Genomic DNA, 222791 nt, shown 5'->3' with positions numbered 1-222791 from the left:
GCCATCGGCGTCCCACGCGGCGGCGTTAAGCAGCCGTTGCATCCCGTCCGGGGCCAGATCACCAGCAGCCTCAGCCAGCGTCCACCCGTTCTTGCCAGCCAACGGAGCAAGTAAGCCACGCACGTAGGCACGAGCACGGCGCCGAGGCTCGACTCGCAAGAACCGGCCCGCCACCTGGGCAAACAACTCTTCCAGCCCATCCACCCAAGCATTGAGATCTTCATCAGTCACCACAAGATCGACAACTTACACGACAAAGATCACAAAGTGCGGCTGGAGTACTAATCCAGTCTCCACGAAACCCGGGGCTTAACAGCTTTATCTACCCCGCTGGGTGTATAGGCACGGGCGCTGGGCGACGTAGCTGGGAGCGACGCCGCCCAACCGGGTACCCACCCAGCTCAAGGGGATCTTGAGCGTGTGGGGTTCCAGAAGTCGGTTCATGCATCAGACCTGCGGCGACAGGCGCGTTCGGCGGGTAGGGCATGATCGCCGGCCATGTCGTTGCGTTTGCTCTATCTGATCTTCTTTCGGCTGGCGGGTTCGGTGGTGTTGCTCGGCCGCTCGTCGGCGTCCAAGAATGTCGAGTTGCTGGTACTGCGCCATGAGGTCGCCGTACTGCGCAGAGGCAACCCGAAACCTCGCCTCGATTGGGCTGACCGGGCTGTGTTCGCCGCGTTGGTCCGCCTGCTGCCCAAGGCGCTGCGGCTGCATCGGTTGGTCACCCCGGGCACGGTCCTGCGCTGGCATCGGCGCCTGATAGCTGCGAAGTGGACCTATCCTCACCGGGTCGGTCGTCCACCGGTCGACGACGCGATCGCTGGGTTGATCGAACGGATGGCCAGGGAGAACCACAGCTGGGGCTACAAGAGGATCCAGGGTGAGCTGCTCAAGCTTGGACACCGGGTCGGCGCGTCGACGATCCGGCGGATCCTGAAGCGGGCACGCGTACCTACCGTGCCGGTCCGGGACACCGACACGACCTGGCGGCAGTTCCTGCGCACGCAGGCCTCGACGATGCTGGCGTGCGACTTCTTCCATATCGACTGTGCGCTCACCCTCAGAAGAATTTACGTGTTCTTCGTGCTGGAGGTCGGCAGCCGCTACGTGCACATTCTGGGCACGACAACGAATCCGGACGGCGAGTGGACTACGCAGCAGATCCGCAACCTCGTGATGGATCTCGATGATCGCATCGACGAGTTCAGGTTTCTCATCCGTGATCGGGCTGGCCAGTTCGCGTCCTCGTTCGACGCCGTCCTGGCCGACGTCGGCATGGAGGCGGTAAGGATTCCTCCGCGTTGCCCGCGGGCGAACTGCTACGCGGAACGGTTTGTGCTCACGGCCAGAACCGAGCTCACCGACCGTATGTTGATTCTGAGCGAGCGGCATCTGCGCGCCGTGCTCGCCGAGTACCTCCGGCACTACAACGGTCGACGGCCGCACCGTTCCCGCGAGCTTCGCCCACCACAGCCGACCCACCCCGTGGCAGACCTCAACTCTCAGCGGATCAGGCGACAGCAGCTTCTCGGAGGCCTGATCAACGAGTACGAACGGGCGGCATAAACCCTACTGGTCAGAGCCGTCGGCAGACTTGTGGAACCCCGCAGGGTCCAGGCCACCGAGGGCGCCAAATTCTGGGCGGGGGTCTGTGCCGAGCTGCGTAACCGCGGAGTCCGGGACGTGCTCATCGTGTGCTGCGACGGCCTCACCGGGTTCCCCGAGGCCATCGAGGCGACCTGGAATCTTGCGATCGTGCAGACCTGCACTGTCCACCTGATCCGGGCGGCGATGCGGGTCGTGTCCTACCAGGACCGCAAGAAGATCGCCGCCGCGCTCGAGCCGATCTACACCGCTCCTACCGCCGAAGCCGCCCGCCTGGAACTGGATGCGTTCGCCGCCTCCGATCTGGGGAAACGTTATCCGGCGGCGGTCATGACCTGGGAAAACGCCTGGGAAAGGTTCGTTCCTTTCCTGGAATTCGGCCCCGAGGTCCGCAAGATCATTGATACGACGAACGCGATCGAATCGCTGAACTACCAACTCCGCAAGATCATCAAGAATCGGGGGCATTTCCCCAACGACGACGCGATCATCAAGCTGCTCTGGCTGGCCATCCGCGACATCGAAGACAAGCGAGCACGTCAACGCGACAAGGAGAAAGGCCTGCCAGCAGGCCAGCGCAAAGCACCCCCGAAGCTTGTCGAAGGCGCCACCGTCCAGGGCTGGAAACCAGCACTCGGCTCCCTGGCCATGGCCTTCCCCGAACGCATCGCCCACTACGTCAAATAGAACCCATTTTTACGATCACTTACACAGAAAACTTGACAGGCTCGGGCGAGCTGGGTTTGGTCGCGAACTCGATCTCCGCACCGATTCCGGCCTCCGCACGACGTTCCCGATCATCAGTCCAGGACACCGGGAGGTAGAGCTCGCGGTCAATCAAGGCCCGGCCTTTGGCCGAGACATAGGTCAAGAACACCCCGAGCTGGCAGTTCTCGATCCGCCCGGCGGTGCCGGAATACTGCCGCTGCACACCGGCGGATTTGGTGCCCTTCTTCAGAAAACCTGTCTCATCGGCCACCACGATCCCGCCCGGGTCACCGAGATTGCCCAGCACATAAGAGCGGACGTCGTCGCGTGCCGCGTCGGCGTCCCAGCGATAGAAGTTCAGCAACCGCCGCATACCGTCCGGAGTCAGGTCACCGGCCTGCTCGGCCAGCGTCCACGAGTTCTTCCGCTCCGCCCGCGACAACAGCCCCAGCACATACATCCGGGCCCGACGACGCGAGTCCGCTTGCGCGAAACGCCCCGCCACCAGCGCGAACGCGTCATCGAACCCGGCCTGCCACCGAGCGAGACGATCATCCACCACAGCCCACGACGCGGCCACCGCGTCCTCTCCGACATCCACCACACCTTAAAGTCGATCACGCGGTGGCCGTCTCCATACCCACGACACGCCGCCACATCACACACTGCGGCTGCCGTACTAGTGACAGTTATCGCTCACACTCGACCGCGTTTTTGCGGAACTGCTCCGGATACTTCGACAAACGAGACACGGGGACATCCTTCCCCAGACCAGTGTCTGGGAATAGGGTGCCCGGTCCGAAGGGGGAACCTCAAAGGAGACGGTGTCCCGGATCACCGATCAGGTTATCGGTGCGATGAGCGATTGGCAGTCGTGGCCGTTGGATTCGGTGTATGCGGCGGTGTTCATGGACGCGGTGCAGGTGAAAATGCGGGATGGTCAGGTTGCGAACCGGCCGATCTACGCGGCGATCGGTGTCACGCTGGAGGGTCGCCGGGATGTGCTCGGGCTGTGGGCCGGTCAGGGTGGCGAGGGCGCGAAGTTTTGGATGCACGTGTTGGTGGGCATGAAGAACCGTGGTCTGGGCGATGTGTTCTTCGTGGTTTGTGATGGGCTGAAAGGGTTGCCCGAGGTGGTCGGGAATGTGTGGCCGGCGGCGATCGTGCAGACGTGCGTGGTGCATGTGCTGCGGAATACGTTCCGGCTCGCGTCGAAGCGGGACTGGGATGCGTTGAGGAGGGATGTGAAACCGATCTATACGGCACCGAACGCGGCCGCGGCAGGGGTCGTGTTGGATGAACTGGAGGAGAAGTGAAGTGGTAAGTATGATGCGGTTGTAGGAGGCTGCGTTACTGGCGCGGGCGTCTGGCTCCGGCCGGTGTGCCGCCGCCCTGCCGTCATGTCGTGGTTTCGCGCGATGTTTATTCCAGGAGCCTGCGTTCAGGCGAGTTGCCGTAGGACGTTGTTGAGGTCATAGCCGAACCACAGTTCTCGCATCCTGCCGCCGCTCCAGTCGATGAAGGTGAGCCCGTAGGTGGCGAACCGTCGACCGGCGGGCCGGATGCCGAACAGCTCGTTCCGCGTGTGGGTGCCGACGCTGTGCCAGCGTAAGGCGGTGCGGTTGCCTTCCTGGATGACGTCGTGGATGTCCATGGTCTGGTCGGGGAACGAGGTCAGCATCATCTGCAGGAAGAGCTTGAATTCCGCGGGTCCGTGCACGTCCTTGGCAATCGGGTCGTGGCCGACGAACGTTTCGTGTACGACCTCGTCCACCACGTCGATGTTGAATTTCGTCCACACCTCCTCGACGAAGTGCACGTGCAATTTCTTGGGATCCGTCATCATGTCCTCTTCGTCGTGTCGTTGATGGGTGGAATCGACTGGAGGAGTGGTTGAGCCCGCAGCTAATCAGCGTCGCTGTGGAGTGCGCAATAAGCATTCTGCTCTGCGGAACGAAAGCAGTTCGTATTCCATCGGACGGAACGCGCCTTGACCGGAGTGGCGTGTCTGCCCAACCTGGATACAGGCTTTGTGGCGGCGTGTCCGACTCCAACCGAAAGTTCGGTGAAATGACGAAGACAGCATTTCTGTTCCCGGGTCAGGGTTCGTGCGTTCCCGGCATCCTCCGTGATCTCGCCGGCGAAGAAACCGTCACGGATGTCCTCCGGCACATCGACGCGGCGGCGTCCCGATTCGGCTACAGCAGCGTCCGGTCTTTCCTCATCGGTGACGACCTTCGGAGCAGGGAGACGGCGCTGGATTCACCCGGAACGGTCTCGGTGGCCATCTTCGCGACGTCGGTGGCGCTGAATGAGTTCCTCTGCGCCAGCGGACAGCCATCCGATGTCCTGGTCGGCCACAGTGTGGGGGAGTTGGCTGCCCTGGTCGCCGGTGGCTGGCTATCCCTCGAGGAGGGAGTGCGCCTCCTGTGTGAACGGGAGGCCCTGCTGGACGCGCACGCTCCCGCCGGTGGCTTGCTCGCGGTCGAACTCGGTGTCCGCCGAGCCGAGGGACTGGTGGCGGCGACGGGTGATCCGTCCGTGGCCTTGGCTTCCGACAACGGCCCGAGGCAGACGGTTCTCTCCGGAACCGCGGACGGGCTCGCCGTGGCGGCGAAAGTAGCCGGCGCGCTGGATGTGCGGTCGGTCCGGCTGCAGACGCCGTACCCGTTCCACGGGCCGCTGCTGGCGGAGGTGAGCAGGGCGTTCGGTCTGGTCGTGGACACGGTCGAAGCGCAGCGCGGGCGGCGCCCCGTATTTTCCCCCATTCTGGGGCGCCAGGTGGATACCGTCGCGGATGCCATGGCCGTGCTGCGTGGTCACCTCGTCCACCCCGTGCGCTTCCGCACCGCCGTGTCCGAGCTGCTGGCCGACGGCGTGGAGCGGTTCGTCGAGTGCGGGGCGAAGTCCACCCTGGTGGACCTGACGCGCCACAACACGCCCGGTTCGGTCAGCTCTGTCGCTCCGCTGGCGCGCAGGGCCGACGCTGCCGGGGTCCTCTCGACGCTCACCCCGGCCTCCGCTGCCGCTGAGGCACCTCGCACACAGGCGCCGATCGAGACCTCACACGCCCCGTCCCAGGTGCCAGCGCCGCGAGCCGCCGAGCCGATGGCCGCGCAACCCCAGTCCAACGGCGCCGCGGGCCCGGTCGCGGCGGTGCCCGCTGTCGACGCGCCGGGGACCAACGGCGGTCGGCTGCCGGAAACCGAGGTCCTCGTCGCGGAGTTGCGTGGAATTTTCGCTGAGACACTCGGCTATCCGCCCGACGTCCTGACTGACGACGTCGACCTCGAAGCGGACCTCGGGATCTCCTCGATCAAGCAGATCGAGCTGTTCACCACGGTCCTCGACCGGTACGACCTGCCCACCCCGGCCGCGGACATCCGCCCCGGCCTGTTCCCCACGCTGACGCACATCGCCGCGTTCCTCCGCGAATTGGACGACGCTGCCGCGAAAGTCGCCTGACCGCCGAAGACAGGGAGCAACGAGGCCAACGATGGAAAGAGAATTCGACAACAGAATCATCCTGATCACCGGCGGCGGCCGCAACGTGGGCAGGGCGACCGCCCTGGAGTTCGCCAGGCGCGGCGGCCACGTGATCGTCAACTACTTTCACTCGCAGGAGGCCGCAGAGCAGACCGTGGAGATGATCCGCGCGGCAGGAGGCTCGGGTGAGGCCATCCGGGCGTCGGTGGCCAAGCGCGACGCTCTGCGCGGCATGTTCGCTGCCGTCCGCGAACGCCACGGCGGGATCGATGTACTGGTCAACAACGCGGCCCAGGGCGTGCTGCGGGCAATGGACGAACTGACCGACCTGGAGTGGGAAAAAACCTACCGCACCAACGTGCACGGGGTGCGCTGGTGTACCGAGTACGCCGTCCCGCTGCTCGAGGCTCGCGACGGCAAGGCCGTCGTCAACCTGTCATCGATCGGGTCCACGCACGCGGTCGGGTCGTACGCGGCCGTCGGTTCTTCCAAGGCGGCTGTCGAAGCGCTGACCCGGTACTTCGCGGCCGAGTTGGGCCCTGCGGGCATCCGGGTGAACACCGCGTCCGGTTCGCTGCTGCGCAATCCGGTCGCCGACGCCTTCCCCGCCGCCCGGCAGGTGCAGGAATTGTGCGACGCGGCGACCCCCTTGGGTAGGCCGTCTGAGCAGGACCTGGCCGACGCGGTGGTTTTTCTGGCCTCGACCAGAGCGGCGTCGATCACCGGGCAGGCACTGGTGGTCGACGGCGGGATCGGCCTGGGCAGCCGGATGATGGCCACGCCGAATGGCCGCGCACCCGCGTGGACCGAGCGCACACCGGGTGTGTCCGTCGGGCTCCGACCGGCCGACGAATCCGGCCACGACGACGGTGTCGAGTCAGACAGCGCTGAATCCGAGGGCTCTGGCCCCCGGCTCGACAACCTGCCCGGGACCGACTCGCCAGACGCCGCGCCTGCGAGCCGTACCACTGCCGTACCGGCTCCATGGAGCGACGAAGCGGGTGACCCGGACCAGATCATCGCTGTCGTGGGGATGGGGCTCGTCGTCCCGGGCGCCAACAGCCCGGATGAGTTCTGGGATCTGTTGCGCCGCGGCGAGCACCAGTTCTTCGAACCCGACTTCCTTGTCCAGGAGGACATCTACTCACCCGATCCGAAAGCAGAGGACCGCGGGTACTGCAAGGTCTTCGGAGGCATCCGGAACTTCGTCCCGCACCCCCGGATCGCGGCCGAGCAGTCCATCGAGGGCGAAACCGGCCACGACGGCGCCGCGCTGTGGCTACGGCACAGCCTCCTGCAAGCGCTGGACACCACGCGCCGGCGCCCCGAACACCGGCAGGCCTGCTACGTCGGGGCGTGGCCAGGGGGCTTTCGAGCGCTGGAGGAGACGGTCCTGAAGTCGACCGTGGCCGGTTCGGCGGCGCGCCCCGGCGAAGACGACGACGAAGCCGCGGCCGCGTACCGCCGTCGGCTGGCGCGTCTGCTCGGCCAACACTTCCCCGCCGCGAGTGACAGTCTCGCGGCCACGATGCCCGAGGCCGTCATCCGGCGCGCCATCTCCGGGATCCTGCCCGACGACGTGGCGCGAGTGGTCGTGGACACCGCGTGCGCCTCATCGGTCAATGCGGTGGACCTCGCGGTAAAGGACTTGCTGACCGGGGAGTGCGACATCGCCTACTGCGGTGGAGTGAACTCCGGCGCCCGACGGGACATGGTGCTCTTCGCCAAGCTGCACGGGCTCTCGCACAACGGGCAGGTGCGGGCCTACGACCGCGGCGCCGATGGTGTCTTGTTCAGCGAGTGCGCGGGCGTGGTGGCGTTGAAACGACTGAGCCAGGCCCAGGAAGACGGTGACCACGTCCTCGGGCTGCTCGCCGGGTTCGGCGGTTCCTCGGACGGCCGGGGCAAGTCCATCGCCGCGCCGAACCCGGAGGGGCAGCGATTAGCCCTCACCCGCGCACGTGCGGTCAACGGCACGCGCGCGGGTGAGGTGGACTGGATCGTCGGGCACGGCACTGGCACTCCCGCCGGGGACTCAGCTGAGTTGCAGACCATCGCCGAACTCTCTCCACCCGGTGGCGTGGTGTGCACCTCGAACAAGGCGGTCGTCGGGCACGGCGGGTGGACGGCGGGCGTGGTTTCGCTCATCCACGCACTCTTGGCCATGCGACATGGCGAGATCCCCGCGCAGCCCTACTTCACCGAACTCCCCGCCGGTATCGACGGGAGCCGGGTGCGTGTTCCCCGCGAATCCGTGCCATGGCCCTCTGGTGCGAAACCCCGCATGGCCGCCATTTCCGGGTTCGGTTTCGGGGGCACCAACGCACACCTGCTCGTGCGTGACACCACGCCCGATCCCGGCCGGCCGACCCGGTCCGCACCCACACCGCAGGACGACGACATCGTGCTTGTCGGATGGAGCAGCCACCTCCCGGATGACTTCACCCGCGCGGACGTCGAGCGGTGGCTCGGCGACCACGGTCCCGGACCACTGCGCTCTTTCGGGCAGACCTACCCGCCGCCACCGCTGAGCCTGCTGCCCATGCCCCCGGTCACCGCCCAGACGGTCGATCGATGCCAACTCATGGGCATCAGCGCAGTACACGGGTTCATCGAAGAGAACGGCGAGCTGTGGGCGGATCTCCGCGACCGCACGGGCGTGATCGCGGCGCATAGCGGCCCTTCGCGGGCGCTGGTCGACTACACCCTGCGCGTGACGTCGGCCTGGGTGCGGCGAATACTGCAGCCCGGCGAGGATGACGACCGGCTCGAGGCCACCCGTCAGGCCTTCACCGACGCGATGGCGCAATTGCGGTTGCGGGTTCCCGCCGCCAACCACGACTCGATGCCGGGACTGCTGCCGAACATCGTCGCGTCGCGGGTCGCGAATCGGTTCGACCTGCACGGTCCGTGCATGACCGTCAGCGCGGGGCGCTCGTCGACCAACGCGGCCCTGCACGTCGCTGCGCAGCATCTGCGGTTCGACGAACTCGACGTGGCGCTCGTGCTGAGCACCAACGGCAACAGCACGAAAACGGGAGCCGAGGTCGCCGGGCGTCCCCAGGACGAGGTCGCCGAAGGCGCCTTCCTCCTCATGCTCAGCCGCGCCTCGACCGCCCAGGAGAAGGGGTGGCCCGTGCTGGCCCGAGTGTCGACCACCCACCGCCACGAGGACACCGCGATCCCCGTCGCCGAGTGGGGCACCGCCTCCGACGAGCCCACGTACCTCGGCGCGGACGGTGCCGTCGCGCTGCTGCGGGCACTGCTCACGGAGATGCCGGCGGTACGCCTGACCGGGACCGGCGCTCCCACAGTGTCTGTGCGTCGCACAAGCACAGCGGAGGACAACGGCGTGGTGACGCGGCCGACCGGCGCACCGATCGAACACCTCGCCGCGATCGACCAAGCGGACACCGCCGCGCGCTACGTCGTGAAGATCCACCGGGAGGATGAGCCGTCCGTGCGGAAGGCGCTTCCCGCCATCCCTCCGGGTGGCGTGATCCTGACGGATTCCGACGACCTCGCCGCCGAACTGATCGACCGGGTCCGCCGAGCCGGGGCCGTGCTGCTGACCACGGAAGGAGCGCGTGCGCCCGAGGGCGCACAGGTCGTGGACGAGATCGACAGCGTCGACTCCGTGGCAGCCCTGCTGGACGGCCTCGCGGACGCGGAACCACACCTCCGGGTCGTCTCCCGCGCGACCTCGCGCGCGGCCCCCGCACCCTCGCCTGCCCTGCTGCGCCTGCACGACCTGACTTTCCTGCTGTTGAAGAAATTCGGGCCGAGACTGGAGCACGGCTCCGTCGGCATGGTGTTGCTCGACGACCTGGTCAATTTCGACATCCACCCGAACCTGACGCTGTTCACCGGTCTCGCTCGGGCCTTGACCCTGGAGCTGACCGGCACACCGGTGCTCGCGGTGGTGTCGGACAACGGTCCAGGCGGCGCGCTGGAGGAGTGGGAACACGAGACCACGACCAGCGGCAGGCGCAGCGTCGTCCGCCACCGGTCCGGCCGCAGGCACGTCGAGTGTCTCTACCCGGCCCCGTTGCCTCAGCCGGGCGGCGCGGACGCCCTGCTGGGTGCCGATGACACCGTCGTCCTCGCCACCGGCGGCGCCCGCGGTATCACGGCCGAGGCCATGGCGATGCTCGCCGAGCGGACCCGGGCGAAACTGTGGCTGGTGGGCAGCAGCTCGCTGGACGACGTGCCGGACGACATCGCCACCGCGGCGGACTCCGAGGAAGTGCTGCTGCGGTCCAAGTACCTCACGACCTGGCGGATGAGCGAACCGGACAGCGCGTTCCCGGACTTGGTGCGCCGCTTCGACGGACTCTGGCACAAACGCGAAGCACTGGCCAACCTGCGCCGGATGCAACGGCTCGCCGTCGATGACCGGGTGCGGTACGCCGCCTGCGACATCCGAGACGAACACGCGGTCGCCGCGCTCGTCGACCGGATTCGCGGCGAGGACGGCCACGTCGACCTGGTCGTGCACGCAGCGGGGCGGAACCGCGCAGGGACGCTGGCGACGAAGACACTGGAGCAGTTCCGGGAGGTCCGCGACACAAAGGTGCTGGGTTACACCGTCCTGAAGCGCAGCCTCGCCGACCTGCGACCCGCCCGGTGGTGCAGTTTCGGTTCCCTGGTCGCCGTAATGGGTGGGGACGGCGAGGTGGACTACACCGCGGCGAACGAGTTCCTGATGTCCTCGGCCCGCTACGCACGCGCAGCGGGCGAGGATGAGATGGCCATCGGCTGGAGCCTGTGGCGCGACGTGGGTATCGGCGCCGAACCGTCACTGCGCAAGGCCATCTCGCGCCGAGGGGTGCTGAGCGCGATGCCCACAGCGGAGGGAGTGCGGCACTTCGCCGCCGAACTGGCCACGACCAGCAACCCGGAAGCGGTCTCGGTCTACGCCGGGGAGAAAGAGCACGCGGTGCTCACCTCCATGATGGCCATCGGATCGGCGACCGCTGTCCGAGAACTGCTCTCGCCCGTCCAGCACGACCCGGTCGAACGCCGTGAGGACTACGCACGCTGGGAGTGGCGACCCGACGCCCGCCGCGACCGCTATCTCCTGGACCACGTGTACCGGGGATACCCGGTCATCCCAGGAGCCGAATTCTGCTCGATGGCGGTCCAGGCCGCGCAACGCCTGCACCGCGGTCCCGGCCTCCCGGCCGAAACCGAGGACGCCGAGTTCTCCGAGTTCATGTTCGCCGACGTCCGCCACACGCCGCAGCTGTTCTCGCTCCACGCTGAGCGCAAGGACCCACAGCGTGTGCGCGTCTGGTGCACCTCGGACGTGACTGATCCACAGGGCAAGGTGCTGCGCCGGGACCGGTGGCACGTCGGTATCACCATCGTCTTCGCCACCGCCCCCGAGCGGGCGTCGTCGTGGCCACGACTCGACCTGCCCTCTGCCGCGCGACCGATCCAGAACCCGTATTCCACGGCCGGCTCCCTGATCCAGGTAACCGGAAGCTTCGACACCTTATTCGACATTCAGCTCCACCCTGATGGCAACAAGGGCCGCTGGGTGTCCCGGGTGAAGTCGGACGAGTTCTTCGCAGTCCTCCCCGAAGCCGTGACGCTCATCGACGCGATGGGACAGCTCAGCCTGCTCAGGGTGACCGAGGACGGCCGGATCCCGATCGCCGTGCCCAATCGCATGAAGTCCCATCGATGGCACGTCCACGGCAGCGACACCGAGCTCATGCGCCGATTCCCCACCGGGCTGGAGCTGTCCTACTTCGCCGAGCAGGACACGTGTGTGGCCACGTCACCGGACGGTGTGGTCGTCGCGGAGTTGCGCGGTATCGAAGGTCGTGTGGTGACCACCTTGCCTCCTTCCTGCTTGTCCGGCAACGACCTGGGCGGGAAGAACACTCAGGCCGCACTTCGACCCGAGGAGGCTCGTGCGCATGGCGCTCTCCAAACCGTTTGAGCTGGAGAAGCTCGTCACCCTGCAGGACACGAACGCAGTGGGGAACGTGTACTTCGCCTCCTACATCCTGTGGCAGGGAGAATGCCGGGAACGCTGCCTGGCCGAGCACGTCCCGAGCCTGCAACAGGACTTGAGTACCGGGCTCGCGCTCATGACCGCATCCTGTTCCTGCGAGTACATGGACGACCTGCGGCCGCTGGACCGGGTGGTGGTCCGCATGTTCTTCGGCCCCATGAGGTTCCACACCTCGGAGCTGGTCTTCGAGTACCACCGCAGAATCGAGGGAGGGGAAAAGCTCGTCGCCAAGGGACGCCAGACCGTCGCCCTGGTGCGGTACCGGGACGAGTCGGGCGGTGGCGTGGAACCCGCGCCGTGGCCGCGCTCGCTCCTGCCCTTCGCCGCGAAGTTCGGCATCGACATCCGCCGGGCCACCGTCGCCCTCGGCTGAACCGCACACTCACACCAGTTCGACCGAGCAACATCAACACGAGGAGATAGACACATGGTTACGAGCAGGACATCCCGACGCCGGAATGGTCTCACCGGGTACATCGGCAACATCGTCGACGACACCAAGGATTTCCTCGATGATCTGTTGGACCGTGGCCGCGACGCCGAGCGCGAAGTGCGCGACACCGCACAGAAGTTCGTGCGCGACGACGAGGACATCCCTGCGCTGAAAGAGGAACTGGACCGGCTCAGCAAGCGGCTCGAACGACTGGACCGCAACGAGGTGACCGCGCGAAGCGGGAGTAAGGAAGCCAAATGAACGCCCTCGCCCGGTGCGCCCGCCGGCTGCTACTGCGCGACGTCGACGGCGGACTGCGTGATCCGCACACCCGGTGCGAGGTCACCATCGAGGAACTGATCGACGGGCTTCGCGCAGGAAAAACGTTCCGGGTGCGCCGGGACAGCACCGGGGCGGACTGCACGGGCGAAGTCCTCGGCGAAGTACTCCGAACAACACTGTTCGGCAACCGTGATCGCCGAGGGCATGGCCTGTGGGAATCGCTGTCAGGACCGATCACCAACCCATCTCGTTGTCGGGAATGATCGCAAAGGTGAGCCATGGGAGTCGTCGCGACCGCGTACGCGGCCACGATGACTCCCAAGGTCAGCGGAGCCTTCACCCGCTGTCTCACCTCGGGCGGTCGAAGCTGTTGGTGCCACCGTGTCTGGGCGCGGGCACGAGATCCCCACCAGCGATGTTGCGGGTGCGGATGCTGCGGCATACCACCGGGTCCACCAGTCGCTCGCCGAATGCCTTTGACGCCGCTTCGGTGCGCGAGGTGACGTCGAGCTTTACCAACAGGCTGTGTACGTAGTTCTTGACCGTCTTGTCGGAAATATCCAGGTTCACCGCAATCTTACGGTTCGGCAGGCCCGCGGCGAGCATCGTCAGCACTCGGCGTTCCTGATTGGTCAGATGGATGCCGGTGGCAGGCGGGCGGCGGCGCTCCGGGACCGAGTGCTGGCTTTCCCTCTCGGTCCCGGCCAGCATTTCCAAGACGCCTAACAGTTCCGACACCGCCGCTATCGCCTGCTCCGCGCACCGAACGGCGTGCTCGATCAAGGGATCTGCTGGAACATCCGTCCTCAACACGCCTTCGGAATCGGCGTCCGTGGTGTTGGTGTTCTCGTCGGAGCGGCACCGATCCGCGACTAGTTTCTGGGTCACCCATCCATCACAGGGGAGGATGCGGATGCGGTACACCGCCGTTGGGGTGCCACGATCGCCTTCCCCGCATGACTACCGCCACACGAATCCGCGTAGGGCAAGGGTTCCGGGGATTTTGATCCGGGTTTTTGAGCAGAGGCGGCTAAAGCCGCTTTCTCGCCACCGTGAACGTCGTGTGCGTGATGCGTTCGAGAGTTACCACTCGGAAACCGGATGTGAGGCACCACGATGAGCCAGAGACGCGTCCGCGTGGTCGCCAAGGCTCTGGCGGGTTTGCTGGCGGGCGAGGTAGGTCGGTTCACCGCTGCGGAGAGCGGCCCGTCCAGGGAGCACATGCGGGCGCGGGCGGTGCGCGAAATGTTCGAGAGCCTAGGGCCCTTCTACATCAAGGTCGGGCAGATCCTGTCCACCCGGCCGGATTTCGTATCCCCAGCCACCATCGAGGAGCTGTGCGCCCTGCACGACAGCGTGCCCGTCGCGCCGTTCCGCACCTTCGAACCCGTATTGGAAGCGGAACTGGGGCGCCGGTGGCACCGCGAATTCCGCGACATCGACGTCAATCGCCCACTAGGGTCCGCGTCGCTTGCCCAAGTCTACGCCGTGATCCTGTCCGATGGCCGCAGTGCGGCTTTGAAGGTGCAACGCCCTGGAATTTCCTCGGTCGTGCGTGCCGACATGGCGGTGCTGCGCCGGGCAGGGCAACTGTTGTCTCTACTCAAACCCGGGTTCGCCGAGGTCGTCGACATCGACGGCATGCTCGACGTGATCTTCGACGCGATGGTGGGCGAGCTGGACTTCACCATCGAGGCTGCGAACATGGAGCTGGGCACCCGGATGGCGGAGGGGTTCGAGCTACTCACCGTACCGGGCGTCGTCCTGGCCACTCCACGGGTGCTCGTGCAGGAGATGGCCCCAGGATGCTCGATCCGCCACGTCCGGCGCGTGGGGTTGTCCACGGCACAGCGACAGGCGATTGCACAGGACCTGTTAGCCTATATGTACCACGGGTATTTCGTCGGCCGCGTGTTCCACGCTGATCCCCACCCTGGCAACATCTTCGTGCACCGGGACGGCCGAGCCACCCTGATCGACTGGGGCATGATCGGCCGGATGGACCGTTCGATGAGCCTGAAATTGGCTCTGGTTCTCGCGAACATCGCACAGAACGACGGAGACGGTGCCGCGGGCGCCTGGGTTGAACTGGGCAAGGCCACCGCCTGGGCCGACATCGAGGGTTTCGCCGCCGACATGGTGAGCTTGGTGCCCAAGGTCGCGACCGCGTCGCTGGAGGAGCTGAACTTCGGAATCGCCTTGACCACAGTGCTGGGCCACTCCACCAAGCGGGGCATCAAGACTCACCCTTTGGTGCCCCTCTTGGGTAAGTCTTTCGCTAACATGGAGGGCTCGATCCGGCATTTGGCCCCGGAATTGTCCGCCGCGGAGGTCCTGCGCACGGAGCTGATCGACATCCTGATGGATCTGGCCTGCGAGATGTTGTCCGACGGCTATGCGGCCAGGGGAGCACTGGAACTCATGCTGACTGCGGATCAGGGGTTCAACCAGGCTCGGGGAGTGCTTCGGGATCTAGCCAACCGCGAGACGCGGTTCACCGCGGATTCCCCGACCCGGGCGCAGTTTAGCGGTCGCCTTCCCGAGTACGCGTTGGCGGCGTTGGCCGGAGCGGCGGCGCTCAGCTGGCGCAACCGCGGACGCAAGGACGCGTGATCCCTCCAGCTGAGGATGCCTAGAGGACGCCTCATTCCTTGTCAAGGACTGCATCCAACTTCCCGGCACCGCCGTACCATGGTCGTCCACGTTGGGAACGGGCACACTTCGATCATCGAAACTGTGGTCGGTACTCGACGGGAGCGGGGATGGGTAATGATGCTTTGCCTGCGGCGGAGAAAGTGCTCATCCTGTTGGAGACGCTCGCTTCGGAAAGTGGAGCGAGGGGGGTAGCGGAGTTGTCGAGGAAATGTGGACTGCCGAAGTCGACAACACACCGATTGCTGCAAGTGCTCCGGAAATACTGGCTGGCGGACCACTGCGACGGGAAGTATCAGCCTGCCTCTCGATTGCTCGACCTGGCCGAACTCGCCTGCGTGCTCCAGCCGGCGAGACTGCGTGTTCTCGTGCATCCTTGGCTGCAGGAACTCTACGCCCTCACCCGAAGCGTCGTGCAATTGAACGTCCTGCGCGGCGACTTCGTCGTCACCGCCGACAGCCTGTGCGGGCACGAGTCGGTCGCCCTGGCCCTCCGTCTCGTCGAGAGGTCACACGCCGCGAACACGGTGAGTGGGAGAACCCTACTGGCCTATTCCGCCCGGTTCTCGCCGCCATCGATGTCCAATCGGCGCGGCCGGCAGAGGACTTCAAAGCTCTCCCTCGAAATCGAAGGTATCCGCCGACGGGGTTTCGGTGTCGGCAGAGAGACAGGCAACGAGAGCATTCACACCGTCGCCGCACCTGTCCTGGACGAAAACCTCCAGGCCGTCGCCGTGATATCGGTGAGCAGCCCGCACGGCGAAGTCGTGTCCCATGTCGCGACCACTGTGCGGGTGGCTGCCCACGCCGCGTCGGCACATCTGGCCTCAACGGTCTCGGATTGTTAATGCTCCTGCGCTAGCGTGCGAATGCACGGTCATCCGCATGATCGTGCACTCTGCGTCAGCCGGCCATGCCCAAGCAGCGTGAGATGCACCCGGTCGCCGCTCGTCTCAAGTAGGTGTTGGGTTTAGGATGAGTCAATGAAATAATACGTTGCGACGACAAGCGTTTTACTTCGCGCCGGTCGGTATGAATTTCGCCATCAGATCTCATATGGCTTATTCAACAGGGGGACGGCACATGATTTTGCGCTTTCCCGACGACAGTGAAGGCGACGTCGATTCCGGGGAGTTGCTGCGCATGGCACGCGCCTGTCGCGGCGCGATTCGAGATCTCCTCGAGCACTCCGAGCAAGTCGTGGCCGCGTTGGAGCGTGTGCAAGTGATCGAAAAGAATTCGGATGTTCGCGCCGCGAGGCAGCGGTCGTTGACCGATCGGGAATGTCGCGTCGCCGAGCTGCTGATTCAAGGAAAAACTAATCGACAGATCGCCCGCGAGCTGACTATATCCGAGCGTACTGTGAAAAACCACCTGCACTCTGTCTTCGTGAAACTTGAAGTCAAAGACCGTACCCAAGCGGTCATCACACTAATGCGGCGAAATCTATGAATTTATTCGCCGCAGGCGCCGGCGTGCTCGAATCGCCACCAGAAAAGAGGGTGAGCAGTAGGCGCGGTTCGGGCCGAATCAGAAGCCTGGAGCGGTCCGTCGGGCAAGAGGTGAACGCGGAACCACGGTGATGGGGCCGTGCGGACCGGGTGCCGTAGCGGTCCGCGCCGCGTTGTTCGATGTGGATGGCGGGTACCTGGGTGGTCGGTGTATCAGGTTCTACGGACCGTGGAAGGCGAAGCGATGGCGTCGTTCTGGCCGACGTGATACACAACCGGGCCCCGCACCAGGCTGCCGCTGCTGAACGCCAGGCGATAGATCGGCGCGATGGTGTCCACGCGGGAGATCGGCTCCGGCGTCGACCGCCGCCCCGCCATGGAAGGAGCGGCCGGTGGCACCGACGTCGGCCAGGTTGACTCTGCCTAGAGCGGGCTGCCAGGCCGGCTGTTCTCGATGGTCAAGTAGTCCAAGTCCTCAAGCATGAGGCCTGCGGTGCCAGCTTTGCCCTCTGCCGCGGCGACGATGAAGCCATGCGAGGCGAGGTGCTTCACTAGCGGGGCGTGCCGGGCGAGGGTTGCCGGCGCGGCGTTCGCGATCGTCCCTGTGGCGCCACTCGCCGCCAGCAGAGCCAAGGTTGCGAAGGCCGTGCCTGTGGTGCCGCTCCCACGTCAGCGTTTCGCAGAAAAGACATGTAGCTCATGAGTTCTCCTCGGTCGAAGAAGGACGTCCCGGACAGACAGAAGAAAGATACGAGCCGTCGCTTGATCCGACAGTAAGGAGGTCTTCGAAAAGGCACAATGTCTGCGACTACATAGAGCGCGCGTTGTTCCGTCTCCGAGAGCTGGATCTGCGCAAGGTCGCGGCGCTCCAGGCCGATTGGCACGCCCTCACGTCCGGCGAGTGAACGCGACGGGTTCACGACCCGTGCGGTTTCCGGGCGGTGAAGTACCTGGGGTTCGGGCTGCGCCTGGTCGCCAGCCGGGGTGAAGTCGACGACGTCCTCCCGTGCGATCTCCAGTCCGGTGTCCTCGATCCGTTGCCGCAGAACGGAAACCGGGTAGCTGAAAGTCTGCACCCAGTGCCCCGTCCACTCCTCCAGTCGGCCGGAATCGTCCTGCGGAATTGTTGCCAGGACGAAGTGGCCGCCGGGTGCGAGCCAGTGCGCGAACCGGGCGATCATCGCGTCCTGATCGACACGCGGCAGCTGCAACATCGAGAAGAACGCCAGGACCGCGTCCCAGATGCCTTCATCGAACGTCAGGTCGCGCATGTCCTTCTTTGTGAAGCGGGCGGCGGGTACACGGGCCCGGGGGAGTTCGATCATCTTCTCCGACACGTCGTAGCCGGTCACGTCGTGTCCGGCGTTGGCACAGGTCAGCGCGACCAGAGCGCCGGTGCCAGAACCGGCGTCGAGAATCTTGGCCCGCGGCGGCAGTAACGGCAGCAGGTGCCGCAATGTGGACTCGAGCGCGGGCTGCCGACCCAACGCCTTACCGTAGTCTTGGCCCGGGGCGTCGTACAGCTGCGCCGCACCGATTGTCTTGGCCGCGATAGGCGCCGCCCAGGTCGCCATTCGGCACCGAGCCGGGCGCGCCGTCGATGTGTTGTGCCGCAGAGAGACGAGCGGGGAGCCCGACCGGTGTCGGGCTCGCCGCTCGTCGTGTGCGGGTGTGGTCAGGCGCCGGGGACGGCCTGGGCTTTGGCGTTGCGTTCGTAGATCGACCAGAACTGTGAGGAGCAGTAGGTGCAGTTCGGGCCGAAGTAGAGGCCTCGGGCTTGTTCGTCGCGCATGAGGTGGAGACGGAACCAAGCGGTGACGGGGCCGTGCAGGTTCGGAATGCCGTAGTGGTCCGCGCCGCGTTGTTCGGCGTAGATGGCAGGCACCTGGGTGGCCTGGTTGTAGGTCCTGCGGACCGTCGAGGGCGAAACGATGGTGTCGTTCTGCCCGGCGAAGAACACCGCCGGGCCGCGCACGCGGCTGCCGCTGCTGAACGCCAGGGGATAGATCGGCGCGATGGTGTCCACCCGGGGGTCGGCTCCGGCGTCGACCGCCGCGCCGCCGCCGAAGGAGTGGCCGGTGGCGCCGACGTTGGTCAGGTCGACTTTGCCCTGCAAGGGGCTGCCGGCGCGGTTGTTCTCCGCGGTCACGTAGTCCAGGCCCTGAAGCATGGCGGTTCCGGTGCCCGTGTTGCCTTCGGCGGCGGCGATGACGAAGCCGTGGGAGGCGAGGTGGTTGAGCAGCGGGAGATACCGGTCCAGCTTGGATTTGGCGCCGTTGTTCCACAGCACGACCGGGTGCGTGGTGCAGCCGAGGGTGCCGGGGTTGACCGGTCGGACGACGGTGGTGCCACGTCCGTTGGAGGCCGAGGTCACCGCGAACGGGCCCGCGGTGCCCCACTGGCCGTTGACCGACGAGCAGGGCGAGGCAGGCGGGGTGGTGGTGGTCGTCGTGGGGCTGCTCGTGCTGGTCGAGGTGCCGGTGGTGGTCGGGGTGGGAGTGGTGGTGGGTGTCTGCTTTTCGTGTTCGATGATGATGTTCTTGATCTGGGTGAACACGCCGGTGTCGCTGGGGAAGCTGCCGTGGGTGATGCAGGTCGGTGTCTGGAGGTTGGTGGCGCCGGCGAGTTCGGCGGAGGTGCTGGGGTTGACGTTGGTGTCACAGGTGGAGCGCTGGGTGGTGTAGCGGACACCGGGGGAACCCGGCACCTCGGTGCCGGAGTTCAGGTCGGCCAGCCAGGGCGAGCCGATGGCGAACTGCTTGCAGGAGGGGTACAGGTTCTGGCACCAGGGCGCGGCGGTGGTGGTGCCGTGGTGCGGCCCGGCCATCGAGAAGTACAGCGACACCTTGTCCTGCGCGCCGGTGACCTTCTTCAGGTAGGAGCGGGCGGCGAGGGTAGATGCCGACCAGGTGACCAGGACGACCTTGCGGGCGCCGGTTTTGGCCAGCACGCTGTCGACCTTCTGGCTCATTTCTTGTCCGGCCTTGGTGAGGTCACCGGTCATGCTGGTGCTGTCGGTCCAGGTCTCGACCCGGTCCGACCGCCACCCTGCGGAGACGAATTTGGTCTTCATCGGTTCCATGTACTGGGTGGTGCCGGTCATGCCAGGGATGATGATCACCGGGTCGTGCTCGACGGCCGCCGAGGCGGTGTCGGCGAGGCCGGCGCTGGCCTGGGACGAGAACCCGACCAGGGACACCGCGGCCGCCACCGAGGTCAGCACCGCGAGCAGTGCCGGACCGCGCCGGCGGATAACGGCGCGTGCGTTCTTCGTGGACATCGGACAGCCTCCAGGGACCGGGGGTGAGGTGGGGAATCGACAGGTGATCCGGGTCACGCTGTTGCGCTGATGCTACGAAGGTGCAAACGGCGACACCATGGCTCGATACACACTTTTGAGCCGTCCCCGCATGTCAAAAACCACACCCTTGATTCTGATCCGTCAAGGAGCCGCTCTTTGTCGGCTGAGTCGTCGCGCGACGTCGGCGTCCAAGTCTGTTCGCGACCGCTGTTCAGGGCTCCGTCGCGGTGATCCGGCGTACAGCCTCGGACTGCAAGATGTGTGGCCGCAGACATTGTTCACACTTGTACCCTTCGTTACTTTCGGGTAGTCGGGCGGTGGATCGTTCGCTTTGTGGCCCGTTTTGAATTCCGTCTTTCCCTTTCGTATTTCGTTTTTCTGGAGGGTGATTGATGTTTAAATTCCGAGCCGGAATACCCGGTTCCGCGCGTGGCCGCACAGCGGTGATCGCCTCGGTGTCGGCAGTTGCGTTGGCGGGTGGTGCACTGTCACCGTCCGCGGCAACGGGCCAGGCGGTGCAGCCGCAGGCGGGTGTTGTCCACGCGGAGCAGGCAGACGGTGTGCGCGGGCAAGTGACACTGTTGTCGGGAGACAAGGTCACCGTGGTCGAGAAGCGGGACGGTCGGCTCTCTCCGCTGGTGCGGCCTGCCAAGGGCCGGGAGCGCATGTCGTTCCAGATTCAGCAGACTCCCACGGGGCTGTTCGTGCTGCCGCGGGACGCGATGGCGGAGGTCGGTTCGGGCAAGCTGGACCGCCGCCTGTTCGATGTGAAAGCGCTGTTGGACTACGGCTATGACGACGCCCGTCGTAGTGATCTACCGTTGATCGTGAAGGGCGACAACGCTCGCTCGGGTGCGCTGGAGCGCTCCGGCACGAGGGTCGGGCACCGGTTCGGCAGCATCAACGCGGTGGCGGCGCGCCAGGACAAGTCCTCCGCGAGCGCGTTGTGGAACGCGCGCGGGAGTGTGGACAAGATCTGGTTGGACGGCATGCGCAAGCCCTCGCTGGATGTGAGCGTGCCGCAGATCGGCGCGCCGAAGGCGTGGGAGGCCGGGCACACCGGCAAGGGTGTGAAGGTCGCCGTGCTGGACACCGGCGTCGACGCCACGCACCTCGACCTGGCGGGCAAGGTGGTCGACGCGAACGACTTCACCGGCGAGAACAATCCCGACGACACGCACGGGCATGGCACGCACGTGGCGTCGACGATCGCGGGCACCGGGGCGAAGTCGGGCGGCAAGTTCAAGGGTGTGGCTCCGGAGGCGTCGCTGCTCAACGGCAAGGTGTGCGGCTACTGGGGCTGCCCGGAGTCGGCGATCATGGCCGGGATGCAGTGGGCGGCGGAGTCCGGCGCGCGGGTCGTCAACATGAGCCTCGGTGGTCTGGACGTGCCCGAGGTCGATCCGATGGAGGAGGCGGTCAACCAGCTCACCGCACGCCATGGCACGTTGTTCGTGGTCGCCGCGGGCAATTCGGGCGGTGACGAGACGGTCGGCTCGCCCGCGAGCGCGGATGCCGCCCTGGCCGTCGGCGCGGTGGACAAGAACGACCAGTTGGCGTGGTTTTCCAGCCGTGGCCCCAGGCTGGGTGACTCGGCGGTGAAGCCGGAGATCACCGCGCCCGGGGTGGACATCGTCGCGGCCAAGGCCCGCAACGGCGCGATGAACGGTCCCGGCCCGGATGGTTACCAGGCGATGTCGGGCACGTCGATGGCCACGCCGCACGTGGCTGGGGCGGCGGCGATCCTGGCCGGGCAGCGCCCGGACCTGTCGGCGGCGCAGTACAAGAGTCTGCTGATGGGCTCGGCCAAGCCGAACCCGGCACTCGGCGTGCACGCCCAGGGCGCGGGACGCGTCGACGTCGCACGTGCTGTCGGGCAGTCGGTGTCGGCCGATCCGCCCGCGGTGTCGCTGGGCCGTGCGATCTGGCCGCACCAGGACGACCCGAAGATCACCAAGAAGGTCACCTACCGCAACGCCGGTTCCCAGCCGGTGACCTTCCAGCTCGCGCTGACCGCCACCGGACCGGACGGCAAACCCGCCCCGGCCGCGATGTTCGGCCTCAGCACGAATCAGCTGACCGTGCCCGCGGGCGGGGAAGCAAGCGCGGATCTCACCGCCGACACCGCGGTCAACACCGCTGACGGCTACTACGGCGGCCAGGTCACCGCGACCGCGGGCGATCAGGTGGTGGTCACCCCGTTCGGGGTGGACAGGGAGGCCGAAAGCTACGACATGTCGTTCACGGCCGTCGGCCGCGACGGCAAGCCCGCCTACGTGTCCGGGTTCGCGATGAACATCAAGACCGGAAGGTCCTTCTACTTCTACAACCCCGACGGCAAAACCACCAGGCGGTCGCCCAAGGGCGACTACTACGTCCAGGCCGATGTCTGGGACGGCGGCTCGCTCAGCCGATTCGTCCAGCCGTTGCTGTCGGTGACGAAGAACGAATCGATGGCGTTGGACGCTCGGCAGGCCAAGCCGATCTCGGTGAAGTTCGACAAACAGGGACTGACACCGGCAATCGTCGCGGTTTCCACCGAGTGGGCGGCGGGCCCAAATCGCTTCCAGGACTCTTTGGCCGCCCCGAGTTTCGACGACATCCTGATCGCGCCCCTGGGCCCGGAGGCACCCGCCGCGGCGTTCACCGCGGGTATCACCGGTATGTACCTTGGCGGTGATGACTCCTACCACGTGGGCTGGGTCCAGACCGGCCGCATGTTCCACGGCCTGGACCGCACCGTCGCCGATCGTGAGCTCGCCGCCGTGCGCAACGAGTACCACCTCACCAAAGCCGGCAGCTTCGGTGTGAAGCTGATGACGCCGAAGGTGGGGACAGCCCAGGGGGCAGGATTGGGGGACTTGGTCTCCCAGCCCAGCACGCGCACCGAGTACGTCTACACCAGCGGCGGGCTGAGCTGGTTCGGTGACTTCCTCCAGATCTCCGATGGCCGGCTCACCACGACTACCACCGGTGCCGAGACCAGGTACGAACCGGGCAGGAACTATCGCGAGAGCTGGAACACCGCGGTCTTCGGCCCGTCCCTGCCCGACTCCAGGACCGGGGTGATCCGCGACAAGGGCCAGATCGCCTACCGCACACCGGTGTTCAGCGACGCCCCGAACCGCACCGGCGAGATCGTGCAATGGGACTCGGCGCGGAGCTCGTTGTTCCGCAACGGCGTCAAGGTGGGCGACGACACCAAGGTCGCAGGCCAAGGCCAATGGGAGGTACCCGAGGCAGAGGCGACCTACCGGGTGGAATCGGAAATGCGGCAGAGCGCCACGGACTTCTCCACCCATATCCAACTGGCGCAGATCTTCCGCTCCCGCCACACCGACACCGCGACCGCCCTGCCGGTCTCGGTGATCCGGTTCAGCCCGGCTGTGGACCTGGACAACCACGCCAAGGCGGGTGGATGGTTCCGGCTGCCGATCCAGGTGCAGACCCAGAAGAGCAACTCGCAGACCTGGGTCTCCCGCCTGGAGCTGTCGGTCTCCTACGACGACGGCAAAACCTGGCAAACGACCACCGCCATTCCCGCCGGGGCCTCGCAGTGGGCTACCTATCTCCGGCATCCCGCCGGGCCGGGTTTCGTGTCACTCAAAGCCAAAGCGACCGACAATCGCGGCGGCACCACCGAACAAACCATCACCAGGGCCTACGGCCTGAAGTAGACCGACCGACTGAAGCGGTGGCCTCCGTCGCGCGAGGGAGGCCACCGCTTCCGACATCGAGCCGCGCGGACATCCCCGCCCTCCGCGTCGATTAGCTGCCGCAACCTTGTCGCCAGCGCACCCACAGAACGTGGAACCGGGCCTGGTTGAACCGGCCGAGACCAGGGAACGAGTCGAGCTCTCGGTTTGCGCGGTACCCCGCGGGGCCGACAGCGTTCGGGCGATTCGTGCAGGGGTGCTGACGGCGCGAGCGATGCGGCGTCCAACCAGTCTTCCGCGTCCGCGAGCGAACGCCAGGAGGCACCCGGTACTTCAGTTTCTTGCAGGACGCCGATGTCCGCGTTCGTGGTGGTGAACGCGAATCCGATGTCGAGGTGGAAGTGAGCCGGTTCATCTTTCGCGGGTCGGGCGGCAACGGGGCCGTACTCGATGTAGGCGGGGATCGATGGGGCGAGGGAGATCTCGTCGGAGTCGACGCCAGTTCCCTCGACCAGCTCGAGACCGTCACCCAGCGCGTCGTCAGCGCTGAGGCTCGTGTGCGGTTGGCCGACATGCGAATCAGGGCGGATGGACGACCAAGACTGGATACGCGTCGCGAAGCGGATGACCGAGATCAGCGAAGCCCCGATCGTGATCATGCGTCCGAGGGAAGTCGAGATCGGCCCCCTCAGCACTGTGGTCAACGAACTTTCCCTGCGACGAGACGTACGGCTTGTGGTCATCGATTCGCTCCACCTCGTCACCGCTCGGCGAGATTTGCCCTACGAGAATCGAGAACGGGAGGTGGCGGAGATTGCCCGTCGTCAAACGTCTGGCCCTCGATACGGAACGATCGTCGTCACCGCACAGCTGTCTACCAACCCGGGCCCCCGCCAACCCGGCCAGGCCGTCTCTGGCCGATCTCCGGGACTCCGGCACCATCGCGCACGTGGCCGACTATGTTGTGCTCCTCCACCGGCCCGACGCTTGGGACCGCGACGACCCGCGCGCGGGCGGGGTTGACCTCATCCTTGCCAAACACGAACATGGCCCTACCGCAACGACTACCGTCGCCCACCAGCTGCGCTACGGCCGGTTGGTCGTAGGTTCTCAAATTTGACTTCATTTTCTCAGAGCAGACTTCATCTGCACTTCATGAATGAGGTGCAGATGAGACTTGCGCTTTCGGTTGTCTGGGTTATGCGCGGCGGCCAGGGCTGCCGGTGAGTGCGATGCTGGCCGCGTCGAGGATCCTGCCGAAGACGCGGGCCACCACGGGCCTGGCGACCCGGCGGATGAGCGCGTCGCCGAACGGGACGGGAAGTCCGACGCGGGTGGTCCACACGACCTGGGTGCCATCCAGCACCTCGGTGAAGGTCATCCGGCCGAGCTCATGGCGGGTCGGGGGAAAGCTGCGTTCGACTACATAGGCGAACTCGTGCGGCGGGTGGTAGGCGGTGATGCGCTCCCGGAACCAGCCGATGAGCCAGGTGTGCAGACGGATGGCGCCGACACCATACGGCGCGCCCTGGCCATGGCGAGCCAGGCGTGCGCGCAGCACGAGCGGGCTGCGGGTGTAGTTGGTCGTGGTGGCGCACCAATCGAAGACCTCGTCGATCGGCGCCGCGATCACTCTCTGCACGGTCACGGTTTCCATGTGTCGGCTCCATTCTGCCATTGCCAGCCCTCCGGCCCAGCTGTAGGAAGGACACCTGACGGACGTCGGATGTGACAGCGATGGTTGTGCCGTCGGTTACAGCACCGATCTCTGCCGAGTGCTTCAGCGATCAGGCCGGACCCGCAGTTCAGCGCGTTGCGCCGCAGCGGCGTGGCACGGGCTAGGGGTGAAGAAATGAAGCGGTCGCGAGACTGATCTTGAATGACATCGCGGTGAGACAGCTGAGAAACCGCAGGTCGCAGAAGGGCGGTATGTCATCAGCGGTGAGACCCTACAAGCGACCTTGACCCAGTTACGCAGGGGCTCGTAATTCACCCCGAGCTCGCGAGCGACCTGACGCAGACGGCCGATCCGAGGAACGAACCAACTCGACCGCGTCCTTGCCGGCAAACGCGACACGGGGGACGTCCTTCCCCAGACCACTGTCTGGGATCAGCGTGTCCGGTTCACCGGGGCAACCTCAGCCCGATTCCTGAACCGGCCCGCCGAACGTCGGTGCTGTAGTCACCGTAGGTTGCGCTCGAGGAAGTTCCGGATGAGGGCGGTGATCTCCGATCCGTGTGTTTCCAAGGCGAAGTGGCCGGCATCGAGGAGGTGAAGTTCGGCGTCGGGCAGATCGCGGAGGAAGGCGTGGGCCCCGTCGGCGCCGAAAATCTCATCGTGCTCGCCCCAGGTGATCAAGGTCGGCGGACGGTGCTCGCGGAAGTACCGCTGGAAAGCTGGGTAAGCGTCAAGATTGAACTGGTAGTCCCAGAACAGCTGGAGCTGGACGTCCTTATTCCCAGGGCGGTCGAGCAGGGCTTGGTCGAGGGTCCAGGTGTCCGGGCTGAGTCGGTCGGCTCGGCCTGCGGGGACGCCGTGGGTGTACTGCCATCGGGTCGCGGCGGGCTCCAGGAGGCGGCGGACCTCCGCTTCATGTGTCTCGCGATCCTTGGCGTGCGCGAAAAGTACGTCCCAGAACGGCGTGAAGCCCTCCAAGTAGGCGTTTCCGGATTGCACCAGCAGGGCGCTGACCCGTTCCGGATCCCGGCTGGCGATGCGAAGCCCGATGGGAGCGCCGTAGTCCTGGATGTAGAGGGCGAAGCGGTCCAGTCCGAGTTTGTCGAGGAGGCCGAGTGTGGTCGTGGTCAGGTTCTCGAACGAGTAGTCGAACTGATCCACCGGCGGGGCGTCGGAGAAGCCGAAGCCGAGATGGTCGGGAGCGATGACGTGGTGCCGGTCGGCCAGCCCGGGAATCAGCGTGCGGAACATGTAGGACGACGTCGGAAAGCCGTGCAGCAGAACGATCGCGGGAGCGGCTGGGTCACCGGCTTCGCGATAGAACACGCGCCGGCCGTCGATGGTCACGGTTCGGTGGTGCACAGTGGCCGGGGTGATATCAGACATGGATGTGGCACTCCTCAAGGTCGGCCTGGCCGATCATTTCTAACTGTCTAAAGTTCTTAGAACGGTTAGACTAGATCATGGTGGGACCTAACCTGTCAAGATGACGACGGAGGGTAGGGTGATCGGTGTGCTGCAACGTCCCTTGGCCGGTGAACCGCTCGCGCTCGACCTGTTGAACACCACGTGGCCGGAACGTGGTGTTCACCACGACGTGTTCGGTGAACCCGCAGGCGTCGCTGCGTGGCTGGCTGAACATGGTCTCTCGGACACTCCCGGCGCGGAAGAACCGTTACGCCACACCCGGTCCGTGCTACGCGAGGTACTCGACAACCACAGTGAGACGGCCGAGCGTGCGCTGAACGCGGTACTGAAACGCGGGCGGCTGCGGCCAGAGTTGCGCCGAGGTGAACCCGGAGACGTGTTCGAGGTCGAGCAGGTGGCATGGCGGCCCGCGTGGCTCGCCGCCTACAGCTACTTGACGTTGCTGCGCGCGCGTCCCCAACGCATCAAGCGGTGCTCCGCGTATCCGGCTTGCACGCTGTACTTCGAGGACACGACTCGCAACGGCACCCGGCGTTGGTGTTCGATGACCGCCTGCGGGAACCGGGCAAAAGCGGCTCGTCATTATCACCGCGAGCGCTCGAACTAGCGCCGGTGCGGCAACGATCGTACGCCAGTACCGCACCGGAAAGGCGGACTCGTAAAGCATGCGAACCGGGCGGCAAGCAGAGGCGAGCATCGGGAAGTCACGCCCGCGATTCCTTCTCCCCCCGCCCGGTGCCCGAACGACAACCAGAACGGACATCATGAACACGCCTCCCGCGGACCAGCCTCAGCCCTCCTGCCGCGATCTGGTGGGCGCGCTCGCCCAGAACGACCGGCGCGCCGCCTACGCGGCCCTCGCCCTCGGTGCGACGACAGTGGCCGAAGTCGCCGATCGTGCCGGGCTGCGCCCACCGGCCGCCGCCGCGGCCCTGCAGAAGCTGGCGAACGTCAGAATCGCTTCTTTCGACCCTGAGAAGCATGTCTGCGGTCTGATCGACGACACCTTCCAGCTGGCCGTCCAAGCGGAAGCCAGGCTCGCCGGGCGAGCAGGCGGGGACGGAGCAGGCGCCTACTTCCGGCGCGGCCGCCTGACCTCCATCCCTGGCGACAAGACAGTGCGAAGCCGGGTGCTGGAGGTGGTGAGCGACTCGTTCGAACCCGGCGTGTCCTATCCCGAAGCCAAGGTCAACGCGATCTGCGGCGAGTGGTTCGACGACTGGGTGACCCTGCGCCGCGCCCTGGTGGACGAGGGCATGCTGCGCAGGGACAAGTCCGGCGCGAGCTACGAGCGCGGCTGACGAACGGCGGCTGACCGACGGTCCAGCACTGCGAATGGAGGACGCGGTGGCTGGGTGGGTGAGCACGGGCAGAACTGATCTGGCCGCCCTTGGCGAGTTCGCGGACATGGCACTCGACTACGGCACCTCACGCGGCGACGCCGAGCTGCGCGACCCGATCGCCGCTGTGCTGCCAGAAGGTCAGCCCGTGACGTGCCGGCCGTGGCAGGGATGGTCTGGTGGGCGGGCCACTGCCACGACGAAGCTGATGCGCCTGGTTTCCAGCCAGGTGCGGAACTTGTAGTCCTTGCCGTAGGCCTCGTCGGCGAGCCGCACACTGTGATCTGGCTGCACGCGAGAGAGAAGTGCCGTCAGGTCACCCGCTGCGCCGGAACATCGGGTAGATCGTTCGGGTCGTGCGTGACGAGGACATCGACCCAGTGCCGCATCGCTTCGTGAACGGCGGTATTCAGTGTTCGGACACGGGGCTTCGATTGTGCGTTTCCCGCTATCCGGGTTGGGTGGCGCTGGTGCGCGCTCGGTTCGGCTGGTGCGGACGAGGGGATGGGCGCCAGAATGGTCGGCATGCTAACCGCGGTGCTGTACGGACTGGCTGCCTCCAGTGCGCTGGTGATCGGTTCGATCGCCGGTTCGTTGTGGCGCCCGCCGCGGCGGGTCACCGGGGTACTGCTGGCCTTCGCCAGTGGGGCGCTGATCTCGGCTCTGGCCTTCGAACTGTTCGAGGAGGCGTTCCATCTCGGCGGCGCGGTTCGGTCCGGGTTTGGCCTGCTGGCCGGGGCGGCTGTGTTCGTGCTCGCCGACTCCGCGCTCGATCGCTATGTCACCGGCCATTCCGGGCCCCAGCAGCGGGAAGTGACGAAAGCCGGGGCGCGCGGCGGCGTCGGGTTCGCGTTGCTCGCCGCGGTGACTCTCGACGGGGTACCGGAGAACCTCGCGCTCGGCGTGTCGTTGGCCAGTGGGGTGTCGTTGACGCTGCTCGTAGCGATCTTCTTCTCGAACCTCCCGGAGTCGCTGGTCGGCGCCGTCGCCATGCGGGAGTCGGGGCGGAGCAGGCGAGCCGTCATCACGACGTGGGCTATCTGTGCGCTGCTGCTGGCCGCCGCGGTAGTGCTCGGCAGGCTCGTCGCGGGGGAGTTGAGCGCTGCGGCGCTGGCCGTGGCGCTGTCCTTCGCCGGCGGGGCGGTGCTGGCGTCGCTGGCTGACACGCTGATGCCTGAGGCGTTCGAGCACGGCCGGCCGCTGAACGCGTTCGCCACGGCGGGAGGCTTCTTTCTATCTTTCATCCTCGCCGCCTGACCAGCGAGGCGCGGTCGGTCGACGACGCCGGTTCGGGCCAGGAAGGCGGCGAGATCGACGCGACTCCCGCAGAACACGGGCAAAGGGACGATATCGCTATCACTTACTCGTCCGCGAGCACGCGATCGGGAGAGCCGCGATAGACGGTGCCGCTGACGGGGAAGCCTTTACCGGCGCTATCGCACCAAGGACGAACTGCTGCAACGGCTCTGCGTCGACACCCTGACGCGCGTCGCAGACGCGGCACGGGAGATGTAGTGGGCACCCTGTCGTAGGGCAACGCGATGAAAGCTCCCTTCACCGCGTGACATGCGGGGAAAGTCCCCTTCAGCAACTAGGCACTCGATGTATAGACCGGGTGTATACACACTGTGTATAGTTGCCGCATGTCCATCGGGAACGCCCTGCTCGGGCCTGCTCGAAGCACGGTTACGACCTCAAACAGCTCTACGACAAAGCAGTTCCGGCAAGAACGCCCACTGCACTACGGGCAGGTCTACTCGACGCTGAACCGCCTGCTGAAGAACGGCCTCGTCGAAGAGAGCGGCGTCGAGGCGGGGGGTCCGGACCGGAAGCGACACGCGATCACCGAAGCCGGGTCACCAACGTCAAGGAATGGCTGAAGAGCCCGGAGAATCCCTCCGGCTACCAGTGGGCGAACCGGGGTGGTGCAGGACACTTCGGTTTCGTGAAGGGTGTGGTGGCCCGAATCACCTGAAGAACGGCCAGGTTATCAATGGCTCGTGCCAGTAGTGCCGGCCAGGGCTTCTCGTGCCGCACTGTTCTTTTCGGCGATGCAGGCGATTGCTCGTGCACAGGATTCGTGAGGAACAAAGCAATAATGGTGACTGAAATAATGTCGCGCCGATCGAGCACTGATCGGTCGGTGCTCGATCGGTCGCGGGTCTTTCTCCCCCAGGCGGGGTGGCTGCCGATCGGGGTGGCCATGGCCTCGGCACTGGTGTTCATGCTGGTGCGCGCCCATCTCATCGACGACACGTACATCGCGTTGAGCTATGCCCGCAATCTCGCGTTCCATGGGCATTGGGGGTTGCTGGCCGAGGGCACGACCAACACGGCGACCTCGCCGCTGAATGTGCTTTGCCTCGCGGTGTTGACGTTCGTGGTGCGGGACGCGGTACTCGCCGCGGGCGTGTTGTATGTGGCGTGCCAGGCGGTGCTGGTGCTCGCCCTGCGCAGACTCGGTGTGGCCACCGGATTGCCCGGTTGGTTCCCGGTTCTCACGATCACCGCGCTGACGGTGAACCCGCTGCTGTTGTCCTCGATCGGGATGGAGGTCGGACTGGGTGCGGCGGGACTCGTCTGGCTGCTCGTCCTCTCGGTGGAAAGGCGTCCCTTCGCCTTCGGTGTGGTCGCCGGGACACTGACGCTGGTCCGCCTCGACCTCCTGATCTTCGTGACGTTGATCTTCGTGGCCCGGCGACAATTCTGGGTCGGTGGCCGACGCAGCGTGCGTGGTGCCGTGCTGGTAGCGGCACCGTGGTTCGTGTTCAGCTGGGTAGCGTTGGGCGCGGCGGTCCCGGACACCTTGATCATCAAGACCCTGCAGGGCGCGAAGCGGGCCTGGGGAGAGTGGGAATTCGGCAACGGCCTCGGACTTTACTGGCAGGGCATGCCGGGGCAGACGGTGCTGGCGTTCCTGCCCGTGATGCTGGCGTTGCCAGCCGGGATCCGCTGGCTGAGCTTGGTGGTGCGAAAAGACACAGCCAGTCGTCGGCTGCTTTCGTTCGCCGTGCTCGCCGTGGCCGGGGCGGTGTACAGCCTGGCATACGTCCAGTTACAGGTGCCGCCCTACCATTGGTATTACGGACCCGGCATCGTCGCGGCGACTGTGTTCGCCTGCGCGGTCGCGGCCGGGTTCGCCCGTCGGGCCGAACGGGGATTGAGCCTGATCGTTGTCACGGCGTTGCTTGTCACCAGCGTGGCGGGCTACGCCCATGCCGGTCTGCCCCGCGACTTCGCCCCCTTGACCACGAACTACACCTCCAGCGAACAGTACGCCCGGATCGGACGTGACCTGGCCCGCCTGGCCAGTGGCCGGTCCATTGCCAGCGCCGACGAGATCGGTGTGCTGGCCTACACCTGCGACTGCGCGATCCTCGACGTGTTCTCCGACCGCGGACGGATGCCATCAGCGATCGTCGAACTCGAAGCGCGTACCGGACGATTCACCCGCGGACTGCTCAGAGTTAACTTCGCGTTTTTCGACTACACCATGCGGCCACGTGAACCCGACCTCGCTCTGCTGCGGATCCACGGCGCCCCACCACCGAACTACCTCGCAACCTGGACCATTTCCGCACCCTTGTCCCGCACCACGCAGCTCTACCTTGTCTCAGTGTCCTGAATCGACGGTCGGCGTCGGCGCACGGACCGGTGGGAGTACGACTGGGCCGGCTAGCTCGCTATCCCCTTTGATGGTCGGTGTTTGAGGCAGCCGCTGTTCGGCGTATTCGAAACCAGGCGCTCGGTGGTGGCCCCGGATCTGGCGCAGTTCCCAGTCGTGAGGCCGACGGGATGTCACTCATCGGCAAACCGTGTCGCCGACCGCGGTAGGCAAGACCCGCGCGGGTGGGCGTCGGCGATCGGGTCACCTTTTGAGGTGAACCCGGCCTCGCGGCCGTATTCCGCCTGAGGACCGGGGCAGTAGGGTCGCCGCCTATGTGGCGTACTGACACACGATCGGCGGGTTTCGAGGTCGGCCGGGCGCTCAGCGGCAGAGTTTCCCGTCTGGTGGCCGTGATGCTCGGGGTAGCTGTGTTCACGAGCGTGCTGACGCCGGCGTCGGCCGTCGCCGAGCCGCAGGTGCGGACCCCCGCGGAGTGCGCGGCGGCGTTGGACTGCCGGTGGCAGGTCTTCGACGCCATGAGCATGTCCGGGCGGATGGAGTTCCTGAGTCAGGTGCAGGCCACCGCCGGCCGGGTCGTGCCGGGATTCGATCGGTTCCAGGCTATTCGTGGTGTGACGTGGTTCTTTCGGGACGAGCGCTTGGGCGCGCGCGGGAATTGGGTGTCAGTGGTCAACGCCGTCGGCCTGGAGGCGCTGGAGCGTGGCACGGCACTGGTGTTAGGACTTTCCGGCGGGGATTACGACAATCCGGGGTCCCGCACCTGGGCGGAGTACCTGCGCGCGTTACGAGCGGGTGAGTTGGACTCCCGTTCGGCACACGACGCAGCGTGGAGCCGTGGCGAGCAGGCCGCCATCGACCACGCGGCAGTGGTCGCCGTCTCCCACGGCGCACCGCCGACCGCGGCCGAGCAGCGGTTCCTGGCGAACTCCAACCTGGTGCGATGGGCCATGCGCAACGAGCCTACGGTGCTTGACGCGCTGGTGGGCCTCAACGTCGCGGGCGTCTCGCCGACGCAGCGGCTTTCGTTCTACCACTGGTTGACAAACGTGCGTGACGAGGTGCCGTGGCGCAAGTCGGCCGAGCTGTCGTGGCGGATCTCCCACCTTGACCTCCTCGGCTCCGCAGTGTCCTTTTCAGACCTGTTTGCCGCCTACTTAGCCTCTCTAGCCGGAAATCCCGAAACACAGCCGCAACTGCCCGACGGCACCGCAGGCCAGGATGCGGCGACGAGGTGAAGTGCCGATCATTCAGTCCGTCAGGGACTGCACCGGTTGTGAGCCGCGTTGCTCGTGGGTGCTGGGCAGGGTTCCTCGCGTCAACTCGATACTGCTGTGACTGGCTCATCTTTTGACGCAGAACCGACTGATCGGGGTTGGCATTCTTCGTATGGGAACGGGTTCGAATGGGCAGCGGGACCGCTTTTGCCGATGTCAACGCAACAGGGGAAAGCTTCCTCGGCGAACCCGCTGGTCCACGCCGATGCGGGAAGACGCGCCCTACGCCTCGAGCATCGCCGCTCTGGCCGAACTCTCGTTGCGGACGCGCATGGCCCTCGTGCCCAACGATGGGAAGCTGCCTGGGGACGCCGCGGCGGAGGAGGAGTGGGGTGCCGGACCGGACGCGGCAGCACCTGCCCGGCCACCGGGCTCGGTGGCCGGTGGCCAGCCTCCGGCGGCGGGTTGCTTGTGGAATTGATTGGCGGCCGGTGCCGTCGTCCAGCAGCGCGGCGACTCGGTCGGACAGGGCGCAGCGAAGGCAGAGGCGGCCCGCGCGCAGCCGGCTCTCCTGGCCGCAATGTGAACAGGCGTAGGACGGGCGGAATCCGGGGCAGCTGGTGCAGATCGCGACGGCGTCGGCGGGCCGGAGACCGGGGAGGATCCGGTGCTCTCCGCACTCGGGCAGCGCCCGTGGACGCGCAGGGCGCGGCACTCGCAGGTGCGGCAGACCGGTCCTTCCGGCCAGACGGCGGCGAAGAATCCGAACCGGTCGCAGCGTGCGCGGTTCGCTTGTGCCACCGCTCGTATTGTTCGTCGGTGGCGTAGGGTTGGTTCACGCGTCCGGCAGGATGCGGGCGGCGCGGGGCGCAGCTTCGTGACCGTGGTTGATGGTGCGGGCCGGTCGCCGGTGGCGGTCTTACGGACGCCGGCGTTCTCCGCGGTGGTGGCCACCAGATCGGCCGGAGTGCAGCCAAAGATGTCGCAGAACGCGGACAGCACCCGCAGCCTGGCGCGGATGGAATGTCTCTTGCAGCCGCTGCGCTGTGCCGGTGCTCACTGTTCGATGGTCCGGACGTGTACCCGCCGGGTTCTTGTTCAGCCGCGGGGAACCCCACTCAGCCTTCGACCACGGCCCAAGATCAAGACACCTATGCCCGCGTAGTACCCGGCGCCCCCGACGCCCTCCCGGACGAAGTAAGCGGTCCGGGTGCACGCTCTGCAACATCCCGGCCGGTTTCCGCGATGTTGATGGTCATGACCGACGACGAACGCCCCGCGCCCAGCAGCACCTCGGGGAGACGGCTGCGGGAGCTGACGCCGGCCGCGATGTGGACGACCGCCATCGTGATCACGATCCTCACCGCGGGCGCGGTGATCGCACTGTGGTGGGCGGCGACTAAGGGGCTGAACAACGCGGACCTGGTGAACGCGCGGCTGAACGCGCTGAAGATCGGGTTGAGCGTCGGCGTTGGCAGCGGCGGTGTGGTCGCGCTCTACCTCGCGTGGCGCCGCCAGCACTCAACCGAAGCCGACCTCGACAACCGCGAACGCGCTCTCGCCCAGCAGTACGAAGTCCTCGCTCACCAGCAGAACGTCGCCGCCACTACTCATGCCTACCAGGAGCGCGTCGCTGACGATGCCCGTGCCGACGCGGTCGAGCGCCGGGTCAACGAGCTTTACCTCAAGGCCGTCGAACAGCTCGGCTCCGACAAAGCCCCTGTCCGTCTCGGAGGCCTCTACGCTCTCGAACGCCTCGCCCAGGACAACGAGACCTTGCGCCAGACCATCGTCAACGTCTGCTGTGCCTACCTGCGCATGTCCTACGATCTCCCGGACGAACAGGACCGCGAAGACGGCGCCAGCGCCGAGCAACGCTTGCTCTACCGTGAGAGGTCGCAGGAACGCGAAGTCCGGCTCACCGCCCAACGCCTACTCGGCGATCACCTCAAACCTCAAGACAACACTCGCTACTGGGGGCCTCTCGAACTCGACCTCACCGGCGCCCAGCTCATCAACTTCACGTTGACCAACGCCTGGATCGGAAGCAGCGCCTTTCAGCAGGTCACTTTTGTCGGCGACGCCACGTTCTCCGAGGTGACCTTCGCTGGCGACGTCTTCTTCAACAAGGCGACCTTCACCCGCGAAGCCTCTTTCCATAAGGCAGCTTTCGCGGGTGACGCCTGGTTCTATGCGGCGACCTTCACCCGCGAAGCCTCCTTCCAAAAAGCGGCCTTCGCGGGTGACGTCTGGTTCCACGAGGCGACCTTCACTCGTAGTGCTTGGTTCAACGAAGCGGCCTTCGCGGGTGACGTCTGGTTCCACGAGGCGACCTTCACTCGTAGTGCTTGGTTCAACGAAGCGGCCTTCACGGGTGACGCCTGGTTCCACCAGGTGGTCTTCAGTGGCGGGGCCTGGTTCAACGAAGCGACCTTTGGCGGCGTGAGCGTCTTCGCCGAAGCCACTCAGGCGGGCAAGCCTTTTCACCCCCCGTTTGCCTCCGGCAACAGCGACGAATCGGGTCCTCTCTGACTCATTTGACGCGTTCGGAAGAAGATCGACTTTGCTGATGTGGACTGCCAGGATCATGGGTGGGTGCCCGGTGCCGTGGCGGTACGGGGACCGGTCTTCGCGGGAAGGGCCGGGTACTCGACGCCGGAACCCCGTATCAGGGGCGGGTCGGTCACGCACCGGACACCACCTGGACCGGAAATTCGAGGGGTCGAATGGCATGATCAAACCCAACGGGTCAACGCCTCCCTCGGTGGACAGGCCAGCCAATACCCACCCGGGTGGATACCGACGGAATTCCAGATCGGCCCGACCCGCGGGGCACTCGCTCACCCACGCCGGCGTGTTCGCTCTGTCCGACGGTCAGCAGGCCGTCCTCAGCCACGTGCGGCGGTGCCTCGCCGACGAGGACGGGGTAAGGGCCGTGGTGGTGGTCACTGGCGCCGCGGGCAAGAGCGCCCTCGCGCCGACTCTGCTCGGCGAGGCCCTGCGCGCCGGCTACCGGGCCCGGCGCGCCGCCGGCTCGCAGGCGTTCACCACCGCGCTGCCGCAAGCCGCCGGACACGGTTCCCGCCAGACTCAGAAGCTCTTCCAGTACTTCGGTACCGCCGCCGACACCGACCCGGACAGCCTGGATCTGCTGGTGGTCATCGCGGGCATCGCCCGCTTAACCGGTGGCGTAGGCGATCGCGGCGCTAGCGGGGGGCTGGACCAGCGCACCGGAGTCATGAGAAGTCCGCGCGCAGGACCGGTTGCCCCAGGGGGCGGTCCTGCGCGCGGACTAGGGATCCGGCCGATGGCTTCGGGTCAGGTCCGCTTGCGGCTTGCGATCTGGTCAGAGAGCTGCCGCACGTGGGCGGGGTCCGCGTCCCGGGCAAGGGAGACGTAGTGGTCCATGACGGCCGGCCGGTAGCGCACGGGCAACGTCTGTCCTGGGGCGAGTCGGGTGAGCTCGGTGATCGTGAGGTCTTCGTCTGCGATACCGCGGAACGAGATGCCGCCGGCGGTCTCCACGTCGAACATCAGGACCACGCGTGGACTGCCGTCGCTGCTGACCTCCCGCCAGTCGACGAGTACGCCGAGCGCAAGCGCCCCCGTACGCAGTTCCGCATTGCGCTTCCACGCATCACTGCTCAGGAGCGGGTTCGGGGCGACACCCGGGAAGGCGGGCCCGACGCCGAGCGATTCCCGACTCAGGTCGGGCCTGAGCTGCGCCATCAGATCGTTGAGATTCTTCTTCCGACCGAACATCCCGACCCCTCCCTCACCCCGGTGCCCGGAATCTCGGCCTGGCGCTTCGCCCTCGCCGCGATTGTACGTCGCGGCCATTCCCGACCTCCGTCGTATCGCCTGTCCCGACAGGGCCGCCGTCTGTGGTCGCGGACGGGCTCGGTCGGTGCACCTGTCTGTCCACCTGAACCCTGCCTATTTGTCAGACACGCCCCTAGGTGTATCGCGTCAGGTTTCAGCGCGGGCTCGGTGGCATCGTTGCTCGTGTTCGGGATGTCGGTCTTCACCGGTTGATGGCGAACCGCTTCGGCGCCTCGCATACTCGAACCGCGTACAAGGAGCCCGCGTTGTCACAACTCGCCGCGCAGCACGGAGAGATCCTCCGGCTTCGACAGCCCGCCAACTCGCCGAACAACGTCCGCAACCTCCCCACCGTCAGGTAGCCGAGGATCAGCGGGTGGCTGGTGTTGGAGAGTTCGACACCAGCCGCCCAGAGGGCCTGTTTCGTGAGCCAGCGGTCACTTGGCGATGAGCTTCGCGGCATCGGCGGCGTAGACGGTCATCCAGTGCGGACGCAGCCGGTAGTAGAACACGTCCTTGTCCCACTCGGTGTGATCGCCGTAGAAGTCCTTGAAGTACGTGAGCAGGTCTGGCCATTCTGCGGCCGTCTCGTCGTCCTCGGGGTTGAGTATCTCCACCGTGCCGTGCGTGAACACTCCCAGGTCCTCGCCGCGCATGTGCGCGACGCTGGCGGCGGGGCGGGCCGCGAGGTGGCGGGCCTTGGCGGCGTTGCGTGCTGTGCCGAAGTACCACTTGCCGTGCAGGAAGTGCCCGTCCACGCCGCTGATCCGCGGCTCGCCCTTCGCCGTCACGGTGGACAGGGCGAGAGTGCACATGCCGATCAGGATCTGGGTGAGCTGCTCGGCGGTCAAAGTGCGCTCGGTGACGATCGAACGGAGGTGATCGGTGGAGCGGGACAGGGAGGCGTCGAGCAGGGCCTGGAGCTCATTGAGTTCTTCGGGTGTTTCACGCATCAGCCCCACAATAGCCACCGCTGGACCATCCTCAGCATCGCACGGCGGCAGACGAAGACGGCGCCGCAAAGTCACATCACCTCACCGAACTCGGCACGCCACCACCTGGCCGTCGTCGACACCCTTCACCGTCTAATGTCGCCTTATCCGGCGCCGACAGAGTCCGACCGCTGGTAGCAACGCGACACGCTCGCAACAGGCATGGCCACTGCCGCGACAACGGCGCCAGGACAGCGGGCAGGTCGAACGCATCGTGAGGTCCCTACGCGCGCGGGGCCTGCGGCTGCACTGCTTCGGTGTCAAAACAGTCGGGCAGGCCCGCTACGGCGACGCGATCCGCTCCAGCGACTCCGCCGCGTGGAGTTACAGCGGCCGCTATCTGCCGGGATGTTCTCCGAGTCATCGCAGCGAGTCCAACTGCCTGACCCACGCCCTGGCCTGGCACACCCGGCTTCAGCACACCCTGCGCCGGCCGAACCACCAGCTCGACACCGGGCGGCGCGCCGCGTCACAACCCTCACCGCGTGGGCCCGCTGGTGCGAGGCCTGGGCATACCGGCCTACTCCGCACTCAGCGAACACGCCCGCCCGCGCGGCCGGACAGCACGAGAGGGGAGCGGCGATGAACACCCCGCACGAGGACACCCTCGCCCGCACCGGTGAGGTCCGGGAAGACCTGCGATTCGTTGCCACCGACGGTCCGGTCATCGGGTCGCTGTGCACCGGCGTGGCCGGTCTCGACCTCGGTGTCGCGGCCGTGCTCGGCGGGCGCGTCGCATGGTACTGCGAGGTCGACCCGCACGCGGCCGCGATCCTCGCCGCGCGCCTGCCCGGTGTGCCGAACCTGGGCGATTTGCGCGCGGTCGACTTCGTCTCCGTGGCACCGGTCGAGGTGCTCACGGCGGGCTTCCCCTGTCAGGACCACTCCACGACTGCCGCCGACCCCGCGCGCGACCGACGGCACCACAGGCTGTCCCGCGCAGCGCGGCTCGAAAGGCGATCTGATGCTGCCCTCGGTCGTCATCGCCGTCACCACACCCACGTCGAAACCCCGAGCGCGGAAAGAGGTGAAGACCGTGACGACCGCCCGCGCACCGCGCTCCCACCGCACAGCACGCGGTGAACCCGGGCCGGTGAACTGGGGTGAGTACACCGCCGCCGTACACCGATGGGAACTCATCACCGGCCGTCCCGCCCCGTACCCGGCGACCCCAGCCGCGCCGGGTGCCCGTTGATCGCGGTCGCCGCCCGCGCACGAGAACTCCATGCCTGCCACCGAACCCACCTCACAGCGAGGAGGTTGAGCAGCTGGCAGGGGGAGGCAGGAGACGCGCAACCGTTCGGGGGTCGCCGGGGTAGCGGGCGGCCCTGGATCCGGCGGACGGTAGACGGTGCGGCGGTCGGTGAGAGATTTGGCCGTCGGTTCGAGCCCGACCCGGCCCACTGTCAGGCAAAGTCGTGAGTGATAAGGACGGCTTCGGTTCTAATCGTCCTTACCACTCACGACACCCCACCATCCATTGTGGACTTTCCCGCTCAGAAGCGTGGAAGGTCCAGCAGGTTGTTCTTCCAGATGCCGTCGGCTCGCGTGCGGAGGAACTCGGGGCCGAAGGTGGGCTTGATGATCTCCACGGCCACCCGGTGGATTCCTTCGTCGACGTAGGCCTTCCCGTCGTCGTCCTCGATCCATGCCACGATCGCCGAAACGAAACTCTCACCGGTTTCGCCGCTGCCGGGGTTGATCCAGCGCAGTTTTGCGATGTTCTCGTGGAACTTCCCACCTTCGAGCCGCGCTGCGATGATCTTGATGGCCATGGTGCTACCTCTTCGGCTGGGTTCCCTCGAAGCGAACAGGGGTAATGCTGTACTCGCCGCCTGCCCGCACCCCGTTACGCCACCCGGGGGCCGTGCCTCGAACGTTACGAGTTCGAGCGGGCCGCCCGTTCTGAGTCAGATGACGCAGACCGCGGCCGTTCCGCCGTGTCAAAGTCCTTTCGCCGGCGGGGAACACCAGCCGGTGGAGAGGGGAAACAGACATGTGCGCTGCCCACAAGACATCGGCCGGACTCCTGGGTTCGACGGGAAGCGTCCTGACCGCGATGGTTCTGGCCGGTTGCGCGCCGGACCCGGCCCCGCAGGCCGCGCAGGCACCGCCTTCGTCGTCCGTCGCGGATTCCGCCGCCGCGGTGACCTGGATGAACGGATTCTGCGGCGCGGTCAAGGATTTCATCGACGGCAACAACAAGATGCAGTCGGCGAGCGGCGACACCGTCGAAGCCATCAAGAAGAGCACGAGCGACCAGCTCGGGCACTACGCGGCCATTCTGATCAAGACGGTCGACGGCCTCGGTGCTCTGCCCGCCGCGCCGGTTCCGGCCGGAGAGGTGGCGAAGCAGGACTTCCTCGCGAAGTACACCTCGGCACGTGACAAGACCGTGAAAGCGAAGGCCGACCTGGACGCGGCGGGGAAGAACGACACGGCGGCGCAAGGTCGCGCGGTCGAGGGGCTCATCGCCGCCCAGAAGGACACGCACAGCGCACTTGATCCGGTCGCGGCCATCCTGGGGGCTCCCGAGTTGAAGACGGCCGCGGCGACCGCGCAACGCTGCCGCCCTTGAGCAGGTTGTCCGCCAACCCCGTCTCGCACCGGGATGATGATGCGAGACAGGGCCGAGTGGGGAAGATCCAAGACGTTCAACGTCCCGATCTTCCCCACTCGGCTGTGCCGGAGCGGCAAGATCTTGCTGGTCAGACGTGGCAGGCGCACCGCTCACGGGTTTTCCAGCAAGATTTTGCGGAGTCGCGTCAAAGCGCGGTGCTGGGCGACGCGTACCGCGCCCGCCGTCGAACCGACCGACTTGGCCGTTTCCTCCGCCGACAAACCGACGACGATGCGCAGGACGACGATCTCGCGCTGTTTGGCGGGCAGGATCCGCAGCAGCTCACCCATCCGGTCGCTCAATTCGTTGTGCAGTGCGTGCTGTTCCGGGCCCGCTGAATCCGAGACCCCGTCGGGGACTTCGGCGACGGGCTCGGAGCGGTTGCGGGCGGCGGCACGGCGGGCGTCGGCGACCTTGTGCTGGGCGATGCCGTAGACGAAGGCGAGGAACGGCCGTCCTCGTTCGCGGTAGGAGGGCAGTGCGCGGAGGATCGCCACGCAGACCTCCTGCGCGACGTCGTCCGCGGAGGCGTACGTCCGTTCCTGTCTGCCGATCCGCGCCCGGCAGTACTTGATCACGAGCGGGCGGATGGTGGCCAGCAGGTGCTCCAGCGCCCGGCGGTCACCTTGTCCGGCGGCCTCGACGGGCGCGTCGAGGGAGTGCCAGTGGGTCGGCGTCACCTGTTCGGGCTCCGCCTTCGCCGGAGCGCCCGGCTCCACCAGTGCGAGTTCCCGGATCATCGCGCGGTTCTTGATCCGGGACAGGGTGTCTTCGACGTCGAGCCCCACCCTCAGCGCGTCGACGAAGGCTCCGTTGGCGTTGTCCAGGTGGCCGACGAACTCGGGGTCGTGCTCCTCCAGCCGGCCGCGCGCGTGGCGCAAGGTCGCGCTGACCGCCTCGTCCGCGATCCCGAGCACCCCGGCGATCTCCCGTGACGTGAAGCCGTCCAGTGCCCAGGCCATGCCGAGCTGCTGGCGTTTCGGCAGCCGCCCCAGCATGGTCAGGACGGACGACGCCTCGTCGGCGAGAACCGTGAGCTTGTCCTCCCTGCCGGCGTCGGTGAAGGCCCAGTTCCCCCGGACCGCGGTCTGCTCCTTCGCTCGCCGGTGCCCGACGCGGCGGACCCAAATTTTCGGCTGGGTGATGGTCCGCCAGTCCTCGTAGGCGTTGAGCATCGCCTCCGCCGCCGCGTCCCGCGCCGGATCGAGTGCGAACCCCGCCTTGCAGAGAAAGCCGGTGAGCAGCGCGAATTCGGCGTGGAAGAAGTCGTCGAACTCGTCGTGGCTCATCACCCGCACTCACCGCTCTCAGTCGCCTGACGCGCATGCCCTCATCAGGACAGGTGCGGTGAGCGGACCGCCAAGTGTAACGTTTCGGTAAAGGTGATGTTTGAGTTCCCGCCGTGCGTGGTTACCCGGCTGCGAACGGAAGTCGTTTGACGCGGAAGCGAAAATCGGAGAAAAGGAGGTGATAGGAAAATGGAAACGAGGATGGTGAGTGCCCTGAGCGAGGCCGCTTGCCAAGGTGAGGATCCCGAACTGTTCTTCCCGGTCACCGAGACCGGTCCCGGAGCACGGCAGGCAGCCATGGCGAAAGCCGTCTGCGCGCGGTGCCCGGTCACTTCGGCCTGCCTGGCCTTCGCGCTGGACAACGGACTGGCTGATGGCGTTTTCGGCGGGCTGACCGGCAGTGAACGGCGCCGCCTGGTTCGCGTCGGCAATGCCGCCTGAAACCACTCAAACGCGCGACTGAATTTCCTCTGTGGATCTCGTGCGCGAAAAAAGAGGGGCCCGGTTCGGCGAACCGGGCCCTCTTCGTGGTGGGTCAGGCGACCGCGTCCGCCACGGTCTCCTCGGCCAGTCGCTCGTTCCCAGACTGGGTCTTCAACGGCTTGTGCTTGAGGAAGGCGACGGCGACGATCACCAGCAGCGCGATCGGCGCGCTGATCAGGAACAACTCGCTGGTCGCCTCCCCGTAGGCCTCGCGGACGACGTTCGCGACCGGTTCGGGCAACGTGGCGATGTTCGGCACCGCGTTGCCGCCCTCGCCACCCTGAGGCAGCGGGCCGATGCCCTCGGTGATCAGGGCGGTGACCCGGTTCGCGAGCACGGCGCCCAGCGCGCTCACGCCGATCGAGCCGCCGAGACTGCGGAAGAACGACAGCGTGGAGGTCGCCGTGCCGAGATCGTGTGCGCCGACGTCGTTCTGCGCCACCAGGACCAGGTTCTGCATCAGCATGCCGACGCCGACCCCGAGGACCACCATGTACGCACCGAGTACGACGAGGTTCGTCTTCGCGTCGAGCGTGCCCAGCAGAGCGAGGCCCACGGTCATCAGGGCTGACCCGAGCAGCAGGTGGCTCTTCCACTTGCCGGTCCGGCTGATCAGCTGGCCCGAAACCGTGGAGGAGACGAGGAGGCCGAAGATCATCGGCAGGCTCAGCAGCCCCGCGACCGTCGGCGACTTGCCGAGTGACAGCTGGAAATACTGCGACAGGAACACTGTCCCGCCGAACATCGCGACACCGACGAGGAAACTCGCGAGGGTGGTCAGCGTGATCGTGCGGTTGCGGAACAGGCCCAGCGGCAGGATCGGCTCGGCCACCTTCGATTCGACGTAGACGGCGAGGGCGAGGATGACCACTCCCGCGGTCACCAGGCAGGCCGTCCACCACGAACCCCACGCGAACTGGTGCCCGGCCAGTGAAGACCAGACCAGCAGTGTCGAGACGCCCGCCATGATCAGGAACGCGCCGAGGTAGTCGACCTTCACCTCACGCCGGATCGTCGGCAGGTTCAGGGTGCGCTGCAGCAGCAGGATCGCCGCGATCGCGAACGGGACGCCGAGGAAGAAGCACCAGCGCCAGCCGAGCCACGAGGTGTCCACCATGACGCCGCCGATCAGCGGGCCCGCGATGGTCCCGACGGCGAACACGGCACCGAAGATCCCCGAGTACTTTCCGAGTTCACGTGGCGAGACGATGGCCGCCATGATCACCTGCGCGAGCGCGGTGAGCCCGCCCGCGCCGATGCCCTGCGCGACCCGGCTGCCGATCAGGAGCTCGATGTTGCCCGCGAACCCGGCGACCAGCGAACCGACCACGAACAGCCCGAGTGAGAGCTGGATCAGCAGTTTCTTGTTGTACAGGTCGGAAAGTTTGCCCCAGAGCGGAACCGTCGCGGTCATCGCGAGCAGTTCGGTGGTGACCACCCAGGTGTAGGACGACTGGGAGCCCCCGAGTTCGGAAACGATGCGCGGCAAGGCGTTCGCGACCACCGTCGAGGCGAGGATGGCCACGAACATGCCCATCATCAGCCCCGACATGGCTTCGAGAACCTGTTTGCGGCCCATCGAGCCCGGTGCGGCGTCCGGTTCTCGTGGTTCGGTCATGGATACGGACACAGCTGTCCCCCTTCGTGTTTCTGTGGTGCCGGGCGCGTCAGTGCGCGCGGCCGCCGGGCTCCGGGAGCCCCGCGAGAAGCATTTCGACGGCTTCGTCCAGTAGCTCGAGCGCGGACACCCGGCCGTCCTGCTGGTACCAGAGGATGAGCGCGGCGTTGACCGCGCCGCCGAGCGTGGACAGCAGCAACGTCGGGTACAGATCCGCCTTGGGATCCACGCCGGCGCGCCGCGCGATGGCCTCGATCGTCGGCGCGACGGTGTCGTGGTTCATAGCCACCGCGCGCGAATGCAGGGTGGCGTTCTCGTGGATCGCCTTCATTCGGCCGAGCCACTCTTCGCGGTTTTCGTCGATGTGGGCGATTTCCTCTTTCAGTGCATCGACGAAAGCGCGCGGAGTGCCGACTTCCTTCGGCGTGGCAAGGAATTTTTCGATGGTGCGCCGCGATCGCTCGGCGGTGTCGGCGTGCGCGATGACGACAGCGTCCTCTTTGGACGCGAAGTAGTTGAAGAAGGTGCGCGACGAGACCCCTGCCGCCGCGCTGATGTCCTCGACCGTCACTTGGTCCAGACCGCGTTCGGCGACGAGCCGGACGGCGGTGGTCGCCAGTGCGCGGTGGGTTTCCAGCCGCTTGCGCTCGCGGAGACCTTTGACGGGTTCGGACACGAGCATCACGATACGCCTAAAGATGCAGAGACTGCAAAATTGCAGTTTGTGAACCGTGCCACTGCCGGACGGCCGGGACTCGCCTGGCAGACTGCGGCGGGTGAGCGGAACGGTGCTGGTACTGGGCGGGCGAAGCGAGATCGGCCTCGCGGTCGCGGAGCGGCTCGCCAGGGGCGGGGCGCGCAAGATCGTGCTGGCCGCGCGACGGAGTGTGGACCTCGGAGCCGAGTCCGAGCGAGTACAGGCCGCGGGCGCGGAGACGGTCGACGCGGTCGAGTTCGACGCCGACGACCTCGCCGGGCACGGTCCGTTCCTCGAGAAGGTCGTCGCGGAGCACGGACCACTGGACGTCGTCGTCACCGCTTTCGGGATTCTCGGCGACCAGGCGCGTGCCGAAGCGGACGCCGGGCACGCCGTCGCGATCGTGCACACCGACTATGTGGCTCACGTGAGTGTGCTGACTCAGGTGGCCATTGTGCTTCGTGAGCAAGGAAGCGGAAGCCTGGTGGTGTTCTCGTCGGTCGCCGGGGTGCGGGTCCGGCGGGCGAACTACGTCTACGGATCGGCCAAGGCGGGCCTCGACGGTTTCGCGAGCGGTCTGGCGGACGCCCTGCACGGCACCGGTGTGCACCTGCTGCTCGTCCGGCCCGGTTTCGTGATCGGCCGGATGACCGAGGGCATGTCGCCGGCGCCGTTCTCGAGCACACCCGATCAGGTCGCCGACGCGACGGTCGCCGCGCTCCGGAAGCGCCGGGACACGGTGTGGGTGCCAGGACTGCTGAGGCTGGTGTTCGCCGTGATGCGGGTGGTGCCGCGCGCGATCTGGCGCCGGATGCCCCGATAGGAAGCGCAGCGCGGTCAGTCCGGCACTCGGTGTCGCGACGGGTTGTCTGCTTGATCACTTTCGCTGGTCCGAACGGGCTTTAAGACCCGTTCATGACACGTTTCTCAGGTAATTCCCAGCTAACGCGGTGATCCTCGAACGTGGGGGATCGTTCACGGAAGCGGGGAGAAGGTCGTGCTGCTGACGTCGCGGGGACGGCGGATCGGCGGCCGCGTCGCACTGGGCCTGGTGTCGACGGCGGTACTGGGGATCACGGGTTACGCGTGGACCCAGTTGAGTCGTTTGGACGAAGCGATCGTCACGGCCGATGTGATCGCGCCCTCCGCCCAGGTGCCCGTCGGCCCGGCGGGTGAGCCGCTGAAGGTGGCGCAGAACATCCTGCTCGTCGGAATCGACTCGCGTACCGACACCAACGGGAATCCGTTGCCGCAGAACGTCCTCGACGCGTTGCACGCCGGTGCCGGCGACGCCGGTGGCGACACCACCGACACGATGATCGTCGTCCACATCCCGGCGGGCGGGGCCGCGGCCACTGCCATCTCCATCCCGCGCGATTCCTATGTGGACATCGTGGGTGGCTTCGGCAAGCACAAGATCAACTCGGCGTACAGCCGCGGCAAGAACGCCGCGATGAGTTCGCTGCGCGCACAGGGCCTGACCGGCGCGCAGCTCGAGGTCAAGGCCAACGAAGCGGCCGCCAAACTCACGATCCAGACGATCGAGCAGTTCACCGGGCTGTCCATCAACCACTACGCCGCCGTCAACCTCGCCGGGTTCTCCGCACTGAGCGAAGCCGTCGGCGGGGTCGAGGTCTGCCTCAAAGAACCGGTGCAGGACAAGCGCTCCGGGGCTTCGTTCCCCGCGGGGAAGCAGTTGCTTTCCGGGCCACAGGCGCTCGCTTTCGTGCGGCAGCGGCATGGACTGCCCAGCGACCTCGACCGCATCGCGCGGCAGCAGGCGTTCCTCTCCAGCATGGCCAAGACCATGCTGGACGCCGGGACCTTCACCGATCCCGCGAGGCTGAGCGCCCTGGCAGGCGCGATCCAGGGCTCGGTCGTACTCGACCGCGGCTGGGATGTGGTGAGCTTCGCGCGACAGCTGCGGCGGATGAGTTCGGGAGCGCTGAAGTTCCAGACCATCCCGGTCCAGAGCCTTTCCCTGCCGACGCCGTCCGACGGCGACGCGGTGAAGGTGGACCCGGCCGAGGTGAAGGCGTTCGTGGAGTCCGCGCTGACGTCCACGAGCGTCGCCGCGGTGGGGGAGCCGACCGGCGGGATCGGGATCAAGCCGGTCGCGGCGACCTCCTCTGTCGCCGCTCCGCCTTCGTCGTCTTCCGTGCCGCCTGAGCCGGCCGGCTGCGTCAGCTAAGTACGTGAAGGCCCCTTCTCGTCAGGCCGCTCACTGTCACGATCGGGCCGGTACGGCAGGACTGTGTGGATTTTGGGACATCTGACGTCCCAAAATCCACCCAGTCAGCCACCATGGCCCGGCACCGCGAGAGGGCGCGTGTCCCCATGCCTCCTTGAGGCATCAACCGAGGCACCGTGGGAACGGCCAGTCACGCGTGTCGTCCGTCAGATCACACGAAAGCGCTTTGCCCGGTGATGGCCTTTCCGACGATCAGCGTGTTCATCTCGCGCGTGCCTTCGAACGAGTAGATCGCTTCGGCGTCGGTGAAGAACCGCATGATGTCGTTGTCCAGCACGATCCCGTTGCCGCCGAAGATCTCCCGGCCCCAGGCGACGACCTCTCGCATCCGCGAGGTAACGAACGCCTTGGCCAGCGACGAGTGCTCGTCCTTGAAGATCCCCGCGTCCTGCAGCCGTGCCAGTTGCACCAGCATGCCCCACGACGCGGTGATGTTGCCGAGGCTCTTCACCAGCATGTCCTGCACCATCTGGAACCGCGCGATCGGACGGCCGAACTGCTCGCGCTCCTTGGCGTAGTCCAGCGCGAGTTCGTAGGCGCCGATCATCACGCCCAGTCCCTGCCAGGCCACCCCGCCACGGGTCGCGCGCAGGATCTCCGCGACGTCGCGGAACGAGTCGATGCCCTGCAGCCGGTTGGCCTCCGGCACCCGGACGTCGGTCAGCGTGATCTCCGCGTTCTCCACGATCCGGAACGCGAACTTGTTCTCGATCTTGACCGGGACGAACCCGGGTGAGTCCTTCTCGACGACGAAACCCTTGACGTTGTTGTCGCCCTCGTCGCGGGCCCACACGATGACCAGGTCCGCGAAGGTCGCGTTCCCGATCCACTTCTTGGCGCCGTTGAGGATCCAGGTGTCACCCTCACGTCGAGCCGTGGTGCGCATGCCGCCCGCGACGTCGGAACCGCCGAGCGGCTCGGTCATCGCGAACGCGCCGATCTTGTCCATCGCGGCCATCGACGGGAGCCAGCGATCGCGCTGCTCCTGGTCGCCACCCGAGTAGATGCTGTACATCGCGAGTCCGTTGTGGACACCGAAGAACGTGGCCACGGAGGGATCCGTGCGGGTCATCTCCATCGCCATCATGCCGCTGAGCAGGTGGCTGGTGGCCGGGAGGTGCTCGCCGTAGCCCTCGTAGGGCAGCCCGGCGAGGCCCTGCTCACGGAACTTGCCGACGAGCTCGTGCGGGAACTCACCCTTCGCCCAGTACTCGTTCACGAGCGGTTTGACCTCGGTGCGCATGAAATCGCGTGCCTTGAGCAGCAGCTTGCGCTCCTCGTCCGGCAGCAGGGCTTCGTAGCCGTAGAAGTCGGCGGTCAGCTGCTCTTTCAGTGTGCTGGTCATCTCAGTTCTCCTCCGTCCGGGCACTGTCCAAAGCGGACAGAACCGCGAGCTGCTTGCGGTCGCGCGTCTCGGCGAGTTCCGAGTACGTGGAGGAGCCGTAAGCGGATTCCACGGCTTCGATGAGCCGTTCCTGTTCTTCCGGGTCCTGCGAGGGCTGCCCGAGGCCCGCCCACATCTTCTTCATCGACTTGCCGATGTGCTCGGCCATGTGCCGATAGCCACCGGGGCCGCCGCCCAGGTGCGAGCCGAGGAACGGCCCGACGGTCGACCAGCGGATGCCGAGCGAGTTCGTCATCACCGTGTCCACTTCGGACGGGGAAACGACGCCCTGTTCCACCAGGTAGATCGCCTCGCGGCTCAGCGCGTTCTGCAGCCGGTTGCCGACGAAGCCGGGGATCTCCTTGCGTTCCACCACCGGCGTGCGGCCGACGAACCGGTAGAACTCCACGGCCCGGTCCACCGACTCGGCACTCGTTCGCTCGCCGGGCACGACCTCGACCAGCGGGATCAGGTGCGGCGGGTTGAACGGGTGCCCGATCAGGACACGCGACGCGTCGCCGAGGTCCGCCGCGAACGCCGTCGAGGGGATCGCCGAAGACGAGCTGAGCAGCAGTGCGTGCGACGGCGCCTCGCGGACCAGCGTCGCGAACAGGTCCTTCTTGAACTCGACGTTCTCGGGTCCGTTCTCCTGCACGACATCGGCGTGCCGGACGGCTTCCGTGATATCAGTGGCGAGGTGGACGCGAGGGGCGAGGGCCGCGGCGTCCTGGCCGAGATGCGGGGCGTAGGCCTCCAGTGCGCCGGTGACGGCGTCGGCGAGGTCCGGCCGCGGGTCCGAGACCCAGACGTCCATCCCGTGCGAGGCGAACAACACCGTCCACGAAAGGCCGATGGTCCCCGCGCCGATCACCGCGGCGGTGCGAAAAGTCATGACCGCGCTCCCTTCAGGTAGTCGAAGACCGGTTTGACCGGGGCGAGTGTCAGGTCGGTGAGGATGTGGCTCGCGGCGACGACCTCCAGCACGGGGAGATCGGCGAGCGGCGCCAGGACGTGCTGGAACAGTTGCAGCCGCGCGGGTCCGGTCCACGCTTCCTTGACCACCACGTCGGTGATCTCGGTGCGGACCAATTCGAAGACCCGCGGCGAACCGTCGTAGTCCGGGATGGTCTTGAGCATGAACGTCGGCACCGTGATCTGGGCTTCGGCTTCGCGGACGTCCAGCCGGTGGTGCTTGTAGCCCATTGTCGCGGTCGCGACGCGCTGGCTGCCGTAGTCGAGTGTCCCGACGAGTGCGCCGTTCTCGGCGAACAACTCCGGCGAGCCGATGGTCTTCGGGTAGGCGCTGATCTCGCGGCCGGACGCGGTGGCCGGGAAGTTGTCGAGGTACATCGCGTGCAGGTATTCGCCGCGCTCGCCCTCGAAGCTCACCGGGATCGCCTGGCCGGACTCGGTGTAGGGCCCGTAGCCGCTGACGTCGCCCATCTTCATCACCTCGAACCGCACCAGCGGCTCGTCGATTTCCAGGGGCTCCGGGACGACGGCGCGCAGGGCGTCGGCGTCGGTGCGGTAGACGATGTTGAGGTACTCGCGGTTGGTGAACCGGGGCACCACCGGCGCGTACGCCGGGTTCGTGAGCGGGGTGGTCACGTGCTGGAGAACTTCTTGCTGCTTCATGTCACTCACCAGTCCTCTCACTTGAAGTCCACTGTGGAGCGCGGCGTTCGGCGAAGGCCTGCATGCCCTCGCGGACGTCGGCCGACTTCATCAGCGCCGGCAACTCCGAACGCTGGGTGGCAAACGCTTGCGCGTCCGGAACGCCGTCGGCGGCGCGGACGATCTTCTTGACCAGTGCCAGCGCCAGGGGAGCGTTGGCGGCGACCTGTTCGGCGAGTTGCAGTGCGACGGCGGCGGCCTCACCGGCCGGGACGATGCGGTTCACCAGGCCAAGGCTTCCGGCGCGCTCGGCGCTGATCGGCTCGCCGGTGAGCAGGAACTCCATCGCCAGGTGGTGCGGGATCCGCTTCGGCAGCCGGATCACGCCACCGCCGGCGGCGATCAGCCCGCGCTTCACCTCGGGCAACCCGAACTTCGCGTCTTCGGCGGCGACGATCAGGTCGCAGCCCAGCGCCAGTTCGAACCCGCCGCCCATGGCCCAGCCTTCGACGGCGGCGATCAGCGGTTTCGACAACTCGGCCTCGGTCAGCCCGCCGAATCCGCGGCCGGGGATCTCGGGCGACTCGCCCTTCAACGCGGCCTTGAGGTCCATGCCCGCGCTGAACGAACCGTCCGCGCCGGTCAGGACCCCGGCCCGCAGCGCGGGATCGGATTCCAGGAGGTCGAGTGCTTCGGCCAGACCGGCCGCGACGGCGGCGTTCACCGCGTTGCGGGCCTGCGGCCGGTCGATCGTGATCAGCAGGGTGCCGCCGACCTTTTCGGTCCTTACTTCGTTGATGCTCATGGTCTTCCTCAGTTCACAGAAGTGAGTTCGCGCAGGACGTCTTCGGTGTCCTGGCCCGGCAGGGGAGCCAGGCGCCGCACGGAACCGGGGGTCGCGGAGAACTTCACCGGGATGCCGATGGTGCGGATCGCGCCCTCGCTCGGGTGCTCGACGACGTCGAGCAGGTGGCCGTCGCGGACGTACTCGTCGTCCTGTGCGGTGTCCAGTTCCAGGACCGGGGCCATCGGGATGCTGTGCTTCGCGCAGACCTCGGTCCACTCTTCGGTGGTCAGTGCCGGGGCGCAGTCGGCGATCATCTCGGCGAGCGCTTCGTGGTCGGCGCCGTCGATGGCGTCGCCGTTGACCCGCGGGTCCTCGGTCAGGTCCGGCCGTCCCGCGGCCTGGAAGAAGTCGCGGAAGTTCTGCGGGTTGTAGGGGATCACGCAGGCCATGCCGTCCTTGGTGTGCACGGCCTTGTGCCCGGGGTTCATCGACGGGCCGAAGCCGGTCGGGCTTTCCGCGGGCTCGAAAACGTGCCCGGCCAGGTGTTCGACGAGGTTGAACGCGATCAGCGTGTCGGTCATCGGGATCTCGACGCGCTGGCCCTCGCCGGTCTTGTCACGGTGCACCAGCGCCGCGAGCACGGTGTAGGCGATGGTCAGGGAGGAGACCTTGTCGCCGATGATCGTCGGCAGGTACACCGGCTTGCCCAGCGCGCGGTTCGCGATATCGACCAGGCCGGACGCGGCCTGCACGGTCTCGTCGTAGGCGGCGTGGCCCGCGCGGTCGGAGTCGCTGCGGAAGCCCTGCGCGTGGGCGTAGACCAGGCCGGGGTTGCGCGCGGCGACGTCGGCGTAGTTCATGCCGAGCCTGCTCAGCGCGCCCGGTCGCATGTTGGTGATGAGCACGTCGGCGGTGTCGATCAGCTCGAGTGCCTGTTCGCGCTGCTCCTCGTCCTTGAGGTTGAGGGCGACGCTGCGTTTGTTGCGGTTCACGTTCAGGTTGAGCGCGGTCATTCCCGGCGTCGTGCGGAATTTGCCCACCCGGACGGTGTCGGCGGGGGACTCGATCTTGATCACGTCGGCGCCGAGGTCGCCGAGGATCTGCGCGGCATACGGGCCCATGACCACCGTCGAGAGGTCGATCACGCGAACGCCGTCCAGTGGTCCGGTGGCGGTCTGAGTCATCATTGCTTCCCTTCGCCGTTGTTCGCTCTACCTTCGAAGTTAGGCGCGAATAGTGATAAAGGGAATGATCAAGAAAAGAAGAATGGTATGACCACAGTGGTCATACCATTCTGGTGTCCCCATTGGGCTCTGGTGAGAAGTAAATATCCAGGAGAGGGCGGAACCGATTCCTGTATCGTCGATCTCGGCTCAGCACGGTGACCGGCTCGTTCGCCGGGTTGGAGCCGGGGCGAAGCGTGATTCGTGTGATCAGGCGACAGCGGTGCCGCGCCACCCCAGATCGCCATCTCACCCGCATGCGGCACCTTCCCGCTCAGGTCGAAAGCGGTTCGGCGAAGATCTCGCGGACACCTTCGACGAGTCCGGCGAGGTCGCCGTCCTCCGCGCGGTCGCGGCGCCAGACCAGGGCGGTCTCCAGCCGGGGCCGGAAATCCGTGAACGGCAGGATGGTGGCGCCGTCGACGAGGAACAGGTGCATCGGACTGGCCGGATCGAGCATCGTGATCGAGAACGACGAACCGTTCGCCACCAATTCTGAAATGCCCGAATATTCGGTTCCGCCGACTTTGAGCCTTTTCTTGATCCCCGCGTTGAACAAGGTGCGGTCCATATCGTCCGAATAGGCCGGAATGCTTTCCGAGGCGGACGCGATGTAGGACAGATCACTCAGTTCGGCGATGTCCACCGTTTCCCGCCCGGCGAACCGGCCGGCGGGCACGACGGCGCCGAGCCGCTCGACCTGCACCGGGATCATCTCCAGCGCGGGATCGGTCACCGGCATCCGGACCAGCGACAACGCGAGTTTGCCCTCGTGCACCGCGGCGACCAGGTCGGGGGTCGTCCCCGGCCAGCGTTTGAGTTCGAACCGGTCGTGACAGTGTTCTTCGAGCCGTTTGACCCGCTCCCGCAGTGCCGGGTGCACCCCGGCGGGCATCCCGACGAACACCGTGCTCCGCCGCGGTTTCACCGCTTCCCGCAGCCGCCAGGGAATGGCGTTGACCTGTTCGAGGACGTCCCGCGCGATGGGCAGCAGCGCCGCGCCCGCCGCGGTGAGCGTCACGTGGTGCGTGCTGCGGTCGAACAGCTTGTGGCCGAGTTCGTGTTCGAGATCCTTGACGCGCTGGCTCAGCGGGGAGGCGGCCATATGCAGTTTCCTGGCCGCCTGGGAGAAGTTCAGTTCCTCCGCGACGGCCACGAAGTACCGCAGGTGCAACATCTCCACGTGATCACCTTAACCGGAAAGTCACCGTGAACGCGGCTCCGCCTTCCGGTGCGTGCCCGCGGTCGGCGTCCCGCCCATCCGGGTGACCAGACCGTTGGCCAGCGCGAGCCCGATGCCGAACCGACCGGGCGGCTGTCGCGGTACCGCTTGTTCAGCACCCCGCGGCCGGACGCGACCGGGTAATCCTCCGGTGCCAGCCCGGACCCGCCAGGCGCGCCTGCTCCTCGAAAGACGTCAGGGAGAACACGACCGGAGCGCCTGCCGGAGTCACCCGAAGGGTGTTCTCGGCCAGCCCGTCGACGACTTGGCGAAGCCTTCGCGGATCGGCGATGACCGGGACCTCGCCGGGTGGCCGCTCGACCAGCAGCGTTGCCGGCGAAGTCGTTGTGCTTCTTTTGCGCCGGTCCTCGGCCCTGGCATCGAGGTTCGCGACCGCCCGGGGTGTCGCAAAGAGTGGAGAACCCGTCGCAGGCCAGCCCGGAACGTCTCGTCTTCGCGGGTGAACCTGTGCGTGCGGACACCCGGGTCGCCGGAACCGCCACGGTGACGGTGACCGCCGCTCGGACAAACCGAGCGCGCGCTCGGCGCGATGCTGGGCGACTACGGTCCCGCGACGGTGCGGAACACGAAGTTCTCCGCACTCGGCCTCCAGAACCTGACGAGCCGCTCCTGCTGGGGCGCGGGAACGGCCGCGGACAGCGGGTGTTTCCTCGACACCGTCGCCGATCTGACCACTGTGGACACCCGGATCGTGGCGACCGGCCGGGCCGACCTCGGCCACCACCGCTCGCTCTGGCGAGCGGTGGTGCCAGGCAAGGCGTACACGATGACGTTCCGGTTGAGCAGCCTCGACCACGTCGTCCCCGCCGGGCACCGGCTGGCGCTCGTCCTCGGCGGGACGGACGCGGACATGGTCGACCCGGCCCTGCCCGCGACCGGCGCCCGGGTGACCTTCGATCTCGCTGGAACCTCTTACGGTCCCGATCGCTCCCCGCAATTAGTCCTCTGGTTGCGATAGGCGACGGCCCCGGCGCTGTGGTTGTCGCGAAAGCCACTTTCGAGACGTCAGATGTCCCGAAAGTGGCTTTCGCGACATGCCAGACGGGACCCGCCCTCTGCCGCTTCCTCGCGCGGCGCCCCATAAAGTAGGCGCATGCCAGCCCCACGACGTACGCAGGAGGAACGCAGCGCCGCGATGCGCGTCAGGCTGCTCGACGCCACGATCGACTGTCTCGTCGAGTACGGCTACGCGGGCACCACGACCACTCGTGTCGCAGACCTCGCCGGGGTGACCCGCGGTGCGCAGGTGCATCACTTCCCGACCAAGACCGATCTCGTCACCTCCGCGATCCGGCATCTCGCGGCCAGGCGCACCGAGGTCGCGATGGCGGAGATCGACCGGCTCAAGGCGTCGGCCGATCCGGTCGGGGACGCGTTGCAGCTGATGTGGGAGATGCATCAGGGCCCGGTCTTCTCGGCGACCGTGGAACTGTGGGTGGCCTCGCGCACCGACCCGGATCTGCGTGCGCAGATGGCGGTGGTCGAGCCGATCGCGACGAGCAGCCTTGTCGAATTCGGCAAGGCGCTGCTTCCGGGCCATTCGGCGCATCCGGAGTTCCTGCACGCGGTGTACACGGCGATGGACGTCGTCCGCGGCATCCTCATCGCCAGCTGGGCGACCCGTGACCAGGCCGAACTGGAAGCCCGCTGGGAGCGCGGCCGACGTCACCTGATCCTGCTGTTCGACGCGCTGATGCAGCCCGCTCCCTCTCGCTAGGCATGTTACTCTCCCAGGGAGAGTGAGGAGGTCACGTGCTCGGAGACCCGTACGACCCCGACTGTCCCACCCGCGCGCTGCTCGACCGCATCGGCGACCAGTGGACCGTGCTGATCGTCGGTGTGCTCGGCGACGGCCCGCTCCGGTTCACCGAGATCGGCAAGCGGGTGCGCGGCATCTCGCAGAAGGTCCTCACCCAGACGCTCCGCAGCCTCGTCCGCGACGGCATCCTGACGCGCACCGCGTACCCGGAGATCCCGCCGCACGTCGAATACGAGCTGACCGCGCTCGGCCGCAATCTCGCCGAACCACTGGAGATGCTCGATCGGTGGGCCCGCGTCCACATGGGCGAAGTCCTCGACTCCCGCAAGAGCCACGACGGGCAGCTCAGCGCTTGACCAGACCGGCCTCGTGCGCCAGCAGCCCGGCCTGGGTCCGGTTCGCGCAGTCCAGTTTGACCAGCATCCGCGACACGTAGCTCTTCACCGTCGCCTCGGCCAGGTGCAGCCGCGCCGCGATGTCCGCATTGGACAGCCCTTCGCCAAGACAGGTCATGACGTCTCTTTCCCGCTCTGTCAGCCCTTCGGTCTTCCGGCGCGCGTCGTCGCCGCGACGCCGTCCGTCGGCCGACATCGCCACCAGTCGTTGCGCCGCTTCGGGGGAGAGCACGGTGTGCCCGTCGGCGGCGACGCGGACCAGCCCGATGAGGTCCTCGGGCGGCGTCGACTTCACCAGGAACCCGGCCGCGCCCGCCCGCAGCGCGCGGATGACGTAGGTGTCCGCGTCGAACGTCGTCAGCGCGACGACGGCGGGCGGTTCCGGGAGTTTCGCGATCCGCTCGATGGCGGTCAGCCCGTCGACGCCGGGCATCCGCAGGTCCATCAGCACCACCCGCGGCCGGTGCCGGACCACGGCTTCGACCGCCTCGGCGCCGTCCTGTGCCTGCGCCACCACCTCGATGTCGGCCGCGGAACCGAGGATCGTCCGCAGATGCGCGCAGACCATCGGTTCATCGTCGACGACGATCACCCGGATCACGCGTTTCCCTCCGTCGTCGGGACGTAGGCGGGCAGTATCGCATCGACGCGGTACCCGCCGCCCGCCATCGGGCCCGCGTCGAACCGGCCGCCGATCAGCTCGACGCGTTGCCGCAGCCCGGCCAGCCCCGCGCCGGACCCGCTGCCCGCCAGCGCCGGATCCGGCGCGGCACCGCGTCGCGTGTTCTCCACCGTCACGTCCAGACCACCCGCGTGATAGCGGAGTTCGACGGTGACGTTCGAGCCGGGCGCGTGCTTGCGGACGTTCGTCAGCGCTTCCTGCACGACGCGGTACGCGGTGCGGGCGACGGCCGGGGAGATCCGCCCGGGATCGCCGTGCACGGTCAGTTCGGTCGGGATGCCCACCGACGCCGATTCCGCGACCAGTGTCGCCGGGTCGCCGGCCGTGCCGTCGGTGAGCGTGCGCGGCTCGGCGTTCGCGCCGTTGCGCAGCACACCGACGAGATCGCGCAGTTCGTCCAGTGCCAGCGCGCCCTCACGCCGGATGTCCTCGGCGGAGGCCCGCACCGCTTCGTCGGCCGAGACGACGCCGAGCGCGCCGGCGTGCAGCACCATCAGGCTCAGCCGGTGGGTGACGACGTCGTGCATCTCCTCGGCCAGCTTCCGCCGTTCCTCGGCGCGGGCGCGTTCGGCCAGCAGGTGCTGCTCGCGTTCGGCGCGTTCGGCACGGTCCCGCAGCGAGCGCAGCAACTGGCGCCGCGCCTCGAAGTACAGCGAGATCGCGGTGGGGAACGCCGTGCCGAGCAAACCGAACGGGGTGGTGTTCCACTGCGCGTCCCACGGCCGGGACGCGCAGATTACCAGGATCGCGGTCAGCCAGAGCAGCGTCCGCCGGTCCATCAGGCGGGCCAGCTGGCTCAGTACCACCGGGGTGATCGTCGGGACGGTCATCAGCGTCAGCTGCCGCTCCGGCACCAGCAGCCCGGGGGAGAACAGGTCGGAGGCGAGCATCAGCAGCGCGCCCGCGGTGACCAGGCCCGCGATCAGCCGCGGGAACCGGAACAGCAGGATCAGCGAGAGATCGAGCAGCACCTGCATGGTGACACCGGCGGCGGGCCCCGCCCAGCCGGTCGTCGGCTCGCCGAACACGTACAGCGAGATGTCCAGGCCCACGAACGCGAGCGACGCCAGCGTGAGCCACAAGGTGTCGACCGGACCGGGCCGGAACGGCCTGCTTTTCTCCACGGGACGACGGTAACCAGCCGGGGACACTGACGCCGGGGATCCGCAACTTTCGGTTATCCGGTCACCCTCCTTACCCGGTTTCCCGGGCGGTGCGTTCGCGGTGGACTGGGGATCATGAGCAACGCGACTCAGACAGTCCAAACTGGACAGGTGCGGGAAGCGGCTTTCGCCGGCCTGCCGGTGTTCGCCGTCGCCACGCTGGCCGGAGCCGCGCTACTGGCCACGAGCGGCCGGTACGCGCACGGCTTCGACGAGCTGTACTTCCTGATGGCGGGACGGGAACACCTGGCGTGGGGCTATTTCGACCAGCCGCCGTCGATCCCGGCGCTGGCCGGGGCGATGGACTCGCTGTTCCCCGGTTCGCTGGTGATGCTGCGCCTGCCGATGACGCTGGCCGCGGCGGCGGGGGTGGTCGTCACCGCCCTGATCGCCAGGGAACTGGGTGGTGGACGCGGCGCACAGGTGCTCGCGGCCGGGCTCTACGCGGCGTCCGGGGTGATCATCGTCAGCCACTGGACCGGCACCTATGTCCTCGATCCGTTCCTCTGGACGGTGATCGTCTGGCTGGTCGTCCGCTGGGTCCGCACCCGCAGTGACGGGCTGCTGGTCTGGGCGGGCGTCGTCACCGCGATCTCCCTGCAGACGAAGTTCCTCATCCCCGCGTTCTGGGCGCTCGCCCTCCTGAGCGCGCTCGTGCTCGGGCCGAGGGAACTCCTGCGGCGGCCGAAGTTGTGGCTGGGCGCGGGGATCGCCGCCGTCGCGACCGTCCCGACCCTGCTCTGGCAGGCGGCCAACGGCTGGCCGTATCTGATCATGAACGACGTCGTGGCGGCGGAATTTCCCGGCACCTGGCCCTTCCTGCGCGACGGCTTCCTGACGGCGGGTGTCGGGGCGGGCGTGCTCGCGTTCGTCTACGGCCTCGTCCGGCTGAACTTCTCCCGCGAACTTCGCGGCCATCGCTTCCTTGGGGTGGCGATAGTCGCGCTCATCGTCGCGTTCCTGCTGCTGCACGGGCGTTCCTACTACCTGATGAGCGTCTTCGCGCTGCCGTTCGCCGCCGCGGCGACGGGTTTCGTGAAGCACGTTCCCCGGTGGCGGCTGATCGCCTGGCCCGCGATGGTGCTTTCGGCGGTGATCACCCTCGCGGGCCTGCCGATCTACCCGGCGGGCATGACGCGGACCAGCTTCGGCCCGATCACCCTCGGCAGTTCCTTCGCCGGTGGCGAACTACCGCAACAGGAACTGGTCAAGGCGGTCGGCGGGACCTACGCCGCCCTGCCACCGGAGCAGCGAGCACGCACCGCCGTCTTCGCCGAGATCTACCCGTTCGCCGCCGCGACCGAGTTCTACGGCCCGCGGTACGGCATCCAGCACGTTTACAGTGGCCACCGCGGTTACTGGTACTTCGACCGGCCACCGGAGTCCGCGGACAGCGTGCTGTTCCTCGGCTTCGACCCGGAGCTGCTCAAGCCGTACTTCGCCACGGTGACTCCGGTGGTGGAAGGGCTGCTGTGGCGGTACGACGGCAGGCGGGGTTCGTGGGACGAGATCTGGCCGAAGTTGGAGAGGCACTGACGATGACCGAATTTCCTTTATCCGCCAAGGCGTATCTGCTCGCCTGTGACGTCGGCAAGGGCAAGCTGCGGGACAGGCACCGGGCGAGCCTGCTCGTCAGCGGCGCCGCGATGACCGACCTCGCGTTGCGCGGGCGCGTCGCCGACGCGGACGGCCGGGTCACGGTGTCCGGCGCGGGGCCGACAGGCGACCTCGTCCTCGACGAACTGCTCGCCGAGATCGCGGGGGAGCGCCCCCGGAAGTGGAAATGGTGGGTGCGCAAGGACGCGCGCGGCATCTTGGAGGCGGTGGAGTCCCAGCTCGACACGGCGGGCGTGATCGAGATGAAGACCGGCCGGACGCTGGGCCTGTTCCCCTCGCGCCACCCGATCGTGCGGGATCCCGCCGTCGTCGACAGGCTGCGCGTTCTGGTCGATCAGGCGTTGCGCGGGTCTTCACCGGTATCCGATGTGGACGCCGCACTCACCACGCTCGTGGCCGCTGTCGAACTCCGTGACGTCATTCCCGGCAAGGACAGGCGCCGCTACAAGGAGCGGATCGAGGAGCTGACCGAGCAGGGCGGGGACGCGGTTCCCGCACTGCGGAAGCTGTTCAAGGAGATGCGGGCGGTGCAGGCGTCGGTCGCGTCCTCACCCGGCGGGAGCTGAGCCGAACAGCCGGTCGAGGTAGTAGTCCACAGTGGACAACGCCTCGTCCGGTGTGCGGTGCTGCAGCACGATGTTGGTGCCCTGCGAATCCGCGAGCGCCCAGAGAATCGCCGATTCGTGCTCCGGATCGGCCGACTTGTCGACATCGCCCGCGTCCTGCCCCTGGCGGATCAGCACGGCGAACAGTTCGAACAACTGGGGAACGCCGTCGGTGTACGCGGCCGCGAAGGACGGATCGGAGATCGCGCGGATGAAGAACGCGACGCCCATCAGCCAGTCGCCTCGGGCGCGTTCGTCGAGCGGCAGGATCTCGGTCATGATCGCGCGGAGGATGGTCTTGGGGGTCGACGGCAGTTCCCCGGTCTCCAAGCGGGCTTTGAGTCGCTCCTCGTAGACCCGCGAGCGGCGTTCGACGGCGAACAGCAGCATCTCGTCCTTGGTCTTGAAGTAGTGCTGCACCAGGCCCATCGACATACCCGCTTCGGCGGCGACATGCCGGAGGCTGACCCCTTCGAGGCCGCGCGTGGCCGTCAGCCGCGTCAGCGCCTCGGCGATCTCCGCGCGGCGCGCGGCGTGATCCACCTGCTTCGGCACCCTCACCATCCGTTCCGCCGTTTGCAATGCGATCGCATTGCCACTACTGTCCCACGCTATTACGATGCGATCGCATTGTAAACGACCGTCGGGGGTGAAATCGGTGGAAGCCGATCGGGGGAAGGTGCGGCTGAGGCCGCCACGGAACGCGTTGGATCAGCGGGTCGTCGGCTGGTGGCGGCTGCAGGGGTCGCTCTTCTGGGTCCCGCTGGTGCTGGTGCTGGCGCTGCTCGGACTGCTCATCGCGCCCGCACGGTTCTGGCTCCTGACGCCGGCGGCGGTGTTCGCGGTACTGGGCCTGGCCTGGGTGATCGCGATGCCGCTGTGGTGGTTCAAGGTGCACCGCTGGGAGGTCACGGAAACCGCGGTGTACACGCGTTCCGGGTTCTTCTGGCAGGAGTGGCGCGTCGCGCCGATGTCGCGGATCCAGACCGTGGACACCCTGCGCGGGCCACTGCAGCAGGTGTTCAAGCTCGCGACCGTCACGGTCACCACGGCGTCGGCGCGGGGCGCGGTCAAGATCCGCGGGCTCGACCACGAACTGGCCGCGAGCCTGGCTGAGCAGCTGACCGAGACGACGCAGGCGACGCCGGGGGACGCGACATGACCTCGGGCGAGTTCGAGGGCTGGAGCACGCTCGACAAGCGGACGCTCGCCGTCACGGCGCTGACGCTCGCGGGCGCGGCCGTCGGCGCCGCGATCCCTGTCACGGTCGCGATCGTCGGTGGCGGCGCGAGGTTCTGGGTCGCGCTCGCCTGGGTCGTGGCCGGTGGGGTGGTGCTCGTCGGCTGCGGCGTGCTGGTGGACCTGTTCAACTGGAAGGCGGTGCGGTACCGGGTCACGCCGGACCGGCTGGAGACGGCGTTCACGCTGGTCTTCCGGTCACGGAAATCCTTGCAGCGCGAACGGATCCGCAACGTCGACCTGACGGCGAACCCGCTGCACCGGCTGTTCGGCGTCGCGGTGGTGACCATCGGCACCGGCTCGCACGAGTCGGGCGGGCAGGGCAGGATCAAACTCAATCCCGTCTCGCGCGCCGAGGCCGAGCGGTTGCGCGCGGATCTCCTCCGCCGCGCGGAAACCGCGGAGACCGACGAGGACGCGCCGCTCGCCGAACTGGACCGGAGCTGGATCCGCTACGCGCCGATGTCGTTCCTGACCCCGACACTCGGCCTCGCGGCGGGCGGCGGGCTCATGCAGATCTCCGAGTGGGCGGGGTTGCAGAAAGGTTTGGTCGACTGGGTGATCGGCCTGTTCCGCGGCATCCCGCTGGTGGTGGCGATCCTGATCCTGCTGGCGATCGCGATGGTCGTCGGCCTGGTCGGCGCGCTGGGCCTGTGGGTCGAGATGTGGTGGAACTACCGGCTCGACCGCGAAACCGGCGGCACGCTGCGGGTGCGTCGCGGACTGTTCACCACCCGCTCGATCTCGATCGAGGAACGCCGCCTGCGCGGCATCGACCTCGTCGAGCCGCTGGGGAACCGGATCTCCGGCGCGGCGCGTGTCGACGCGATCGCCACCGGTATGCGGCAGAGCGACGACAACGACAAGACCGACTACCACACCCTCCTGCCCGCCGCGCCGATCGCGACGGCCAACCGGATCGCCGCGGAAGTGCTGCGCGAACCGGTCTCGCCGACCGAAGCTGTCCGGCTCACCGGACATCCACGCGCCGCGCGGGCACGGCTGCTGCGCTGGTGGGTCGGCTCGGTGGTGCTGCTGCTGGCGATCTTCGCGCTCCTCGGCTTCCTGCTGACCGACGTCCTGCTGGTGATCGGTGCCGCGCTCGGCGTCGTGCTGCTGCCGGTTTCGGTGCTGCTGGCGCTGGACGCCTATCGCAACCTCGGGCACGGGATCACCGGACGGTACCTGGTGGGGCGCCACGGAACCGTGCGGCGGAGCACGTTCGCCCTGGAGCGCGACGGCGTGATCGGCTGGACGGTGAAGCAGTCGGTGTTCCAGCGGCGCAAGGGTTTGCTGACCGTCGTCGCGACCACGGCCGCCGGTGGCGGGGCGTACTCGGTGTACGACGCGGGGGAGGAACAGGGCCTGCTGTTCGCCGAGGAGTCCGTGCCGGAGCTGCTGACGCCGTTCCTGGAACGAGCCTGACAGCGTGAGTGGTCCGTGAAGGCCCCCTTGAAGGACCCAGAGTCCCTCAAGGGGGCCTTCACGGACTTGAGGAGTGCCACAGCGGCCTCACCTGTCACAGCACCTGTCCGTGACGGCCTCCTTCACTACCTTGAGAGTCAGGGTCACGGCAAAGTCGCGGAGCGGCTGGTCAGCGCTAGTGCCTGCGGGCGTGTGCCGGGGTGCTCTCGGGGAAGGCCTGTCCCTGAATGGGGACACTCAACGTCAGCTCATGCAGCGACGAAGATCCGCCTGACCTGCAAGACCTCGACTTTGCCGAGACCCCTACCGTGAGAGTAGGGGAGGAGACCTTCACGGACTCCTCGGCGGGACCGGACACATCGGCCGTCACCGAAGCGTCCGCTGGTTACCGTCGTGCCATGACCGCATTCGCCGCACTGCACGTCCCCGGTTCCCCGCTGCTCCTGCCGAACGTCTGGGATTTCGGCACAGCCGCCTTCCTGTCCGCGCGAGGGTTCCCCGCGCTCGGCACGACGAGCCTCGGCGTCTCGGCCGCCGAGGGCGAGCCGGACGGTGTCCCGTCCTCGAAGGACGCCACCGTCCGGCTGGCCGGGCGGCTCGCCGGGCTGGACGCGCTGATCAGCGTCGACCTCGCCGACGGGTTCAGCGACGACCCGGGCGAGGTGGGGGCGCTCGCCGCGGAACTCGCCGAAGCCGGTGTCGCGGGCATCAACCTCGAAGACGCTCTGGGCGACCCGGAGCTGCACGCGGCCAAGATCGCGGCGGCGAAGAAACGCGCTCCCGGTCTCTTCGTCAACGCGCGCACCGACACGCATTGGCTGGGGGAGCCCGATATCGAGGCCGCGATCAAGCGCTCGTTGTCCTATGTGGACGCCGGAGCCGATGGCGTGTTCGTTCCGGGGCTCGCCGAGCCAGCCGACGTCGAACGGCTGGTGAAGGCCACCTCGACGCCGGTGAACCTCCTGTTCCTCCCCGGCAAGGTCACCGTCGCGGCGCTGGCCGGACTCGGTGTCGCGCGGGTCAGCCTCGGTTCGCTGCCTTACCGGATGGCACTGGCGGCCACGCTCCGTACGGTGGAGGCCGTTCGCGACGGCGGCGAACTCCCCCTGACCCCGCCGTCCTACGACGACGTCGCGGCCTTGCTCCCGGAAGCTCGTTGACCTCGGGAACGCCGTCCCGCCCGGATGTCTGAGCCCATCGGTGTCGCAGTCGGAGAACCAGACCGCGGCGAAATAGACCCGATTGTCGGCGTCCGGAGCTGCGCTCGCTCGATACGTTGGCGGGTAGCCGAATCCAGGAGGGGCAATGAACGAGCGCGTATCTCCAGGGCAAGCGCGAGCCAGGCTCGCGGCGGAGCAAGCCCGTGACGACCCCACGACGTACACGGCGGATGTGGGAACGCACTACGCCGAAGGATTCGACGAGCTGGACGAGCCGCAGGGGATTACGAACCTCGGCAACGGCCGAGTCCGGTTCACCGCCTACGCCTACACCTACCTCCGCCACGTGACGGGTCATCGAGACGGCTCCATCGATGCCAGCGGGCAGATCAAGCTTGCCGGAGACTATTTTCCGGTGATCCGCGAACGGTAGAGTCCGGGCTGAGTTGCCAGGTGGTGCGTTGCGATCCCGGTACGAGTGAGCGGGAGCGAAGTTGCGGGCAGAGCTGAGAACGCCTGTTATGGGAAGCGGCCAATTCGCCGTCCCGCCCGGATATCTGAACACCCCGAGCATCGGTATCCCGCCATCGCACGTGGCCGACGCGGTGGCGGAGGCGGTCGAACGGTGGCGGCGCGGCGAGGCCCGCCCGACGGATTTCGACGAGCCCGTCGCGCGGACCCGGGCGGGGTTCGGCGCGCTGATCGGGGTCCCGGCGGAGCGGGTCGCGGTCGGGGCGTCCGTCTCGCAGCTGATCGCGAACGTGGCGGCCGGGCTGCCCGACGGCGCCAGCGTGCTGGTCGCCGTGAACGACTTCACCAGCGTCACCTTCCCGTTCGCGGCACAAGCGCACCGCGGGGTGAAGGTCACCGAAGTTCCGTTGGCCGAACTGTCCGAGCGTGTCGAAGGGCACGACCTCGTCGCGGTCAGCGTGGTCCAGTCGGCGGACGGCGCCCAGACCGACCTCGGCGGGCTCCGCGCCGCGGCCGAGGCGGCGGGCACGGCGGTCCTGCTCGCCGCCACCCAGGCCGCCGGCTGGCAGCCACTCGACCTCGGCTGGGCCGACTGGGTGGTCGCCGCCGGTTACAAGTGGCTGCTCGCGCCGCGCGGGGCGGCCTGGCTGGCCGCGCATCCGCGGGTGCGGGAGCGAGCGGTGCCGGTGGCCGCGAACTGGTACGCCGGGGAGGACCGCGGGCAGACCGTCTACGGCCTCCCGCTGAGGCTCGCGGAGGGCACCCGGTCGCTCGACCTGTCCCCGGCGTGGTTCTCGTTCGTCGGTGCCGCCGTCTCGCTGGACTACCTCGGGTCCTTGGACCTCGACGCCGTCCGCGCGCACTGCGTGGGTCTCGCCGACTCACTCCTCGGAGCACTCGGTTCACCCGGTCAGGGGAGCGCGATCGTCTCCCTCGACGCGGACGCCGACAGGGTGAAGGAAGCGGGCATCGTGGCCGCTACCCGGGCCGGAAGGCAACGATTCGGGTTCCATCTCTACAACACGGCTGACGACGTAGAACGGGCGATAAGCACGTTCAGGTGAACCGCCGGACCGGCGTGAACTACCGTATGTTCCCGTGGTTGGTGCGCAATTTAACCCGGGAGCGACGGAAACGGCCCGGCTTCAGCCGGTGCGACCGGCAGGGCCGGGCGGGCCACCGCCCGCGCCGAAGCCGCCGAGGGACACCAAGGGCCTGGCGCTGAAAGGTGCCGGGCTGGTCGCCATCGCGGTCGTCTCGGCCCTGCTCTGGTGGCTGATCCGGCACGAGCCGGAGACGGCCCCTGTCGCGAACACGCCGTCGAAGACCGGCCAGTTCCAGTACACGCTGATCGAGGGCCCGCAGGTCACCTCCGACTGCGCGAGCAAGTCCTACGGCGACACCAAGGCGTTCTTCACCGAGACGCCGTGCACACGGCTGTCGCGGGCGCTGTACACGACCGAGACCGGCGGGAAGAAGGCGCTGGTGTCGGTCGTCCTGGTCACCATGCCGGGCGAGGTCACCGCGACCCAGCTCAAGACGCTCACCGACAAGGACGGCACGGGAAACGTGTCCGACCTGGTGCGCGACGGCACCTTCAAGGGGCAGGGCGTCCCGAAGATTTCGGGGCAGGACGCGGCCTACGACTCCCACGTCACCGGGCCCGAGGTGGCCATCGTGCTGGCCGGTTTCTACGACAAGCAGACCGACAAGCCGGTGCTGGAGCGGATCGCGACCGACGCCTTGCGACTTTCGGGTGACCTGCGCCGCTGAGTTTTCAAGTACGTGAAGGCCCCTTTGTTGCGTGTAGCGCAATGAGCCTCTTCGTTCTGGGCCGAGGAGCGAAGGGGACTTCCCCGCCTGGCCTGTGGGAAAGCGACTTTCGCGTGCCCAAGTTGTAGATGCTTCCCATGCCTGCACGGTGACGTCGTGAAGGAGGCCTTCGCGGACTGCCAGCGCCTCGCCCGCCTGAAGGGGCCTGCACGCGCCATCGGTGTGGCTGGTGGTGTCGCTGGGACAAGAGGTGGCGCTCCGTGCGGGTGAGGGGAACCTCAAGGGACGCTGGGTCCCTTAAGGAGTCCTTCACGGACCTGCGGGCGCAACCGCCTCCACCGCACTTCGCTACCTGAACGTCAGGTCGCCTGACCCGGCATCGCGATCGCCACCGGCTTCGCGCCGAACTCCGCCCGCCAGGCCGTCCCTCGCCGCGCCGAGCCGATCAGCGCGTTCAACGCCGTCGTCCGCAAGGCCCCGTCGTCTGTCCGGTCGATCAAGCCGAGCCAGGCGGCCGTCGCGTCCGATTCCGCCGTCGCGACCAGTTCCATCGCCGTGTTCGCGTCGGTCACCGGCTTCGGTGGCACGTACGCGGCTTCCGGTCCCGTGGGCGTCTGGCCCGCGGCGGAAAGCATCCGTTCGCAGACGTATCGCCGTTTGACGTGCTCGGCCGTGCCTCGCCCCACGGCGCCGCTGAAGGCGGCCGGCAGGTAGGCGCTGACCAGGCCGTACACCCAGACCGCCGCGTGCTCGGCCGCGAGCGCCTGCTGCACGGCCTCCGCGGTCTCCTGGCCCAGCGTGGCACCGGCGGGCACCTCGACGGCACCCGCGTCGTCGCCGCGGCCGAGTTTGTCCGAACTCTGCTGCAGGGCCGCGCAGCCCGCCGCGATCGAGGCGACCATCCCGGCGCGGTAGCGGGGCAGCGACGGCACGAGGCCCTCGGCCTGCTTACGGGCCTGTGCGAGCCGTTCCTTGAGACCGTCGACGGACGACGGCGGGTTCTCCGCCGGTCCGGCCTGCGTCGGCTTGGGCCGGTTGAGCCGGTCCACCTCGGTCTTGAGCGCCGCCGCGTGCGCGGCCCGCGCGGAGGCGACCGACTCGGCTTCGGCGCCTGTCAACGCCTTCGCGCCCGTTGCGTCGGTCTCCGCCGCGCGCAGCAGCGGGCCCAGCGGGTCGGGGTTCTCGTCGTACCCGGGGCCGCAGGCGGCGGCCAGTGGCACGGCCAACGCGGCCAGCGCTCCCATTCGCAGGAAAGTACGACGGCTCGGCAGGGTGGGCTCGGTCGGTCTTCCGGTCACGCCGCCCCATCCTGCCAGTACCCCGTGCGGGGCCGCCGCTCGCGCGTCACGCGGGGGTCACCAGATAAGCTGGTCCACTACCGAACCCGGGATCCACGCCGCCGGGTCGCCCACAGCCGGACAGGAGCGCTTCACCGTGCCCAACGACCTCGCCAGCAGGCTGGAGCCCATCGTGGCCGAAGCCGTCAAGGCCGCGGGTTTCGACCTCGATTCCTTCGAGGTCCAGCAAGCAGGCCGCCGTCAGCTGGTCAAGGTCGTCGTCGACGGGGACGACGGCGTCGGGCTGGACGAGGTGGCGAGCGTCAGCCGCGCCGTCTCCGCCGTGCTCGACGAGAACGAGCACGTGATCGCCAGCGCGTACACGCTCGAAGTCACCTCACCGGGCCTCGACCGGCCGCTGACCGTGCAGAGGCACTGGCGGCGCGCGAAGTTCCGGCTCGTCAAGGTCACCCCGGCCGAGGGCGCCGCCTTCGTCGGCCGCGTGGGACACGCCGGCGAGAAGACCGCGCGCGTGCTCGTCGACGGCGAGATCCGGGACGTCGATTACGCCTCGGTGACCAAGGCGGTCATCGAGATCGAGTTCAAGCAACCACCTGCCGAGGACCTGAAACTGTTGGAAACCGATGCGTCGGCCCTGAACGCCGCCACCACCGAACCGAAGGAGGAGCCGAAGTGAACGTCGACATCGCCGCGCTGCGCGCGATCGAACGGGACAAGGACATCCCCTTCGAGACGGTGATCGAAGCGATCGAGACCGCGCTGCTCACCGCGTACAAGCACACCGAGGGCCACCAGTCGCACGCCCGGATCGACATCGATCACAAGAGCGGGCTGGTGCGCGTCCTCGCCCACACCCTCACCCCCGACGGCCAGACCGACGAGGAATGGGACGACACCCCCGAGGGCTTCGGGCGGATCGCCGCCACCACCGCGCGGCAGGTCATCCTGCAGCGCCTTCGCGACGCCGAGCACGAGAAGACCTTCGGCGAGTTCTCCGCCAAGGAGGGCGAGATCGTCGCCGGCGTGGTGCAGCGCGACGCGCGCGCGAACGCCCGCGGCATGGTCATCATCCAGGTCGGTGACATCGAAGGCGTGCTGCCCTCGGTCGAGCAGGTGGCAGGCGAGTCCTACGAACACGGCAGCCGGATCAAAGCCTTCGTCGTCACCGTCTCGCGCGGCAACCGCGGCCCGCAGATCACGCTGTCGCGTTCGCACCCGAACCTGGTGCGCAAGTTGTTCGCCCTCGAAGTCCCCGAAATCGCCGACGGCACGGTCGAGATCGCCGCCATCGCGCGTGAACCGGGACACCGGACCAAGATCGCGGTCCGCTCGACGGTGCCCGGCGTCAACGCCAAGGGCGCGTGCATCGGCCCGGTCGGCGCCCGCGTGCGCAACGTGATGAGCGAACTGGCGGGTGAGAAGATCGACATCATCGACTTCTCCGAAGACCCGGCGAAGTTCGTCGGGAATGCGCTGTCGCCCGCGAAGGTCGTCTCGGTTCGGGTCGTCGACGAGCGGGCCAAGACCGCTCGCGTCGTCGTCCCGGACTTCCAGCTTTCGCTCGCGATCGGCAAGGAGGGCCAGAACGCCCGCCTCGCCGCGCGCCTCACCGGTTGGCGGATCGACATCCGTAGCGACGCCGCCCCTGAGCAGGGTGAAGAAGCACACGCCGGGCAGGCGCGGCCCGCCGCGGCAACCGGTTCGGCTGAGTGAAGGTCGAAGCGCTAGACTTACGAGTGGTTCAGAGCCCGCGGCCGGGAACCGACCTCCAGCATGACCGGGAAACTCCGGTCCGCACCTGTGTGGGTTGCCGTCGGCGGGCCTTGATCGGTGAGTTGCTGCGAGTGGTCGCGGCGGATGGACGGCTGATCGTCGACGAACGTCGGCGGTTGCCGGGCCGGGGTGCCTGGTTGCACCCCGTGCCGGACTGTCTGGCCAAGGCCGAGCGGCGCAGGGCGTTTCCCCGAGCACTTCGTGTTCCGGGGTCGCTCGACGCCCAGGGTGTCCACGAACGCCTGGAGCGACTCGCTGAAGGCTAAAAGGCGCCGGGACATCCCCGGTGCCGGTTGGAATCAGGAAGCAGGTCGACCCGTCATGAGTCAGCCGTGAAGCTGAATCAATGAACGCGCGACAATAGGACGAGGTCTGCGGGTCTGCCGCCGGCCTCCCCAGATGAGGAGAGCTGTGCCAGGCAAGGCCCGAGTACATGAGCTCGCGAAAGAGCTCGGCATCACCAGCAAGGAAGTTCTCGCCAAGTTGAAGGAACAGGGCGAGTTCGTGAAGTCCGCGTCGTCCACCGTCGAGGCGCCGGTCGCCCGTCGTCTCCGTGACGCGTACCCGTCCAAGGACGGCAAGAGCAAGAAGCCGATTCCGAACCCCGGCCCGCGCCCTTCGCCCGCACCGCCCGCCAAGCCCGCTGCCCCGGCTCCGGCCGCGCAGCAGGCTCAGCCCGCGCCCGTGGCGAAGACCGAAGCCCCGGCCGCGTCCGCTCCGGCGGCTCCGGCAGCGCCGGCTCCGGCCCAGCAGCCGTCCCGTCCCTCCACCCCGGGTGCCCGTCCGGGTCCGCGCCCCGGCCCCCGGCCGCCGGCGCCGAAGGAGGAGCAGGTCCAGGCTCCGGCGGCGAAGGCCGCTCCGGAAGCCGAAGCGAAGACTGAATCCCCAGCTGCACCGGCCACGTCGGCCGCGCCGACTACGCCGGCCACCCCGCCGGCGTCCTCGACGCCGTCGCAGGGTTCCGTCGTGCCGCCGAAGCCGCAGGGTCCCAAGCCCGGTGGCCCGAAGCCCGGCCCGCGTACCCCGCGCGTCGGCAACAACCCGTTCGGCGTGGGTTCCGGTTCCCCGGCCCAGCGTCCGTCCGGTCCGCGCCCCGGTGGCGGCCAGCAGGGCGGCGACAACCGTCCGCCGCGTCCCGGTGGCGGGCAGGGCGGCGACCGTCCGGCTCCGCGTCCCGGTGGCGGCGCTCCCGGTGGTAACCGGCCGAACCCTGGCAACATGCCCCCGCGCCCGAACCCCGGCATGATGCCGGGCCGCCCGGCCCGTCCGGCCGGCGGTCCCGGTGGCGCTCGTGGTGGTCCCGGTGGCCCCGGCGGCGGAGCCCGTGGTGGCCCCGGTGGCGGCGCTCGTGGCGGTCCCGGTGGCGGCGGCGGAGGTTTCCGCGGCGGTCCCGGTGGCGGTGGCGGCGGTGGCGGTTTCCGTCCCGGCGGTGGCGGCGGCGGCGGTTTCCGTCCCGGTGGCGGTGGCCCCGGTGGCGGCGGCGGTGCCCCGGCCGGTGGCGGCGGTTTCCGTGGCGGCGGCGGTCGTGGCGGTCCCGGTGGTCGCGGCGGTACCGCGGGTGCCTTCGGGCGTCCCGGTGGTCCCGCTCGCAAGGGCCGGAAGTCCAAGCGCCAGAAGCGCATGGAGTACATGGACAACATGCAGGCGCCCAGCGTCGGTGGCGTTCGCCTGCCCAAGGGCAGCGGCGAAACGATCCGCCTGCCGCGTGGCGCTTCGCTGACCGACTTCGCCGAGAAGATCGACGCCAACCCGGCTTCGCTGGTGCAGGTGCTCTTCCACCTCGGTGAGATGGTCACGGCGACGCAGTCCGTGTCGGACGACATCCTCGAGCTGCTCGGCGGCGAGATGAACTACGTCGTCCAGGTCGTCAGCCCGGAGGAAGAAGACCGCGAGCTGCTGGAGACCTTCGACATCACCTACGGCGAAGACGCGGGTGAGGAAGAGGACCTGCAGGTCCGTCCGCCGGTCGTGACCATCATGGGTCACGTCGACCACGGTAAGACCCGCCTGCTCGACACGATCCGCAAGACGAAGGTGCGCGAGGGCGAAGCCGGTGGCATCACCCAGCACATCGGCGCCTACCAGATCGAGACCGAGCTCGAGGGCAACCCGCGCCTCGTGACGTTCATCGACACCCCGGGTCACGAGGCGTTCACCGCCATGCGTGCTCGTGGTGCGAACGCCACGGACATCGCGGTCATCGTGGTCGCGGCCGACGACGGCGTCATGCCGCAGACGGTCGAGGCGATCAACCACGCGCAGGCCGCCAAGGCCCCGATCGTGGTCGCGATCAACAAGATCGACAAGGAGGGCGCGAACCCGGACAAGATCCGGCAGCAGCTCACCGAGTACAACCTCGTGGCCGAGGAGTACGGCGGCGACACGATGTTCGTCGAGATCTCGGCGCGGGAGAACATCAACATCGATGGTCTCCTCGAGGCGATCCTGTTGACCGCGGATGCCGCACTCGACCTGCGGGCCAACCCGAACATGGAGGCCCAGGGTGTCGCGATCGAGGCGCATCTGGACCGCGGTCGCGGTCCGGTCGCCACGGTGCTGGTCCAGCGCGGAACGCTGCGCGTCGGTGACTCCGTCGTCGCCGGTGACGCGTACGGCCGCGTGCGGAAGATGGTCGACGAGCACAACGTCAACGTCATCGAAGCGACCCCGTCGCGTCCGGTCCAGGTCATCGGGTTCACCTCGGTGCCCGGCGCCGGTGACACGTTCCTCGTCGTCGACGAGGACAGGGTCGCCCGGCAGATCGCCGAGCGGCGTTCGGCCCGTACCCGCAACGCGCTCAACGCGTCGCGTCGTAAGCGGGTCAGCCTGGAAGACCTCGATGAGGCCTTGAAGGAGACGAGCACCCTCAACCTGATCATCAAGGGTGACAACTCCGGTACGGTCGAGGCCCTCGAAGCCTCGCTGATGCAGCTGGATGTCGGCGAAGAAGAGGTCGAGCTCAACGTGGTCCACCGCGGTGTCGGTGGCGTCACGGAGTCCGACATCGACCTGGCGACCGCGTCCAACGCGATCGTCCTGGGCTTCAACGTGCGGGCACAGGGCAAGGCGACCGAGCGGGCCACCCGCGAGGGCGTCGACGTCCGGTACTACACGGTCATCTACCAGGCGATCGACGAGATCGAAGCCGCGCTCAAGGGCATGCTCAAGCCGATCTTCGAAGAGGTCGAGCTGGGCAAGGCCGAGATCCGCGGGATCTTCAAGTCGTCGAAGGTCGGTACGATCGCCGGTTGCATGGTCATCTCGGGCGAGATCCGGCGTAACGCCAAGGGTCGTCTCCTCCGTGACGGCAACGTCATCATCGAGAACCTGCCGATCAACTCGCTGAAGCGCGAGAAGGACGACGTCACCGAGGTCCGCGAGGGCTTCGAGTGTGGTCTCACCTTGGGTAACTACAGCGATTTGAAGCTCGGCGACGTCATCGAGACGTACGAGCAGCGCGAAAAGCCGCGTGCGTAAGTGACACGGCGGCGCTCCCCCGCATCTGGGCGGGGGAGCGCCGCTTCACTTCTACCCAACCCAGAACCCCCATGTTCGTAGGAGCTCTTGAGCTCGACATCCTGCTGGGCGACGTCCACTCGCTCAAGCAGAAGCGATCCGTGATCAAGCCGGTGCTGGCCGAGGTACGCAGGCGTTTCGACGTCTCCGTCGCCGAGGCGGGTCAGCAAGACCTGCACCGGCGGGCGCTGATCGGTGTGGCCGTGGTCGCGGCGACTGGCGAGCACGTCCGAGACGTGCTCGACTCGTGTGAGCGCTTCGTGGCCGGAAGGCCGGAGTTGGAACTGCTCTCCGCCCACCGACGGCTGCTCGGCCCGGACGACTGACGGAAAGACTTTTCGAGGAGACGAATCCCCATGGCCGACCCCGCTCGGGCTCGCAAGCTCGCCAAGCGGATCTCACAGATCGTCGCGCACGCGATCGAGCACGACATCAAGGATCCGCGGCTCAACCACGTGACGATCACCGACACGAAGATCACGGCGGATCTACACGACGCCACGGTCTATTACACGGTGCTCGGCGAGACCCTGGAGTCCACGCCCGATCACACCGGTGCCGCGGCGGCGCTGGAATCCGCTCGTGGCGTTCTGCGCACGAAGGTCGGGCAGGGCACGGGAGTCCGCTACACGCCGACATTGGCGTTCGTGGCCGACAGCATTCCCGAGGACGCCAAGCGCATCGAGGACCTCCTCGCGAAGGCCAGGGAAGCCGACGCGGAGGTCGCCCGACGGGCGACCGGCGCACAGCACGCCGGTGAACCCGACCCGTACAAGCCGCCGCGGGAAGAGGCCGAAGACGATGAGTTCGCCGATGAGGAGACCCGAGGCTGAGGGAGTGGGCCACGCCGTGAGTCGGCGTGGCCTGTTGCTGGGGGCCACCGCGCTGACGCTCCTCGCGGGGTGCGGCACGGAGAAGCCACCGCTGGTGGGACCGCCGCCGGTGTCCCCGCCGAACAGCCCGACGCCGCTGACCGAAGCGGTCACGGTGCAGAAGATGCGGTCCTCGGCCCGGAATCGGGAAGTCAACCTCGTCATCATCGCGCCCGATCGCGTGTCGCGAGTCGGGATGCCGGTCTGCGTCGCCCTGCACGGCCGCGGCGCGGACGCCAGGACGTTCCTGAACCTCGGCGTACAGGACGCGCTGAACCAGATGGTCGCGGCCGGGCTGCCCGGGTTCGCGGTGGCCGCCGTCGACGGTGACAACTACTGGGTGGACGTCGGCAAGGGTGACGATCCCCAGCGGATGCTGTCCGGAGAACTCCCCGGCTGGCTCGCCCAGCGCCAGTTGCGGCCGCCGTCGGCGATGTTCGGGATCTCGATGGGTGGTTTCGGCGCATTGCGCTACGCCCGCGAGCACAAGGACCTCAAAGCCGTCGCCGTCGCGAGCGCCGCGCTGTTCGTAAGCTGGCCCGATGCCAAGTCCCGCAAGGTTTTCGCCGACCGGGAGCAATGGGAATCGCACGAGCCGCTGCTGCACACAGGCGACCTCTCGGCGTCGTCGACCGGGGTGTGGTGCGGGAGCTCGGATCCCTTCGCCCGCGCCGACCGCAAACTCATCAAGGCCCTCGACCCCGCCGTCGCGAAGATGTCCCCTGGCGAGCACAACGACGACTACTGGCGCGGCATCATGCCCGAGGTCCTGAAGTTCGTGGGGGAACGCATCGCCTGACCGAGGCCATCCCGGCGGAATCCATCGCAAGTAGTCCTCTAGTTGCGATGGTTGGCGATGCGAACTACCGCAACTAGAGGACTACTTGCGGTGACAGGAGGAGCTCAGGCGGGTTTGGCCGCGACGATCAGGTCCCGCACGATCGCCTGGTCGACCCGGTGTGAGAACTCCGAAAACGGGCCGTCCTCCCGGATCTCCAGTCCCGCCTTGTCCAGGATCGCGGCGAGTTCTTCGCGCGGCGCGACGTTGGTGTTCCAGGAGATGCCGAGCGCGCCACCGGGCCGCAGCACCCGCGTCCACACCGGGACCGCGGCCGCGAGCAGGTCTCGCGGGCTGCGCGCGAGCGACGCGTCCTGGGTGCGGTGGCTGCCGTGCTGCACGCCGTACGGGGCGTCGGTGACGATGAGGTCGACCGAGTTCGGCCGCAGCAGTTCGTCCGTGGTGAGCGTGTCGCAGTTGAGATAGCTCAGCCTGCGGACCTCGCCCGCCTTGTACCGCTCCTTGGTGATCCCGAACCCGATGTCGAGCCGCCTGCCGAGCCGGACCTTGTTACGCCGCACCTGGCCGGATTCGGCGGTGTGCTTGATCCTTTTCTGCTTCAGCCAGGTCTTGACGAACAGTTCGTAGGAGTCGAAATCCTTACCGTCGACGTCGAGGCCGGTCGCGTCGAAGCCGTACATCATCGCCTGGTTCAGCGTGGTGCCGCGGCCGCACAGCGGATCCAGCAGGTGCAGCGGCTTCTCCAGCATCGCGGCCGGGTCCGCCGTCGCCAGCAGGGTGACGTTGACGAGGAGTTTGGTGAACAGTTCGTTCGTCTTGCCCGGGTACTTCTGGATGGTCAGCAGATCCGAGTCGAAGTTCGCCAGCGGACTGATCGTGACCGGTTTCAGGACACCGTCGCCGAGTTCGAACAGCGCGTACAGCGCGGAAAGGTTCGACAGCAGCGCGAGATCGCGTTCGCTCAGCGGTGCGGGCGTGGTGAAGGTGAGGTAGCCGACGCCGCCGAGTGTCGTCTCCCCGATCTGGGAGATCTCGGTCTCCAAAGCGGACAGGCCGAACACCGCCAGCTCCGCGCGCAGCAGGGCCGGGGTGGAATCGGTGTACACCCGGTTGGCGGACGGGTAGACCAGGATCGCGTACTCGGACATCCCGCAGAGCGTAGCTTGACTGATTGTGACGACCACTTTGGCGCAGGACCTCAAGGACGCCGCCGCCCTGCTGGCACGCGCGAACGACGTGACACTGCTCGGCCACGTGCGCCCGGACGCCGACGCGCTGGGCAGCGCGCTGGCGCTGGGAAGGGCCCTTCAGCTGAGGGGAGGCGTCAAGGTCCGCGTCTCGGTCGGCGAGCCCGAGGAGATGCCCGAAACCCTGCGAGGCCTGGACGTCGGCGGGCTCTACGTCCCCGCGAGCGAGCTTCCGGAGAGTGAACGGCTGCTGGTCGCGCTCGACACACCCACTCCGGGCAGGCTCGGGAAACTCGCGCCGCGCGTGGACGCCGTGCGCGAGGCCGGTGGCGACGTCCTGGTGATCGACCACCACGCGTCCAACGTCTTCTACGGCACCAAGCACGTCGTCGACGACACCGCCGAGGCGACCGCGGTGCTCGTTTTCGCGTTGCTGCGGGAACTCGGCTCCGAGATCGACGAGCCGATCGCACGATGCCTGTACGCGGGACTGGTCACCGACACGAGCGGGTTCCGCCGGGCCCGGCCGTCCACCCACCTGATGGCCGCGAAGCTGCTCGAAGCCGGTGTCGACCCGGACAAGGTGGTCCGCGAGATCGTCGACGATCACCCGTTCGCGTGGCTGCCGATGCTCTCGGACGTTCTCGCGGGAGCCCGGCTCGAACCGGACGAGGCGCGTGGCTTCGGCCTCGCGTACGCGGTCGTGACGCTCGACGCCGCGCGGACCGTGCGCGGGGAAGAGGTCGAAGCGGTCATCGACGTCGTCCGGTCCACTCGGGAGGCCGGGGTCGCCGTGGTGCTCAAGGAAGCCGAACCGATCGGGCCGCGGCAGCGGTGGACGGTCTCGCTTCGCTCGGCGGGCGGTGTCGACGTCTCGGCCGCGGCCGGGGAACTGGGCGGCGGCGGACATCGCCAGGCGGCCGGATGCACCGCGGAGGGCACGGCGGACGAGGTACTCGGCGAGCTGAGGGCGGCGCTGTCGCGGGCACCGCTGCTGTAATCCGGGCGGTGTCATCGGAATTTCATCCGTCGTCCCTACCGTGATCCTCACGATGAACACCCACGCCTCCCTCCACCGCCGGATCCTGGTCACGCTGGGCGTGATCGTGCTGTTCCGGCTGGGCCAGTGCCTGCCCGCTCCCTACGTGACCGTCCGCGCGCCGGAAGACGACCACCCGCTGCGCTGGATCCTCGACCTCCTCACCGGTGGCGGCCTGTCCACCCTGCCGGTGTTCGCGTTCGGCGTCCTACCCTGCCTGGCCGCCCCGCCACTCCTGCGAGCCCTGATCGTCGTGATCCCGCGGCTGGCCGCGCTCCGGGCCGAAGGTGAAGCCGGCGCCCGCGTGCTGACGCGGTACCGGCGACGGCTCACCGTCGTACTCGGTCTCGTGGGCGCCATCGGTGTGCTCGGGCTCCGTGGTCAGGATGTCCTCGACGGACACGGAGCCGTCGCCGTGGCGTGCCTGACGGCGGGCAGTGCGCTGGTCCTGCGGCTGACCGAGGTGATCACCGACCGGGGATTCGGTGACGGTGTCCGGATCCTGTTGCTCGCACAGGTTCTGGCGGTGCTGCCGTCGGCGTTCCTGCGCCTGTACGAAAGGGTGGGCTGGACCGCCATCGCGGTCATGGCCGTGGTGACGCTGTCGATCACGGTGATCACGATCGTCGTCGCGCAGGGACAGCGTCGCGTCCCGGTGCAGTACGCCAAGCGGATGATCGGCGTGCGCGCCTATGGCGGGACCCCGACCTACATTCCTCTTCGGTTCCCCCAAGCCAACAGCCCGGCCGTCCTCGCCGCGGTGCTGCTGTCCGTGCCGGTGTTCTGGCCCGACGTGAGCTGGTCGGGGTGGCTGCGCGACGAGGGGGACCCCGGGCGGATCGCGGTCTACTTCGTCCTCGTCTGCCTCTTCGCTTTCATCAGAGCCGCCGCGACGCAGGACTTGGTCAAGGTGGTTCGCGAACTGGTGCGGGTGGGTGGCTTCGTCCCCGGGATCCGGCCGGGAAACCCGACCGCCGAATACCTCGGCTACGTGAACCACCGGATCCTCGCCTTCGGGGCGGTCTGTTCCGGAGTGGTCGCGCTGATCCCGGCCCTCGGCCTGGCTTTGCTGGACGCGAGCCCGAGAGTTCCCGTCGCCGGGGTGACCCTGCAGGTGGTCCTCGTCTTCCTCGTCAGTGTCACGCTCGACACGACGAGGCTGATCGAGGCACTGCGCCAGGAGCGACGCTATGAACCGTTCCTCCGCTGAGCGGCGGCTGGGACTGTCGTACCGGACCTTTAGTCTGCCGTGGTGCCTGAAGCTTCTGAAACCGACGAGCGCATCCCGCCGAAACGTGTGTTCGGGCTCGCCCTGCCCGCGCTCGGCGTGCTCGCGGCCGAGCCGCTGTACGTCCTGGTGGACACGGCCGTCGTCGGGCATCTCGGCGCGTTGCCGCTGGCCGGGCTCGCCGTCGGCGGTGTCGTGTTGTCGCAGGTTTCGAGCCAGCTGACGTTCCTTTCCTACGGCACCACGGCGCGGACGGCGCGGCTGCACGGCGCCGGACGTCGTGGTGAGGCGGTCCGCGAAGGCGTCCAGGCGACCTGGCTGGCGGTGATCGTCGGGCTGGTCGTGATCGTCGCCGGGCAACTGCTGGCCGCGCCCATCGCCCGGGTCCTCTCCGGGGACGCCGCGATCACCGAAGCCGCCGTCTCCTGGCTGCGGATCGCGCTGTTCGGGACGCCGTTCATCCTGATCACGATGGCGGGCAACGGCTGGATGCGCGGCGTGCAGGATTCCGCGAAACCGTTGCGCTATGTCTTGGCGGGCAACGGGATCTCCGCCGTGCTGTGCCCGGTGCTGGTGTACGGCGCGGACTGGGGGCTGGAAGGTTCGGCGATCGCGAACGTCGTCGCGCAGGTGATCTCGGCGTCGCTGTTCATCGTGGCCCTGATGCGGGAGCGGGTCCCGCTGCGCCCGGAGCCGAAGGTGATGCGCGCCCAGCTCGGCCTCGGCCGGGACCTGGTCCTGCGCAGTCTCGCCTTCCAGGCGTGCTTCGTCTCCGCCGCCGCGGTCGCCGCGCGGACATCCACCGAGGCGGTCGGCGCGCACCAGGTCGTACTGCAGTTGTGGACGTTCCTCGCCCTCGTGCTGGACTCGCTCGCGATCGCCGCGCAGTCGCTCGTGGGGGCCGCTCTCGGCGCCGGCGCGAGCAAACGGGCGCGGGAGGTGTCGCGCCAGATCACCGGCTACGGCCTGGTGTTCGGCTGCTTCCTCGGGGTCGTGTTCGCGTCGCTGGCCAGGGTGCTGCCGCAAGTGTTCACTTCGGACGGAGGCGTGCTCGGCGAGATCCCGCACGCGTGGTGGTTCTTCGTCGCGTTGCAACCGATCGCCGGGGTGGTGTTCGCGCTGGACGGCGTCCTGCTCGGCGCGGGCGACGCCGCGTTCCTGCGCAACGCGACGCTCCTGAGCGCGGCCCTGGGGTTCCTGCCGCTGGTCTGGTTGTCGCTCGCGTTCGGCTGGGGGCTGGCCGGGATCTGGACCGGGCTCTCGCTGTTCATGGTGCTGCGGCTGGCTACCTTGCTGGTGCGGTGGCGGTCGGGGCGGTGGGCCGTGGTGGGCGCCGTCCGCGTGGTCTGACCCCCGCCGCGTTTAGTCCTCTAGTTGCGGTAGTTGCACGCGCAAGTACCGCAACTAGAGGACTAAACGCGGTGATGGGGGGAGCAGGCGTGTGGCGAAAAGCACCTGGGTAGCGGGTAGGTTTCGCCATTGCTTAGGAGCTACAACTATACGAGGCGGCAGCGCGGGCGTCTTCTTGCCCGGAACCGTTCTCAAGGAGGAAACACTGTGACAGGCCGAGCCACCCGCCGGTCCTGGTTCATCTGGTTCGCCGCCGTCACCGTCTACCTCCTCGCCGTCTTCCACCGCACGTCGTTCGGCGTCGCCGGGCTTCAGGCCGCCGACCGCTTCGGCGTCGGAGCGGCCGCGCTCGGCACGTTCACCGTCCTGCAGGTCGGCGTCTACGCCGCGATGCAGATCCCCACCGGCGTCCTCGTCGACCGCTACGGCCCGCGCCGCGTGCTCACCTGCGCCGTGTTCTTCCTCGGTCTCGGGCAGATCCTGCTCGCGGTCGCCGATTCGTACCCGCTCGGCCTGGTCGCCCGCGCCGTCGTCGGCTTCGGCGACGCGCTGACGTTCGTGAGCATCATGCGGCTGATCGCCGCGCATTTCCCCGGCCGTCAGTACGCCCTGCTCGCCGCGCTGACCGGGGCCATCGGTTACGTCGGCAACCTCGCCGCGACCGTCCCGCTCGGCCTGTTGCTCGACGGTCCCGGCTGGACCCCGACGTTCCTCGCCGTCGGCCTGGTGACGGCGCTGTACGCCGCAGTTGTCGCCCTTCGCGTCAAGGACACCCCGCCCGGCGAACCGGAGCCCGTGCGCGAAAGGGTTCACCCCAGGGTGCTGGGCCGCCAGGTCGCCGAGGCGTGGCGCACCCCCGGGACCAGGCTGGGGTTCTGGGTCCACTTCAGCACGATGTTCGCGCCCAACGTGCTGACCATGCTGTGGGGTGTCCCGTTCCTGGTGCGGGGACAGGGCTATCCGAAGTCCACCGCGAGTTCGCTGCTGATCGTGTTCGTGGTCGGCTCGATGATCGGCGGCCCGTTCGTCGGCGGCCTGATCGGACGGCGCCCGTCACTGCGGATGCCGCTGGTCGGCGGGTACATCGGTGTCGCCGCGGTGATCTGGGCGGTCCTGCTCGGCTGGGGCGGGACTACCCCGGTCGCGGTACTGGTCCCCGCGTTCGCCTTCCTCTCCCTCGGCGGCCCCGCGTCGATGATCGGCTTCGCGCTGGCGCGGGACTACAACCCGCTCTCGCGCGTCGGCACCGCGACCGGTGTCGTGAACGTCGGCGGGTTCGTGGCCACGACGATCTCGGCGCTGGCGGTCGGAGTGCTGCTGGAGTGGACCGGCGGCGCGTTCCGCCAGGCGCTGCTGTCGGTCATCGCGGTGCTCGCGCTGGGCACCTTCCGGATGCTCGTGTGGTGGCGGCGCACCCGCGCCGTGCTGTTCGAGGCCGAGGCGCGCGGCGAGGAGATCCCGGTGCAAATCCGGCGACGGCGCTGGGACGCCGAAGCGCCACTGCCCGTCTCGTCCTGATGCCCCGCGCGGCTGAAGGGCGCTTTCCCCGCATGACATGAGGGGAAAGCGCCCTTCACCGCGTGAGACGCGGGGAAAGTCCCCTTCAGCTCCGCGCGGGACCGAAAGATAGGGTTCGGCGCGTGTCGCGCCCCAATCAAGCCCCAGCCACCAAACGTCCCGCTCCGCCGCCAGGTCTCGTCATCGTCGACAAGCCGTCCGGGATGACCTCCCACGACGTCGTCGCCAGGGCCCGGCGCTTCATGGGCACCCGCAAGGTCGGGCACGCCGGAACACTGGACCCGATGGCCACCGGCGTCCTGGTGCTCGGCATCGAACGCGCGACGAAACTCCTCGGCCATCTGGCGCTGGACCGCAAGACCTATCTCGCGACCCTCTCCTTGGGACTGTCCACGACGACCGACGACGCCGAGGGCGAGCCGATCGCCGAAGCCGACCCGGAAGCCGTCGAGAAGATCGCCGACGACGCGATCGCCGCCGGGATCGCCGCGCTGAGCGGAGACATCCAGCAGGTGCCCAGCGCGGTCAGCGCGGTCAAGATCGACGGGAAGCGCGCGTACGCCCGTGTCCGCGCCGGCGAAGAGGTCGTGATCCCGCCGCGTCCGGTCACCGTGCACCGCTTCGATCTGCTCGCCACCCGTCGCGAGGCGGGCCGGATCGAACTCGACGCCGTCGTCGAGTGTTCGTCCGGGACCTACGTCCGAGCGCTGGCCCGCGATCTCGGTGCTGGGCTGGGCGTCGGCGGGCATCTGCTCGCGTTGCGGCGCACCACGGTCGGGCCGTTCACGCTCGCCAAGGCCCGCACTCTCGACCAGCTCGAGGACAAGCCGGAACTGTCGCTGGACCTCGACGCCGCCGTCGCCGCCGCGTTCCCGCGCCGCGATCTGGACGCCCGCGTGGCACAGGCGGTCCGATATGGACAGCGGGTGCCCTCGGCCGGGATCGAGGGCACGTACGGGATGTTCGGACCGGACGGCCGGGTGCTCGCGCTCGCCGCCGACGAAGGGGAACTGGCCCGCTCGGTGGTCGTGTTGCTGCCCGCCTAGACCGTGTCCTGTCAGGCCGGTCGACGGGCTTCGTGATCCAGGGTGCCAAAGCCCGCCTGGGTGCGAAGCCCGCGAGCGAGCCTTGCAGGACACGGCCTAGGGTGGTGCACGGAGCAGGCTTGGCGGAGACGGGGCACAAGTGCAGCGTTGGCGTGGTTTGGGTGACCTTCCCGGGAGCTGGGGACGGTGCGTGGTGACGATCGGCGTCTTCGACGGCGTGCACCGCGGGCATCAGGAGCTGATCTCGAGGACGGTCCGCGCCGCCGCCGAACGCGGTGTGCCGAGTGTGGTGCTGACCTTCGACCCGCATCCGTCGGAGGTGATCCGGCCGGGCAGCCATCCCACGCAGCTGACCACGTTGCGCCGCAAGGCGGAACTGGTCGAGGGCCTTGGCGTGGACGTCTTCTGCGTGCTGCCGTTCACGCTGGAACTGTCGCGGCTGACGGCGCACGAGTTCGTGCACGAGGTCCTGGTGGACAAGCTGCACGCGGCCGTGGTGATCGTGGGGGAGAACTTCACCTTCGGCGCCAAGGCCGCCGGTGACGTCAACCTCCTGCGCACGCTGGGGAAGCGGTTCGGTTTCGTGGCGCACGGCGCGGAACTGCAAGGGCTGCTCGCGCGGCAACAGTCGGAGAACGAGATCACCTTCTCCTCGACCTACGTCCGCTCGTGCATCGACGCCGGGGACGTCGTCGCGGCGTCCGAGGCGCTCGGCAGGCCGCACCGGCTGGAAGGCATCGTCGTGCGGGGAGACGGCCGGGGGCACGATCTCGGCTACCCGACGGCGAACCTGTCGACGCCGCGCTTCGCGGCGGTGCCCGCAGACGGCGTCTACGGCGCTTGGTTCACCCGGTCGTCGGATCCTGGCCGCCGGTTGCGCGCCGCCGTCTCGGTCGGGACCAACCCGACGTTTTCGGGGCGGGAACGCACCGTCGAGGCCTTCGTCCTCGACATCGACGAGGACTTCTACGGGCAGCACGTCTCACTCGATTTCGTCGCCAAGCTGCGGGATCAGGTCCGGTTCCCGACGTCGGAAGGTCTGGTGAAGCAGATCGACGAGGATGTCGCCCGTACCAGGGACCTGCTGGGCGAGCAGGGCTGAGGAGACCCGGCCACGGCCGGACGACAATCGACAAACACGCCCGTCAGGGCGTGTCGCGGTGGCAAGATGTCACGGACCGCATAGGCGTTCGATGGGGTTAGGGGAGCGGACCAGGTGGAGGACCACAAAATCGTCCAGCGGAACATCGCGCTGCAGAGGGAGTGGTACGGGGAGCCGCTCGGCGATCGCGTGCGGAGACTGGTCGTCGCGTTCGACATCTCCCAAGCCTTCCTCGCCGAGGTCCTCGGTATCAGCGCGCCGATGCTCAGCCAGGTGATGAGCGGGCGCCGCGCGAAGATCGGCAACCCGGTCGTACTCGCCAAGATGATTATGCTGGAGCGCAAGGTGCTGGTCCCGGCGGTCGCCGCGGGGGACCGCAAGGCCATGCAGGAGGCGCTCGAGGACGTCCGCGATTCGCGGCCGACGGTGGGCAGGGACAACATCCCGGTCGGTGCCGTCGCCGACGATCAGGGTGTACTCGCGGCACTGCGGGACATCGGCGAGGACGAAGACCTCACCGAAGCCGCGAAGCTGCTCGACGACGACTTCCCGTCCCTCGCGGACCTGTTGCGCCGGGCCGCGAGGAACGGTCCCTGACGGAACTCGCGAGTCACGGGTAGATACCCGAATCGCCATGAACCTCTTCAGCGCCCTGATCCCGCCGGACGACGTCCTCGATGAGATCGCGAGAGCGCTGGGCACACCCGAAGACGGCGATTTCCGCTGGTCGCGGCGGGAACACTGGCACGTCACCCTCGGTTTCCACGGTGAGGACGACCCCGAAGAACGGTCCGAGTGGCTGACCGGACGGCTGGCCGCGGCTCCCGCGATCGACGTCCGGCTGGAAAAGGCCGCGACATTCCCCGGGGTGCTGTGGTTGAGTGTCACCGGAACCGGGCTCCACGAGCTGGCCTCGAAGGCCGGCGCGGGGAACGAAGGCAGGCCGTATGTGGCCCACCTGACACTGGCCCGCTTCCCCCGCGACCGGCCCGAAGCCGCGAGCGCGTGGGTGGAGCGGCTGGCCGGGTTCAGGAGCAGAACTTGGACGGCGACCGAAGCCGTACTGATTCGCAGTGACCGTGAGCAGGACGTTTCGCACTACCGGGTGATCCGGTCGTACGAGTTGAACGACGCCCGCGCCTGAAGCCGCTGATCACGAGACTGGTAACCTCGATGATCGGGTCCGGCTGCAGTCCGTGGCGGCCGTGACCGTCTCACCCGGCGTGATGGATCGTCCGGGCCGCACGGCACAGAATATCTAGGAGCACCACTGTGGCTTTGTCCACCGAAGAGAAGAAGTCGATCCTTGCCGAGTACGGCGTGCACGACTCGGACACCGGATCCCCCGAGGCCCAGGTCGCGCTGCTGACCAAGCGCATCGTCGGCCTCACCGAGCACCTCAAGGCTCACAAGCACGACCACCACTCCCGTCGCGGGCTTCTGCTGCTGGTCGGCCGCCGCCGCCGGCTGCTGAACTACGTGATGAAGGTGGACATCGAGCGTTACCGTGCGCTGATCCAGCGTCTCGGCCTCCGCCGATAGCTTGAACCCGAGGGGGAGTGACCGTAGCGGTCGCTCCCCCTCGGTCTGAGAAGCTCGACTTATGCAAAGAACGTGGCGCGAGCGCGCACGAGGAACCGTCCGCCGGTCCTCGGTAGTGGTTTCCGGGTAACGGCCCGGGGGCTTCGATCGAAGACCGGCCTCACTCCTCGAGCGTCCGCAGGCGAAACAGGTCCCAGGGTGGGAGACTCGCGCCGTTACAGAGGAACAAAAGAGGAGATACACCCTATGACCGACTCCACCGGAGTCACCGTGCACGAAACCGAAGCCGTGATCGACAACGGCCGTTTCGGCACCCGCACCGTCCGCTTCGAGACCGGCCGCCTGGCCCGTCAGGCCGCCGGCGCCGTCGTCGCGTACCTCGACGAAGAGACCATGCTGCTCTCGGCGACCACCGCGTCGAAGCACCCGAAGGACCACTTCGACTTCTTCCCGCTGACCGTGGACGTCGAGGAGCGGATGTACGCCGCCGGACGCATCCCCGGCGCGTTCTTCCGTCGGGAGGGTCGCCCGTCGACCGACGCGATCCTGACCTGCCGCCTGATCGACCGGCCGCTGCGCCCGTCGTTCACCGACGGTCTCCGCAACGAGATCCAGGTCGTCATCACCGTCCAGAGCCTCAACCCGGACGACCCGTACGACGTGCTCGCGATCAACGCGGCTTCGGCCTCGACCCAGATCGCCGGTCTGCCGTTCTCCGGCCCGGTCGGCGGCGTCCGCGTCGCGCTGATCGAGGGCCAGTGGGTCGCGTTCCCGACCTGGAAGCAGCTGGAAGAGGCCACCTTCAACATGGTGGTCGCCGGCCGCATCGTGAGCGGGCCCGCCGGCGCTGGAGGCAATGACAGCGACGTCGCCATCATGATGGTCGAGGCCGAGGCCACCGACAAGACGCTCGACCTGATCGCCGGTGGCGGCAAGGCGCCGGACGAGATCGCCGTCGCCGAGGGCCTCGAGGCCTCGAAGCCGTTCATCAAGGTGCTGTGCGAGGCCCAGCAGCAGCTGGCCGACGTCGCCGCCAAGCCGACCGGTGAGTTCCCGGTCTTCCTCGCCTTCGAGCAGGACGCCTTCGACGCCGTCGCCGCCATCGCGACCGACGACCTCGCGAACGCCCTGACCATCGCGGGCAAGCAGGACCGCGACAACGCGACCGACCAGGTCAAGGCCGCGGTGCTGGAGAAGATCGGCCTGGGCGAGGGCGAAGCCTTCCAGGGCCGCGAGAAGGAGATCGGCGCGGCGTTCAAGGCCCTGTCGAAGAAGATCATGCGCAAGCGCGTCCTCACGGACAAGGTCCGCATGGACGGCCGCGGCCTGACCGACATCCGGTCGCTCGCCGCCGAGGTCGCCGTGATCCCGCGGGCGCACGGTTCGGCGCTCTTCGAGCGTGGGGAAACGCAGATCCTGGGCGTCACCACGCTGAACATGCTCCGCATGGAGCAGCAGATCGACTCGCTCTCCCCGGAGACGCACAAGCGGTACCTGCACCACTACAACTTCCCGCCGTTCTCCACCGGCGAGACCGGCCGCGTCGGTTCGCCGAAGCGGCGCGAGATCGGCCACGGCATGCTCGCCGAGCGCGCCCTGGTCCCGGTCCTGCCGAAGCGTGACGAGTTCCCGTACGCGATCCGCCAGGTCTCCGAGGCGCTGGGCTCCAACGGCTCCACCTCGATGGGCTCGGTCTGCGCGTCGACCATGGGCCTGCTGAACGCGGGTGTCCCGCTGAAGGCGCCGGTCGCCGGCATCGCCATGGGCCTCATCTCCGACGAGGTCGACGGCGAGACCCGCTACGTCGCGCTGACCGACATCCTCGGTGCCGAGGACGCCATGGGCGACATGGACTTCAAGGTCGCCGGCACCAAGGACATCATCACCGCGCTGCAGCTGGACACGAAGCTCGACGGCATCCCCTCCGAGGTGCTCGCCGCCGCGCTGAAGCAGGCGAAGGACGCTCGCCTCGCCATCCTGGAGGTCATCGCCGAGGCGATCGACGGCCCGGACGAGATGAGCCCCTACTCGCCGCGCGTCACCAGCGTGAAGATCCCGGTGGACAAGATCGGCGAGGTCATCGGCCCGAAGGGCAAGATGATCAACTCGATCACCGAGCAGACCGGTGCCGACATCTCCATCGAGGACGACGGCACGATCTACGTGGGCGCGGCCGACGGCCCGTCGGCGGAGGCGGCGATCGATCTGATCAACGCCATCGCCAATCCGCAGCTGCCCAAGGTCGGCGAGCGCTTCCTCGGCACCGTGGTGAAGACGGCCGCGTTCGGCGCGTTCGTCTCGCTGCTGCCGGGCAAGGACGGCCTGGTGCACATCTCCAAGCTGGGCAACGGCAAGCGGATCGCCAAGGTCGAGGACGTGGTCAACGTGGGCGACAAGCTCCGCGTCGAGATCGCCGACATCGACAACCGCGGCAAGATCAGCCTGATCGTGGTCCAGGAAGACGACGCCGCCGAGGCCACGAAGCCCGCCGAGGGCACTGACGCCGAGGCCCCGAAGGCCGACGCTCAGTAGGTCCGGCAAGACCGGTGTGAAACGTCAGGAAAGGGTCGTTCGGGACACACGATGTCCTGAACGACCCTTTCCTGACATGTGAGTAAGGGATCCGTTGGCACGTCAGATCTCCGGGCACGAACAGCCCGTCGGCAGCACCCGCACCCTCGAGTCCACTTCCGACGGTGCGGTGGTCAAGCGCAGTGTGCTCGCCGGAGGGTTGCGGGTCATCACTGAGCACGTTCCCGCCTCCCGGTCGGTGACGGTCGGCTTGTGGGTCGGCGTCGGATCACGCGACGAGCCGTCGTCGGTCGAAGGCGCCGCGCACTACCTCGAACACCTGCTGTTCAAGGGCACCACGAACCGGGACGCCACCCAGATCGCCGAGGAGATCGACGCGGTCGGCGGGGAGTTCAACGCGTTCACCGCGAAGGAGCACACCTGCTACTACGCGCAGGTGCTCGACGAGGACTTGCCGCTCGCGATGGATCTCGTCACCGACGTCGTGTTCGAGGCCCTGTGCACGGACAAGGACGTCGAGACCGAGCGCAGTGTCGTGCTCGAAGAGATCTCGATGCGCGACGACGACCCCGAAGACCTGCTGCACGAGACGTTCGTCGGCGCGATCCTGGGCGACCACGCGCTGGGCCGTCCGGTGCTCGGCAGCGAGAGGTCCATCGTGGAGATGTCCGCGTCGGCGTTGCGTGGGTTCTACCGCCGCCGCTACACGCTGCCGCGGATGGTGCTCGCCGTCGCCGGGAACATCGAGCACGGCCAGGTGCTTCGCTTGGTGCGCAAGGCTTTGCGGGACCGGCTGACCGGAACGGCGACACCGGTGCCGCCGCGGGGCGGGCGCGCTCGGATCGCCACGGTGCCGAAGCTCGCACTGCACACCGACGACACCGAGCAGGCACACGTGATGCTCGGCCTGCGTTCGCTGCCGCGGCACGACGACCGGCGGTTCGCGCAGTCGGTGCTCAACGCCGCGCTCGGCGGCGGGATGAGTTCGCGCCTGTTCCAGGAGGTCCGCGAGAAGCGCGGGCTGGCGTACCAGGTGTACTCGTCCGTCGCGAGCTACGCCGACGCCGGGCACCTGGCCGTGTACGCGGGCTGCCAGCCCGAGAAGCTCGGCGAGGTCGCCGGCGTGATCCGCGAAGTGCTCGACCTCGTCGGCAAGGACGGGCTGAGCGAAGCCGAGGTCGCGCGGGCGAAGGGGCAGTTGCGGGGCGGGCTCGTGCTCGGCCTGGAGGACACCTCCTCGCGGATGTCGCGCATCGGCAAGAACGAACTGAACTACGGCCGGTATCTCGGCGTCGACGACACGGTGGCGCGGATCGACGCCGTCACCACCGAAGAGGTCTGTGCGCTCGCTCGCACTCTGCTGCACCGCCCTGGTGGCGTGACGGCGGCGGCGGTGGTCGGGCCGTACGCTCACGCCGACGACCTTCCGGACGATCTGCACGAGGTGATCGCATCATGACCGCTGGAATTCGCGTCGGCGTGCTGGGCGCACGCGGTCGGATGGGCCAGGAAGTGGTCGGCGCCGTCAACGGTGCCGCCGACCTGGAACTCGTCGCCGAACTCGACGCCGGTGACGACTTCTCGGCGCTCAAGCAGGCACAGGTCGTCGTCGACTTCACCCATCCCGACGCGGTGATGGACAACCTGGAGTTCCTGACCGGCAACGGGATCCACGCGGTCGTCGGCACCACCGGATTCAGCGACGACAGGCTGGAGAAGCTGCGTTCGTGGCTCGCCGCCGACCCGTCGCTCGGCGTGCTCATCGCGCCGAACTTCGCCCTCGGCGCGGTGCTGGCCATGCGCTTCGCCCAGCAGGCGGCGCGGTTCTACGACTCGGCCGAGGTCATCGAACTGCATCACAACCGCAAGGCCGACGCGCCTTCCGGTACCGCCGCGCACACCGCGCGGCTGATCGGTGAGGCCCGTGCCGCGGCCGGTCTCGAACCGGGCGACGACGCGACGACGTCCGAAATGGACGGTGCCCGTGGCGCGCTCGTCGAGAACGTCCGCGTGCACTCCGTCCGGTTGCCCGGCCTGGTGGCGCACGAGGAGATCCTGTTCGGCGGCGAGGGGGAGACCCTCACCATCCGGCACGACTCGCTGCACCGCACGTCGTTCATGCCGGGCGTCCTGCTCGGGGTGCGTTCGGTGCTCACGCGACCGGGCCTGACGGTCGGTCTCGAGAACATCCTCGACCTGTGAGGGCCCGTAATCTCGCGCTGGTGATGACGGCGGCCCTCGCGGTCTACGTCGTCCTGCTGGCGGGCCGGGGCATCGCGTTGCTGGGCAGCGGCGAGACGGTGCCGGTGATCTTCGGCGTCGGTGTCCTGCTGCTGCCGCTGCTCGGGATCTGGATCATCGCGACCACCTGGCGCTCCGGCGTCCAGATCCAGCGGCTTTCGCGGCGGCTGGACGAAGAAGGTGGCCTGCCCGATGTGTCCGATCTACCCCGGCGTCCTTCGGGCCGGGTGGATCGCGACGCCGCGGACGCCTGGTTCGACGAGCGCCGCGCCGAAGTCGAGGCGGATCAGGAGAACTGGCGCGTCTGGTACCGGCTGGCTTACGCGTACGAGATCGCCGGAGACCGGAAGCGGGCACGGGAGACCATGCGGCGCGCTGTGGAACTCGAGGCCAGTTCCCGCACCGACCGCAACTAGAGGACTACTCGCGGCGGGCTTCAGTAGTGGAACCAGCCGGCGAATAGGGCGGGGGAGGCGGCCAGCAAACTGAAGCGCAGCCAGCGGCCCAGGAATCCGGTGGCCAGGAAGCTCGCCAGCGGCATCCGCACCAGCCCCGCGAGCACGCTCGTGGCCATGTACGGCGGCAGGCCGATGACCGAACTCACCCCGTACGTGCCCGCCATCCAGCGCGGATGCCGATGGCAGCGTTCACGGAGGGCGTCGAGCCGGGCGCGCATCTTCTTGGTGCGTGCCCGCCATCTTTCCCGGCGCGGAGTGGGCGGCCGCTCCCGGTGGAGGCGGTCGTGCAGGGGTTTCGGCAGCTTGATCGTGCCCTTCGCGGCGAGGTAGTAGAGCGTCTTCCCGCCGACTTGACCGGCCGCGACGATGGCGCCGAGCAGCAGCCACGGCAGCGTCGGCTGACTCGCGCACAGGCCGATGAGGAACATCTCGATGCTGACGATGGGGAGGATCGCCGAGCCGAAGGCGACACCGAACGACAGGAGCAACCAGCCCACCATTGTTGCCTCCCCGTTATCTACGTCTTCTCCAAGCTATCAGCTGAAATACGGGTCGCACTGGGGCCAGCCCCCGTTACCGGCTTCCGGCACGCACCAGAAGATCATCTCTTCGTCGGCTCGCGGTCATCTGCCGCTGCCATGCTGGATCCGTGGCCGACGTGCACGACGCTGTCCGCGGTACGGGTTTCGCGGATCGCTTCGCCGACTTCTGCGCGGCCGTGGTCCGGCGCCTCCCTTTCGGGCTTTCCCGGCTGGTGGCGCCGAGTTTCCTCGGGTTCGCGCTCATCAACGGGTTCACCTTCGGGGTCGACCTGCTCCTGCTGACCCTGCTCCGTGGCTGGCTCGGCCTGCCGGTGTGGCTGGCGATCACGCTCGCGTACGGGGTCGCGTTCGGGCTGAGCTTCGTGCTGAACCGCGGCATGAACTTCCGCTCGCACGCGCCCGTGGGCAGGCAGGCGGTGCTGTACGTCGTCGCGATCGTCATCAACTACGGGGCGTTCCTGCTCGGCGTCGGCGCGGGACTCGCCGCGTTGGGCGTCGACTACCGCCTCTCACGGCTGATCGCCGGGGCGTGCGAAGGCGTCTTCATGTACTCGGTGATGCGGTGGGTCGTGTTCGCGAAGTCAGGGAGTGAGTTCGAGGGCGAGGGTGCCGGTGAGCCGGACTTCGCGCACGTTCGTGCTTCCGGTGTCGAGGATGCGAACGGTTCCGTCGGGGGACCAGCCCGCGCGACGGAAGAAGCCCAGTGACGCGTGATCGGTCTGGGCGACCCAGCTGATCCCGCGTGTGGCGCCGTCCTCGCGCAGCCAGGCGGACGCGTTCGCGAGCAGCCGTCCCGCGTGGCCGCGCCGTCCCCAGCGCGGTTCGACCAGCAGTGAGGCGATGAGCGCGGTTGTCGAAACGTCGTCGGGCAGCGACCCGTCCGCGGCGGCCGCCTCGCTCTCCGGAGCCCGGCCGGCGACGCAGAAGCCGACGGTGAACTCGCCTTCGGTGGCCAGGAAGACGCGCGTACCCGGGTACTCGATCGTCTCGATCCAGGTCGTTTCGAGCTCCACGACGTCGAGCTCGGCGACGGCCGCTTCGCCGAGCAGCTCCGTGTACGCGCTTCGCCAGGTGTCGCGCTGGATACGGGCGATCTCGGGAGCGTCGGACACGACGGCGGGGCGGACTTCGGCGGCGGCCATGGGGAGAACTTAGTAGGTCGCCGGAAACTGTCGGTGGCGGATGGCACCATGCGGATGATGAGTACTACGACCATCAGCGGGCCGGTCGCGCGCCGGATCGCCCTGGCCGCACAAGGGTTCGCCGACGCGCGTCCCAGTGGCGCGGTGACCAGGCGGCATCTGCTGCGCGTGCTGTCGCGAACCCAGTTGCTACAGCTGGATTCGGTGAACGTCGCGGTCCGCGCGCACTACATGCCGGTCTTCTCCCGTCTCGGCGCGTACGCGCCCACGCTGGTGGACGACGCGGCCTGGTCCCATTCCGTGCGCAAACCGCGGCTGCTGGTCGAATCGTGGGCGCACGAGGCGAGCCTGCTGCCGGTGGAGGACTGGCCGCTGCTGCGTTCAGGGGCGAAGCGCATGGGCTGGTGGACGAACTACGCGCGCGTGCTGGAGCAGACGCCTCAGCTGGTGGACGACATCCTCGCCGTGGTCAAGGAGCAGGGACCGATCGGCGCGGGCGGCATCGAGCGCGCGCTGGAGAGCGACTCCGGCGGTTACAAACCCGGCTCGTGGTGGGAACGCTCGGAGGTCAAAAAGGCCTGCGAGTGGCTCTTCGGCATGGGGCTGCTGACCACCGGCACCCGCCGGTCGTTCGAGCGGCTGTACGACCTGACCGAACGCGTGGTGCCGCCGGAGATCCTGTCGCGCCGGGTGAGCCCGGAGGAGGGTGCCCGCGCGCTGATCACCCGGTCGGCCGTCGCGCTGGGCATCGGCACCGAACCGGACCTGCGGGACTACTACCGCCTCGGCCCCGATGTCAGCAAGCGGGCGGTGGCCGAACTGGTCGACGCGGGCGTGCTGGAACCGGTGACCGTGGACGGCTGGCCCGCGCCGGCGTATCGGCATGTCGCGGCGAAGGCGCCGAGGGCGGTCACCGGCCGCGCGCTGCTGTCCCCGTTCGACCCGCTGATCTGGGAACGCGCCCGTACCGAGCGCATCTTCGACTTCTTCTACCGCATCGAGATCTACGTCCCCGAGCCGAAGCGCATCTACGGCTACTACGTTTTCCCGTTCCTGCTCGACGGTGAACTCGTCGGTCGCGTGGACCTCAAGTGCGACCGGGCCGCCGGGGTGCTTCGCGTGCAGGGCGCCTTCGCCGAGCCCGGGGTGGACGTCGCGCGGGTCGCGAGTGAGCTGGCCGGGGAACTGCGGCTGATGGCGGAGTGGCAGGGGCTGGACGGGGTCGCGGTGGGGGAGCGGGGCGACCTCGCTCCCGTGCTCGCGCGGTTGGTGCGTTGAGCCCCTGCGGTCCTCAGGACTGTCCCTGCAGGCCTCCTTCCCTGCTCTCCAGGTCAGGGCCGCAGAGCTGGGGAGGATTTGGGACGTTCAACGTCCGAAATGTTTCCCCGCTCGATCGTGTGCCGGAGGGGGCATGTCCCTGAACCTCTGTTGATCAAGCTCCGCAACCGGTGTGCCCCCGGCGACGATGTAGACCTTGGGACACTCAACGTCTCAATTCTTGCATCGTCAGCCTCACGGGGCGGCGAATAACCACCTGACCAGCAGCCCCGCGACTTTGCCGAGAGCCTGACTCTCAAGGCAGGGAAGGAGGCCTTCACGGCCTCAAGGTTCTCGGCACCCTGCCCCTGACTATGTGGATTTGGGGCGTTGGGTTGACCCGAAATCCACACAGTCCGGCCTGACAGTCCCCGTCACGACCGGTTCCAAAGGGGGTGTGTGGACAGAGGGACATCCACCTCCCGACGAGCTTCTTTCGACGCCCGAAGACGCGGAGCTGGTTTAGGCGATGACCTGGGGTCATCAGGCCACTACCGCGGTGTCTCCGGCCGGCCGTACGCGGGTACCCCGAGAACGAGCAAGGGACCTTTGCTCCCACCCCCGTGGAAAAGTGAGAGCAAAGGTCCCTTGATCCCCCCGTGGTCCGCGGCCTCACCTGGCCGCGCTGGTCACCACCGCGTCGCCGGTCCCGGTCCGGGCCCGCACCTTCAGCGAGACCTCCGACGGCGCACTCTCCGCGACATCCAGCTCGCTCGACACCGAACCGGTCGTCGACGAAAGGTCGATCTCGGCGGCGACACCGCCGCGGATCCCGACCCGGACCTCGCCCGATCCGGTGGTCAGCTCCAGCGATCCGGAGGCGGCGTCGGCCACCGAGAGGTCGCCGCTGCCGGTGCGTGCCAGAACCTCGCCCGCGACCTCGCCGAGCCAGACGTTGCCGGTGCCGGTCGCGACCGTGGCCGAACCGTTCACCGAGGACGCCTCGACGTGACCGCTGCCGGTGCGCAGCTGCAGGCCGGACAGTGTCGGTCCGAGCTTGATGTCGCCGGTGCCGGTGCGGACGATCGCCGAACCGTCTGTCCGCTCCAGGCCGACGTCGCCGGAGCCGGTGAGGATGTCTGCCCGGCCCGCGGAACCGGTCACCGTGACGGCGGCCGCTCCGGCCCGCACCTCCAGGTGTGAACCGGCGGGTGCCCGGACGGTCACGGTGAGCGGGACGTTCTTCAGCTGCCAGGCCTTCGGTGCGTGGACGACCAGCCGGTTGCCGACCTTCTCGATCCGCGTCTGCGCCACGGCGTCGCCCGCCGACGCCCCCTGCGGGCCGCCGAGCTGGTCGCCGAAGCGTTCCCCGACCCAGCTGAGCAGGCTCGTCATCCCGTCGACCCAGGGCTGCTGCTCGCCGCCGTCGCGGCGGACCTCGGCGTGGATACCGCTCTCGCCGGTCAGTTCGATGGTCACCCGGCCGATGGCCACGCTCACGTCGATCTCGATCGGGCCGTCGGCCTCGAAGTCTTCGACGCGCACGGCCTCTTCACCGGCGTGATTGCTTTCCTCGGTCATTTCCGTCCCCTCAGCCCTGGACCCAGCCGTGCAGGTGCGAACCGGCACCGCCGCCCGGCTTCTGCTTGTACTGCCAGTGCTCGCTCCCGCTCTTGCCCAGCGCCCCCTGGACGGCCTGCGAGACGAACGTGTTCAGCGAAACGCCCTGAGAGGCGGCCGCGGCTTCGGCCTGGCCCTTGACCTGCTCGAACAGGCGTAGCGTGATTCGTGTGATGTCACCCGTGTCCATCTTGGGGACGCGCGGAGCCTCTCGCGGCGTCTCGTGGCGGGGTGCGGCCTGCTCGGTGCTCTCGCCGGAGCCGGTGACGACGACGCGCACGTCGCGGCCGTCGAGCCGGACGTCGACGACGTGCCCCGGCAGCGCCGAGGTCACTTCGGCGGCCAGGTCCGCGAGGGCGTTCATGATGGTCAGTCGGGCGGCGGGCTCCAGTGCCGACGACAACAGCGCGGCAGCGCGCCGCGTCTGCTCGTCGCCGGCCGAAGCCGTGTTCGCGAGGTCCTCGCGAAGGCTTGTGATGTACGGCGTCAGATCCATGACACCAATATGACGTCACTTGTGATGTCAGTCAAGGAGGCGATGACGTCACCGTGATGTCGCCGGGGTGTCAGAGACGGCTGCGGTTACGCTGCCTGGAGTCGTGGAGCAGGGGTCGAAAGGGAGTGCGAACGTGGCCGAGACCGTGTCACCCAAGGTTCAACTGATCGCGAAGACGGAGTTTTTCCCGCCGTCGGACGTACCGTGGTCGACCGATACCGACGGTGGTGAGGCGCTGGCCGAATTCGCCGGTCGGGCCTGCTACCAGTCCTGGAAGAAGCCGAACCCGAAGACAGCCACCAACGCCGGCTACCTCGAGCACATCATCGACGTGGGCCACCTGTCGGTGCTGGAGCACGGGTCCGTCAGCTTCTACATCACCGGAATCTCCCGGTCGCTGACGCACGAGCTGATCCGCCACCGTCACTTCTCCTACTCGCAGCTTTCGCAGCGCTATGTCCCGGAGCGCGACGCCGCGTTCGTCGAGCCCGACGTCATCGCGCAGGACCCGGAGCTGCACGCGAAGTTCCTCGCCGCCTCGCAGGCCGCCGTCGACGCCTACACCGAGCTGCTCGCCGGGCTCGAGGAGAAGTTCGCCGACGTGCCGAGCGCGACCCTGCGCCGCAAGCAGGCCCGCCAGGCCGCCCGCGCCGTGCTGCCGAACGCCACCGAGACCCGCATCGTGGTCACCGGCAACTACCGCGCCTGGCGCCACTTCATCGCGATGCGCGCCACCGAGCACGCCGACGTCGAGATCCGCGCACTGGCCATCGACTGCCTGCGCGAGCTGCAGAAGGCGTCGGGCAACGTGTTCGCGGACTTCACCATCTCCGCGCTGCCCGACGGCACCGAGGTCGCGTCCAGCCCGAAGGTTCTCGAGGGCTGATGCGACGTCTCGCGATCGACGTCCGGCCCGGCGAGTACGCGGTCGCCCGCCTCGCCCCGGACGCGCCGATTCCGGCGAACCTGCTCGACCCCGGCGAGCCCGCGCTGATCTCCATCACGCGGACGCCGGAGGAGCTTTCGGTGATCTGCCCGGCCGGTCTCGCGCCCGCCGGGGCCACCGTCGAGGACGACTGGCGGCTGCTGTCGGTCCGCGGGCCGCTGGCCTTCACGCTGACCGGCATCATCGCGGCGCTGTCGAGCGAGCTGGCCGCAGCCGGGGTGGCGCTGTTCTCGATGTCCACTTTCGACACCGACCACGTGCTGGTCCGGGCTCCCGAGCTGGAGCGCGCGGTGAAGGCGCTCCGGGAGTCCGGGCACGAGGTCACGGTCTGATTCAAAGACAGTAGGAAGAAGGAACCTTTCGGGGCGCGAACGGGTCCGAGCTAGCATCCTGCGCGAACCGAAGGAGCATCGAACCTTGACCGACGAAAAGACCCGTCCGTACGGGCCGCCGCCCCAGCAGACGTACCAGGCCACCGGCGCGCGGATCGTCGCCGGCCGTTACGCCCTGCTGGGCGAGCTCGGCCGCGGCGGGATGGGAATCGTCTGGCGCGCCCAGGACCAGGTGATCGGCCGTCAGGTGGCGATCAAGGAGCTGAAGTTCCCGGACGCCCCCGAGGACGCCTCGGTGCTGTCGGAGCGGATGCTGCGTGAGGTCCGCGCCGCCGGGCGGCTCAACGACCCGGCCGTGGTCACCGTGTACGACGTCGTCACCGAGGGCGGCGCCACGTACATCGTGATGGAGCTGGTCGAGGCGCCGACGCTGGCCGATCTCGTGCGTGAGCGCGGGCCGATGCCGGCGCAGCAGGTCGCCGTGGTGGGGGAGCGGGTGCTGTCCGCGCTTCGAGCGGCGCACGCCGCCGGGATCGTGCACCGCGACGTCAAGCCCGCGAACATCATGGTCGCGCCGGACGGCAGGGTGAAGCTGACCGACTTCGGCATCGCGCACGCGACCGACGACCCGCGCCTGACCACCAGCGGCATGATCGTCGGCTCGCCCGCGTTCATGGCGCCGGAACGGGTCGAAGGTCGCGACGCGATGCCCGAATCCGACCTGTGGTCACTGGGCACGACGCTGTTCTTCGCCGCCGAGGGCATCGTCGCGTTCGAACGGTCCACCACCGCGGCCACGCTGCACGCGATCATGACCGAGGCGCCGTATCTGACGCGGGTCCAGGGCCCGCTGGCCGCCGCGATCCTCGGCCTGCTGGTCACCAAGCCCGAAGCGCGGATGTCGTCCGACCAGGTGCGCAGCCTGCTTTCGGCCGCGCAGGGCGTGCAGGCCCAGCCGACCCCGCCCTCGGGCGGGACGGCGATGCTGCACCCCGGCCAGCCGATGAGCCGGCCCGCGCCCGCGCCCGCGCCCGCCAAACGCAACCTGCGTCCACTCCTGCTCAGCCTGGCCGCGGTCGCCGTGATCGGTGCCCTGGTCGGCGGGATCTTCCTCGGCCGCTGGATGGCCACGCCGGCAGGGAACAACCAGGCGCAGCCCACGTTGACCTACGGCATCAACGGCCAGGTCGAACTCGGTTCCCCCGGCGACTGCTACAACGTGCCGCTCAAAGAGGGCATCAACCTGAACGACGGGGTCAGCTGCGAGAAGGACCACCTGGTGGAGGTCTTCGGCAAGCGCGGCGTGCTCGACGTCGAGTCCTACAGCGACCAGGACGCCCAGGTCGCGGCGTATCCCGGCGCGGAGACGGTGAACCGGATCGCCGAGGCACTGTGCTCGGCGACGTTCAACTCGAACGCTGTCCCGGCGGAGCAGCGGACGTCCTTGATCTGGCGGCCGGTCGTCCCGACGGAAGCCGAGTGGAACCGGCCGCCCAACGAGGAGGACCGGAGCTACTCAAGGGGTTTCCTCTGCCTGCTCGCCAAGGCCGACGGCAGCCAGATCCCGAAGCAGATCACGACCAAGGTCAAATAGGTCACAGAGAGTTTGCGCCGAGTTCGCCTTCGCCACGGAAAATCTCCCGTAATTCCGGGAACGACCACGTCGGCAAGGGGTTCGACGGCCTCAGGAGGTACCTTCACATCATGTCCACTCCACCTACCGCAACGCCGGGAAGACCGTTCGGGCGTGTGCTCACCGCGATGGCCACCCCCTTCGACGCCGACGGCGCGCTGGACCTGAAGCGGGCGCAGGAGCTGGCCGAACACCTCGTGGACCTGGGCAACGACGGTCTGGTCGTCAACGGCACGACCGGGGAGAGCCCCACCACGACCGACGCCGAAAAGGTCGAGCTGATCCGCGCGGTCGTCGAGGCCGTGGGTGACCGCGCGACCATCGTCGCGGGCGCCGGAACGAACAACACCGCGCACAGCATCGAGCAGGCGAAGCAGGCCGAAGCGGCAGGCGCCCACGGCATCCTCGTCGTCACGCCGTACTACTCCCGCCCCAGCCAGGCCGGGCTCTACGCGCACTTCACCACGGTCGCCGACTCGACCGGCCTGCCGGTGATGCTCTACGACATCCCGCCGCGGTCGATCGTCCCGATCGAGGTCGACACGCTGCTGCGGCTGTCGGAGCACCCGCGCATCCTCGCGGTCAAGGACGCCAAGGGCGATCTGATCGCCGGCTCCGAGGTCATCGCGAACTCGCCGCTCGCCTACTACTCCGGTGACGACGGCCTCAACCTGCCGTGGATCTCCGTCGGCGGCGCGGGCGTGGTGAGCGTGATCGGGCACGTCGCGGCGGGCCGTATCCGCGGCATGATGGACGCCTACGAATCCGGCGACACCTCGACCGCGCGCACCAACCACCGCGGCATGCTGCCCGTCCTGCGGGCGATGTCCCGCGTCGGCGGCGTCGCGTTCTCGAAGGCCGCCCTGCGGCTTCGCGGGCTAGACATCGGCGGCCCTCGGCTCCCGATCGTGGCCCCCACCGACGAGCAGCTCCAGGCGATTTCCGCCGATCTCGCCCAGGGTGGCGTGCCGCTCGGGGAAAGCGCCGCCGGTGACTGGCATGGTGCTCGGGTGGCACAAGCAGATTCAGCGGCGGCCTACACGGCGCCGACCTCACATACCAGCGTAGGGACCATGCCTCGGTGACTTCATTGCCAACCGGACCCGGACCGACCACTCCGCCGCCCGTGCTGCCCGAAGGCGCTTTGCGCGTCGTGGCGCTCGGCGGGATCGGCGAAGTCGGCCGCAACATGACCGTCTTCGAGTTCGGCGGCCGTCTGCTGATCGTCGACTGCGGTGTCCTCTTCCCCGAAGACGACCAGCCCGGCGTCGACCTGATCCTGCCCGACTTCCGCGCGATCGAAGACCGCCTGGAGGACATCGACGGCCTCGTCCTCACCCACGGGCACGAGGACCACATCGGCGCCGTCCCGTTCCTGCTGCGGCTCTTCCCCGACCTGAAGATCTACGGTTCGCGGTTCACGAACGCGCTGCTCGCGGCCAAGGCCAAGGAGCACCGCCAGCGGCCGAACCTGATCGAGGTCCGCGAGGGGGAGCGCCGCACGGTCGGCGCCTTCGACCTCGAGTTCTTCGCGGTCAACCACTCGATCCCGGACGCGCTCGCGGTGGCCATCCGCACCCCCGCGGGTGTCGTGCTGCACACCGGTGACATCAAGCTCGACCAGCTCCCGCTCGACGGCAGGCTGACCGACCTCGCCGGGTTCTCCCGGCTCGGCGACGAGGGCGTGGACCTGTTCTGCGTCGACTCGACCAACGCCGAGGTACCCGGGTTCGTCATGCCGGAACGCGACATCGGCCCGGTGCTCGACGATGTCATCCGCCGCGTCGACCAGCGTGTCATCGTCGCCTGCTTCGCGAGCCACGTGCACCGCGTCCAGCAGGTGCTCGACGCCGCCACGCGGCACGGCCGCCGGGTCGCCTTCGTCGGCCGGTCGATGGTCCGGAACATGGGCATCGCCGCCGACCTCGGCCTGCTGAACGTGCCTGACGGCCTGCTGGTCAACCTGGACCAGGCCAGCGACCTGCCCGAGAGCAAGGTGCTGTTCGTGTCGACCGGTTCGCAGGGCGAGCCGCTGTCGGCGCTGTCGCGGATGGCGCGCGGCGAGCACCGGCAGATCTCGATCCGCGCCGGCGACACCGTCGTGCTGGCCAGCTCGATGATCCCGGGCAACGAAACCGCGGTCTTCGGCGTCGTCAACGGCCTCACCCGGCTCGGCGCGAACGTCGTCCACCAGGGCAACGCCAAGGTGCACGTGTCCGGGCACGCGTCGGCCGGCGAGCTGCTGTACCTGTACAACGCGGTGCGCCCCAGCAACGTCATGCCGGTGCACGGCGAGTGGAAGCACCTGCGCGCCAACGGTGAACTGGCCGTGCGCACCGGCGTCGCGCCGGAGAACGTGGTCATCGCCGAGGACGGTGTCGTGGTCGACCTCGTCGACGGCAAGGCCACGCGGACCGGCCGGGTCGAGGTCGGGCACGTGTACGTCGACGGCCTCTCGGTCGGCGACGTCGGCGAGTCGACCTTGTCCGACAGGCTCGTGCTCGGCGAAGGCGGGTTCATCGCCATCACGGTCGCCGTGGACACCAGCACCGGCCGCGCGGTGACCCGTCCGACCGTGTCCGGGCGCGGGTTCTCCGACGATCCGAAGGCACTCGACGCCGTGCTCCCGTTGGTGGAGATGGAACTCGCCAGGTCCGAGGCCGAGGGCATCACCGACACGCACCGCATCGCACAGGCCGTGCGCCGCGTCGTCGGTCGCTGGGTCGCCGACACCTACCGGCGCCGTCCGATGATCGTTCCGACGGTCATCCCGGTCTAGCTTCGCGCGGCCTTGCCCACCTGAAGTACAAGAAGGCCCTCTTTTTTGCGCTAGGCGCAAGGAAGAGGGCCTTCATGTACTGGGCCGAGGGGCGGGAGCCTCCATACGTCGTCGCATACCACTCACGAGACCCAAGCACCTACGAAAGAGTCTCCGCGACCGGCGTCGGGTCATCGTTGATGAAGGATCTGGGACACTCAGCGTCCAAATCCTTGATCAACGGGGGTACCTGCGCACTTCCCAACTCCGTCGAGAGAAGGGGACTTCACGCGCGTAATCACCGCATGATGGTGGGGGTACACGTAACAGGCTCGCGCCGATGACGCCGCCGAGCGCGATCATCCGGACGTGGCGTTGCCGCAGGTCCGGGCGCAGGCCCGCCCGGTCGGTGGTCCGATCCGGGGTGGTTTCTGCGCCCATTCGCGGTTACCTCCTGTCGCCAAGGCGGTGAATCGCGGGATTGTCACACCGCGAGGGCCGGAGGAAAAGTGTTTGCGCAACCCCCGGTGAACAGGCCGATGCGGACTCTGCGAACCTAGGCACCTCCACCGCGCGTTCCGAGGAGCAGTTCGATGCCGCACGCCGTCCTCCGGTTACTGCCCGCCGTCTCCCTGGCCGCCGTGCTGGCCGGTTGCTCGGACGAGGCGCCCCAAGCGCAGACGGCGCCTCCCGGGTCGTCACCGCTGGTTCAGCAGGCCGCCGTTCCGTTCAACGACGCCGATGTCGCGTTCGCGCGGCAGGCACTCGCGCACCACCAGCAGGGCGTGGATCTGGCTTCCCTGGCGGAAACCCGCGCCGACAACGTACAGCTGAAGACGCTCGCCAAGCGGGTCATCGACACGCACGAACCGGAGATCGCGCGGCTCTCCGCGCTCATCGAGTCCTGGGGCCAGCCCGCGCCGGACGATCCGAACCTCGAACACATCCAGCGCGACGGGTACATCGGTCCCGGCGACATGGCGGAACTGGCCGGACTGTCCGGAAAGGACTTCGACCGCAAGTTCGTCTCGCGGCTGCAGAAGCAGCGCGAGGCGGGCGTCCGCATCGCCGACGCCGAAACCCAGCACGGCCGCAACCCCGACGCCCGCGACCTCGCCGCGACGACGTCGCGTTCGCAGCAGCAGGAGATCAGTGACCTACGGGGCTTCCAGCAGGGTTGAGTCCGTCTGGACGACGTTCGAATTCAGCTGGACGATGTACGCGCCGGTCAGCAGCACCACCGCGCCCGCGGCTTGAATCCAGCTGAGCGCCTCACCGAGCAGTGACCAGGCCGCGGCGGCGGCGACCAGCGGCTCCACCAGCCCCACGACGCTCGCCACCGGCGCCGGAAGGTGGCGCAGCGCCGCCATGCCCGTCGCGTAGGCGAGAACGGTCGCGATCAGCACCAGCGCGATCAGCAGCGACCACACCGGCGGCCGCCACGGCCCGAACGTCGCCGGGACGCCGAGGACATCCCACGGAATCGTCCACGGTGGCGCGACCGCGCACACGAGGACCGCGCCGATCGTCATCCCCCAGGTCACCATGCCGAGCGGATCCCGGTTCGCGACGCCACGCTCCCCGAGCAGGAAGTATCCCGCGGAACAGAACGCCGCGCCGAGCCCGGCGAGCAACCCGAGGACGTCCAGGGTGAGGCCTTCCCAGACCTGCGCGACCAGCACGAGCCCGGTCATCGCCAGCGCGATCCCCGCCCACATCGCCCTCGGCAACCGCACCCGCCGCACGAACCGCACCCACAGCGCGATCAGCACCGGCGAGGTGAACTCGAGCAGGATCGCGATCCCGACCGGGATCCGGCCCGCCGCGACGAAGTACATGAGCTGGACGCCCGCCACGCCGAGCGAGCCGTACGCCAGCAGCAGCGGCCACTCGCGCTTCGTCACTTTGAGCAGTCTCGGCCGGAACGCGGCGACCAGCGCGAGCAGCACGATCGCCGACAGTCCGATGCGGATCGCCGCGACCTGCTCCGGCGACATCCCGGCCTGCATCGCCGGTTTGCCCAGCACGCCCGACGTCCCGAAGAAGAGCGCGGCGAGCAGGATGAGCGTGATGCCCCGGCCGCGGTGCGCGACGTGCTGGGAGGGGGTGGCGAGTTCGGCGGTCACGGCCGGAGGGTAGAGGCCGGGTGAGGCTCGCAGGGCAAGGGGTGTGTGGAAATAGGGACGGTGAGTGTCCCTATTTCCACACACCCCCTCCGGAACCGGTCGTGACAGGGACGGTCCCGCCGGACTGTGTGGATTTCGGGGCATCTCCCGTCCCAAATCCACACGGTCACTGGACTCAGAAGGAGGTGCCGCCGTCGGTCCAGTCGGTCCGGTCGAAGTCGTCGTCATCGACGGGAGCGCGGCGAGGCCTGCGGACCGGAGCGGGTTCCGGTTCCGATGGGGCGGCGACAGGCGCTTCGAGGGCCTGGGGTTCGGGGGTGCCGTTCGGCCAGACGCAGGGTGAGGTCGCGCCGACATAGAACTTGCCGAGATCGTTCGCCTTGAGCGACATGTCGAAGGCATCGCCGGAGTTGCGCGCGAAAACATATTGATCTGTCGGCCGGGAGTCGGTCAGAACTCGGAACGAGTGCGACTCCCACCACTGAATGATCTTGGTGAAGTATCCGGGAAACTGAGCGGAATCCAGGCCGACGATCTCGTAGGTCGCGGAGATCTCGAAGCGGCCTTGGGGGCCGTTGTCGGTGGGGTCAGTGCACTCAGAACGGTTTCGAGTGAATACCTTCAGCTCGGCAGGGGCGGGCAAGGCCGAGAGCGCCCCCTGGATGTACTGCTCGACCTTGTCGCGGGCCTGCTGTTCGGTGATCGTCGATTTCATGTCCTCCCCACCTTCAGGGGTACAGGCCGCCGAGAGCAGCAGCGAAGCAAGGATGAACGGGAGTGTCCGATGAATCATGTCGTCGGTTTTCCGGCGATGATCTGGCCGAGATTGTTCAACGAGGGGTTGTTGTCTTCCCAGTATTCACTGTGCGCTTCCTGGCTGTACCCGCCGAACCCGTCCGTCCCCGGCGCCGAGGTGAACACCTGCCCGCCGAAGTCCGCGTCGGTCGGGTCCTGACCGAGCACCAGGTCGTACCCGGCGACCTCGAGGTTCGCCAGATTGATCATGTCGTGTTCCGCCACTGTCGCGTGCACATGCTCGCCGACGTCGCCCTGATCCACCCCATCGAGATGCAGTTCGCTCACATCGTGCGCGCCGACTCCCGGGCTCGCCACGAAGACGAGTTCGTCCGCGGCGAGGCCGCCGTCGCGGGCGGCGTGACCGACGACCGTCGTGCCGTAGCTGTGGCCCATCACCGTGTTGTGCGACGGCGTCCCTTGATGCGTTTCCCGCAGCCCTTCCTGGAATTGGGTGAGTGCGGCTCTACCTCCATCGGCGTACTTTTCGCTCGCGGCGTCGGTGAGCCCGTTCGGAGCGTCGTAGCCGAGCCAGGTGATCACCGCGGTCGACGGGGAGCCCGCGGTAGTCGCCACGGCCCACATCTTGTCGGAGCGGTTCAGGTCGCCGCCGATCTTCGCCAGTTCCGACCCGGTCCCCGGCACGTACGTCGCCACGTTCATCGCCGTGTCCGGGTTCCCCGCGGACACGATCGCCTTCCCGTCGCCGCTGGTGTCCAGCCCCAGCAGGAACGCCCGCGGTTCCGGCTGGTCCAGCCGCCGCGCGATGGCTTCCAGGCCTTTCACCTTCGGATCACCTCGCAGCCGCGCGATTTCACTGGCGAGGACGGCGCGGTTGGCGGCGTCGCGGTCGGTGGCCGGGATGCCGTCGAGATTCCCGATGAGCCCGGGATTTCCTCGCAGCAGGGCGACTTTCGCCGTATCCGACAGGCTGTCCCACCACGCCTTGTTGTCACCGGGGGAGCCGTTCTCCGGCGGCCGGATGATCGACAGGCCGCTTTGCGCGGCGCCGGCGTCCGCGGCTTGAGCGAGGGTGCCGGCACCCTGTTCGGTGATCTCGCCGCGAAGGGCCCGTTGCATGATGGCGGCGAAATCGGCGTCGACGTCGGTGGCGCGGCGCAGGATCTGCTCGACCCGGTCGGCCAGTTCCGCCATCACGCGAGGCTCTGAAGGCCCACCGGAAGAAGTGATCTCCCCGCCGGAGCCGACGATCAGGCCGTTCCGGGAAGCGAGTTCGTCGGTCTCCCGCACGAACGCGACGACCCGGTCCAGCGCGATCTGCACCTCGTGCGCGCCCCGCCGGACCGCGGACGCTTCGGCCACCAGTTGCTCCAAGCTGGAGGTGAGCGACTCGCCTCGCGTCGACGCGGCGGTGGCGGCCTCGCCGAGCCAGCCGGGGAGACGCGCCATGGACTCGACGTCGTCGTTCACGGCGATGATCCGGGTGCAGCCGTCGTTGAGCGCGTCGGCGACGGCGCCGATCGCGGCCGGATCCCATCGGCGCACGTCGCCCCAGGTGAGCATCAGACGTGGAGTTCCCGGGACGCCGCCAGCTCGTTCGAGCGGTAGCGGGCGGCGGCTTCGCCGAGTTGTGCGGCGTACTCCGAGGTGTTCGCCGCCCAGCCGGGCACCGCGCGGCTCCAGGCGTCCGCGAGCAGTCGCGCCGCTTCACCGGACACGCCGCCCGGCAGTCCTGCCGCCACACCGGCGAGCGTGGCCGCGAGATGCACCTGCCCGACGTCGCCTGAAGCCCGTTCCGCCGCGCTTGACGCGGCACCGATCGCTTCCAGGACCACCTCGTACCCGCCGGTCATCGCGCTTCCTCCCCGTAGCGTGACCCTGTGTGACCACCCTACGACGCGGGGGACGGGCGAGCGGTTCCCTTCACCCGTTCTTGAAAAGGCCGTCGCCCCTGCAGCCGCCGTACGGATTGCCCGATTCGAGCCCGCCTTGCGCGGTGGACGCGGTGGTGAACGACGTCGCGACCTTGTTCGCCAACTCTCCCTTGGCTCACAAACCGCCGGTGCTGTCCAAAAAGGACTTGAACTGGGCGGCGGGGCCGCCGAACCGGATCGTGCTCCCGGCCACGAAACCGTCGTCCACTGCAGGTCTTCCAGCGTCGCCAGGTCGTGGTGCGGACCCGCGTCGGGTGCTCACGTCCGCCGACCTGAGACGAGCGCGAGCACCCGTCTCAGGATCCCGAACTCAGTACTTCTTCCAGGGGCTGACGGTGTCGGTCGGCCGCGTCGGGTCGTGGAACCGCGGCCTGTCCAGCTCGCCGCGGCGCAGCGGCACCAAGCCGTCGGTGATCGCCTGCATGATCTTGGCGTGCGCGCGGACACCGGCGCCCGGCCGCTCCGGCTCGACCTCCGACAGGTTTACCGGGTCGCCGAAATGCACCTGGAAGCGGGGACGGCGCATCGGCGCGCTCAGCCCGGACTTGGCGAGCGGCAACAGGTCGGCGGGACCGTTGACGGTCTCGGTCCCCCAGTAGACGGCTTCGTGCGCGCCCCACTGACTGATCGGGATCACCGGCACCCCGGCCGCCAGCGCGAGCCGCGCGGCACCGGTCTTGCCACGTTCGGGCCACAGGCCGGGATCGTGACTGATCCGGCCTTCGGGGTAGACGATGAGCGGGTCACGGGTGGTGCGCAGGGCCTCGGCCGCCTCGGCGAACTGGCCGATGGCCGTCGAAGCCTGCTTGCGGTCGACCCGCAGGTGGCCGCTGGCCCGCAGCGCCGGGCCGATGACCGGTGCGTCGAGGATGCCGCCCGCCAGCATGAACCGCGGGTTGATGCCGATCCGTTTGCAGGCAGCCATCAGCACGAGCGCGTCGAACACGCCGATGTGGTTGGCTGTCATGAGCAAGGGCTTCCGGCGCAGTTCGGCAGGGACACCGCCGGTGACGGTGAGTTTGCCGACGAAGTTGACCAGCCCCCGGTCGATGTTCAGCATCGTGCGCCAGATCGCCGGAGCGCGGTGAGCCGAATTCTCATCCTGATGCAGCGCGAACATGGGGCAGAGCATGTCATGAGCCGCGTTTCACCCGGATGGCCGCTCGAGCTGTGACCTGAGACGAATGTTCTCCGATGTGCTCCGAGTGGCGCCCGGGACTGAAGGGGTCGAGGCGGTTACCGTGGAGACATGGCTAGCGGGTCGACGACCAGGAAACGGAGTACGGCGCGAAGCGGCGGCAGCAAGGGGCCGGCGCGGAAGCCGCGTACCCCGGCGAAGCCCAGGTCAACGACGGCGAGGAAGCCCGCTCCACGGCGCCCGGCGCCGAGGAAGAAGTCTTCCGGCACGTTCGCCAAGGGCGTGCGCGGTACCTGGAATCTGCTCGCGAAGGGGCTCGGCACCCTCGCGAGGACGGTCGGCCGCGGTCGCGAACTCGAACCCGAACACCGCCGCGACGGTCTCGCCCTCGGCCTGATCGCGCTGGCGCTGGTGATCGCGTTCGGCGTCTGGTGGCGGGCCGCGGGTCCCGTCGGCGGCTGGGTGGAGATCGGCACCCGCTCGTTGCTGGGAGCCGGGGCGGTGACGCTGCCGCTGGTCCTGGTCGTGGCGGCCGTCGCGTTGATGCGCTCCGAACCGGTACCGGAAGCCCGGCCGCGGATGGTCATCGGCACCGTCCTGGTCATCCTGTCCGTGCTCGGCCTGCTGCACATCTTCACCGCGCTGCCCGAGACCAACGACGCGCGGATGTACGCCGGTGGGGTGATCGGCGCGTTCTCCGGCGGCCTGCTGACCATGGGCGTCACCACCTGGGTCGCCGTACCGGTGCTGGTGCTGGTGCTGCTGTTCGGCACCCTCGTGTTCACCGGGACCCCGGTCCGGGAGATTCCGCACCGGCTGCGCAGCTGGGGTCTCGATCCCGAAGAGATCGAAGAGGCCGAGGCCGAGCGCAAGGCCATCCACGACGAACGCGACGCCGTCACCGAAGCCGACCCGAAGTCGGTCCGCCTGCGGAAACCGTCGCGGCGCCGCCAGGGCGCCGGCGACAACGCGGGGGAGCAGCTCGACATCGAAGCCGCGCTGGCCGAAGCGCCGACGCCGCTTCGCCCGCCTAAGCCCCCCGCCAAGCCTGTCGAGGAGAAGAAGCCGAAGAAGGCCGAGCCGCCGATGGCGGTCACCAGGACCGTCGAAGGCGACTACAAGCTCCCGCCGCCGGACCTGCTGAAGCTCGGCGACGCGCCGAAGTCCCGCAGCAAGGCCAACGACGCCATGATCGAGGCGATTACCGGCGTGCTGGACCAGTTCAACGTCGACGCGCAGGTCACCGGCTTCACGCGGGGTCCGACGGTCACCCGATACGAGGTCGAACTCGGCCCCGGCGTGAAGGTCGAGAAGATCACCGCGCTGACCAAGAACATCGCCTACGCGGTGGCGACCGACAACGTCCGGCTGCTGGCGCCGATCCCCGGCAAGTCCGCGGTCGGCATCGAGGTGCCGAACTCCGACCGCGAGATGGTGCGCCTCGGCGACGTGCTGCGCGCGCCGTCGACGGTCAAGGACAACCACCCGATGGTCATCGGGCTCGGCAAGGACATCGAGGGTCACTTCGTCACCGCGAACCTGACGAAGATGCCGCACCTGCTGGTGGCGGGGTCCACCGGTTCCGGTAAGTCGAGCTTCGTGAATTCGATGCTGGTGTCGCTGCTCGCGCGGGCGACGCCGGACGAGTGCCGGATGATCCTGATCGACCCGAAGATGGTGGAACTGACCCCGTACGAGGGCATCCCGCACCTGATCACGCCCATCATCACCCAGCCGAAGAAGGCCGCCGCGGCGCTGGCCTGGCTGGTGGAGGAGATGGAGCAGCGGTATCAGGACATGCAGGTCAACAAGGTCCGGCACATCGACGACTACAACAAGAAGGTCCGCTCGGGCGAGATCACCGCGCCGCCCGGCAGCGAGCGCGTGTACGAGCCATACCCGTACATCATGGCGATCGTCGACGAGCTCGCCGACCTGATGATGACCGCGCCACGCGACGTCGAGGACGCGATCGTCCGGATCACCCAGAAGGCGCGTGCCGCCGGTATCCACCTGGTCCTGGCGACGCAGCGTCCGTCGGTCGATGTCGTGACCGGCCTGATCAAGACCAACGTGCCCTCGCGGCTGGCGTTCGCGACCTCCTCGCTCACCGACTCGCGGGTCATCCTCGACCAGCCGGGCGCGGAGAAGCTCATCGGTATGGGTGACGCGCTGTACCTGCCGATGGGTGCCGGGAAGCCGGTCCGTATCCAGGGTGCCTTCGTCGGCGACGAGGAGATCTCGGCCGTCGTCAACTTCGCGAAGGAGCAGGCGCAGCCGAACTACCAGGACGGCGTCACCGCGGCGAAGGCTGGCGAGAAGAAGGAGATCGACTCCGACATCGGCGACGACCTCGACGTCCTTCTGCAGGCCGCCGAGCTGATCGTCACCTCGCAGTTCGGCTCCACGTCGATGCTGCAGCGGAAACTGCGCGTCGGCTTCGCCAAGGCCGGGCGCCTGATGGACCTGTTGGAAAGCCGGGGCGTCGTCGGGCCTTCAGAGGGCTCGAAGGCGCGGGACGTGCTGATCAAGCCGGAGGAGCTGGAGTCGGTGCTGTTCATGATCCGCGGCGGCGGGGACGCGAACGGCGGGGACGTCTCCGACGACGACTGACCTGGCCCTGGAGGTCAGGTGTGTCATAAAGGGGCTTTCAGGACACTTGAAAAACCGATGCAACGGGCCAGCTGCTTCGTTACGTCCTCACTCAGTGGACCCCAAGAAGCTGCTCGTCGTCCTCTGCGCCCTGGCCGGTCTCGCCTGCGGGGCCGACAGCTCCGCCGCGCGCGAACAACCCGCGGCGGCCCAGCTCGCCCCGGTGCAGCAACCCCAGCGCACCGTGGGGCTGGGGGAGACCGTCGTCCTCAAAGTCGGTGACACGACCGAGGTCGCGTCGAAAGACGTCAGTATCCGCTTCGCCCGTTTGGTGTCCGATTCCCGCTGCCCCGCGGACACGGTCTGCGTCTGGGAAGGAGAGGCCGTGGTCGAGCTGACCCTGGCCGAACCCGGACGCGGTGAGCGGACGACGGCGGAAGTCGCCTCCACCGGACGAGGTGGCAGGCAGTCCGTCGAGTTCGCCGGCTGCCGGGTGGACCTGGTCGCCGTGAGTTCGGGCGGCGACCAGGTCACCCTGCGGGTCTCGTGAGTGGCAAAACGGTTCTGACCGTCCTTACCCACTCGACCACCCCAGCCTTAGAGCGCGTTGCCCCAGCCGTCGAGGTACGCGACTTCCGGCAGCGGCACGCGCGACGCGGGCTTGAAGTCCGGCACCGTCGTGTAGGCGACCGGCAGCAGTCCGACCTGCGTGACATCGGAGGGGATGCCGAGGATCTCGGCCGCCTCCGCCTCGTGCGTCAGGTGATACGTCGTGAGCGTCGAGCCGAGGCCGCGCGACCGCAGCGCCAGCTGGAAGTTCCATACCGCCGGGAAGATGCCGCCGTAGAACGCGGCGTCGGTCGCGTTGTCGCCGCTCGGCCTGCCGGTCAGGCACGGGATGACGTACACCGGCACCCGGTCGATCACATCGATCAGGTGCTGCCCCGAGGCGAACGCCCTCGCCACGGACGGTTCGGTGATCGCCTGCCCCAGCGCGGCGGCGTTCGCCTCCAGGTAGGCGTTCCCCACTCGCCGGAACAGCTCCGCGAGTTTGTCCTTCACACCCTGGTCGCGGACGACGAGCCAGCGCCAGGCCTGCTGGTTGCCCGGGGTCGGCGCCTGCAGTGCGAGCCGCAGGCACTCTTCGAGCACCTCGGGTTCCACTGGCCGGTCCAGGTCGAGTTTGCGGCGGACCGACCGCGTTGTGCTGAGCAGGTGGTCGGTGACCGAGGTGTCCATGTGCCGCCTTTCAGTGACGCGCCGCCAGGAAGCGGTCGATCAGCTCTGATCGGTTCGAGGTCCTCTTCCAGCGCGAAATGCCCGGTGTCGAAGAGATGAACCTCCGCCGAGGGAACATCATTCCGGAACGCTTCGGCCCCCGCCGGGTTGAAGAACGGGTCGTCGCGACCCCACATGGCGAGCACGGGAAGCTGGGCTTCTCGCCACCACGCCTGGAACTTCGGGTAGGTGGGGGGTGTTCCGGTAGCTCCGGAACAGGTCCAGCAGGTGGTTCGATGGTCTCCGGATGCCGGATGCCGGATGCCGGATGCCGGATGCCGGACGCCTTCCGCGTACTGGTACCCGATCTGCTCCGGTTCGAGGATCTCCTCGACCCGCGTCGTGCCTCGGTTCCGTCCGTCAGGGAAGAAGAGCTGAAGGGGACCATCGCCGCGTGCGATGAGGGGAAAGCGCCCTTCGCCGCGTGCGATGCGGGGAAAGTCCCCTTCGCACGCAGCTCACGAAAGCTCTAAAGCTCCAGCAACATCCGGCTGTTGCCCAAGGTGTTGGGCTTCACGTACGGCAGGTCGAGGAACTCCGCGACACCAGGATCGGCCGAGCGCCGCATCTCCTCGTAGACCTCCTGGGTCACCGGGGTGCCGTCGATCTCGACGAAGCCGTGACCAGCGAAGAAGCGGGTCTCGAAGGTCAGCACGAACAGCCGCTTCAGCCCGATCTCGCGGGCGAAGCCGATCAGTTGCCCCACCAGCGCGTGCCCGATCCCGCGACCCCGGGACGTCTTGTCGACCGCGATGGTGCGCAGCTCGCCGATGTCCTCCCAGAGCACGTGGAGGGCACCACAGCCGAGTACGTCGTCACCGTCTTCGACCACCCAGAACTCCTGGACACTCTCGTAGAGGGTGACGAGCTCCTTCTCCAGCAGCACCGTCCCCGCGTCGGAGTCGACCAGCGCCTTGATCTTGCGGACGTCCGCGATCCGCGCCCGGCGAACGGCCGGGCGGCGGCGATGGAGCGGTTCGAGGGGGTCTGGCAGCACATCCACCATTAAGCCATCATCGAGGCCGTGCCCGGCCGAGGACTCGCCCGAGCGAGCGATCGCCGACCCCGAGAACAGGCCAGCTACCCTGAGGCACGTGCCTTCTCCCACCACTGATCCTGTCGCCACCCGCCGCGTGTCCTTGCTGACCCTCGGTTGCGCCCGCAACGAGGTCGATTCCGAGGAACTCGCCGGACGGCTGGCGGCGGGCGGCTGGGAGCTCGCCGCCGAGCCCGAGGACTCCGACGTCGTGGTGGTCAACACCTGCGGCTTCGTCGAGTCCGCGAAGAAGGATTCGGTCGACACGCTGCTCGCCGCGTCCGACACCGGGAAGAAGGTCGTCGCCGTCGGCTGCATGGCCGAGCGCTACGGCAACGAGCTGGCCGAAAACCTGCCCGAGGCCGACGCGGTCCTGGGTTTCGACCACTACGCCGACCTCTCCGACCGCCTGGACGACGTCGTGGCGGGCCGCAAGGTCGAGTCTCACACCCCCTCCGACCGCCGCAAGCTGCTGCCGATCAGCCCGGTCCAGCGCCCGACGGCCGCCGAGACGGTCGAGGTGCCAGGGCACGCGCAGCACGGCTGGGGGCCGAGGGTGCTGCGGACCCGGCTCGACACCTCCCCGGTGGCCGCGCTGAAGATCGCTTCCGGCTGCGACCGCCGCTGCTCGTTCTGCGCGATCCCGTCGTTCCGGGGCTCCTTCGTGTCCCGGCAGCCGGACGAGATCGTCGCCGAGGCGATGTGGCTCGCGGAGAACGGCGTCAAGGAGGTCTTCCTCGTCTCGGAGAACTCCACCTCCTACGGCAAGGACTTCGGCCGTGACGGCGCCCGCGCGCTGGAACTGCTGGTCCCGCGCCTGGCCGCGGTGGCCGGTATCGAGCGTGTCCGCGTCTCCTATCTGCAGCCCGCCGAGACGCGCCCCGGCCTGGTCAAGGCCATCGCGACCACGCCGGGCGTCGCCGACTACTTCGACCTGTCCTTCCAGCACTCCAGCGAGACCGTGCTGCGCCGCATGCGCCGCTTCGGCTCCACGGACTCGTTCCTCGCGCTGACCGAGCAGATCCGGGAGTACTCGCCCAGCGCGGGCATCCGCACCAATGTCATCGTCGGCTTCCCCGGCGAGACCGAAGAGGACGTCGCCGAGCTGGAGCGCTTCCTGACCGGTGCGCGGCTCGACGCGGTGGGCGTCTTCGGCTACTCGGACGAGGACGGCACCGAGGCCGAGACCTTCGACGGCAAACTCGACGAGACCGTGGTGGCCGAGCGAGTCTCCCGGATCTCCGCGCTGGTCGAGGAGCTGACCTCGCAGCGTGCCGAGGAGCGCGTCGGCGACTTCGTCGACGTGCTGATCGAGCAGGCCGAGGACGGCGAAGACCCGATCGGCCGCGCCGCGCACCAGGCGCCCGAGGTCGACGGCGAATGCGTCCTGATCGAGACGGACGACCTGCCCTCGCTGGCGGTCGGTGACTTCGTGCGCTGCGAGGTCGTCGACTCCGAGGGTGTCGACCTGATCGTGCGGCCCGCGCCGCTCGAGGCCGACCGGTGAATGCCGCCCCGAGCGACGCCGGGGCGGGCGAGGGAACCGGCGGTGAGCACGCCCGGGTCCCCGAGGCCACCCCGGTCCCGACGCTGAACCTGGCGAACCTCCTCACGATGTCGCGGCTGGTGCTGGTGCCGCTGTTCGTGATGGCGCTGTTCGCCGGCGACGGGACGGACACGTTCTGGCGCGCGATCGCCACCACGCTGTTCGCGATCGCGTCGTTCACCGACCAGGTCGACGGCTGGGTCGCGCGCAAGTACGGGCTGATCACCGACTTCGGCAAGATCGCCGACCCGATCGCGGACAAGGCGCTGATCGGCGCCGCGCTGATCGGGCTGAGTGTGCTCGGCGAACTGGGCTGGTGGGTCACCATCGTCATCGCGCTCCGCGAGATCGGCGTGACGCTGCTGCGGTTCTGGGTGATCAGGCACGGCGTCATCCCGGCCAGCCGGGGCGGCAAGGCCAAGACGCTCGCGCAGATCGCGGCCATCACCGCGTACCTGCTGCCCCTGCCCGCGGCCGCCGAGCCGGTGCGGTGGGTGCTGATGGGGCTCGCACTCGTGCTGACCGTCGTGACCGGGCTCGACTACGTCGTGCGGGCGGTGCGGCTCCGTGCCGCCGGACGGCGTGCCGCGGGCTTATGACAGGCACAGCCGCGCGCAGCGTGTCCGCTGAGGGTGGTGGCGGGGGCATAGCTGGACCTGAGACCTTGATCACTCACCTGATCGAGCGAGGGGAGACGGTGGCGACGGCCGAGTCGCTGACCGCCGGCTTGGTCTGCGCGACGCTGACCCGCGTCCCCGGATCGAGTGCCGCCGTCCGGGGCGGGCTGATCGTCTACGCCACCGATCTCAAGGCTTCGCTCGCCGGGGTCGACGAAGACCTTCTCGCCGCGCATGGCGCCGTTCATCCCGAGGTCGCGGCTCAGTTGGCCGCCGGCGCGAGAGACCGCTGCGGCGCCACCTGGGGCCTCGGCCTGACCGGTGTCGCGGGTCCGGCGGGGCAGCACGGCATCGCACCCGGCACCGTCCATGTCGGGCTCGCCGGGCCGGCCGTGCTCACCGTCCGTACGCTGGACTTGAGCGGTGATCGAGCTTCGGTCAGGGCCGGGGCCGTCCGCGGCGCGTTCGCCCTGCTGGGGGAACATCTCGCATGATCGCCGCGTTCGCCCTTGGCGTATTGCCGTGTCAACACCTGCGCCCAGGGCACCGCACTGGGTAACGTAGGGGGCAGTCAGTCCTGGAAGGGAGGCGCGTGATGACCGTGCTGTTGCGCGAGGCGATCGGCGACCGGCTCCGACACGCCCGCACGAACCAGCGTCGAACGCTGCGGGACATCTCCCGCGCCGCCAGGGTGAGCCTTGGCTACCTTTCCGAGGTCGAGCGCGGGCAGAAGGAAGCGTCCAGCGAGCTGCTGGCGTCCATTTGCGAGGCCCTGGAGCTTCCGCTCGGCGAACTCCTGCACAAGGTCGCCGCCGACGTCTCGGCGATCGACAATGTCGAGGTCGCCCCGGTGGACGAGAAGGTCGAGGCGGGCAAGCGCCGTGCTCCGGAGCGTGAGAGCGCCGAGGCCGGTCTCGAAGGTGGGCGCCTGGTATCCGAGCTGATCGGTAACGACCTGGCCGACTTGCGGATCTCGCCGCCGCCGCGGATGAGCCCGGCCCTGCGGACGACGATCGCCGCACCGAAGATGGTCGCGGCCTAGCAGCTGTGACGTGAGAGGCCCCGGGCAGTCCGCCTGGGGCCTTCCTCGTTCCTGGGTCAGCTCGCGGCGCTGTCGAACGCGCCCGCCTGGTAGGAGCCACCCTTGGTGTGCGTGACGACGAGCAGCCGGTTGGCGGCATTGATCATCGCGACCAGGTAGACCAGCGCGGCGATCTGGTCGTCGTCGTAGTGCTCGCACACCTGCGACCAGGTCTCGTCCGAGACGCCCTGGTGCGCGTCGGCGAGGCGGCTGCCTTCCTCCGCGAAGACCAGCGCGGCCCGCTCGGCCTGGGTGAACACGGTCGATTCGCGCCAGGCGGCGACCAGGTTGACGCGGACCGCGGGTTCGCCTGCCGCCGTCAGGTCCTTGGCGTGCGCGTCGACGCAGAACCCGCAGCCGTTGAGCTGGCTGGCCCGCAGCGACACCAGTTCTTGGGTGACCTTCGGCAGCGTCGACCCCTTGATCGCCACACTGACGGCGGCGAAACGCTTGCCGAGCTTGGCGCCGAGCTCGGTGCTGTTCAAATCGAAACGGCTGTCCATGACTTCGTCCTCATTCATGATCGGGTGGTGAAGCGAACGACCACCAGATGCCGCTGACCCGCCCGGCCTGACAACACGATCAGGTGACGTGAAACACGTCCTTCAGGTGTCAGAAAGCGGCGAGGTCCGGTGTCTTGTGCGCGACAACCGTCGAGAGGGAACAGGAGCCACCCATGCCCGCCCCGGACCCCGCCACCGAGGCGTTCGTCGCCCACCGGAACCTGCTGTTCACCGTCGCCTACGAGATGCTCGGCTCGGCCGCCGACGCGGAGGACGTCCTCCAGGAGACCTGGCTGCGCTGGTCGGGCGTCGAGCACGGCACCGTGGAAAACCCGCGGGCCTACCTGGTCCGCGTCACCACCCGGCAGGCGCTCGGCAGGCTGCGCACCCTCGGCCGACGCAAGGAGTCCTACGTCGGTCCTTGGCTGCCCGAACCGCTGCTGACCACGCCGGACGTGGCCGAGGACGTCGAGCTGGCCGACAGCGTTTCGATGGCGATGCTGCTGGTGCTGGAGACCCTCGCGCCGACCGAACGCGCGGTGTTCGTGCTGCGTGAGGTGTTCGACGTGGCCTACGACGAGATCGCCGAGGCCGTGGGCAAGACCCCGGTCGCGGTCCACCAGATCGCTCACCGGGCCCGGGCGCACGTCGCCGCCCGGCGGCCGCGGGGTGCCGCGTCCCCGGCCGAGACCCGTGGCGTGCTCGACGCGTTCCACCGGGCGGTCCGAACAGGTGACCTGCAGGGGCTGCTCGACGTCCTCGCACCGGACGTCGTCTTCCTCGGCGACGGCGGCGGAGTGGTGCAGGCAGTGCTGGAACCGGTGGTCGGGGCCGCCCGCGTCGCGCCGCTGCTGGCCACGAGCCGTCCGGCGAGGGACGACGCGGCCACGATGCGGACGGCGCAGGTCAACGGCCATCCGGCGCTGATCCTCCGGCTCGGCGGCGAGGTCGACACCGTCGTCGCGGTGCGGGTCGACGACGGCCTGATCACCGACCTTTACGCCGTGCGCAACCCTGAGAAGCTCACGCGGATCGAGCGGGCGACCACCCTGCGCCGCTGAGTCCGGGCTCGTATTCCAGCCGTCTTCACCCAGGGTCACCACCCGGCGAACCTGAAAGGTCGTGAACATCACAGTCAGGGGGATCCCTGAATTCCGTCGGGGTCGCCTGGAACACGGGACGCCGACCTGACACGATGGAACTCAACGCCGGGGTCGGGACGTTGCAACATCACAAGAGGGGACGCCCCACCTCGAGGTAACAGCCCGTGGGATGCGAGAAGGCAGGCGGAGGAGATGGCCAACCCGTTCGTGAAGTTCTGGAAGTACATGATGGCGGCGTTCTCGTCGAAGATCGACGAGCACGCCGACCCGAAGGTACAGATCCAGCAGGCCATCGAGGAGGCGCAGCGCAATCACCAGGCGCTGACCCAGCAGGCGGCCTCGGTGATCGGTAACCAGCGTCAGCTGGAGATGAAGCTGAACCGTCAGCTCGGCGACGTGGAGAAGCTGCAGGCTTCGACCCGCCAGGCGCTGGTGCTCGCCGACGAGGCGCGTGCCAAGGGCGATGAGCAGAAGGCGACCGAGTTCGAGAACGCGGCGGAGAGTTTCGCCGCACAGCTCGTCACCGCCGAGCAGAGCATCGAAGACCTGAAGACCCTGCACGACCAGTCGCTTCAGGCGGCGGAGCAGGCGAAGAAGGCCGTCGAGCGCAACGCGACCATGTTGCAGCAGAAGCTGGCCGAGCGCACCAAGCTGCTCTCGCAGCTGGAGCAGGCGAAGATGCAGGAGCAGGTCTCCGCTTCGCTGAACCAGATGAGCCAGCTGGCCGCGCCGGGCAACACCCCGTCACTGGAAGACGTTCGCGACAAGATCGAGAAGCGCTACACCACCGCGCTCGGCTCGGCCGAACTCGCACAGAACTCCGTCCAGGGCCGGATGATGGAGGTCCAGGCCTCCACGACGCAGTTCGCCGGACACTCGCGTCTGGAGCAGATCCGCGCCTCCATGAAGGGTGACTCCGTCGCGCAGGTGACCGACGGCAAGACCACCGCCGCCGCCGCGCCGAAGGCGTCGAGCGGTGCGGACATCCAGCGTGAGATCCAGGCACGGGTTCAGGCCGAACAGGGCAAGAACCCCGCCTGACACATCACCTAGAGCCGGTCCCGCACCCCGCGGGGTGCGGGACCGGACTCACCTATCAGAGGGGCGAGGGCAATGGGCCAGGGCAGGCGCAAGGACTTCGGGGAGTTCACCGCCAAGCTGGAGAAGCACATCGAGAAGCTGCCCGATTACGCCCAGCGCGCGCAGGAGAAGCTGCAGCGCTACATCCCGCCCTCCGAGCAGGGTTCCCGGCCGTCGACACCCACGCCGCCCGCGCCGCGGCCGCTCATGCCGAAGATGCCCCCGATGCCGAAGATGTCGCAGCAGCTGACGTCCATGGCCGCGGGGCAGATCCCGGTCGTCGCCGAGGCGAAGGCCAAATGGGCCCGCTGGAACGAGCCGGCCGCCAAACTGGAGCGACAGAAGCGCCGCACTTCCCGTGCGATGACGTTCTGGATCCTCCTCACCATCCTTTGTGGACTGTTCGCCGTCGCCGCGGGCACCGGCCTGCTGAAGTCGGGACAGGCCGACATCCTCCAGGCCATCGCGGGCAGCGCGTTCACCATCGTCTTCGGCACTTTCGGTGTCCGGTCGGGACTGCGGCTGCGGACGCTCAAGCGCACCGTGCTGCCCGCCGCGCCCGCCGCTCCGCCACCGCTTCCCCCGGCGCGATCCGTCGCGCGGGAGCCGATGGAACGCCTCGTCGAAAGCGAGGCTTCGCTGTCGGAGCTGCTTCGCCAGCTTTCGCAGCCGACGTCGCTCGGCACCATGCCGGTGTCGGAGATCGCCGTGGCGGACGCCCGGGCCACCGCCACGGAGGCGGCGCAGGCCCTGCGTGGCCTCGCGGGCCGGATCCAGGCCATCGAACGCGGCCGTGACGCCGCTCCCGAGCGCGAGCGGGGCGCTCTCGACGCCGCCGTCAAGCAACTGCGCGTCCAGCTCGACGACGGCCTCGACGGCTACGGCGGTCTCGTCGCCGCTGCCGGACACACCGTCGCCGCGAGCTCGGACGGCATGACGTCGTCCAAGGAGTCGCTCTCCGACGCGACCGACAAGCTCGCCGGACTGGCCATGGCGCTGCGCGAACTTTCCTGAGCGAGGCGGTTGTCTCGTAGATCGGTAGATAGGCCCAACGCCACAGGGGGGATATCCGCACCGCGCGGGGGTGAGCAGGCCCGAGCAGCTGACCAAGTCGCGATCGGGCGGGTAATGGCGGGACTGGGTGGATTCCGGTGCGGGGGACGACCCAGAATCCACCCAGCCGCTCCGACCGCAAGCTTCTAAGCAGGCGCTTTCCTGGACAATCGTCTCATTCGTCGTCGCTAATACTCCATTGCGTAACGACTCGCTCACTGTGGGATACCGAAACGCGCGTGTGGCCCGAAACCGCTGGTGATGGCAACCCGCGATGCCTAACGTTTCTCTCATGCACGCAGTGCTCCTCCCAGCTCGGGCCTGAACCCAGCCCGCGTGAGCGGGCGTTCCAGGGTGGCGGACCGGACACAGTGGATCTCGCGCAGTGGTCTTTCTCGTCCCCATCGAGGAAAGGACGCCCAGTGACGACGCTCCCCCCGGAACAAGAGCCGATCCCGACCCCGCCGCCCAGCTCCTACCAGCGCGTCGTCGCGGCCTACGACCGGATCACCGAGGTCGACCGCCCCGACGTCTGGATCATGCTCCGCCCCCTGGAAGACGCCCTCGTGGACGCGAAGGCGGTCGATGAACGCGTACGCGCCGGGACGGACCTCCCACTCGCCGGAACCCTGGTGGCGGTCGCCGATGTCATCGACGTCGCCGGTCTTCCCACAGCGGGGGAGGACGTCTGCTGCGTCGGTGTCCCGGCGGTGTCCCGGCTGGCCGCCGCCGGAGCGGTGGTGGTCGGCAAGACCAACTGCGACCGGTTCGGCAGCGACCTCGAGCACACCCACAGCCCGTACGGCGCCGTGAGCGCCGCGCTGAACACCGCCAGGGTCTCGGGGAGCGCGAGCAGCGGCGCGGCCGTCGCCGTCGCGCTCGGCCTGGTCGATCTGGCGGTCGTGACGGACACGGCGGGAGCGGGCCGGGTGCCCGCTTCACTCAACGGGATCGTCGGGCTGAAGCCGACGCTGGGCCTCGTGCCCAAGACCGGTGCCGCGCCGTGCGGCGGGATCGCCCTGTTCGCGCGCAGCCTCACCCTCGGCCAGCGCGCGCTGGGGTTGATGACCGGTCCCGACGGGATCGACCCGCTCGCGCGGGACTGGCCGCCCGACGTCCGGCTCTCCGCGGGGGATCGGCCGCGAGTGGCGATCCCCGGCTCCGAAACGCTCACCGGTCTCTCGCTGCGGGCCCGGTCCGCTTTCGTCGGCGCGGTTTCGGCGCTGCGAGCGTCCGGGGCCGTCGTGGAGACGGTGGAGGTGTCGGCGCTGTTGTCGGTCGGCGAGCTGATCCACGACGACGGCTTCACCGCCGATCGCCGGCGGGTCGCCGAGGCCGGGATGCTCGCGCTCCGGACGCTGTCCGAGTACGACGCCCTGGTCCTCCCGACCGTCGCGGACCATCCCGAAGTCACCGAGGCGCTGTCCGATCCGGACGGTGTCGCGAAACGGCTGGAGCGGTTCACGGCGTTCGTCAACCTGCTCGACCTCGCCGCGGTCACGGTGCCGTCGTCGCCGTCGGATCTCGGGCCGTACGGGGTGTCGGTGGTGGTGCGGCCGTTCGACGACCAGGTCGCCATCGACCTCGCCGCCGTGCTCACCGACGAACAGGCCGATTTCCCTTATCCCGCACCGGGCGCGGACCTCGTGGTGTTCGGGGCGCACCTGCGCGGTCAGCCGCTGAACGGACGGCTGGTCGCTGCGGGCGCACGGTTCACCGGCCTGGTCCAGACCGGTGAGGGCTACCGGATGCTGTTGCTGCCGACCGACCCACCCCAGCCGGGCGTGGTGCCGGTGAGCGCCCCGGGCGAGCACACCATGCTGTCGGGGGAACGCTGGCGCCTCTCACCCGCCGCTCTCGGCGCGTTCGCCGCCACGCTGGCCGAACCGTTCGTGCTCGGCCGGATCCGGCTGGACGGCGGCGAAACCCCGCTGGCCGTCCTCTGTGACCAGTCGGCGACGGCGACGGCCACCGAATTGACGCGGTACCGGTGCTGGCGTGCCTATCTCAGGTTCGTCAGTACGGCCGGGCCGCGAGACCTCGGGCGACCCGCTTGACCAGACCGGGACCGTGCAGGGCGAAACCGGAGTAGAGCTGGACAAGACCGGCGCCGGCGTCGAGCATCCGGGCGGCGGCGCCGGCGTCGAAGATCCCGCCGACGCCGATGATCGGCAGCTTGCCGCCGGTCTCGTCGTGCACGAACCGCACCACCTCGACCGAGCGGGCGGTGAGCGGGCGGCCGGAGAGTCCGCCCGCCTGTTCGCCGACGGTCGCTTCCGTTGGCGCGATCCCTTCGCGGGACAGCGTCGTGTTGGTCGCGATCAGCCCGGCGACACCGTGTTCGAGGCAGACTTCCAGCAGTTCCGCGAGGGCTTCGTCGGTGAGGTCGGGGGCGACCTTCACCAGCACCGGTGTCGGCGCGGCCTCGCCCGCCAGTGCCGTGGAGGTCTCGCGGAGTTCGGAGAGCAGTTCGGCCAGCGCGGACTTGTCCTGCAACGCCCGCAATCCCGGTGTGTTGGGCGAACTGACGTTGATCGCGAAGTAGTCGGCGTACGGATACAGCGCACGCAGTGAGAACCGGTAGTCCTCGACGGCTTCGTCGAGCGGGGTCACCTTGGACTTGCCGATGCTGACGCCGAGCGGCACCGGCGGCTTCCCGCCCGCGGCGAGGCGGGCGGCGAGTGCTTCCGCGCCTTCGTTGTTGAAGCCCATCCGGTTGATCACCGCGTCGGTCTCGGCAAGGGTGAACAGCCGCGGCTTGTCGTTGCCCGGCTGCGGGTGCCGGGTCACCGTGCCGACCTCGACGAAGCCGAAGCCAAGCGCGGGCCAGGCGTGCAGCGCCCGGCCGTTCTTGTCCATCCCGGCGGCGAGGCCGACGCGGTTCGGGAAGCGGAGCCCGAGGAAGGTGACCGGATCGTCCGTCCGGTAGACGCGGCCGAGCGCGCCGAGCGCGGGGGGGACCCGGCTCAGCCTGGCGAGCGTGCCGATGGTGCGCTCGTGCACGGTTTCGGGGTCGCTGCCGGAGACCAGGTAGAGAGCGGGGCGGACGATCTTGTCGAAGAACACGGCCCCATCATGCCTGGTGGCCGCCGTGCCGCTCGATCGTGCTCGCCCAAGGCCTTAGCTTCCCGTGTCGAGACGGACATCATCCGTGCCTGAATGGAGATCACGCGTGATCAGGCGGAGATCACGCGTGATCTCCACCTGATCACGCGTGATCTCCATTCGGTTACGCGAGGCGCGCCTTCCACTCGTCCTCGAGCATCGCGAAGACGAGTTCGTCGCACCACTCGCCCTTCACGATCTCGTTCTGCCGCAGATGCGCTTCCTTGCGCATGCCGAGGCGTTCCATCAGCGTGGCCGACGCGGTGTTGCGGCCGTCGCAGCGGCCGATGATCCGGTGCAGCCCGAGGTCTTCGAAGCCGAGCCGGAGCAGTTCGACGGCGGCCTCCGCGGCGAACCCCTTGCCGTGGTGATCGGGATGGAACACGAAACCGATCTCGCCCTGCCGGTGCTCGCTGCTGAGGTACTCGAGGTTCAGGTCGCCGATCAGTTGCCCGGTCTCGGTCAGCTCCACGGCCACGGCCAGGAACTGGCCCTCCTGGGACAGGCTGCCGCTGTGCACGCGCTTCGCGAGCGCGGCGGCGGATTCGGCCCGGCTGCGCGGGCTCCAATAGAGGTAGCGGGCGACGTCGGCGCGGGACTGGAAGGAATTGAGTTCGTCGAGATCGTCCGGGCTGAAAGCGCGGAGGGTAAGGCGCGGGGTGATGATCGGGAAATCGGGCCTCAACATGGCGTCAGGCTATCCAGTCTTCGGGGTCCGGGGGCGGAACAGCGGCGGACGGTTCTCCAAGACGGTGGGCGGTCCGTCTGGCCGCGCGAAAGGAGTAACGACCCGGAAATGAGGGTGCCCCGAGGCGGCTCCCGGACGCCGGAATCGGCGGCCGGGCCCGAGCCGGACCGGTGCTCGGGTACCTCGGGGGCCCGGTGACTGCCTGGTATTCGCTATCAGGCACCACGCGAAGCAGAGACGACGAGCCGAAGGTGGCTCCAACTTGCGTTGTATCGCTGCTCAAAAGTCCTACGCGTGCCGTCCGCTAGCGGACAGTCACCTCACGAGTCCTGTTGGAATACAACTTTGGACCACCTCCTCTCTCGTGTACCACCACGCTATGCGAGGACTTCGGGGTCCTGCAACAAGATTTCTCCGATCTCCGTCAACAGGGCGGTCTTGGCCGCCGGTGCCAGGAAAGACGCGTTCACCGCGTTCTGCGCGAATCGGGCGATTTCGGTCGTGGTCAGGCCCAGCGTTTCGGCCACCGCCAAGTACTCGCCGTCGAGCGTGGCGCCGAACATCGGCGGGTCGTCGGTGTTGAGCGTGACCACCACGCCGTGGTCGAGCAACCGTCGCACGGGATGCGCTTCGATCGACCGGAACTGTCCTGTTCGGACATTCGAGGTGGGGCAGACCTCCAGCGGGATCCCTTGTGCGGCAAGGTGTTCCAGTAGTGCCGGATCGGTGTACGCGCCGACGCCGTGGCCGATCCGCTCGGCGCCGAGGTCGTGCACCGCCGACCAGACGGTGGCCGGCCCGGTCGTCTCACCGGCGTGCGGGACGCTGTGCAGCCCCGCCTCCCGTGCCGTGGTGAAGAACGGGGCGAACTGCGCGCGGCCGACGCCGACCTCGGGTCCGCCGAGCCCGAAGGACACCAGGCCTTCGGGGCGTTCGCGGAGCGCGAACACGACCGTCTCGCGCCCGGCGACGACCCCCTTCTCACCGGGAATGTCGAAACACCAGGCCAGTTCCACCCCGTGGTCCGCTCGCGCCGCGGCTCGCCCAGTGGCGAGACCGGTGAGGAGATCGTCCGGGGACATCCCGTCGAGGACGTGGTTGTACGGCGTCACGGTCACCTCGGCGTACCGGGCGTTCTGCGCGGCCAGATCGGCCGCCAGCCCGGTGACGAGGGTGTGGATGTCGCGGGCGTCGCGCACCAGCGACGTCACCGCCAGGTAGTTGCGGAGGAAATGCGGGAAGTCGCGGAAGGTGAAGAAGTCGGCGAGCGCGTCGGCCTCGGTCGGTACCCCCGCCGAGGGGCGCCGCCGGGCCAGTTCCAGCACCGTGGGCAGGCTCGCCGAACCGACGAGGTGGACATGGAGTTCGACCTTGGGCAGGGCGTGCACGAACGCGCGCAGCGCCTCGCCCGTGAGGAATCCGGGCATGACAAAGCTCCCTGAAAGGAGGTGAAGGGTGACGTGCGGAGGGAGCGGGCGGCTCAGGGAGCGAGGTCGCCGCGTTCGGTGTCTGTCCCGTAGAGCGGGAGCTTGAACAGCGTCACGAGGCCAGCTTAGCCACTGGGAGCGGGTCCTGACTGGCATTTCGGGCAGAACCAGGTCGGCCTCGCCTGGTGCCCGGTGCCCTGTGGGGCGATCCGGAGCCGCCCGCCGCAGCGGAAACAGCCTTGTTTGGTCCGTTCGTAGGCCCAGTGCTCGCGGCCGCGGCGCAGATCACCGGTGGTGGTCTGCGAGGTGCGCCAGGCGTTGGCCTTCAACAGCTTGCGGCCGAGCGCGACGGCCTTCGCCGGGTCCACCCCGGATACCGGGGTCCATGGCGTGACGCCGAGCAGGAAGCAGATCTCGACCTTGTACATGTTCCCGATCCCGGCCATGATCCGCTGATCCAGCAGGGCGTCGCCCAGTTCGCGGTCCGGGTCCGCGGCGAGCGCGGCCGCCGCCCGCTCCGCGAGCTGGTCCGTCCACTGTGGATCGAGCAGGTCCGGGCCGAGGTGACCGACGAGCCGGTCTTCCTCGCCCGTGGGAACGAGTTCGAGGTCGTGCACGCGGAAACCGACCGCCTGCACCCCTTCCGCCGCCAGGATGACGCGCGCGTGATGCGCCGGATGGCGCCAGCGGGCACCCGCCGGATAGACCGCCCACTTGCCGTCCATCCGGAGGTGACTGTGCAGGGTGAGGTCGCCGGAGAACCGGGTCAACAGGTGTTTGCCGACCGTTGCGACGCCGAGTACATCCCGCCCGGCGAGATCCGACGTGGCCAGCTGGGGCACCCTGAACTCGCCGCGCACGAGGGTCTTCCCGGCCAGCGCCTTGTCGAGGACCTTGCCGGCGAGGAAGACGGTGTCGCCTTCGGGCATCGGCGCTAACCCGTGCCGGTGTCGCTGAGCTTGGCGGGGGCTTCGGTGGTCTCGGGCTCGGGAGCGTCTTCGTCGCCGCGGACGCGATGCCGTCCGGCCCGGCTCGACCGGAGGACCTTCGCCAGCACCATGTTGAAGGTGAGGGCGATCTCCTGCGCGCCGGGGGAGTGCCACTCGTGGATCGGGCTGCACGCGCCCTGCGCCTGCTGCACCGCGAGCCGGTCCGGGATGGCCGTCGGCATCACCAGCGGCCCGAAGTTCTCCCGTAGTTCGGCGACGCGGAACTGGTGCTCGTAGGAGCGCACGCGAAGCTTGTTGACCACGACGCCGATCGGCCGGAGCCCCGGGTTCTGCTCCTCGCGGATCTTCTCGATCGCTTCGAGCGCCCGGCGGGCGCCGGAGACGGCGTACATCGTCGGCTCGGTGACGATCAGGGCGCTGTCCGCCGCCACCAGGGCCGAGCGGGTCAGCCTGCCCAGCGACGGCGGGCAGTCGAGGATCACCAGTTCGTAGGGTTCCTCGCGCAGCGGGTTGGTGTGCAGTTCGTCGAGCGCGCGGGAGAGGTTCTCCAGGCGCCGGTTGTCGGCGTCGGGCTCGTTGAGCATCTCCAGCTCTTCGGCGCCGACGAGGACGTCGATCTGGTCACTCCACACGCTGGGCGCGATCGCGCGTTCGAGTACCGAGCGCACCGGCGTCTCCAGGACGTCGGCCAGCGTGCGGTCGGTGAGGGGCGGGTCCAGCGAGGTGGTGGCGTTGCCCTGCGGGTCGAGGTCGGCCACGAGGGTCCGGGTGCCCCTGCGCAGGGCGGCGGACGCGACACCGAGGGCGACCGTCGTTTTACCGACGCCACCCTTCAGGCTGAGAACAGCGACCGTGTGCACTCGATACAGCCTACGGGCAGTCGGCCGGGTGGCTCCTTGGCAAGGTGTCGAACACCGCATCGGACTACACCCGCAGGTCGCTCGAGGGCGGGGATTACCCTGTGCGTTTATGAAGACGGACACCGTGGCCACGCGGGGATCGGGGGCGGTACGCCGGGTTCTCGAAGCAGAACTCCGGGCCGCCCGAGCGCGAGGCGCACAACAGCCGGGCGTCGTCGACGTCGGCGGCGGGAGCGGCGGCTGGGCGGTGCCGCTGGCTTCGGCGGGCTGCCTGGTGACCGTCGTCGAGCCGAACCCCAACGCGCTGGCGACCCTGCGCCGCCGCGCCGAGGAAGAGGGCGTCTCCGGCAGCATCACGGTGATCGCCGACGACTCCGACGCGCTCGGCGCCCACGTCGCGGCGGGCTCGGCCGACCTCGTGCTCGCGCACGGCCTGCTCGAAGTCGTCGACGACCCGGCGGCGGTGCTCGCCGCGCTGGCCGCCGCGGTCAAACCCGGTGGCGCGGTCTCGGTGCTGGTGGCGAACCGCCACGCCGCGATCCTGCAGCGCGCGCTGGCCGGGCGGCTCGGCGAGGCACGGGAACTGCTCGCGGCCGAGAGCGGTGTCCTGGGCGGCGGCCGGGAGACCGTGCTGCGACGCTTCGACGCCGAGGCCCTCCAGGCGCAGCTGACCGCGGTGGGGCTCGAAGTGGTCTCGCTGCAGGGCGACGGCGTCGTGGCGGACTTCGTGCCCGGCGGGGTGCGGGAAGAAGACCTGGCGGAGTTCGAGCTGGCGGCGGCGTCGGTTTCGCCGCTGCGGGACATCTCCAGCAGGCTGCACATCCTGGCGCGCCGCCCGGCCTGACCTCGGCCGGCTTGACCCCGGCAGGGAATTGTCGGTGGTCCGGGCTAACGTGCCCGTAAGGTCGCCGGAGGGCGCCCCGCGCCCGACGGCGACTTCACCGTCGCGCGCCCTCTTTGGGCCGAAGGCCCCCGGAAACGTTTTGGCAGGGCGCCTCCATGACCACCGCAGCTGACATCGACTACGTGCGCCCTGGCGAAACGTGTCCGGCAGCGCGCGACAAATAGACACAGCGCGACAAATAGACATGGGAAGAAACGCTGAACTGCCAGGTGGGATGGCCCGGTACCGGGTGACCACCGGGGCCACCACCTGGCCGGACGACACCGGCTGCGGTCTGCTGCATGTCGACATGGACGCCTTTTTCGTGTCTTGTGAGCTGCGCACGCGTCCGGAGCTGGAAGGCAGACCGGTGGTCGTCTCGGGCGGCGGTCCCCGGTCGGTCGTGGCGGCCGCGAGCTACGCGGCGCGGGAGTTCGGTGTCCGGTCGGCCATGCCGTTCTCGACCGCCAAGCGGCTCTGCCCGCAGTTGATCTGCATCACCCCGACGCCCGGGCTCTACGGCGAGGTGTCGAAGGGTGTCATGGGGGTCTTCCGCGAGCTGACACCACTGGTGGAGCCGCTGAGCCTGGACGAGGCCTTCCTGGACGTCAGCGGTGCGCTCAAGCGGCTGGACTCTTCGCCCGCGAGGCTCGGCGCCCTCATCCGGGAGCGGGTGGCCGCCGAACACGGGATCAACTGCTCCGTCGGCGTCGCGAAGGTCAAGTTCGTCGCGAAGCTGGCGTCCGGGATGGCGAAACCGGACGGCATGGTCGTCGTCCCGGCGGCCGAGACGCTCGCGTTCCTGCGTCCACTGCCGGTGTCGGCGCTGTGGGGCGTCGGCAAGCGCACCGAGGAGCACCTGCGGCAGCAGGGCCTCGACACGATCGCCGACGTCGCCGCCGCGCCACTGCCCCGGCTGAGGCGCTCGCTCGGGCGGGCGCTGGGGGAGCACCTGTGGGCGCTCGCGAACGGGCACGACGAGCGCGAGGTGATCCCGGAGACACCGGACAAGTCGCTCGGCGCCGAAGTGACCTTCGATGTCGACCTCCACGACCGTTCGGCGCTCGGACTGGAACTGCTCCGGCTGTCCGAACGTGTCGCCGCCACCCTGCGCCGCCGGGGGCTGCGCGGGCGGACGGTGTCGATCAAGGTCCGGTTCGCGGATTTCAAGACGATCACCCGTGCCAGGACGACCGCCGTCCCGGTGGATGTGGCCCGCGACATCCACCGCACCGCCGTCGAACTCCTCACCGAGCACGCGCCGACGGGCGCAGTCCGCCTGATCGGCGTAAGAGTCGAAGGATTGGACACGGAGAGTGATGGAGAGCAGCTACTTTTCGACTCTCCCGAACCCCGTTGGCGTGCTGCGGAAGTCGCCGCCGACGTCGCGAGGTCGAAGTTCGGCGCCGCCGCGGTGCGGCCCGCCTCACTGCTGACCCCCCGTGACCAGTGACATCGCCCGCTCAACCGTCTTCGAGAGAGCCGAGTCGGGTGGTTTCGGCCAATTCGATCCCTTCTGGATACGGGATCGGGTAGTCGGACGAGCGCGGGGCTCGTATCCTGGACAGAGACACCCCGCCTGGGGTTGTCTGTTGGGTCCATGACGTTGCGCGGCCCGGCGCCCGCGACAGCTGTGCCGGAGGAGGAAAGATGCCACTCTCCGAGCATGAGCAGCGGCTGCTCGATCAGATCGAGCGCGAGCTCTATGCCGAGGACCCCAAGTTCGCATCCACGGTGCGAGGCACCCGGTTGCGCCGCCCTGCCCGCCGACGGCGTTTGCAGGGCATCGCCCTGTTCGTGGTCGGCGTCACGCTGTTGGTGTTTGGCGTGGTGGTCAACATCCGGGTCGCCGACATCCCGGTGATCAGCGTGCTCGGGTTCCTCGTGATGTTCTTCGGAGTCATGATGGCCGTCACGTCGATTCGGCATGGAGCCGAGGCGGAAGACGGCAAGGACGGCGGTGGCCAGGGATCGGGCGGAGGTGGCGGCGGCAAGTCGTCCCCACGCCGGAGTTCCTTCACCCAGCGCATGGAAGAGCGCTTCCGCCAGCGCTTCGAGGAGCAGTAGCTCTCACACACGCGAACAGGCCGACAAGGCATTGCCTTGTCGGCCTGTTCGCGTTGTCATGCGCGTTCAGTCGCCCTCGGGTACATGAGGCCCCCTTCCTTGCGCCCTAGGTACAGGGCTCCGGCAAAGTCGCGCAATTGCCGTTCGGTGTCGCGAAAGCCACTTTCGGGACCTCTGGTGTCGCGAGAGTGGCTTTCGCGACACCGGGGGGCGGCCGCGCTTGACGTCTGAGTCACGTTTCGGCCGGGGGTGGGTAAGTCGGGTGGGGGCGGATCGGTAGTTGCTTGCCCACGTGAATCAGCCCGACGGCGCGGGGCCTCGGGTCTTGATTGACGGAGGATGGGGGACACTCCACGTCCCCGATCCTCCGTTGATCATGGTCAACTCGGTCGAGTGGGGAGGATGACACCGTTTCGGCGGGTAGGTAGATACAGGTCGGGGAGAACTCCAATCGCCCACTCACCACCCGCTTGACCAGCTCCGCGACTTCGCCGGGACGCTTGCGCTAGCGCAAGGAAGGGGCCTTCATGTACTCGAACGGCCCTTTACGCAAAGCACGTCGTCTACTTCCCTCGCCGAAGCGACCGCGGGAACAGGCGGCCCTTCCACGACATGGGCGCGTTCCGCTTCAGGCTCTTGCGAACTTCGTCGAAGGCCGGGCCCAGCGCCTGGTCGTCCGGCGGCTCGTCCGAGTACCAGGACTTCTCCACGACGCCGATGACCGTCCGCAGGCCGGAGCGACCTTCTTCGTCCAGACGGTGCTTCTCGACGACCTTCCGGCCCGCGACGCGCACCGTGTCACCGTCGGAGAGCGGCAGGCCGCGGTCCGCGCACTCGTCCATCAGTTCGCGCCACGCCGCGTCGGCCGCGGTGGGGGAGTGGGACGCGATCTTCTGCAGCCGGAGCCGTCGTTTGATCTCGCGGATCGCCGTCGGTGTACCCAGCCCGCCGAGCACGACCACCAGGACCAGCGCGAACCACCACGACACCCACGCCGCGAGGAACGCGAACGCCCCCACCCACAGTCCGATGGCGATCAGCGGGAGCCAGTTCGTCACGTTCGGGTTGTCCAGGAACCCGCCCTCCTTACGGACGGGAACGGGCGAGTCCGGGGATCGGGACGGGGCGGGCGACGAGCGCAGGAGCGCCCGGTATCTCAAGCGGGTGCGCACGATCACGATCACGCTCACCGCGGCCGCCAGTCCGCCGAGAAGCCCGGCGAGGATGGCGGGCCACAGCGGCTCCTCCTCCTGCTGGTCCCCGGAGCCGTCCGCGCCGGGGTCCGCGCCCGGGTCACGCGGCGTGCCGGTCGCGGGGGCGCTCGACGCCGGCCCGGTCGGCACTTCCTGGGTGTCGTTGGTCTTCGAGGCGCTGGTGTCGGTCTGCAGGTACGGCGGGACGACCGCGCGGCCGTCGACCAGCGGGGTCGGGTCGAAGCTGACCCAGCCCTTCGTCTGGAAGTACACCTCGACCCACGCGTGCGCGTCCTCGGAGCTGATCGAGAGGTGATCGCCCTTCGGTGTGCCGGAGGTGAAGCCGATGGCGACCCGCGACGGGATGCCGACCGCTCGCAGCATCACGGCCATCGCGGACGCGAACTGCTCACAGAACCCGCGTTTGCCGTTGAGGATGAAGTCGGCGAGCGCGTCGGAATCGGTGGCGTCGGCGGTCTTGGTGTCGTAGACGAAGCCGTTCTGCGCGGTGAAGAACGACCAGAGCGCTTGGGCCTTGTCGAAGTTGTTGGACTCGTTCTCCGTCAGCTGCTTGGCCTTCGCGACCACCCTGGGGTCGACGCTGTCGACCTGGGTGAACTGCAGCGGCACTTCGGCAAGGCGAGCGTCGTCGAGGCGGAGTTGTTCCTTCGACGGTTCTTTGATCGCCGCGGTCTCGGTGTAGGCGGGCGCGTTCTGCTTGGTCGTGGTGAACACGGCACCGCCGACCGGGTCGTACAGCCAGTTGTCGGCCAGCCCGGCGAGCGTCCGCGGCACACCGTAGATCGGCAGCCAGTTGTCGACCCAGTTCGTCGGTTCGATCCGGATCTCGCGTCCGGCGCCCTCGCCGTCGTCACCCTTGACGAGCGGGAGCGGCTGGTTGGCCTGCACACCTTGCTGGGCGCGGCCGTTCTGCGCCAGTCCCCAGCCCTTGTTCGGGGTGAACGTGTCGAGGGTGAACGCGCGCAGCAGTCGTTTGTCCGCGCCCATCCCGTAGACCTTGAACAGTTCCACGTTCTCGCCCTGGTCGAGCAGGCCTCGCAGCTGCGTGAACGGCTCGACGCCGAACCCGCCCGCGCCACCCCGGCCCGACCCGGTTCCGCCGGGGAGACTGCCGACCGTGCCGACGCCGGTGGCGGCCGTGCCGATGACCAGGCCCAGCGCGATCGCGGCACTCACCACGCCGACGGGAGCGGACAGCGTGCTCGCCGAGTTGCCCAGTCCGGGCGCTTCCCGGTTGCGCCAGCGGCGATGCCGGTGGTTGCCGTCGACGGCGAGCAGTGCGGCGAACGCGCCCGCGCCGAGCAGGAAGGTCCACCACGGCAGCATGTCCTCGGCCAGCGCGGCGGGCACGGCGTACACGCACAGCAGCACCAGGCCGGTGGCGGCGGGCGCGGCGGCGGCCACGGCCAGGGTGTCGACCAGCACCGCGACCAGGCCGATCGCGATGGTCACCAGGCAGAGGATCGGCGGCGTGCCCTCGATGGGCGGCAGCCCGACGCGGATCTGCTCGGCCGCCGCGGCGAGCACGCCGCGCAGTTCTCCGAGCGCGTCCGGGCCGGGGATGATCTTCAGGATCCCGCTGGTGGTGAACGCCCCGGTGATCAGGAACAACAGCACCAGCAGCTGAGCCAGGCCGACGACGATGGTCGGCGCGCGCAGCGAGCGCAGGGCGAGCCCGGTGGAGGCGATCAGCACGACGGCGACCAGCAGGTAGCCGAACCACGCCCAGCCGGAGACGACGCCGGTCAGCGAGGTCGAGGCGAACAGTGTGGCGAGCCCGGCGGCGACCGGCGCGAGCACACTGCTCGTCCAGACCGGTGGTGGCGCCTCGGGACGCGGTTTGGGGGTGTGCGGGAGGGGTGGCGCTGTCGCGGTCACAGGCCGCCTCCGATCAGCGTGCCCCGGCGGGTGGCTGTCCGGCACAGCTCGGCCCAGACCTGCTGCATGGGCGATCCGGGTCCCGCGATCACGACTCCCCAGCCCGCGGCGCGCAGCAGCGCCACCGATTCTTCGCTGGCGGCGGCCCGGGTTTCGGGCCGGTTGACGCCCGAGGACCAGCCTGGGGTGTCGAGCAGCACCGCGAGGCTCCGGATCCCGCGCGGGCGGTACCGGGACAGCTCGTGCACCGATTCGTTGCTGACAGTGCCGAGCACGGCGATGAGTTCCTGTCCTTCGGCGGGATCGTGGCCGAGGGTGATGTCGCGCTGGTGCGCGGGCTGGAGCGCGGCGAGGACGTCGAGCACGATGTTGTCGTAGTGCTCGCCACCCTCACCGGGGGTGTCGGCGAGGGTCTGGCCGTGTTCGGTGATCAGCCGGACGCGGTGACCGGAACGGCGCAGGTGCAACCCCACCGAAGCGGCGAACGAGACGGCCCATTCCAGGCTCGCGGCGGGACCGGTGCCGTGATGCGCGGCCGCGCGGTGGTCCAGCAGGACCGTCGTGCCGCCACGCCACGGCCGTTCCTCGACGCGGACCATGATCTCGTCGCGGCGGGCGGTCGAACGCCAGTGGACCTTCCGGAGGTCGTCGCCCTGGCGGTACTGCCGGACGATCACGTCCGCCTCACCCTGCCCGGCGTGCAGGCGGATGCTGCCGTCGTCACCGGCGCCGATCCCGGCACCGCTGGGCAGACCCCACAGGCCGACCACCTTCGGCACGACGACCAGCCGCGAATGCCCGATCAGCTCGCGTTCGAACTCGCACAGCCCGAACGGGTCGGTGATCGTCGCCCGCAGCGGGCCGACCTGCTGGATCCCGCGCAGTACCGGCTGCAAGGGGTACCGCAGCGCGACCTTCCGGTCGTGGGGCAGCCGCTCGACGACGAAGCGCGGCCGTGAACCCAGCGCGTACGGCACGCCGTCTTCGAGCAGCACCTCACCGGCGGGAAGCCTGCCGTTGCGCCAGAGTTCGAGCTGGACCTCGCCCGGCGAGCCGACCGAGACCCGGTCCGGGCGCAGCGTGCGAGCCGCGCCCAGCCGCAGCCGGGTCGCCGAGATGAAGAAGGCGACCAGCAACGGCAGGGCGACGACGAACACCGCGACCCGCAGCAGGTCCCGTTCGTTGAGCACGAACGAGCACACCGCCGCGGCGACGCCGGCGGCGAGGAGACAGCGGCCGCGTGTGGTCAGGCCGGACAGAGCACGCAACATGCGCTAGGTCCAATCAGCCGAGCGAAGCTCGTCCGCTGAGGGCGGGGGCGGGGGCATGGATGGACTTTCTGCTCAGCGGTGGTTCGTGCCCGAAGAGCCCTGCGGAACGGGGACGCGGTGCAGGATCGCGCGGACCACGTCGGTGGCCGAACGGCGGGCGGCGTGTGCCTCGGTGGTGAGCACCATACGATGCGCCAGCACCGGGACGGCGACCGTGTGCAGGTCGTCCGGGACGACGAATTCGCGGCCCGAAAGCGCGGCCTGCGCACGGGCGGAGCGGACCAGTTGCAGGGTCGCCCGCGGCGAGGCACCGAGACGGATCTCCGGCACCTGCCGGGTCGCGGACACCAGTTCGACGGCGTACCGGCTGACCTCCGGCGACATGTGCACCGACCGGACCGTCTCGATCAGCCGCTGCACCGACTCGCGGTCGGAGACGGGCTCGAGATCGGCCAGCGGGTTGTGCCCGGCGTGCTCGTCGACCATGGCCAGTTCGGCCTGCTGGTCGGGGTAGCCGATGGACACCCGCGCGGTGAACCGGTCCCGCTGGGCCTCGGGCAGCGCGTAGGTGCCCTCCATCTCGATCGGGTTCTGGGTGGCGATCACCATGAACGGCTCTTCGAGGTGGTACGTCGAGGTGTCGACGGTGACCTGGTGCTCTTCCATGCATTCGAGCAGCGCCGACTGCGTCTTCGGCGAGGCGCGGTTGATCTCGTCGCCGACCACGATGTTCGCGAACACCGGGCCGGGCCGGAACTCGAACCCGCCGGTCTGCCGGTTGTAGATGGACACCCCGGTGACGTCGCTGGGCAGCAGGTCGGGGGTGAACTGGATCCGGCTCACGGTGCAGTCGATCGAGCGGGCCAGCGCCTTCGCCAGCGAGGTCTTCCCGACCCCGGGGACGTCCTCGACGAGGAGGTGGCCTTCGGCGAGCAGAGTCACGAGCGCGATGCGGATGACGTCGGGTTTGCCGACCAGTACCCGCTCCACGTTGGCGGCGATCCGCCGCGCCGTCTCGTGCAGTTCGTCGAGCGACGCTCTGCCGTCACGGCCGTTCTGCCGGCCGCTGACCGAGCCCGCTGCCGTGGGGTACGGCGCTTGCCCGGATGCCTGCTCGCCCTGGTGTTCGCCGGGCGTCGCAGACTGGATTCTCGACGTCACTCGACCTCCTGATGCCACGTGGCTGGTCGTCCGCTGGATCTGCTGAAGGTCAGCTTTTCTTCACTCGGGTTGTCCCCCGAGCAGCGGTCAGCCTCCCACGAAGTGTGTCAAACTCGGGCGAACTCTTGGGGGGAACCCCGTCAACCCCAGTCGATGACTCTGTGCAACCAGAGACCTTACCTCGGTCGGGTGAGGTGAACGGGTTTTCGGGTGCTCCCGCTGACACGGGGTTTTGTCGTATGCTCCGGTGCGAGGTCGCTCGACTACGGAGAGGCGTAATCGCATATGAGCGAGGTGAGAACCGCCCGCCCCAGGTTCGATCTGAGTGGGTTCGCGGTCGCCCCGGAGCTGGCCGCCGACGCCCACGTGAAGATCTCCGCCCTGCAGGACGTGGTCGGCCAGATGGTCCGCGAGGCCAAGGTGCTCGGCCGCACGGTTCCCCTCGGCGGGGGATACGCGGACGAGGTCGGCCGGTTCATGGCGCAGTACGGGATCGGCGCCGAAGGCTCTGCGGTCGAGGCTCTCACCGCGTTCGGCAAGGAACTCGACGCGCTCAAGAACCGGATCGAGAAAGCGTTGGCCAAGTACACCCGTCAGGATGAACAAGCGGCGGCGGGTGTGGACTGTGTCGGCGGCTGAACCCCTGAGCCCCCGCCTCCCCGGTATCGGCGTCCTCGGTGCGCTCGTCGTCCTCACAGTGTCCGGCTGTGGGCATGGGGCCGCAGGTCAGGCACGGATTCCGGCCGCCGGCGACGGTGCCACCCCGCCTCCCGCGTCCTCCGCGCCGGCGTCGAGTGGCGGAGTGGATCCCTGCGCGCTGCTGTCACCGCAGGACCGGTCGAGCGCCGGAGTGAACGTGCTCGGCGTCCCGAAGGAGATCAACGGCGCCCGCGCCTGCGACTGGACGGTGCCCGCGACCTTCGGCGTCACCGTCACCGTGGACGAGAAGAACGGGCTGGCCGACCTCGAGATCGCGCGCAAGACCGCGACCAGGATCAAGGTCGGCGACCGGCAGGCGCTCAAGGTCGCCGACAAGAAGGCCGCCGACGGGACGTGCGCGGTCCTGCTCGGCATGGGGGAGAAGGCGAGCGTCCAGATCGACGTGAGCAACACGAACTTCACCGACACCACGCTCGCCTGCGAGCGCGCGGTGACGGTGGCGGGATTGGCCGAACCCAAACTGCCCTGAGGAGACGGTGCCGTGCCTGAAGGAGAGACGCCGGGGCGTGAGGTCCCGGTCGCGGCCACGCGGTACGAGGCCTACAGCCACGAGGCCCTGGCCGCCGAGGTCGAAGCGGGCAATGACCCCGAAGCGGCGGGTGGCATCGGTGCCGCCTGGGACGCGCTCGCGCGGCGCATGCACGACGCGACGTCCGAGGTGGCCGGACTCGTCGGCAGCAGCGAAGAGAACTGGCGCGGGGAAGCGGGCGACGCGCTCCGCGGCGTGCTGGCCACGGCGTCGGGCTGGCTGACCTGGTCCGCCGACCTCTCGTCCGCGCTCGGACAGGCGGTCTCCGGGCAGGCCGAGGCGGCCGCGCGGGCCAGGGCGGACATGCCACCGCCCGTGGGCTTCGATCCGGGCGCGATGATCCGAGGCGCCGCGGCGGGCGGGAACCTGCTGGCCCTCGCGGCGCTCGCCGACGAGATGGAGGCCCGTCGCGCGGAGGCCGAGGAGGCCAGGCGCAAGGCCGTCGACGTGATGAACACCCGCGACGTCTCGCTGCGTTCGCTGACCCCGCAGGTCTCCTTCGGGAAGCCGCCCGAGCTGGGGCGGTCTTGATCCGCGTTTCCGCGTCGGCGTTCGACGTCCTCTGGTCCGACCTTGGCCACGCGGCGCCGCCATGGCCGCTGTCCGTCCGCAGCGTCGGCGGCACCGAAGCGGAACGTGCCGAGATCCGCGGCGCGGTCTACGAAAACCTCGCCGAACGAGGCCTTTATGACGGGGACCGGCTCGATGCCGCCCTCGAAGCGCGGCTCGACCTGCTCGCGCGCGCCGAGGTCTACGTCGAATGCGAGGCGCTGGCCGACATGACGGCCGAAGCGCCGTTCCGCGCTGTCGCGGCCGCGCGCGGGCGGCACGGCGTGCTGGCCACCCAGCCCGAGCAGACCATCGCGCTTTCCGGGATCGGCGACGGCGAGGTGTTCGCCGCGATCGTCGACGTCCTGCCGGCGCTGCGGCCCGGCCCCGGCTACGGGATCAGCCTGCCCGCGGCGCGCTTCGGCGGTGACCTGGAGGATCCGGTGTTCGGCGGCGGCGGACGATCGTCGGCTTCGGACAATCAGCTGCGCGAAGTGCTCGCGATCCAGGCGCGGCCGGTCTACAGCGCCGGCCAGTTCACCGTGCGGACCCGCGACCGCGACGGCCGGGCCCACCGGGCCGGTGGGCTGACCTGGTTCGACACCGACGTCGGCGCGTACTGCGCGGCGCGGACCGAGGGCCGCGGCGGGCAGGCGTGGGTGAACGTGTCGCCGGTGGACGGTCCCCGGCTGGCCGCGCGGCTGGCCGGGCTCCTTGATCCAGACCGCTAGGTTGTGACAAGTAGGCGACCCGAGGGGGGTTTCGGAATGAGCGTGCCATTCGGTGGCCACGTGCGTGATCCGCAGGAGTGGATGCGCGAACAGGAACAGCGCAGCGCCGCCTTGCTCGCCAAGGCGGAACAGGCGAAAGCCGACCTGGAGAACAACGTCGTCACCCTGAGCAGCCCGGATCGGCTGGTCACCGTGACGGTCAACCCCGGTGGTGGCCTGATGTCACTCGCGCTGTCCCCGCAGGCGCAGGAACGGCCGCCCGCCCAGCTCGCGTCGCTGATCATGAGCACCTACCGCAAGGCGACGACGAGGGCCGCGGACCGGACACTGGAGATCATGGCCGGGCTGACCGGCGAAGACTCCGACGCTGTCGATTTCATCAAGAGCACCCTGCCGCCGCGGGAAGACCCGCCCGCCGCTCCCGAACCGGACGATTCGGCGCGTTTCGGCGTCACGGAGGCGGATCCCGATCCTGAGCCACCTCGATCGCGGCCCACTCGTCCAGCCTCCGACGAGGACGACGGTGAAGACTTCCAGCACGTCGACTGGACCGGCCGCTCATGAGCGGGCCGGGCTACGGCGTTTCGCCGGAACGCCTGAAGGCGCACGCGGGCCAGGTCTCCGACCTCGCCGAACGCATCCGGCACGCGGCTTCGGCGGCGAACCAGGTCGGGTTGGGCGGTTTCGAGGGATACGGCCTGCTGTGCGCGGTACCGGTCGGCGGAGTTCTGCGAATCGCCCAGGGCGACAACGACGAGCTGATGACCAGCGCGGCGAACCTCGGCGACGCGTTGTCCGACGCCTTGAGGAAGGCGGCGACGGACTACACGAAGATCGACGACGACGCGGCGCAGCTCGGCCGGGACCTGGGGAAGAAGCTGTGAGCGAAGAACCGATCGCGCGACTGAGCGAGCCGAACCTGGTCGCGCAGCAAGAGGACGAGAAGAAGAACTTCAAGGGAGCCGGTCTCGCCGACAGCTTCGAGGGCTTGATCGGCACTATGAAAGGAAAACCCGACGAGGACATCGACGCGTTCGCGCTCGCCATGGACGGGGTCTCGGTCGGACTGGACCTGCTGTCGATGGTCCTCAATCCGCTCGGTGAGCTGGTGAAGGCAGGCGTCGGCTGGTTGATGGAGAACCTCGACTTCATCCGTGAGCCGCTGGAACTGCTCACCGGTGACCCCGATCTGGTCCAGCAGGCGGCGCAGACCTGGAACAACATCGCCGGAGAACTCGAAGCCGTTGCCGGCGACTACGACGGTTCCCTGAGCGCGACATCCGGATGGGACGGTGACGCGGCCATCGCTTACCGCCGCGTCGCGCTGCAGTACACGCAGTCTCTGCGTGACGTCGCCGCGGAGGCGAAGGAATCGGCGCAGTGGATCACCACCGGCGGCATGGTGGTGGCGACCGCGCGAGCACTGATCTTCGACATCATCGCCGGCTTCATCAGCGACGTGATCACCCGTGCGCTGCTGGCTCTCGCCTCGTCGTGGTTCACCCTCGGTGGTTCGGTCGCCGCGTTCACCGCGAGCGTCTTCGCCGACGCGGTCAAGGTCATGGCGAAGATCCAGAAGAAGCTCGGCAAGCTCCTGAGCGCGATCCAGAGGTTCGTGAAACGGTTCGAAGGATCAAGCGGCCGGGCCCGGGAGGCGGCACAGGCGCTGGGGCGAAAGTCTTCCGAACTGGGGCGCGAGGCGAACAAGGCGATCAAAGCCAGTGACAACACGCTGGACGCTTTCAAAGCCGACAACCTAAAGCTGGCCAAGACGGCTCTCGATTCGGACACGACGGGCGCCGAGCGTCTGCTCAAGCACGCTCGTGGCGGCGCGGAGCGGATGGAGAACACCACCTGGGGCAAGGTCGCCGACAACACGGGTGTGAAGATCGGGAAGGAAGCCGGAAAGGCGGCCGCCGAGAACCGCGACCAGTACGACGGGGGATCGCCCGGCAAAGGCCAAGTCACGCCTCCCAAGACCGGCCGGATCAGCGGCTCGCTCGAAGACGATGACTGATCAGGCCGGACAGGACGACCGCCAGACCTCGAAGCGTCACGGCCGGCCGGGCCTGAGGATGCTCTCTGGGATCGTCGTTGCGGTACTGGCAGTCTGGTTCATGGCCTCACTCGGCGTCTCCCTCGGTGTCCGCAGCGCGGAAAAGGTGGAGCGGTTCGGCGTCGCCCACATCCAGGAGTGTCATCGGCTCGCGACAAGAGCTTGGCTGATCCACGCCTGTGACGCGGAAGTGCGGTGGGATCGGGAAGCACGGGGCAAGCCGCTGGCGACTTTCACGATCGTCGCTTCGGCTTCGGAGCTCTCGGGGGAGGTCAAGGTTGTGTCCTACGAGAGTCTCGGTCGATACGGGGCGCTGCACTACAGCACACTTCCCGTCGACCGTCCGCGGCCGCCGTTCTCCTTCGGATGGTTGATGTTCTTCATGTTCGTGAGCCTGATTCCCGGTTATGTCGCCGGGTGGTTTGTGGGCAAGGGCATCGGTCGACTTCTACCCGAGCCGAGGGAGAAGCCCAAGGACTGGCGCGGCATCAGCCGTCGCACCACGCCCGGGATGAACGGACGCCGGCGCAAGCGCCGCCGCTGAGTGGAGAGTCCGGTTAGGACGGCGGCATACCTGGGATGAACCGACGACGTCAAGACTCACGGGCCGTGCCCCAACGGTCACGCTCCACTGTGTCCCCAACGCTCCCCACCACTCCACACCGGATTCCCCACTTTGCCCCCACTCCGCCCCACAGCGAGGTTCCGGCTGCCGATATCCGGACGCATCAGGCATAGATGAGGTTGCTTCGATACCCGCCCAGGGGGATCTTGGCCACCGTCCCCCACCACGCCCCCACCTGGAGCCACCTGGCTGACCAGCGAAAACGCCTGACACGACGGAGTGGTCGCGGCTTTTGTCGCGTTGACTGTGGTGAAAAGTGGGGTACGGTGGTGCGCAGTGGGGCAGTAGGGAGCCCCGTGACCGGCCTTGGTTGTTCACAGCCGAAGTCGGTAGGGAGGTGGAGCCGATGTTCCTCGGCACCCACACCCCGAAACTGGACGACAAAGGGCGGCTCACGCTGCCCGCGAAATTCCGCGACGCGCTCGCCGGTGGGCTGATGGTCACCAAGGGGCAGGATCACTGTCTCTTCGTCTTTCCCCGGGCCGAGTTCGAGCAGATGGCGAGGAAGGTCGCCGACGCCCCGTTCACGAACGAGGCGGTCCGGGCCTACCAGCGTTATCTCTTCGCCGGGACAGACGAACAACGCCCGGACGGGCAAGGACGCGTCGCGATCGCGCCCGAGCTCCGACGCTACGCCGGGCTGAACAAGGAGTGCGTGGTGATCGGGGCGATCACCAGGCTGGAGATCTGGGATGCCCGAGCGTGGCAGGGCTACCTGGACGAACACGAGGACAGCTACGCGAAGGCTCGAGAGGAAGTTCTGCCGGGCGTCTTCTAGACGTGACCGAGGAAGCACCCACCCCGTCGGGGGGCGCGGGTTCACGCTTCGGACACGCCGGAAACCGTCCACTCGGATGCCGTGAGGCCTCTGTCCGCTCAGTGGCCCTGGTACACCTTCCCCGGTACCAGGTCAGTAGGCGGGCGGACAGGGACCTGACGGCATCCGGCATCTTCCCCGGCACTACAGGAAAGGGGGAAGACATGGCAGGCGAACACGAGCACGTTCCGGTGCTGCTCGACCGCATCTTGGAATTGTTCAAGCCGGTCTTCTCCGACCGCGAGGCCGTGCTGGTCGACGCGACCGTCGGACTCGGCGGTCACTCGGACGCGCTGCTCACCGCGTTTCCCGCGCTGCGCCTCGTCGCACTCGACCGTGACCCCCACGCGTTGGAACTCTCCGCGAAACGGCTTGCGCCGCATGGTGATCGCGTCGACTTCGTGCACGCCGTCTACGACGAGATGCCGTCCGCGCTGCAAGGTCTCGGACTGTCCAGAGTGGACGGGATCCTGTTCGACCTCGGTGTCTCCTCCATGCAGCTGGACCGCGCCGAGCGCGGTTTCGCCTACTCGAAGGACTCTCCGCTCGACATGCGGATGGACCCGACCACCGGGATCACCGCGGCCGACGTGCTCAACACCTACACGCCGGGCGAGCTGATCCGGATCCTGCGCGACTACGGCGAGGAACGATTCGCCAAACGGATCGTCAAAGCCGTTGTGGCGGAACGAGAGAAGGAACCCTTCACGCGCAGCGGGCGGCTGGTGGAACTGCTGTACGACGCGGTCCCCGCGGCGAGCAGGCGCACCGGCGGGCATCCGGCGAAGCGCACCTTCCAGGCGTTGCGGATCGAGGTCAACGGCGAACTGGAGGTGCTGCGGCGGGCGATGCCGCGGGCGCTGTCCTCGCTCGCCGTCGGCGGCCGCATCGTCGTGGAGGCCTACCAGTCCCTCGAGGACAGGCTGGTCAAGCAGGCCTTCGCGGAACTGGCGAAATCGCGGACACCGGAAGGGCTTCCGGTGGAACTGCCGGGCCACGGCCCGGAACTGAAACTGCTCACCAGAGGGGCCGAGAAAGCCGGCGAGGCGGAGACCGAACAGAACACACGGGCCGCCTCCGTGCGGCTGCGAGCCGCCGAACGGATCGGAGACCGAGCACGATGACCGCTCCCGCGAAGTCCCGCGGCCGCCGGACACCGGCGCCCGGACGGCGTGCCCGCGCGACCAGCACGGTCGAGGAGACGCCGGACACCGCCGAGACCAAGACGTCCACCCGCGCCTCCCGAGGCCGGACGTCGGCGGCCGAACGTGCCTACGCCCGTCGCGCCCAGCGCGCCGACCTGCTGCAGCGCGACCAGCGACGCAACCGTCCCGACGCCGAAGGTGGTGCGGGCAAGGAAGAACCGAGGAAGCAGCTCAAGCTGCGCTGGCCGCGCTCGCGTGCGTCGTTCGTGCTGATGATGATGGGCATGCTGGCCGTCGGTGTGGCCTGCACACTGTGGCTGACCACGCAGGCCATCGCCGACTCGTACCGGCTCGAACAGCTCCGCACGACCAACGCCGGGCTCGCCGAGGCGAAGGAACGGCTGCAACGCGAGGTCGCGAAGGCCGAATCGCCCGCCTCTCTGGCGCCCAAGGCCAGGGAACAGGGCATGGTGCCCGGTGGCGACCCGGCGCACATCGTGGTCGGCCCGGACGGACAGTCCACTGTGGTCGGTGAACCGAAGAAGGCCGAAGCAGGCACACCCCCCACCTCGACGGTGGTGCCGCCGCCCGCCGCGGGTACGCAGGGCGGGTTGATCGAGGGCGACCAGCCCGCGATCCCGCAGGAGGACGTGGTACCCCCGGCGCAGGGAGGCCAGTGATGTCACCCGGCCGTCCGGCACAGAACCGGGCTCGGTCGGCGGGGAGCGCGCGGCGGACCTACGCCGCCGGGACCCGCCGCGCCACCGCCAGGCAGGGCAACGGGGGGCATCCGAGCCGGTTCACCGGCGTCCGGATCCTGCTGATCATCGTGATGGTGCTCGCCGGCCTCAAACTGGTGCAGGTGCAGTGGTTCGAGGCCGGTGCGCTGTCCGAAGCCGCGGAACGGCAGCGGGCGTCGGTGATCGAAAGTCCCGCGCAGCGCGGGTCCATCATGGACCGCAACGGGACGAAGATCGCGTTCAGCATCGAGGTGCGGACCCTCGCGGTGAGCCTGAACTGGCTCCGCAAGACCAAGGACGACTTCGCCGCGAAGAACCCGACCAAGGGCAAGACCTTCGAGACCGAGGTGGCTGCCGCCGCGAAGCTGATCGCGGCCAAGCTTCCGGGGGTGATCACCGAGCAGGAACTGCTGGACAAGTTCCACAAGCCGGACGGGTTCACCTACCTGGTCCATGACATCGAACCATCGGTCGCCGAGGCGATCGTCAAGGAATTCCCGTGGATCAGCGTCGAAAAGCGCTCGAAGCGGGAATACCCCGGTGACTCGGTGGGCGCGAACATCATCGGCTACGCGAACTGGCGTACCGACGACAAGGACACCTCCAAGCACAACCTGCACGGCGGCTATGGCCTCGAGGCTTCGCGGGACAACGACCTCGCCGGAACGCCCGGCCGCAAGATCGTCAACACCCGGAACGGCAACGACAACCTCGTCATCCCCGGTACGGAACGGGACATCCAGAACGCCGTCCCCGGTTCGGACCTGCAGCTGACGATCGACACCGACCTGCAGTACGAACTGCAACGGCAGTTGAGCGAGTACGTCACCAAATCGCAGGCCAAGGGCGGCCAGGCGGTCATCATGGACTCGAAGACCGGCGAGGTCTACGCGCTGGCCAACGACAAGACGGTCAACCTCAACGACCCGGCTTCGCGCAGCGAGACGGAGAACCTGAACAACCGCGCGGTGACGACGCCGTTCGAACCCGGTTCGGTGAACAAGATCGTCACCGCCGCCGGCGCGATCGACCAGGGCATCACCACGCCCGAGGCGTCGATGTCCGTGCCGGGTTCGCTCCAGGTCGCGGACAAGATCGTCAAGGACGCCTGGCACCACGGGGCGCAGCAGTTCACCACCACCGGGATCTTCGCGAAGTCGTCGAACGTCGGGACTCTGTTGCTGGCGCAGAAGATCGGCGAGGACCGCTACGCGGAACTCCTCAAGAAGTTCGGTCTCGGCCAGCGCACCGGTCTCGGCCTGCCCGGTGAGAGCCCGGGCGTCGTGCCGCCGCGCAACCAGTGGTACGCCACGACTTTCGGAAACCTGCCGATCGGGCAGGGGCTTTCGATGACCGTCGTGCAGATGGCCGGGATGTACCAGGCCATCGCGAACGACGGGCTGCGCGTGGAACCCCGGGTGGTCAAGGCGAAGGTCAACCCGGACGGGACCGTCGTCCCCGAATCGGCGCCGAAGACCGTGCAGGTGATCAGCCCGCAGGCGGCGAAGACCGTGCGCGACATGATGCGCGCCGTGACGCAGAGCGGCCGCGGGCAACAGAGCGGCACCGGGCCGAAGGCGGCGCTGGAGGGCTATCAGATCTCGGGCAAGACGGGCACCGGCCAGCAGGTCGACCCGCAGACGAAGACGTACAGCAACTCGCTGTACAACATCACCTTCGCCGGGATCCTGCCCGCCGACCACCCTCGGTTCGTCGTCGGTATCCGGCTGGACGCGCCGGCGAACACGGCCTCGGCCGCGCCGCTGTTCCACTCGGTGGCCGCCTACTTGGCGCAGCGGTTCCAGATCCCGCTTTCGGACGGCCCGACGCCTCAGGTCCCGCTGGTGCTCTCCTGAACGGTGGCCGACGTTGGTCGCTCAAGGTCCTGCCGACACCGGACCACGTTCACCCGCGGGACGGGGCTCGCGAGGGGTGGGGAGCCTTTTGGCGGGGTGAAGGGGACTTTCCGCGCATGGCATGCGGGGAAGGCGTCCTTCACGCGGCGAGGTAGTGGGTGATCCGCTCCCGTCGCCGTGTGGCCGGTGAGCGCGAGGGACTGTGTGGATTTCGAGCCGTCAGGCGACCTTGGACCTCGGGACCTACGAGGACTGTCGACCTCACGCCCGAAACGCACTCGTCGCTGTCCGTGCACGGTTCCCTGCGCCGAGCACCGCCCGAAACCCCCGGCCCGCTCATCGCCGAAGTCCTCAAGCGACAGTCGGAAGCCCTTGCGTGCCAACGAGAGCCCGCGAAATCCATTACCACGGGCATGATCACCGCGCGCACACCCCGCACCGCTTCCGTCACCCGAATGCCGCGCCGGTAACCTCCTTGGCTGTGTCGGTGCCTACTTCAGATCCCCGCAGCGGTCCCGCCGTCGAAAGCAGGTCCGGCGCGACGGCTGCCCAGGTTCCGGACAGCCCGGTCAAGGCCGTCGCCGCGCCTCCTCGTCCGGCCAGGATCGAGCCGATGCCGCTGGGCACGCTGCTCGCCAGGGCGGGCGCGCGGCTCGTGGTGGGTGGCGACGACTACCCGGCCGCGGCCGAGCTGACGGTCACGGGCAGCACGCTGCGCGCGCAGCACGTCCTCCCCGGCGACCTCTTCGCCGCGCTTCCCGGTGCCCGCGCCCACGGCGCGGACTTCAGCGACCAGGCCATCGCCGCCGGCGCGGCCGCCGTGCTCACCGACGAGGCCGGAGCCGAGCGCCCGGTGCTCCGCGACGCCGGCGTGCCGATCCTGGTGCACCCGGACCCACGGGCCGCCCTCGGTGAGATCGCGGCCTGGATCTACGGCGAGCCCTCGCTGGGGCTGTCCGTCCTCGGCATCACCGGGACGTCCGGCAAGACCACGACGTCGTACCTGGTCGACGCCGGGCTCAAAGCGGCCGGGCTCACCACCGGGCTGATCGGCACGGTCGAGACCAGGATCGCGGGCGAGCGGCTGGCCAGCGGGTTCACCACCCCCGAGGCGCCGGATCTGCAAGCGCTCCTCGCGGTGATGGTGGAGCGCGGGGTCACGCACGTCCCGATGGAGGTCTCCAGCCACGCCCTGTCGCTGGGCCGGGTCAACGGCACGCGGTTCGCGGTCGGGGCCTTCACCAACCTCTCCCAGGACCACCTGGACTTCCACAAGGACATGGAGGAGTACTTCGCCGCCAAGTCGCTGCTGTTCGACGGCCGCTCCACCGCCGAGGTGGTCGTCGTCGACAGCGCCTGGGGTCACGCACTCCTCACCCCGCACACGGTGACCGTCTCCACCGAGCCGGGATCGGACGCGCTGTGGCGCGCGACCGACCTGACGCCCACCCCGGCGGGGGAGCAGACGTTCACCCTCCACGGCCCCGACGGCCTCGCCACTTCGGCGAAGATCCCGCTGCCGGGTGAGTTCAACGTGGCGAACGCCGTGCTCGCGGCCGGGATCCTCAGCACCGCCGGTGTCCCGCTCGACGTCATCGTCGCCGGGCTCGCCTCGGTCGAGGTGCCGGGCCGGATGGAGCGGGTCTACCTCGGCCAGCCATTCACCGCTGTGGTCGACTACGCGCACAAGCCCGCCGCGGTCGCGCAGGGGCTCGACGCGCTGCGCGCCCGCACCGAGGGCCGGATCATCACCGTCCTCGGCTGCGGCGGCGACCGTGACACCGCGAAGCGCCCGGTGATGGGTGAGGCGGCGGTCCGGCGCAGCGAGGTGCTGATCGTGACCGACGACAACCCGCGTTCGGAGGATCCGGCCGCGATCCGGGCGGCGATGCTGGCCGGTGCCCGCAACGCCGGACCGGCGCTGGGCGGCGAGATCCTCGAGATCGCCGACCGTCGTGAGGCCATCGTCCACGCGGTCGAGCTGGCCCGGCCCGGCGACATCGTGCTCATCGCGGGCAAGGGCCACGAGACCGGCCAGGAGGTACAGGGTGTCGTGCACCCGTTCTCCGACCGGGACGAACTGGCTTCCGCCATCCGCAGACGTCTGGAGACAGAGTGATCGTGCTCAGCCTGGCCGAGATCGCCGCCATCGTCGGCGGCAGGCTGCATCGGACCGACGGCACCGCCGAGGTCACCGGAAGCGTCGAATTCGACACCCGCCAGGTCACGCCCGGCGGATTGTTCGTCGCCTTGCCCGGTGCGAAGGTCGACGGCCATGACTTCGCCGCGAAGGCCATCGAGTCCGGCGCCGTCGCGGTGCTCGCGGCCCGCGAGGTCGACACCCCGGCCGTGATCGTGCCGTCGCTGGACGCCGGTGTCGCGCACGAGCGGGCGTTCGCGCTGGTCTCGGACAAGGACGGTGCCGGTGCCGCGGTACTGGCCGCGCTGGCCAAACTCGCCCGGTACGTGATCGAGAAGCTGTCCGGGGACCACCTGACCGTCGTCGGTGTCACCGGCTCGTCGGGCAAGACCTCCACCAAGGACATCATCGCCCAGTTGCTGGAGCCGCTCGGCCCGACGGTCGCGCCGCCGGGGTCGTTCAACAACGAGCTGGGCCACCCCTGGACGGCGCTGCGGGCCGACGCCTCGACCCGGCAGCTGGTGCTGGAGCTGTCCGCCCGCGGGCCCGGCCACATCGCCGAGCTGGCGGCCATCGCGCCGCCGCGGATCGGGGTCGTGCTCAACGTCGGCACCGCGCACGTCGGCGAGTTCGGCTCGCGTGACGGCATCGCCAAGGGCAAGGGCGAACTCGTCGAGGCGCTGCCGAGCGCGGAAGACGGCGGTGTCGCGGTCCTGAACATCGACGACCCGCTGGTCGCGGCCATGGCGAGCCGCACGACCGCGCGGGTGGTCTTCGTCGGCGAGAGCGCGTCCGCGCAGGTCCGAGCAGTGGACATCACCCTCGACGGCGAAGCACGCGCGTCGTTCCGCCTGGTCACCCCGGACGGCGAAGCGCCGGTGAAGCTGCCGCTCTACGGCGAGCACCATGTCGGCAACGCGCTCAGCGCCGCCGCCGTGGCACTGGAAATGGGCTCCACGACCGAAGAGGTCGCCGCACTCCTGTCCGGTCTCGAGCGGCGCTCGGATCGCCGTATGGAGGTCACCACCCGCGCCGACGGCGTCACGGTGCTCAACGACTCGTTCAACGCCAGCCCCGAGTCGATGCGGGCCGCGCTCAAGGCACTCGCTTCGATGAGCGCGCAGCGCCGTTCCTGGGCCGTGCTCGGCGTGATGGGCGACCTCGGCGAAGACTCGGTGACGGCGCACGACGGCATCGGCAGGCTCGCCGTCCGGCTCAACATCGACAAGCTCGTGGTCATCGGACAGGCCGCCGCGGCCACGCACCAGGGCGCCCAGCAGGAGGGCTCCTGGGGCGAGGAGTCGGTACTGGTACCCGACGTCGAGGCCGCCATCGCCCTGCTGCATGATCAGCTCCGCGCGGGCGACGTGGTGCTGGTGAAGGCGTCCAAGGCCGCCGCGCTGTGGCGAGTGGCGGACGCCGTGCTCGCCTCCCCCGGAACGAACACTGAATCCCTTGCAGTACCCCCTTCCCCCTCTCAAGAACGCGCGAACGGTGGTGACGCGTGATCAGCATCCTGATCGCGGCCGCGGCGGGCCTGCTGGTCTCCATCCTCCTCACTCCCTATCTGATCCGGGTCTTCTCCCGGCAGGGCTTCGGCCAGGAGATCCGGGAGGAAGGACCGCAGGGACACAAATCCAAGCGCGGTACCCCGACGATGGGTGGTGTCGCGATCATCGTCGCGATGGTCGTCGGGTACTTCGTGGCTCATCTGATCAGTTCGCTCAGCGGCGGCAACGGCACCGGCGGCCCGTCCGCTTCGGGGCTGCTGGTCCTCGCACTGGCGGTGGGTCTCGGGATCGTCGGATTCCTCGACGACTTCATCAAGATCCGCAAACAGCGCAACCTCGGGCTGAACAAGACCGCGAAACTGGTCGGCCAGCTGGTGGTCACGATCGGCTTCGCGATCCTGGCACTGCAGTTCGCCGACGAGCGCGGGCTGACCCCGGCGTCGGAGAGCCTGTCCTACGTGCGAGACCTCGCGCTGATCACCTTCCCGTCGGTGTTCTTCGTGATCTTCTGCTACATCGTCATCTCGGGCTGGTCGAACGCGGTGAACTTCACCGACGGTCTCGACGGTCTCGCCGGCGGCACCGCGGCGATGGTGCTGGCGACCTACGTCGTCATCGCCTTCTGGCAGACCCGCCTCTCATGCGCGGTCACCCCGCAGGCCGCCTGCTACGACGTCCGTGACCCGCTGGACCTGGCCGTGGTGGCCGCCGCGGCGACCGGCGCCTGTGTCGGGTTCCTCTGGTGGAACGCGGCCCCGGCGAAGATCTTCATGGGTGACACCGGATCGCTGGCCCTCGGTGGTCTCGTCGCCGGTCTGTCGATGACCACCCGCACCGAACTGCTCGCCATCGTCATCGGCGGTTTGTTCATGGTCGAGATGATCTCGGTGGTCGCGCAGATCGCGGTGTTCCGCACGACCCGGCGACGGCTGTTCCGGATGGCCCCGTTCCATCACCACTTCGAACTGGCGGGCTGGGCGGAGACCACGGTCATCATCCGGTTCTGGCTGCTCTCGGCCATCTGCTGCATGTTCGGTCTCGGCCTGTTCTACAGCGAACAGCTCGGTCTCGGGGGTTAAGCGGTGGAGCTCGCCGGTCGTCACGTCCTCGTCGCCGGTGCCGGGATCACCGGCAAGTCGATCATCCCCGTCCTGCTGGACCAGGGCGCGCGGATCACCGTCACCGTCACCGACGGCGACGCCGAACGGCTGGCGGAGCTTGAAGGTCTCGGCGCCGAGCTGGTGCCGGGTCTTTCGACGCCGCCCGAAGGTGTCGAGCTGGTCGTGACCAGCCCCGGCTGGCGGCCGTCGTCGCCGTTGCTGGTGGCGGCGGCCGAAGCGGGGATCGAGGTGATCGGCGACGTCGAGTTGGCCTGGCGCGTCGGGCAGCTGCGTGACAAGCCCCCGGTCTGGCTCGCGATCACCGGGACCAACGGCAAGACCACCACGGTCGGGATGCTGGAGTCGATCCTGCGCGCCGCCGGAGTCGACGCCGTGGCCTGCGGAAACGTCGGCTTCGCGGTGCTGGACGCGGTCCGGGCCGGGCACGAGGTGCTCGCCGTGGAGTTGTCGAGCTACCAGCTGCACTGGTCGTCCACGCTGGCCCCGCACGCCTCGGTGGTGCTGAACCTGGCCGAGGATCACCTCGACTGGCACGGCTCGATGGAGGAGTACGCCGCCGCGAAGGGACGTGTCCACGCCCGTTCGCGGAACGTGGTGCACAACCTCCAGGAGGAGTGGTCCGCCCGGCTCGCCGACGAGCACGCGCCCGCGGACGCCCGCCGGGTCGCCTTCGGCATGGACACCCCGCGCCCCGGTGAACTCGGGATCGTGGAGGACCTGCTGGTCGACCGCGCCTTCGTCGCCGACCCGGCGACCAGCGCCGACGAACTCGGCACGCTGGCCGACGTCCGTCCCGCCGGCCCGCACAACGTCTCCAACGCGCTCGCCGCGGCCGCGCTGGCCCGCGCGTACGGCGTCAGCGGCGAGGACGTCGCCAAGGGCCTGCGCGAGTACCGGCCTGCCCCCCACCGGGCCGAGGAGATCGGCGAGATCGACGGCGTCCGGTACATCAACGACTCCAAGGCGACCAACCCGCACGCGGCGAGTGGTTCGCTGCGCGCGCATCTGAACGTCGTCTGGATCGCCGGTGGCCAGCTCAAGGGCACTTCCGTGGACGAACTGGTCGCCTCGATCGCCGGCAGGCTGCGCGGGGTCGTGCTGTTCGGCGTCGATTCGCCCGTGATCGCCGCCGCTGTTGCGCGACACGCGCCGGATGTCCCGGTCAACAGCCTCCGTCCGGGTGACGATGACCTCATGACTGCGGCGGTGAAGGCGGCCCGCGCCCTGGCGCGCCCCGGAGATGTGGTGCTGCTGGCCCCCGCCGCGGCGTCGTTGGACATGTTCTCGAGCTACGGCGAGCGCGGCGACGCGTTCGCGAGCGCGGTCCGTGTCCTGCGCGACGGTGCGGGGGAGACCAGTGACGGCGGTTGAGGAAAAAAAGCGCGAGCCTGCCCCTCGGCAGCGCAAGTCTCGTGAGGGCCGCGAACGCAAGGAAAGCCCGTTCGTCGCCTTCCGCACCGCGCTGACGGCGTGGCTTTCGCGGCCGCTCGCCTCGTTCCACCTGGTACTGGCGCTCACCGGCGTGCTGACCGTGATCGGCGCCGTGATGGTGCTGTCCGCCTCGTCGGTCGCCTCGTACGACCCGAAGACCGGCACCGGCGTGTACGCGCAGTTCAGCAAGCACATCATGTTCGTCGCGATCGGCGCGGTGGTGTTCTGGGTCGGGCTGCGGATCCCGCTGGAACGTGTCCGTCGGCTGTCGGCGACGGCGACCGTGGTCTGCCTCGGGCTGCTCGTACTGGTGCTGACCCCGCTCGGGTCCACGGTCAACGGCTCGCAGGGCTGGTTCAGGCTCGGCGGGTTCGCGTTCCAGCCGGTCGAGGCCGCCAAAGTCGCGCTGGCCTTCTGGGGCGCGCACATCCTGGTGATCAAGTACAACATCATCAACCAGTGGCGGCATCTGCTCGTCCCGGTCGTGCCGATCGCACTGCTGATGTTCGCGCTGGTCATGATGCAGCCCGACCTCGGCGGCACGGTCACCCTCGCGGTGGTGCTGCTGGCCCTGTTGTGGTTCGCGGGCGCGCCGAAACGGCTGTTCGGCGTCATCCTCGCGGGTGGTCTCGCCGGGGTGCTGGTGCTGGCCATCATCGCCCCGTACCGGCTCAGGCGGGTCATGTCGTTCGTCTCCGGCGACCCGGACACCAGCGCGGACGGTTTCCAGGCCAACCAGGCGAAACTCGCGCTCGCCGACGGCGGGATGTTCGGCAAGGGCCTCGGCCAGGGCCAATCCAACTGGGGCTACCTGCCGAACGTGCAGAACGACTTCATCTTCGCCCTGATCGGCGAGGAACTCGGCTTCATCGGCTGCGCGGTGGTGCTCGGGCTGTTCGCCGGGGTCGCCATCGTGGGCCTGCGGATCGCCACCCGCAACCTCGACCCGTGGATCCGGATCGTCGCCGGCACGCTGACCGTTTTCCTGGTCGCGCAGGCAGGTATCAACATCGGGTACGTCGTCGGCCTGCTGCCGGTCACCGGGGTCACGCTGCCGTTGATCTCCTACGGCGGGACGTCGCTGGTGATCACCATGCTCATCATGGGGATCCTCGCCAACGCCGCCCGGCACGAACCGGAGGCGGTGGCCGCACTGCGTTCGCAGGGGCCGGGTAAATTCGGACGCCTGCTGAGGCTTCCCGCGCCCGAGCCGTACCGCCCGCCCGCCAAGCGCAAGGGCACCGCGGCCAGGAGCGTCGCCGCCAAGGCGGCGAGGCCCGCGCCGAGGACGGCGAGGCCGTCGCCCGCCCAGGAGCGGCGCCGCTCGGTACGGGAACCCGGCAGAAGGACGGCCGCGCGAACGGCAGCGAACCGCGGTACCGCGAAAAGGGGTACCGCAAACCGGAGAGGTCATAGGTGAACAACCCCGTTAAGGGAGCCGAGAGATCCGCCGCGGGCAAGGCGCCGGTGGTCGTGGTCGCCGGCGGCGGCACCGCAGGACACATCGAGCCGGCACTCGCGCTCGCCGACGCGGTGATGCGCCTGCGTCCCGACGCGAAGGTGATCGCGCTCGGGACCGAGCGCGGACTGGAGAACAAGCTCGTCCCGGCGCGCGGCTACCCGCTGGAGCTGATCCCGCCGGTGCCGATGCCGCGCAAGCCGACGCCTGAGCTGCTGAAAATGCCGATGAAGGTCCGCGACTCGGTCAAGCGCACCCGGGAGATCCTGGAGCGGGTCGGCGCGGACGTCGTCGTCGGCTTCGGTGGTTACGTCGCGCTCCCGGCCTATCTCGCCGCGCGCGGGCGCACGCCGATCGTGGTGCACGAGGCCAACGAGAAGCCGGGCCTGGCGAACAAGGTCGGCGCGCGGTTCGCCGTTCGCGTCGCCGTCGCCGTCCCGGGGACACCGCTGGCGAAGGCCGAGGTCGTCGGCATCCCGCTGCGCCGTTCCATCACTTCGCTCGACCGGCCCGCGCTGCGCGCCGAAGCCCGCGAATTCTTCGGGCTCGACCCCGACGCCCCGACGCTGCTGGTCTTCGGTGGCTCGCAGGGCGCGGTGTCGATCAACGGCGCGGTCTCCGGCGCGGCCAAGGAGTTCGCGGACGCCGGTGTCGGTGTCCTGCACGCCCACGGGCCGAAGAACACACTGGTCGTCCAGGAGTTTCCAGGGAAGCCCGCCTACGTCCCGGTGCCTTACCTGGAGCGCATGGACCTGGCCTACGCCGCCGCCGACGCGGTGCTGTGCCGCTCCGGCGCGATGACCGTCGCCGAGGTCTCCGCCGTCGGCCTGCCCGCGGTGTTCGTCCCGCTGCCGTACGGCAACGGTGAACAGGCGGTCAACGCCCGGCCCGCGGTCGACGCGGGCGCCGGGCTGATGGTCGCCGACGCCGACCTCACCGCCGCCAAGGTTGCGGAACTGGTGATCCCGCTGGTCTCCGACCCCGGCCGGATCGCGAAGATGAGTGCTGCCGCGGTCGGTCTCGGCCACCGAGAGGCCGACGAGATCCTTGCCAAGATCGTGCTGGAGGCCGCCGGTGCCTGACACTGGGTTTGATCAAGAGCTGCCCGAAACGCTCAGGCGTGCCCATCTGATCGGGATCGGCGGCGCCGGGATGAGCGGTATCGCCCGCATCCTGCTGGCCCGCGGGGTCCAGGTCTCCGGTTCCGACGCCAAGGAGTCGCGCGCTTTCCTGTCGCTGCGTGCCCAGGGCGCCGAGATCGCCGTCGGCCAGCGCGCCGAGAACCTCGACGCTTTCCCCGAAGGCCCGTCCTCGGTGATCGTGTCGACCGCGATCAAGGAGACCAACCCGGAACTGGCGGCCGCGCGGGAACGCGGGATCACCGTGCTGCACCGCGCGCAGGCGCTGGCCGGGCTGATGGAGGGCCACCGCGTCGCGTGCATCGCCGGGACACACGGCAAAACGTCGACGACGTCGATGCTGACCGTCGCGCTGATGCACTGCCACCTCGACCCGTCGTTCGCCATCGGCGGTGACCTCAACGAGTCGGGCGCGAACGCGCACCACGGCGAGGGCGGCGTCTTCGTCGCCGAGGCCGACGAGAGCGACGGGTCGTTCCTGGCCTATTCGCCGTCGGTCGCCGTGGTCACCAACGTCGAGCCGGACCACCTGGACCACCACGGCACGGCCGAGGCGTACGTCTCGGTGTTCACCGACTTCCTCGGCCGGATCGAGCCGGGCGGGCTGCTCATCGTCTGCGGTGACGACGAGGGCGCCGACAGGCTGGGCACGCAGGCGGAGGAACGCGGCATCCGCGTCCGCCGCTACGGGCGTTCGGTCACCGGCGCGGACGACGCCAAGGTGCTGGACTTCGCACCGGCCCCCGACGGCGGTTTCGTGCGGATTTCTTTGCAGGGCAAGGAGATCGACCTCCGCGTCGCGGTGCCGGGCGAACATATGGCGCTGAACGCGATCGCCGCGCTGCTGGCCGGGATCGAGCTGGGCGCGCCCGCCGAAAAACTGGCCGAAGGGCTCGCCGCGTTCGGCGGCGTCCGGCGGCGGTTCGAGTTCAAGGGCCGCTCGGGCGACGTCCGGGTGTACGACGACTACGCGCACCACCCGACCGAGGTCGACGCGCAGCTGCGCGCGGTGCGGACGGCTGCCGGGTCGGGGCGGGTCATCGTGGTCTTCCAGCCGCACCTGTACTCGCGCACCAAGACGTTCTCGAAGGAGTTCGCCGCCGCGCTGTCGCTGGCCGACGAGGTCGTCGTGCTGGACGTCTTCGGTGCCCGCGAGAAACCGGAACCCGGCGTGAGCGGCGCGCTCATCGCCGATCAGATCTCCGGCGTCACCGTGCACTACCAGCCCGCGTTCGACGTCGCGGCGAAGCTCGCGGCGGACCTGGTCAAACCCGGCGACCTGCTGGTGACCATGGGCGCGGGCGACGTCACGCAGCTCGGCCCGGAGATCCTGGCCGAGCTGGACCGGCGGGCGGGCTAGCCATGACGCAGACCGGGGAACGCCGCCGCCCGGCCGAACCCGGTCGGCGTCCGAGCAGGGACCGGGTTCACCGGGCTAACCGGGCTCAACAGGCGAAGGCCCGGCGCGGCAAGCGGTCCGTCCAGGACCGCCGCCGCACCACCCGGCCGGTCAAGCGCAGGGAGATGCGGCGGCGCTGGGTCGCGCTGCTTTCGGTGCTGACCGTCGTCGCCGTCGTCTACCTGCTGTGGTTCAGCTCGATGCTGGGCGTGCGGCAGGTGGACGTCGCCGGGGCGAATTCCGTGCCCGCGGACCAGATCCGCGCCGCGGCGGCGGTGCCGGACCAGAAACCGATGCTGCGCCTGGACACCGACGACATCCGCGACCGGGTGGCGCAGATGCCCGGCATCGCCACCGTCGACGTCTCCCGGTCCTGGCCGGGCACACTCGAGATCACCGTGACCGAACGCGCCGCGATCGCGTTCTTCGACAGCGGGCCCGGCGGCGACGGCGTGCACCTCGTCGACGGTGGGGGAGTGGTGTTCAAGACCGTCAAGGAGCGGCCCACGGGGTTGCCCGAGCTGAAGCTGCCCTTGGTGTCGGCCGACGACCCGGTGACCCGCGCGGTGACCGGCGTCCTCGGCGTGATCCCGCAGCAGTTGTCGAAGCAGGTCACCACCGCGACGGCGAAGACGCCCGGCAGCGTCGAGTTCGCGCTGGCCGACGGGAAGACGGTGCGCTGGGGGACCTCGGCCGACACCGAACGCAAGGCGAAGGTCCTCGCCGCGCTTCTCACCCGCGAAGGGAAGGTCTTCGACGTCTCGGCACCCGACCTGCCCACCGTCTCCTGACACGTTTCGTCCTCTAGTTGCGGTAGTTCGCGCTGCCAACTACCGCAACTAGAGGACGAAACGCGAGGGAGGGGGTCAGGGGGTGACCAGGGTTTCGATGCCGTCCAGCATGCGCTCCAAGCCGAACGTGAAGGTCTCATCGGCGGCTTCGCAGGTGTCCGAGTCGTAACCCCCGCTTTCCCATATCCGGGTCATTCCCGGATGCCGCTCCACGTCGAAGTACTTCTCCCAGAACACCGACCGCTGCACCCACCAGGCATCGGTCGACTGCCCGGTCCGCCGCTCGACCTGGGCGGTCTCGGCCGAAAACGCCGCGTTCGCCTGGACGTAGATTTCGATGCTGTTGGCGGCCGCGGCCGCCTCGCGCGGCGCCAGCCCGATGTCCGACACGGCCGCGATCAGGTACTCCTGGCCAGCCATCAGCCCCGGTCCGAGCACCGGCCGCACCATCGACGTCGAGCGCAGCCACGGATGCGCCCGGAACACGGCCAGGGTGCGCTCGGCGTAGAGCCGCACCTGTTCGCGCCAGCCGTCCGGCCGGGGATCACCGGGGCCGGGGAGGTCACGCTCGGCGAGCACCGAGTCCACCATGAGGTCGAGCAGTTCCGTCTTGCCGGGGACGTAGGTGTAGAGCGTCATCGTGCCGGCGCCGAGTTCCTTGGCGATCTGGCTCATCGACACGGTCGCCTCACCCGCGCCGTCGGCGAGCGCGACGGCGGTGGAGATCACCTGGTCGAGGGTCAGTTTCGGCTTCCGACCCCTGGTCGGCTGCCGGGCGTCGCCACGGTCACGCCACAACAGATCGAGACTGCGCTCGAAGTCCATCCACACTCCACTCGGCCGCGTAGCTGGATTCTACATTCTCGTATGAGGTACGGTTAAACCATATCCGTAGGACGTACGAAAAGGAGTGGGGAATCGTGACGATCCTGGTGACCGGCGCGACCGGCAGTGTCGGCAGGCTGCTGGTCGACGAACTGGTGCGGGCCGGAGCGCCGGTGCGGGCGCTGACCGTCAACCCGGTGAAGGCGGCACTTCCGGAGCAGGTGGAGGTCGCCAAGGGCTACCTTGGCAAGCCGGAGACGCTGCCTGAAGCCCTGAAGGGCATCGAGACCGTGTACCTGGCGCCGCTGGCGGACACGGTGGACGACTTCGTGAAGCTGGCGAAGGAAGCGGGAGTGCGCCGAGTGGTGGCGCTTTCGGGCAACAACGCCGACGACCCGGCGGAGAACTCGAGCGGTGTGGCCTACGCGATCGTCGAGAAGGCGGTCCGCGAGGCGGGCTTCGACTGGACGTTCCTGCGGCCGGGCGCGTTCATGAACAACACCCTCGGCTGGGCGGGGACGATCAAGTCCGAACGCGTGGTCCGCGAGGCCTACGCCGAAGCGCGGATGACGCCGATCGACCTCGGGGACATCGCCGCCGTCGCGGCACACGTCATCCTGACCGAAGGGCACGTCGGCAAGAAGCACACCCTGAGCGGGCCGACGGCGATCAGCCAGCGCGAACAGGTCGCCGCCATCTCGGCCGCGCTCGGCGAGGAGGTCACTTTCCAGGAGCTCACCCGGGAGGAGGCGAACAAGCAGTGGGCCGACGCCGGGATTCCGCCGGAGATCTCCGAGTGGCTGCTCGACGGCTTCGCGTACTTCACCGAGAACCCCGACACGCCGACGGGCGTCGTCGAGGAACTCACCGGACGGCCCGGTGTCAGCTACGCGGAGTGGGCCGTGGCGAACGTCGAAGCCTTCCGCTGAAGTCGAGGCCCTGATACCGAGCTGGCCGTTTCGCGTGATTGGCTGGACGGCACGGGTGAGCCGATGGACGACACGCGTGACGGGATGGACGGCACGTGCGCGGCCGGGTTACGCAGCGAGTCGTCCCGCTGGTCACGCGAAACCGTCGGCGGCGCACCGCGGTAGGTACCTAAGACACCCTTGGCCCTCTCGAATCACCACTCACGAGGCCTTTGGCTGAACGCTCAGCGTGCCCGGCGGGGGAGGCGGGTCGGCAGCGGCGCACCCCGCCGTGGCCGGTCCGCCGTCGCCGAAGCGGGTGGCTGGGGTGGCGGGGAAGATCGTTGCGGCTGGGGCAGCGGAGGCGGCGCCTGCGACTCACGGGGCCAAGCGGGGGTGATCATCGCCTGCGCCCCGACCCGGCGGACCGGCAGCCCGTGCGCCTCGCGGGCGGGCAGGCCGGGCCAGATCTCACCCGCCTCCTTGGCGGCGTTGCGGATCGCGGTGCCTTCGAGCGAGGTGTGCGTCTCCTCGATGTCGCGGTCGAGCCACTGGACGACGAACTCCAGCGGCCCGGCGGGCGGCAGCGGCCACAAGAAGATCTCGTGGTCGACGTGGAACGACGTACCGCTCAGCCCTTGCGCGCGCAGCACCGGCTGGTCCGGTTTCGACGCGGACGGCACGGAGATGGTCTCCGAACTGGCCCGGCGGCCGTCGGGGAAGAGCACCCCGACGAGCAGCGCGTTGTAGTCCGGGACCCGGCGGTGGTCGATCAGGCCTTCGCCGGGATCGCCGGGAAGGAGGTCCCGCGAGTACACCGACAGCTGGAAGGACACCGCCTCCGGCCACACCTCGATGCCGCGCAGCGCCACGATGGTTCGTTCGGCGCGGCCGAGCGGCATCGACCAGGGCAGGATCGCCGGGACGATGTGCTCGTGCGGCGAGTCGACCCAGGGGCGGCCGTTGTAGCCGAACAGTTCCTGCTCCGGCACCGGGAACAGGGGACGGCTGCGCGGGCCGGCCGTGAAGAAGCTCATCGCGGATCGAATGGGGCGAACCTGGCTGACACGCCACTCACGCCGTCAAAGACCACCATGCGCTTCACGGTATCCGATGACCGGCCCGGTACTGAACGGTTTCAGTGCACCTTTCGCGTCACCCGAAGCCCCTGAGCCGCACTTTCGTGCCCTTCGGCACCTTGGTGCCCGGCTGCGGATCCTGCTGCAGGACGAAGTCGAAACCACCGTTTCCGCCGCCGTGGCCGTTGCCGTTTCCGCGACCCTCACGGTCGGCTTCCAGGCCCGCCTGGCGCAGGATCTGGATCGCCTCTTCCATCCGCTTGAAGGTCACGTTCGGTACTTCGACGGCGTTCGAAACGAAAACTCCGATCCGGCGGTTGCTCGCCTTGCCGCCGCCCTTCGGATCGGTGCGGGTCACCTGGCCGGCGGCGAGCTGGTCGGAGAACTCCTCGCCAGCCTGGAACGGCTGGAAACCCGCCTGCTGCAGCAGCGCGAACGCGGCGTCCTTGGCCTGGCCCGTGACGTCCGGGACCGGCGGCAGCGGCTCGGGACCCTTGGACAGGACGATGGTGACCTGCCCGCCGATGTTCAGCTGCGAACCGGGACTCGGGTCGACACGGATCACCTTGTTCTTGGCGACGTCGCTGAACTCCTGCTCACCCTGGACCGGGGTGAGCTGCGCGGCCTTGATCGCCGTTTCCGCGTCCTGCTGGCTCGTCCCGGCCTGGATGTCCGGCACGATCGGGCGGCCCTTGGACAGCACGACGTCGACCGTGGCGCCCGGCGCGAGCGAGGTGCCCGCCGCGGGGTCGGACCGGATCACCGTGTGCTGCGCGGCGGTGTCGCTGTACTCCTCGGTGTAGACGGGGGTCAGCTTCGCCGACCGGAGCGCGTCACCGGCGGCGGCCTGGTTCATCCCGGCCAGTTTCGGCACGGACGACGAGGTCGGGCCGGTGTCGTTGAGGATGAACGCGAACGCGCCGATCAGGCCGCCGATGATCACCACCGCGGCCGCGATCATCAGGTAGAGACGCTTGCGCGACCGCGGCTGGTCGTCGTTTGCGGTCGGTTGGGGACGAGGGGGAGGCGTCCGGGGCGGCTGGGCGGCGGGCACCTGTGGTTCCCGGTGCAGCGCCTGCGTTCCGCGCGGCCCGGTGACCGGCATGGTCGCCTCGGTGACCGGCGTCAGCACCGCGGTCGCCAAGGCGGAATTCACCGCCGGGACGGCCGGGATACCGGGGGTGGTGCGCTCCGCGTCGGTCTCCCGGTCGGCGTCCGGCGGCAGCGGCACGGGCACCGGGACCGCCGGGATGCCGAGGACGGTGCGCAGGTGGTGCAGCTCGGCGAGGAACACCGCGGCGTCGGCCGGGCGCAGCTCGGGGTCGCGGCGGGTGGCGCGCAGGATCAGCTCGTCCAGTTGCGGCGGGATCCCCGGCCGCAGTTCGCTCGGGCGCGGGACGTCGTCGTTGACGTGCCGGTACGCCACCGAGATGGCGGTGTCGCCGGTGTAGGGCGCGCGCCCGGTGAGCATTTCGTACAGCAGGATCCCGGCCGAGTAGACGTCGCCGCGCGAGGTGGTCGCGCCGGTGGCGACCTGTTCGGGCGAGACGTAGGCGACCGTGCCGAGGATGACGCTCGAACTCGTGGTGCCCGCGCTCGCGATCGCGCGGACCAGGCCGAAGTCGCCCACCTTGACCACGCCGCCCGAAAGCGCGGTGCCGCCGCGGCCGATGAGGATGTTCTCCGGTTTGACGTCGCGGTGCACCAGTCCGGCGGCGTGCGCCGCGGCCAGCGCGGACAGCACCGGCTCGGTGATGCTCAGCGCGAGCGGGACGTCCAGCGGGCCGCGTTCGGAGAGCAGCTCGCGCAGGGTCCCGCCGTCGACGAGCTCCATGACCAGGAACGCACGGCCGGATTCCTCCCCGCCAGGGGTGTCGAAGCCCTGGTCGTGCACGGCCACCACGTGCGGGTGGTGCAGCCGGGCCGCCGAGCGGGCCTCCCGTTCGAAGCGCTCGACGAACGACCTGTCGTCGGCGAAGCGCGGGTCCATGATCTTGATGGCGACCTGGCGGTCCAAGCGGGTATCGACGCCGCGGTACACCGACGACATCCCACCGCGTGCGAGCAGCTTGTCCACCCGGTAGCGGCCCTCGAGCAGAGTGCCCACCAGAGTGGGGTCCGTGCGTGTCACGGTCATGGATCGTACGGAGGTGCCCATGTTCTGGTGTACGGGACCTGGCTCACCTGGGATCACGATTTCGGCTATTTCCTCGAATCAGCGGTATGCGTGATCGTATGGATACTCTCCGTCATGTCCACGCCGTCACCCATGCGTCCCAGCGGAGCGATAGACGGAATGTGGCACAGTGTCACCTGTGAGTGGGATTCCCGTCGCCGACGACGTTCTCGGTGCAGATGTGGCCGTTCTTCCGCTTCCGGAGGTCGCGACCGCGCTGAACATTTCGGCCAACAAGGTGCGCCAGATGCTACGTGACGGTCATCTGATCGCCGTCCGGCGCAAGGGTGAGCTATACGTCCCGGCCGCGTTCCTGGTGAAGGACGGCGTGGTCAAGGGCCTGGCGGGCACCATCACCGTGCTCGCGGACTCCGGCTTCAGCAGGACGGAGATGCTGCGCTGGCTTTTCGCCGAGGATGAGACCCTGCCGGGAGCCACCCCGGTCAACGCGCTTCGCACCAGCCATGGCACCGAGGTCAAGCGGCGCGCGCAGTCGATGGCATTCTAGACGTCCTGAACAGGACATACGTCGCGGCGGCGAGCAACTGGCAGCCCGCCGCGGCACCCAGTGCGGTGGTTACGGAGAGTGCGCTCAACAGTCCCGCGGCCGCGGCACCCGTCGCGAGTCCGTGATCTTCACGCTCGCCGCCGTCGCGAAAACCTGGGCTCGCACTTCCGCGGGCGCTTCGCGATGCCGGATGGCGAAGAGCGCCGAAAGCTGCGGTCCTTCGGCGAACCCGGCGAGTAGGGCCGCGGCTGTCAGGGTCACCACGTCGGGTCCGGCGGCCGTGAGCAGGAAGCGCAGGTAGGCAACCCGGAACGCTATGAACGGGACTTTCATCGCAAAATCTGCACTGAAAGTCCCGTTCGTCACACGTGAAACGGATTCAGCTCTGCTTGTCCCGCCACTGGATCCAGGACCGCAGCTTGTCGAGGTTGAAGTCCGGCCCGCCGGTCGCCACGGTGAACAGCGAGACACCCTGCTCCAGCAGCTTCGGACCCAGCTCCTCGGGCTCGCCCTCGACGGCGACCGAACGCTCGATCTCCTTCGGGTCCCGGCCGACGTCGGCGCAGTGTCGGTCGAGGATCTTGACCTTCCGCTCGACGACCTCCGGGTCGCCGAAGCCGTGCCAGATATCGGCGTGCTTCGCGACCAGGCGAAGCGTCTTCTTCTCGCCGCCGCCACCGATCAGGACCGGGATCTTGCGGACCGGCTGCGGGTTCAGCTTCCCGAGCCTGCTCTCGATCCGGGGGAGTGCCTCGGCGAGGTTGTCGAGCCGCCCGCCGGCGGTGCCGAATTCGTAGCCGTACTCGTCGTAGTCCTTCTCGAACCACCCGGAGCCGATGCCGAGGATCAGCCGTCCGTCGGAGATGTTGTCGACGGTGCGGGCCATATCGGCCAGCAGTTCGGGATTGCGGTAGCTGTTGCACGTCACCAGCGCGCCGATCTCGACCCGTGACGTGGATTCCGCCCAGGCGCCCAGCATGGTCCAGCACTCGTAGTGCAGGCCCTCGGGCTCACCGTACAGCGGATAGAAGTGGTCCCAGTTGAACACGATGTCCACACCGAGGTCTTCGGCCTCCGAAGCCGCCCGGCGGATCGCCTTGTACTCGGCGTGCTGCGGCTGCAGCTGGACGCCGATCCGGATCTTCCTGTTCGAAGCAGTGGTCATGTTCGCACCTTAAGCCTGGAGTTGCTCCACGCGCTCGTCAGTAACTTCGCCCACGCGACGGCCGCGCGACGACGGCGAGGGACGACCGCGCGGGTGTTCAGCACGTCGTAACCGAGGGCCACGATCTCGTCGAGGATGCCCTCGTAGAGCACGAGCGCGGTCCGCACGCAGTCCCGGGATTCCTCGCGCAGCAACGGGATTCCCGCTTCGGCCCGGCGGTACACCGCCCGGTTGCGCGCCACCGCCACGGCGAGCGCGCGCCGTACCCGCCGGTCCGGCAGGCCGCGGGCACGTGACCATGCGAGCAGTTCGCGGTCGACGCCGAACGCGGCCAGTTCCTCGGTGGGCAGGTACAGCCGCCCCCGGTCGAGGTCCTCGCCGACGTCGCGCAGGAAGTTGGTCAGCTGGAACGCCTCGCCCAGCGCGGCGGCACCGGGTTCGGCGTCGGGGATCGGGACGACGGTACCGAAGACCGGCAGCATCTGCAGGCCGATCACCTCGGCCGAACCGTGGATGTAGTCCTTGAGGTCGGCGTAGGTCGCGTATTCGGTGACCTTGAGGTCCATCGCCATCGATCGCAGGAACGCGTCGAACAGGTCGCGGTCCAGGTCGTGGCGCCGCACGGTGTCGGCGAGCGCGGCCAGCACCGGATCGGCGGGCGTGCCGCCGTCGAAGACCTGCCCGACCAGTCCGGCGACCTCGTCGAGCGCGAACGCCGGATCGGTGCCGGGCGTGGGATTGTCGACCAGTTCGTCCGCCATCCGCGCGAAGCCGTACAGCGCGTGCGCGAACGGCCGTGTCCGCGACGGCAGCAGCCGGGTCGCGAGGAAGAAGGTGCGGCCGTAGCGGGCGTTGATGCGGCGGCATTCGGTGTACGCCGCCCGTAACGCCGGCTGGGTGATGCCCGCGGCGTCGAGTTCCTTCATCGGCCGGTGACCCTTCCCGCCGCGAGTCTGCCGGAGATCACCACCGGCGGGATGCCGACGCCCGGTGTGGTCCCGCAGCCGGCCAGCACGACGTTCTCCGCCGCCCGCATCAGGTTTCCCGGCCGGAACGGGCCGGTCTGGGCGAAGGTGTGCGCGAGCGAGAACGGGGTTCCCGCGGTGAGGCCGCGCTCCGCCCAGCCCGCCGGAGTGATCGTCTCGTCGATGGCGAAGTCGTCCGCGAACCCGGTGAGGCCGCGTTTTTCCAGTGTCCGCAGGAGTTCCGTCCGATAAGCGGGCCCGACCCTGCCCCAGTCGATCTTGCCGCGGCGCAGGTTCGGCGCCGGGGCCAGCACCGAGATCACCTGGTCGCCGCCGGGGGCGAGCCCCGGTTCGGTCGCGGTCGGCCGAGTCACCAGCAGTGACGGATCGCTCATCAGCCTGCCCTCGCGGATGATCTCCGAAAACGTCTTTTCCCAGGCGTGGCCGAAGAAAATGGTGTGGTGGCCCAGTTCCGGCCAAATTTTCGGCGTATGTCCGTGCAGCACGACAGCCGACGGCGAGTACCGCAGCGGCAGCGGACGCCGGGGACGGGCGCCGAGCAGCCGGTACGCGGTGCCGAGTTCGGTCGTGAGAACCACGGTGTCGCAAGGGATCCGCTCACCGGAGCGGGTTCGCACCGCGCGCACCCGCGAGGAAACCCTTTCCAGCCAAGCGGCTTCGGTGCCGAATCGCAGTTCCGCGCCCGCTCGTTCGGCCGCGCTCGTCATCGCCCGCGCGATCGCGCCCATCCCACCCGTCGGGTAGTAGACCCCGCCGACGGTGTCCATGAAGGAGATGACGCCGTACGCGCCGATCGCGCGCGCCGGGTCGAGTCCCGCGTAGAGCGCTTGGAAGGAGAACAGGCGACGCACCCGGTCGTCGCGCAGGAAGCCGCCGATCTTCGGGCCGAGCCGTCCGAAACCGCCCAGTGCGGCCAATTTCGCCAGCTCCGGGCGGACGAGGTCGAGCGGGGAGTCGAAGTTCGCGCCGATGAAATGGTCCTTCTGCACCGCGTACAACTCGGTGAGCCAACGCCGCAGACGACGGTAACCCTCGGCCTCGGCCGGGCCCGCGACCGCGCGGATCTCGGCCTCCATCGCCACCGCCTCGGTGTGCACGGCGATCGTGCTGCCGTCGGCGAACCGCGCGCGATAGGCCGGGTCGAGCCGGGTCAGCGTCAGGTTGTCCGCCAGGGATTCGCCGACCGCCGCGAAGGCCTCGTCGAGCAGCTCCGGCATGGTCAGCACACTGGCACCGGTGTCGACGGTATTGCCGCCGAAATCCGCCTGGCCGGCACGGCCGCCGGGAGTCTTGTCCTGCTCCAGCAGAGTCACCCGGCGTCCGGCGCCGAGCAGGTGCAGCGTCGCCGACAGCCCGGCGAGCCCGCCACCGATCACCACCACGTGGTCACTCGGACCGGTGACGGTGCGCATCAGTACGTCCGCTGGGTCGCCTTGACGACCAGCCCGGTCAACGCGGCAGGGGCGGGCTCGGCCAGATGAGCGCGGTCCAGCGCCGCCATCGCGGACTCGGTGAGCTCGTCGATGCGGCGTTCCACCGCGTCGACGGCGCCGACGTCCTGCAGTGCCTCGCGCACGGTCTCGACGGCGTCTTCGGACAGGTGCGCGTCGCCGATGGCGTCGGAGATGACCCGTGCCGCGGCGTTCTTGCCCTGCTCCGCGGCTCGCTGCAGACCCAGTGCGACCAGCAGCGTCCGCTTGCCTTCGCGCAGATCGTCGCCGGCCGGTTTCCCGGTGACCGACGGGTCGCCGAACACGCCGAGCAGATCGTCCCGCAGCTGGAACGCCACGCCGACCTCGTCACCGAACTCGCGCAGCGTCGCGATCAAGGCGTCGTCGGCGCCACCGAGTGCGGCACCGAGGTGAAGCGGGCGCATGACGGTGTACGCGGCCGTCTTGAGCTTGCAGATGTGCAGCGCCGCCTCGGGGGAGGCGTCGCCGGTGGCCTGGGTGCGGACGTCGAGGTACTGCCCGGCGAGCACCTCGGTGCGCATCGCGCGCCACGCGGGCCGCGCCGCCGCGAGGGCCGCGGGCGGGAGCGGGGCCTCGCCGAACATGTCGTCGGCCCAGGCCAGCGCGAGGTCGCCTACCAGGACGGCGGTCGCGAGCCCGAACGTGCTCGGCGAACCCAGCCAGCCGCTGTCGGCGTGGAGCTTGGCGCCCGCGATGTGCACCGTCGGCGAACCGCGGCGCGAATCGGAGGAGTCGATGAGGTCGTCGTGGATCAGCGCGCATGCCTGGATCAGCTCCAGGCTGGCCACCGCCTGCAGCACGCCTTCGACGTCCGGCCCCGCCGGATCGCCGCCCGCGCCACGCCAGCCCCACCAGGCGAACGTCGGGCGCAGGCGTTTGCCGCCGCCCAGCACGAACCCGGCCAGAGCGTCGATCCCGACTCCGACGGTCGGTTCGGTGCGGCGGATTTCGGCACCGGCGCGCTCCAGGAACCCGGCCAGCGCCCGCTCGACGTTGGCGGGCAGATCGGCGTCGTAGGCGGACGTGTCCATGAGCACATCCTCCGGGAAGGACACCGCCGTTACCCAGTCGGGTGCCTCCGAATGTGGCGAACGAGACGTCACCCCCTCACCGCAATTAGTCCTCTAGTTGCGGTAGTTGCACGCGCATGGACCGCAACTAGAGGACTAATTGCGGGTGATGTCAGGCGCGACCTTTGTCGTAGTGGCGCTTCGCCCGCGCCCGGTTCCCGCAGTCCGACGAACTGCACCAGCGCCGCGACCGGTTGCGCGTGTGGTCGGTGAAGATCCAGCCGCATCCCGGCCCCTCGCATTCCCGGATCCGTTCGAAGTCCCCGGATCGCAGCAACTCCTCGCCCGCCAGCGCGAGAAAGTGCGGCAACGCGGCGGCGTTCACCAGCGGGACCGTCCAGCGCAGCGGCAAGGACGGCGCGAGTTCGGCGTGCCGGTACGCGGAGACCAGCGTCTTCCGCAGCGCCTCGACGTCCGGTGGGTCCGACACGAGCACCCGATAAAGCGTTTCGCGGAACGTCTTCACCGTCTCCAGGACGGCCTCGGAGATCTCCAGCCGCTGGTCGCCCGCGCCGACCAGGACGACCCACTCGGACAGCCGCACCGGATCGGAAAGCCGGTCGTCCCGCCTGGCCGGATCGCGCCGCCAGGAAACGGTGTTGACCAGGTCCAACGGCACGCTCCCGCCGATGCTGTCGTACCCGTCCCAGTGGCGGTCCACGAAGCCTCCTAATGGTCAAACTCAGTTTAGCTTGTTAGAGTCGAGGCATGACAACGCTCCGGCGGCCCTATCTGGCCGGCGTCCGAGTCGGCCTCGGGCTGGGTGTCGCGACCTTCGTCCTCGGTATCACCTTCGGCGCCTACAGCCAGACTCTGAACTGGGGGATCGCGGCCCCGATCGTCGCGTCGATCATCGTGTTCTCCGGCTCGGCCCAGTTCGCGATGGCCACCGCGCTGGCGGGCGGCGGCAACCTCGCCGTCGCGGTCGGCGCCGCGGCCCTGATCAACGCCCGTTTCCTGCCGATGGGCGTCGCCGTCGCCAAGGACCTGCGCGGAGGTCGCCCGCGCCGCGCGTGGGAGGGGCAGGCCGTCGTCGACGGTTCCTGGGTGGCCGCCCATCTCGGCGAAGGGCGCTTCGACCGAGAGAAACTCATCGGCTGCACGCTCGTCCAGTTACCCGCGTGGGTGCTGGGCACGGTGCTCGGTGTCCTCGCCGCCCCGTCGCCGGACATCATCGCGCGCTTCGGGCTCGACGTCGTGTTCCCCGGCTTCTTCCTGGTCCTGCTCATCGATGAACTGCGCCGTTCCCGCGAGGCGGTCTGGACGGCGGCGCTCGCCGCCTGTCTGGCCGGGGTCCTGGTGCTGTTCGTCCCGGTCGGGCTCGCACTGATCGGCGCTTCGGCAGCCGCCATCGTGGGTTTGGGGGCCCGGCGATGACACTTTGGATCGCCATCGTCGCCGTCGCGCTGATCAGCGTCGGGTTCAAGGCGGCGGGCCCGGCCCTGCTCGGCGACCGGGAACTGCCGCCCCGCTTGGCGGGCGTGATCGCGCTGCTCGCGCCCGCACTGCTGGCCGGTCTGGTGCTCACCGACGTCACCGGCCAGGCCTGGACCGGGGTCGACTGGACGCTCTGCGCCGGACTGGCCGCCATCGCGGTGACCTACGTGCTGCGCGTACCGGTGCTCGCCGCGATCCTCTGCGGGGTCGTCGTCACCGCCGCGCTGCGCTTCCTGATCTAGCTCCAGAACGGTCCGGACAACCCGGCCCGCTGGAAGTACGCGGCCGCCGCGGCCGGATCGCGTCGCTGGTAGCCATGCTCGAGCCTGCCCTCGTACCAACCGGCCGCGAGCCGCCACAGCGTCGCGAGATCCAGGACGTATCCCTTGTTCTGTCCCGTTTCGGTGAGCCAACCATCCACACAGGACTCGCCGCAGAACAACCGCTGGTTGCCGCAGGTGTGCACGACGTCGTCCCACATCCGCGCCGCCGGGACCAGGAAGTGGGCGACCAGTTCACCCTTCGGTGGGGTCTGGTCGTTCACCATCAGTGCCTGTGGTTCGCCACAACCACGGCAGCGGGTGGACACCAGCACCTCGGGTTCGGCCTTGACCAGATGCGGGATCGCGAACGCGTCCCACGCGCAGCCGCCCCACCAGAGCGTCCGTTCGCCCATCACGGAGAACCCCAGCGGGATCGCCGCGAACGGATGCGCCATCGTGACGTGCTCGCGAGCGTCGAGCACCAAATGCCGCTGCTCCGCGAGCCGGTGCAGCGCCTGTTTCGCCACCGCGAGCGACCCGTGGGCGGCGTCGGCCAGCTCCGGCGCCGTCGGCGGCCTCCCGCGCTCGGCGAACGCGCGGTAGACCGCGACGCGGACGTCTTCGTCCCAGCTGATGTCGTCTTCGGCGCTCATGGCTCCTGAGTCTCCCCAGGCGGGCGCCGCTCGGCAACCGCTCGCGAGTGGCTCGAGCCGCCGTCCATTGCCTGGGAGGGGGCTCCCAGCCAGCGGACTTTCCCCTTTAACATGGCGGTATGACGTCGGTGGTCGAGCGGTTGCAGGGTGATGGACCCGTGTTCTCCATCGAGTTCTTCCCGCCAAGGGACACCGCGGACGAGGCCGTGCTGTGGAAGTCGATCCGGGAACTCGAGCCACTGGACCCGGCGTACATGTCGATCACCTACGGCGCCGGCGGCTCCAGCCGCGACGGCACGATCCGCAGTATCGCCCGCGTCGCGACCGAGACCACGCTGGTGCCGATGGCGCACCTCACCGCCGTGAACCACTCGGTCGCGGAACTGCGCAATGTCATCGGCTGGTACGCCGCCGTCGGCGTGCGGAACATCCTCGCGCTGCGGGGCGACCCGCCGGGCGATGTCTACGGCGACTGGGTCCCGCACCCGCACGGGCTCAACTACGCCGAGGAACTCGTCGAACTGGTGCGGTCCCTCGGCGACTTCTGCGTCGGTGTGTCGGCCTTCCCGTACGGCCACCCGAGGTCGGCGAATCTCGAAGCCGACACCGAGTACCTCGTGCGCAAGCTCCGGGCGGGCGCGGATTTCGCGATCGCGCAGCTGTTCTTCGAACCCGAGGACTTCCTCCGCCTGCGGGACCGGGTGGCGGCCACCGGCTGCGAGGCGCTGGTCATCCCCGGTATCATGCCGCTGACCACGCTGCGGACGCTGCACACGTCGATCAAACTCTCCGGCGCTCCCGCGCCGCGGCGGCTCCTCGACCGGCTCGAACCGCTGGCCGACGACCCGAAGTCCTTCCGCGCGGCGGGGATCGACACGGTGACCGAACTGTGCGAGCGGCTTATCGCCGAAGGTGTCCCTGACCTGCACTTCTACACGTTCAACCGGTCCAAGGCCACGCGCGAGGTGGTCAGCAGGCTCGGCTTGGTCCCGGCTCGCGCGTAACTCCGTACCGAATTCGCCCCCCGTCCCGGTAGCGTGCCGGGCATGGCTTCAACCGCGCAAAGTGTGCACCAGATCTGTGAACGGTACGTCGACGAGTACGCGGCGGCCGATCCGGTCACCGCGACGACGTACGGCATCTCCGGATACGACGACCAGCTGACTGACTACTCGCCCGCCGGGTACGCGGCGCGGGCCTCGATCGCCTCCCGCGCACTGGCCGACATCGAAGCGGCCGAGCCACGCGCAGACGGCGAACGCGCGGCCAAGGCGGTCTTCACCGAGCGGATCGGGCTGATCCTGGAGATCCACGAGGCGGGTCTCGACATCGCCGAGCTGAACGTGATCGAGAGCCCCGCGCAGAACCTGCGGATGGTCTTCGACCTCATGCCCGCCGAGACCGAGTCGGACTGGGCGACCATCGCCGCCCGCATGGCCAAGATTCCCGACGCGCTCGACCAATATCGCGTGTCGCTGCTCGCCGCCGCCGACGCGGGCCACGTCTCGGCGCTCCGCCAGGTCGGCAAGGTCGCCGAGCAGGCCGAGACCTGGGCGGGGCTCAAGGAAGAGACCGGGTTCTTCACCGCGCTGATCTCCGGTGCGAAGGGCGTGAGCGCGGAGCTTCGCGCTGAACTCGAGCACTCCGCCCGCGCCGCGCAGGAGGCGTACGCGGAGTTCGCCGGATTCCTCCGCGCCGAGCTCGCCCCGCGGGCGCCGGTCAAGGACGCCGTCGGCGCCGAGGTGTACCAACTGTGGTCCCGGGTGTTCACCGGAGCCACCCTCGACCTGGACGAGGCCTACTCCTGGGGCTGGGCCGAGTTCACCCGCATCGAAGCGGAGATGCGCGAGGTCGCCGGCCGGATCAAACCCGGCGCCACCCTCGCCGAGGCGGCCGCCGTCCTCGACGCCGATCCGAAGTACGTCGTGCGCGGCCGGTCGGAATTTCAGGCCTGGATGCAGAATCTGTCCGACAACGCGCTGAAGTCGTTGCGCGGCAAGCACTTCGATATCTCCGACCAGGTCATGGAGCTGGAGTGCAGGATCGCCCCGCCCGGCGGCACGGTCGGCGCGTACTACACCGGCCCGAGCGAGGACTTCTCCCGCCCCGGCCGCATGTGGTGGTCGCTGCCGCAGGGCCGGGAGGAGTTCACCACCTGGCGTGAGGTCAGCACCGTCTACCACGAGGGCGCTCCGGGCCACCACCTGCAGATCGCGACCGCCGTCGACCAGTCCGAGTCGTTGAACAAGTACCAGCGGCTGCTGGCGTTCACCTCCGGGCACGCCGAGGGCTGGGCGTTGTACTCCGAGCGGCTGATGGAAGACCTCGGGTTCCTCGCCGACGACGGGGAACTGTTCGGCATGCTGTCCGAGCAGCTGTTCCGCGCCGCGCGCGTGATCGTCGACATCGGTATGCACCTGGAATTGGAGATCCCGGCGGGCACCGGCTTCCACGAGGGCGAGCGGTGGACGCCCGAACTCGGCCTGGAGTTCATGCTCACCCGGACCGTCACCGACCCGGCCCACGTGCACGACGAGATCGACCGCTACCTGGGCTGGCCGGGGCAGGCGCCGTCGTACAAGCTCGGCGAACGCCTCTGGCTCGCCGCGCGCGACGAGGCCCGTGCCCGGCAGGGCGACGCCTTCGACATCAAGCAGTTCCACACGCGGGCGCTGGCGCTGGGCGGGATGGGGCTGGACACGCTGCGGGAGATGCTGGCCGCGCTGGACTGAGCCCGCTCTCGCTACTCGTGCGGGCGATCGCGCCACGGCGGAAGCTGTGACGAAGGTCGCGTTCATAGTGAATCTGCTGTGAACGCGTCCTTCATCGCAGCCTTTCATCCGTCGTGGGAGCGTCGGCCGAGGAGTATGTGAAGGGCGGCCTTCCCCGCATGACACGCGGTGAAGGGCGCTTTCCCCGTATCGCACGCGGTGAAAGTCCCCTTCAGCCCGCTACAAGCCCGCAGACCGCAAAGCACGTGCGCACGCCGCCCCTCCTTGCTACGTTCCCTCCGTGCACCGGATCTTTCTCGTCACCCCACCCCCCGCCTCCTGAGCGGGGTGTGCCTGGCCGCGCGGCGTTCCAGCCGCCCGGCCGATCCGTGATGCGCTGAAAGCACCCCGCGTCGTCGAAGTCCCTTCCGACAGACACAGACGCAGGAGCGTTTTTCCCATGTCCCTTGCCGTACCCACGCGCGCCCGATCGTCGGCCGCACTGGTCCTCGCCGGCGTCCTCTGGGGAACCGGTGGCCTCGCCGGATCCCTGCTCGCCTCCCGCGCGGGACTCCATCCGCTGAGCGTCGCCGCGTACCGGCTGCTCGTCGGCGGTCTGATCGCCACCGGCTACCTCTGGCTCACCGGAGGCCTCCGCGGCCTTCCCCGCACACCACCGGCCCGCCGTCGCCTTCTGGTGGTCGGCGTGCTGTTCGCCCTCTTCCAGACCAGCTATTTCGCCGCGGTCTCGCTGAGTTCCGTGAGCGTCGCGACCATGACCACCATCGGCAGCGCCCCCGTGCTGCTCACCGTCGCGACGGTCGTCAAAACCCGGCGCTTGCCCGGGGCGTGGACGCTGGTGTCCTTGGCCGGTTCCCTCGTGGGACTCGCGCTGCTGCAGTGGACGCCGGGGCAGCAGGCCGACCTCGCCGGCGTGCTGTTCGCACTGGTCGCCGCGGCCGGGTTCGCCGCGCTGACGCTGGTCACCGCGACCCGCGTCGAGGGCCTGGATCCCTTGCCCACCACCGCTTTCGGCTGCCTGATCGGCGGCGCGGCGCTCACTCCCGCCGCGCTGTGGTTCGGGATGGCCGTGCCGCCGCAACCTGGCGTGCTCGCGCTCGTCCTCTACTTCGGTGTCGTGCCCACGGCGCTGGCGTACGCCGCGTACTTCCGCGGCCTCGAAAGCGCGCATCCCGTGCTGGCCGCGTTGTCCGCCCTGCTCGAACCGCTGACCGCCGCCCTGCTGTCCATGGTCGTGCTCGGCGAACGGCTCGGCGCCGTCGGCTGGTGCGGCGCGGCGGTGCTGATCGCCGCGCTCGCCGTCGCCTACTCCAGGCCCTAGTCGCTGCCGGAGTGAGCCTGTTCGCGGTCTTCGCGCACCGCCTGGATCACGAAGCCCATCGAACAGACTTACTCCGGCAGCGCCTGGAGCGGCAGCGTCCGGCCGAGGATCGCGAACGGCCGAGGATCGCCGGCGAAGTGGTAGTCCCGCAGCACATCGACGAAGCCGACCCGCCGGTACAGGTTCCAGGCCCGGCTGGTGCCCTCCGGCGTGGAAAGGAGGACGTGGGCGCTGGGCACGCCGTCGAGCAGCCGTCGCAGGAGATCCTCGCCGATCCGCTTCCCCTGGCTCGCGGGGCTGACGTGGATCTCGGTGAGTTCGAAGTAGTCGGTCATCCAGTGCTCGGTGGCGGCCTGGCCCTCGCGGCGGGTCAGGCCGTGGCGGACCTGCTCATGCCACCACTGGCCACCGCGGCCCTTGTAGCCGTAGGCGAGCCCGAGCAGGACGCCGTCCGCGTCGAGCGCGGCCATGCAACGCCAGCCTTCGCGCAGCGCGTGCGTGAGCCACATCGGCGCCCGTTGTTCCGCCGTGCCTTCTGGGTAGCGCATGGCGTCGACGTAGATGGTCAGCGCCTCGGGGAGCCGGGCGCGGAACTCGTCCGCGGACAGCTGGACGTAACGGGTGCATTCCGAGGACATCGCGGTCACGGGCGCCCATCCTGCCCGCCGCCCGCGACGGCCGCGGGAGTGCCCCCGGTCAGCGCGACGAGCCCGTCGAACGTCGTGGGGTACACCGACTTCGGATGCCCGGCGGCGGCCCAGACGACGTCGTGGGCGCGCAGCGCGGTGTCGACGACGGTGGTCAACGCCGTCGGATGCCCGACCGGCGCGACCCCGCCGATCGGCTGCCCGGTGTGCTCGCGGACGAAATCCGCGTCCGCCTTGCCGACCTCGTCGGCGCCGGTCAGCGAGGCCAGGAGCGCGGTGTCGGCGCGGTGCGCGCCGGAGGTCATGGCGAGCAGGGCGGTCTCGGAGCCGCTGGTACGACTGCGGAACACGAGGCTGTTCGCGATCGCGCCGACCTCGACACCGAGCGCTTCGGCGGCTTGCGCGGCCGTGCGGACTTCGGCGGGGAGGATCCGGATCCCGTCGGCGGCGGCCTGCTGACCCGCCTCCGCGAGCGCGGCCGCGACCTTGGCCACCGAGGGGTGGCCGGACTGGTCGATGGTGCTCATGAGCCTATGAGATCACGTGGCCGATCCCGTGTCCCGCACCACATGCGGCGATCACCCGGCTACGGGGTCGAGGCTGCCGGGGTTGAAGAAAGGGGCGCTTCAGGGTTACATTGGTCTTGTTCGAACAGACGTTCGACATTCGGTGAGCGCGCACCGGTAGGTGTCCGGAGCGGGGGCGGGGGAAGCGCCTCGGCGCCGGGCACCGGCCGGCGCTCACGTACAGGAGGAGGGTCGTCATGTCCGTTTCGGTCGTGTCCCCCGACGAAGCCAAGAGGCCGGGTGGCGCCGCACAGCCCGCCCTGCCGATGTCGTTGCGCCCGCCGGCACCACCCGCGGCGGTCTCCTTGTACGCACAGGCAAGGCGTGGCCTTGGCGAAGCAGAGCGGGAGACCGATCCCGCGGAGCGGTTCATCGGGGCGTATCTCGCCGCGCTGCGGGGCGCCGCGGCGGTGCTGGAGGCCCGCGGGCGTCCGCACCGAGGCCGCGCCCGGCCGGCGAGCGGCTGGGTGCTGCTCGAATCGGTCGCACCCGAGCTGAAGGAATGGGCGGTGTTCTTCGCGGCCAACTCCGCGACGCGGGCCGCGGCGCAGGCCGGGATCACCGGCAAGGTCACCGTCGAAACGGCGGACGAGCTGGCGCAGGCGGCCTCGGTGTTCCTGGAACTGGTGCGCCGGGTGGTACACGGGCTGTCGATGGGTGACGGGGCGTATGTGGCCTAGCGAGCAGGGTCTTTCAAAGCGCGCTTTCGAATTTCTGAGGCCTCCGCCCGAAAAGAAACACACGTGCGTGTCCTCACCTGACCAGCCGGCTTCGGTTTGAGAGACACGTTCCATGTCACCACGGAGAGGGGGTGCCCGATGGCCGGGCAGGCCATGATCGACCAGGGCAGGTTCCTGGAGGTGATCGGCGCCGAGACCGAGCTGATGGCTCAGGTGGCGCACACCGCGTCCGCCGACGCGCCGGTCCCGACCTGCCCCGGCTGGACCCTCGGCGAGGTACTCAGGCACGTGGGCAGCGTGTACCGGGTCACCCGGCGGTGGATCACCGACGGGCGGCGTCCCGAACACTGGCAGCGCAAGCCAGGGCCGGGGCAGACGCTGGAGGAGTACTTCCGCGAGGGCCGGGACGAACTCGTCGCCGAACTGTCCGCGCACGACGCGGACGAACTGGCGTCGACCTGGTGGCCGGCGGACCGCAGCTACGGGTTCTGGCGGCGGCGCATGGCGCACGAGGCGACGATCCACCGGATCGACGCGGAGAGCGCGGCCGGACGGGACGTTTCGGAGATCCCCGAAGACGTGGCACTCGACGGGATCGACGAGGCACTGGCGCTCTGGTTCGGCCAGCGGCTGCCGTTGCTGGGGCTGTCCGGCACCAAGACCGGATCGGTCGGCGTGCGCACCGCGGGCCACAACTGGATCGCCAGAGCCGGACCCACGGAAACGGTCGCCTGGCGTTGCTCGGCCGAGGATGCCCAGCGCGCGGACGATCTGGTCACCGGCAAGCCGGACAAGATCTACCGCTGGCTCTGGGGAAGAGCGGGTCCGACGGCGGTGACGGTCAGCGGAGACCAGGACATGGCGGGACAACTCTGGGCCCTTTTGCGGCTCGCGACCCGATGACCGGTCGGTGGGGAAGCCAAACCGGTCAGAAGTGTCGGTGGTTCCGGCTAGATTCACCGGTGTGACAGCGCGCCTTATGAACCTGGTCTTCGACTCGGCCCTTCCCAGAGATCTGGCGGGTTTCTGGGAAGGGCTGTTCAGCTGGGACGCCCCGTTCCAACCGGCCTTTCGCTCCGAGCCGGGGCCCAAACAGGGAAAGAACCGGCTGCACCTGGACCTGGCGAGCCGTTCGCCGGAACACCAGGCCGAACTGGTGGACCGTGCGCTGTCCCTCGGCGCACGGCACGTCGACGTCGGCCAGGGCCCGCCGGAGGAGAAACGGGTGCCGTGGGTGGTGCTGGCGGATCCCGAGGGTAACGAGTTCTGCGTCCTCGAGCCCCGCGAGCAGTACGCGGGCACCGGCGCGATCGCTTCGGTCGTCACCGATGCTCGCGATCCGGAGCGGCTCGCGCGATTCTGGTCGGCCGCGCTGGGCTGGAAGATCAGTGTCCGCGAGGAGGCGATCGTGGGCCTGCGGCCGCCGGACGGCCGCGGCCCTTGGGTCGAGTTCCTGGCGTCCCGAGACGAGAAACAGCACCGGAACCGGCTGCGATTCGAGATCGCGCCACGGCGAGGCGGTAGCCGGACGGCCGAAGTCCGGCGCCTGCGGGAACTCGGCGCGACAGGGCTGGGTGCTGAGGCGATGGTGGACCCGGAGGGCAACGAATTCAGCGTGCTCACACCCCGCTGAGTGTTTCGCCTCGGTTGTTTCGTCCGAGTTGCGTGACGGCGCCGAACGCTGACCTGAGCGAAACATCGGCGCCGTGGGCAGGCAACAACCGGCCGGGACCGTTGAGGCCATGGAGACCTACCGAGTCCGGCCCACCCAGGTTCATCCCGGTGAAGAGACGGCGACAGCGTCCGCCTGGCGGGTCAGGGTCCGCGTGGACGACCGGCCGGGCACCCTGGCCAGGATCGCGATCCGGCTGGCCGACCTCGAGTGCAACATCCTCGGGCTGTCGGTGCTCCCGGTTCCCGGCGGCGTGCTCGACGAGATCGTCCTGCGCCCGGCCGCCGGCCTGCCGCGGCAACTGCTCGTCGACACGCTCCGCGACGAAGGTTGCGAATGCTCAGCCGTCATCGACGCCGATCTGGCCGAACTGGTCGATCCTGCCACCGCGACGCTCGCCTCGGCCAAGAGAGCGGTCGAGGAGCCAGGTGGCCTCGCGGAGGTGCTCCGCGGGGTTCTCGCGGCCGACGTCGTCACGAAGGTCCCGTCGATCGAGGCGAACCCGGCCCGCACTGAGGGCGGGCACCGGGCGGTGTTCCCGGCAGGGGACGGCGTCGCGTTCGTCGCGCGCCGCCGGTGGTCGCCGTTCGTCGAACTGGAACTGAGCCGGGCCGTCGCGCTGATCGGCCTGATGACCGCCGTCCGTGACAACGTGACCGGGCCGATCGTGCTCGACCGGCCCGATGGTGTCGCGATCGTCCTGCGGAAGGGCGTTCCCGGTGACGCGGAGGCGGTGTCCGCGCTGCACCAGAGATGCTCGATGACGACGCTCTTCCACCGCTACCACACGGGGATGCGTGCCGTGCCGCGTCGCTGGCTGCACCGGCTGCTGATGCCGCCGCGCGGAGTGAGCCTGCTCGCGGTCTGCGGCCGTGACGTGATCGGTCTCGGCCAGTTGATCCCGTCGGCCGACGGCGGCGCGGCCGAAGTCTCACTCCTGGTCGAGGATTCCTGGCAGCGACAGGGCATCGGCACGGCCTTGCTGACCCGGCTCGCCGTCCTCGCCACCGCCACGGGGGAGCGCGAACTCGCCGCCGTGTGCCTGCCAGGCGACGACTCCCTCTGCCGCACCGCCGCCCGCGTGGGGCTCCGCCCCGAACGCGTCCCCGGCGACTCCGGCACCCTGCGCTTCGCTCTCGCCACCCCCCGCGTTTAGTCCTCTAGTTGCGGTAGTTCGCACCCCCAACTACCGCAACTAGAGGACTACTTGCGGTAGTTCGGAACGCGAACGATCGCAACTAGAGGACGAAACGCGGGGGAGGGGTCAGCGCTTCCAGAACCAGTCTTTGCCGCGGGCCTCGCCCAGTGCGCGCTTCTTGCGCTCGGTGGTGAGCCTGTCCAGATAGAGCTTGCCGTCGAGGTGGTCGATCTCGTGCTGCAGGCACTGCGCGAGCACGTCGACGCCGTCGACCTCGATCGGTTCGTTGCGCAGGTCGACGCCGCGCACCACGGCACGCTTCGCGCGGACGACCGGGAACCAGAGTTCCGGCACGGAAAGGCAGCCCTCGCCGATCTCGTGCGTCTCCTCGGACAGTTCGGCGATCTCCGGGTTGATCACGTACCCGGTCAGCCCTTCGACGTCGTAGCTGAACACCCGCAGGCCGACCCCGATCTGCGGTGCCGCGAGACCCGCGCGCCCGGCCGGTTTCACCCCGTCCATCAGGTCGGTGACCAGCGACTCGATCTTCTTGTCGAAGGTCGTGACCGGGTCGCATACGGTCTTGAGCACGGGATCCCCGAAGTAGCGCAGGTCGCGCATCACCATGTTCGAACGTCCTTCTCCGCTGGCTTGAGCGGCAATTCTAGGCCCGCAGGCGCAGCCCCTTCGGGGTCGCCCGGAATCCTGCCTCCTGAAGCACCGACGAAAGCTCCGAGGTGAGCGCCACCTCGCCGTCGGCCTTCTGCACCGCCAGCTGGCCCAGCCAGCCCTCCCGCACCGCCGCGGACAACGCTCGCGCGGCCGAACGCAAGGTCTCCTGATCCTCGGTGAAACTCAGCAGCGACCGGCCGCCGCGTTCGACGTACATCGCCGGGACACCGTCCACGAGCACCGCCAGCGCGCCCGCTTTCCTTGCCGGTCGGTGCTTCGTGTCGCCCGTCGCGGCAGGCCACGCCAACGCGGCGCCGTAAGGCTGCGCCGGGTCGGCGGCGGCGAGCACGACCGCCCCTTCCTGGGTGGTGCGCTGGTTCCCGGACTGCGCGCGCAGCCTGTCGACGGCGCCCTTCGCCGCGAACTGCGCGGCACCGAGCCCCTCGACCACGTAACCCCGGACGACCTGACCCGAGTCCTCCATCCCGCGCAAAACCTTGTAGATCCCGGAAAACCCGCCCGTCACCCGCTCGGTGTCGAGCGCACCCCTGGTGAGGACACCGTGCCGCTCCAGGAACGCCTCCGTCCGCGCCAGCGCGCGCCTGGTCGGATCCGCTTCACGCCCAGGGGTCAGTGCCCAGCGGCCCGCCACCGTCGGCGGACCGGTGCGCGACGGCATCGACGGCCGTCCGGCCCGGAGCCGCGCGTACCGGCCTCGAGGAGCTTGCCGCCGGGGTTTGTGCGCCGCGCCCGAACCGGAGACCTGCGCCCGCAGCGGGCCCAGCGTGTCACCGGTGACCAGCCCGGCCCACACCAGATCCCACAGCGCGGCAACGACTTCGCCGTCGTTGGGCGGGGTTTCGACCAACGGTGACGCCCGGTCCACGAGCTGACGGAAGAACTGCGCCCCACCCTCCAAAGTGGACAGGATGGCCGCGTGGAGCGGGCCGGAAGGCAGATCGTCGTCGAGGTCGGGCAGCAGCAGATCGGCGACGTCCGTTGGCGCGAGCGCCAGCCAGCCGTCGCCACCGGACAGGGAACCGCAGCCGCACCAGGTGACCTCGCCCGCCGTGGTCAGTTCGTCGAGCAACGACGGTGTGTAGCCGGGCAGCCTGCTCGGCAGGATCAGCGACTCCACCGCGCTGGCCGGGAGCGGAGCGCCCGCCAGTTGCTCGACAACGGACAGCACGTCGTCCGCCGTCGGCGCGGACCGCACTCGCGCGCCGATGCCGTGCCAGGACGGCAGGAACCGGCCCAGTGCCGCCGGTTCGACCGGCTCGACCTCGGCCCGCAGCCGCGCCAGTGACGCCCGCCGGAGCCTGCGCAGCACCGACGCGTCGCAGAACTCCATGCCGACGCCGTGGGTCTCCGGATGCCCGACCGGGCTCAGCTCACCTCGGACCAGCCTGGCTTGCGAGGTCATTCTGTTGAGCGCATCGGTGACCACGGCCGTTCCCAGCCCGAAGCGTTCGGCGGCCTGCCGGGCGCTGAACGGACCACGGCTGCGGGAATAGCGGGAAAGCAGATCGCCGACAGGATCCTCGACGGGTTCGGTGAACGCCTCCGGCACGCCGACCGGCAGCGCCGTGCCCAGCGCGTCCCGCACCCGGCCGGCGTCCTCGATGGCGATGAACCGTTCGCCGCCGCCGATGCGGACCCGGATCACTCGCCGCGCCGACTCCAGTTCCTCCAGCCATTCCCGTTGGATGCCCCGGGCGGCGGCCTCCTCGATCGAGAGATCTCCGAGGAACCGCAACAGATCCGCGGCCTCCTCGGCGTTGCGGGCGTGCCTGTCGGGATCGAGCCGTTGCAACGAGCGCTCGACTTCGGCGACGACCTCGGCGTCGAGCAGCTCCCGGATCGCCTCGGTGCCGAGCAGTTCGGCCAGCAGCGTCGAATCGAGCGCCAGCGCCGCCGCGCGCCGTTCCGCGAGCGGGGCGTCCGTCTCGTACAGAAACATTCCGACGTAGCCGAACAGCAGGCTGCGCGCGAACGGCGACGCCGATGGCGTCTCGACCTCGACCAGCTTCACCTTCCGCGACCGGACGTCGGCCATCAGTTCGCGCAGCCCGCCGACGTCGTACACGTCCTGCAGTACTTCCCGCATCGCTTCCAGCACCACGGGGAACCGCTCGTACTTGGCCGCCACCGAAAGCAGTTGCGACGCGCGCTGCCGTTGCTGCCACAGCGGGGTGCGACGGCGCGGATCCCGGCGGGGGAGCAGCAGCGACCGCGCCGCGCATTCCCGGAACCGCGCGGCGAACACCGCCGAGCCGCCGACCTCGGCGACGATCAGCTGCTCGACCTCCTCCGGATCGAGCAGCACGTCGTCGACGCCGATGGTGATTTCCGAGCCCTCGGAGTCCAAAGCCTCCGGCAGCCGCAGCACGATGCCGTCGTCGGCATGCGCCACCTGCGCGTCGACCCCGCGGTTCTCCCGCAGCCGGGCCGCGATCGCGAGCGCCCACGGCGCGTTCACCTGGGCGCCGAACGGGGAGTGCAGGATGACCCGCCAGTCGCCCAGTTCGTCGCGGAACCGTTCCAGCAGCACGGTCTTGTCGTTCGGGACGTGCCGCGTGGCCGACTTCTGCTCTTCCAGATACCCCAGCAGGTTGTCGCACGCGTACTCGTCCAGCCCGGCGACGGCCGCGCGTTCCCTGGCCGCGGCGGGGTCCGAAGTGGACAGTTCGCGGACGAACGCGCCCAGCGCCCGCCCCAGTTCCAGCGGACGGCCAGGGGCGTCGCCCTTCCAGAACGGCATCCGCGCGGGCTCGCCCGGCGCGGGCACCACGATCACCCGGTCGTGGGTGATGTCGGTGACCCGCCAGGAAGAGGTGCCGAGCAAAATCGTGTCCCCGACGCGGGATTCGTAGACCATCTCCTCATCGAGTTCGCCCACGCGCGACCCGGGTTTGCCGTCGCTACCCGGCGTCATCACGGTGAACAGGCCGCGGTCGGGGATCGTGCCGCCGGAGGTCACCGCCAGCCGCTGCGAACCGGGACGGCCGTGCAGTTCGCCGCTGACCCTGTCCCAGGTGATCCGGGCGCGCAGTTCGCCGAACTCCTCGCTCGGATACCGGCCGGAGAGCATGTCGAGCACCGCGAGCAGCGCGTCGTCCGGCAGGGAGGCGAACGGCGCCGCGCGGCGGGCGAGGGTGGCCAGTTCGTCGACCGTCCACGATTCGAGCGCCACCATCGCCACGATCTGCTGCGCGAGCACGTCCAGCGGGTTTCGCGGGTATCGCACCGCTTCGATCGCCCCGGACGCCATCCGTTCCGCGACCACCGCGCACGAGACGAGGTCGCCACGGAACTTCGGGAACATCACCCCGGTCGACACCGCGCCGACCTGGTGCCCGGCCCGGCCGACCCGTTGCAGCCCCGAGGCCACCGTCGGCGGCGCCTCGATCTGCACGACGAGATCGACCGCGCCCATGTCGATGCCCAGTTCCAGCGAGGACGTCGCGACGACGCAGGCGAGGCGGCCCGTCTTGAGTTCCTCTTCGACGTGGGTGCGCTGCTCCCGGGACATCGATCCGTGGTGCGCCCGCGCGATCACCGGCGCCGCGCCCGTGGTGAGCCCGGACTGGCCGATCGCTTCGGCCGGATACCGCTGGTCCGGCTCCAGTTCGGTCTGTTCCGCGACGAGTTCGTTGAGCCGCGCCGTCATCCGCTCGGTGAGCCGCCGCGAATTGACGAACACGATCGTCGATCGATGCGCCTGGATCAGTTCGAGGACCCGCTCCTCCACGGCGGGCCAGATGGACGGCCTTCGCGGTGTGCCGTCGATCTCCTCCAGCGAGCCGGGCAACCGGGCGAGGCCCGCGTCGAGGTCCTCGTTCTGCTTCGGCCCCTGTGGACCGTCGAGATTGGACATGTCCTCGACCGGGACCTCGACGCGGACTTCGATCGTCTTCGCGAGCTTCGGCTGGACGATGGTGACCGGCCTGCCGCCGGCGAGGAACGAGGCGACCTCGTCGATCGGCCGGACCGTCGCCGACAGCCCGATCCGCTGGGCGGGTTTCTCTAGGAGCGCGTCGAGCCGCTCCAGTGACAAGGCCAGATGCGCGCCGCGTTTACCGCCAGCGACCGCGTGCACCTCGTCGATGATCACCGTCTCCACGCCGCGCAGCGAATCGCGCGCGGAGGAGGTGAGGATGAGGAACAGTGACTCCGGCGTGGTGACCAGCACATCTGGTGGCGTCTTGCCGAAGGAACGGCGCTCGGCCGCGGTGGTGTCGCCGGTGCGCATGCCGACGCCGATGTCCGGCACCGGCAGTCCCAGCCGCCGTGAAGCCTGTGAGATACCCGCCAGCGGGGCCCGCAGGTTGCGCTGGACGTCGACAGCCAGCGCCTTGAGCGGCGAGACATAGAGGACGCGGCAGCGCTTCCGCGGCTCGTCAGGCGGCGGCTCGACCGACAGCCTGTCCAGCGCCCAGAGGAACGCCGACAGTGTCTTACCGGACCCCGTCGGAGCCACGACCAGGGCGTGTTCCCTCGCGTACGCGGCACGCCACGCCCCCTCCTGCGCGCGGGTGGGCGCGGCGAAGGCCCCGGTGAACCAGTCCCTGGTCGCGGGGGAGAAGAGGTCGAGTACGTCTGCCACGCCCTCCATAGTGCGCCCGGCCACCGACAGTTTCGCTCGGCGCCTGTGACACGGCACCCGGTCGGGGAGGAGTTCGGCGGGTTCCGCACGTACGGTGACCTCGCTCATGGGAGCATCACCGCCAGCGCGGCCGGATCGGTACTGGGGCGGCCGCCGTTCGTCTGTGAAGGGGAAAGAGCTGTGCGGATCCTGTCGGTGGACCTCGGTACGTCCAACACCGTGGCCGTGCTTTCGGCACACGGAAGGCCGCCGCGGGTGGTCGAGGTCGACGGTTCGGCCAACATGCCATCCGCGGTGTTCGCCACCGAGGACGGCACGATCATGGTCGGCCGCGACGCCGAACGCCGTGCCCGCCTCGACCCGACCCGCTTCGAGCCCAACCCCAAGCGCCGCATCGACGAGCAGACGCTCCTGCTGGGCACCGACGTCATCCCCGTCACCGAGGTGCTGGCCGCGATCCTGCGCCGCGTCCTCGACGAGACCACCCGCCAGCTCGGCGGCGAACTGCCCGAGGAGGTCCGGCTCACCCACCCCGCGCAGTGGGGCCAGACCCGCCGCAACGTGCTCCTGTCCGCCGCCCGGCTCGCCGGGATGGGCGGCAACCTGGTGCTCGTGCCCGAGCCCGTCGCCGCCGCCGCGCACTTCGCGTCGTTCCCCGGCAAGACGCTCGCGCCCGGGCAGGCGCTCGCCGTGTACGACCTCGGCGCCGGCACCTTCGACGTCGCCATCGTCGGCGCGACCCCGAACGGTGGCTTCACCGTCGTCGCCGAAGACGGCCTTCCCGACCTCGGCGGCCTCGACGTCGACCAAGCGCTGCTGGTGCACGTCGGCCGTGAGGTCTCGCACAAGGATCCTCAGCGCTGGCAGCGGGTTCTGCGGCCGGAGTCCACTCCGGACCGTCGTACGCGGCGCGCGCTGCAGGAGGACGTGAAGGCGGCGAAGGAGGCCCTTTCCCGGCACCCGCAGACCGAGGTCCCGATGCCGGAGCCGTTCGAGGACGTGCTCGTCACCCGTGGCGAACTCGAGGCACTGGTGCGGCCGTCGATGCTGCGCAGTGTCGAGCTGATGTCACGGGTGGTCCGCTCGGCGGGGATGACCCCTGACCGGCTCGCCGGTATCTACCTCGTCGGCGGTTCGAGCAGGCTTCCGCTGGTCGGCAGCCTGATCGCGGAGAAGCTCGGCGTCGTCCCCGGCAGCCTCGACCAGCCGGAGACCGCGGTCGCGCTCGGCGCGCAGCACGTCGCCTCCGACGGCATCAGCAGTCGTACTCAGGGTGTCGAAGGGCAGGTCGCGGCCGGAACCGGCGCGTACCAGGTCGGCCCCGGCGCCTCGGGTCCGTACGCGCCGCCGCAGCAGGTCGCGTCGATCCCCGGTTACCAGAACGGCGGACCCGGCCAGTCCGGCGGTTTCCCGCAGTCGGGCTACCCCAACAGCGGCCCGCAGCAGGTGCAGCAGCAGCCCGCGCCGACGAACTTCCCGACGTACTCCTTGGCCGGGCAGGCCACCGATGACAAGGCGCCCGCGAGCAAGAAGAAGCCGCTCGTCATCGGCGCCATCGCGGCCGTCGTCGTGCTGATCGCCGCCGGGCTCGTGTACTTCCTGACGTCCTCGTCGGTGACCACCTACACGGCGAGCGACTGCAAGACGCCCAGCGCGGCCGACGACAAGGGCCTCACCGGCTGCCTGCGCCAGCTAGCCGGGAAGATCGCCGACACCGGCGACTGCAAACCCGGGATGGGCAACGGACCGGCGAAACCGGCCGAGGAGCTCGGCGTGACGTCGACCTGCTCCGCGCCGGGCCGCGCCGGAACCCAGGTGACCTATCTTCAGAGCGACTCCGCGGAGAAGCTCAAGGCCTACACCGACGGGCTGCTCAAGTCGGCGGGCGGGGATCGCACCGAGGCCAAATGGGCGGGTAACGCCCTGGAAGGCCAGTACTCCTCGGCCGCCGGGCGGAACGCGGCCGTCCTCGTGTTCACCGTCACCGACCGGCCGCTGGTCGGTTTCATCTACCAGGTCCCGGCCGAAGGACAGAACCCGACGCCGGGCGAACTGGCCGACTACTTCGAAAAGAGCGTCCAGCCGGGCGAGTAGATAGCGGCTTCACGTGTTTCGGAAGGTGGATCTCGTCGGGCGGCCGCGACCGAGGTCGCCCGCGCTAAGTGACGCGAAGGGGTCTTTTCCCGCGTGTGATGCGGGGAAAGCCCCCTTCGTCCCGGTGACCTGCTGGTCTTTGAGCGGGTAGGTCGCGGTGGCGCGTTTTGGTGATCGGCGGGGTGAGTGAGGCTCAACCGCGTGAAGGGGCCTTCACGCGTTCCGAGCCGAAGGCCGGTCTAGACTTCCCCCGATGCGTATCACGGTCTTCCGGCGGCTCATGGCCGACGAATTCGGTCCCGGACGTGCGGAAACCCTCTCCAGGGATCACGTCTTCGGCGAACTCGGGGGACAGACCGTCGAGCAGGCCCTCGACGCGGGAACCTCGGCCAAGGACGTCTGGCGGGCGGTCTGCGACGCCTTCGAGGTGCCGTCGGAGCGGCGCTGACCTCGGCGAAGGGCAAGAAAGTCTAGCGCAAGGCGTGTCGGTCACGGTCTCGAACACACGTTCGTCTAGGGTGTTGTCCACAACGGGGTCAGCGATCCACAGCTTGGGCGCGAGGCCTGGAATTGTCGGTGGTCGCCCGTAGCGTCGGACCCGACAGCTCAGAACAGAACAAGCCCTACCCGGCTCAACAAACGAGGTGGACTCCATGGCACCAGCAGCACCCGACAAGGACAAGGCGCTCGAACTGGCCCTGGCCCAGATCGACAAGCAGTACGGCAAGGGCTCGGTCATGCGCCTCGGCGAAGAGGGCCGTGCCCCGATCGCCGTCATCCCCACCGGTGCCATCGCGCTCGACGTCGCGCTCGGGATCGGAGGCCTGCCTCGCGGCCGGGTCATCGAGATCTACGGTCCGGAGTCCTCCGGTAAGACCACCGTCGCGCTGCACGCGGTCGCCAACGCGCAGAGGAACGGCGGCATCGCCGCGTTCATCGACGCGGAGCACGCGCTGGACCCGGAGTACGCCAAGAAGCTCGGCGTCGACACCGACGCGCTGCTGGTCTCCCAGCCGGACACCGGTGAGCAGGCGCTCGAGATCGCGGACATGCTGATCCGCTCCGGCGCGCTCGACATCCTGGTCATCGACTCGGTCGCCGCACTCGTGCCGCGCGCCGAGATCGAGGGCGAGATGGGCGACAGCCACGTCGGTCTCCAGGCCCGGCTGATGAGCCAGGCGCTGCGGAAGATGACCGGTGCGATGAGCAATTCCGGCACCACCGCGATCTTCATCAACCAGCTGCGCGAGAAGATCGGCGTCATGTTCGGCTCCCCGGAGACCACGACCGGTGGTAAGGCGCTGAAGTTCTACGCGTCGGTCCGCTTGGACGTCCGCCGGATCGAAACGTTGAAGGACGGCGGCGAGCCCGTCGGTAACCGCACCCGCGTCAAGGTCGTGAAGAACAAGGTCGCCCCGCCCTTCAAGCAGGCCGAGTTCGACATCCTCTACGGCAAGGGTATCTCCCGTGAGGGTTCGTTGATCGACATGGGTGTCGACCAGGGCATCCTGCGCAAGTCCGGTGCTTGGTACACCTACGAGGGCGACCAGTTGGGCCAGGGCAAGGAAAACGCCCGCAAGTTCCTGCTGGACAACCCGGACATCGCCAACGAGATCGAGAAGCGCATCAAGGAGAAGCTCGGTATCGGCGCCGTCGTCGACGCCGAAGCCGCCCCGGCGCCGGTCGACTTCTAAGGAGAGTGGGTTTGCGAGCGCCCAAGGTGGATCCGGCGGAGCTGCCGCCGGACGAGCGGAGGAAGAAGGCCAAGGAGATCTGCTTCGATCTCCTGGCCGCGCGCCCGCGCTCCACGGATGAACTACGTCAGGCTCTCAAACGCAAGGGCTTCGACGAGGAGACGACGGAGTCCCTGCTCGGTAAGCTGGACCAGGCAGGGCTCATCAACGACGCCGAGTTCGCCGAGATGTGGGTTCGGTCCCGTCATGCCAACATGGGTCTGTCGCGGAATGCCCTCGTGACCGAACTCAAACGCAAAGGAATCGATGGGGATATCGCCGTCCAGGCCGCCGACGAGGTGGACCGAGAGGCAGAGGAGCAGCGGGCCCGAGAGCTGGTACGGAAGCGCATGCGCTCCTTGGGCAACGTTGACGAGCAGACGGCGATCCGTCGCTTGCTGGGCTTCCTCGCCCGCAAGGGCTATCCCCAGGGGCTGGCCTACACCGTGATCCGTGACGAACTCCGCGAGTTCGGCGCCGAAGCGGCACTGCTGGACGACGCCGCCCTCGACTGAATCACTCGATACCCGAGTCACCCTTCACCTGAGCTGCTCACCGGCCGGGCGGGCCACTTGCCCGCCGGTCGGTGTTTTGCTGTCCGATCGAGGATCTGACCAGCGTCGAGGTGACCGATCAGGAATCGAGAAGCACCGGACGCCCGCTCGGAAATAGCTTTACCGGCATGAACCTCATCGACGCCATCACCCTCGAAGTGGCCGACACCGCGGCCGCCGAACGCTTCTACGCCACCGCCTTCGGGCTCGGCACCCAGCTTCGCCTGCGGACCGCGCAAGAGCCGACCAGCGGCTTCCGCGGCTACACCCTGTCCCTCACGGTGTCCCAGCCCGCCAACGTCGACGCCCTGATCGAAACCGCGCTCGCCGCCGGTGCGACGGCGATCAAACCCGCCGCGAAATCGATGTGGGGTTACGGCGGCGTCGTCCAGGCCCCGGACGGTGCCCTCTGGAAGATCGCCACCTCGGCGAAGAAGAACACCGGACCCGCCTCCCGCGAGATCGACGACATCGTGCTCCTGCTGGGCGTCGCCGACGTGGCCGCGAGCAAGAAGTTCTACGTCGAGCACGGCCTCACCGTAGGGAAGAGCTTCGGCCGCGTGTACGTCGAGTTCGAATCCGGCTCGAGCCCGGTCAAGCTGGCGCTGTACCGGCGCAAGGCCCTGGCCAAGGACGCCGGCGTCACCCCGGAAGGCACCGGCTCGCACCGCATCGCGATCTGCGGCGCCGCCCCGTGCACCGACCTGGACGGGTTCGCCTGGGAGACCTCCGCTCTCGCCGCCCAGTCCTGATGTGCCGCTACCGGATGCCCCCGCTCGTCGCCTACCAGGGAGAAAACACCATGAGCGTCACGTACGAAGGATTCACGGCCGAAGAAGAGGCCGCGATGAAAGAACACGCCCAGGACATGAGGAAGGCCGCGCGCCGCGGTTCGAGCGCCGGCAAAGCCGCGGCGGCGGAGCGGGACGTGGTCGCGAAGATCGCCGAGATGTCCGACGAGGACCGGCTATTGGCCGAGCGGGTCCACGCCATCGTGAAGGCCAACGCCCCGATGCTCGCGCCGAAGCTCTGGTACGGCCAGCCCGCCTACGCGCTGGACGGCAAGATCGTCTGCTTCTTCCAGGGGGCGGCCAAGTTCAAGACGCGTTACGCGACTCTTGGTTTCAACGAAGAGGCCCAGCTGGACGACGGTGCGATGTGGGCGACCAGTTTCGCCTTGGTCAAGATGACGGCCGCGGTGGAGAAGCGCATCGCCGCCCTGGTGAAGCAGGCCGTGAGCTGAGCCGCGGATGAACTTCGGTCCGGAGCCGGATATCGGCGCCGCGTCCGAACACGACACCTTTGCCGGACACCTCAATTGCCCGAATCACAGGCCGGAGTGCGAGTGGCAAGTCACTTTAACGCTCGATTGGCCACTCCCCGCCCACCGGACGGCACCTAGGCTCGGGTGATCACTGGGAGGACCACATGATCACCATCGCTCCACTAGAGCCCGAAGACCGCGAAGCCTGGGAGGACCTGTTCCGCGCCTACATCGCCTTCTATGAACGTGTCTCGCCCCAAGAGATCTACGACCGCGCTTGGCGAGAGTTCCGCGAGGGGAACCGGATGCACGCGCTCGGCGCCCACCTCGACGGAAAACTGGTCGGAATCACGCACTTCCTGGTGCACCCCAGCACTTCCGCGCTCACCGACGTCTGCTACCTGCAGGACCTGTTCACCGTGCCGGAAGCCCGGGGCAAAGGCGTCGCGCGAGCACTGATCGACGCGGTGGCGAACTGGGCGCGGATCCGTGATTGCGACAGGGTCTATTGGCACACCAAGGAATCCAACGCCACCGCGCGCCGCCTGTACGACCAGGTCGCGGTCAACCGGGGTTTCATCCAGTACCAGCTCCCGCTCTGAACGCCGTGAAGGCCACCGCCGAAACGGTGGCCTTCACAGAGCGGGTCAGAGCTTCGACGCCTCCGCGGCGAAAGCCTCGATCTTCCCGAAGTCCTTGGCCGCCAAAGCATTCTTCGGCGTCAGCCACGAGCCACCGATGCAGCCCACATTGGACAGTGCGAGGTAGTCCGGCGCGGTCTGCACGGTGATCCCGCCGGTCGGGCAGAAGCGCAGCCCGGGCAGCGGACCGCCGATCGACTTCAGGTACGCCACCCCGCCGCTGGCCTCGGCGGGAAAGAACTTCAGCGCCGTCAGCCCGCGTTCGGCCAGCCGCATCGCCTCCGAAACCGTGCTCGCTCCCGGAAGGAACGGCAGGCCGGTGTCGAACGCGGCGTCCAGGACCGAGTCCGTGCAGCCAGGGGTCACCAGGAACTTCGCGCCGGCGTCGGCGGCCTGCTTGGCGTGCTCCGGAGCGGTGACCGTCCCGGCGCCGATCACGATCTCCGGGACCTCCGCGGCGATCCGCTCGATGGAGGCGAGCGCCGCCGGGGTGCGCAGGGTCAGCTCGATCACGCCGATCCCGCCCGCGAGCAGTGCCCGCGCGGTGGGTACCGCGTCGGCGGCGTCGTCGAGTACGACGACGGGCATCACGGGGGACAGGCCGAGCAGGTCGGCGCCGGTGGTCACTGGGTTACCTCCACAGGGGTCAACGTGTGCGCCGGAGCGCCGAAGTGTTCCGGCGTGAGCGGTCCGAACACGCTCGCGCCCTGATCGGCGGGGCCGACCGCGCGGCGCAGCGCCGCGAACAGCTCCCGGCCGGTGCCGGTCCAGGATGCCTCCGAAGGCGGGGAGTCCACCAGTTCACGGCGGGCGAGTTCTTCGTCACCCACGAAGACGTCCAGCGTCCCGGCCTTGGCGTCGAGGCGGATGGTGTCGCCGTCGGCGATCCGCGCGATCGGGCCGCCCACAGCGGCTTCCGGGGTCACTTGGATCGCCGCCGGGATCTTGCCGGACGCGCCGGACATCCGGCCGTCGGTGAGCAACGCCACCTGGTGCCCGCGATCCATCAGCACCCCCAGCGCCGGTGTGAGCCCGTGCAGTTCCGGCATCCCGTTGGCCTGCGGGCCCTGCTGCCGGATGACCACGACGACGTCGCGGTCCAGCTCGCCCGCCTCGAAAGCGTCCTTGAAGGACTTCTGGTCGGTGAACACCCGTGCCGGGGCCTGGACGATCCGGTGCTCCGGAGCCACCGCGGACACCTTGATCACCGCGCGGCCGAGGTTGCCCGCGACCATCCGCAGCCCGCCGTCGGCCGCGAACGGCCGCCATGCGGGACGCAGGACGTTCTCGTCGAGGCTGCGCGTCGGGACGTCGCGCCAGACCAGTTCGCCCTCGGACAGGATCGGCTCCTGCCGGTAGCGGTGCAGGCCCGGTCCGGCGACGGTCTGGACGTCCTCGTGCAGCAGGCCCGCGTCGAGCAGCGTGCCGACCAGGAACTGGATGCCTCCGGCGGCGTGGAAGTGGTTGATGTCCGCGCTGCCGTTCGGGTACACCCGCGCCAGCAGCGGGATCACCGGCGACAGGTCGGAGAAGTCGTCCCAGGTCAGCTGGATGCCCGCGGCCGCGGCGATCGCGACGAGGTGCATCGTGTGGTTGGTCGAACCACCCGTGGCGAGCAGCGCGATGACGCCGTTGACGACGGCCTTCTCGTCGATCACCCGAGATACCGGCGTGTACTCCTCGCCGCGCGAAAGCTTCACCACGCGGCGCCCGGCCTCTTCGGTCAGCGCCTTCCGCAGCGGCGAGTTCGGCTGCACGAAGCTGGCGCCCGGCAGGTGCAGGCCCATCACCTCGACGACCATCTGGTTCGAGTTGGCGGTGCCGTAGAACGTGCACGTTCCCGCCGAGTGGTACGAAGCCGCTTCGGCGTCCAGCAGGTCTTCGCGGGTCGCCTTGCCCTCGGCGTAGAGCTGGCGCACACGCGCCTTCTCCTTGTTCGGCAGACCGGAGTTCATCGGCCCGGCCGGTACCAAAATCGCCGGGAGGTGCCCGAAGGACAGTGCGCCGATCAGCAGGCCCGGCACGATCTTGTCGCAGACGCCGAGCAGCAGCGCCGCGTCGAACATGTCGTGGGACAGCGCGATCGCGGTCGACATCGCGATGACCTCGCGGCTGAACAGCGACAGCTCCATCCCCGGGCGGCCCTGGGTGACGCCGTCGCACATCGCGGGCACGCCGCCGGCGAACTGGGCCACCCCGCCGGCCTGCCGGACCGAACCTTTCAGCATCGCGGGGTACTCCTGCATCGGCTGGTGCGCCGAAAGCATGTCGTTGTAGGACGAGACGATCGCGACGCCCGGAACCCGCACGGCGCGCAGTGCCGCTTTGTCGACACCCTCCATCGCGGCGAATCCGTGGGCGAGGTTGCTGCAGTCGAGTCCGCGTCGCATCGGACCTTCTTCGTGGGCGGCCGCCGCACGTTGGAGGTGCGCGGCGCGGGTCTCTGCGCTGCGGGCGACGACGCGTTCGGTGACTTCGGCGACGATGGGGTGGACGTTCGGGGCGGTGCTCATTGTCCGGCTCCGGATCACTGGTCGTGGTGGTCCGCGGGACGGCAACGCTGACGCCGCTGGGTCGTGACAGTGGCCACAGTACCTCGGCGGAAAGCGCGGATCAAAATCGATACAGAAGATCGACTCGCGTGACCTCCGTCACCCCCCTAGGTTCTACTGTGCTACTTGTCACATTGCACAACGCGCGGCAGAGTCGAGACAGCGAGGATCGCTTGCCTTCGAAGACTCAAGCGGCCAACCGAACCGACCATCGGGAGGTACCGATGTCCACCACAGAGATCGCCGAGCTTCGGCGAGCCATCGGTCAATTGAGGCAGTGCGTCGGCGCGCTGCGGTCCCGATACGGCGACGCGTCGGCGGTACAACGCCTGGCGAACGACGTGGAGCGACTCGACATCGACGCGACCGATCTCGACACGACCCCGAACGCGGTGCCCGCGCAAGCGAAGGCCGCCGACCGTGTCCAAATACCCGATACGCCCTACGACCCGGCGCTCTGGCACGGCGCCGATGACGAAGGCGTCGGCGGCTACAAGCGCGACCAGCGGTGAGCGCCCCCGCCGGCAAAAAGGCCGGACGGGGTACGGGGGTCCACGCACCGTCGCGGGCCCGGATCGCCGAACGAACGCTGCGCACCGACCGGTGGTGGCTCTCCCCGCTGCTGACCGTCCTCGGCCTTTCCACCTTCATCATCTACGCGACGATCAGGGCTTTCGTCCGCACCGCGTACTGGGTGCCGGAATACCACTACCTGACGCCGTTCTATTCGCCCTGTGTCTCGGAATCCTGTGTCGAAGGCTCCCGGCATTTCGGGACATGGTTCGGCGAACTGCCGGGCTTCATCCCGCTCGGCTTCCTGGTTCTGCCGTTTCTGCTGGGCTTCCGGCTGACCTGCTACTACTACCGCAAGGCCTACTACCGGGCCGTCTGGTTCTCGCCGCCGGCCTGCGCGGTCGCCGAACCGCACGCGAAGTACACCGGTGAGACCCGGTTGCCGCTGATCATCCAGAACGTCCATCGCTACTTCTTCTACGTGGCCGTGGTCGTCTCGCTGATCAACACCTACGACGCGATCACCGCGTTCCACGGCGAGACGGGCGGGTTCGGTTTCGGGCTCGGCAACATCGTGCTGCTCGGCAACGTGGTCCTGTTGTGGGCTTACACGCTGTCGTGCCACTCGTGCCGTCACGTGACCGGCGGCAGGCTCAAACACTTCTCGAAACATCCGGTCCGCTACTGGATCTGGACACAGATCACGAAACTCAACACCCGGCACATGGCGCTGGCGTGGACGACACTCGGCACGCTCGTGCTGACCGACCTCTACGTGATGCTCGTGGCCAGCGGCGCGATCTCGGATCTGCGGTTCATCAACTAGCGGCGCGGGCAGCTCCCGTCCCCGGCGACAAAGCTTTGAGGTGGCTCTCTCTATGACCGAGGTTGAAACGTTCGACTACGACGTGGTGGTGATCGGTGCCGGCGGTGCCGGTCTCCGCGCGGTCATCGAGGCCCGTGAACGCGGCTTCAGTGTCGCGGTGGTGTGCAAATCGCTGTTCGGCAAGGCGCACACCGTGATGGCCGAAGGCGGCTGCGCGGCGTCGATGGGCAACGCGAACTCGAACGACAACTGGCAGGTGCATTTCCGCGACACCATGCGTGGCGGGAAGTTCCTCAACAACTGGCGGATGGCCGAACTCCACGCCAGGGAGGCGCCGGACCGGGTCTGGGAACTGGAGACCTACGGCGCGCTGTTCGACCGCACCGCCGACGGCCGGATCAGCCAGCGTAACTTCGGCGGGCACACGTACCCGCGGCTCGCGCACGTCGGCGACCGCACCGGGCTCGAACTGATCCGCACGATGCAGCAGAAGATCGTTTCGCTGCAACAAGAGGACTTCAAGGAGACCGGTGACTACGAGGCGCGGATCAAGGTCTTCGCCGAATGCACGATCACCGAACTGCTGACCGAGGACGGCCGGATCTCGGGCGCCTTCGGGTACTGGCGCGAGAGTGGCAGATTCATCCTGTTCGAGACGCCCGCGGTGGTGCTGGCCACCGGCGGCATCGGGAAGTCGTTCAAGGTCACCTCGAACTCGTGGGAGTACACCGGTGACGGGCACGCGCTGGCGCTGCGGGCCGGGGCGAAGCTCATCAACATGGAGTTCGTCCAGTTCCACCCGACGGGCATGGTCTGGCCGCCGAGTGTGAAGGGGATCCTGGTCACCGAAGGCGTCCGCGGTGACGGTGGTGTCCTCAAGAACACCGAGGACAAGCGGTTCATGTTCGAGTACGTTCCCGAGGTTTTCAAGGGGCAGTACGCGGACAGTGAGGAAGAGGCCGACCGCTGGTACACCGACCAGGAGAAGAACCGGCGCACCCCGGATCTGCTGCCGAGGGACGAGGTGGCGCGCGCGATCAACTCCGAGGTCAAGGCTGGCCGGGGATCGCCGCACGGCGGGGTGTTCCTCGACATCGCCAGCAGGCTGCCCGCGGAGGAGATCCGCAAGCGGCTGCCGTCGATGTACCACCAGTTCAAGGAACTCGCCGACGTCGACATCACGAAGGAGCCGATGGAGGTCGGCCCGACCTGCCACTACGTGATGGGCGGGATCGAGGTCGACCCGGACACCGCGTCGTCGAGCGTGCCGGGGCTGTTCGCCGCCGGTGAGTGCTCGGGCGGGATGCACGGGTCGAACCGGCTCGGCGGGAACTCGCTTTCGGATCTGCTCGTCTTCGGCCGCCGTGCGGGGCTCGGCGCCGCGTCCTATGTCGCCGAACTGCAGGACCGCCCGTCGGTCAGTCAGTCCGATGTGGACGCCGCCGCGGCGCTGGCGCTCGCGCCGTTCGACCCGCCGGAAAACGGCGTCGAGGAGAACCCGTACAGCCTGCACACCGAACTGCAGCAGTCGATGAACGACCTCGTCGGCATCATCCGCAAGTCGGAGGAGATCGAGCGGGCGCTGGTGAAGCTCGGTGAGCTCCGTGAGCGGATCCTGCGCGTGACCGTCGAAGGGCACCGGCAGTTCAACCCGGGCTGGCATCTCGCCGTCGACCTGCGAAACATGCTGATGGTGAGCGAATGCGTGGCGCGGGCCGCGCTGCTGCGGACCGAAAGCCGCGGCGGGCACACACGCGACGACCACCCGGGCATGGACGCCCAGTGGCGCAACAAACTCCTGGTTTGCTCGGCCGCGCCCGGTGACAACCCGGTGGTGCCGGAGATCGGCATCGAGATCAAGGCGCAGACCCCGTTGCGTCAGGACCTGCTGGAGCTGTTCGAGCACTCCGAGCTGGGGAAGTACTACACCGACGAAGAACTGACGTCGTACCCCGGGAGTCAGGCATGAGCTACAAGGCGAGTTTCCGGGTCTGGCGCGGCGACGCGGATTCCGGTGAGCTGAAGGACTACCGCGTCGAGGTCAACGAGGGTGAGGTCGTCCTCGACATCATCCACCGGCTGCAGGCCACCCAGACCTCGGATCTGGCGGTGCGGTGGAACTGCAAGGCGGGCAAATGTGGTTCGTGCTCGGCGGAGATCAACGGTAAGCCGCGGTTGTTGTGCATGACCAGGATGTCGACCTTCACCGAGGACGAGATCATCACCGTGACGCCGATGCGGACGTTCCCGGTGATCCGCGACCTGGTGACCGATGTGTCGTTCAACTACGCCAAGGCCCGTGAGATCCCGTCGTTCACGCCGCCCCCGGAGCTGAAGCCGGGGGAGTACCGGATGCAGCAGGTCGACGTCGAGCGCTCGCAGGAGTTCCGCAAGTGCATCGAGTGCTTCCTGTGCCAGAACACCTGTCACGTCGTGCGCGACCACGAGGAGAACAAGGAATCCTTCGCCGGGCCCCGGTATCTGATGCGGATCGCCGAACTCGAGATGCACCCCCTCGACGTCGCCGACCGGCGTGACGCCGCGCAGGAGGAGCACGGGCTGGGTTACTGCAACATCACCAAGTGCTGCGGTGACGTGTGCCCGGAGGGCATCCACATCACCGACAACGCGCTGATCCCGATGAAGGAACGCGTCGCGGACCGGAAGTACGACCCCATCGTATGGCTGGGGAACAAGCTGTTCCGGCGGGACAAGTAACACCGGCTCGTGACGTGATTTTCGGCGCCGGTTGATCCCAGGCCCGGGTCCGTGAAGGCCTCCTTGAGGGACTCTGGGTCCCTCAAGGAGGCCTTTACGGACCCGGGCGGGCAAGCCGGTCGCGAGCCTTAATCGTTTGCCCCCACTCAACTGCCCGTTGCACACTTACCGCACACCGACCGAGGAGGACACATGCCGCTGTACCGCATGGCTCGCCCTCTCCTTGGTGTGGAAGAGAAACACGGCTCCCCGCCGACGTCGTAACACGAAGTCGCATATACGGAGCCGCCCTTCGGGAAACCGAATCGGGCGGCTTTTTCATGATGAACCCTTGTAGCTCAACGGAAAGAGTACGGCGCTACGAACGCCGGGGTCCAGGTTCGATTCCTGGCAGGGGTACTTCTGGAACGAAGCGGTCCGGTGCGCACTGTGCGCCGGACCGCTTCGTTCCAGGCCAAACCCCCGGCACGGCGGGGAAACCTGTTCCGTCGTCCGGTGCGGCGGTGTGGGGTCCGTGTGCCCCGCACCGCCAGAACGCGCACGGTCCGGTGACCGGCCGGGATTCATAGCCCCGGCCAGCCTGGCTCGACACCAGGGTGCGCGACTCAGGTCGTCTTGCGCGCGCTGTACACGTCGCCGTGTTCGTCGCGATGCAGCACGATGCCCTGGAAGCCGTTGTCCCGCAGGCCTTCTGTCATCGTGAGGCCATTCGTGGCGACGACCACGAGCAGTCCGCCGGAAGCGAGACTCACCGCGATGCGGCCGAGCTGGTCTGGGGAGTCCAGGAACGCCACCACGATATCGAATATCCCCATCCGCGGTAGCCGGGCGATCTGATGGACCTCGTAAGAAATTCCGATCGGATCGCGCTCTTCTTCGCGCTGCGCGACCGCGATCAGTAACTGGTCCGCGTCGACTCCGACGACCCGGCGCGCGCCCTTGCCGCGGAACAACCGGGGACAGCGGCCATCGCCGCACCCGACGACCAGGACCGACCTGCCCGCCAGGTCCGGCAGCGCTTCGAGCAACGTCGCGGCCTGGTCCGCCATGGTGCCGACGCTAGCCGACGGGGCCACCGTCCAGGCAGGACCAAGAGGCGTATCCCGAAGTACAGGAAGGCTCCTTTCCTTGCGTCTAGCGCCAGGGTCCGGCAAAGTCGCAGAGCTGCTGGTGGTAGTCCGGGCTGGACATTTCCGGTGCCCTGCGAGGTCCGAGTGGGGCATGTCCCGGAACCTCTATGGCACAAGCTCCGCAACCGGTGTGACCCCCGCGATGATGTAGGAATTGGGACACTCATCGTCCCAATTCCTACATCGTCAGCCTCGCGCAGCAACGGAGAGCCGCCTGACCTGCAAGACCTCGACTTTGCCGGGACCTAACGTCTAGCGCAAGGAAACGGGCCTTCCTGTACTCGCGGAGTTAGAGCGCGCCGCCGCTCGCGTCGTCGCGCTGCATGACCACGCTCGACGGCGCCGAGTGAACCGGCTTGGCGCCGCGAGGCGCCTTCTTCCGCCGCGCCAGCTTGTTCTCCAGCCACGACGCGAACCAGCTCAGGAGCAGGTTCAGCACGATGAAGATGATCGCGACGACGATCAGCGTCGGGATCGTGTTGCCGTAGAGACCGTTGAGCGGTCCGGAAGCGCGGATCAGCTCGTCGAAACCGATGGTCAGCTGACCGGCCAGCGCGGTGTCCTTGAGAATGACCACCAGCTGGCTGACCAGTGCGGGCAGCATCAGGGTGACCGCCTGCGGCAGCAGGACGGTCATCATGATTTGGGTCTTGCGCAGACCCAGCGCGGACGCGGCCTCGCCTTGGCCCTTGGGCAGCGCCAGGATGCCCGCCCGGAAGACCTCGGCCATGACCGAACCGTTGTAGAGCACCAGCCCGGTAACCGCCGCGAACAGCGGGCGGATCTCCGAGTCGATGTCGGTGTAGAACGCGAAGAATGCCGCGGCGAAGACCATCAGCAGGAGCACCGGGATCGCCCGGAAGAACTCGACGATGGCGGCGACCGGGACCCGGATCCACTTGTGCTCCGACATCCGGCCGATGCCCAGCAGCGCTCCGATCGGCAACGCGATCACGATCGACAGCACAGCCGCCTTCAGCGTGTTGAGCAGACCGGGAAGCAGGAACTGGGTCCACGTCGAACCGTCGATGAAGGGCTTCCAGAGCGCGCCGGCCCACTGGCCCTTCTCGTCGAAGCCCACGTAGACGTAGTAGACGACCAGCGCCAGGACGAGCACGAAAAGAACGCTGTAGAGCCAGTTGCGTGCCCGCGCCTTGGGGCCGGGGATGTCGTAGAGAACGGTCTGTGTGCTCATCGCTTGACCTCGACCTTCTTGGCGACCCAGCCCAGCAGGAGGCCGAGGGGGAGGACCAGGACGACGAACCCGGCGGCGAAGAGGAAGAAGACCAGGAGCAGCGAGTCGGACTCGTTCTCCACCATCTCCGACATCAGCAGCGATGCCTCGGCCACACCGATGATCGAGGCGACCGTGGTGTTCTTCAGCAGGGCGATCATGACGTTGGTCAGCGGCGCGATCACCGACCGGAACGCCTGCGGCAGCACGATCAGCGTCAGCACCTGCAGGAAGCCGAGGCCCAGTGCGCGAGCGGCTTCGGCCTGCCCGACCGGGACGGTGTTGATACCGGACCTCAGCGACTCACAGACGAACGTCGCCGTGTAGGCGATGAAGCCGAGGATCGCGAGCCGGAAGAAGTTGTCGTCCAGCGACGTCGTCGAATCCTTCGAAGCCAGGTTGAGCCCCAGAGTGGAGTACAAACCCAGCGACGTGAAGACGATGATCACCGTCAGCGGGGTGTTCCGGAAGATGTTGACGTAGGCGGTGCCGAACGCCCGCATGATCGGAACGGGACTCACCCGCATCCCCACCAGGATGGTGCCCCAGATCAGGGAACCGATCGCGGAGAAGAACGTGAGCTTGATCGTCATCCAGAAGGCGCCGAGCAAGTCGTAATTGGGATTGTCGAGGAAATCGAACAAGGTGCTCAACCCAGCCTCGGTATGGGAACGGTGCGCCGCGGTACACGGCGCACCGTTCGATTCCTTTGGTTCAGCGGCTCAGCGAGCCGGGTGTCAGGAGATTGCCGGGGGCTCGGGGATCTTGTAGCCCGACGGGCCGACGTTCTTCTCCAGAGCGGCCTTCCACGCGCCGTCCTGCTGCATCTTCTTGATGGCGTTGTTGATCGCGGTGACGCTCTCGGTGTCGTCCTTCTTCAGACCGACGCCGTACTTCTCGTCGGTGAAGCCCTTGCCGACCAGCTTCAGCTTGCCGGGCTGCTGCGCGGCGTAGCCGCCGAGGATCACGTCATCGGTGGTCATCGCGTCGACGGTCTTGTTGAGCAGCGCGGTGACGCAGTCGGTGTACTTGCCGACTTCCTGCAGCTGAACTTCCTTGGCGTACTTTTCCTTGACGTTCTGCGCCGGGGTGGAACCCTTGACCGAGCAGAGCTTCTTGTTGCCGGTCAGCGACTCCGGCCCGGTGATGTCGGTGTTGTCGGCACCCACCAGCAGGTCCTGGTGCGCGATGAAGTACGGGCCCGCGAAGGCGACCTCGTTCTTGCGCTTGTCAGTGATCGAGTAGGTGGCGACGATGAAGTCGACCTCACCCTTCTTGATCAGGTCCTCGCGCTGCGCGGACTGCGCTTCCTTCCAGGTGATCGCCGACTCTTCGACGCCGAGCTCCTTGGCGATGTACTTCGCCACGTCGACGTCGAAACCGGCGTAGGTGCCGTCGGCCTGCTTCTGGCCGAGGCCGGGCTGGTCGAACTTGATGCCGACGGTCAGCTTCTTGTCGTTCTTGGCCTTCGCCACCAGGTTCTTGGCGCCGCTGGAGCCGCTGCCGGCGTCCGACCCGCCGCCGCCACAGGCGGAGAGGGCGAGCCCGGCCGCCACGACGGCCGCGCTCATTCGCAGAACTCGGTTCAACCGCATTGTTCTCAGTTTCCTTCCGAATCTTGTCCGGCCACACCGGCCGGCGGGGAAGTCTTAATGGGTCAGGATCTTGCCGAGGAAGTCCTTGGCCCGGTCCGTCTTCGGCTTGGTGAAGAACTCGTCCGGCGTGGAGTCCTCGACGATCTCGCCGTCGGACATGAACACCACCCGGTTCGCCGCGCGCCGCGCGAAGCCCATCTCGTGGGTGACGACGAGCATCGTCATCCCGTCCTTCGCGAGCGTGGTCATCACGTCGAGGACCTCCTGGACCATCTCCGGGTCCAGTGCCGAGGTCGGCTCGTCGAACAGCATCACCTTGGGGCGCATGGCGAGCGCGCGGGCGATCGCCACCCGCTGCTGCTGCCCGCCGGACAGCTGCGCCGGGTACTTGTCCGCCTGGTTGGCGATGCCGACGCGCTCGAGCAGGTCCATCGCGGTCTTGCGGGCCTCGCCCGAGTTGACCTTGCGGACCTTCATCGGCGCGAGCATGACGTTCTCGACGATCGTCTTGTGCGCGAACAGGTTGAACGACTGGAACACCATGCCGACGTCGGCGCGCAGCGCGGCCAGCGCCTTTCCTTCGGCGGGCAGCGGAACGCCGTCCACCGCGATCTCGCCAGAGTTGATGGGCTCCAGCCGGTTGATCGCCCGGCACAGCGTCGACTTGCCAGACCCGGACGGCCCGAGCACGACCACGACCTGCCCACGCGGCACCTCGAGGTTGATCTCCTTGAGCACGTGCAGGTCGCCGAAGTACTTGTTCACGGCGGCCGCCTTGATCATCGGCGCCGCCACCTCCGCGGTCATCTGGCCTCCAGGAGCGTTCGTTTGCAGGGGACTGCGGGGTCAGGCACCACGCGATGGCGGAAACCTACTCCCGTCGGACCGCTTGTAAAGACGGCTTGACCAATACTTAGGGTTTCAAGTCCGTATCGTTCTCAAGTCACCGGACAGTCCCGGTCCACACCCGTCCGGCGCTGATCAGCCTAGACAAGGCAGGGGTGCCCCGTAACCGGGGTCACACAAGACCTGTGACGCATCGTGACCGCTACCGCGTGCGGACGCGGCCCCGCTGGGCCGGATGGCCGAGCGGTACGGGCAGCGCGAGAGGTGACTCACCCCATAGAGTCGTTCTTCAGTCGTCGCGGTGCGGGGACGGCGTGAAAGGGAAAACACGGGTGCGGGTACTGCTGGTGGAGGACGACGACCGGGTCGCGGGCGCCTTGACGCCCGCGCTGACCCGGCGTGGCTTGACGATCAAACGCCTCGCCTCCGGCGCCGGGGTGCTCGACCTGGTGCACGAGGTCGACGTCGTGCTGCTCGACCTCGGGCTGCCCGATATCGACGGGATGGTGCTGTGCCGCCGGATCCGCTCGGTCAGCGACGTCGCGGTGATCGTCGTTTCGGCGCGGGGTGAGGTCGACGACCGGATCCAGGGCCTGCGGTCCGGCGCCGACGACTATCTGGTGAAGCCCTACGACGTCGACGAACTCGTCGCCCGTGTCGAGGCCGTGCGCCGTCGCCGGGGCGAACGCCCGGCCGCGCCCGAACCGGTGGGCGTCATTCGGGCGGGTGATGTGTCGGTCGATATCGGGCGGCATGAGGTGCAGGTCGACGGGCAGCCGGTTTCGTTGTCCCGCAAGGAGTTTCAGGTACTCGCGCTGGTGGTCACCGCGCGCGGCGCGGTCTGTGCCCGCGACCACGTGCTGAGCGAGGTGTGGGGGCACCGGGGCCCGGCGGAGAGCCGCTCGCTCGACGTCCATGTCGCCACCCTGCGGACCAAACTGGGCAGGCCCGCGCTGATCGAGACCGTCCGCGGTGTCGGGTATCGCCTCGGCGGCGCCTACGGCCCGGCCGAAGAGGGCTGAACCGGTGCGCGTCCGGCTCCAGGCGATCGTACTGACGCTGGTCGCGGCGCTCGTGTTCGGCCTCGGCATCCCGCTCGCGCTCAGTGTGGCGGCCAGTGTGCAGCTCGACCTCTTCCTCGACCGCCTCACCGACACCTCCCGGTTCGCGTCGCTGGCCCAGCGTCCGCTGGTGGAGAACCGGCCGGACCTGATCGAGGACGAACTCCGCCGCTACACCGAGGTCTACGAGGTCCCGGTGGTGATCGCCGACCAGGACGGCGAGGCCGTGGTCAGCGCGCTCGGCGGACCGGGCCAGGCCGCCCGGATCGACCTGAAGGACGCCGTCATCGCCTCGCCTCTGCAGCAGGCGCTGGCGGGACGGCGTTCGGAACCCGGCCCGCTGCTGATGCCGTGGAACACCGAGCCGCTGGTGCTGGCCGAGCCGATCCTGATCGACGGTGAGGTGCGGGGCGCGGTGATCACGCTGTCCTCGACCGAGAAGGCCCGCACGGCGCTGTTGTGGTGGTGGCTGCTCATCGCGGCGGGCGCGGTACTGGCGTTCGGGCTCGCGCCGCTGGTGGCTGTGCCGGTGGTGCGCTGGATCCTCCGTCCGGTCCGCCGTCTCGACGACGCGACCGGCGCCCTGGTCGCCTCCGTGGTCAGCGGGCGTGAGGTCGAGCGGGTGGGGGAGTCGGGCGGTCCGCCGGAACTGCGTCAGCTCGAACGGTCCTTCGACCGGATGGCCGCCAGTGTCGACGAGGCGCTGTCGGCGCAGCGCGCGTTCGTCGCCGACGCCTCCCATCAGCTGCGGAACCCGTTGACCGCGTTGAAGATCCGGCTCGGCAACCTCGACGGGCACGTCGACGACGATCTGGCCGCGGCGGACCTCGAAGCCGCCGTCGTCGACGCGCGACGGCTCAACCAGATCCTCGACGAACTCCTTTCACTGGCCCGTGCCGAAGCTTCGGGTGGCGAACTGGTGCCGGTCGGCGTCGACGAGGTGGTGGAGGCCAGGGTCGCCGACTGGACCGTGGTCGGCGCGACGCGCGACGTCTCGCTGGTCTCTTCGGGGCTGGGCGGCGGCTTGCGGGTGCTCACGCCCGCGCGCGGGCTCGAAGTGGTGCTCGACGCGCTGCTGGACAACGCGCTCAAGTTCACCGAGCCGGGCACCGAGGTGCGGGTCGCCGTCGTCGTCGCGGACGGGAAGGTGGAGATCGCCGTCCGCGACCACGGGCCCGGCCTGCGCGACGACGAACTGGAGCGCGCGGCCGACCGGTTCTGGCGCAGCGCCGCGCATCAGAACGTACCCGGATCCGGCCTCGGCCTGGCGATCGTCACCGAGATCATGGTCCGCTCGGACGGTTCCCTGCGGCTCGGCTCACCGGAGGGCGGCGGCCTCGAAGTGACCGTGGCCCTGCCGGTCGTCAGTTCTTGAGCGACCGGAAGTAGCGCAGCGCACCGGGATGCAGCGGCAGCGGGGCCGTCTCGATGGCGGGGTGCACGTCGATCGACAGTGCGGCCCCGGCCACCTCGCCCAGCTCGTCCCGCGCGTCGAACAGTCCGCGGACCAGTGCTTCGGCGACGTCGTCCGACATCGAGGTGGGTACCACCAGGAAGTTCGGCAGGACGAGCGTGGTCACCGGCTCCGACAGGTTGTAGGCAGTCACGGGGATGGTCGCCGTGCGGTACACCGGGCTGGTGGCCCGCAGGGCGTCCGCGAGGTCGGTGATGTCGAGCAGCCGCAGCCCGACCGTCTTCACCCGCTCCGTGATCGACGGCGTCGGCACGCCGCCGGACCAGATGACGGCGTCGATCTGCCGGTTTTCCAGCGCGGGCAGCGCCTCGTTGAGCCCGAGATTGCGCCGGTCGATCGCGCCGGTCAGGCCCGAGGCCTTCAGTAACTGCTTCGATAGGTACTCGACGCCGGAGTCCGGCGAGCCGATCGCGACCTTGCGCCCGCCCAACTGGGCGAACGACTCGATCGGCGAGTCGGCCCGCACGATGACGTGCAGGTAGTCGTCGTGCACGCGGGCCAGCGCGGCCAGCCCGGCCGTTTTCTCGGTGGCGACGTCCGCGGCGACGAACGCGACGTCGGCCCGGCCCGAGCGCACCCGGCCGATGTTGTCCGGGGACCCCTCGGTCTCCTGGATCTCGGGCCGTTCGGTGCCCAGCTGCGCGGCCCACGCGTCGGCCAGCGCCTCGGCGAGCTTGTCGTAGACGCCGCCGTTGAGCCCCGCCGCGATCCGCACGTGCGTCCCGGACAGGTCGGGCCCGCACCCGGTGACCAGGGCGCAGACCACGGCGACCACCGCCGCCAGTACCGCCGGTCTCCTCATGAGGGTCGATCGTGCCATGGAACCCCGTCCGCGTACCCTCGAAGGCGAGATGAGCGCGCGCACTTACCAGATCCGCACCTTCGGCTGCCAGATGAACGTGCATGACTCCGAACGTCTCGCCGGGCAGCTCGAAGACGCAGGCTACGTACCGGGTAACGGCGAGGCCACACCCGACCTGATCGTGTTCAACACCTGCGCGGTGCGGGAGAACGCGGACAACAAGCTGTACGGCACCCTGGGGCATATCCGGCCGCAGAAGACCGCGAAGCCGGGCATGCAGATCGCCGTCGGCGGCTGCCTCGCGCAGAAGGACCGCGGCGAGATCGTCAAACGCGCGCCGTGGGTCGACGTCGTGTTCGGCACGCACAATATCGGCGCGTTGCCGACGTTGCTGGAGCGCGCGCGGCACAACGCCGAGGCCGAGGTCGAAATTCTCGAGGCACTCGAGACCTTCCCTTCGACGCTCCCCGCGCGACGCGAGTCGGCGTACGCGGGCTGGGTGTCGATTTCGGTGGGCTGCAACAACACCTGCACGTTCTGCATCGTTCCGGCGCTGCGTGGCAAGGAACGCGACCGCCGCCCCGGCGAGATCCTGGCCGAGGTCGAGGCGCTCGTCGCCGAAGGCGTGCTCGAAGTGACCCTGCTCGGGCAGAACGTGAACTCCTACGGCGTCGAATTCGGCGACCGTCTCGCGTTCGGGAAGCTCCTGCGCGCCTGCGGTTCGGTGGAGGGCCTGGAGCGCGTCCGGTTCACCTCGCCGCATCCGGCGGCGTTCACCGAAGACGTCATCGACGCGATGGCCGAGACGCCGAACGTGTGCCACCAGCTGCACATGCCGCTGCAATCCGGCTCGGACCGGGTGTTGCGCGAGATGAAGCGGTCCTACCGTTCGGCGCGTTATCTCAAGATCCTCGACCGCGTACGCGAGTCGATGCCCGACGCCGCGATCACCACCGACATCATCGTCGGCTTCCCCGGCGAGACCGAGGAAGACTTCCAGGCCACGCTCGACGTGGTCGCGCAGGCGCGGTTCTCCAGCGCGTTCACCTTCCAGTACTCGATCCGGCCCGGCACGCCTGCCGCCGAGATGGACGGGCAGCTGCCGAAAGCGGTCGTGCAGGAGCGCTACGAACGGCTCGTGAAACTGCAGAACGACATCTCCTGGGACGAGAACAAGAAGATCGTCGGCCGCCGTGTCGAGCTGCTGGTCGCCTCCGGCGAGGGCCGCAAGGACTCCGAGACGCACCGCATGAGCGGCCGCGCCCGTGACGGCAGGCTCGTCCACTTCGCGCCGACGGGTTCTCTGGTGGACCGCGCGGTGCGGCCGGGCGACGTCGTCGAGACCGTGGTGACCTACGGTGCCCCACACCACCTCGTCGCCGACGGCGACCTGCTGTCGCACCGCCGGACGAAGGCGGGCGACAACTCCGAGGCCGGGCTCCGGCCGAAGACCAACGGTGTGACGCTGGGCTTGCCGGGCTTCGGTGCCCCGGCCGTCACACCGGAACCGGTGAGCGGATGTGCACTGTGACCGAACCGAAGATCGACGAACTCGCCGCCGAGATCGACGAGGTCGGCCGGCGCGCGGCCAAGACGATCGAACTGGGCAGGCGCGGGTTCTCCATCGCCGTGCTGGCGTTCGTGCTGCTGATCGCCCAGCTGCTGCCGTGGGTCGGCGAGCACGCCGGCTGGGAGGTCCTGCTCGGCCGCGGCGGCGGAATCCCGCAGCTGTTCGCCGCGACCTCCACCGGCATCGGGGTGTTCGCTTCCGCCGTCGCGCTGGTGACCCGCCGCTGGTGGCTGGCCTGGGTCTGCGCCGCGGGCGGCTGGTTCGCCTCGGTCGACGGGATGCTCGCGATCTGGTCGCAGCAGTCCTCGCACGCCACCGGCGCGGCAGGCGGCGGTCCGGGCTTCGGGATGCTCCTCGCCTGGTTCGCCACCCTCGGGCTGGCCATCTACTGGATGCGTGCCGCCTTCTCACGCAGCTAGGCGCTGAAAAGGCTCCGCGAAGTACATGAAGGCCCCTTCCTCGCGTCTAGCGCAAGGGTCTCGGCGAAGTCGAGGTTTTGCAGGTCAGGCGGTAATTCGTCGCGGGGTCACACCGTTGCGGAGCTTGATCTACAGGGAGTCAGGGACATGCTCTCCCAAGAACCCCGGCACACGCCCGAGTGGGGAAGATTTAGGACGTTGAACGTCCGAAATCCTCCCCACTCGCCCCTTGCGGGTAGTAACGATGTCAAGTCCGGATTACCGCCAGCAGCGCAGGCCAGCAGCTCTGCGACTTTCCCGGGCCCCTGACCTCGAGCGCAAGGACGGGAGCCTTCATGTACTTTCAAGCGGGGAGGCACCTCAACGGTCCGCGATGGCCGCTTCCGCCGCTTCGAGCCACTCACGCCACTGCGCGGCCTGCTCGTCCGCCTTCTTCGCGCGCCGCTCGTCGCCCGCCGCACGGGCCTTCGCCGCCTGCGACTCGAACTGCTCGACCCGCTCGCGGAACTGCGCCACCCTGGCCTGCGCCTCCGGGTCGGTCCGCCGCCACTTGCTGTCCTCGGCCGACTTGACCGAGTCCTGCACGGCCTTCAGGCGGCCGTCCAGTTCGCGGATGCGCTCGCGCGGGACCTTGCCGATCACGTCCCACTGCTCCTGGATCTTGCGCAGGTGGTTCTTCGCCGCGTCGAGGTTCGCGGCCGGGTCGATCTTCTCGGCCTCGACGAGCAGTTCTTCCTTCCGCTGCGCGTTGGTCGCGAATTCGGCGTCCCGCTCGGAGAACACCGAGGAGCGCCGCGCGAAGAACTTGTCCTGCGCCGCGCGGAAACGCTGCCAGAGCGCCTCGTCGCTGTCCTTGGGCGCGCGACCGGCGGCCTTCCACTCCGTCATCAGATCCTTGTAGCGGCCCGCCGTGTCGCCCCAGTCGTCGGACTCCGAGAGCGCTTCGGCCTCGGCGATCAGTTCCTCTTTGCGGTTCTTGGCGCCCACGCGCTGCTTGTCCAGCTCGGCGAAGTGCGAGCCCCGGCGCCGGTTGAACGCCTCGCGGGCCTTGGAGAACCGCTTCCACAGCTCGTCGTCGGTCTTGCGGTCGACACCTTTGACGGTCTTCCACTCGTCCAGGATCGCGCGCAGCCGGTCGCCCGCGGCCTTCCACTGGGTCGACTCGGCGGCGAGCTTCTCGGCCTCGTCGGCGAGGGCCTGCTTGCGGACGACGGCGGCCGCGCGGGCCTCTTCCCGTTCCTGTTTGGCCGAGGCCAAGGCCTTTTCGGCGTGGGCGATGACCTGTTCGATGCGTCCGCCCAGCGCGGCGATGTCGCCGACCACGGCGGCTTCGGCGAGGCCGTCACGCAGCTGCGTGGCCGTGGCCAGCGCGTGCTTCGGATCGCCGGCACCGGACTCCAGCCGCGTCTCCAGCAGCTCGACCTCGGTGCGCAGGTCGTCGAACCGGCGCGCGTAGTGGAGCAGACCCTCGTCCGGGCTCCCGGCCTGCCAGACACCGACCGCGCGTTCGCCGTCGGGCGTGGTGACGTAGACCGTTCCTTCGTCGTCGACCCTGCCCCAAGCGGACGGGCTGGGCTCGGCGGGCGGCACGGGGGGTGCGGGGTGCCCGCCACCGAGCGCGTGCGGCACCGGATGCGGCGCCGGGGTACCGGTGGACGTGTTCTCCTGGGCCATCGCAGGCTCCTTATCGCCTGTACGCCCGCTGGTGCGGGCGCCCCGCCAAGCGGCGGGGCCGGGTAGTGCGTTGCCGTCATGCTTCGGGGTATCAACCCCTTGCGGCATTCAAGCAGCTCAGCGTCCACCGTGGAACCAGATGAAGCACCGGAGAGCAGTGATCCTACTTCCGGTGGACCCACCATGCCGGTGGGTCGCCGGTCGTTCGGGGGAGGGAAGGTAACGTCGGCGGGCGTGATCCGCCGTGTCGCCGTGCTCCCGCAACCCCCTCTGCTCATCCCCGAACTGGCCGCCGGAGCGGCGGACGAGTGCGCCGAGCTGCGTGAAGCCTGCCTCGAAGCCGTGCGCCGCCTGACCAGTGCTTCCGAAGACTGGCTTGTCATCGGTGCGGCGGCAGGCGCGCCTGAGGTCCAGGAACACGCGAGCGGCTCTTTCCGCGGTTTCGGTGTTGATCTCGGTGTCTCACTCGGCCGGGTGACAGTGCCCGAAACCGAGCTGCCGCTTCCCGCGCTCGTGGCCGGCTGGCTGCGCGAACAGGGGGGCGCGATGTCCGCCCGCGTCCGCCTCGTCGATCCCGGAACCCCGCCCGACCAGTGCGAACTGCTCGGACGTGAGCTGGGGGAGCAGACCGCGGTGCTCGTGCTCGGTGACGGTTCGAGCCGGCATGGTCCGCGTTCCCCTGGTGGACAGGACGAACGAGCGGGGTTCTTCGACGCCCGAGTCCGTGACGCGCTGGCCAGGGCCGACGCCGGATGGCTGGCCGGGCTCGATCCGGACTTCGCCGCCGAACTCGGCGCGGGCGGCCGCGCGCCCTGGCAAGTCCTCGCCGGGCTGGCGGCCGACGGGGACTGGAGCGCCGACGTCCTCTACTCGGCCGCGCCGTTCGGCGTCGGCTACCACGTCGCCGTGTGGGAGCACGCGTGATCCGGCCGGTCGCGGTCGTCGGGCCCACGGCGAGCGGAAAGACCGCGCTGGCGGTCGAACTCGCCCTCACCCTCGGGGGTGAGGTGGTCAACGCCGACGCGCTGCAGCTGTACCGCGGGATGGACATCGGGACGGCCAAGGCGACCGCCGAGGAGCGGCGAGGCGTGCCGCACCACCTGCTGGACGTCCTCGACGTCACCGAGACGGCTTCTGTCGCCGCGTATCAGCGTGACGCGCGCGAACGCGTCGAAGAACTCCTCGACGCCGGCCGCGTGCCGATCCTCACCGGAGGGTCGGGGCTCTACCTCCAGGCCGTGCTCGACGACCTCAAGTTCCCGGCCACCGACCCCGCCATCCGCGCCCGGCTGAGCGCCGAGGCCGACGAGATCGGCGTCGCCGCGATGCACGCCCGGCTCACCGGGCTGGACCCGGTCGCCGCCACGGCCATCCTGCCGACCAACACCCGCCGCATTGTGCGCGCACTGGAGGTCATCGAGATCACCGGCGAACCGTTCTCGGCGAACCTGCCGAAACCGGGGCCCGCGCGCTACGACACCGTCCTGATCGGCATCGACCGCGAACCGGCCGAACTCGACGCCCGCGTCGACCGGCGCGTGGAGATCATGTTCGAGGCCGGACTCGTCGGCGAAGTCCGGACGCTGCTGGGTCAAGGGCTACGCGACGGGCTCACCGCGTCACGGGCGCTGGGCTACCAACAGGTGATCGCGGCGCTCGACGCCGACGGTGACTTCCAGACCGCCGCCGAGGCCACCGCGCTGGCCACCCGGAGGTTCGTGCGGAGGCAACGTTCCTGGTTCCGGCGGGACAAGCGCATCGAGTGGTTCGACGGTGGTTCGGAGCGGCTGGCCGAGCGCGTCCTCGAGGCGACGGCCCAGTAACCTGAGAGCCATGGGCGGCATCGAATTCGTTAAGGGACACGGCACACAGAACGATTTCGTGCTGCTTCCCGACCCCGACGGCCGCCTCGAACTGACCGAGTCGCGGGTGGCGGCCCTGTGTGATCGCCAGCGCGGTCTCGGGGCCGACGGTGTGCTGCGCGTCGTGCGCTCTGCCGCGCTCGGCTCGGAGGCTGAGGGGTCGGCGGGTGAATGGTTCATGGACTACCGCAACGCCGACGGCTCGATCGCCGAGATGTGCGGCAACGGCGTGCGGGTCTTCGTGCGCTACCTGGTCGATTCCGGGCTCGTGACCGAGCACGATTTCGTCATCGGCACCCGAGCCGGCGACCGGCCGGTGAAGATGCACGCGGACGGTTCGGTGACCGTGCTGATGGGACCGGCGACGATCACCGGGACCTCGGTCACCGTGGTCGCCGGGAAGCCGTTCTCCGGAGTCGCCGTGAACGTCGGCAACCCGCATCTGGTGTCGGTCGTCGAGGACGACGTCGACGAACTCGACCTGCGTGACCAGCCCGACTTCGACGAGGACGTCTTCCCGCACGGGGTGAACCTCGAGTTCATCAACCTCTTGGGGGACAACGCGCTGAAGATGCGCGTCCACGAACGCGGCGTCGGTGAGACGCGGTCCTGCGGCACTGGCACGGTCGCCGCGGTCGCGGCCGCCCTGCACCTCGCGGGCACCGACACCGGCGAAGCGACCGTCGACATCCCTGGCGGTCGTGTGGTGGTCGAGGTGCGCCGCGGCGCGTCCACCCTCACCGGCCCCGCCGAGATCGTCGCCCGCGGGGAACTCGACGAAGCCTGGTGGGCCGGGCTCGGCGCTTAGGGCACCATACCTAGGCGGTGTCTCTCAAAGCGCGCTTTCGGATTTCCGCAGCCGGGCCGCGGCATCCGCTGGTCACCCACTCAGCCAGATCAGCGGCCCACCTCCGCAAAACCGAGGCCTCCGGCCGACAAGAAACGCGCGCGCCTGTCCTCACCCAACCTGCCAACCTCAGTTCGGGAGACACGCTCTAGCCGACCGCGACCGGCTCCTTGGGAAGGTCGCGAAGCTTCCGAAGTGGGGAGAAGACCACCCACAGGAGTGCCGCGGTCTCGCCTGCCACGGCGACCCACAGCGTGGCCCGGATCCCGATCACCTCACCCAGGACACCGCCGAGCAGCCCGCCCAGCGGCAGCATCCCCCAGACGACGAACCGCACACTCGCGTTCATCCGGCCGAGCAGCCGGCCCGGGCAGACGGCTTGCCGGTAGGAGACCTGCGCGACGTTGTAGACGATGATCCCGAACCCGGCGATCATGGTGGCCACCGGGAACAGGAGTACCCGCCAGCCCGGCGCGGCCAGCGGGAGCAGCAGGTAAAACGGCCAGGTCAGCGCGGGAACGAGCCAGATCGACCTGGCCTGCCCGATCCGCCGGGTGATGGCATTGGCGAAGATCGCGCCCGTGATCCCGCCGACGCCGCCGAGCGCGAGCACGACGCCGACAGTCGCGGGTGACAGGCCCAGCTCCCGGTTCAAAAACAGGATCTCCACCGCGACGAAGACGCCGTTGAACAGGTTGGCCGTCGCCGTGCAGGCGACGATCGATCGCAGCGCGGAGTCGGTGAACACGAACCGCAGTCCCTCGACGATCTGGGGGAGCAGCTTCGTGTCGTCGTGCCGCTCGGGCTCCGGTTCGACGGTGCGGATCCGCATCAGGAACAGCGCTGAGGTGAGGAAACCGAGCCCGGTCGTGAGCACGGCGTTGGCCGCGCCGACCAGTTGCACCAGCCCGCCCCCGATACCCGGACCGGCCAGGAACGCCACGGACTGGCTGGCCTGAAGCTTCGCGTTGCCTTCGAGGAGATGTTCGCGGCCGACCAGTGTCGGCAGATACGACTGGTAGGCGATGTCGAAGAACACCGTCGCGGTGCCGACGAGTATGGCTACCACGATCAGCTGGGCCAGGGTCAGGACCCCGGCCCACCAGGCGACCGGAATGCTGAGCAGCAACGCGGCGCGGACGAGGTCGGCCCGCAGCATCAGCGTGCGGCGCCGCATCCGGTCCACCCACACCCCCGCGGGCAGTCCGATGACCAGGAAGGCCACCGTCTCGGCCGCGGTCAGCAGCCCCATTTGGAACGGCGTCGCGGCCAGTACGGTCGCCGCGAGCAGCGGGATCACGGTATGCCCGGCGAACGCGCCTACCTGGCTGGCCGTGTCGCCCGCCCAGAGGCGACGGAAGTCCGCGTGGAAGAACAGGGAGTCTTTGCGCACACCGCCACCCTGGCGAGAGTGATTGGAAACTGTCAATCACTTAAACCTCCTAGGCTGTCGCGGTGCCCGAACCACGACGTGCGGCGACCGAAGCCGAGATCGCCGCGATGGCCTCCGGAATAAGGCTGCGCATCATCCGGTTGACGTACTCCGAGGCGCTGACCAACAAGGAACTCGCCGAACGGCTCGATCGCGACCCCGCGACGACGCTGCACCACGTGCGCCGTCTCGTCGACACGGGCTTCCTCGAAGCGCTCCCGTCGAGGCGCGGCACGCGCGGCGCGAAAGAAATTCCGTATCGCTCGACCGGGTTGTCCTGGCATCTTGATTCCCGAGACAGGGGGATCGATCAGGCGATCTTCGAGGCCTATCTGGCCGAGATCGCCGACGTGGGATTCGATGACGTGCAGCAGACGCGCATGGTCGTCCAGGTACCGGACGAGCAGATCGCCGAGTTCGAAGAACGGCTGATGACGCTTCTCGACGACTTCATCACCCGGCCGGTGGATCCCGACGCGAAACGCACGGCCATCTACTTGTCGAAGTATCCGAGCAGGTAATGAATTCGGTCCCGCCGCCGAAACGTGGGACCATGGAGGCACGATGACGGAACTGACACACAACGATCTGAACGACATGGACCCTTCGACCGGCGAACTGGAGCTCGAGGACCGCGCCTCGCTCCGCCGGGTAGCGGGCCTGTCCACCGAACTCGCGGATGTCACCGAGGTCGAATACCGGCAGCTGCGCCTGGAGCGCGTCGTCCTGGTCGGTGTGTGGACCGAGGGCAGCGCCCTCCAGTCCGAGGCCTCGCTCGCCGAACTCGCTCGGCTCGCCGAAACAGCGGGCTCCGAGGTGCTGGAAGGCCTGGTGCAGCGGCGGATCCGTCCGGATCCCGCCACCTACATCGGCTCGGGCAAGGTCAAGGAACTGCGCGAGATCGTGGTGGCCACCGGTGCCGACACGGTGGTCTGCGACGGTGAGCTCTCGCCGGGCCAGCTGCGCCAGCTGGAGGAGAAGGTCAAGGTGAAGGTCATCGACCGCACCGCCCTGATCCTCGACATCTTCGCGCAGCACGCCCGCTCGAAGGAGGGCAAGGCGCAGGTCGAACTGGCCCAGCTGCAGTACCTGATCCCACGGCTTCGCGGGTGGGGTGCGGCGCTGTCCCGGCAGGGCGGTGGCCGGGCGGGCGGCGCCAACGGTGGTGTGGGTCTGCGCGGTCCCGGTGAGACTAAGCTCGAAACCGACCGGCGGCGGATCAACAAGCGCGTGTCGAAGCTGCGCCGGGAGATCGCCGCGATGGACACCATCCGCGAGACCAAACGTGGTCGCCGGGTGGCCAACGAGGTGCCGAGCGTCGCGATCGTCGGCTACACCAACGCCGGCAAGTCGAGCCTGCTCAACGCGCTGACCGGCGCCGGGGTGCTGGTCGAGGACGCGCTGTTCGCCACGCTGGATCCGACGACCCGGCGGGCGCAGACACCCGACGGCCGCACCTACACGCTGACCGACACCGTCGGTTTCGTCCGGCACCTGCCGCATCAGCTGGTGGACGCGTTCCGCTCGACGCTGGAGGAGGCGGCGAGCGCCGACCTGCTCGTGCATGTCGTCGACGGTGCGGACCCGACGCCGGAAGAGCAGGTCAACGCGGTGCGTGAGGTGCTCGCCGAGATCACGAAACGCCGTTCCGAGCCGCTCCCGCCGGAGCTGCTGGTGATCAACAAGGCCGACGCCGCCGACGAGGTGTCGCTGGCCCGCCTGCGGCACCAGCTGGCCGGTTCGGTGCAGGTGTCGGCGCGGACCGGCACCGGGATCACGGAGCTGGCGGAGGTGATCGCGGAGCGGTTGCCGAGGCCGGAAATCGTGGTCGAGGTGCTGATCCCGTACTCGCGAGGCGAACTCGTCTCCCGCGCCCACGCCGACGGCGAGGTGCTGAAAGAGGAGCACGTCGAGACCGGTACGCGACTGCTCGTCCGGGGACGGCCCGAACTGGCCGCCGCGCTGAGCGACTTCCAGACGGACGGCTCGGCTCTGTAAGCAAGCAGGCACGTCCGTGAAGGCCACCTCCCTACTCTCAAGGGAGGGTCCAGGCAAGGTCGAGGTCTTGCAGGGCAGGCGGTTCTTCGTCGCGGGGTCCTGCCGGTTGCGGAGCTTGATCAACAGCGGTTCAGGGGCATGTCTCCCAAGGAACCCTGGCACACGCCCGAGTGGGGAGGGTTAGGACGTTGAACGTCCTAACCCTCCCCACTCGGCCCCTGGCAGGCACTAGCGATGCCAAGTCCGTTTTCGGGCCTGGCTGGCGGAGTTCGATGCTCGTGAGTCGCTCGAGGCCGAACGTGGCCTACGCGACATTCCGTCCCATCTCGGCGTTCGCACCGAACTGCGCGCCGTCCCGGACGTCTCCGTAGTGTGGGGCTTCAGGGGTTCCACGATACGGAGGTGGATGTGCGGGGGCTTGTCGCGGCGGCGATCGTGCTGGGGGCGTTCATCGGCGGGGCCGCTCCCGTCGCGGCGCAGGAGGTCCCGGCTCCGCAGCCGGTGTGTGTGAACCGCGATTCCCGGCTCAGCGAGTTGTCCGGCCTTGTTTCGGACGGCGAGCACCTGTACGCCCTCAACGACGGCGGCACCAAGACACAGGTCTTCGTCCTCGGCCGGGACTGCAAGGTCCAGAAGGTCATCTCGGCCGCGACGGATCCTTACGATCCCGAGGACCTCGCCCGCACCGCGGACGGCACCTTCTGGCTTTCCGACACCGGCGACAACCGCAAGAAGCGGGACACGGTCGCGCTGATCTCGCTGACTCCGCAGGGCAAGGCGACCCTGCACCGGCTCACCTATCCCGACGGGCAACACGACGTCGAAGCGCTGATCATGGACCGCTCGGGCACTCCGTACCTGGTCACCAAGGATTTGTTCGGCGACTCGAAGGTGTACCGGCCCACCGGGCCGCTCGCCAGCCCCGGCCCGACGCCACTGGAAAGCGTGGGGTCGTTGCAGATCAAGGAGACCTCGACAACGGGAGGGCCCGCCGGGTCGATCGGCTCGATGACGGTGACCGGGGCGGCGTCGATGGCCGACGGGTCGGTGGTCGCGTTGCGCACCTACACCGACGCCTATCTTTACGCCGTCACCGACGGAGACCTCGCGGGCGCGTTGCAGCGCGAACCCATGCGCGTGCCACTGCCGAACGAGAAACAGGGGGAGGCACTCGCCTTCGATCCGGACGGAACCCTGTTGTCCGGTGGAGAGGGCGTTGGAGAGCAGATCCGCGCGGTCAAGGGCGCGGCGGCTCTCGCCGTGGACGCGGCCAAGTCCGAGGGCAGCACTTCGGGCGGGACGCCCGCGGCCGGTGGCAAGGGCCAGGGATCCACTTTCCCGTATGCGCAGGTCGGTATCGCCGCGGTCGTCGTGATCGGCGGCTTCCTCCTGGTCGGCAGGCTCCGCAAGCGGCGTGCCTGACCCCAAGGGCGACGAGCCGGCCGAAGCTTGCCGGGTCTGACCCGTGATCCGGGATCCCGGCGTGCTCCGGCTCTGGACTAAAGCCTGCGGAGAACGGCGACGACCTTGCCGAGGATCGTGGCGTCGTCACCCGGGATGGGCTCGTAGGCCTCGTTGTGCGGCATCAGCCAGACGTGGCCGTCTTTGCGCTTGAACGTCTTGACCGTGGCCTCGCCGTCGATCATCGCCGCCACGATCTCCCCGGGATCGGCCGTGGGCTGCTGGCGCACGACGACCCAGTCGCCGTCGGTGATGGCGGCGTCCACCATCGAGTCACCGGCGACGCTGAGCAGGAAGAGCTCACCCTCGCCGACGATTTCCCTCGGCAGCGGGAAGACGTCTTCGATCGCCTGCTCGGCCAGCACCGGCCCACCGGCGGCGATCCGGCCGATGAGTGGCACGTACGCCGCCTTCGCGGCTGACTGCGGCTGCTCGACTTCGATGCCCATCGGATTGTCGTCCGTCACGGCGAGTACGCCCACCGCGCGCGGACGGTTCGGGTCGCGTCGCAGATATCCCTTGCGCTGCAGGGCCTGCAACTGGTGCGACACCGAAGAGGTGGAGGTCAGCCCGACCGCCTCGCCGATCTCACGCACACTCGGCGGGTAGCCGAACCGGCTCACCCACAGCTTGATCACGTCGAGCACCTGCTGCTGCCGCACGGTCAGGGTCTCGTCCACCTCGTAGACCTCGGGCAAGGCGCGCACCTTACCCGAGCCCCTAGGCGCGTTCCCCGCCTTGCTCACCTTAGCCACCGTATCGCTCCTTCATCTCCTGCGTCGCCTCCCAGCACGTCCGGTTCCCCGGACCGACTTCGCGTGTCTTCGCCGGTGGCGGACGGTCATCCCCGTCCACGGCACCGGCGGCGTCCGCACAACAGACGCCCTGGTCAACGACGTTAGCCCGCCGGGACGTCGATTTCAAACATCTGTTCGATGGACACGCCGTGTCGCTCGATTTTTGTCGGTGGAAGGTGGTACACATTCGCACGGGCGTTCGATAGAACGCGTGTTCGATCTTGATCGCCGGGTCCGCCCGGTGCTGGACCTGAGTGAAGCAGGACTTGCGAGGAGGTTCCGATGTCGATTCTGGCCGATCGAGGACTGGTGCGGCCCAGTTCCCCCGGGCCCGTTCCGGCAGGGGTGACCCGGCCCGTGCGGGTGGTGCGGGACAGGCGTGCCGAGCCCTTGCGCCCGCCGACCAGGGCGCGGGTCGTGGCGGGCCGCCGCCCTGGCGTCGCCACCGCCTCCCCGGCGTGCCCGGCGCCCAGGCGGCTCCCGCTCCGGTGGCCGTCGCTCGTCGCGATGGCCTTGTTCGTCGCCGCCGTTGTCACTGGATTGGGTCTGTTCCTGGCTGGGATTCCCGGCGTCGCGGTGCCCGAACGGACCGTCACGGTGTCCGTTTCCGCGGGGGAGACGCTGTCGGATCTCGCGGCCCGGTTCGCGCCAGGCAGCGACATCGGCGCGGTCGTCGCCAAGATCAAGGAGCTCAACTCCCTGGAGGACGCCGTTCTCGTGCCCGGATTACCGCTCACGGTCCCGGTCGCGGCCGAGGTCGCGGAGGGTGGGAGGTGATCTTAGGGGCCGCTCTCGCCCGTCGTGGGTGAGGTCCCCTTTCGTGTTTGATCAGGCCCGTTGCCGCGCTTGCGTGCGTCCGACCTGCGATCTACTCTCCACCGCTATATGTAGTAGTTACATGGCTGTAGTTGGTCCATAGCTTGGGGTAGACTCGGTACCAGTTGTCCACAGCTGGCCGGTGTTCACCCACCGGATGTCCACAGATCGATCCACATGTCGATCTTTCCCTCGTTGCGTGGCGGCGGGAGCGGGATGTCCACTCGGGGACCGGCCGGCGCGGAGGGGAAGGTGATCGGCGGATGAGGTGCCCGTTCTGCCGGCATGCGGACTCTCGGGTCGTCGACTCCCGAGAGGTGGATGAGGGTCAGGCGATCCGGCGGAGGCGTTCTTGCGCCGCCTGCGGCCGGCGCTTCACCACGTCGGAGACGATGGTGCTCGCCGTCGTCAAACGATCCGGGGTCACCGAGCAGTTCAGCCGGGACAAGGTGGTCCGGGGGGTGCGCCGCGCCTGTCAGGGCAGGCCGGTCGACGACGACGCGCTGCAGCAGCTCGCGCAGCGGGTCGAGGAATCGATCCGGTCGGCGGGGCTGGCGGAGATCCCGAGTCACGAGGTCGGCCTGGCGATCCTGGGCCCCCTGCGCGAACTCGACGGCGTCGCCTATCTCCGGTTCGCCAGTGTCTACCGCTCCTTCTCCTCGGTCGAGGACTTCGAGAAGGAGATCTCGGACCTTCGTGAGGCCATGGCCTCCGCACCGGACGAGAGCGATCAAGACGCGAAAGACGGCTGATGCCGCCTCCCGCGTGGGAGTGAGGGAAGACCCATGACCGAGACCGTGGGAACAGGCAACCCGGCCTCAGCGCGGACAAGGGAAAAGAAGAAGCAGGCCGGCGGACTCACCGTCCGGCGCGTCTTCACCACCGAGGGCGTCCACCCGTACGACCAGGTCACCTGGGAGCAGCGGGACGTCGTGATGACGAACTGGCGCGACGGCACGGTCAACTTCGAGCAACGCGGTGTCGAGTTCCCTGACTTCTGGTCGGTCAACGCGACGAACATCGTCACCAGCAAGTACTTCCGCGGCGCCGTCGGCTCACCCCAGCGCGAGCAAAGCCTCAAACAGCTGATCGACCGCATCGTCCACTCCTATGTCAGCGCGGGCCGCGAACACGGCTACTTCACGAGCCCCGCCGACGCCGAGGTCTTCGAGCACGAGCTGACCTGGATGCTGCTGCACCAGGTGTTCAGCTTCAACTCGCCGGTGTGGTTCAACGTCGGCACCGCCTCGAAGCAGCAAGTCTCGGCGTGTCAGCCCTATGACGCGCTGGTCGACACCCCCGGTGGCGCGGTTCCCATCGGGCGCATCGTCGAGCTGGACGCGGTGGGAGCCAAAGTCTGCGACGCCCACGGTTTGACCAAGGTCGTCGCCACCAAAGCGAACGGGATCAAGGAAGTTCTCCGCCTCACGACGAAGTCCGGTCACCGGCTCGACGTGACCGCCGATCACCTCGTCTGGCGCTCGACCGGAAGTGGTGGCTCCTTCGTGCCCGCCGGGGAACTCCGGGCCGGAGACACTCTCGAATGGCACCGGCGCGATGCCTTCGGCGAGGCCGAGATCAACGAGCGGGACGTGGCCGAAGCCGCGCTCGCGGGCTGGTTGCAGTCGGGTGGCGTCGTCGGACAGTACGAAGGGACCCATCGCTCGCTGACGATCGAGGCCACAACGGTCACCGACCCCGAACTCGCGTGGGTGCAGCGTGCTCTCGACCGGGTTTTCCCCGACGTCCACCGGCACGAGCGAAAGGTCGAGACGCGGGACCAGTCACTGGACTGCCGTCGCACCCGGCTCTACGGGACCAAGCTGGAAGCCTTCGTGAGCGACTGGGGCCTGCGTGCTCGCGGCCGCGCCATGACGGTCCCCGAGGATTTGAACACCGCGCCACTCCCCGTCGTCGCCGCGTATCTCCGGAGCATCTTCCAAGCCGAGGGCTACGTGTCCGAGCGTGAGCGGTCGACGCTGGTCGGTCTCGACATGATCAGCGAAGAGCTGATCCGCGGAATCCAGCACCTTCTGGCCAGGTTCGGCATCTTCGCGCGGGTCGGCCGCAAGGAAGAGAAGCGGGACAACCGGCACGACCTGTGGGGAGTCCGCATCCAGAACGCCGGGGATCGCCGGATCTTCGCCGACGCCATCGGCTTCCTCGACCCGATCAAGGCCGCGAAGCTCGAGGCGTCGTTCGAGAAGCCAGGGCGTCCCACGCTGGAGACCGAACGACTGCAGATCGCGAGCGTCGAGAGCCGTGGCGAGATGCCGGTCTACGACATCCAGACGGAATCCGGGGAGTACCTGTCCGGCAACCTCCGGGTCCACAACTGCTTCATTCTCGCGGTCGACGACACCATGGAGTCGATCCTTAACTGGTACCGCGAGGAGGGCCTGATCTTCAAGGGCGGCTCCGGTGCCGGCCTGAACCTCTCCCGCATCCGTTCTTCGCGTGAGCTGCTGTCTTCCGGCGGCACCGCGTCCGGTCCGGTTTCGTTCATGCGCGGCGCCGACGCGTCCGCGGGCACCATCAAATCCGGTGGCGCCACCCGGCGCGCGGCGAAGATGGTCGTGCTCGACGTCGACCATCCGGACGTCGAAGAGTTTGTGCGGACCAAGGCCCGTGAAGAGGAGAAGATCAAGGTCCTCCGCGACGCCGGGTTCGACATGGACCTCTCCGGTTCGGGCATCACCTCCGTCCAATACCAGAACGCGAACAACTCGGTCCGCGTCTCCGACGAGTTCATGCAGGCCGTCGAAACCGAGGGCGAGTTCGGCCTGCGGGCGCGGATGACCGGTGAGGTCATCGACCGGGTCGATGCCAAAAAACTGTTCCGCACCATCGCGCAGGCCGCCTGGGAGTGCGCGGACCCCGGGCTGCAGTACGACGACACGATCAACGACTGGCACACCTGCCCCGAATCGGGCCGCATCACCGCGTCCAACCCGTGTTTCCCCGGCGACCAGCGGGTGGTCACCGACACCGGTCTGGTGCGGATCGGCGACCTCGTGCGCCGGACAGCGGGTGGTGAACGGTTCGCCGTCTACACCAACGACGTGACCCATGCCGATGACCCGGTGGCCAGGATCGTCGCGACAGAACCTACGAGGTACATGGTCACCGGCACCAATGAAATCGTCGAACTTCGTTTCAGCGACGGCTCACGATTGCGGTGCACACCCAACCATCGGGTATGGACCGCGAACCATGGCTGGGTACACGCCGACCAGCTCACCGCGGAAAACCGGGTCGTACGATCGATCGAATACGCTCCGCGTCCGTACGCTTCCGCGGCATTGCCGCCGCTCGCGGTGCAGGTGGCGCATCAGGCGCGCGGTAGGGCTCTTCGCGCGGTGCCGGAGAAGTGGGACACGGGGCTGGCTCATTATCTCGGCTGGTTGGTCGGAAACGGTCGTCTGACAGGCGCGGGTGCGACGACGGTTTATGGGAGCGGTTGGGAGCGAGATGTCCTCATGCCGAGGCATCGTGCCCTGCTGGCTTCGATCACCGGCTTCGAGAGCAAGCCCAGCCTCCAGTCCAACGGCACGGTGCGACTGAGGGCTATGCGGGGTCGTTTCGGCCTGATGCTCGAGGCGCTGGGGGTTTCGACAGGGCGTTCCCCTGCGAAAGTGGTCCCGGAGTCGATCTACGTCGCCCCTGAGGGCATCGCGTGCGAGTTCCTGCGTGGCCTCTTCGACGCCGACGCTTGCGTGGTGGACCAGGAACAGAATGGCATCCGCTACATCGGCCTTGCCAGTCGCTCAGAGGAACTCCTGATCGGTGTCCAGGAACTGCTCGCCAGCCTCGGTATCCGGGGGCGTATCCATCGCACGGGTACGGAGGCGGCGTCGTTCCGGCATGTTACCAAGAGCGGCGATGAACCCGTCTGCGGTAGTGACGGCGAGAGCTTCGACCTCCGGATCACGGGCGGGCATCTGGCGAAGTTCGCCGAGCTGATCGGATTCGAGCACAGCGAAAAGTCCGCCAGACTGGCTGATGCCACCGGCCGCCACGGCTGTTACTCCGTCGACGAGACGGTTCGGCTGGTTTCCCGGGTTTCCCGAGGTTTCGAGACCACGTTCAACCTGACCGAATCCCGCAATCATTCCTACATCGTCGGCGGGACCGTGGTCGCCAACTGCTCCGAATACATGCACCTGGACAACTCCAGCTGCAACCTCGCCTCGCTGAACCTGCTCAAGTTCGCCACCGCCGACGGCGGTTTCGACGCGCCGCTGTTCGCGAAAGCCGTCGAGCTGGTCATCACCGCGATGGACATCTCGATCTGCTTCGCCGACTTCCCGACCGAGGCGATCAGCGAGACCACGCGCAAGTTCCGCCAGCTGGGCATCGGGTACGCGAACCTCGGAGCGCTGCTGATGGCGCTCGGGCACGCCTACGACTCCGACGGCGGCCGCGCGCTCGCCGCCGCGATCACTTCACTGATGACCGGCGTCTCGTACCGGCGTTCGGCCGAACTCGCCGCGGTCGTCGGGCCGTACGAGGGCTACGCGCGCAACTCCGAGGCGCATCAGCGGGTCATGCGCAAGCACGCCGCGGCCAACGAACTGGTGCGGACCTACCACGCCGACGACGCCGCGGTTCGCGCGCTCGCGACCCAGGAATGGAAGCGCGGTATCGAACTGGGTGAGACCAACGGCTGGCGCAACGCGCAGGCCTCGGTACTCGCACCGACCGGATGCCTGACCGCGGACACCCTGGTCACCACGGACCGGGGGCTTGCCCGGCTCTCCGAACTCGGTGATCTGTACGGGGATCGCTGGCAGGACGTCGAATTCACGGTCGCGACCGACGAGGGCCCGCGCCGGGCCGCGAAGTTCTTCGTCAACGGCGAGGAGCCCACCCGGCGGATCGAGACCAAGGGCGGATACCGGATCCAGGGCACTCTCGCCCACCGGGTCAAGGTGGTGGAGCCGGAGACCGGTGCCTGGGTCTGGAAACGGCTCGCCGACATCCGGTCCGGGGACCTGCTGCCCCTGCAACTGGGCGGCTTGGCCGGCGATCCCCGCCGGGTGCCGCTGCCGGTGCTCGACCAGTCGCACTACGCGGGCGACCGCGATATCCGGGTGCCGGACGAGGTCACCGCGGATCTCGCGGAACTGGTGGGGTACTTCGAAGGCGACGGCAGCCTGCACGCGAAGGGCGTCCGGCTCTGGGTGGCCGACACCGATCTCGATGTCGTCGACCGGTTGCGGATCCTGAGCAAGGGTCTTTTCGGTCTCGAACCCGTGGTCCGTCAACGTCAGGGCTACCAGGAGGTGACCCTTCAATCCGTCCGGCTGGCCCGATGGTGGCAGGCGGCCGGATTCGCGAAGGAGCTTCCCGGTTCCGACCATGACGGCAAGGGATGGACTCCCCGCGTCCCCGCAAGCATCAGGGAGACCAACGACCCCTACGTCTACGCCGCTTTCCTGCGCGGAGTCTTCGAGGCAGCCGGGACCGTGCTCGAAGGAGTTCCGAGCGTCTCGACCTCTTCGGAACTTTTCGGCGATGACATCCGGACCCTGCTGCTGGCACTGGGCATGGTGACCACGACCCGCCGGACGACCAGCGGGTTCGGCGGGCCGACGTTCCAGATTCGGCTCCGTAACGTCGACCAAGCCATGATCTTCGACGAGATCGTCGGTTTTCTCAGCGAGCGCAAGGCGCGGTCGATGGTGTGCCTGGAGCCGGACGGCTCGGCCAAGGGCGATCGAGTGCACCTTCCGCGGCAGGTGTGGGACGCACTCGTGCCTTCCGGACACGAATACCGTAGTGCGGTCGTTCAGTCGCTGCGGAGGACCGGTGGGGTGGCGCGGATGCTCGCCCGCCGGCTCTACTCCGAGACCTTCGATCCCCGGCTGGGCCGGGCGCTCGAGTACCTCTTCGAGCCCATCGAGTCCAATGAGGATGGCGGTGTTCAACCCACCTACGACCTGTCGGTTCCGGACAACGTCACCTACGTCGCCAATGGTTTCGTCAGTCACAACACCATCGGTTTCATGATGGACTGCGACACGACCGGTATCGAGCCGGACTTCTCGCTGGTCAAGTTCAAAAAACTGGTCGGCGGCGGTTCGATGCAGATCGTCAACCAGACCATCCCGCGTGCGCTGGCCGCCCTCGGCTACGAGGCCGAACAGGTCGAGGCGATCGTCGAGTACATCGCCGAGCACGGTCACGTCGTCGACGCCCCCGGTCTGCGCTCCGAGCACTACGAGGTGTTCGACTGCGCGGTGGGGGAGCGGTCCATCGCGCCGATGGGACACGTCCGGATGATGGCCGCGGTACAGCCGTTCCTGTCCGGCGCGATCTCCAAGACGGTCAACATGCCGGAGTCGGCGACCGTCGAGGAGGTCGAGGAGATCTACTTCCAGGGCTGGAAGTCCGGTCTCAAGGCGCTCGCGATCTACCGCGACAACTGCAAGGTCGGGCAGCCATTGTCCAGCGGCAAGAAGGAGAAGGCCGAGCCCGAGTCGGAGACGGTCGTCGAATACCGGCCGGTCCGCAAGCGCCTGCCGAAGAAGCGCCCGAGCCAGACGGTGTCCTTCACCGTCGGCGGCGCCGAGGGGTACCTGCACGCCGGCTCCTACCCGGACGACGGGCTCGGCGAGATCTTCGTGAAGCTCGGTAAGCAGGGTTCGACCCTCTCGGGCGTGATGGACGCTTTCTCGATGTCGATCTCGGTCGGCCTGCAGTACGGGATCCCGCTGGAATTCTACGTTTCGAAGTTCTCCAACCTGCGCTTCGAGCCCGCCGGCATGACCGACGATTCGGACATCCGGATCGCCACGAGCGTCATGGACTATCTGTTCCGCAGGCTGGCGCTGGACTACCTGCCGTACGAGAAGCGCGCGCAGCTCGGCATCTTCACCGCCGACGAGCGTTCGGCGCAGGTCGAGGCGAACTACGGCGCCGCGCCCGCCGCGGAGAACGTCGACATCGAGGCACTCCGGTCCACTGTGGACTCGTCGGCCGCGGATCCCGTCAAACGGGTGGCGCATTCGACGGCGGAACTGGTGGAGCTGAACCTCGGTACGGCTTCCGACGCGCCGCTCTGCATGACCTGCGGTACGAAGATGCGGCCCGCCGGTTCTTGCTACGCCTGCGAGGGTTGCGGAGCGACCTCAGGCTGCAGCTGACACCGGTTCTGTGGCGCGGGGGGTGAAGATCATCGCCCCCGCGTCGCTCGGCGGTTCAATGTGTGAGGTTCCTCGCTGCGGCGAGGCCCAGAACGGTGGCGGCTCCCGCTTGTTCGGCCGCGTGAGTGACATCGGCCATCGTCCAGCCGGTGTGGTGGACCTCATCGAGGACGAGGACGGTCCGGCCTTCGAGGTCTTCGTCGACCGGAACTCGTGGAGCAATTCGCGGCACTCGGCGCGAGTCATGTCCTTGACAGGCTTCCGGTACGCGCTCTTGGTCTTGAGCGGGGCGGTCAGTGGGCGGGCCAGCCGACCGTCTCCCGCGGAGGATCCCCACCCGAACACCGGATGGGTCGACCCCGCGCCGGAACAGATGGCCGCCGACACGATCGCCGGCTTCCCGGCGCGGTTCGAGTGGGTGCTTGACATCCGCGTGCTGGAGATCGACGGCTCGCGAAGCGATCGCGGACGTCGTCGCCGAACACTTCAGTGCCCTACCGGCGGACTGACCTCATCGCGCCAAGTCGAGGACGAGCGTCGCCACCGCCAGCGTGAGAAAGCCCGCTGGGAAAGCGATGTTGTAGAGAACGCGGGCGCGCACGTGGGTGCTGACTGCGCCGACGTAGAACAGCACGAGCCCGACCGCCGCCGCTGTCCCGAGGTACGGCACGCCAAGCAGGCCGAGCAGCAGCCCGGCCGCGCCCGCCGCCTTGAGAGAGGCCAGCGGCGAGATCCAGGACGGGGGTACGTCGACTTCGGCGGAGTTTCTGAGGACGAACGAGACCCGCGCGAAGTCGGCGGCGGCGATTCCGGCGTTGATCACGATCGTCAGGATGGCCAAGGTGAGATAGGCGGAGTACATGCGCTCTGGACGAGGCCCACGGCCGGAACGTGACAGAGACCGGGGGCGCAACTCGGTCGGGCAGTGTTCACAGGTCGACTTGACGAATGTGCGAAAATCGCACCACGCTGGTCCGGTGGAATGGACTGAGGTTGGCGAGCGTGTCCGGGAGAGTCGGCTGGCGGCGCGTATGTCGCAAGCCGACCTTGCGAATGCTGTCGGCCTCGAGCGGACGAAGATCGCCAAGATCGAATCCGGCGGTCGCCAGATCGACGCTCTCGAGCTGGCAAAGCTGGCTTCCGCGCTTCAAGTTCCGATGGGGCATTTTCTCCGCGAGCGGCCACCTGTCTTGTCACGGCGTACCGCCTGGTCGATGACACGGACAGCGCCGTGTCCAGGGACTCCTACTCTCTCGATCTTCTCGAGCCCGGCAAGGCTGTGGTGTACGACAGCCCGGTGACAGATGCGGAAGGTGCCCGCGTGGCGGCTCTCTGGCTGCGAGAGCGACATGGTCTCGGGCAGGAGCCGATCCGGACGCTGATGGCGGAATGCGAACGTGCCGGGCAGTACGTTCTGGTTTCCGACCTTCCTGGAGATGGCGCCTCATTGGTTGACGGCGATCTCGGGGTGTCCGTGGTCAGCAGGCTTGCCGATCCGGGCAGGCGACGGGCTACTGCGGCCCATGAGCTCGGTCATCTGGTGCTGGGAGACGAGTATTCAGCCGATCTCGGTGTCTCGACGTCGCGTGAAGAGCGCGAACGGGTCATTGACGTGTTCGCGG

200 protein-coding genes, 1 tRNA gene and 14 pseudogenes (1 of these 215 cut by a window edge) are annotated in these 222791 nt (G+C 68.5%); 140 read left to right on the top strand and 75 right to left on the bottom strand.

Annotated features, from left to right (window positions below):
- A pseudogene (locus ACM6LR_RS19655) lies at positions 1-234 on the bottom strand (IS701 family transposase); the annotation flags it as partial.
- Positions 235-498: 264 nt separating this feature from the next.
- On the opposite strand from ACM6LR_RS19655, the gene ACM6LR_RS19650 reads away from it, so the two are divergent.
- Together ACM6LR_RS19650 and ACM6LR_RS19645 are read left to right on the top strand one after the other, a co-directional pair.
- Positions 499-1566: an integrase core domain-containing protein gene (locus tag ACM6LR_RS19650; RefSeq protein WP_414944252.1), complete on the top strand. Its 1068-nt coding sequence runs from the start codon at positions 499-501 to the stop codon at positions 1564-1566.
- Positions 1567-1611: 45 nt separating this feature from the next.
- A pseudogene (locus ACM6LR_RS19645) lies at positions 1612-2292 on the top strand (IS256 family transposase); the annotation flags it as partial.
- Positions 2293-2344: 52 nt separating this feature from the next.
- On the opposite strand, the pseudogene ACM6LR_RS19640 reads toward ACM6LR_RS19645, so the two are convergent.
- A pseudogene (locus tag ACM6LR_RS19640) lies at positions 2345-2872 on the bottom strand (IS701 family transposase); the annotation flags it as partial.
- Between the two features lie 253 nt (positions 2873-3125).
- On the opposite strand from ACM6LR_RS19640, the pseudogene ACM6LR_RS19635 reads away from it, so the two are divergent.
- Positions 3126-3626 (top strand): annotated as a pseudogene (locus ACM6LR_RS19635) (IS256 family transposase); the annotation flags it as partial.
- Positions 3627-3754: 128 nt separating this feature from the next.
- Here the strand turns inward: ACM6LR_RS19635 and ACM6LR_RS19630 are convergent.
- Positions 3755-4156 carry an ester cyclase gene (locus ACM6LR_RS19630; RefSeq protein ID WP_414944251.1) on the bottom strand — a complete coding sequence of 134 codons (402 nt, stop codon included), beginning with the start codon at positions 4154-4156 and terminating at the stop codon, positions 3755-3757.
- Positions 4157-4383: 227 nt separating this feature from the next.
- On the opposite strand from ACM6LR_RS19630, the gene ACM6LR_RS19625 reads away from it, so the two are divergent.
- The 5 genes from ACM6LR_RS19625 to ACM6LR_RS19605 are packed head-to-tail and all read left to right on the top strand — an operon-like array spanning position 4384 to position 12802.
- Positions 4384-5778: an acyltransferase domain-containing protein gene (locus ACM6LR_RS19625; protein WP_414944250.1), complete on the top strand. Its 1395-nt coding sequence runs from the start codon at positions 4384-4386 to the stop codon at positions 5776-5778.
- 31 nt (positions 5779-5809) lie between these two features.
- A complete protein-coding gene (locus ACM6LR_RS19620) occupies positions 5810-11749 on the top strand; it encodes an SDR family oxidoreductase (RefSeq protein ID WP_414944249.1) in 5940 nt (1979 codons plus the stop codon).
- On the top strand, positions 11727-12197 hold the full coding sequence (locus tag ACM6LR_RS19615; protein ID WP_414937142.1) for an acyl-CoA thioesterase: 471 nt from the start codon (positions 11727-11729) through the stop codon (positions 12195-12197). Before ACM6LR_RS19620 ends, ACM6LR_RS19615 begins: the two co-directional genes overlap by 23 nt.
- Before the next feature lie 54 nt (positions 12198-12251).
- On the top strand, positions 12252-12518 hold the full coding sequence (locus tag ACM6LR_RS19610; RefSeq protein ID WP_414937143.1) for a hypothetical protein: 267 nt from the start codon (positions 12252-12254) through the stop codon (positions 12516-12518).
- Complete coding sequence (locus ACM6LR_RS19605) at positions 12515-12802, top strand: hypothetical protein (RefSeq protein ID WP_414944248.1); 288 nt, start codon at positions 12515-12517, stop codon at positions 12800-12802. Before ACM6LR_RS19610 ends, ACM6LR_RS19605 begins: the two co-directional genes overlap by 4 nt.
- An 85-nt stretch (positions 12803-12887) precedes the next feature.
- Here the strand turns inward: ACM6LR_RS19605 and ACM6LR_RS19600 are convergent, their stop codons facing one another.
- Positions 12888-13427 (bottom strand): helix-turn-helix transcriptional regulator, encoded by a 540-nt coding sequence (locus tag ACM6LR_RS19600; RefSeq protein WP_414937145.1) that lies wholly within the window; start codon positions 13425-13427, stop codon positions 12888-12890.
- A gap of 228 nt (positions 13428-13655) precedes the next feature.
- On the opposite strand from ACM6LR_RS19600, the gene ACM6LR_RS19595 reads away from it, so the two are divergent.
- From ACM6LR_RS19595 to ACM6LR_RS19580, 4 genes and pseudogenes are all read left to right on the top strand, one after another.
- Complete coding sequence (locus tag ACM6LR_RS19595) at positions 13656-15152, top strand: ABC1 kinase family protein (protein ID WP_414944247.1); 1497 nt, start codon at positions 13656-13658, stop codon at positions 15150-15152.
- A gap of 149 nt (positions 15153-15301) precedes the next feature.
- Positions 15302-15436 (top strand): annotated as a pseudogene (locus ACM6LR_RS19590) (helix-turn-helix domain-containing protein); the annotation flags it as partial.
- Between the two features lie 66 nt (positions 15437-15502).
- Positions 15503-16039 (top strand): IclR family transcriptional regulator C-terminal domain-containing protein, encoded by a 537-nt coding sequence (locus ACM6LR_RS19585; protein ID WP_414944265.1) that lies wholly within the window; start codon positions 15503-15505, stop codon positions 16037-16039.
- Positions 16040-16274: 235 nt separating this feature from the next.
- Positions 16275-16643, top strand: a complete 369-nt coding sequence (locus tag ACM6LR_RS19580) for a helix-turn-helix domain-containing protein (protein ID WP_414944246.1) — start codon at positions 16275-16277, stop codon at positions 16641-16643.
- A gap of 550 nt (positions 16644-17193) precedes the next feature.
- Here the strand turns inward: ACM6LR_RS19580 and ACM6LR_RS19575 are convergent.
- Together ACM6LR_RS19575 and ACM6LR_RS19570 are read right to left on the bottom strand one after the other, a co-directional pair.
- Positions 17194-18216, bottom strand: a complete 1023-nt coding sequence (locus ACM6LR_RS19575) for a class I SAM-dependent methyltransferase (RefSeq protein WP_414937149.1) — start codon at positions 18214-18216, stop codon at positions 17194-17196.
- 101 nt (positions 18217-18317) lie between these two features.
- Complete coding sequence (locus ACM6LR_RS19570; RefSeq protein WP_414944245.1) at positions 18318-19922, bottom strand: hypothetical protein; 1605 nt, start codon at positions 19920-19922, stop codon at positions 18318-18320.
- Between the two features lie 593 nt (positions 19923-20515).
- Between ACM6LR_RS19570 and ACM6LR_RS19565 the strand changes: the two genes are divergently transcribed.
- The 3 genes and pseudogenes from ACM6LR_RS19565 (at position 20516) to ACM6LR_RS19555 (ending at position 24719) form a co-directional block, all read left to right on the top strand.
- Positions 20516-23620 (top strand): S8 family serine peptidase, encoded by a 3105-nt coding sequence (locus ACM6LR_RS19565; RefSeq protein ID WP_414944244.1) that lies wholly within the window; start codon positions 20516-20518, stop codon positions 23618-23620.
- 567 nt (positions 23621-24187) lie between these two features.
- Positions 24188-24469 (top strand): annotated as a pseudogene (locus ACM6LR_RS19560) (DnaB-like helicase C-terminal domain-containing protein); the annotation flags it as partial.
- Positions 24414-24719, top strand: a complete 306-nt coding sequence (locus tag ACM6LR_RS19555; protein WP_414944243.1) for a DnaB-like helicase C-terminal domain-containing protein — start codon at positions 24414-24416, stop codon at positions 24717-24719. The pseudogene ACM6LR_RS19560 and the gene ACM6LR_RS19555, both read left to right, overlap by 56 nt.
- Positions 24720-24797: 78 nt before the next feature.
- Here the strand turns inward: ACM6LR_RS19555 and ACM6LR_RS19550 are convergent, their stop codons facing one another.
- Together ACM6LR_RS19550 and ACM6LR_RS19545 are read right to left on the bottom strand one after the other, a co-directional pair.
- On the bottom strand, positions 24798-25256 hold the full coding sequence (locus ACM6LR_RS19550) for an SRPBCC family protein (protein ID WP_414937153.1): 459 nt from the start codon (positions 25254-25256) through the stop codon (positions 24798-24800).
- Between the two features lie 525 nt (positions 25257-25781).
- Complete coding sequence (locus ACM6LR_RS19545) at positions 25782-26663, bottom strand: alpha/beta fold hydrolase (RefSeq protein ID WP_414937154.1); 882 nt, start codon at positions 26661-26663, stop codon at positions 25782-25784.
- Between the two features lie 100 nt (positions 26664-26763).
- Here ACM6LR_RS19545 and ACM6LR_RS19540 point away from each other — a divergent pair, with 100 nt between their 5' ends.
- Both ACM6LR_RS19540 and ACM6LR_RS19535 read left to right on the top strand, forming a co-directional pair.
- Entirely contained in the window at positions 26764-27312 is a 549-nt protein-coding gene (locus ACM6LR_RS19540; RefSeq protein ID WP_414944242.1) for a CGNR zinc finger domain-containing protein, read from the top strand.
- Positions 27313-27469: 157 nt separating this feature from the next.
- Positions 27470-28006: a DUF2087 domain-containing protein gene (locus tag ACM6LR_RS19535; RefSeq protein ID WP_414937156.1), complete on the top strand. Its 537-nt coding sequence runs from the start codon at positions 27470-27472 to the stop codon at positions 28004-28006.
- Between the two features lie 180 nt (positions 28007-28186).
- Here ACM6LR_RS19535 and ACM6LR_RS19530 read toward each other — a convergent pair whose 3' ends face one another.
- On the bottom strand, positions 28187-28321 hold the full coding sequence (locus tag ACM6LR_RS19530) for a hypothetical protein (RefSeq protein ID WP_414944241.1): 135 nt from the start codon (positions 28319-28321) through the stop codon (positions 28187-28189).
- 249 nt (positions 28322-28570) lie between these two features.
- Here ACM6LR_RS19530 and ACM6LR_RS19525 point away from each other — a divergent pair, with 249 nt between their 5' ends.
- The 6 genes and pseudogenes from ACM6LR_RS19525 (at position 28571) to ACM6LR_RS19500 (ending at position 35419) form a co-directional block, all read left to right on the top strand.
- Positions 28571-29302 carry a ZIP family metal transporter gene (locus ACM6LR_RS19525; RefSeq protein WP_414944240.1) on the top strand — a complete coding sequence of 244 codons (732 nt, stop codon included), beginning with the start codon at positions 28571-28573 and terminating at the stop codon, positions 29300-29302.
- 386 nt (positions 29303-29688) lie between these two features.
- Positions 29689-29951, top strand: a pseudogene (locus tag ACM6LR_RS19520) (PadR family transcriptional regulator); the annotation flags it as partial.
- A 174-nt stretch (positions 29952-30125) separates the two neighbouring features.
- The gene (locus tag ACM6LR_RS19515) at positions 30126-31670 is read left to right on the top strand and encodes a hypothetical protein (protein WP_414937159.1); all 1545 of its coding nucleotides are present in this window, start codon (positions 30126-30128) and stop codon (positions 31668-31670) included.
- A 386-nt stretch (positions 31671-32056) separates the two neighbouring features.
- Positions 32057-32908 (top strand): hypothetical protein, encoded by an 852-nt coding sequence (locus tag ACM6LR_RS19510; protein ID WP_414944239.1) that lies wholly within the window; start codon positions 32057-32059, stop codon positions 32906-32908.
- A 244-nt stretch (positions 32909-33152) separates the two neighbouring features.
- Positions 33153-33368: a hypothetical protein gene (locus ACM6LR_RS19505; RefSeq protein ID WP_414937161.1), complete on the top strand. Its 216-nt coding sequence runs from the start codon at positions 33153-33155 to the stop codon at positions 33366-33368.
- 542 nt (positions 33369-33910) lie between these two features.
- Positions 33911-35419, top strand: a complete 1509-nt coding sequence (locus ACM6LR_RS19500) for a pentapeptide repeat-containing protein (RefSeq protein ID WP_414944238.1) — start codon at positions 33911-33913, stop codon at positions 35417-35419.
- Positions 35420-36205: 786 nt separating this feature from the next.
- Here the strand turns inward: ACM6LR_RS19500 and ACM6LR_RS19495 are convergent.
- Entirely contained in the window at positions 36206-36649 is a 444-nt protein-coding gene (locus tag ACM6LR_RS19495) for a hypothetical protein (RefSeq protein WP_414944237.1), read from the bottom strand.
- A 497-nt stretch (positions 36650-37146) separates the two neighbouring features.
- Positions 37147-37662: a pyridoxamine 5'-phosphate oxidase family protein gene (locus ACM6LR_RS19490; RefSeq protein WP_414937165.1), complete on the bottom strand. Its 516-nt coding sequence runs from the start codon at positions 37660-37662 to the stop codon at positions 37147-37149.
- A gap of 621 nt (positions 37663-38283) precedes the next feature.
- Between ACM6LR_RS19490 and ACM6LR_RS19485 the strand changes: the two genes are divergently transcribed.
- On the top strand, positions 38284-38784 hold the full coding sequence (locus ACM6LR_RS19485) for a DNA cytosine methyltransferase (RefSeq protein WP_414937166.1): 501 nt from the start codon (positions 38284-38286) through the stop codon (positions 38782-38784).
- A 413-nt stretch (positions 38785-39197) separates the two neighbouring features.
- Here ACM6LR_RS19485 and ACM6LR_RS19480 read toward each other — a convergent pair whose 3' ends face one another.
- Positions 39198-39476: a DUF3892 domain-containing protein gene (locus ACM6LR_RS19480; protein ID WP_414937167.1), complete on the bottom strand. Its 279-nt coding sequence runs from the start codon at positions 39474-39476 to the stop codon at positions 39198-39200.
- 221 nt (positions 39477-39697) lie between these two features.
- On the opposite strand from ACM6LR_RS19480, the gene ACM6LR_RS19475 reads away from it, so the two are divergent.
- Entirely contained in the window at positions 39698-40279 is a 582-nt protein-coding gene (locus ACM6LR_RS19475; protein WP_414937168.1) for a hypothetical protein, read from the top strand.
- Between the two features lie 152 nt (positions 40280-40431).
- On the opposite strand, the gene shbA is transcribed toward ACM6LR_RS19475, so the two are convergent.
- Positions 40432-41610 (bottom strand): RNA polymerase sigma factor ShbA, encoded by a 1179-nt coding sequence (gene shbA, locus ACM6LR_RS19470; RefSeq protein WP_414937169.1) that lies wholly within the window; start codon positions 41608-41610, stop codon positions 40432-40434.
- Between the two features lie 189 nt (positions 41611-41799).
- Between shbA and ACM6LR_RS19465 the strand changes: the two genes are divergently transcribed.
- Positions 41800-42051 carry a WhiB family transcriptional regulator gene (locus ACM6LR_RS19465; protein ID WP_414937170.1) on the top strand — a complete coding sequence of 84 codons (252 nt, stop codon included), beginning with the start codon at positions 41800-41802 and terminating at the stop codon, positions 42049-42051.
- 94 nt (positions 42052-42145) lie between these two features.
- Here the strand turns inward: ACM6LR_RS19465 and ACM6LR_RS19460 are convergent, their stop codons facing one another.
- Positions 42146-43672, bottom strand: a complete 1527-nt coding sequence (locus ACM6LR_RS19460; protein ID WP_414944264.1) for an MDR family MFS transporter — start codon at positions 43670-43672, stop codon at positions 42146-42148.
- Between the two features lie 88 nt (positions 43673-43760).
- Positions 43761-44393, bottom strand: coding sequence for a TetR/AcrR family transcriptional regulator (locus ACM6LR_RS19455; protein WP_414937171.1), 633 nt, complete (start codon positions 44391-44393; stop codon positions 43761-43763).
- Positions 44394-44487: 94 nt separating this feature from the next.
- Between ACM6LR_RS19455 and ACM6LR_RS19450 the strand changes: the two genes are divergently transcribed.
- Both ACM6LR_RS19450 and ACM6LR_RS19445 read left to right on the top strand, forming a co-directional pair.
- Complete coding sequence (locus tag ACM6LR_RS19450) at positions 44488-45231, top strand: SDR family NAD(P)-dependent oxidoreductase (RefSeq protein WP_414944236.1); 744 nt, start codon at positions 44488-44490, stop codon at positions 45229-45231.
- A gap of 174 nt (positions 45232-45405) precedes the next feature.
- Positions 45406-46599, top strand: coding sequence for an LCP family protein (locus ACM6LR_RS19445; RefSeq protein WP_414944235.1), 1194 nt, complete (start codon positions 45406-45408; stop codon positions 46597-46599).
- 211 nt (positions 46600-46810) lie between these two features.
- Here the strand turns inward: ACM6LR_RS19445 and ACM6LR_RS19440 are convergent, their stop codons facing one another.
- The 7 genes and pseudogenes from ACM6LR_RS19440 to ACM6LR_RS19410 form a co-directional block, all read right to left on the bottom strand.
- Positions 46811-48004 (bottom strand): acyl-CoA dehydrogenase family protein, encoded by a 1194-nt coding sequence (locus tag ACM6LR_RS19440; protein ID WP_414937174.1) that lies wholly within the window; start codon positions 48002-48004, stop codon positions 46811-46813.
- 1 nt (position 48005) lies between these two features.
- The gene (locus ACM6LR_RS19435) at positions 48006-48935 is read right to left on the bottom strand and encodes a 3-hydroxyacyl-CoA dehydrogenase NAD-binding domain-containing protein (protein WP_414937175.1); all 930 of its coding nucleotides are present in this window, start codon (positions 48933-48935) and stop codon (positions 48006-48008) included.
- Positions 48932-49678, bottom strand: a complete 747-nt coding sequence (locus ACM6LR_RS19430; RefSeq protein WP_414937176.1) for an acetoacetate decarboxylase — start codon at positions 49676-49678, stop codon at positions 48932-48934. Before ACM6LR_RS19430 ends, ACM6LR_RS19435 begins: the two co-directional genes overlap by 4 nt.
- A gap of 1 nt (position 49679) precedes the next feature.
- On the bottom strand, positions 49680-50462 hold the full coding sequence (locus tag ACM6LR_RS19425) for a crotonase/enoyl-CoA hydratase family protein (protein WP_414937177.1): 783 nt from the start codon (positions 50460-50462) through the stop codon (positions 49680-49682).
- A gap of 8 nt (positions 50463-50470) precedes the next feature.
- The gene (locus ACM6LR_RS19420; protein ID WP_414937178.1) at positions 50471-51628 is read right to left on the bottom strand and encodes a CaiB/BaiF CoA transferase family protein; all 1158 of its coding nucleotides are present in this window, start codon (positions 51626-51628) and stop codon (positions 50471-50473) included.
- 313 nt (positions 51629-51941) lie between these two features.
- A complete protein-coding gene (locus ACM6LR_RS19415) occupies positions 51942-52850 on the bottom strand; it encodes a LysR family transcriptional regulator (protein ID WP_414937179.1) in 909 nt (302 codons plus the stop codon).
- A 4-nt stretch (positions 52851-52854) separates the two neighbouring features.
- A pseudogene (locus tag ACM6LR_RS19410) lies at positions 52855-53220 on the bottom strand (ATP-binding protein); the annotation flags it as partial.
- Positions 53221-53439: 219 nt separating this feature from the next.
- Here ACM6LR_RS19410 and ACM6LR_RS19405 point away from each other — a divergent pair.
- The 3 genes from ACM6LR_RS19405 to ACM6LR_RS19395 all read left to right on the top strand — a co-directional run bounded on the left by ACM6LR_RS19405 (position 53440) and on the right by ACM6LR_RS19395 (position 55025).
- Complete coding sequence (locus ACM6LR_RS19405) at positions 53440-53868, top strand: CocE/NonD family hydrolase C-terminal non-catalytic domain-containing protein (RefSeq protein WP_414944234.1); 429 nt, start codon at positions 53440-53442, stop codon at positions 53866-53868.
- Between the two features lie 177 nt (positions 53869-54045).
- Entirely contained in the window at positions 54046-54627 is a 582-nt protein-coding gene (locus tag ACM6LR_RS19400; RefSeq protein ID WP_414944263.1) for a TetR/AcrR family transcriptional regulator, read from the top strand.
- A gap of 35 nt (positions 54628-54662) precedes the next feature.
- Entirely contained in the window at positions 54663-55025 is a 363-nt protein-coding gene (locus ACM6LR_RS19395) for a winged helix-turn-helix transcriptional regulator (protein ID WP_414937181.1), read from the top strand.
- Here the strand turns inward: ACM6LR_RS19395 and ACM6LR_RS19390 are convergent.
- Positions 55015-55665, bottom strand: a complete 651-nt coding sequence (locus tag ACM6LR_RS19390) for a response regulator transcription factor (protein ID WP_414944233.1) — start codon at positions 55663-55665, stop codon at positions 55015-55017. The genes ACM6LR_RS19395 and ACM6LR_RS19390 overlap by 11 nt on opposite strands.
- Complete coding sequence (locus tag ACM6LR_RS19385; protein WP_414937183.1) at positions 55662-56870, bottom strand: sensor histidine kinase; 1209 nt, start codon at positions 56868-56870, stop codon at positions 55662-55664. The genes ACM6LR_RS19390 and ACM6LR_RS19385 overlap by 4 nt, the downstream gene beginning before the upstream one ends.
- A 114-nt stretch (positions 56871-56984) precedes the next feature.
- Between ACM6LR_RS19385 and ACM6LR_RS19380 the strand changes: the two genes are divergently transcribed.
- Both ACM6LR_RS19380 and ACM6LR_RS19375 read left to right on the top strand, forming a co-directional pair.
- On the top strand, positions 56985-58445 hold the full coding sequence (locus tag ACM6LR_RS19380) for an ArnT family glycosyltransferase (protein WP_414937184.1): 1461 nt from the start codon (positions 56985-56987) through the stop codon (positions 58443-58445).
- Between the two features lie 2 nt (positions 58446-58447).
- A complete protein-coding gene (locus ACM6LR_RS19375) occupies positions 58448-59092 on the top strand; it encodes a GOLPH3/VPS74 family protein (RefSeq protein ID WP_414937185.1) in 645 nt (214 codons plus the stop codon).
- Here ACM6LR_RS19375 and ACM6LR_RS19370 read toward each other — a convergent pair.
- The gene (locus tag ACM6LR_RS19370) at positions 59075-59695 is read right to left on the bottom strand and encodes a TetR/AcrR family transcriptional regulator (RefSeq protein WP_414937186.1); all 621 of its coding nucleotides are present in this window, start codon (positions 59693-59695) and stop codon (positions 59075-59077) included. The two genes, ACM6LR_RS19375 and ACM6LR_RS19370, sit on opposite strands and share 18 nt — an antisense overlap.
- A gap of 55 nt (positions 59696-59750) precedes the next feature.
- Here ACM6LR_RS19370 and ACM6LR_RS19365 point away from each other — a divergent pair, with 55 nt between their 5' ends.
- From ACM6LR_RS19365 to ACM6LR_RS19340, 6 genes are all read left to right on the top strand, one after another.
- Positions 59751-60293 carry a PH domain-containing protein gene (locus ACM6LR_RS19365; protein ID WP_414944232.1) on the top strand — a complete coding sequence of 181 codons (543 nt, stop codon included), beginning with the start codon at positions 59751-59753 and terminating at the stop codon, positions 60291-60293.
- Complete coding sequence (locus ACM6LR_RS19360) at positions 60290-61795, top strand: PH domain-containing protein (RefSeq protein ID WP_414944231.1); 1506 nt, start codon at positions 60290-60292, stop codon at positions 61793-61795. The genes ACM6LR_RS19365 and ACM6LR_RS19360 overlap by 4 nt, the downstream gene beginning before the upstream one ends.
- 398 nt (positions 61796-62193) lie before the next feature.
- Positions 62194-62955, top strand: a complete 762-nt coding sequence (locus tag ACM6LR_RS19355; protein ID WP_414944230.1) for an isocitrate lyase/PEP mutase family protein — start codon at positions 62194-62196, stop codon at positions 62953-62955.
- Between the two features lie 145 nt (positions 62956-63100).
- On the top strand, positions 63101-63388 hold the full coding sequence (locus ACM6LR_RS19350; protein WP_414944229.1) for a hypothetical protein: 288 nt from the start codon (positions 63101-63103) through the stop codon (positions 63386-63388).
- Positions 63389-63476: 88 nt separating this feature from the next.
- Positions 63477-64490, top strand: coding sequence for an aminotransferase class V-fold PLP-dependent enzyme (locus ACM6LR_RS19345; RefSeq protein WP_414944228.1), 1014 nt, complete (start codon positions 63477-63479; stop codon positions 64488-64490).
- Positions 64491-64578: 88 nt separating this feature from the next.
- Positions 64579-65199, top strand: coding sequence for a hypothetical protein (locus ACM6LR_RS19340; protein WP_414937192.1), 621 nt, complete (start codon positions 64579-64581; stop codon positions 65197-65199).
- A gap of 359 nt (positions 65200-65558) precedes the next feature.
- On the opposite strand, the gene ACM6LR_RS19335 is transcribed toward ACM6LR_RS19340, so the two are convergent.
- Positions 65559-66497, bottom strand: a complete 939-nt coding sequence (locus ACM6LR_RS19335) for a ferritin-like domain-containing protein (RefSeq protein WP_414937193.1) — start codon at positions 66495-66497, stop codon at positions 65559-65561.
- Between the two features lie 136 nt (positions 66498-66633).
- On the opposite strand from ACM6LR_RS19335, the gene rimP reads away from it, so the two are divergent.
- The 7 genes from rimP to ACM6LR_RS19300 all read left to right on the top strand — a co-directional run bounded on the left by rimP (position 66634) and on the right by ACM6LR_RS19300 (position 73457).
- On the top strand, positions 66634-67173 hold the full coding sequence (gene rimP, locus ACM6LR_RS19330) for a ribosome maturation factor RimP (protein WP_414937194.1): 540 nt from the start codon (positions 66634-66636) through the stop codon (positions 67171-67173).
- Positions 67170-68210 (top strand): transcription termination factor NusA, encoded by a 1041-nt coding sequence (gene nusA, locus ACM6LR_RS19325; protein WP_414937195.1) that lies wholly within the window; start codon positions 67170-67172, stop codon positions 68208-68210. The genes rimP and nusA overlap by 4 nt, the downstream gene beginning before the upstream one ends.
- The gene (locus tag ACM6LR_RS19320; protein ID WP_414944227.1) at positions 68207-68536 is read left to right on the top strand and encodes a YlxR family protein; all 330 of its coding nucleotides are present in this window, start codon (positions 68207-68209) and stop codon (positions 68534-68536) included. The genes nusA and ACM6LR_RS19320 overlap by 4 nt, the downstream gene beginning before the upstream one ends.
- A gap of 145 nt (positions 68537-68681) precedes the next feature.
- Positions 68682-71747, top strand: coding sequence for a translation initiation factor IF-2 (gene infB / locus ACM6LR_RS19315; protein ID WP_414944226.1), 3066 nt, complete (start codon positions 68682-68684; stop codon positions 71745-71747).
- Positions 71748-71818: 71 nt separating this feature from the next.
- The gene (locus tag ACM6LR_RS19310; protein WP_414937197.1) at positions 71819-72112 is read left to right on the top strand and encodes a DUF503 domain-containing protein; all 294 of its coding nucleotides are present in this window, start codon (positions 71819-71821) and stop codon (positions 72110-72112) included.
- Between the two features lie 30 nt (positions 72113-72142).
- Entirely contained in the window at positions 72143-72619 is a 477-nt protein-coding gene (gene rbfA, locus ACM6LR_RS19305; RefSeq protein ID WP_414937198.1) for a 30S ribosome-binding factor RbfA, read from the top strand.
- Positions 72600-73457 carry an alpha/beta hydrolase gene (locus tag ACM6LR_RS19300; protein ID WP_414944224.1) on the top strand — a complete coding sequence of 286 codons (858 nt, stop codon included), beginning with the start codon at positions 72600-72602 and terminating at the stop codon, positions 73455-73457. Before rbfA ends, ACM6LR_RS19300 begins: the two co-directional genes overlap by 20 nt.
- A gap of 104 nt (positions 73458-73561) precedes the next feature.
- On the opposite strand, the gene ACM6LR_RS19295 is transcribed toward ACM6LR_RS19300, so the two are convergent.
- Positions 73562-74605 carry a TRM11 family SAM-dependent methyltransferase gene (locus ACM6LR_RS19295; RefSeq protein WP_414937200.1) on the bottom strand — a complete coding sequence of 348 codons (1044 nt, stop codon included), beginning with the start codon at positions 74603-74605 and terminating at the stop codon, positions 73562-73564.
- Positions 74606-74630: 25 nt separating this feature from the next.
- On the opposite strand from ACM6LR_RS19295, the gene ACM6LR_RS19290 reads away from it, so the two are divergent.
- From ACM6LR_RS19290 to ACM6LR_RS19230, 13 genes are all read left to right on the top strand, one after another.
- On the top strand, positions 74631-75644 hold the full coding sequence (locus tag ACM6LR_RS19290) for a DHH family phosphoesterase (RefSeq protein ID WP_414937201.1): 1014 nt from the start codon (positions 74631-74633) through the stop codon (positions 75642-75644).
- Between the two features lie 52 nt (positions 75645-75696).
- Positions 75697-76893, top strand: a complete 1197-nt coding sequence (locus ACM6LR_RS19285; RefSeq protein WP_414944223.1) for a preprotein translocase subunit SecY — start codon at positions 75697-75699, stop codon at positions 76891-76893.
- 42 nt (positions 76894-76935) lie between these two features.
- Complete coding sequence (locus ACM6LR_RS19280) at positions 76936-78261, top strand: MATE family efflux transporter (RefSeq protein WP_414944222.1); 1326 nt, start codon at positions 76936-76938, stop codon at positions 78259-78261.
- A 207-nt stretch (positions 78262-78468) separates the two neighbouring features.
- Complete coding sequence (locus tag ACM6LR_RS19275) at positions 78469-79779, top strand: MFS transporter (protein ID WP_414937204.1); 1311 nt, start codon at positions 78469-78471, stop codon at positions 79777-79779.
- Positions 79780-79901: 122 nt separating this feature from the next.
- Entirely contained in the window at positions 79902-80825 is a 924-nt protein-coding gene (gene truB / locus ACM6LR_RS19270; protein WP_414944221.1) for a tRNA pseudouridine(55) synthase TruB, read from the top strand.
- Between the two features lie 139 nt (positions 80826-80964).
- Positions 80965-81927: a bifunctional riboflavin kinase/FAD synthetase gene (locus ACM6LR_RS19265; RefSeq protein WP_414937206.1), complete on the top strand. Its 963-nt coding sequence runs from the start codon at positions 80965-80967 to the stop codon at positions 81925-81927.
- A gap of 114 nt (positions 81928-82041) precedes the next feature.
- A complete protein-coding gene (locus ACM6LR_RS19260) occupies positions 82042-82524 on the top strand; it encodes an XRE family transcriptional regulator (protein ID WP_414937207.1) in 483 nt (160 codons plus the stop codon).
- A gap of 37 nt (positions 82525-82561) precedes the next feature.
- Positions 82562-83071: an RNA 2',3'-cyclic phosphodiesterase gene (gene thpR / locus ACM6LR_RS19255; RefSeq protein ID WP_414937208.1), complete on the top strand. Its 510-nt coding sequence runs from the start codon at positions 82562-82564 to the stop codon at positions 83069-83071.
- 128 nt (positions 83072-83199) lie between these two features.
- On the top strand, positions 83200-83469 hold the full coding sequence (rpsO, locus tag ACM6LR_RS19250; protein ID WP_003084034.1) for a 30S ribosomal protein S15: 270 nt from the start codon (positions 83200-83202) through the stop codon (positions 83467-83469).
- 246 nt (positions 83470-83715) lie between these two features.
- The gene (locus ACM6LR_RS19245; RefSeq protein WP_414937209.1) at positions 83716-86001 is read left to right on the top strand and encodes a polyribonucleotide nucleotidyltransferase; all 2286 of its coding nucleotides are present in this window, start codon (positions 83716-83718) and stop codon (positions 85999-86001) included.
- A 94-nt stretch (positions 86002-86095) separates the two neighbouring features.
- Entirely contained in the window at positions 86096-87460 is a 1365-nt protein-coding gene (locus tag ACM6LR_RS19240; protein WP_414937210.1) for a M16 family metallopeptidase, read from the top strand.
- A complete protein-coding gene (gene dapB / locus ACM6LR_RS19235; protein ID WP_414944220.1) occupies positions 87457-88203 on the top strand; it encodes a 4-hydroxy-tetrahydrodipicolinate reductase in 747 nt (248 codons plus the stop codon). The genes ACM6LR_RS19240 and dapB overlap by 4 nt, the downstream gene beginning before the upstream one ends.
- On the top strand, positions 88200-88658 hold the full coding sequence (locus tag ACM6LR_RS19230) for a tetratricopeptide repeat protein (RefSeq protein ID WP_414937212.1): 459 nt from the start codon (positions 88200-88202) through the stop codon (positions 88656-88658). The genes dapB and ACM6LR_RS19230 overlap by 4 nt, the downstream gene beginning before the upstream one ends.
- Before the next feature lie 20 nt (positions 88659-88678).
- Here ACM6LR_RS19230 and ACM6LR_RS19225 read toward each other — a convergent pair whose 3' ends face one another.
- Positions 88679-89200: a YqaA family protein gene (locus ACM6LR_RS19225; RefSeq protein ID WP_414937213.1), complete on the bottom strand. Its 522-nt coding sequence runs from the start codon at positions 89198-89200 to the stop codon at positions 88679-88681.
- A 149-nt stretch (positions 89201-89349) separates the two neighbouring features.
- On the opposite strand from ACM6LR_RS19225, the pseudogene ACM6LR_RS19220 reads away from it, so the two are divergent.
- Positions 89350-89757 (top strand): annotated as a pseudogene (locus tag ACM6LR_RS19220) (GtrA family protein); the annotation flags it as partial.
- 66 nt (positions 89758-89823) lie between these two features.
- On the opposite strand, the gene ACM6LR_RS19215 reads toward ACM6LR_RS19220, so the two are convergent.
- Positions 89824-90384, bottom strand: a complete 561-nt coding sequence (locus tag ACM6LR_RS19215; RefSeq protein WP_414937214.1) for a GNAT family N-acetyltransferase — start codon at positions 90382-90384, stop codon at positions 89824-89826.
- Between the two features lie 57 nt (positions 90385-90441).
- Between ACM6LR_RS19215 and ACM6LR_RS19210 the strand changes: the two genes are divergently transcribed.
- On the top strand, positions 90442-91662 hold the full coding sequence (locus ACM6LR_RS19210; protein WP_414937215.1) for a winged helix-turn-helix domain-containing protein: 1221 nt from the start codon (positions 90442-90444) through the stop codon (positions 91660-91662).
- 651 nt (positions 91663-92313) lie between these two features.
- On the opposite strand, the gene ACM6LR_RS19205 is transcribed toward ACM6LR_RS19210, so the two are convergent.
- Both ACM6LR_RS19205 and ACM6LR_RS19200 read right to left on the bottom strand, forming a co-directional pair.
- Positions 92314-93222 carry a DUF4097 family beta strand repeat-containing protein gene (locus tag ACM6LR_RS19205; RefSeq protein WP_414937216.1) on the bottom strand — a complete coding sequence of 303 codons (909 nt, stop codon included), beginning with the start codon at positions 93220-93222 and terminating at the stop codon, positions 92314-92316.
- A gap of 10 nt (positions 93223-93232) precedes the next feature.
- Positions 93233-93757: a toxin-antitoxin system HicB family antitoxin gene (locus ACM6LR_RS19200; protein ID WP_414944219.1), complete on the bottom strand. Its 525-nt coding sequence runs from the start codon at positions 93755-93757 to the stop codon at positions 93233-93235.
- Positions 93758-93890: 133 nt separating this feature from the next.
- Here ACM6LR_RS19200 and thyX point away from each other — a divergent pair, with 133 nt between their 5' ends.
- The 6 genes from thyX to ACM6LR_RS19170 all read left to right on the top strand — a co-directional run bounded on the left by thyX (position 93891) and on the right by ACM6LR_RS19170 (position 100607).
- Positions 93891-94643: an FAD-dependent thymidylate synthase gene (gene thyX / locus ACM6LR_RS19195; protein WP_414944218.1), complete on the top strand. Its 753-nt coding sequence runs from the start codon at positions 93891-93893 to the stop codon at positions 94641-94643.
- Complete coding sequence (locus ACM6LR_RS19190) at positions 94643-95035, top strand: ACT domain-containing protein (RefSeq protein WP_414944217.1); 393 nt, start codon at positions 94643-94645, stop codon at positions 95033-95035. The genes thyX and ACM6LR_RS19190 overlap by 1 nt, the downstream gene beginning before the upstream one ends.
- Positions 95036-95120: 85 nt before the next feature.
- Positions 95121-96629 carry a protein kinase domain-containing protein gene (locus tag ACM6LR_RS19185; RefSeq protein ID WP_414944216.1) on the top strand — a complete coding sequence of 503 codons (1509 nt, stop codon included), beginning with the start codon at positions 95121-95123 and terminating at the stop codon, positions 96627-96629.
- A gap of 110 nt (positions 96630-96739) precedes the next feature.
- Positions 96740-97753, top strand: a complete 1014-nt coding sequence (gene dapA, locus ACM6LR_RS19180) for a 4-hydroxy-tetrahydrodipicolinate synthase (protein ID WP_414937221.1) — start codon at positions 96740-96742, stop codon at positions 97751-97753.
- Positions 97750-99447 (top strand): ribonuclease J, encoded by a 1698-nt coding sequence (locus tag ACM6LR_RS19175; protein WP_414937222.1) that lies wholly within the window; start codon positions 97750-97752, stop codon positions 99445-99447. Before dapA ends, ACM6LR_RS19175 begins: the two co-directional genes overlap by 4 nt.
- A 572-nt stretch (positions 99448-100019) precedes the next feature.
- A complete protein-coding gene (locus ACM6LR_RS19170) occupies positions 100020-100607 on the top strand; it encodes a DUF305 domain-containing protein (RefSeq protein ID WP_414937223.1) in 588 nt (195 codons plus the stop codon).
- Here ACM6LR_RS19170 and ACM6LR_RS19165 read toward each other — a convergent pair.
- From ACM6LR_RS19165 to ACM6LR_RS19140, 6 genes and pseudogenes are all read right to left on the bottom strand, one after another.
- Entirely contained in the window at positions 100584-101552 is a 969-nt protein-coding gene (locus ACM6LR_RS19165; protein ID WP_414944215.1) for an EamA family transporter, read from the bottom strand. The genes ACM6LR_RS19170 and ACM6LR_RS19165 overlap by 24 nt on opposite strands.
- 175 nt (positions 101553-101727) lie before the next feature.
- Entirely contained in the window at positions 101728-102267 is a 540-nt protein-coding gene (locus tag ACM6LR_RS19160) for a hypothetical protein (RefSeq protein WP_414937224.1), read from the bottom strand.
- Positions 102268-102341: 74 nt separating this feature from the next.
- The gene (locus ACM6LR_RS19155) at positions 102342-103871 is read right to left on the bottom strand and encodes an alpha/beta hydrolase (protein WP_414944214.1); all 1530 of its coding nucleotides are present in this window, start codon (positions 103869-103871) and stop codon (positions 102342-102344) included.
- A complete protein-coding gene (locus ACM6LR_RS19150; RefSeq protein WP_414937226.1) occupies positions 103871-104161 on the bottom strand; it encodes a hypothetical protein in 291 nt (96 codons plus the stop codon). Before ACM6LR_RS19150 ends, ACM6LR_RS19155 begins: the two co-directional genes overlap by 1 nt.
- Positions 104162-104264: 103 nt before the next feature.
- Positions 104265-104494: pseudogene (locus ACM6LR_RS19145) on the bottom strand (flavodoxin family protein); the annotation flags it as partial.
- Positions 104495-104552: 58 nt separating this feature from the next.
- Entirely contained in the window at positions 104553-105362 is an 810-nt protein-coding gene (locus ACM6LR_RS19140; RefSeq protein WP_414944213.1) for a lysophospholipid acyltransferase family protein, read from the bottom strand.
- Between the two features lie 129 nt (positions 105363-105491).
- Between ACM6LR_RS19140 and ACM6LR_RS19135 the strand changes: the two genes are divergently transcribed.
- Together ACM6LR_RS19135 and ACM6LR_RS19130 are read left to right on the top strand one after the other, a co-directional pair.
- On the top strand, positions 105492-107993 hold the full coding sequence (locus ACM6LR_RS19135; protein ID WP_414944212.1) for a DNA translocase FtsK 4TM domain-containing protein: 2502 nt from the start codon (positions 105492-105494) through the stop codon (positions 107991-107993).
- Between the two features lie 94 nt (positions 107994-108087).
- The gene (locus ACM6LR_RS19130; RefSeq protein ID WP_414937229.1) at positions 108088-108522 is read left to right on the top strand and encodes a hypothetical protein; all 435 of its coding nucleotides are present in this window, start codon (positions 108088-108090) and stop codon (positions 108520-108522) included.
- Positions 108523-108569: 47 nt separating this feature from the next.
- Here ACM6LR_RS19130 and ACM6LR_RS19125 read toward each other — a convergent pair whose 3' ends face one another.
- From ACM6LR_RS19125 to ACM6LR_RS19115, 3 genes and pseudogenes are all read right to left on the bottom strand, one after another.
- A complete protein-coding gene (locus ACM6LR_RS19125) occupies positions 108570-109211 on the bottom strand; it encodes a nitroreductase family protein (protein ID WP_414937230.1) in 642 nt (213 codons plus the stop codon).
- A gap of 119 nt (positions 109212-109330) precedes the next feature.
- A pseudogene (locus tag ACM6LR_RS19120) lies at positions 109331-109387 on the bottom strand (hypothetical protein); the annotation flags it as partial.
- Positions 109388-109719: 332 nt separating this feature from the next.
- Positions 109720-110256: an amino-acid N-acetyltransferase gene (locus ACM6LR_RS19115; protein WP_414937232.1), complete on the bottom strand. Its 537-nt coding sequence runs from the start codon at positions 110254-110256 to the stop codon at positions 109720-109722.
- Between the two features lie 88 nt (positions 110257-110344).
- On the opposite strand from ACM6LR_RS19115, the gene rimO reads away from it, so the two are divergent.
- From rimO to ACM6LR_RS19095, 4 genes are all read left to right on the top strand, one after another.
- On the top strand, positions 110345-111793 hold the full coding sequence (gene rimO, locus ACM6LR_RS19110) for a 30S ribosomal protein S12 methylthiotransferase RimO (RefSeq protein WP_414944211.1): 1449 nt from the start codon (positions 110345-110347) through the stop codon (positions 111791-111793).
- Positions 111790-112431, top strand: a complete 642-nt coding sequence (gene pgsA, locus ACM6LR_RS19105) for a CDP-diacylglycerol--glycerol-3-phosphate 3-phosphatidyltransferase (RefSeq protein ID WP_414937234.1) — start codon at positions 111790-111792, stop codon at positions 112429-112431. Before rimO ends, pgsA begins: the two co-directional genes overlap by 4 nt.
- Positions 112432-112496: 65 nt before the next feature.
- The gene (locus tag ACM6LR_RS19100) at positions 112497-112943 is read left to right on the top strand and encodes a CinA family protein (RefSeq protein ID WP_414937235.1); all 447 of its coding nucleotides are present in this window, start codon (positions 112497-112499) and stop codon (positions 112941-112943) included.
- 101 nt (positions 112944-113044) lie between these two features.
- Positions 113045-113491, top strand: a complete 447-nt coding sequence (locus tag ACM6LR_RS19095; protein ID WP_414937236.1) for a helix-turn-helix domain-containing protein — start codon at positions 113045-113047, stop codon at positions 113489-113491.
- A 56-nt stretch (positions 113492-113547) separates the two neighbouring features.
- Here the strand turns inward: ACM6LR_RS19095 and ACM6LR_RS19090 are convergent, their stop codons facing one another.
- A complete protein-coding gene (locus ACM6LR_RS19090) occupies positions 113548-114033 on the bottom strand; it encodes a carboxymuconolactone decarboxylase family protein (RefSeq protein ID WP_414937237.1) in 486 nt (161 codons plus the stop codon).
- Between the two features lie 173 nt (positions 114034-114206).
- Between ACM6LR_RS19090 and ACM6LR_RS19085 the strand changes: the two genes are divergently transcribed.
- The 4 genes from ACM6LR_RS19085 (at position 114207) to ACM6LR_RS19070 (ending at position 119326) form a co-directional block, all read left to right on the top strand.
- Positions 114207-115094 carry an RNA polymerase sigma-70 factor gene (locus ACM6LR_RS19085; protein WP_414944210.1) on the top strand — a complete coding sequence of 296 codons (888 nt, stop codon included), beginning with the start codon at positions 114207-114209 and terminating at the stop codon, positions 115092-115094.
- A gap of 234 nt (positions 115095-115328) precedes the next feature.
- Positions 115329-116177, top strand: a complete 849-nt coding sequence (locus tag ACM6LR_RS19080; RefSeq protein WP_414944209.1) for a PspA/IM30 family protein — start codon at positions 115329-115331, stop codon at positions 116175-116177.
- 72 nt (positions 116178-116249) lie between these two features.
- Positions 116250-117230, top strand: a complete 981-nt coding sequence (pspM, locus tag ACM6LR_RS19075) for a phage shock envelope stress response protein PspM (protein WP_414944208.1) — start codon at positions 116250-116252, stop codon at positions 117228-117230.
- Positions 117231-117691: 461 nt separating this feature from the next.
- The gene (locus ACM6LR_RS19070) at positions 117692-119326 is read left to right on the top strand and encodes an amidase family protein (protein ID WP_414944207.1); all 1635 of its coding nucleotides are present in this window, start codon (positions 117692-117694) and stop codon (positions 119324-119326) included.
- Here the strand turns inward: ACM6LR_RS19070 and ACM6LR_RS19065 are convergent.
- From ACM6LR_RS19065 to ACM6LR_RS19045, 5 genes are all read right to left on the bottom strand, one after another.
- Positions 119286-120335: a quinone-dependent dihydroorotate dehydrogenase gene (locus ACM6LR_RS19065; protein ID WP_414944206.1), complete on the bottom strand. Its 1050-nt coding sequence runs from the start codon at positions 120333-120335 to the stop codon at positions 119286-119288. The genes ACM6LR_RS19070 and ACM6LR_RS19065 overlap by 41 nt on opposite strands.
- Positions 120336-120498: 163 nt before the next feature.
- Entirely contained in the window at positions 120499-121062 is a 564-nt protein-coding gene (locus ACM6LR_RS19060; RefSeq protein ID WP_414937243.1) for a GNAT family N-acetyltransferase, read from the bottom strand.
- A 377-nt stretch (positions 121063-121439) separates the two neighbouring features.
- Positions 121440-122489, bottom strand: coding sequence for an adenosine deaminase (gene add, locus ACM6LR_RS19055; RefSeq protein ID WP_414937244.1), 1050 nt, complete (start codon positions 122487-122489; stop codon positions 121440-121442).
- Between the two features lie 125 nt (positions 122490-122614).
- Positions 122615-123418: a DNA-formamidopyrimidine glycosylase family protein gene (locus ACM6LR_RS19050; RefSeq protein ID WP_414937245.1), complete on the bottom strand. Its 804-nt coding sequence runs from the start codon at positions 123416-123418 to the stop codon at positions 122615-122617.
- A 5-nt stretch (positions 123419-123423) separates the two neighbouring features.
- Entirely contained in the window at positions 123424-124299 is an 876-nt protein-coding gene (locus ACM6LR_RS19045) for a ParA family protein (RefSeq protein WP_409491694.1), read from the bottom strand.
- Positions 124300-124408: 109 nt separating this feature from the next.
- On the opposite strand from ACM6LR_RS19045, the gene ACM6LR_RS19040 reads away from it, so the two are divergent.
- The 3 genes from ACM6LR_RS19040 (at position 124409) to ACM6LR_RS19030 (ending at position 127249) form a co-directional block, all read left to right on the top strand.
- Positions 124409-125143: a methyltransferase domain-containing protein gene (locus ACM6LR_RS19040; RefSeq protein ID WP_414937246.1), complete on the top strand. Its 735-nt coding sequence runs from the start codon at positions 124409-124411 to the stop codon at positions 125141-125143.
- A 274-nt stretch (positions 125144-125417) separates the two neighbouring features.
- Positions 125418-126635 carry a DNA polymerase IV gene (dinB, locus tag ACM6LR_RS19035; protein WP_414937247.1) on the top strand — a complete coding sequence of 406 codons (1218 nt, stop codon included), beginning with the start codon at positions 125418-125420 and terminating at the stop codon, positions 126633-126635.
- 197 nt (positions 126636-126832) lie between these two features.
- Positions 126833-127249 (top strand): DUF3040 domain-containing protein, encoded by a 417-nt coding sequence (locus ACM6LR_RS19030; RefSeq protein WP_414937248.1) that lies wholly within the window; start codon positions 126833-126835, stop codon positions 127247-127249.
- Between the two features lie 563 nt (positions 127250-127812).
- On the opposite strand, the gene ACM6LR_RS19025 is transcribed toward ACM6LR_RS19030, so the two are convergent.
- The 3 genes from ACM6LR_RS19025 to ACM6LR_RS19015 all read right to left on the bottom strand — a co-directional run bounded on the left by ACM6LR_RS19025 (position 127813) and on the right by ACM6LR_RS19015 (position 132773).
- Entirely contained in the window at positions 127813-130341 is a 2529-nt protein-coding gene (locus ACM6LR_RS19025; RefSeq protein WP_414944204.1) for a transglutaminase TgpA family protein, read from the bottom strand.
- Positions 130338-131612: a DUF58 domain-containing protein gene (locus ACM6LR_RS19020; protein ID WP_414937250.1), complete on the bottom strand. Its 1275-nt coding sequence runs from the start codon at positions 131610-131612 to the stop codon at positions 130338-130340. The genes ACM6LR_RS19025 and ACM6LR_RS19020 overlap by 4 nt, the downstream gene beginning before the upstream one ends.
- Before the next feature lie 72 nt (positions 131613-131684).
- Entirely contained in the window at positions 131685-132773 is a 1089-nt protein-coding gene (locus ACM6LR_RS19015) for an AAA family ATPase (RefSeq protein ID WP_414937251.1), read from the bottom strand.
- Positions 132774-133058: 285 nt separating this feature from the next.
- Here ACM6LR_RS19015 and ACM6LR_RS19010 point away from each other — a divergent pair, with 285 nt between their 5' ends.
- The 20 genes from ACM6LR_RS19010 to ACM6LR_RS18915 all read left to right on the top strand — a co-directional run bounded on the left by ACM6LR_RS19010 (position 133059) and on the right by ACM6LR_RS18915 (position 153532).
- Positions 133059-133412, top strand: coding sequence for a hypothetical protein (locus tag ACM6LR_RS19010; RefSeq protein ID WP_414937252.1), 354 nt, complete (start codon positions 133059-133061; stop codon positions 133410-133412).
- Positions 133372-133962, top strand: coding sequence for a DUF3558 family protein (locus ACM6LR_RS19005; protein ID WP_414937253.1), 591 nt, complete (start codon positions 133372-133374; stop codon positions 133960-133962). The genes ACM6LR_RS19010 and ACM6LR_RS19005 overlap by 41 nt, the downstream gene beginning before the upstream one ends.
- A 12-nt stretch (positions 133963-133974) precedes the next feature.
- Complete coding sequence (locus ACM6LR_RS19000; protein WP_414944203.1) at positions 133975-134553, top strand: PPE domain-containing protein; 579 nt, start codon at positions 133975-133977, stop codon at positions 134551-134553.
- Positions 134550-135302, top strand: a complete 753-nt coding sequence (locus ACM6LR_RS18995; RefSeq protein ID WP_414937255.1) for an ESX secretion-associated protein EspG — start codon at positions 134550-134552, stop codon at positions 135300-135302. Before ACM6LR_RS19000 ends, ACM6LR_RS18995 begins: the two co-directional genes overlap by 4 nt.
- A 36-nt stretch (positions 135303-135338) precedes the next feature.
- Complete coding sequence (locus tag ACM6LR_RS18990) at positions 135339-135866, top strand: YbaB/EbfC family nucleoid-associated protein (protein WP_414937256.1); 528 nt, start codon at positions 135339-135341, stop codon at positions 135864-135866.
- A complete protein-coding gene (locus tag ACM6LR_RS18985) occupies positions 135863-136186 on the top strand; it encodes a type VII secretion target (protein ID WP_414937257.1) in 324 nt (107 codons plus the stop codon). Before ACM6LR_RS18990 ends, ACM6LR_RS18985 begins: the two co-directional genes overlap by 4 nt.
- A complete protein-coding gene (locus ACM6LR_RS18980) occupies positions 136183-137319 on the top strand; it encodes a WXG100 family type VII secretion target (RefSeq protein ID WP_414937258.1) in 1137 nt (378 codons plus the stop codon). The genes ACM6LR_RS18985 and ACM6LR_RS18980 overlap by 4 nt, the downstream gene beginning before the upstream one ends.
- Positions 137312-137902: a hypothetical protein gene (locus ACM6LR_RS18975; protein WP_414937259.1), complete on the top strand. Its 591-nt coding sequence runs from the start codon at positions 137312-137314 to the stop codon at positions 137900-137902. Before ACM6LR_RS18980 ends, ACM6LR_RS18975 begins: the two co-directional genes overlap by 8 nt.
- 427 nt (positions 137903-138329) lie before the next feature.
- Positions 138330-138761, top strand: a complete 432-nt coding sequence (gene mraZ / locus ACM6LR_RS18970; RefSeq protein ID WP_414937260.1) for a division/cell wall cluster transcriptional repressor MraZ — start codon at positions 138330-138332, stop codon at positions 138759-138761.
- Positions 138762-138964: 203 nt separating this feature from the next.
- Positions 138965-139924: a 16S rRNA (cytosine(1402)-N(4))-methyltransferase RsmH gene (gene rsmH / locus ACM6LR_RS18965; protein WP_414937261.1), complete on the top strand. Its 960-nt coding sequence runs from the start codon at positions 138965-138967 to the stop codon at positions 139922-139924.
- Positions 139921-140625, top strand: coding sequence for a hypothetical protein (locus ACM6LR_RS18960; RefSeq protein ID WP_414937262.1), 705 nt, complete (start codon positions 139921-139923; stop codon positions 140623-140625). Before rsmH ends, ACM6LR_RS18960 begins: the two co-directional genes overlap by 4 nt.
- Positions 140625-142541 (top strand): peptidoglycan D,D-transpeptidase FtsI family protein, encoded by a 1917-nt coding sequence (locus ACM6LR_RS18955; protein WP_414937263.1) that lies wholly within the window; start codon positions 140625-140627, stop codon positions 142539-142541. The genes ACM6LR_RS18960 and ACM6LR_RS18955 overlap by 1 nt, the downstream gene beginning before the upstream one ends.
- 613 nt (positions 142542-143154) lie before the next feature.
- Positions 143155-144660 (top strand): UDP-N-acetylmuramoyl-L-alanyl-D-glutamate--2,6-diaminopimelate ligase, encoded by a 1506-nt coding sequence (locus ACM6LR_RS18950; protein WP_414937934.1) that lies wholly within the window; start codon positions 143155-143157, stop codon positions 144658-144660.
- Positions 144657-146189: a UDP-N-acetylmuramoyl-tripeptide--D-alanyl-D-alanine ligase gene (locus tag ACM6LR_RS18945; protein WP_414937264.1), complete on the top strand. Its 1533-nt coding sequence runs from the start codon at positions 144657-144659 to the stop codon at positions 146187-146189. The genes ACM6LR_RS18950 and ACM6LR_RS18945 overlap by 4 nt, the downstream gene beginning before the upstream one ends.
- Positions 146186-147271 carry a phospho-N-acetylmuramoyl-pentapeptide-transferase gene (mraY, locus tag ACM6LR_RS18940; RefSeq protein WP_076154832.1) on the top strand — a complete coding sequence of 362 codons (1086 nt, stop codon included), beginning with the start codon at positions 146186-146188 and terminating at the stop codon, positions 147269-147271. Before ACM6LR_RS18945 ends, mraY begins: the two co-directional genes overlap by 4 nt.
- Before the next feature lie 3 nt (positions 147272-147274).
- A complete protein-coding gene (gene murD / locus ACM6LR_RS18935) occupies positions 147275-148684 on the top strand; it encodes a UDP-N-acetylmuramoyl-L-alanine--D-glutamate ligase (RefSeq protein ID WP_414944202.1) in 1410 nt (469 codons plus the stop codon).
- Positions 148671-150164 (top strand): putative lipid II flippase FtsW, encoded by a 1494-nt coding sequence (gene ftsW, locus ACM6LR_RS18930; RefSeq protein WP_414937266.1) that lies wholly within the window; start codon positions 148671-148673, stop codon positions 150162-150164. Before murD ends, ftsW begins: the two co-directional genes overlap by 14 nt.
- The gene (gene murG, locus ACM6LR_RS18925) at positions 150161-151285 is read left to right on the top strand and encodes an undecaprenyldiphospho-muramoylpentapeptide beta-N-acetylglucosaminyltransferase (RefSeq protein ID WP_414937267.1); all 1125 of its coding nucleotides are present in this window, start codon (positions 150161-150163) and stop codon (positions 151283-151285) included. Before ftsW ends, murG begins: the two co-directional genes overlap by 4 nt.
- Positions 151278-152702: a UDP-N-acetylmuramate--L-alanine ligase gene (gene murC / locus ACM6LR_RS18920; protein ID WP_414937268.1), complete on the top strand. Its 1425-nt coding sequence runs from the start codon at positions 151278-151280 to the stop codon at positions 152700-152702. Before murG ends, murC begins: the two co-directional genes overlap by 8 nt.
- A gap of 2 nt (positions 152703-152704) precedes the next feature.
- Positions 152705-153532 (top strand): cell division protein FtsQ/DivIB, encoded by an 828-nt coding sequence (locus ACM6LR_RS18915; RefSeq protein WP_414944201.1) that lies wholly within the window; start codon positions 152705-152707, stop codon positions 153530-153532.
- Positions 153533-153607: 75 nt separating this feature from the next.
- Here the strand turns inward: ACM6LR_RS18915 and ACM6LR_RS18910 are convergent, their stop codons facing one another.
- On the bottom strand, positions 153608-154357 hold the full coding sequence (locus ACM6LR_RS18910) for a TetR/AcrR family transcriptional regulator C-terminal domain-containing protein (protein WP_414944200.1): 750 nt from the start codon (positions 154355-154357) through the stop codon (positions 153608-153610).
- A 95-nt stretch (positions 154358-154452) separates the two neighbouring features.
- Between ACM6LR_RS18910 and ACM6LR_RS18905 the strand changes: the two genes are divergently transcribed.
- Positions 154453-155286 (top strand): NAD(P)H-binding protein, encoded by an 834-nt coding sequence (locus tag ACM6LR_RS18905; protein WP_414937271.1) that lies wholly within the window; start codon positions 154453-154455, stop codon positions 155284-155286.
- Positions 155287-155510: 224 nt separating this feature from the next.
- Here the strand turns inward: ACM6LR_RS18905 and ACM6LR_RS18900 are convergent, their stop codons facing one another.
- Complete coding sequence (locus ACM6LR_RS18900; RefSeq protein ID WP_414937272.1) at positions 155511-156302, bottom strand: hypothetical protein; 792 nt, start codon at positions 156300-156302, stop codon at positions 155511-155513.
- Between the two features lie 118 nt (positions 156303-156420).
- A complete protein-coding gene (locus ACM6LR_RS18895; RefSeq protein ID WP_414937273.1) occupies positions 156421-158475 on the bottom strand; it encodes a PASTA domain-containing protein in 2055 nt (684 codons plus the stop codon).
- 184 nt (positions 158476-158659) lie between these two features.
- Here ACM6LR_RS18895 and ACM6LR_RS18890 point away from each other — a divergent pair, with 184 nt between their 5' ends.
- Positions 158660-159028 (top strand): Rv2175c family DNA-binding protein, encoded by a 369-nt coding sequence (locus ACM6LR_RS18890; RefSeq protein ID WP_414937274.1) that lies wholly within the window; start codon positions 158660-158662, stop codon positions 159026-159028.
- An 84-nt stretch (positions 159029-159112) separates the two neighbouring features.
- Here ACM6LR_RS18890 and ACM6LR_RS18885 read toward each other — a convergent pair whose 3' ends face one another.
- The 6 genes from ACM6LR_RS18885 to ACM6LR_RS18860 form a co-directional block, all read right to left on the bottom strand.
- Positions 159113-159361 (bottom strand): hypothetical protein, encoded by a 249-nt coding sequence (locus ACM6LR_RS18885; RefSeq protein WP_414937275.1) that lies wholly within the window; start codon positions 159359-159361, stop codon positions 159113-159115.
- Between the two features lie 46 nt (positions 159362-159407).
- Complete coding sequence (locus ACM6LR_RS18880) at positions 159408-160193, bottom strand: LLM class F420-dependent oxidoreductase (protein ID WP_414944199.1); 786 nt, start codon at positions 160191-160193, stop codon at positions 159408-159410.
- Positions 160190-161119 (bottom strand): phytoene/squalene synthase family protein, encoded by a 930-nt coding sequence (locus ACM6LR_RS18875; protein WP_414937277.1) that lies wholly within the window; start codon positions 161117-161119, stop codon positions 160190-160192. The genes ACM6LR_RS18880 and ACM6LR_RS18875 overlap by 4 nt, the downstream gene beginning before the upstream one ends.
- Positions 161116-162591, bottom strand: coding sequence for a phytoene desaturase family protein (gene crtI, locus ACM6LR_RS18870; RefSeq protein WP_414944198.1), 1476 nt, complete (start codon positions 162589-162591; stop codon positions 161116-161118). The genes ACM6LR_RS18875 and crtI overlap by 4 nt, the downstream gene beginning before the upstream one ends.
- The gene (locus ACM6LR_RS18865; protein ID WP_414937279.1) at positions 162591-163682 is read right to left on the bottom strand and encodes a polyprenyl synthetase family protein; all 1092 of its coding nucleotides are present in this window, start codon (positions 163680-163682) and stop codon (positions 162591-162593) included. The genes crtI and ACM6LR_RS18865 overlap by 1 nt, the downstream gene beginning before the upstream one ends.
- A gap of 151 nt (positions 163683-163833) precedes the next feature.
- Positions 163834-164382, bottom strand: coding sequence for a CGNR zinc finger domain-containing protein (locus ACM6LR_RS18860; RefSeq protein WP_414937280.1), 549 nt, complete (start codon positions 164380-164382; stop codon positions 163834-163836).
- Between the two features lie 47 nt (positions 164383-164429).
- Here ACM6LR_RS18860 and ACM6LR_RS18855 point away from each other — a divergent pair, with 47 nt between their 5' ends.
- A complete protein-coding gene (locus ACM6LR_RS18855; RefSeq protein ID WP_414937281.1) occupies positions 164430-165098 on the top strand; it encodes an AzlC family ABC transporter permease in 669 nt (222 codons plus the stop codon).
- Positions 165095-165400 (top strand): AzlD domain-containing protein, encoded by a 306-nt coding sequence (locus ACM6LR_RS18850; RefSeq protein WP_414937282.1) that lies wholly within the window; start codon positions 165095-165097, stop codon positions 165398-165400. The genes ACM6LR_RS18855 and ACM6LR_RS18850 overlap by 4 nt, the downstream gene beginning before the upstream one ends.
- Here ACM6LR_RS18850 and merB read toward each other — a convergent pair.
- A complete protein-coding gene (gene merB, locus ACM6LR_RS18845; RefSeq protein ID WP_414944197.1) occupies positions 165397-166074 on the bottom strand; it encodes an organomercurial lyase in 678 nt (225 codons plus the stop codon). The two genes, ACM6LR_RS18850 and merB, sit on opposite strands and share 4 nt — an antisense overlap.
- Before the next feature lie 119 nt (positions 166075-166193).
- Here merB and metF point away from each other — a divergent pair, with 119 nt between their 5' ends.
- From metF to ACM6LR_RS18830, 3 genes are all read left to right on the top strand, one after another.
- Positions 166194-167078 carry a methylenetetrahydrofolate reductase [NAD(P)H] gene (gene metF / locus ACM6LR_RS18840; protein WP_414937284.1) on the top strand — a complete coding sequence of 295 codons (885 nt, stop codon included), beginning with the start codon at positions 166194-166196 and terminating at the stop codon, positions 167076-167078.
- Positions 167079-167120: 42 nt separating this feature from the next.
- Positions 167121-168806: a DUF885 domain-containing protein gene (locus ACM6LR_RS18835; RefSeq protein ID WP_414937285.1), complete on the top strand. Its 1686-nt coding sequence runs from the start codon at positions 167121-167123 to the stop codon at positions 168804-168806.
- Positions 168807-169245: 439 nt separating this feature from the next.
- Positions 169246-170127, top strand: a complete 882-nt coding sequence (locus ACM6LR_RS18830) for a DMT family transporter (protein ID WP_414937286.1) — start codon at positions 169246-169248, stop codon at positions 170125-170127.
- Positions 170128-170195: 68 nt separating this feature from the next.
- Here the strand turns inward: ACM6LR_RS18830 and ACM6LR_RS18825 are convergent, their stop codons facing one another.
- On the bottom strand, positions 170196-170774 hold the full coding sequence (locus tag ACM6LR_RS18825) for a GNAT family N-acetyltransferase (protein WP_414937287.1): 579 nt from the start codon (positions 170772-170774) through the stop codon (positions 170196-170198).
- Positions 170771-171301 (bottom strand): YbaK/EbsC family protein, encoded by a 531-nt coding sequence (locus ACM6LR_RS18820; protein WP_414937288.1) that lies wholly within the window; start codon positions 171299-171301, stop codon positions 170771-170773. Before ACM6LR_RS18820 ends, ACM6LR_RS18825 begins: the two co-directional genes overlap by 4 nt.
- Positions 171302-171537: 236 nt before the next feature.
- Here ACM6LR_RS18820 and ACM6LR_RS18815 point away from each other — a divergent pair, with 236 nt between their 5' ends.
- From ACM6LR_RS18815 to ACM6LR_RS18800, 4 genes are all read left to right on the top strand, one after another.
- On the top strand, positions 171538-172020 hold the full coding sequence (locus ACM6LR_RS18815; protein WP_414937289.1) for an SAV_6107 family HEPN domain-containing protein: 483 nt from the start codon (positions 171538-171540) through the stop codon (positions 172018-172020).
- Positions 172021-172158: 138 nt separating this feature from the next.
- Complete coding sequence (locus ACM6LR_RS18810) at positions 172159-172923, top strand: maleylpyruvate isomerase family mycothiol-dependent enzyme (RefSeq protein ID WP_414937290.1); 765 nt, start codon at positions 172159-172161, stop codon at positions 172921-172923.
- Between the two features lie 61 nt (positions 172924-172984).
- A complete protein-coding gene (locus tag ACM6LR_RS18805) occupies positions 172985-173653 on the top strand; it encodes a VOC family protein (protein ID WP_414944196.1) in 669 nt (222 codons plus the stop codon).
- Positions 173654-173762: 109 nt separating this feature from the next.
- Positions 173763-174848 (top strand): GNAT family N-acetyltransferase, encoded by a 1086-nt coding sequence (locus ACM6LR_RS18800; RefSeq protein WP_414944195.1) that lies wholly within the window; start codon positions 173763-173765, stop codon positions 174846-174848.
- 108 nt (positions 174849-174956) lie between these two features.
- Here ACM6LR_RS18800 and def read toward each other — a convergent pair whose 3' ends face one another.
- Entirely contained in the window at positions 174957-175457 is a 501-nt protein-coding gene (def, locus tag ACM6LR_RS18795) for a peptide deformylase (RefSeq protein ID WP_414937293.1), read from the bottom strand.
- 37 nt (positions 175458-175494) lie between these two features.
- Positions 175495-180117 carry an ATP-dependent helicase gene (locus tag ACM6LR_RS18790; RefSeq protein WP_414937935.1) on the bottom strand — a complete coding sequence of 1541 codons (4623 nt, stop codon included), beginning with the start codon at positions 180115-180117 and terminating at the stop codon, positions 175495-175497.
- A 171-nt stretch (positions 180118-180288) separates the two neighbouring features.
- Between ACM6LR_RS18790 and ACM6LR_RS18785 the strand changes: the two genes are divergently transcribed.
- From ACM6LR_RS18785 to ACM6LR_RS18755, 7 genes are all read left to right on the top strand, one after another.
- Positions 180289-182202 (top strand): Hsp70 family protein, encoded by a 1914-nt coding sequence (locus tag ACM6LR_RS18785; RefSeq protein ID WP_414937936.1) that lies wholly within the window; start codon positions 180289-180291, stop codon positions 182200-182202.
- A 253-nt stretch (positions 182203-182455) separates the two neighbouring features.
- Complete coding sequence (locus ACM6LR_RS18780; protein WP_414944194.1) at positions 182456-182650, top strand: DUF3046 domain-containing protein; 195 nt, start codon at positions 182456-182458, stop codon at positions 182648-182650.
- 205 nt (positions 182651-182855) lie between these two features.
- Complete coding sequence (gene recA / locus ACM6LR_RS18775; RefSeq protein ID WP_414937295.1) at positions 182856-183896, top strand: recombinase RecA; 1041 nt, start codon at positions 182856-182858, stop codon at positions 183894-183896.
- 26 nt (positions 183897-183922) lie between these two features.
- Positions 183923-184450, top strand: coding sequence for a regulatory protein RecX (locus ACM6LR_RS18770; protein ID WP_414937938.1), 528 nt, complete (start codon positions 183923-183925; stop codon positions 184448-184450).
- A gap of 167 nt (positions 184451-184617) precedes the next feature.
- On the top strand, positions 184618-185241 hold the full coding sequence (locus tag ACM6LR_RS18765) for a glyoxalase (protein ID WP_414937296.1): 624 nt from the start codon (positions 184618-184620) through the stop codon (positions 185239-185241).
- A 50-nt stretch (positions 185242-185291) separates the two neighbouring features.
- Positions 185292-185732 carry an iron chaperone gene (locus tag ACM6LR_RS18760; RefSeq protein ID WP_414944193.1) on the top strand — a complete coding sequence of 147 codons (441 nt, stop codon included), beginning with the start codon at positions 185292-185294 and terminating at the stop codon, positions 185730-185732.
- 185 nt (positions 185733-185917) lie between these two features.
- Entirely contained in the window at positions 185918-186355 is a 438-nt protein-coding gene (locus tag ACM6LR_RS18755; RefSeq protein ID WP_414937298.1) for a GNAT family N-acetyltransferase, read from the top strand.
- 45 nt (positions 186356-186400) lie between these two features.
- On the opposite strand, the gene eda is transcribed toward ACM6LR_RS18755, so the two are convergent.
- Both eda and edd read right to left on the bottom strand, forming a co-directional pair.
- Positions 186401-187021, bottom strand: a complete 621-nt coding sequence (eda, locus tag ACM6LR_RS18750; protein WP_414937299.1) for a bifunctional 4-hydroxy-2-oxoglutarate aldolase/2-dehydro-3-deoxy-phosphogluconate aldolase — start codon at positions 187019-187021, stop codon at positions 186401-186403.
- Positions 187018-188907 carry a phosphogluconate dehydratase gene (gene edd, locus ACM6LR_RS18745; RefSeq protein ID WP_414937300.1) on the bottom strand — a complete coding sequence of 630 codons (1890 nt, stop codon included), beginning with the start codon at positions 188905-188907 and terminating at the stop codon, positions 187018-187020. The genes eda and edd overlap by 4 nt, the downstream gene beginning before the upstream one ends.
- A 263-nt stretch (positions 188908-189170) precedes the next feature.
- Here edd and ACM6LR_RS18740 point away from each other — a divergent pair, with 263 nt between their 5' ends.
- From ACM6LR_RS18740 to ACM6LR_RS18720, 5 genes are all read left to right on the top strand, one after another.
- Positions 189171-189458, top strand: coding sequence for a hypothetical protein (locus tag ACM6LR_RS18740; RefSeq protein ID WP_101606383.1), 288 nt, complete (start codon positions 189171-189173; stop codon positions 189456-189458).
- The gene (locus tag ACM6LR_RS18735) at positions 189455-190285 is read left to right on the top strand and encodes a hypothetical protein (protein ID WP_414937301.1); all 831 of its coding nucleotides are present in this window, start codon (positions 189455-189457) and stop codon (positions 190283-190285) included. Before ACM6LR_RS18740 ends, ACM6LR_RS18735 begins: the two co-directional genes overlap by 4 nt.
- 52 nt (positions 190286-190337) lie before the next feature.
- The gene (locus ACM6LR_RS18730; protein ID WP_414937302.1) at positions 190338-192254 is read left to right on the top strand and encodes a fumarate reductase/succinate dehydrogenase flavoprotein subunit; all 1917 of its coding nucleotides are present in this window, start codon (positions 190338-190340) and stop codon (positions 192252-192254) included.
- On the top strand, positions 192251-193003 hold the full coding sequence (locus tag ACM6LR_RS18725) for a succinate dehydrogenase/fumarate reductase iron-sulfur subunit (protein ID WP_414944192.1): 753 nt from the start codon (positions 192251-192253) through the stop codon (positions 193001-193003). The genes ACM6LR_RS18730 and ACM6LR_RS18725 overlap by 4 nt, the downstream gene beginning before the upstream one ends.
- Before the next feature lie 327 nt (positions 193004-193330).
- A tRNA-Arg gene (locus ACM6LR_RS18720) sits at positions 193331-193402 on the top strand.
- A gap of 206 nt (positions 193403-193608) precedes the next feature.
- Here ACM6LR_RS18720 and ACM6LR_RS18715 read toward each other — a convergent pair.
- The 5 genes from ACM6LR_RS18715 to ACM6LR_RS18695 form a co-directional block, all read right to left on the bottom strand.
- Positions 193609-194052 (bottom strand): class I SAM-dependent methyltransferase, encoded by a 444-nt coding sequence (locus ACM6LR_RS18715; RefSeq protein WP_414937304.1) that lies wholly within the window; start codon positions 194050-194052, stop codon positions 193609-193611.
- Positions 194053-194422: 370 nt separating this feature from the next.
- Entirely contained in the window at positions 194423-195328 is a 906-nt protein-coding gene (locus ACM6LR_RS18710) for an amino acid ABC transporter permease (RefSeq protein ID WP_414937305.1), read from the bottom strand.
- On the bottom strand, positions 195325-196020 hold the full coding sequence (locus ACM6LR_RS18705) for an amino acid ABC transporter permease (protein WP_414937306.1): 696 nt from the start codon (positions 196018-196020) through the stop codon (positions 195325-195327). The genes ACM6LR_RS18710 and ACM6LR_RS18705 overlap by 4 nt, the downstream gene beginning before the upstream one ends.
- Before the next feature lie 84 nt (positions 196021-196104).
- Entirely contained in the window at positions 196105-196962 is an 858-nt protein-coding gene (locus tag ACM6LR_RS18700; protein WP_414944191.1) for a glutamate ABC transporter substrate-binding protein, read from the bottom strand.
- A gap of 54 nt (positions 196963-197016) precedes the next feature.
- The gene (locus ACM6LR_RS18695; RefSeq protein ID WP_174720529.1) at positions 197017-197745 is read right to left on the bottom strand and encodes an amino acid ABC transporter ATP-binding protein; all 729 of its coding nucleotides are present in this window, start codon (positions 197743-197745) and stop codon (positions 197017-197019) included.
- A gap of 395 nt (positions 197746-198140) precedes the next feature.
- Between ACM6LR_RS18695 and ACM6LR_RS18690 the strand changes: the two genes are divergently transcribed.
- Positions 198141-198830 carry a response regulator transcription factor gene (locus tag ACM6LR_RS18690; RefSeq protein ID WP_414937308.1) on the top strand — a complete coding sequence of 230 codons (690 nt, stop codon included), beginning with the start codon at positions 198141-198143 and terminating at the stop codon, positions 198828-198830.
- Between the two features lie 4 nt (positions 198831-198834).
- Positions 198835-200244, top strand: a complete 1410-nt coding sequence (locus ACM6LR_RS18685) for an ATP-binding protein (protein ID WP_414937309.1) — start codon at positions 198835-198837, stop codon at positions 200242-200244.
- On the opposite strand, the gene ACM6LR_RS18680 is transcribed toward ACM6LR_RS18685, so the two are convergent.
- Complete coding sequence (locus ACM6LR_RS18680; protein ID WP_414937310.1) at positions 200234-201145, bottom strand: TAXI family TRAP transporter solute-binding subunit; 912 nt, start codon at positions 201143-201145, stop codon at positions 200234-200236. The genes ACM6LR_RS18685 and ACM6LR_RS18680 overlap by 11 nt on opposite strands.
- 16 nt (positions 201146-201161) lie before the next feature.
- On the opposite strand from ACM6LR_RS18680, the gene miaB reads away from it, so the two are divergent.
- On the top strand, positions 201162-202676 hold the full coding sequence (gene miaB / locus ACM6LR_RS18675; RefSeq protein ID WP_414937939.1) for a tRNA (N6-isopentenyl adenosine(37)-C2)-methylthiotransferase MiaB: 1515 nt from the start codon (positions 201162-201164) through the stop codon (positions 202674-202676).
- Positions 202673-203134 (top strand): hypothetical protein, encoded by a 462-nt coding sequence (locus tag ACM6LR_RS18670; RefSeq protein WP_414944190.1) that lies wholly within the window; start codon positions 202673-202675, stop codon positions 203132-203134. Before miaB ends, ACM6LR_RS18670 begins: the two co-directional genes overlap by 4 nt.
- A 360-nt stretch (positions 203135-203494) precedes the next feature.
- Here the strand turns inward: ACM6LR_RS18670 and ACM6LR_RS18665 are convergent, their stop codons facing one another.
- Entirely contained in the window at positions 203495-204808 is a 1314-nt protein-coding gene (locus ACM6LR_RS18665) for a DUF349 domain-containing protein (protein WP_414937312.1), read from the bottom strand.
- Positions 204809-205042: 234 nt separating this feature from the next.
- On the opposite strand from ACM6LR_RS18665, the gene ACM6LR_RS18660 reads away from it, so the two are divergent.
- The 3 genes from ACM6LR_RS18660 to dapF are packed head-to-tail and all read left to right on the top strand — an operon-like array spanning position 205043 to position 207478.
- Positions 205043-205732 (top strand): class III extradiol dioxygenase subunit B-like domain-containing protein, encoded by a 690-nt coding sequence (locus ACM6LR_RS18660; protein WP_414937313.1) that lies wholly within the window; start codon positions 205043-205045, stop codon positions 205730-205732.
- Positions 205729-206631, top strand: a complete 903-nt coding sequence (gene miaA / locus ACM6LR_RS18655) for a tRNA (adenosine(37)-N6)-dimethylallyltransferase MiaA (protein WP_414944189.1) — start codon at positions 205729-205731, stop codon at positions 206629-206631. The genes ACM6LR_RS18660 and miaA overlap by 4 nt, the downstream gene beginning before the upstream one ends.
- A 10-nt stretch (positions 206632-206641) precedes the next feature.
- The gene (gene dapF, locus ACM6LR_RS18650; protein ID WP_414944188.1) at positions 206642-207478 is read left to right on the top strand and encodes a diaminopimelate epimerase; all 837 of its coding nucleotides are present in this window, start codon (positions 206642-206644) and stop codon (positions 207476-207478) included.
- Between the two features lie 187 nt (positions 207479-207665).
- Here the strand turns inward: dapF and ACM6LR_RS18645 are convergent, their stop codons facing one another.
- On the bottom strand, positions 207666-208910 hold the full coding sequence (locus tag ACM6LR_RS18645) for an MFS transporter (RefSeq protein ID WP_414944187.1): 1245 nt from the start codon (positions 208908-208910) through the stop codon (positions 207666-207668).
- A gap of 62 nt (positions 208911-208972) precedes the next feature.
- Here ACM6LR_RS18645 and ACM6LR_RS18640 point away from each other — a divergent pair, with 62 nt between their 5' ends.
- From ACM6LR_RS18640 to ACM6LR_RS18630, 3 genes are all read left to right on the top strand, one after another.
- Positions 208973-209470, top strand: a complete 498-nt coding sequence (locus tag ACM6LR_RS18640) for an ArsR/SmtB family transcription factor (RefSeq protein WP_414937316.1) — start codon at positions 208973-208975, stop codon at positions 209468-209470.
- A 43-nt stretch (positions 209471-209513) separates the two neighbouring features.
- A complete protein-coding gene (hflX, locus tag ACM6LR_RS18635) occupies positions 209514-210947 on the top strand; it encodes a GTPase HflX (RefSeq protein ID WP_414937317.1) in 1434 nt (477 codons plus the stop codon).
- A gap of 408 nt (positions 210948-211355) precedes the next feature.
- Positions 211356-212369, top strand: a complete 1014-nt coding sequence (locus ACM6LR_RS18630; RefSeq protein WP_414937318.1) for a hypothetical protein — start codon at positions 211356-211358, stop codon at positions 212367-212369.
- Positions 212370-212446: 77 nt separating this feature from the next.
- On the opposite strand, the gene lexA is transcribed toward ACM6LR_RS18630, so the two are convergent.
- Positions 212447-213163, bottom strand: a complete 717-nt coding sequence (lexA, locus tag ACM6LR_RS18625; RefSeq protein ID WP_414937319.1) for a transcriptional repressor LexA — start codon at positions 213161-213163, stop codon at positions 212447-212449.
- A gap of 324 nt (positions 213164-213487) precedes the next feature.
- On the opposite strand from lexA, the gene ACM6LR_RS18620 reads away from it, so the two are divergent.
- The 5 genes and pseudogenes from ACM6LR_RS18620 to ACM6LR_RS18600 form a co-directional block, all read left to right on the top strand.
- The gene (locus tag ACM6LR_RS18620) at positions 213488-213982 is read left to right on the top strand and encodes a LysM peptidoglycan-binding domain-containing protein (RefSeq protein ID WP_414937320.1); all 495 of its coding nucleotides are present in this window, start codon (positions 213488-213490) and stop codon (positions 213980-213982) included.
- A 302-nt stretch (positions 213983-214284) separates the two neighbouring features.
- Positions 214285-214773 (top strand): transcriptional regulator NrdR, encoded by a 489-nt coding sequence (gene nrdR / locus ACM6LR_RS18615; RefSeq protein WP_414937321.1) that lies wholly within the window; start codon positions 214285-214287, stop codon positions 214771-214773.
- Positions 214774-214806: 33 nt separating this feature from the next.
- Positions 214807-218724 (top strand): annotated as a pseudogene (locus ACM6LR_RS18610) (LAGLIDADG family homing endonuclease); the annotation flags it as partial.
- Between the two features lie 228 nt (positions 218725-218952).
- A pseudogene (locus ACM6LR_RS18605) lies at positions 218953-220014 on the top strand (LAGLIDADG family homing endonuclease); the annotation flags it as partial.
- A gap of 3 nt (positions 220015-220017) precedes the next feature.
- A pseudogene (locus tag ACM6LR_RS18600) lies at positions 220018-221169 on the top strand (ribonucleoside-diphosphate reductase); the annotation flags it as partial.
- Between the two features lie 511 nt (positions 221170-221680).
- Here ACM6LR_RS18600 and ACM6LR_RS18595 read toward each other — a convergent pair.
- Positions 221681-222031 carry a DoxX family protein gene (locus ACM6LR_RS18595; protein ID WP_414937323.1) on the bottom strand — a complete coding sequence of 117 codons (351 nt, stop codon included), beginning with the start codon at positions 222029-222031 and terminating at the stop codon, positions 221681-221683.
- On the opposite strand from ACM6LR_RS18595, the gene ACM6LR_RS18590 reads away from it, so the two are divergent.
- Positions 222030-222470 carry a helix-turn-helix domain-containing protein gene (locus ACM6LR_RS18590; RefSeq protein WP_414944186.1) on the top strand — a complete coding sequence of 147 codons (441 nt, stop codon included), beginning with the start codon at positions 222030-222032 and terminating at the stop codon, positions 222468-222470. The genes ACM6LR_RS18595 and ACM6LR_RS18590 overlap by 2 nt on opposite strands.
- A protein-coding gene (locus ACM6LR_RS18585) for an ImmA/IrrE family metallo-endopeptidase (RefSeq protein ID WP_414944185.1) crosses the window boundary here: on the top strand, positions 222401-222791 show its 5' portion. The gene runs 377 nt beyond the window's last position; 391 of the gene's 768 nt are visible here — the first part of the coding sequence; it begins with the start codon at positions 222401-222403; its stop codon lies off the right edge, out of view. Before ACM6LR_RS18590 ends, ACM6LR_RS18585 begins: the two co-directional genes overlap by 70 nt.

It is taken from the genome of Amycolatopsis sp. cmx-11-32 (assembly GCF_047608695.1).
Lineage (GTDB): Bacteria > Actinomycetota > Actinomycetes > Mycobacteriales > Pseudonocardiaceae > Amycolatopsis.
The sequence above is the reverse complement of the archived record's forward strand: the minus strand, read 5'-3'. Positions and strand labels throughout refer to the sequence as shown.

What these genes read in the sequence shown, in the direction of transcription:
- shbA (WP_414937169.1), bottom strand. Translation starts at nt 41,610, where the DNA reads ATGAGCCACGACGAGTTCGACGACTTCTTCCACGCCGAATTCGCGCTG.
- ACM6LR_RS18595 (WP_414937323.1), bottom strand. Translation starts at nt 222,031, where the DNA reads ATGTACTCCGCCTATCTCACCTTGGCCATCCTGACGATCGTGATCAAC.
- ACM6LR_RS19115 (WP_414937232.1), bottom strand. Translation starts at nt 110,256, where the DNA reads ATGGTGGATGTGCTGCCAGACCCCCTCGAACCGCTCCATCGCCGCCGC.
- ACM6LR_RS19455 (WP_414937171.1), bottom strand. Translation starts at nt 44,393, where the DNA reads ATGCTCGTGTCCGAACCCGTCAAAGGTCTCCGCGAGCGCAAGCGGCTG.
- edd (WP_414937300.1), bottom strand. Translation starts at nt 188,907, where the DNA reads ATGAGCACCGCCCCGAACGTCCACCCCATCGTCGCCGAAGTCACCGAA.
- ACM6LR_RS19465 (WP_414937170.1), top strand. Translation starts at nt 41,800, where the DNA reads ATGGAAACGAGGATGGTGAGTGCCCTGAGCGAGGCCGCTTGCCAAGGT.
- nrdR (WP_414937321.1), top strand. Translation starts at nt 214,285, where the DNA reads ATGAGGTGCCCGTTCTGCCGGCATGCGGACTCTCGGGTCGTCGACTCC.
- ACM6LR_RS19490 (WP_414937165.1), bottom strand. Translation starts at nt 37,662, where the DNA reads ATGCGTGAAACACCCGAAGAACTCAATGAGCTCCAGGCCCTGCTCGAC.
- ACM6LR_RS19355 (WP_414944230.1), top strand. Translation starts at nt 62,194, where the DNA reads ATGACCGCATTCGCCGCACTGCACGTCCCCGGTTCCCCGCTGCTCCTG.
- dapF (WP_414944188.1), top strand. Translation starts at nt 206,642, where the DNA reads ATGGGCGGCATCGAATTCGTTAAGGGACACGGCACACAGAACGATTTC.
- ACM6LR_RS19155 (WP_414944214.1), bottom strand. Translation starts at nt 103,871, where the DNA reads ATGCTCACCTGGGGCGACGTGCGCCGATGGGATCCGGCCGCGATCGGC.
- ACM6LR_RS19615 (WP_414937142.1), top strand. Translation starts at nt 11,727, where the DNA reads ATGGCGCTCTCCAAACCGTTTGAGCTGGAGAAGCTCGTCACCCTGCAG.
- ACM6LR_RS19160 (WP_414937224.1), bottom strand. Translation starts at nt 102,267, where the DNA reads ATGAAATCGACGATCACCGAACAGCAGGCCCGCGACAAGGTCGAGCAG.
- merB (WP_414944197.1), bottom strand. Translation starts at nt 166,074, where the DNA reads ATGAGCGCCGAAGACGACATCAGCTGGGACGAAGACGTCCGCGTCGCG.
- ACM6LR_RS19310 (WP_414937197.1), top strand. Translation starts at nt 71,819, where the DNA reads ATGTTCGTAGGAGCTCTTGAGCTCGACATCCTGCTGGGCGACGTCCAC.
- ACM6LR_RS18985 (WP_414937257.1), top strand. Translation starts at nt 135,863, where the DNA reads ATGAGCGGGCCGGGCTACGGCGTTTCGCCGGAACGCCTGAAGGCGCAC.
- ACM6LR_RS19295 (WP_414937200.1), bottom strand. Translation starts at nt 74,605, where the DNA reads ATGTCCGAGTACGCGATCCTGGTCTACCCGTCCGCCAACCGGGTGTAC.
- ACM6LR_RS19215 (WP_414937214.1), bottom strand. Translation starts at nt 90,384, where the DNA reads ATGGCCGCCGCCGAAGTCCGCCCCGCCGTCGTGTCCGACGCTCCCGAG.
- ACM6LR_RS18835 (WP_414937285.1), top strand. Translation starts at nt 167,121, where the DNA reads ATGGCTTCAACCGCGCAAAGTGTGCACCAGATCTGTGAACGGTACGTC.
- ACM6LR_RS18730 (WP_414937302.1), top strand. Translation starts at nt 190,338, where the DNA reads ATGACCGAGGTTGAAACGTTCGACTACGACGTGGTGGTGATCGGTGCC.
- crtI (WP_414944198.1), bottom strand. Translation starts at nt 162,591, where the DNA reads ATGCGCACCGTCACCGGTCCGAGTGACCACGTGGTGGTGATCGGTGGC.
- ACM6LR_RS19200 (WP_414944219.1), bottom strand. Translation starts at nt 93,757, where the DNA reads ATGGATCTGACGCCGTACATCACAAGCCTTCGCGAGGACCTCGCGAAC.
- ACM6LR_RS19505 (WP_414937161.1), top strand. Translation starts at nt 33,153, where the DNA reads ATGCGGGAAGACGCGCCCTACGCCTCGAGCATCGCCGCTCTGGCCGAA.
- ACM6LR_RS18955 (WP_414937263.1), top strand. Translation starts at nt 140,625, where the DNA reads ATGTCACCCGGCCGTCCGGCACAGAACCGGGCTCGGTCGGCGGGGAGC.
- ACM6LR_RS19245 (WP_414937209.1), top strand. Translation starts at nt 83,716, where the DNA reads ATGACCGACTCCACCGGAGTCACCGTGCACGAAACCGAAGCCGTGATC.
- ACM6LR_RS19095 (WP_414937236.1), top strand. Translation starts at nt 113,045, where the DNA reads ATGACCGTGCTGTTGCGCGAGGCGATCGGCGACCGGCTCCGACACGCC.
- ACM6LR_RS19090 (WP_414937237.1), bottom strand. Translation starts at nt 114,033, where the DNA reads ATGGACAGCCGTTTCGATTTGAACAGCACCGAGCTCGGCGCCAAGCTC.
- ACM6LR_RS18760 (WP_414944193.1), top strand. Translation starts at nt 185,292, where the DNA reads ATGAGCGTCACGTACGAAGGATTCACGGCCGAAGAAGAGGCCGCGATG.
- ACM6LR_RS19360 (WP_414944231.1), top strand. Translation starts at nt 60,290, where the DNA reads ATGACCTCGGGCGAGTTCGAGGGCTGGAGCACGCTCGACAAGCGGACG.
- ACM6LR_RS19125 (WP_414937230.1), bottom strand. Translation starts at nt 109,211, where the DNA reads ATGGACACCTCGGTCACCGACCACCTGCTCAGCACAACGCGGTCGGTC.
- ACM6LR_RS19085 (WP_414944210.1), top strand. Translation starts at nt 114,207, where the DNA reads ATGCCCGCCCCGGACCCCGCCACCGAGGCGTTCGTCGCCCACCGGAAC.
- ACM6LR_RS19575 (WP_414937149.1), bottom strand. Translation starts at nt 18,216, where the DNA reads ATGGCGACCTGGGCGGCGCCTATCGCGGCCAAGACAATCGGTGCGGCG.
- ACM6LR_RS19400 (WP_414944263.1), top strand. Translation starts at nt 54,046, where the DNA reads ATGCGCGTCAGGCTGCTCGACGCCACGATCGACTGTCTCGTCGAGTAC.
- ACM6LR_RS19050 (WP_414937245.1), bottom strand. Translation starts at nt 123,418, where the DNA reads ATGCCCGAAGGCGACACCGTCTTCCTCGCCGGCAAGGTCCTCGACAAG.
- ACM6LR_RS19020 (WP_414937250.1), bottom strand. Translation starts at nt 131,612, where the DNA reads ATGTTGCGTGCTCTGTCCGGCCTGACCACACGCGGCCGCTGTCTCCTC.
- ACM6LR_RS19535 (WP_414937156.1), top strand. Translation starts at nt 27,470, where the DNA reads ATGAACACGCCTCCCGCGGACCAGCCTCAGCCCTCCTGCCGCGATCTG.
- miaB (WP_414937939.1), top strand. Translation starts at nt 201,162, where the DNA reads ATGGAACCCCGTCCGCGTACCCTCGAAGGCGAGATGAGCGCGCGCACT.
- ACM6LR_RS19595 (WP_414944247.1), top strand. Translation starts at nt 13,656, where the DNA reads ATGAGCCAGAGACGCGTCCGCGTGGTCGCCAAGGCTCTGGCGGGTTTG.
- ACM6LR_RS19435 (WP_414937175.1), bottom strand. Translation starts at nt 48,935, where the DNA reads ATGACTTTTCGCACCGCCGCGGTGATCGGCGCGGGGACCATCGGCCTT.
- def (WP_414937293.1), bottom strand. Translation starts at nt 175,457, where the DNA reads ATGGTGATGCGCGACCTGCGCTACTTCGGGGATCCCGTGCTCAAGACC.
- ACM6LR_RS19150 (WP_414937226.1), bottom strand. Translation starts at nt 104,161, where the DNA reads ATGACCGGCGGGTACGAGGTGGTCCTGGAAGCGATCGGTGCCGCGTCA.
- dapB (WP_414944220.1), top strand. Translation starts at nt 87,457, where the DNA reads ATGACCGCTGGAATTCGCGTCGGCGTGCTGGGCGCACGCGGTCGGATG.
- rsmH (WP_414937261.1), top strand. Translation starts at nt 138,965, where the DNA reads ATGGCAGGCGAACACGAGCACGTTCCGGTGCTGCTCGACCGCATCTTG.
- ACM6LR_RS18665 (WP_414937312.1), bottom strand. Translation starts at nt 204,808, where the DNA reads ATGGCCCAGGAGAACACGTCCACCGGTACCCCGGCGCCGCATCCGGTG.
- ACM6LR_RS19225 (WP_414937213.1), bottom strand. Translation starts at nt 89,200, where the DNA reads ATGGTGGGCTGGTTGCTCCTGTCGTTCGGTGTCGCCTTCGGCTCGGCG.
- ACM6LR_RS19005 (WP_414937253.1), top strand. Translation starts at nt 133,372, where the DNA reads ATGAACAAGCGGCGGCGGGTGTGGACTGTGTCGGCGGCTGAACCCCTG.
- ACM6LR_RS18875 (WP_414937277.1), bottom strand. Translation starts at nt 161,119, where the DNA reads ATGAAGGAACTCGACGCCGCGGGCATCACCCAGCCGGCGTTACGGGCG.
- ACM6LR_RS19205 (WP_414937216.1), bottom strand. Translation starts at nt 93,222, where the DNA reads ATGACCGAGGAAAGCAATCACGCCGGTGAAGAGGCCGTGCGCGTCGAA.
- ACM6LR_RS19495 (WP_414944237.1), bottom strand. Translation starts at nt 36,649, where the DNA reads ATGTTCGGTCGGAAGAAGAATCTCAACGATCTGATGGCGCAGCTCAGG.
- ACM6LR_RS18850 (WP_414937282.1), top strand. Translation starts at nt 165,095, where the DNA reads ATGACACTTTGGATCGCCATCGTCGCCGTCGCGCTGATCAGCGTCGGG.
- ACM6LR_RS19425 (WP_414937177.1), bottom strand. Translation starts at nt 50,462, where the DNA reads ATGAGCATCAACGAAGTAAGGACCGAAAAGGTCGGCGGCACCCTGCTG.
- ACM6LR_RS18915 (WP_414944201.1), top strand. Translation starts at nt 152,705, where the DNA reads ATGACGCAGACCGGGGAACGCCGCCGCCCGGCCGAACCCGGTCGGCGT.
- ACM6LR_RS18755 (WP_414937298.1), top strand. Translation starts at nt 185,918, where the DNA reads ATGATCACCATCGCTCCACTAGAGCCCGAAGACCGCGAAGCCTGGGAG.
- add (WP_414937244.1), bottom strand. Translation starts at nt 122,489, where the DNA reads ATGCCCGGATTCCTCACGGGCGAGGCGCTGCGCGCGTTCGTGCACGCC.
- ACM6LR_RS19040 (WP_414937246.1), top strand. Translation starts at nt 124,409, where the DNA reads ATGAAGACGGACACCGTGGCCACGCGGGGATCGGGGGCGGTACGCCGG.
- ACM6LR_RS18975 (WP_414937259.1), top strand. Translation starts at nt 137,312, where the DNA reads ATGACTGATCAGGCCGGACAGGACGACCGCCAGACCTCGAAGCGTCAC.
- ACM6LR_RS18680 (WP_414937310.1), bottom strand. Translation starts at nt 201,145, where the DNA reads ATGAGGAGACCGGCGGTACTGGCGGCGGTGGTCGCCGTGGTCTGCGCC.
- ACM6LR_RS19080 (WP_414944209.1), top strand. Translation starts at nt 115,329, where the DNA reads ATGGCCAACCCGTTCGTGAAGTTCTGGAAGTACATGATGGCGGCGTTC.
- ACM6LR_RS18695 (WP_174720529.1), bottom strand. Translation starts at nt 197,745, where the DNA reads ATGATCAAGGCGGCCGCCGTGAACAAGTACTTCGGCGACCTGCACGTG.
- dapA (WP_414937221.1), top strand. Translation starts at nt 96,740, where the DNA reads ATGTCCACTCCACCTACCGCAACGCCGGGAAGACCGTTCGGGCGTGTG.
- ACM6LR_RS19580 (WP_414944246.1), top strand. Translation starts at nt 16,275, where the DNA reads ATGATTTTGCGCTTTCCCGACGACAGTGAAGGCGACGTCGATTCCGGG.
- ACM6LR_RS19350 (WP_414944229.1), top strand. Translation starts at nt 63,101, where the DNA reads ATGAACGAGCGCGTATCTCCAGGGCAAGCGCGAGCCAGGCTCGCGGCG.
- ACM6LR_RS19430 (WP_414937176.1), bottom strand. Translation starts at nt 49,678, where the DNA reads ATGAAGCAGCAAGAAGTTCTCCAGCACGTGACCACCCCGCTCACGAAC.
- ACM6LR_RS18830 (WP_414937286.1), top strand. Translation starts at nt 169,246, where the DNA reads ATGTCCCTTGCCGTACCCACGCGCGCCCGATCGTCGGCCGCACTGGTC.
- ACM6LR_RS18900 (WP_414937272.1), bottom strand. Translation starts at nt 156,302, where the DNA reads ATGAGCTTCTTCACGGCCGGCCCGCGCAGCCGTCCCCTGTTCCCGGTG.
- ACM6LR_RS18620 (WP_414937320.1), top strand. Translation starts at nt 213,488, where the DNA reads ATGTCGATTCTGGCCGATCGAGGACTGGTGCGGCCCAGTTCCCCCGGG.
- ACM6LR_RS19375 (WP_414937185.1), top strand. Translation starts at nt 58,448, where the DNA reads ATGACCGAATTTCCTTTATCCGCCAAGGCGTATCTGCTCGCCTGTGAC.
- ACM6LR_RS19460 (WP_414944264.1), bottom strand. Translation starts at nt 43,672, where the DNA reads ATGGGCCGCAAACAGGTTCTCGAAGCCATGTCGGGGCTGATGATGGGC.
- ACM6LR_RS19625 (WP_414944250.1), top strand. Translation starts at nt 4,384, where the DNA reads ATGACGAAGACAGCATTTCTGTTCCCGGGTCAGGGTTCGTGCGTTCCC.
- ACM6LR_RS19545 (WP_414937154.1), bottom strand. Translation starts at nt 26,663, where the DNA reads ATGTCTGATATCACCCCGGCCACTGTGCACCACCGAACCGTGACCATC.
- ACM6LR_RS19650 (WP_414944252.1), top strand. Translation starts at nt 499, where the DNA reads ATGTCGTTGCGTTTGCTCTATCTGATCTTCTTTCGGCTGGCGGGTTCG.
- ACM6LR_RS18810 (WP_414937290.1), top strand. Translation starts at nt 172,159, where the DNA reads ATGGCCGGGCAGGCCATGATCGACCAGGGCAGGTTCCTGGAGGTGATC.
- ACM6LR_RS19210 (WP_414937215.1), top strand. Translation starts at nt 90,442, where the DNA reads ATGAGTACTACGACCATCAGCGGGCCGGTCGCGCGCCGGATCGCCCTG.
- ACM6LR_RS18885 (WP_414937275.1), bottom strand. Translation starts at nt 159,361, where the DNA reads ATGAAAGTCCCGTTCATAGCGTTCCGGGTTGCCTACCTGCGCTTCCTG.
- ACM6LR_RS19010 (WP_414937252.1), top strand. Translation starts at nt 133,059, where the DNA reads ATGAGCGAGGTGAGAACCGCCCGCCCCAGGTTCGATCTGAGTGGGTTC.
- ACM6LR_RS18725 (WP_414944192.1), top strand. Translation starts at nt 192,251, where the DNA reads ATGAGCTACAAGGCGAGTTTCCGGGTCTGGCGCGGCGACGCGGATTCC.
- ACM6LR_RS19500 (WP_414944238.1), top strand. Translation starts at nt 33,911, where the DNA reads ATGTCTCTTGCAGCCGCTGCGCTGTGCCGGTGCTCACTGTTCGATGGT.
- pspM (WP_414944208.1), top strand. Translation starts at nt 116,250, where the DNA reads ATGGGCCAGGGCAGGCGCAAGGACTTCGGGGAGTTCACCGCCAAGCTG.
- ACM6LR_RS19345 (WP_414944228.1), top strand. Translation starts at nt 63,477, where the DNA reads ATGGGAAGCGGCCAATTCGCCGTCCCGCCCGGATATCTGAACACCCCG.
- thpR (WP_414937208.1), top strand. Translation starts at nt 82,562, where the DNA reads ATGAACCTCTTCAGCGCCCTGATCCCGCCGGACGACGTCCTCGATGAG.
- ACM6LR_RS19030 (WP_414937248.1), top strand. Translation starts at nt 126,833, where the DNA reads ATGCCACTCTCCGAGCATGAGCAGCGGCTGCTCGATCAGATCGAGCGC.
- ACM6LR_RS19060 (WP_414937243.1), bottom strand. Translation starts at nt 121,062, where the DNA reads ATGTTGAGGCCCGATTTCCCGATCATCACCCCGCGCCTTACCCTCCGC.
- ACM6LR_RS18855 (WP_414937281.1), top strand. Translation starts at nt 164,430, where the DNA reads ATGACAACGCTCCGGCGGCCCTATCTGGCCGGCGTCCGAGTCGGCCTC.
- dinB (WP_414937247.1), top strand. Translation starts at nt 125,418, where the DNA reads ATGGCCCGGTACCGGGTGACCACCGGGGCCACCACCTGGCCGGACGAC.
- ACM6LR_RS19480 (WP_414937167.1), bottom strand. Translation starts at nt 39,476, where the DNA reads ATGGCCATCAAGATCATCGCAGCGCGGCTCGAAGGTGGGAAGTTCCAC.
- ACM6LR_RS18790 (WP_414937935.1), bottom strand. Translation starts at nt 180,117, where the DNA reads ATGGAGGGCGTGGCAGACGTACTCGACCTCTTCTCCCCCGCGACCAGG.
- ACM6LR_RS18910 (WP_414944200.1), bottom strand. Translation starts at nt 154,357, where the DNA reads ATGGACTTCGAGCGCAGTCTCGATCTGTTGTGGCGTGACCGTGGCGAC.
- ACM6LR_RS18765 (WP_414937296.1), top strand. Translation starts at nt 184,618, where the DNA reads ATGAACCTCATCGACGCCATCACCCTCGAAGTGGCCGACACCGCGGCC.
- ACM6LR_RS19540 (WP_414944242.1), top strand. Translation starts at nt 26,764, where the DNA reads ATGACGACGGAGGGTAGGGTGATCGGTGTGCTGCAACGTCCCTTGGCC.
- ACM6LR_RS19190 (WP_414944217.1), top strand. Translation starts at nt 94,643, where the DNA reads ATGCGACGTCTCGCGATCGACGTCCGGCCCGGCGAGTACGCGGTCGCC.
- ACM6LR_RS19370 (WP_414937186.1), bottom strand. Translation starts at nt 59,695, where the DNA reads ATGGTGAGGGTGCCGAAGCAGGTGGATCACGCCGCGCGCCGCGCGGAG.
- ACM6LR_RS19135 (WP_414944212.1), top strand. Translation starts at nt 105,492, where the DNA reads ATGGCTAGCGGGTCGACGACCAGGAAACGGAGTACGGCGCGAAGCGGC.
- ACM6LR_RS19485 (WP_414937166.1), top strand. Translation starts at nt 38,284, where the DNA reads ATGAACACCCCGCACGAGGACACCCTCGCCCGCACCGGTGAGGTCCGG.
- ACM6LR_RS19475 (WP_414937168.1), top strand. Translation starts at nt 39,698, where the DNA reads ATGTGCGCTGCCCACAAGACATCGGCCGGACTCCTGGGTTCGACGGGA.
- ACM6LR_RS18740 (WP_101606383.1), top strand. Translation starts at nt 189,171, where the DNA reads ATGTCCACCACAGAGATCGCCGAGCTTCGGCGAGCCATCGGTCAATTG.
- ACM6LR_RS19405 (WP_414944234.1), top strand. Translation starts at nt 53,440, where the DNA reads ATGCTGGGCGACTACGGTCCCGCGACGGTGCGGAACACGAAGTTCTCC.
- ACM6LR_RS19170 (WP_414937223.1), top strand. Translation starts at nt 100,020, where the DNA reads ATGCCGCACGCCGTCCTCCGGTTACTGCCCGCCGTCTCCCTGGCCGCC.
- ACM6LR_RS18950 (WP_414937934.1), top strand. Translation starts at nt 143,155, where the DNA reads ATGCCGCTGGGCACGCTGCTCGCCAGGGCGGGCGCGCGGCTCGTGGTG.
- ACM6LR_RS19570 (WP_414944245.1), bottom strand. Translation starts at nt 19,922, where the DNA reads ATGTCCACGAAGAACGCACGCGCCGTTATCCGCCGGCGCGGTCCGGCA.
- ACM6LR_RS19620 (WP_414944249.1), top strand. Translation starts at nt 5,810, where the DNA reads ATGGAAAGAGAATTCGACAACAGAATCATCCTGATCACCGGCGGCGGC.
- rbfA (WP_414937198.1), top strand. Translation starts at nt 72,143, where the DNA reads ATGGCCGACCCCGCTCGGGCTCGCAAGCTCGCCAAGCGGATCTCACAG.
- ACM6LR_RS18715 (WP_414937304.1), bottom strand. Translation starts at nt 194,052, where the DNA reads ATGGCGGACCAGGCCGCGACGTTGCTCGAAGCGCTGCCGGACCTGGCG.
- ACM6LR_RS19440 (WP_414937174.1), bottom strand. Translation starts at nt 48,004, where the DNA reads ATGACCAGCACACTGAAAGAGCAGCTGACCGCCGACTTCTACGGCTAC.
- ACM6LR_RS19365 (WP_414944232.1), top strand. Translation starts at nt 59,751, where the DNA reads ATGCGATCGCATTGTAAACGACCGTCGGGGGTGAAATCGGTGGAAGCC.
- ACM6LR_RS19550 (WP_414937153.1), bottom strand. Translation starts at nt 25,256, where the DNA reads ATGGAAACCGTGACCGTGCAGAGAGTGATCGCGGCGCCGATCGACGAG.
- ACM6LR_RS18800 (WP_414944195.1), top strand. Translation starts at nt 173,763, where the DNA reads ATGGAGACCTACCGAGTCCGGCCCACCCAGGTTCATCCCGGTGAAGAG.
- hflX (WP_414937317.1), top strand. Translation starts at nt 209,514, where the DNA reads ATGACGGAACTGACACACAACGATCTGAACGACATGGACCCTTCGACC.
- ACM6LR_RS19630 (WP_414944251.1), bottom strand. Translation starts at nt 4,156, where the DNA reads ATGACGGATCCCAAGAAATTGCACGTGCACTTCGTCGAGGAGGTGTGG.
- metF (WP_414937284.1), top strand. Translation starts at nt 166,194, where the DNA reads ATGACGTCGGTGGTCGAGCGGTTGCAGGGTGATGGACCCGTGTTCTCC.
- ACM6LR_RS18590 (WP_414944186.1), top strand. Translation starts at nt 222,030, where the DNA reads ATGCGCTCTGGACGAGGCCCACGGCCGGAACGTGACAGAGACCGGGGG.
- ACM6LR_RS19140 (WP_414944213.1), bottom strand. Translation starts at nt 105,362, where the DNA reads ATGTTCGCGCTGCATCAGGATGAGAATTCGGCTCACCGCGCTCCGGCG.
- recA (WP_414937295.1), top strand. Translation starts at nt 182,856, where the DNA reads ATGGCACCAGCAGCACCCGACAAGGACAAGGCGCTCGAACTGGCCCTG.
- ACM6LR_RS19420 (WP_414937178.1), bottom strand. Translation starts at nt 51,628, where the DNA reads ATGACTCAGACCGCCACCGGACCACTGGACGGCGTTCGCGTGATCGAC.
- ACM6LR_RS18700 (WP_414944191.1), bottom strand. Translation starts at nt 196,962, where the DNA reads ATGCGGTTGAACCGAGTTCTGCGAATGAGCGCGGCCGTCGTGGCGGCC.
- ACM6LR_RS19525 (WP_414944240.1), top strand. Translation starts at nt 28,571, where the DNA reads ATGCTAACCGCGGTGCTGTACGGACTGGCTGCCTCCAGTGCGCTGGTG.
- ACM6LR_RS19380 (WP_414937184.1), top strand. Translation starts at nt 56,985, where the DNA reads ATGAGCAACGCGACTCAGACAGTCCAAACTGGACAGGTGCGGGAAGCG.
- ACM6LR_RS19605 (WP_414944248.1), top strand. Translation starts at nt 12,515, where the DNA reads ATGAACGCCCTCGCCCGGTGCGCCCGCCGGCTGCTACTGCGCGACGTC.
- ACM6LR_RS18865 (WP_414937279.1), bottom strand. Translation starts at nt 163,682, where the DNA reads ATGGACACGTCCGCCTACGACGCCGATCTGCCCGCCAACGTCGAGCGG.
- ACM6LR_RS18710 (WP_414937305.1), bottom strand. Translation starts at nt 195,328, where the DNA reads ATGAGCACACAGACCGTTCTCTACGACATCCCCGGCCCCAAGGCGCGG.
- ACM6LR_RS19610 (WP_414937143.1), top strand. Translation starts at nt 12,252, where the DNA reads ATGGTTACGAGCAGGACATCCCGACGCCGGAATGGTCTCACCGGGTAC.
- ACM6LR_RS19300 (WP_414944224.1), top strand. Translation starts at nt 72,600, where the DNA reads ATGAGGAGACCCGAGGCTGAGGGAGTGGGCCACGCCGTGAGTCGGCGT.
- ACM6LR_RS18780 (WP_414944194.1), top strand. Translation starts at nt 182,456, where the DNA reads ATGCGTATCACGGTCTTCCGGCGGCTCATGGCCGACGAATTCGGTCCC.
- ACM6LR_RS18880 (WP_414944199.1), bottom strand. Translation starts at nt 160,193, where the DNA reads ATGACCACTGCTTCGAACAGGAAGATCCGGATCGGCGTCCAGCTGCAG.
- ACM6LR_RS18815 (WP_414937289.1), top strand. Translation starts at nt 171,538, where the DNA reads ATGTCCGTTTCGGTCGTGTCCCCCGACGAAGCCAAGAGGCCGGGTGGC.
- ACM6LR_RS19285 (WP_414944223.1), top strand. Translation starts at nt 75,697, where the DNA reads ATGAACACCCACGCCTCCCTCCACCGCCGGATCCTGGTCACGCTGGGC.
- ACM6LR_RS18990 (WP_414937256.1), top strand. Translation starts at nt 135,339, where the DNA reads ATGAGCGTGCCATTCGGTGGCCACGTGCGTGATCCGCAGGAGTGGATG.
- ACM6LR_RS18960 (WP_414937262.1), top strand. Translation starts at nt 139,921, where the DNA reads ATGACCGCTCCCGCGAAGTCCCGCGGCCGCCGGACACCGGCGCCCGGA.
- mraZ (WP_414937260.1), top strand. Translation starts at nt 138,330, where the DNA reads ATGTTCCTCGGCACCCACACCCCGAAACTGGACGACAAAGGGCGGCTC.
- ACM6LR_RS18820 (WP_414937288.1), bottom strand. Translation starts at nt 171,301, where the DNA reads ATGAGCACCATCGACCAGTCCGGCCACCCCTCGGTGGCCAAGGTCGCG.